At 43.5% G+C, this 229,072-nt stretch carries 252 protein-coding genes, 1 tRNA gene, 1 other RNA gene, 3 pseudogenes and 1 riboswitch (2 of these 258 cut by a window edge); of the genes and pseudogenes, 78 read left to right on the forward strand and 179 right to left on the reverse strand.

The features are described 5' to 3' along the window. The 3 genes in view from FD973_RS07795 to FD973_RS07805 are tightly spaced (at most 7 nt apart) and all read left to right on the forward strand, a layout consistent with a single transcriptional unit that may run on beyond the window. On the forward strand, positions 1-163 hold the final stretch of the coding sequence (locus tag FD973_RS07795; protein WP_215322783.1) for a nitrate reductase. Its footprint begins 2,678 nt before the window's first position; only the last 163 of its 2,841 coding nucleotides appear in the window; its start codon lies off the left edge, out of view; its stop codon occupies positions 161-163. Between the two features lie 7 nt (positions 164-170). Continuing rightward, positions 171-1,079, forward strand: coding sequence for a DNA-binding protein YbiB (gene ybiB, locus FD973_RS07800; protein WP_215322784.1), 909 nt, complete (start codon positions 171-173; stop codon positions 1,077-1,079). 3 nt (positions 1,080-1,082) lie between these two features. After that, positions 1,083-1,592: an HPP family protein gene (locus FD973_RS07805; RefSeq protein ID WP_215322785.1), complete on the forward strand. Its 510-nt coding sequence runs from the start codon at positions 1,083-1,085 to the stop codon at positions 1,590-1,592. Between the two features lie 5 nt (positions 1,593-1,597). Here the strand turns inward: FD973_RS07805 and FD973_RS07810 are convergent, their stop codons facing one another. The 4 genes from FD973_RS07810 to FD973_RS07825 all read right to left on the reverse strand — a co-directional run bounded on the left by FD973_RS07810 (position 1,598) and on the right by FD973_RS07825 (position 4,849). After that, positions 1,598-1,978: an HPP family protein gene (locus FD973_RS07810; RefSeq protein ID WP_215322786.1), complete on the reverse strand. Its 381-nt coding sequence runs from the start codon at positions 1,976-1,978 to the stop codon at positions 1,598-1,600. Positions 1,979-2,124: 146 nt separating this feature from the next. Next, entirely contained in the window at positions 2,125-2,553 is a 429-nt protein-coding gene (locus tag FD973_RS07815; RefSeq protein ID WP_215322787.1) for a CBS domain-containing protein, read from the reverse strand. A 266-nt stretch (positions 2,554-2,819) separates the two neighbouring features. Beyond that, a complete protein-coding gene (locus tag FD973_RS07820; RefSeq protein WP_215322788.1) occupies positions 2,820-3,128 on the reverse strand; it encodes a hypothetical protein in 309 nt (102 codons plus the stop codon). A 32-nt stretch (positions 3,129-3,160) separates the two neighbouring features. Further along, positions 3,161-4,849, reverse strand: a complete 1,689-nt coding sequence (locus FD973_RS07825) for an amidohydrolase (protein ID WP_215322789.1) — start codon at positions 4,847-4,849, stop codon at positions 3,161-3,163. A 143-nt stretch (positions 4,850-4,992) separates the two neighbouring features. Between FD973_RS07825 and FD973_RS07830 the strand changes: the two genes are divergently transcribed. Then, positions 4,993-5,694: a haloacid dehalogenase type II gene (locus FD973_RS07830; RefSeq protein ID WP_215322790.1), complete on the forward strand. Its 702-nt coding sequence runs from the start codon at positions 4,993-4,995 to the stop codon at positions 5,692-5,694. A 106-nt stretch (positions 5,695-5,800) separates the two neighbouring features. Here FD973_RS07830 and FD973_RS07835 read toward each other — a convergent pair whose 3' ends face one another. The 7 genes from FD973_RS07835 to FD973_RS07865 form a co-directional block, all read right to left on the reverse strand. After that, on the reverse strand, positions 5,801-6,472 hold the full coding sequence (locus FD973_RS07835; protein WP_215322791.1) for a DUF6803 family protein: 672 nt from the start codon (positions 6,470-6,472) through the stop codon (positions 5,801-5,803). Between the two features lie 58 nt (positions 6,473-6,530). Beyond that, positions 6,531-6,866: a hypothetical protein gene (locus FD973_RS07840; RefSeq protein ID WP_215322792.1), complete on the reverse strand. Its 336-nt coding sequence runs from the start codon at positions 6,864-6,866 to the stop codon at positions 6,531-6,533. Between the two features lie 40 nt (positions 6,867-6,906). After that, positions 6,907-7,179 carry a heavy-metal-associated domain-containing protein gene (locus FD973_RS07845; RefSeq protein ID WP_215322793.1) on the reverse strand — a complete coding sequence of 91 codons (273 nt, stop codon included), beginning with the start codon at positions 7,177-7,179 and terminating at the stop codon, positions 6,907-6,909. A gap of 182 nt (positions 7,180-7,361) precedes the next feature. Then, positions 7,362-8,258, reverse strand: coding sequence for a cation diffusion facilitator family transporter (locus tag FD973_RS07850; RefSeq protein ID WP_215322794.1), 897 nt, complete (start codon positions 8,256-8,258; stop codon positions 7,362-7,364). Positions 8,259-8,301: 43 nt separating this feature from the next. Continuing rightward, entirely contained in the window at positions 8,302-8,949 is a 648-nt protein-coding gene (locus FD973_RS07855; RefSeq protein ID WP_215322795.1) for a cytochrome b/b6 domain-containing protein, read from the reverse strand. Continuing rightward, positions 8,946-9,404 (reverse strand): diheme cytochrome c, encoded by a 459-nt coding sequence (locus FD973_RS07860; RefSeq protein ID WP_251368750.1) that lies wholly within the window; start codon positions 9,402-9,404, stop codon positions 8,946-8,948. Before FD973_RS07860 ends, FD973_RS07855 begins: the two co-directional genes overlap by 4 nt. Before the next feature lie 7 nt (positions 9,405-9,411). Further along, on the reverse strand, positions 9,412-9,795 hold the full coding sequence (locus FD973_RS07865; RefSeq protein ID WP_215322796.1) for a DUF1924 domain-containing protein: 384 nt from the start codon (positions 9,793-9,795) through the stop codon (positions 9,412-9,414). Positions 9,796-9,993: 198 nt separating this feature from the next. Between FD973_RS07865 and FD973_RS07870 the strand changes: the two genes are divergently transcribed. Together FD973_RS07870 and FD973_RS07875 are read left to right on the forward strand one after the other, a co-directional pair. Next, entirely contained in the window at positions 9,994-10,245 is a 252-nt protein-coding gene (locus FD973_RS07870; protein ID WP_215322797.1) for a hypothetical protein, read from the forward strand. 283 nt (positions 10,246-10,528) lie between these two features. Then, positions 10,529-10,954, forward strand: coding sequence for a universal stress protein (locus FD973_RS07875; protein ID WP_215322798.1), 426 nt, complete (start codon positions 10,529-10,531; stop codon positions 10,952-10,954). A 168-nt stretch (positions 10,955-11,122) separates the two neighbouring features. Here the strand turns inward: FD973_RS07875 and FD973_RS07880 are convergent, their stop codons facing one another. From FD973_RS07880 to FD973_RS07910, 7 genes are all read right to left on the reverse strand, one after another. Next, positions 11,123-12,058: a ketopantoate reductase family protein gene (locus FD973_RS07880; RefSeq protein WP_215322799.1), complete on the reverse strand. Its 936-nt coding sequence runs from the start codon at positions 12,056-12,058 to the stop codon at positions 11,123-11,125. A gap of 91 nt (positions 12,059-12,149) precedes the next feature. Further along, the gene (locus FD973_RS07885; RefSeq protein WP_215322800.1) at positions 12,150-12,956 is read right to left on the reverse strand and encodes an alpha/beta fold hydrolase; all 807 of its coding nucleotides are present in this window, start codon (positions 12,954-12,956) and stop codon (positions 12,150-12,152) included. Between the two features lie 11 nt (positions 12,957-12,967). After that, complete coding sequence (locus FD973_RS07890) at positions 12,968-13,687, reverse strand: ABC transporter ATP-binding protein (protein WP_251368751.1); 720 nt, start codon at positions 13,685-13,687, stop codon at positions 12,968-12,970. Next, positions 13,677-14,417, reverse strand: coding sequence for an ABC transporter ATP-binding protein (locus FD973_RS07895; protein ID WP_215322801.1), 741 nt, complete (start codon positions 14,415-14,417; stop codon positions 13,677-13,679). The genes FD973_RS07890 and FD973_RS07895 overlap by 11 nt, the downstream gene beginning before the upstream one ends. 3 nt (positions 14,418-14,420) lie before the next feature. Beyond that, on the reverse strand, positions 14,421-15,356 hold the full coding sequence (locus tag FD973_RS07900) for a branched-chain amino acid ABC transporter permease (RefSeq protein ID WP_215322802.1): 936 nt from the start codon (positions 15,354-15,356) through the stop codon (positions 14,421-14,423). Then, positions 15,353-16,213, reverse strand: a complete 861-nt coding sequence (locus FD973_RS07905; protein ID WP_215322803.1) for a branched-chain amino acid ABC transporter permease — start codon at positions 16,211-16,213, stop codon at positions 15,353-15,355. Before FD973_RS07905 ends, FD973_RS07900 begins: the two co-directional genes overlap by 4 nt. A gap of 10 nt (positions 16,214-16,223) precedes the next feature. Then, a complete protein-coding gene (locus tag FD973_RS07910; RefSeq protein ID WP_215322804.1) occupies positions 16,224-17,471 on the reverse strand; it encodes an ABC transporter substrate-binding protein in 1,248 nt (415 codons plus the stop codon). A gap of 207 nt (positions 17,472-17,678) precedes the next feature. Between FD973_RS07910 and FD973_RS07915 the strand changes: the two genes are divergently transcribed. Genes FD973_RS07915 through maiA form a run of 4 tightly spaced genes read left to right on the forward strand, consistent with a single transcriptional unit; the run spans position 17,679 to position 21,382 of the window. After that, positions 17,679-18,359, forward strand: coding sequence for a GntR family transcriptional regulator (locus FD973_RS07915; RefSeq protein WP_215322805.1), 681 nt, complete (start codon positions 17,679-17,681; stop codon positions 18,357-18,359). A 27-nt stretch (positions 18,360-18,386) separates the two neighbouring features. Next, a complete protein-coding gene (locus tag FD973_RS07920) occupies positions 18,387-19,907 on the forward strand; it encodes an aldehyde dehydrogenase (RefSeq protein WP_215322806.1) in 1,521 nt (506 codons plus the stop codon). Between the two features lie 39 nt (positions 19,908-19,946). Then, on the forward strand, positions 19,947-20,735 hold the full coding sequence (locus FD973_RS07925; RefSeq protein ID WP_215322807.1) for an alpha/beta fold hydrolase: 789 nt from the start codon (positions 19,947-19,949) through the stop codon (positions 20,733-20,735). Then, on the forward strand, positions 20,735-21,382 hold the full coding sequence (maiA, locus tag FD973_RS07930; protein ID WP_215322808.1) for a maleylacetoacetate isomerase: 648 nt from the start codon (positions 20,735-20,737) through the stop codon (positions 21,380-21,382). The genes FD973_RS07925 and maiA overlap by 1 nt, the downstream gene beginning before the upstream one ends. Positions 21,383-21,427: 45 nt before the next feature. On the opposite strand, the gene FD973_RS07935 is transcribed toward maiA, so the two are convergent. The 5 genes from FD973_RS07935 to FD973_RS07955 all read right to left on the reverse strand — a co-directional run bounded on the left by FD973_RS07935 (position 21,428) and on the right by FD973_RS07955 (position 25,208). Further along, the gene (locus FD973_RS07935) at positions 21,428-21,763 is read right to left on the reverse strand and encodes an AzlD domain-containing protein (RefSeq protein WP_215322809.1); all 336 of its coding nucleotides are present in this window, start codon (positions 21,761-21,763) and stop codon (positions 21,428-21,430) included. Beyond that, positions 21,760-22,425: an AzlC family ABC transporter permease gene (locus FD973_RS07940; protein ID WP_215322810.1), complete on the reverse strand. Its 666-nt coding sequence runs from the start codon at positions 22,423-22,425 to the stop codon at positions 21,760-21,762. The genes FD973_RS07935 and FD973_RS07940 overlap by 4 nt, the downstream gene beginning before the upstream one ends. A gap of 225 nt (positions 22,426-22,650) precedes the next feature. Next, positions 22,651-23,043, reverse strand: a complete 393-nt coding sequence (locus FD973_RS07945) for a VOC family protein (protein ID WP_215322811.1) — start codon at positions 23,041-23,043, stop codon at positions 22,651-22,653. A gap of 21 nt (positions 23,044-23,064) precedes the next feature. Further along, on the reverse strand, positions 23,065-24,000 hold the full coding sequence (locus FD973_RS07950) for a hydroxymethylglutaryl-CoA lyase (protein WP_215322812.1): 936 nt from the start codon (positions 23,998-24,000) through the stop codon (positions 23,065-23,067). 14 nt (positions 24,001-24,014) lie between these two features. Beyond that, the gene (locus tag FD973_RS07955; protein ID WP_215322813.1) at positions 24,015-25,208 is read right to left on the reverse strand and encodes a CaiB/BaiF CoA-transferase family protein; all 1,194 of its coding nucleotides are present in this window, start codon (positions 25,206-25,208) and stop codon (positions 24,015-24,017) included. A gap of 111 nt (positions 25,209-25,319) precedes the next feature. Here FD973_RS07955 and FD973_RS07960 point away from each other — a divergent pair, with 111 nt between their 5' ends. After that, on the forward strand, positions 25,320-26,228 hold the full coding sequence (locus tag FD973_RS07960) for a LysR family transcriptional regulator (RefSeq protein ID WP_215322814.1): 909 nt from the start codon (positions 25,320-25,322) through the stop codon (positions 26,226-26,228). Here FD973_RS07960 and FD973_RS07965 read toward each other — a convergent pair. After that, positions 26,211-26,510 carry a MarR family winged helix-turn-helix transcriptional regulator gene (locus FD973_RS07965; protein WP_251368752.1) on the reverse strand — a complete coding sequence of 100 codons (300 nt, stop codon included), beginning with the start codon at positions 26,508-26,510 and terminating at the stop codon, positions 26,211-26,213. The genes FD973_RS07960 and FD973_RS07965 overlap by 18 nt on opposite strands. A gap of 180 nt (positions 26,511-26,690) precedes the next feature. Between FD973_RS07965 and FD973_RS07970 the strand changes: the two genes are divergently transcribed. Together FD973_RS07970 and FD973_RS07975 are read left to right on the forward strand one after the other, a co-directional pair. Further along, positions 26,691-27,140, forward strand: a complete 450-nt coding sequence (locus FD973_RS07970) for an Rrf2 family transcriptional regulator (RefSeq protein ID WP_215322816.1) — start codon at positions 26,691-26,693, stop codon at positions 27,138-27,140. A gap of 3 nt (positions 27,141-27,143) precedes the next feature. Continuing rightward, positions 27,144-27,572: a PAS domain-containing protein gene (locus FD973_RS07975; RefSeq protein ID WP_215324758.1), complete on the forward strand. Its 429-nt coding sequence runs from the start codon at positions 27,144-27,146 to the stop codon at positions 27,570-27,572. Between the two features lie 64 nt (positions 27,573-27,636). Here FD973_RS07975 and mmsB read toward each other — a convergent pair whose 3' ends face one another. The 3 genes from mmsB to FD973_RS07990 all read right to left on the reverse strand — a co-directional run bounded on the left by mmsB (position 27,637) and on the right by FD973_RS07990 (position 31,368). Next, positions 27,637-28,524, reverse strand: a complete 888-nt coding sequence (mmsB, locus tag FD973_RS07980) for a 3-hydroxyisobutyrate dehydrogenase (protein WP_215322817.1) — start codon at positions 28,522-28,524, stop codon at positions 27,637-27,639. Positions 28,525-28,602: 78 nt separating this feature from the next. Then, complete coding sequence (locus FD973_RS07985) at positions 28,603-30,114, reverse strand: CoA-acylating methylmalonate-semialdehyde dehydrogenase (protein WP_215322818.1); 1,512 nt, start codon at positions 30,112-30,114, stop codon at positions 28,603-28,605. Positions 30,115-30,159: 45 nt separating this feature from the next. Beyond that, on the reverse strand, positions 30,160-31,368 hold the full coding sequence (locus tag FD973_RS07990; RefSeq protein ID WP_215322819.1) for an ABC transporter substrate-binding protein: 1,209 nt from the start codon (positions 31,366-31,368) through the stop codon (positions 30,160-30,162). Between the two features lie 145 nt (positions 31,369-31,513). Here FD973_RS07990 and FD973_RS07995 point away from each other — a divergent pair, with 145 nt between their 5' ends. The 5 genes from FD973_RS07995 to FD973_RS08015 all read left to right on the forward strand — a co-directional run bounded on the left by FD973_RS07995 (position 31,514) and on the right by FD973_RS08015 (position 36,000). Continuing rightward, the gene (locus FD973_RS07995; protein ID WP_215322820.1) at positions 31,514-32,440 is read left to right on the forward strand and encodes a LysR family transcriptional regulator; all 927 of its coding nucleotides are present in this window, start codon (positions 31,514-31,516) and stop codon (positions 32,438-32,440) included. An 84-nt stretch (positions 32,441-32,524) separates the two neighbouring features. Beyond that, positions 32,525-33,070, forward strand: coding sequence for a GNAT family N-acetyltransferase (locus tag FD973_RS08000; protein ID WP_215322821.1), 546 nt, complete (start codon positions 32,525-32,527; stop codon positions 33,068-33,070). Positions 33,071-33,158: 88 nt separating this feature from the next. Further along, complete coding sequence (locus FD973_RS08005) at positions 33,159-33,962, forward strand: YaiO family outer membrane beta-barrel protein (RefSeq protein WP_215322822.1); 804 nt, start codon at positions 33,159-33,161, stop codon at positions 33,960-33,962. Beyond that, a complete protein-coding gene (locus FD973_RS08010; RefSeq protein ID WP_215322823.1) occupies positions 33,940-34,617 on the forward strand; it encodes a hypothetical protein in 678 nt (225 codons plus the stop codon). The genes FD973_RS08005 and FD973_RS08010 overlap by 23 nt, the downstream gene beginning before the upstream one ends. Next, the gene (locus FD973_RS08015) at positions 34,618-36,000 is read left to right on the forward strand and encodes a glycosyltransferase family 2 protein (RefSeq protein WP_215322824.1); all 1,383 of its coding nucleotides are present in this window, start codon (positions 34,618-34,620) and stop codon (positions 35,998-36,000) included. A gap of 83 nt (positions 36,001-36,083) precedes the next feature. On the opposite strand, the gene FD973_RS08020 is transcribed toward FD973_RS08015, so the two are convergent. The 3 genes from FD973_RS08020 to FD973_RS08030 form a co-directional block, all read right to left on the reverse strand. Then, complete coding sequence (locus FD973_RS08020) at positions 36,084-37,343, reverse strand: D-amino acid dehydrogenase (RefSeq protein ID WP_215322825.1); 1,260 nt, start codon at positions 37,341-37,343, stop codon at positions 36,084-36,086. Positions 37,344-37,491: 148 nt separating this feature from the next. Beyond that, a riboswitch (glycine riboswitch) is annotated at positions 37,492-37,578 on the reverse strand. Positions 37,579-37,599: 21 nt separating this feature from the next. Beyond that, on the reverse strand, positions 37,600-38,769 hold the full coding sequence (locus FD973_RS08025) for a M20 aminoacylase family protein (protein WP_215322826.1): 1,170 nt from the start codon (positions 38,767-38,769) through the stop codon (positions 37,600-37,602). A 12-nt stretch (positions 38,770-38,781) separates the two neighbouring features. Further along, entirely contained in the window at positions 38,782-39,765 is a 984-nt protein-coding gene (locus FD973_RS08030) for a tripartite tricarboxylate transporter substrate binding protein (RefSeq protein WP_215322827.1), read from the reverse strand. Positions 39,766-39,879: 114 nt separating this feature from the next. Here FD973_RS08030 and FD973_RS08035 point away from each other — a divergent pair, with 114 nt between their 5' ends. Then, positions 39,880-40,791 (forward strand): LysR family transcriptional regulator, encoded by a 912-nt coding sequence (locus FD973_RS08035; RefSeq protein ID WP_215322828.1) that lies wholly within the window; start codon positions 39,880-39,882, stop codon positions 40,789-40,791. 54 nt (positions 40,792-40,845) lie between these two features. On the opposite strand, the gene FD973_RS08040 is transcribed toward FD973_RS08035, so the two are convergent. The 15 genes from FD973_RS08040 to FD973_RS08110 form a co-directional block, all read right to left on the reverse strand. Continuing rightward, the gene (locus tag FD973_RS08040; protein WP_215322829.1) at positions 40,846-42,063 is read right to left on the reverse strand and encodes a porin; all 1,218 of its coding nucleotides are present in this window, start codon (positions 42,061-42,063) and stop codon (positions 40,846-40,848) included. A 178-nt stretch (positions 42,064-42,241) separates the two neighbouring features. Further along, positions 42,242-43,228 (reverse strand): Bug family tripartite tricarboxylate transporter substrate binding protein, encoded by a 987-nt coding sequence (locus tag FD973_RS08045; protein ID WP_371816882.1) that lies wholly within the window; start codon positions 43,226-43,228, stop codon positions 42,242-42,244. Next, positions 43,218-44,528: an aromatic acid/H+ symport family MFS transporter gene (locus FD973_RS08050; protein ID WP_215322831.1), complete on the reverse strand. Its 1,311-nt coding sequence runs from the start codon at positions 44,526-44,528 to the stop codon at positions 43,218-43,220. Before FD973_RS08050 ends, FD973_RS08045 begins: the two co-directional genes overlap by 11 nt. Continuing rightward, positions 44,515-45,336, reverse strand: a complete 822-nt coding sequence (gene pcaD, locus FD973_RS08055; RefSeq protein ID WP_215322832.1) for a 3-oxoadipate enol-lactonase — start codon at positions 45,334-45,336, stop codon at positions 44,515-44,517. Before pcaD ends, FD973_RS08050 begins: the two co-directional genes overlap by 14 nt. A gap of 8 nt (positions 45,337-45,344) precedes the next feature. Continuing rightward, complete coding sequence (pcaF, locus tag FD973_RS08060; RefSeq protein ID WP_305798633.1) at positions 45,345-46,553, reverse strand: 3-oxoadipyl-CoA thiolase; 1,209 nt, start codon at positions 46,551-46,553, stop codon at positions 45,345-45,347. Between the two features lie 3 nt (positions 46,554-46,556). Beyond that, positions 46,557-47,201 (reverse strand): 3-oxoacid CoA-transferase subunit B, encoded by a 645-nt coding sequence (locus FD973_RS08065; protein WP_215322833.1) that lies wholly within the window; start codon positions 47,199-47,201, stop codon positions 46,557-46,559. Between the two features lie 13 nt (positions 47,202-47,214). Next, on the reverse strand, positions 47,215-47,874 hold the full coding sequence (locus FD973_RS08070; protein WP_215322834.1) for a 3-oxoacid CoA-transferase subunit A: 660 nt from the start codon (positions 47,872-47,874) through the stop codon (positions 47,215-47,217). Positions 47,875-47,878: 4 nt separating this feature from the next. Next, positions 47,879-49,066, reverse strand: coding sequence for a benzoate/H(+) symporter BenE family transporter (locus tag FD973_RS08075; protein WP_215322835.1), 1,188 nt, complete (start codon positions 49,064-49,066; stop codon positions 47,879-47,881). Beyond that, the gene (locus tag FD973_RS08080) at positions 49,066-49,851 is read right to left on the reverse strand and encodes a 1,6-dihydroxycyclohexa-2,4-diene-1-carboxylate dehydrogenase (protein WP_215324760.1); all 786 of its coding nucleotides are present in this window, start codon (positions 49,849-49,851) and stop codon (positions 49,066-49,068) included. Before FD973_RS08080 ends, FD973_RS08075 begins: the two co-directional genes overlap by 1 nt. Continuing rightward, positions 49,851-50,873 carry a benzoate 1,2-dioxygenase electron transfer component BenC gene (gene benC / locus FD973_RS08085; RefSeq protein WP_215322836.1) on the reverse strand — a complete coding sequence of 341 codons (1,023 nt, stop codon included), beginning with the start codon at positions 50,871-50,873 and terminating at the stop codon, positions 49,851-49,853. The genes FD973_RS08080 and benC overlap by 1 nt, the downstream gene beginning before the upstream one ends. 17 nt (positions 50,874-50,890) lie before the next feature. Next, on the reverse strand, positions 50,891-51,382 hold the full coding sequence (gene benB / locus FD973_RS08090; protein ID WP_215322837.1) for a benzoate 1,2-dioxygenase small subunit: 492 nt from the start codon (positions 51,380-51,382) through the stop codon (positions 50,891-50,893). Further along, positions 51,379-52,749: a benzoate 1,2-dioxygenase large subunit gene (gene benA, locus FD973_RS08095; RefSeq protein WP_215322838.1), complete on the reverse strand. Its 1,371-nt coding sequence runs from the start codon at positions 52,747-52,749 to the stop codon at positions 51,379-51,381. Before benA ends, benB begins: the two co-directional genes overlap by 4 nt. A 45-nt stretch (positions 52,750-52,794) precedes the next feature. Next, entirely contained in the window at positions 52,795-53,715 is a 921-nt protein-coding gene (catA, locus tag FD973_RS08100) for a catechol 1,2-dioxygenase (protein ID WP_215322839.1), read from the reverse strand. A 75-nt stretch (positions 53,716-53,790) separates the two neighbouring features. Continuing rightward, positions 53,791-54,081, reverse strand: coding sequence for a muconolactone Delta-isomerase (gene catC, locus FD973_RS08105; protein ID WP_215322840.1), 291 nt, complete (start codon positions 54,079-54,081; stop codon positions 53,791-53,793). Between the two features lie 12 nt (positions 54,082-54,093). After that, the gene (locus FD973_RS08110; RefSeq protein ID WP_215322841.1) at positions 54,094-55,239 is read right to left on the reverse strand and encodes a muconate/chloromuconate family cycloisomerase; all 1,146 of its coding nucleotides are present in this window, start codon (positions 55,237-55,239) and stop codon (positions 54,094-54,096) included. A gap of 100 nt (positions 55,240-55,339) precedes the next feature. Here FD973_RS08110 and FD973_RS08115 point away from each other — a divergent pair, with 100 nt between their 5' ends. Further along, positions 55,340-56,254 (forward strand): LysR family transcriptional regulator, encoded by a 915-nt coding sequence (locus FD973_RS08115; RefSeq protein ID WP_215322842.1) that lies wholly within the window; start codon positions 55,340-55,342, stop codon positions 56,252-56,254. Between the two features lie 11 nt (positions 56,255-56,265). Here the strand turns inward: FD973_RS08115 and FD973_RS08120 are convergent, their stop codons facing one another. From FD973_RS08120 to FD973_RS11075, 7 genes and pseudogenes are all read right to left on the reverse strand, one after another. Beyond that, positions 56,266-56,589, reverse strand: coding sequence for a P-II family nitrogen regulator (locus FD973_RS08120; RefSeq protein WP_215322843.1), 324 nt, complete (start codon positions 56,587-56,589; stop codon positions 56,266-56,268). After that, positions 56,586-59,681, reverse strand: a complete 3,096-nt coding sequence (locus FD973_RS08125) for an efflux RND transporter permease subunit (RefSeq protein WP_215322844.1) — start codon at positions 59,679-59,681, stop codon at positions 56,586-56,588. The genes FD973_RS08120 and FD973_RS08125 overlap by 4 nt, the downstream gene beginning before the upstream one ends. Before the next feature lie 5 nt (positions 59,682-59,686). After that, entirely contained in the window at positions 59,687-61,033 is a 1,347-nt protein-coding gene (locus tag FD973_RS08130; RefSeq protein WP_215322845.1) for an efflux RND transporter periplasmic adaptor subunit, read from the reverse strand. Continuing rightward, positions 61,030-62,295, reverse strand: a complete 1,266-nt coding sequence (locus FD973_RS08135; RefSeq protein ID WP_215322846.1) for a TolC family protein — start codon at positions 62,293-62,295, stop codon at positions 61,030-61,032. Before FD973_RS08135 ends, FD973_RS08130 begins: the two co-directional genes overlap by 4 nt. Positions 62,296-62,589: 294 nt before the next feature. Continuing rightward, a complete protein-coding gene (locus tag FD973_RS08140) occupies positions 62,590-62,922 on the reverse strand; it encodes a hypothetical protein (RefSeq protein ID WP_215322847.1) in 333 nt (110 codons plus the stop codon). Between the two features lie 155 nt (positions 62,923-63,077). Continuing rightward, a complete protein-coding gene (locus FD973_RS11070; RefSeq protein ID WP_371816883.1) occupies positions 63,078-63,692 on the reverse strand; it encodes a universal stress protein in 615 nt (204 codons plus the stop codon). After that, positions 63,690-64,343 (reverse strand): annotated as a pseudogene (locus tag FD973_RS11075) (TerC family protein); the annotation flags it as partial. The pseudogene FD973_RS11075 and the gene FD973_RS11070, both read right to left, overlap by 3 nt. Positions 64,344-64,476: 133 nt before the next feature. Between FD973_RS11075 and FD973_RS08150 the strand changes: the two are divergent. From FD973_RS08150 to FD973_RS08160, 3 genes are all read left to right on the forward strand, one after another. Then, positions 64,477-65,358 (forward strand): LysR family transcriptional regulator, encoded by an 882-nt coding sequence (locus FD973_RS08150; protein WP_215322849.1) that lies wholly within the window; start codon positions 64,477-64,479, stop codon positions 65,356-65,358. 62 nt (positions 65,359-65,420) lie between these two features. Next, the gene (locus tag FD973_RS08155) at positions 65,421-66,398 is read left to right on the forward strand and encodes a sodium-dependent bicarbonate transport family permease (RefSeq protein WP_215322850.1); all 978 of its coding nucleotides are present in this window, start codon (positions 65,421-65,423) and stop codon (positions 66,396-66,398) included. Positions 66,399-66,409: 11 nt separating this feature from the next. After that, a complete protein-coding gene (locus FD973_RS08160; protein WP_215322851.1) occupies positions 66,410-67,252 on the forward strand; it encodes a DUF6671 family protein in 843 nt (280 codons plus the stop codon). A 57-nt stretch (positions 67,253-67,309) separates the two neighbouring features. Here the strand turns inward: FD973_RS08160 and FD973_RS08165 are convergent, their stop codons facing one another. Continuing rightward, positions 67,310-67,639 (reverse strand): multidrug efflux SMR transporter, encoded by a 330-nt coding sequence (locus FD973_RS08165; RefSeq protein WP_215322852.1) that lies wholly within the window; start codon positions 67,637-67,639, stop codon positions 67,310-67,312. Positions 67,640-67,660: 21 nt separating this feature from the next. Next, positions 67,661-68,290, reverse strand: coding sequence for a glutathione S-transferase (locus FD973_RS08170; RefSeq protein ID WP_215322853.1), 630 nt, complete (start codon positions 68,288-68,290; stop codon positions 67,661-67,663). 167 nt (positions 68,291-68,457) lie between these two features. Here FD973_RS08170 and FD973_RS08175 point away from each other — a divergent pair, with 167 nt between their 5' ends. The 3 genes from FD973_RS08175 to FD973_RS08185 all read left to right on the forward strand — a co-directional run bounded on the left by FD973_RS08175 (position 68,458) and on the right by FD973_RS08185 (position 70,955). Continuing rightward, entirely contained in the window at positions 68,458-69,192 is a 735-nt protein-coding gene (locus FD973_RS08175; protein ID WP_215322854.1) for a hypothetical protein, read from the forward strand. Between the two features lie 155 nt (positions 69,193-69,347). Then, a complete protein-coding gene (locus FD973_RS08180) occupies positions 69,348-70,541 on the forward strand; it encodes a DUF3300 domain-containing protein (RefSeq protein ID WP_215322855.1) in 1,194 nt (397 codons plus the stop codon). Between the two features lie 51 nt (positions 70,542-70,592). Continuing rightward, positions 70,593-70,955 carry a Rap1a/Tai family immunity protein gene (locus tag FD973_RS08185; protein WP_215322856.1) on the forward strand — a complete coding sequence of 121 codons (363 nt, stop codon included), beginning with the start codon at positions 70,593-70,595 and terminating at the stop codon, positions 70,953-70,955. Positions 70,956-71,024: 69 nt separating this feature from the next. On the opposite strand, the gene FD973_RS08190 is transcribed toward FD973_RS08185, so the two are convergent. The 4 genes from FD973_RS08190 to FD973_RS08205 all read right to left on the reverse strand — a co-directional run bounded on the left by FD973_RS08190 (position 71,025) and on the right by FD973_RS08205 (position 73,437). Further along, positions 71,025-71,372: a hypothetical protein gene (locus FD973_RS08190; protein ID WP_215322857.1), complete on the reverse strand. Its 348-nt coding sequence runs from the start codon at positions 71,370-71,372 to the stop codon at positions 71,025-71,027. A gap of 101 nt (positions 71,373-71,473) precedes the next feature. Continuing rightward, positions 71,474-71,626, reverse strand: coding sequence for a DUF2256 domain-containing protein (locus FD973_RS08195; protein ID WP_215322858.1), 153 nt, complete (start codon positions 71,624-71,626; stop codon positions 71,474-71,476). A 9-nt stretch (positions 71,627-71,635) separates the two neighbouring features. Further along, positions 71,636-73,171 (reverse strand): cryptochrome/photolyase family protein, encoded by a 1,536-nt coding sequence (locus FD973_RS08200; protein ID WP_215322859.1) that lies wholly within the window; start codon positions 73,169-73,171, stop codon positions 71,636-71,638. Further along, a complete protein-coding gene (locus tag FD973_RS08205; RefSeq protein ID WP_215322860.1) occupies positions 73,168-73,437 on the reverse strand; it encodes a TIGR03643 family protein in 270 nt (89 codons plus the stop codon). The genes FD973_RS08200 and FD973_RS08205 overlap by 4 nt, the downstream gene beginning before the upstream one ends. A 72-nt stretch (positions 73,438-73,509) precedes the next feature. Between FD973_RS08205 and FD973_RS08210 the strand changes: the two genes are divergently transcribed. Together FD973_RS08210 and FD973_RS08215 are read left to right on the forward strand one after the other, a co-directional pair. Beyond that, the gene (locus FD973_RS08210; protein ID WP_215322861.1) at positions 73,510-73,860 is read left to right on the forward strand and encodes an HNH endonuclease signature motif containing protein; all 351 of its coding nucleotides are present in this window, start codon (positions 73,510-73,512) and stop codon (positions 73,858-73,860) included. A gap of 201 nt (positions 73,861-74,061) precedes the next feature. Continuing rightward, positions 74,062-74,280 carry a hypothetical protein gene (locus tag FD973_RS08215; protein WP_215322862.1) on the forward strand — a complete coding sequence of 73 codons (219 nt, stop codon included), beginning with the start codon at positions 74,062-74,064 and terminating at the stop codon, positions 74,278-74,280. Between the two features lie 8 nt (positions 74,281-74,288). Here FD973_RS08215 and FD973_RS08220 read toward each other — a convergent pair whose 3' ends face one another. The 3 genes and pseudogenes from FD973_RS08220 to FD973_RS08230 form a co-directional block, all read right to left on the reverse strand. Continuing rightward, a complete protein-coding gene (locus FD973_RS08220; RefSeq protein ID WP_215322863.1) occupies positions 74,289-74,663 on the reverse strand; it encodes a hypothetical protein in 375 nt (124 codons plus the stop codon). Then, on the reverse strand, positions 74,663-74,890 hold the full coding sequence (locus FD973_RS08225) for a hypothetical protein (RefSeq protein WP_215322864.1): 228 nt from the start codon (positions 74,888-74,890) through the stop codon (positions 74,663-74,665). Before FD973_RS08225 ends, FD973_RS08220 begins: the two co-directional genes overlap by 1 nt. Before the next feature lie 83 nt (positions 74,891-74,973). Next, positions 74,974-76,202 (reverse strand): annotated as a pseudogene (locus tag FD973_RS08230) (dicarboxylate/amino acid:cation symporter). Between the two features lie 134 nt (positions 76,203-76,336). Between FD973_RS08230 and FD973_RS08235 the strand changes: the two are divergent. Both FD973_RS08235 and FD973_RS08240 read left to right on the forward strand, forming a co-directional pair. Beyond that, positions 76,337-76,978 (forward strand): energy-coupling factor ABC transporter permease, encoded by a 642-nt coding sequence (locus tag FD973_RS08235; RefSeq protein ID WP_215322865.1) that lies wholly within the window; start codon positions 76,337-76,339, stop codon positions 76,976-76,978. Positions 76,979-77,011: 33 nt separating this feature from the next. After that, entirely contained in the window at positions 77,012-77,677 is a 666-nt protein-coding gene (locus tag FD973_RS08240) for an alpha/beta hydrolase (RefSeq protein ID WP_215322866.1), read from the forward strand. Between the two features lie 14 nt (positions 77,678-77,691). Here FD973_RS08240 and FD973_RS08245 read toward each other — a convergent pair whose 3' ends face one another. From FD973_RS08245 to pmbA, 3 genes are all read right to left on the reverse strand, one after another. Continuing rightward, positions 77,692-78,477: a sulfite exporter TauE/SafE family protein gene (locus FD973_RS08245; protein WP_215322867.1), complete on the reverse strand. Its 786-nt coding sequence runs from the start codon at positions 78,475-78,477 to the stop codon at positions 77,692-77,694. An 84-nt stretch (positions 78,478-78,561) separates the two neighbouring features. Further along, positions 78,562-79,644: a TRAP transporter substrate-binding protein gene (locus FD973_RS08250; RefSeq protein ID WP_215322868.1), complete on the reverse strand. Its 1,083-nt coding sequence runs from the start codon at positions 79,642-79,644 to the stop codon at positions 78,562-78,564. 33 nt (positions 79,645-79,677) lie between these two features. Beyond that, positions 79,678-80,979 carry a metalloprotease PmbA gene (gene pmbA / locus FD973_RS08255; protein ID WP_371816884.1) on the reverse strand — a complete coding sequence of 434 codons (1,302 nt, stop codon included), beginning with the start codon at positions 80,977-80,979 and terminating at the stop codon, positions 79,678-79,680. Positions 80,980-81,050: 71 nt separating this feature from the next. Here pmbA and mog point away from each other — a divergent pair, with 71 nt between their 5' ends. Beyond that, a complete protein-coding gene (gene mog, locus FD973_RS08260; protein WP_215322870.1) occupies positions 81,051-81,674 on the forward strand; it encodes a molybdopterin adenylyltransferase in 624 nt (207 codons plus the stop codon). Positions 81,675-81,729: 55 nt separating this feature from the next. Here mog and orn read toward each other — a convergent pair whose 3' ends face one another. Continuing rightward, positions 81,730-82,317 carry an oligoribonuclease gene (orn, locus tag FD973_RS08265; RefSeq protein WP_215322871.1) on the reverse strand — a complete coding sequence of 196 codons (588 nt, stop codon included), beginning with the start codon at positions 82,315-82,317 and terminating at the stop codon, positions 81,730-81,732. A 15-nt stretch (positions 82,318-82,332) separates the two neighbouring features. Between orn and FD973_RS08270 the strand changes: the two genes are divergently transcribed. Beyond that, a complete protein-coding gene (locus FD973_RS08270) occupies positions 82,333-83,586 on the forward strand; it encodes a M48 family metallopeptidase (protein WP_215322872.1) in 1,254 nt (417 codons plus the stop codon). Positions 83,587-83,588: 2 nt separating this feature from the next. After that, a complete protein-coding gene (gene rsgA, locus FD973_RS08275; RefSeq protein WP_215322873.1) occupies positions 83,589-84,602 on the forward strand; it encodes a ribosome small subunit-dependent GTPase A in 1,014 nt (337 codons plus the stop codon). Here rsgA and FD973_RS08280 read toward each other — a convergent pair. From FD973_RS08280 to rpsP, 6 genes are all read right to left on the reverse strand, one after another. Continuing rightward, positions 84,547-85,506: a CobD/CbiB family protein gene (locus FD973_RS08280; RefSeq protein ID WP_215322874.1), complete on the reverse strand. Its 960-nt coding sequence runs from the start codon at positions 85,504-85,506 to the stop codon at positions 84,547-84,549. The genes rsgA and FD973_RS08280 overlap by 56 nt on opposite strands. After that, a complete protein-coding gene (locus FD973_RS08285; RefSeq protein ID WP_215322875.1) occupies positions 85,503-86,240 on the reverse strand; it encodes a CoA pyrophosphatase in 738 nt (245 codons plus the stop codon). The genes FD973_RS08280 and FD973_RS08285 overlap by 4 nt, the downstream gene beginning before the upstream one ends. A 65-nt stretch (positions 86,241-86,305) precedes the next feature. Beyond that, a complete protein-coding gene (gene rplS, locus FD973_RS08290) occupies positions 86,306-86,701 on the reverse strand; it encodes a 50S ribosomal protein L19 (RefSeq protein WP_114636525.1) in 396 nt (131 codons plus the stop codon). 133 nt (positions 86,702-86,834) lie between these two features. Beyond that, entirely contained in the window at positions 86,835-87,581 is a 747-nt protein-coding gene (trmD, locus tag FD973_RS08295; protein WP_215322876.1) for a tRNA (guanosine(37)-N1)-methyltransferase TrmD, read from the reverse strand. Between the two features lie 25 nt (positions 87,582-87,606). Beyond that, on the reverse strand, positions 87,607-88,173 hold the full coding sequence (gene rimM, locus FD973_RS08300; protein ID WP_215322877.1) for a ribosome maturation factor RimM: 567 nt from the start codon (positions 88,171-88,173) through the stop codon (positions 87,607-87,609). A 92-nt stretch (positions 88,174-88,265) separates the two neighbouring features. Then, positions 88,266-88,511 carry a 30S ribosomal protein S16 gene (gene rpsP, locus FD973_RS08305; RefSeq protein ID WP_011902362.1) on the reverse strand — a complete coding sequence of 82 codons (246 nt, stop codon included), beginning with the start codon at positions 88,509-88,511 and terminating at the stop codon, positions 88,266-88,268. A gap of 259 nt (positions 88,512-88,770) precedes the next feature. Here rpsP and FD973_RS08310 point away from each other — a divergent pair, with 259 nt between their 5' ends. Beyond that, positions 88,771-89,259 carry an META domain-containing protein gene (locus FD973_RS08310; protein WP_251368753.1) on the forward strand — a complete coding sequence of 163 codons (489 nt, stop codon included), beginning with the start codon at positions 88,771-88,773 and terminating at the stop codon, positions 89,257-89,259. Positions 89,260-89,284: 25 nt separating this feature from the next. Further along, positions 89,285-89,731 carry a hypothetical protein gene (locus FD973_RS08315; RefSeq protein ID WP_215322878.1) on the forward strand — a complete coding sequence of 149 codons (447 nt, stop codon included), beginning with the start codon at positions 89,285-89,287 and terminating at the stop codon, positions 89,729-89,731. Positions 89,732-89,799: 68 nt separating this feature from the next. Here the strand turns inward: FD973_RS08315 and FD973_RS08320 are convergent, their stop codons facing one another. The 5 genes from FD973_RS08320 to FD973_RS08340 form a co-directional block, all read right to left on the reverse strand. Beyond that, complete coding sequence (locus FD973_RS08320) at positions 89,800-91,587, reverse strand: acyl-CoA dehydrogenase (RefSeq protein WP_215322879.1); 1,788 nt, start codon at positions 91,585-91,587, stop codon at positions 89,800-89,802. Positions 91,588-91,655: 68 nt separating this feature from the next. Continuing rightward, positions 91,656-92,591, reverse strand: a complete 936-nt coding sequence (locus tag FD973_RS08325; protein WP_215322880.1) for an electron transfer flavoprotein subunit alpha/FixB family protein — start codon at positions 92,589-92,591, stop codon at positions 91,656-91,658. After that, on the reverse strand, positions 92,592-93,347 hold the full coding sequence (locus FD973_RS08330) for an electron transfer flavoprotein subunit beta/FixA family protein (protein ID WP_215322881.1): 756 nt from the start codon (positions 93,345-93,347) through the stop codon (positions 92,592-92,594). 55 nt (positions 93,348-93,402) lie between these two features. Continuing rightward, positions 93,403-95,055 (reverse strand): acyl-CoA synthetase, encoded by a 1,653-nt coding sequence (locus FD973_RS08335; RefSeq protein ID WP_215322882.1) that lies wholly within the window; start codon positions 95,053-95,055, stop codon positions 93,403-93,405. Positions 95,056-95,104: 49 nt separating this feature from the next. Further along, complete coding sequence (locus FD973_RS08340; protein ID WP_215322883.1) at positions 95,105-96,025, reverse strand: histone deacetylase family protein; 921 nt, start codon at positions 96,023-96,025, stop codon at positions 95,105-95,107. 83 nt (positions 96,026-96,108) lie between these two features. Here FD973_RS08340 and FD973_RS08345 point away from each other — a divergent pair, with 83 nt between their 5' ends. Next, complete coding sequence (locus FD973_RS08345; protein ID WP_215322884.1) at positions 96,109-97,359, forward strand: lytic transglycosylase domain-containing protein; 1,251 nt, start codon at positions 96,109-96,111, stop codon at positions 97,357-97,359. Between the two features lie 3 nt (positions 97,360-97,362). Here FD973_RS08345 and cysM read toward each other — a convergent pair whose 3' ends face one another. The 15 genes and pseudogenes from cysM to gyrA form a co-directional block, all read right to left on the reverse strand. Continuing rightward, positions 97,363-98,274 (reverse strand): cysteine synthase CysM, encoded by a 912-nt coding sequence (gene cysM, locus FD973_RS08350; protein WP_215322885.1) that lies wholly within the window; start codon positions 98,272-98,274, stop codon positions 97,363-97,365. Between the two features lie 41 nt (positions 98,275-98,315). Further along, a complete protein-coding gene (locus tag FD973_RS08355) occupies positions 98,316-98,744 on the reverse strand; it encodes a helix-hairpin-helix domain-containing protein (protein ID WP_215322886.1) in 429 nt (142 codons plus the stop codon). An 87-nt stretch (positions 98,745-98,831) separates the two neighbouring features. Continuing rightward, positions 98,832-99,851 carry an ADP-glyceromanno-heptose 6-epimerase gene (gene rfaD / locus FD973_RS08360; protein WP_215322887.1) on the reverse strand — a complete coding sequence of 340 codons (1,020 nt, stop codon included), beginning with the start codon at positions 99,849-99,851 and terminating at the stop codon, positions 98,832-98,834. Beyond that, positions 99,848-100,777, reverse strand: coding sequence for a D-glycero-beta-D-manno-heptose-7-phosphate kinase (rfaE1, locus tag FD973_RS08365; RefSeq protein WP_215322888.1), 930 nt, complete (start codon positions 100,775-100,777; stop codon positions 99,848-99,850). The genes rfaD and rfaE1 overlap by 4 nt, the downstream gene beginning before the upstream one ends. 32 nt (positions 100,778-100,809) lie before the next feature. Continuing rightward, positions 100,810-102,174 (reverse strand): UDP-glucose/GDP-mannose dehydrogenase family protein, encoded by a 1,365-nt coding sequence (locus FD973_RS08370; RefSeq protein WP_215322889.1) that lies wholly within the window; start codon positions 102,172-102,174, stop codon positions 100,810-100,812. 17 nt (positions 102,175-102,191) lie between these two features. Continuing rightward, positions 102,192-103,403 (reverse strand): lipopolysaccharide assembly protein LapB, encoded by a 1,212-nt coding sequence (gene lapB / locus FD973_RS08375; protein WP_215322890.1) that lies wholly within the window; start codon positions 103,401-103,403, stop codon positions 102,192-102,194. Positions 103,404-103,469: 66 nt separating this feature from the next. Then, positions 103,470-103,808, reverse strand: a pseudogene (locus tag FD973_RS08380) (integration host factor subunit beta); the annotation flags it as partial. Positions 103,809-103,860: 52 nt separating this feature from the next. Further along, positions 103,861-105,534 (reverse strand): 30S ribosomal protein S1, encoded by a 1,674-nt coding sequence (rpsA, locus tag FD973_RS08385; RefSeq protein ID WP_215322891.1) that lies wholly within the window; start codon positions 105,532-105,534, stop codon positions 103,861-103,863. A gap of 135 nt (positions 105,535-105,669) precedes the next feature. Then, positions 105,670-106,332, reverse strand: coding sequence for a (d)CMP kinase (cmk, locus tag FD973_RS08390; protein WP_215322892.1), 663 nt, complete (start codon positions 106,330-106,332; stop codon positions 105,670-105,672). A 14-nt stretch (positions 106,333-106,346) separates the two neighbouring features. After that, on the reverse strand, positions 106,347-107,675 hold the full coding sequence (gene aroA, locus FD973_RS08395) for a 3-phosphoshikimate 1-carboxyvinyltransferase (RefSeq protein WP_215322893.1): 1,329 nt from the start codon (positions 107,673-107,675) through the stop codon (positions 106,347-106,349). Then, entirely contained in the window at positions 107,675-108,556 is an 882-nt protein-coding gene (locus FD973_RS08400) for a prephenate dehydrogenase/arogenate dehydrogenase family protein (protein WP_215322894.1), read from the reverse strand. The genes aroA and FD973_RS08400 overlap by 1 nt, the downstream gene beginning before the upstream one ends. Before the next feature lie 15 nt (positions 108,557-108,571). Then, positions 108,572-109,696, reverse strand: coding sequence for a histidinol-phosphate transaminase (gene hisC, locus FD973_RS08405; RefSeq protein WP_215322895.1), 1,125 nt, complete (start codon positions 109,694-109,696; stop codon positions 108,572-108,574). 51 nt (positions 109,697-109,747) lie between these two features. After that, complete coding sequence (gene pheA, locus FD973_RS08410; RefSeq protein WP_215322896.1) at positions 109,748-110,827, reverse strand: prephenate dehydratase; 1,080 nt, start codon at positions 110,825-110,827, stop codon at positions 109,748-109,750. Beyond that, entirely contained in the window at positions 110,827-111,924 is a 1,098-nt protein-coding gene (gene serC / locus FD973_RS08415; protein WP_215322897.1) for a 3-phosphoserine/phosphohydroxythreonine transaminase, read from the reverse strand. The genes pheA and serC overlap by 1 nt, the downstream gene beginning before the upstream one ends. A 26-nt stretch (positions 111,925-111,950) precedes the next feature. After that, positions 111,951-114,668, reverse strand: coding sequence for a DNA gyrase subunit A (gene gyrA / locus FD973_RS08420; RefSeq protein WP_215322898.1), 2,718 nt, complete (start codon positions 114,666-114,668; stop codon positions 111,951-111,953). A 159-nt stretch (positions 114,669-114,827) separates the two neighbouring features. Between gyrA and ompA the strand changes: the two genes are divergently transcribed. From ompA to FD973_RS08450, 6 genes are all read left to right on the forward strand, one after another. Further along, positions 114,828-115,403: an outer membrane protein OmpA gene (gene ompA / locus FD973_RS08425; protein WP_215322899.1), complete on the forward strand. Its 576-nt coding sequence runs from the start codon at positions 114,828-114,830 to the stop codon at positions 115,401-115,403. Positions 115,404-115,503: 100 nt separating this feature from the next. After that, positions 115,504-116,199, forward strand: a complete 696-nt coding sequence (gene ubiG / locus FD973_RS08430) for a bifunctional 2-polyprenyl-6-hydroxyphenol methylase/3-demethylubiquinol 3-O-methyltransferase UbiG (protein WP_215322900.1) — start codon at positions 115,504-115,506, stop codon at positions 116,197-116,199. Positions 116,200-116,201: 2 nt separating this feature from the next. Next, a complete protein-coding gene (locus tag FD973_RS08435; protein ID WP_215322901.1) occupies positions 116,202-116,882 on the forward strand; it encodes an HAD family hydrolase in 681 nt (226 codons plus the stop codon). A 64-nt stretch (positions 116,883-116,946) separates the two neighbouring features. Next, positions 116,947-117,305, forward strand: a transfer-messenger RNA (tmRNA) gene (ssrA, locus tag FD973_RS08440). Positions 117,306-117,394: 89 nt separating this feature from the next. Beyond that, entirely contained in the window at positions 117,395-117,970 is a 576-nt protein-coding gene (locus tag FD973_RS08445; RefSeq protein ID WP_215322902.1) for a hypothetical protein, read from the forward strand. A 218-nt stretch (positions 117,971-118,188) separates the two neighbouring features. Next, positions 118,189-118,362, forward strand: a complete 174-nt coding sequence (locus FD973_RS08450) for a Flp family type IVb pilin (protein ID WP_215322903.1) — start codon at positions 118,189-118,191, stop codon at positions 118,360-118,362. Positions 118,363-118,367: 5 nt separating this feature from the next. Here the strand turns inward: FD973_RS08450 and FD973_RS08455 are convergent, their stop codons facing one another. The 6 genes from FD973_RS08455 to FD973_RS08480 form a co-directional block, all read right to left on the reverse strand. Further along, on the reverse strand, positions 118,368-119,225 hold the full coding sequence (locus tag FD973_RS08455; protein WP_215322904.1) for a sialate O-acetylesterase: 858 nt from the start codon (positions 119,223-119,225) through the stop codon (positions 118,368-118,370). A gap of 208 nt (positions 119,226-119,433) precedes the next feature. After that, entirely contained in the window at positions 119,434-121,284 is a 1,851-nt protein-coding gene (locus FD973_RS08460) for a tetratricopeptide repeat protein (protein WP_215322905.1), read from the reverse strand. Positions 121,285-121,314: 30 nt separating this feature from the next. Further along, the gene (locus tag FD973_RS08465; protein WP_215322906.1) at positions 121,315-122,493 is read right to left on the reverse strand and encodes a class I SAM-dependent methyltransferase; all 1,179 of its coding nucleotides are present in this window, start codon (positions 122,491-122,493) and stop codon (positions 121,315-121,317) included. Continuing rightward, entirely contained in the window at positions 122,494-123,348 is an 855-nt protein-coding gene (locus FD973_RS08470; protein ID WP_215322907.1) for a pirin family protein, read from the reverse strand. 21 nt (positions 123,349-123,369) lie between these two features. Then, entirely contained in the window at positions 123,370-123,921 is a 552-nt protein-coding gene (locus tag FD973_RS08475; RefSeq protein ID WP_215322908.1) for a carboxymuconolactone decarboxylase family protein, read from the reverse strand. A 22-nt stretch (positions 123,922-123,943) separates the two neighbouring features. Then, on the reverse strand, positions 123,944-124,957 hold the full coding sequence (locus FD973_RS08480; RefSeq protein WP_215322909.1) for a tripartite tricarboxylate transporter substrate binding protein: 1,014 nt from the start codon (positions 124,955-124,957) through the stop codon (positions 123,944-123,946). Between the two features lie 88 nt (positions 124,958-125,045). On the opposite strand from FD973_RS08480, the gene FD973_RS08485 reads away from it, so the two are divergent. From FD973_RS08485 to FD973_RS08515, 7 genes are all read left to right on the forward strand, one after another. Continuing rightward, positions 125,046-125,822 (forward strand): sulfurtransferase, encoded by a 777-nt coding sequence (locus tag FD973_RS08485; protein ID WP_215322910.1) that lies wholly within the window; start codon positions 125,046-125,048, stop codon positions 125,820-125,822. Positions 125,823-125,898: 76 nt separating this feature from the next. Next, positions 125,899-126,903, forward strand: coding sequence for a tripartite tricarboxylate transporter substrate binding protein (locus FD973_RS08490; protein ID WP_251368754.1), 1,005 nt, complete (start codon positions 125,899-125,901; stop codon positions 126,901-126,903). Positions 126,904-126,960: 57 nt separating this feature from the next. Continuing rightward, positions 126,961-128,334 carry an MmgE/PrpD family protein gene (locus FD973_RS08495; RefSeq protein WP_215322911.1) on the forward strand — a complete coding sequence of 458 codons (1,374 nt, stop codon included), beginning with the start codon at positions 126,961-126,963 and terminating at the stop codon, positions 128,332-128,334. 20 nt (positions 128,335-128,354) lie between these two features. Further along, complete coding sequence (locus FD973_RS08500) at positions 128,355-129,332, forward strand: D-2-hydroxyacid dehydrogenase family protein (protein ID WP_215322912.1); 978 nt, start codon at positions 128,355-128,357, stop codon at positions 129,330-129,332. Positions 129,333-129,354: 22 nt separating this feature from the next. Beyond that, complete coding sequence (locus FD973_RS08505; RefSeq protein ID WP_215322913.1) at positions 129,355-129,891, forward strand: chromate transporter; 537 nt, start codon at positions 129,355-129,357, stop codon at positions 129,889-129,891. Continuing rightward, entirely contained in the window at positions 129,891-130,412 is a 522-nt protein-coding gene (locus FD973_RS08510; RefSeq protein WP_215322914.1) for a chromate transporter, read from the forward strand. The genes FD973_RS08505 and FD973_RS08510 overlap by 1 nt, the downstream gene beginning before the upstream one ends. A gap of 28 nt (positions 130,413-130,440) precedes the next feature. Next, entirely contained in the window at positions 130,441-131,418 is a 978-nt protein-coding gene (locus FD973_RS08515) for a tripartite tricarboxylate transporter substrate binding protein (protein ID WP_215322915.1), read from the forward strand. A gap of 44 nt (positions 131,419-131,462) precedes the next feature. On the opposite strand, the gene crcB is transcribed toward FD973_RS08515, so the two are convergent. The 4 genes from crcB to FD973_RS08535 are packed head-to-tail and all read right to left on the reverse strand — an operon-like array spanning position 131,463 to position 132,989. After that, positions 131,463-131,840: a fluoride efflux transporter CrcB gene (crcB, locus tag FD973_RS08520; RefSeq protein WP_215322916.1), complete on the reverse strand. Its 378-nt coding sequence runs from the start codon at positions 131,838-131,840 to the stop codon at positions 131,463-131,465. 10 nt (positions 131,841-131,850) lie between these two features. Further along, positions 131,851-132,630 carry a 4,5-DOPA dioxygenase extradiol gene (gene ygiD, locus FD973_RS08525; RefSeq protein ID WP_215322917.1) on the reverse strand — a complete coding sequence of 260 codons (780 nt, stop codon included), beginning with the start codon at positions 132,628-132,630 and terminating at the stop codon, positions 131,851-131,853. 9 nt (positions 132,631-132,639) lie between these two features. Beyond that, positions 132,640-132,777, reverse strand: a complete 138-nt coding sequence (locus tag FD973_RS08530) for a hypothetical protein (RefSeq protein ID WP_215322918.1) — start codon at positions 132,775-132,777, stop codon at positions 132,640-132,642. A gap of 44 nt (positions 132,778-132,821) precedes the next feature. Next, positions 132,822-132,989: a hypothetical protein gene (locus FD973_RS08535; protein WP_215322919.1), complete on the reverse strand. Its 168-nt coding sequence runs from the start codon at positions 132,987-132,989 to the stop codon at positions 132,822-132,824. 28 nt (positions 132,990-133,017) lie between these two features. Between FD973_RS08535 and FD973_RS08540 the strand changes: the two genes are divergently transcribed. Beyond that, a complete protein-coding gene (locus FD973_RS08540) occupies positions 133,018-133,680 on the forward strand; it encodes a site-2 protease family protein (RefSeq protein ID WP_215322920.1) in 663 nt (220 codons plus the stop codon). A gap of 87 nt (positions 133,681-133,767) precedes the next feature. Further along, positions 133,768-134,220 carry a cytochrome c gene (locus FD973_RS08545; protein WP_215322921.1) on the forward strand — a complete coding sequence of 151 codons (453 nt, stop codon included), beginning with the start codon at positions 133,768-133,770 and terminating at the stop codon, positions 134,218-134,220. On the opposite strand, the gene FD973_RS08550 is transcribed toward FD973_RS08545, so the two are convergent. Beyond that, positions 134,221-134,901: a cytochrome b/b6 domain-containing protein gene (locus FD973_RS08550; RefSeq protein ID WP_215322922.1), complete on the reverse strand. Its 681-nt coding sequence runs from the start codon at positions 134,899-134,901 to the stop codon at positions 134,221-134,223. Positions 134,902-134,945: 44 nt separating this feature from the next. Between FD973_RS08550 and FD973_RS08555 the strand changes: the two genes are divergently transcribed. Then, a complete protein-coding gene (locus FD973_RS08555) occupies positions 134,946-136,151 on the forward strand; it encodes an MFS transporter (protein WP_215322923.1) in 1,206 nt (401 codons plus the stop codon). 41 nt (positions 136,152-136,192) lie between these two features. Here the strand turns inward: FD973_RS08555 and FD973_RS08560 are convergent, their stop codons facing one another. Then, positions 136,193-137,134 carry a 3-hydroxyacyl-CoA dehydrogenase family protein gene (locus FD973_RS08560; protein ID WP_215322924.1) on the reverse strand — a complete coding sequence of 314 codons (942 nt, stop codon included), beginning with the start codon at positions 137,132-137,134 and terminating at the stop codon, positions 136,193-136,195. 84 nt (positions 137,135-137,218) lie between these two features. Here FD973_RS08560 and FD973_RS08565 point away from each other — a divergent pair, with 84 nt between their 5' ends. From FD973_RS08565 to FD973_RS08580, 4 genes are all read left to right on the forward strand, one after another. Beyond that, positions 137,219-138,148: a 2-hydroxyacid dehydrogenase gene (locus tag FD973_RS08565; protein ID WP_215322925.1), complete on the forward strand. Its 930-nt coding sequence runs from the start codon at positions 137,219-137,221 to the stop codon at positions 138,146-138,148. Between the two features lie 11 nt (positions 138,149-138,159). Beyond that, complete coding sequence (locus tag FD973_RS08570; RefSeq protein WP_215322926.1) at positions 138,160-139,086, forward strand: dihydrodipicolinate synthase family protein; 927 nt, start codon at positions 138,160-138,162, stop codon at positions 139,084-139,086. 31 nt (positions 139,087-139,117) lie between these two features. After that, entirely contained in the window at positions 139,118-140,068 is a 951-nt protein-coding gene (locus tag FD973_RS08575) for a TAXI family TRAP transporter solute-binding subunit (protein ID WP_215322927.1), read from the forward strand. An 84-nt stretch (positions 140,069-140,152) separates the two neighbouring features. Beyond that, positions 140,153-142,165, forward strand: a complete 2,013-nt coding sequence (locus FD973_RS08580) for a TRAP transporter fused permease subunit (RefSeq protein WP_215322928.1) — start codon at positions 140,153-140,155, stop codon at positions 142,163-142,165. Positions 142,166-142,269: 104 nt separating this feature from the next. Here FD973_RS08580 and FD973_RS08585 read toward each other — a convergent pair whose 3' ends face one another. Then, positions 142,270-143,403, reverse strand: coding sequence for a mandelate racemase/muconate lactonizing enzyme family protein (locus tag FD973_RS08585; RefSeq protein WP_215322929.1), 1,134 nt, complete (start codon positions 143,401-143,403; stop codon positions 142,270-142,272). Between the two features lie 105 nt (positions 143,404-143,508). Between FD973_RS08585 and FD973_RS08590 the strand changes: the two genes are divergently transcribed. Both FD973_RS08590 and FD973_RS08595 read left to right on the forward strand, forming a co-directional pair. Continuing rightward, entirely contained in the window at positions 143,509-144,435 is a 927-nt protein-coding gene (locus FD973_RS08590; RefSeq protein WP_215322930.1) for a 3-hydroxyacyl-CoA dehydrogenase NAD-binding domain-containing protein, read from the forward strand. A 65-nt stretch (positions 144,436-144,500) separates the two neighbouring features. Continuing rightward, positions 144,501-145,937 (forward strand): M23 family metallopeptidase, encoded by a 1,437-nt coding sequence (locus tag FD973_RS08595; protein ID WP_251368755.1) that lies wholly within the window; start codon positions 144,501-144,503, stop codon positions 145,935-145,937. Positions 145,938-146,020: 83 nt separating this feature from the next. Here the strand turns inward: FD973_RS08595 and FD973_RS08600 are convergent, their stop codons facing one another. Continuing rightward, positions 146,021-146,461 (reverse strand): universal stress protein, encoded by a 441-nt coding sequence (locus FD973_RS08600; protein ID WP_215322931.1) that lies wholly within the window; start codon positions 146,459-146,461, stop codon positions 146,021-146,023. Between the two features lie 86 nt (positions 146,462-146,547). On the opposite strand from FD973_RS08600, the gene FD973_RS08605 reads away from it, so the two are divergent. Both FD973_RS08605 and FD973_RS08610 read left to right on the forward strand, forming a co-directional pair. Next, a complete protein-coding gene (locus FD973_RS08605; RefSeq protein WP_215322932.1) occupies positions 146,548-146,949 on the forward strand; it encodes a DUF2177 family protein in 402 nt (133 codons plus the stop codon). A 21-nt stretch (positions 146,950-146,970) separates the two neighbouring features. After that, positions 146,971-148,596, forward strand: a complete 1,626-nt coding sequence (locus FD973_RS08610; protein ID WP_215322933.1) for a SulP family inorganic anion transporter — start codon at positions 146,971-146,973, stop codon at positions 148,594-148,596. On the opposite strand, the gene FD973_RS08615 is transcribed toward FD973_RS08610, so the two are convergent. Next, positions 148,593-149,312, reverse strand: coding sequence for a sulfite exporter TauE/SafE family protein (locus FD973_RS08615; protein ID WP_215322934.1), 720 nt, complete (start codon positions 149,310-149,312; stop codon positions 148,593-148,595). The genes FD973_RS08610 and FD973_RS08615 overlap by 4 nt on opposite strands. Before the next feature lie 76 nt (positions 149,313-149,388). On the opposite strand from FD973_RS08615, the gene fnr reads away from it, so the two are divergent. Next, on the forward strand, positions 149,389-150,159 hold the full coding sequence (gene fnr, locus FD973_RS08620; protein ID WP_215322935.1) for a fumarate/nitrate reduction transcriptional regulator Fnr: 771 nt from the start codon (positions 149,389-149,391) through the stop codon (positions 150,157-150,159). On the opposite strand, the gene FD973_RS08625 is transcribed toward fnr, so the two are convergent. The 10 genes from FD973_RS08625 to FD973_RS08670 form a co-directional block, all read right to left on the reverse strand. Next, the gene (locus FD973_RS08625) at positions 150,156-150,416 is read right to left on the reverse strand and encodes a hypothetical protein (RefSeq protein ID WP_215322936.1); all 261 of its coding nucleotides are present in this window, start codon (positions 150,414-150,416) and stop codon (positions 150,156-150,158) included. The genes fnr and FD973_RS08625 overlap by 4 nt on opposite strands. Then, the gene (locus tag FD973_RS08630; protein ID WP_215322937.1) at positions 150,413-150,616 is read right to left on the reverse strand and encodes a FixH family protein; all 204 of its coding nucleotides are present in this window, start codon (positions 150,614-150,616) and stop codon (positions 150,413-150,415) included. Before FD973_RS08630 ends, FD973_RS08625 begins: the two co-directional genes overlap by 4 nt. Positions 150,617-150,641: 25 nt before the next feature. Next, entirely contained in the window at positions 150,642-152,099 is a 1,458-nt protein-coding gene (gene ccoG, locus FD973_RS08635; RefSeq protein WP_215322938.1) for a cytochrome c oxidase accessory protein CcoG, read from the reverse strand. A 35-nt stretch (positions 152,100-152,134) separates the two neighbouring features. Continuing rightward, positions 152,135-153,058, reverse strand: a complete 924-nt coding sequence (ccoP, locus tag FD973_RS08640; protein WP_215322939.1) for a cytochrome-c oxidase, cbb3-type subunit III — start codon at positions 153,056-153,058, stop codon at positions 152,135-152,137. Next, a complete protein-coding gene (locus FD973_RS08645; RefSeq protein WP_371816858.1) occupies positions 153,055-153,222 on the reverse strand; it encodes a cbb3-type cytochrome oxidase subunit 3 in 168 nt (55 codons plus the stop codon). Before FD973_RS08645 ends, ccoP begins: the two co-directional genes overlap by 4 nt. A 20-nt stretch (positions 153,223-153,242) precedes the next feature. Then, positions 153,243-153,893 (reverse strand): cytochrome-c oxidase, cbb3-type subunit II, encoded by a 651-nt coding sequence (gene ccoO, locus FD973_RS08650; RefSeq protein WP_215322940.1) that lies wholly within the window; start codon positions 153,891-153,893, stop codon positions 153,243-153,245. 10 nt (positions 153,894-153,903) lie between these two features. Next, positions 153,904-155,346, reverse strand: a complete 1,443-nt coding sequence (gene ccoN, locus FD973_RS08655; protein ID WP_215322941.1) for a cytochrome-c oxidase, cbb3-type subunit I — start codon at positions 155,344-155,346, stop codon at positions 153,904-153,906. A gap of 166 nt (positions 155,347-155,512) precedes the next feature. Continuing rightward, positions 155,513-155,692, reverse strand: coding sequence for a cbb3-type cytochrome oxidase assembly protein CcoS (gene ccoS / locus FD973_RS08660; RefSeq protein WP_215322942.1), 180 nt, complete (start codon positions 155,690-155,692; stop codon positions 155,513-155,515). 9 nt (positions 155,693-155,701) lie between these two features. Beyond that, a complete protein-coding gene (locus FD973_RS08665) occupies positions 155,702-158,143 on the reverse strand; it encodes a heavy metal translocating P-type ATPase (protein WP_215322943.1) in 2,442 nt (813 codons plus the stop codon). Continuing rightward, positions 158,140-159,375 carry an MFS transporter gene (locus tag FD973_RS08670; protein ID WP_215322944.1) on the reverse strand — a complete coding sequence of 412 codons (1,236 nt, stop codon included), beginning with the start codon at positions 159,373-159,375 and terminating at the stop codon, positions 158,140-158,142. The genes FD973_RS08665 and FD973_RS08670 overlap by 4 nt, the downstream gene beginning before the upstream one ends. 145 nt (positions 159,376-159,520) lie before the next feature. Here FD973_RS08670 and FD973_RS08675 point away from each other — a divergent pair, with 145 nt between their 5' ends. Next, complete coding sequence (locus FD973_RS08675; protein ID WP_251368756.1) at positions 159,521-160,444, forward strand: tripartite tricarboxylate transporter substrate binding protein; 924 nt, start codon at positions 159,521-159,523, stop codon at positions 160,442-160,444. A gap of 16 nt (positions 160,445-160,460) precedes the next feature. Here FD973_RS08675 and FD973_RS08680 read toward each other — a convergent pair whose 3' ends face one another. From FD973_RS08680 to FD973_RS08700, 5 genes are read right to left on the reverse strand one after another with little or no spacing between them, the layout of a single operon-like run. Further along, entirely contained in the window at positions 160,461-160,781 is a 321-nt protein-coding gene (locus FD973_RS08680) for a hypothetical protein (protein WP_215322946.1), read from the reverse strand. 9 nt (positions 160,782-160,790) lie between these two features. Further along, positions 160,791-162,152: an acyclic terpene utilization AtuA family protein gene (locus FD973_RS08685; protein ID WP_215324765.1), complete on the reverse strand. Its 1,362-nt coding sequence runs from the start codon at positions 162,150-162,152 to the stop codon at positions 160,791-160,793. Positions 162,153-162,160: 8 nt separating this feature from the next. Then, the gene (locus tag FD973_RS08690; RefSeq protein ID WP_215322947.1) at positions 162,161-162,916 is read right to left on the reverse strand and encodes a 2OG-Fe dioxygenase family protein; all 756 of its coding nucleotides are present in this window, start codon (positions 162,914-162,916) and stop codon (positions 162,161-162,163) included. Positions 162,917-162,963: 47 nt separating this feature from the next. After that, a complete protein-coding gene (locus FD973_RS08695) occupies positions 162,964-163,929 on the reverse strand; it encodes a tripartite tricarboxylate transporter substrate binding protein (protein ID WP_251368757.1) in 966 nt (321 codons plus the stop codon). 7 nt (positions 163,930-163,936) lie between these two features. After that, positions 163,937-165,262, reverse strand: a complete 1,326-nt coding sequence (locus FD973_RS08700) for a TAXI family TRAP transporter solute-binding subunit (RefSeq protein ID WP_251368758.1) — start codon at positions 165,260-165,262, stop codon at positions 163,937-163,939. A 91-nt stretch (positions 165,263-165,353) separates the two neighbouring features. Here FD973_RS08700 and FD973_RS08705 point away from each other — a divergent pair, with 91 nt between their 5' ends. After that, positions 165,354-166,115, forward strand: coding sequence for an SDR family oxidoreductase (locus FD973_RS08705; protein WP_215322948.1), 762 nt, complete (start codon positions 165,354-165,356; stop codon positions 166,113-166,115). A gap of 3 nt (positions 166,116-166,118) precedes the next feature. On the opposite strand, the gene ccmI is transcribed toward FD973_RS08705, so the two are convergent. From ccmI to FD973_RS08815, 22 genes are all read right to left on the reverse strand, one after another. Then, positions 166,119-167,318 (reverse strand): c-type cytochrome biogenesis protein CcmI, encoded by a 1,200-nt coding sequence (gene ccmI, locus FD973_RS08710; protein WP_215322949.1) that lies wholly within the window; start codon positions 167,316-167,318, stop codon positions 166,119-166,121. Next, positions 167,315-167,785: a cytochrome c-type biogenesis protein gene (locus FD973_RS08715; protein WP_215322950.1), complete on the reverse strand. Its 471-nt coding sequence runs from the start codon at positions 167,783-167,785 to the stop codon at positions 167,315-167,317. Before FD973_RS08715 ends, ccmI begins: the two co-directional genes overlap by 4 nt. Then, a complete protein-coding gene (locus FD973_RS08720) occupies positions 167,782-168,312 on the reverse strand; it encodes a DsbE family thiol:disulfide interchange protein (protein ID WP_215322951.1) in 531 nt (176 codons plus the stop codon). Before FD973_RS08720 ends, FD973_RS08715 begins: the two co-directional genes overlap by 4 nt. Next, positions 168,309-170,228, reverse strand: coding sequence for a heme lyase CcmF/NrfE family subunit (locus tag FD973_RS08725; RefSeq protein WP_215322952.1), 1,920 nt, complete (start codon positions 170,226-170,228; stop codon positions 168,309-168,311). Before FD973_RS08725 ends, FD973_RS08720 begins: the two co-directional genes overlap by 4 nt. Beyond that, positions 170,225-170,659, reverse strand: a complete 435-nt coding sequence (gene ccmE / locus FD973_RS08730) for a cytochrome c maturation protein CcmE (protein WP_215322953.1) — start codon at positions 170,657-170,659, stop codon at positions 170,225-170,227. Before ccmE ends, FD973_RS08725 begins: the two co-directional genes overlap by 4 nt. Next, positions 170,656-170,844, reverse strand: a complete 189-nt coding sequence (ccmD, locus tag FD973_RS08735; protein WP_215322954.1) for a heme exporter protein CcmD — start codon at positions 170,842-170,844, stop codon at positions 170,656-170,658. Before ccmD ends, ccmE begins: the two co-directional genes overlap by 4 nt. After that, positions 170,844-171,614 carry a heme ABC transporter permease CcmC gene (ccmC, locus tag FD973_RS08740; RefSeq protein ID WP_215322955.1) on the reverse strand — a complete coding sequence of 257 codons (771 nt, stop codon included), beginning with the start codon at positions 171,612-171,614 and terminating at the stop codon, positions 170,844-170,846. The genes ccmD and ccmC overlap by 1 nt, the downstream gene beginning before the upstream one ends. Beyond that, positions 171,611-172,276, reverse strand: coding sequence for a heme exporter protein CcmB (ccmB, locus tag FD973_RS08745; protein WP_215322956.1), 666 nt, complete (start codon positions 172,274-172,276; stop codon positions 171,611-171,613). Before ccmB ends, ccmC begins: the two co-directional genes overlap by 4 nt. Beyond that, complete coding sequence (ccmA, locus tag FD973_RS08750; protein ID WP_215322957.1) at positions 172,273-172,920, reverse strand: cytochrome c biogenesis heme-transporting ATPase CcmA; 648 nt, start codon at positions 172,918-172,920, stop codon at positions 172,273-172,275. The genes ccmB and ccmA overlap by 4 nt, the downstream gene beginning before the upstream one ends. A gap of 195 nt (positions 172,921-173,115) precedes the next feature. Further along, positions 173,116-173,688 (reverse strand): YceI family protein, encoded by a 573-nt coding sequence (locus FD973_RS08755; protein ID WP_215322958.1) that lies wholly within the window; start codon positions 173,686-173,688, stop codon positions 173,116-173,118. Between the two features lie 46 nt (positions 173,689-173,734). Next, entirely contained in the window at positions 173,735-174,322 is a 588-nt protein-coding gene (locus tag FD973_RS08760; RefSeq protein ID WP_215322959.1) for a YceI family protein, read from the reverse strand. Further along, the gene (locus FD973_RS08765) at positions 174,312-174,860 is read right to left on the reverse strand and encodes a cytochrome b (RefSeq protein WP_215322960.1); all 549 of its coding nucleotides are present in this window, start codon (positions 174,858-174,860) and stop codon (positions 174,312-174,314) included. Before FD973_RS08765 ends, FD973_RS08760 begins: the two co-directional genes overlap by 11 nt. Then, entirely contained in the window at positions 174,860-175,414 is a 555-nt protein-coding gene (locus FD973_RS08770; RefSeq protein ID WP_215322961.1) for a flavodoxin family protein, read from the reverse strand. Before FD973_RS08770 ends, FD973_RS08765 begins: the two co-directional genes overlap by 1 nt. A gap of 28 nt (positions 175,415-175,442) precedes the next feature. Next, the gene (locus tag FD973_RS08775) at positions 175,443-175,868 is read right to left on the reverse strand and encodes a MarR family winged helix-turn-helix transcriptional regulator (RefSeq protein ID WP_215322962.1); all 426 of its coding nucleotides are present in this window, start codon (positions 175,866-175,868) and stop codon (positions 175,443-175,445) included. A gap of 134 nt (positions 175,869-176,002) precedes the next feature. Continuing rightward, positions 176,003-176,857 (reverse strand): metal-dependent hydrolase, encoded by an 855-nt coding sequence (locus FD973_RS08780; protein WP_215322963.1) that lies wholly within the window; start codon positions 176,855-176,857, stop codon positions 176,003-176,005. A gap of 101 nt (positions 176,858-176,958) precedes the next feature. Next, positions 176,959-177,375 (reverse strand): carboxypeptidase-like regulatory domain-containing protein, encoded by a 417-nt coding sequence (locus FD973_RS08785; protein WP_251368759.1) that lies wholly within the window; start codon positions 177,373-177,375, stop codon positions 176,959-176,961. A 77-nt stretch (positions 177,376-177,452) separates the two neighbouring features. Next, positions 177,453-178,433, reverse strand: a complete 981-nt coding sequence (locus FD973_RS08790; protein WP_215322964.1) for a quinone oxidoreductase — start codon at positions 178,431-178,433, stop codon at positions 177,453-177,455. 32 nt (positions 178,434-178,465) lie between these two features. Next, positions 178,466-178,900, reverse strand: a complete 435-nt coding sequence (locus FD973_RS08795) for a DUF2452 domain-containing protein (protein WP_215322965.1) — start codon at positions 178,898-178,900, stop codon at positions 178,466-178,468. Positions 178,901-178,935: 35 nt separating this feature from the next. Beyond that, positions 178,936-179,469, reverse strand: a complete 534-nt coding sequence (locus tag FD973_RS08800) for a superoxide dismutase family protein (RefSeq protein ID WP_215322970.1) — start codon at positions 179,467-179,469, stop codon at positions 178,936-178,938. A gap of 68 nt (positions 179,470-179,537) precedes the next feature. Beyond that, positions 179,538-180,092 (reverse strand): DUF3833 domain-containing protein, encoded by a 555-nt coding sequence (locus FD973_RS08805; protein WP_215322972.1) that lies wholly within the window; start codon positions 180,090-180,092, stop codon positions 179,538-179,540. A gap of 3 nt (positions 180,093-180,095) precedes the next feature. After that, entirely contained in the window at positions 180,096-180,644 is a 549-nt protein-coding gene (locus tag FD973_RS08810) for a chalcone isomerase family protein (protein WP_215322974.1), read from the reverse strand. Beyond that, complete coding sequence (locus FD973_RS08815; protein ID WP_215322975.1) at positions 180,641-181,051, reverse strand: thiol-disulfide oxidoreductase DCC family protein; 411 nt, start codon at positions 181,049-181,051, stop codon at positions 180,641-180,643. Before FD973_RS08815 ends, FD973_RS08810 begins: the two co-directional genes overlap by 4 nt. 61 nt (positions 181,052-181,112) lie before the next feature. Here FD973_RS08815 and FD973_RS08820 point away from each other — a divergent pair, with 61 nt between their 5' ends. Continuing rightward, entirely contained in the window at positions 181,113-181,487 is a 375-nt protein-coding gene (locus FD973_RS08820) for a DUF2237 family protein (RefSeq protein WP_215324769.1), read from the forward strand. Further along, positions 181,484-182,383 carry a histone deacetylase gene (locus FD973_RS08825; RefSeq protein WP_215322976.1) on the forward strand — a complete coding sequence of 300 codons (900 nt, stop codon included), beginning with the start codon at positions 181,484-181,486 and terminating at the stop codon, positions 182,381-182,383. Before FD973_RS08820 ends, FD973_RS08825 begins: the two co-directional genes overlap by 4 nt. A 12-nt stretch (positions 182,384-182,395) precedes the next feature. On the opposite strand, the gene FD973_RS08830 is transcribed toward FD973_RS08825, so the two are convergent. The 4 genes from FD973_RS08830 to FD973_RS08845 all read right to left on the reverse strand — a co-directional run bounded on the left by FD973_RS08830 (position 182,396) and on the right by FD973_RS08845 (position 185,110). Further along, positions 182,396-182,947: a phasin family protein gene (locus tag FD973_RS08830; RefSeq protein ID WP_215322977.1), complete on the reverse strand. Its 552-nt coding sequence runs from the start codon at positions 182,945-182,947 to the stop codon at positions 182,396-182,398. Between the two features lie 159 nt (positions 182,948-183,106). Further along, positions 183,107-183,751, reverse strand: a complete 645-nt coding sequence (locus tag FD973_RS08835; protein WP_215322978.1) for a hypothetical protein — start codon at positions 183,749-183,751, stop codon at positions 183,107-183,109. A gap of 8 nt (positions 183,752-183,759) precedes the next feature. Next, positions 183,760-184,869 (reverse strand): linear amide C-N hydrolase, encoded by a 1,110-nt coding sequence (locus tag FD973_RS08840; protein ID WP_215322979.1) that lies wholly within the window; start codon positions 184,867-184,869, stop codon positions 183,760-183,762. Positions 184,870-184,909: 40 nt separating this feature from the next. Continuing rightward, complete coding sequence (locus tag FD973_RS08845) at positions 184,910-185,110, reverse strand: hypothetical protein (RefSeq protein WP_215322980.1); 201 nt, start codon at positions 185,108-185,110, stop codon at positions 184,910-184,912. Positions 185,111-185,142: 32 nt separating this feature from the next. Between FD973_RS08845 and FD973_RS08850 the strand changes: the two genes are divergently transcribed. Then, complete coding sequence (locus tag FD973_RS08850) at positions 185,143-185,820, forward strand: DUF1345 domain-containing protein (RefSeq protein WP_215322982.1); 678 nt, start codon at positions 185,143-185,145, stop codon at positions 185,818-185,820. Between the two features lie 100 nt (positions 185,821-185,920). On the opposite strand, the gene FD973_RS08855 is transcribed toward FD973_RS08850, so the two are convergent. From FD973_RS08855 to FD973_RS08875, 5 genes are all read right to left on the reverse strand, one after another. Then, positions 185,921-187,714, reverse strand: coding sequence for an amidohydrolase (locus FD973_RS08855; RefSeq protein WP_215322984.1), 1,794 nt, complete (start codon positions 187,712-187,714; stop codon positions 185,921-185,923). A gap of 142 nt (positions 187,715-187,856) precedes the next feature. Further along, the gene (locus FD973_RS08860; protein ID WP_215322986.1) at positions 187,857-189,563 is read right to left on the reverse strand and encodes an amidohydrolase; all 1,707 of its coding nucleotides are present in this window, start codon (positions 189,561-189,563) and stop codon (positions 187,857-187,859) included. Positions 189,564-189,711: 148 nt separating this feature from the next. Continuing rightward, a complete protein-coding gene (locus tag FD973_RS08865) occupies positions 189,712-190,590 on the reverse strand; it encodes a hypothetical protein (protein WP_215322987.1) in 879 nt (292 codons plus the stop codon). A 13-nt stretch (positions 190,591-190,603) separates the two neighbouring features. Further along, a complete protein-coding gene (locus tag FD973_RS08870) occupies positions 190,604-191,362 on the reverse strand; it encodes a hypothetical protein (RefSeq protein ID WP_251368760.1) in 759 nt (252 codons plus the stop codon). 389 nt (positions 191,363-191,751) lie between these two features. Beyond that, a complete protein-coding gene (locus FD973_RS08875) occupies positions 191,752-192,555 on the reverse strand; it encodes a hypothetical protein (protein ID WP_251368761.1) in 804 nt (267 codons plus the stop codon). 320 nt (positions 192,556-192,875) lie between these two features. Between FD973_RS08875 and ahpC the strand changes: the two genes are divergently transcribed. Further along, a complete protein-coding gene (gene ahpC / locus FD973_RS08880) occupies positions 192,876-193,439 on the forward strand; it encodes an alkyl hydroperoxide reductase subunit C (RefSeq protein WP_215322991.1) in 564 nt (187 codons plus the stop codon). A 98-nt stretch (positions 193,440-193,537) separates the two neighbouring features. Continuing rightward, positions 193,538-195,115, forward strand: coding sequence for an alkyl hydroperoxide reductase subunit F (gene ahpF / locus FD973_RS08885; RefSeq protein ID WP_215322993.1), 1,578 nt, complete (start codon positions 193,538-193,540; stop codon positions 195,113-195,115). Positions 195,116-195,182: 67 nt separating this feature from the next. Here the strand turns inward: ahpF and FD973_RS08890 are convergent, their stop codons facing one another. After that, the gene (locus tag FD973_RS08890; RefSeq protein WP_251368762.1) at positions 195,183-195,569 is read right to left on the reverse strand and encodes a DUF1622 domain-containing protein; all 387 of its coding nucleotides are present in this window, start codon (positions 195,567-195,569) and stop codon (positions 195,183-195,185) included. 133 nt (positions 195,570-195,702) lie between these two features. On the opposite strand from FD973_RS08890, the gene FD973_RS08895 reads away from it, so the two are divergent. Beyond that, positions 195,703-196,338, forward strand: a complete 636-nt coding sequence (locus tag FD973_RS08895) for an NAD(P)H-dependent oxidoreductase (RefSeq protein ID WP_215322995.1) — start codon at positions 195,703-195,705, stop codon at positions 196,336-196,338. A 183-nt stretch (positions 196,339-196,521) separates the two neighbouring features. Continuing rightward, positions 196,522-198,237 (forward strand): amidohydrolase, encoded by a 1,716-nt coding sequence (locus FD973_RS08900; RefSeq protein WP_215322997.1) that lies wholly within the window; start codon positions 196,522-196,524, stop codon positions 198,235-198,237. A 74-nt stretch (positions 198,238-198,311) separates the two neighbouring features. Here the strand turns inward: FD973_RS08900 and FD973_RS08905 are convergent, their stop codons facing one another. From FD973_RS08905 to FD973_RS08940, 8 genes are all read right to left on the reverse strand, one after another. After that, positions 198,312-198,884, reverse strand: coding sequence for a phasin family protein (locus tag FD973_RS08905; protein ID WP_215322998.1), 573 nt, complete (start codon positions 198,882-198,884; stop codon positions 198,312-198,314). Positions 198,885-199,142: 258 nt separating this feature from the next. After that, a complete protein-coding gene (locus FD973_RS08910; protein ID WP_215322999.1) occupies positions 199,143-200,030 on the reverse strand; it encodes an alpha/beta fold hydrolase in 888 nt (295 codons plus the stop codon). Beyond that, positions 200,030-202,237: an OsmC domain/YcaO domain-containing protein gene (locus FD973_RS08915; protein WP_215323000.1), complete on the reverse strand. Its 2,208-nt coding sequence runs from the start codon at positions 202,235-202,237 to the stop codon at positions 200,030-200,032. Before FD973_RS08915 ends, FD973_RS08910 begins: the two co-directional genes overlap by 1 nt. A gap of 98 nt (positions 202,238-202,335) precedes the next feature. Next, the gene (locus tag FD973_RS08920; protein WP_215323002.1) at positions 202,336-203,724 is read right to left on the reverse strand and encodes an FAD-binding oxidoreductase; all 1,389 of its coding nucleotides are present in this window, start codon (positions 203,722-203,724) and stop codon (positions 202,336-202,338) included. A gap of 51 nt (positions 203,725-203,775) precedes the next feature. Then, the gene (locus FD973_RS08925; RefSeq protein ID WP_215323004.1) at positions 203,776-204,954 is read right to left on the reverse strand and encodes an FAD-dependent oxidoreductase; all 1,179 of its coding nucleotides are present in this window, start codon (positions 204,952-204,954) and stop codon (positions 203,776-203,778) included. A 105-nt stretch (positions 204,955-205,059) separates the two neighbouring features. Further along, entirely contained in the window at positions 205,060-205,761 is a 702-nt protein-coding gene (budA, locus tag FD973_RS08930) for an acetolactate decarboxylase (protein ID WP_215323006.1), read from the reverse strand. Positions 205,762-205,806: 45 nt separating this feature from the next. Then, a complete protein-coding gene (locus FD973_RS08935) occupies positions 205,807-207,225 on the reverse strand; it encodes an exonuclease domain-containing protein (RefSeq protein WP_251368763.1) in 1,419 nt (472 codons plus the stop codon). 18 nt (positions 207,226-207,243) lie between these two features. Continuing rightward, complete coding sequence (locus tag FD973_RS08940; RefSeq protein WP_215323010.1) at positions 207,244-207,831, reverse strand: Rrf2 family transcriptional regulator; 588 nt, start codon at positions 207,829-207,831, stop codon at positions 207,244-207,246. Between the two features lie 101 nt (positions 207,832-207,932). On the opposite strand from FD973_RS08940, the gene FD973_RS08945 reads away from it, so the two are divergent. Next, the gene (locus FD973_RS08945) at positions 207,933-208,424 is read left to right on the forward strand and encodes a hypothetical protein (RefSeq protein ID WP_215323012.1); all 492 of its coding nucleotides are present in this window, start codon (positions 207,933-207,935) and stop codon (positions 208,422-208,424) included. Here the strand turns inward: FD973_RS08945 and FD973_RS08950 are convergent. Both FD973_RS08950 and FD973_RS08955 read right to left on the reverse strand, forming a co-directional pair. After that, on the reverse strand, positions 208,416-208,844 hold the full coding sequence (locus FD973_RS08950; RefSeq protein WP_215323015.1) for a DUF2244 domain-containing protein: 429 nt from the start codon (positions 208,842-208,844) through the stop codon (positions 208,416-208,418). The two genes, FD973_RS08945 and FD973_RS08950, sit on opposite strands and share 9 nt — an antisense overlap. 34 nt (positions 208,845-208,878) lie before the next feature. Continuing rightward, complete coding sequence (locus FD973_RS08955; protein ID WP_215323017.1) at positions 208,879-209,028, reverse strand: hypothetical protein; 150 nt, start codon at positions 209,026-209,028, stop codon at positions 208,879-208,881. Positions 209,029-209,157: 129 nt separating this feature from the next. On the opposite strand from FD973_RS08955, the gene FD973_RS08960 reads away from it, so the two are divergent. Both FD973_RS08960 and FD973_RS08965 read left to right on the forward strand, forming a co-directional pair. Beyond that, positions 209,158-209,802, forward strand: coding sequence for an LON peptidase substrate-binding domain-containing protein (locus FD973_RS08960; protein WP_215323024.1), 645 nt, complete (start codon positions 209,158-209,160; stop codon positions 209,800-209,802). Between the two features lie 4 nt (positions 209,803-209,806). Next, positions 209,807-210,667 carry an oxygenase MpaB family protein gene (locus FD973_RS08965; RefSeq protein WP_215323026.1) on the forward strand — a complete coding sequence of 287 codons (861 nt, stop codon included), beginning with the start codon at positions 209,807-209,809 and terminating at the stop codon, positions 210,665-210,667. 10 nt (positions 210,668-210,677) lie between these two features. Here the strand turns inward: FD973_RS08965 and FD973_RS08970 are convergent, their stop codons facing one another. Then, positions 210,678-210,863, reverse strand: a complete 186-nt coding sequence (locus FD973_RS08970) for a hypothetical protein (RefSeq protein WP_215323036.1) — start codon at positions 210,861-210,863, stop codon at positions 210,678-210,680. An 81-nt stretch (positions 210,864-210,944) separates the two neighbouring features. Here FD973_RS08970 and FD973_RS08975 point away from each other — a divergent pair, with 81 nt between their 5' ends. The 3 genes from FD973_RS08975 to FD973_RS08985 all read left to right on the forward strand — a co-directional run bounded on the left by FD973_RS08975 (position 210,945) and on the right by FD973_RS08985 (position 214,211). Next, complete coding sequence (locus FD973_RS08975) at positions 210,945-211,640, forward strand: SDR family NAD(P)-dependent oxidoreductase (protein ID WP_215323043.1); 696 nt, start codon at positions 210,945-210,947, stop codon at positions 211,638-211,640. Positions 211,641-211,728: 88 nt separating this feature from the next. Continuing rightward, positions 211,729-213,558, forward strand: a complete 1,830-nt coding sequence (locus FD973_RS08980) for a putative nucleotidyltransferase substrate binding domain-containing protein (protein ID WP_215323045.1) — start codon at positions 211,729-211,731, stop codon at positions 213,556-213,558. Beyond that, entirely contained in the window at positions 213,555-214,211 is a 657-nt protein-coding gene (locus FD973_RS08985) for a 3'-5' exonuclease (protein WP_215323047.1), read from the forward strand. The genes FD973_RS08980 and FD973_RS08985 overlap by 4 nt, the downstream gene beginning before the upstream one ends. A 50-nt stretch (positions 214,212-214,261) precedes the next feature. Here the strand turns inward: FD973_RS08985 and FD973_RS08990 are convergent, their stop codons facing one another. After that, positions 214,262-215,989: a cation acetate symporter gene (locus tag FD973_RS08990; RefSeq protein ID WP_215323049.1), complete on the reverse strand. Its 1,728-nt coding sequence runs from the start codon at positions 215,987-215,989 to the stop codon at positions 214,262-214,264. Then, positions 215,986-216,294 carry a DUF485 domain-containing protein gene (locus FD973_RS08995; protein ID WP_215323051.1) on the reverse strand — a complete coding sequence of 103 codons (309 nt, stop codon included), beginning with the start codon at positions 216,292-216,294 and terminating at the stop codon, positions 215,986-215,988. The genes FD973_RS08990 and FD973_RS08995 overlap by 4 nt, the downstream gene beginning before the upstream one ends. Before the next feature lie 332 nt (positions 216,295-216,626). Here FD973_RS08995 and FD973_RS09000 point away from each other — a divergent pair, with 332 nt between their 5' ends. Then, complete coding sequence (locus FD973_RS09000; protein WP_215324772.1) at positions 216,627-217,289, forward strand: response regulator transcription factor; 663 nt, start codon at positions 216,627-216,629, stop codon at positions 217,287-217,289. 40 nt (positions 217,290-217,329) lie between these two features. Here FD973_RS09000 and FD973_RS09005 read toward each other — a convergent pair. The 3 genes from FD973_RS09005 to FD973_RS09015 form a co-directional block, all read right to left on the reverse strand. Next, positions 217,330-217,404 (reverse strand) — tRNA-Gly (locus tag FD973_RS09005). Between the two features lie 81 nt (positions 217,405-217,485). Further along, positions 217,486-219,387: a molecular chaperone HtpG gene (gene htpG, locus FD973_RS09010; RefSeq protein WP_215323052.1), complete on the reverse strand. Its 1,902-nt coding sequence runs from the start codon at positions 219,385-219,387 to the stop codon at positions 217,486-217,488. A gap of 85 nt (positions 219,388-219,472) precedes the next feature. Then, positions 219,473-219,631 (reverse strand): hypothetical protein, encoded by a 159-nt coding sequence (locus FD973_RS09015; protein WP_215323054.1) that lies wholly within the window; start codon positions 219,629-219,631, stop codon positions 219,473-219,475. A gap of 224 nt (positions 219,632-219,855) precedes the next feature. Between FD973_RS09015 and FD973_RS09020 the strand changes: the two genes are divergently transcribed. Continuing rightward, entirely contained in the window at positions 219,856-220,320 is a 465-nt protein-coding gene (locus tag FD973_RS09020; RefSeq protein WP_215323055.1) for an Hsp20 family protein, read from the forward strand. 92 nt (positions 220,321-220,412) lie between these two features. On the opposite strand, the gene otnI is transcribed toward FD973_RS09020, so the two are convergent. From otnI to narJ, 10 genes are all read right to left on the reverse strand, one after another. After that, complete coding sequence (otnI, locus tag FD973_RS09025; protein WP_215323056.1) at positions 220,413-221,192, reverse strand: 2-oxo-tetronate isomerase; 780 nt, start codon at positions 221,190-221,192, stop codon at positions 220,413-220,415. A 38-nt stretch (positions 221,193-221,230) separates the two neighbouring features. Continuing rightward, positions 221,231-221,647 carry a hypothetical protein gene (locus tag FD973_RS09030; protein WP_215323057.1) on the reverse strand — a complete coding sequence of 139 codons (417 nt, stop codon included), beginning with the start codon at positions 221,645-221,647 and terminating at the stop codon, positions 221,231-221,233. A 78-nt stretch (positions 221,648-221,725) separates the two neighbouring features. Then, entirely contained in the window at positions 221,726-222,700 is a 975-nt protein-coding gene (locus tag FD973_RS09035) for a tripartite tricarboxylate transporter substrate binding protein (RefSeq protein ID WP_215324773.1), read from the reverse strand. 14 nt (positions 222,701-222,714) lie between these two features. Continuing rightward, positions 222,715-223,860, reverse strand: coding sequence for a tricarballylate utilization 4Fe-4S protein TcuB (tcuB, locus tag FD973_RS09040; RefSeq protein ID WP_215323058.1), 1,146 nt, complete (start codon positions 223,858-223,860; stop codon positions 222,715-222,717). Then, positions 223,847-225,277 carry an FAD-dependent tricarballylate dehydrogenase TcuA gene (gene tcuA, locus FD973_RS09045; RefSeq protein WP_215323059.1) on the reverse strand — a complete coding sequence of 477 codons (1,431 nt, stop codon included), beginning with the start codon at positions 225,275-225,277 and terminating at the stop codon, positions 223,847-223,849. The genes tcuB and tcuA overlap by 14 nt, the downstream gene beginning before the upstream one ends. An 882-nt stretch (positions 225,278-226,159) precedes the next feature. Next, complete coding sequence (locus FD973_RS09050) at positions 226,160-226,705, reverse strand: HPP family protein (RefSeq protein ID WP_215323061.1); 546 nt, start codon at positions 226,703-226,705, stop codon at positions 226,160-226,162. Positions 226,706-226,744: 39 nt separating this feature from the next. After that, the gene (locus FD973_RS09055; RefSeq protein WP_251368764.1) at positions 226,745-227,335 is read right to left on the reverse strand and encodes a nitroreductase; all 591 of its coding nucleotides are present in this window, start codon (positions 227,333-227,335) and stop codon (positions 226,745-226,747) included. Continuing rightward, complete coding sequence (locus FD973_RS09060; protein WP_215323063.1) at positions 227,325-227,999, reverse strand: carbonic anhydrase; 675 nt, start codon at positions 227,997-227,999, stop codon at positions 227,325-227,327. Before FD973_RS09060 ends, FD973_RS09055 begins: the two co-directional genes overlap by 11 nt. Positions 228,000-228,013: 14 nt before the next feature. After that, on the reverse strand, positions 228,014-228,715 hold the full coding sequence (gene narI / locus FD973_RS09065; protein ID WP_215323065.1) for a respiratory nitrate reductase subunit gamma: 702 nt from the start codon (positions 228,713-228,715) through the stop codon (positions 228,014-228,016). Next, positions 228,712-229,072 carry the 3' portion of a nitrate reductase molybdenum cofactor assembly chaperone gene (gene narJ, locus FD973_RS09070; RefSeq protein ID WP_215323067.1) on the reverse strand. Its footprint extends 317 nt past the window's final position, so 361 of the gene's 678 nt are visible here — the last part of the coding sequence; the start codon falls outside the window, past its right edge; it ends in the stop codon at positions 228,712-228,714. Before narJ ends, narI begins: the two co-directional genes overlap by 4 nt.

The raw sequence follows: 229,072 nt of genomic DNA on the forward strand, positions 1-229,072 counted from the left end.
AATGAAGGAATGCTTAAGAAAAATGCCAGCCGGAACCTCTCCTGACGATGCCATGACCTCACTTCAATCTGAAACGCAATGTGGAACTAATTGCGGCTCCTGCAAACCCGAAGTTAAGCAAATTATTGCTGGCTTTATTAAGACATTAGAAGTCGCAGCATAATCATTCAATGAGCATTACATCATTCTTAAAAGTCATTGGCCGAGGCAGTAAAGGTGCCGGCGATCTTGATCGCACCCAGGCAAAAGATGTCTTCACGGCAATACTGGATGGTAATGTCAGCGATCTTGAGCTGGGTGCATTTTGTATTGCTATGCGCATCAAGGGTGAGTCCGTATCTGAGCTCATGGGCTTTATGGATGCCCTTCAACCGCATCTGAATTTACTGAATCTAGGCACACGCCCAACCATAATCTTACCAAGCTATAACGGGGCTAGGAAACAAGCAAACTTAACGCCACTTCTTGCTGGCATGCTCTCAAGTTATGGCTTTGTAGTGCTTGTTCAGGGGGTCGAAAAAGATGAAACCAGGGTAACGAGCTATGAAATTTTTAAGTCCCTTGGCTGGCCAATTCTCAAGACCAAAGATGAATTTGGCGCCCTCCTGGCATTGAATCTACCGATCTTTTGCCCTCTTAATGTCATCTCCCCAGCGCTTCAAAGGTTATTAGACGTCAGAGAAAGAATTGGCCTGCGGAATACTGGTCATGTACTAGCAAAACTCATTAATCCAACGCTTCAGAACCCTTGGCAAGTTTCTAACTACACACACCCAGAATACCCAGAAAAATTACGGGAGTTTTTTCAACTTCGCTCGGCTAATGCAATTTTGATGCGGGGGAGTGAGGGTGAGCCAACTGCCTCCCTACAGCGATTACCTGAAATGCATTTTCTGTTTCAAAATGGAAATGAAGTCACCAAACTAGAACAGCGCTTTGACGATCCTAATCCATTTTTTGATATTGACTCTATACCGACAGCGTCTGTTACCCAGAAAATTTTATCTGGACAAGTAAGATGTCCGAGCTCAATTCTCAGACAAGCAGATCAAATATCTACAATGGCTGGCTTACACTAAACCATGCTATCAATAGCTATGCGTTTGGCATGGGTTTCATTGGGTGCAATGGTTGCACTTGGGTTAGCCCTGCTCGCTACAAAGCCACCAACATCACCATTACTTCTTGCATCACTGGGTGGCTCAACAATATTTCTGTTTGGCTTGACAAGCGCCCCTGCAGCACAACCAAGAGCTTTATTTGGCGGGCACCTCATCAGCGCACTCATTGGTATTATTTGCTATCAACTCTTTGGTGACGCTTTATGGGTTTGCCTGCTCGCAGAAGTAATTACTCTAGCAGCCTTATTACTTACTCAAACCGTACACCCGCCTGCTGGCGCTAATCCACTTATCATGATTCAAGCTCATGCTAGCTTTGGCCATCTTGCAGTGGTTGTCTTGGTAGGCGTGACAATTCTTGCGGTTGTAGCAGCCCTTTGGAGCCGACTAACCCCAGGAAAGACTCTTCATTATCCGGCGAAGTGGAACGAGCCTTCACCACAATCTACAAATTGGAGTGTTTGGGGTTGATTTTTTTAAGACTTCACTCCCCATCGATCCATCAACTTCTTATTCGCAAGGCTTGCTATGGCTAAAACAAATGAGTCGACCAATACAGGATGTAAAGCAAAATCATAGCTAGCGGTGCCTGCCATAACAATAAAAATACTTAAGAAGGCGGCTGGTGGATGCATACATCCCAGTAAATTCATACCAACTACGCATGCCAACAACGCAAACGGAATACCCAGATAGGTTGTTGGAAAGATAAAAACACAAATAAAGGCTACACATGACGCATACAGATTTGCTTCTAGCAATACCAATGGCGAAAAGTATTTACTTTGTGGAAATAAAAATATGCATAAGGCACTCACCCCAAATACCGCTGTAACCATATTCTCATCTGTAGTCATATCACCCCACAGATAGTTAAAGTAAGTTATTAATAAAATAGTTATTCCGACGCCTAGCGAAACCCTTAGTTTGTCAAACCAAGAATAGTTACCCTGAGGTGGAGCAATCCTATTAACGAAATTTAGAAATTTATCTAAATATTTTCTCATCGAATATCAATTGATTGATCAATTGCCTTAACAAAATCAGATTGAGTAATCATTCCAACTAATTTTTTATTGCTATCAATAACGGGTATATGGTGATGTCCATCGCCACAAAATATCTCTGCAAGGTCTAACATATTGCGATCTTCACTAATTACTCGCACTGGCCTGCTCATTACCTGGCCAACTGCATTTGGCAAGCTCGATAAGCCGGGAATGGCAGTACGCATAAAACCCCTAATTCTTTGACCAAAAGTCTGGTGAAAATCAACTGACGCGCTTTTAATAAAATCTTCCAAGGTGATGATACCTAGCACCCTTCTGGCGCCATCAATTACAGGCAGAGCTTTAATGTGTTTAATCCTTAATAAATTCCAGGCTTGTTCTAAGGAGGAATCCATTTGTACGTATGAAATATTAGTTGTCATAATATTCTTACACTGCATACTCTGTAATTTTTTATGATAGGCGCGATGCACGCGTCTTTTGTTTACCTACTTCTCCAAGCTTTGCCCCTCGAGATTTCTGTATTCACTTAGTAGCTAAATAGACGCCTGCAGATAAGCAACTATCAGATGGTATTGGTCTAGTAATTAAAAATAGCTATAGATTGCTTTGACTAAGCATCAGTATAAAAGTATATAAGAGCCTCTGAACCAAGATTTGGATGACATGCTACAAATTCGCAAAAGAATTAGTCAAAACTAAAATGCTTCCGTAATGTTGCACTCCCTCCAGCGGGTCGATTGCTAGAGCCGCCGTTACCATTAATACTCAAACTGGTGTCATTAGGCGGTGGTTTATTGCTTTCAGTTGAAGTGGATGAAGCATCCTGATTGGGGCTAGCTTCCGTTTGCTTTTTAGATGAATGATGAATCGCCGTACTATTTTTTTGGATTGGAAATGCTCTTGCGACATCAATTCCTTCTAAATCATCTCCCGCAGACGCAATTGACGCAGTCTGGCAAAGAAGGGTGATTATGATTATTGGTGCAACTTTCATTTAACCCCTCTTTACTATTTCAATCCACTTAGTTACTGCTTTACATATAACTGCTTGCCATCCTTAATTGTTTCGGTCACCTGAATATCTTTAATCTCCATCGGATTCACCTTCAATGGATTGCGATCAAGCACGACTAGGTTGGCAAACTTGCCTGCAGTAATACTGCCCTTATTGGCTTCTTCCTTATACATAAATGCAGGAACGGCAGTAAAACCACGCAACGCCGTGTATGGATCGGTACGTTGATCAGCACCCAAAGTTTGGCCACCATAAGTTTGACGATTTACTGCAGTCCAGATCGTAAACAATGCACTAGGTCCCGCAGAGGGGAAGTCATTATGCAAACCTACGGTCAGACCTTTTTCCTTAGCCCAAGTCATCGGCACCATATTATTGGCTCGCTCGTCTCCTAAGATTTTCTTATAGACATCGCCATACATCCAAATATGGTCAGGCATAAATTCAACAATAATTTTATTTTTCTTGTATTGATCTAGTTGATCGTTGCGGACAAAAAATGAATGCGCAATCATGGTTCTGCGATCTTCGGTAACACCCGTCTCTTTTATCGCCTTGTCAAGCGCTGAAAGAGTGATATCTATTCCCGCATCGCCGTTGGAGTAGCCGTAGTATTGAATGTTTTTTTCGTAGGCTAATTTTGCATAACGATCAACCAAAGCCTGCGAGCCAGCATCCAGACCACGCCAACCCTTTGGAAACCCACTTGTATCTGCGTAAGGTTTGGAAAAATAGGCCAACTTTAATTGCGGAGCGCCGTCTGTAGAGACCAAAATTCCAGCAACCTTAAATCCACCATTAGCATTGTTATAGACACCAAATGGATACTTAGGATTGGATGCTAATAACTGATCAACCACTTGATAGGTAGGCAATGCAATTAGATCGATGCTGACCTTCTTTTTATCTATCGCCTCTCTCATATTCTGAATATCTTCTAGCGTGGTTTCATAACTTTGTGCGGTAGTAAAACCATTTGATAGATAGATCTTCTCGGCATCGCGATAGGTCTGAAGCCTTAAGTCGTGTGACAATTTACCAAAGACCTTTGCTGTTGCAATCAGGTTCGGGTCACCAATGAGTTCGCCGGTTAACATTCCAGACTTAGGATTGACTGGAAGCATGCCCTGCGCAAACTTAGTAGTCTTGGTAAACCCCAGCTTTTTCAGGCCTGCCGTATTTACAATACCAGTCAATGTAGAAATATTGTTAACAAAGACTGGCTGATTAGGAAATGCCTTATCCAGCTCCTCAATAGTAAGTGGGCCATCAGTCAGAAAAGCATCCGCATATTCTGTGCCGATAATCCAACCATTAAATGGTTTTGCTTCGGCTTTTAAACGACCGATGAGTTCTTGAGTTGTGTGAGGCGGCTTTTTTGAAAAATATCCTAGATTCACGCTCAGGGTATTTTGAGCATTCAAAGTAAAGTGACCCCAAGCATCGATAAAACTGGGCAATAAGGTTTGTCCTTTTAAATCCCGCATCTTAGGATTAGTGCCAGCCTGATTTAAAGCATCACGATAATTACCGACATAGACAATCTTCTGATCTTTGACTACGACAGCTTCAACATACTGAGGCTTATCACCCTCCATTGTGAGGATATCGCCATTGAAATAGACCGTGGCCACATCGGCAAATACTTGCACTGAAACTAAGAGCAAAAATGTAGCGAAAAGGGTTTTGAAGAATTTCATAAAGGACTCAATCAAATAATTGACGGGGATATTACCCACAGTTTATAGAAGATGATAATGCTAATACAAGGGAACGAAAATGCTGTTAGCCTATGTTAACAATATTCCCCAAATATCAGCCCTACATGAATATGAAATGAAAAATGAGCACGGATCTGAAAATACTCGCATTTGACGTCTTTGGCACTGTAGTTGACTGGCATGGGTCCATCGCTTCCGAAGCCAAAAGATTAGGTCTACCTGTTGATCCTAACGAATTCGCCACTGCATGGCGAAATGGTTATAAACCAGCAATGGCTAGGGTTCGATCTGGGGATCTTCCATGGACAAAAATCGATGATTTACATCGTATGATTCTCGATGGGATATTAAAGACATTCAACATTACTTCGCTCTCTGAATCTCAAATACGCGAATTAAATCTTATTTGGCATCGCCTCAATCCCTGGCCAGACACTATTGAAGGACTCACAAGACTTAAAAGTAAATTCACGATTGTCACCCTATCCAACGGCAATCTGAGCCTACTTGCCAATATGGCTAAGAACGCTGGGCTACCCTGGGATCTCATTCTCTCGGCAGAAGTATTTCGGCATTACAAGCCCGACCCTGAAACCTATCTAGGTGTTGCAACAACTTTCGATGTGCGCCCTGAGCAAGTAATGCTGGTAGCAGCCCATAAAGATGATCTTCAGGCCGCTAAAGATTGTGGACTTCAAACCGCTTTCATCGAAAGACCACTAGAGTTTGGCCCAAACATTCCAAGGCAAGATTTGCATCGTGAGGTATTTACCAACTATCACGCCAAAGATATTAACGATCTTGCTACTCAATTGGGATGCTAATAAATAGCTATTGATTAGCTGCCCCAAAATAATCCATCAAAAAAACCGCCCGAAGGCGGTTCATTTTGATGCTTACCTATTAATTACTCACGAGTGTAATTACCCATTAGTGATTATGCCCAGCATTTCCCATTGGCATATTGCCACCATTCATAGGCATTTGCTGGGGCATCTGCTTTTGCATCTGCTGAATTTGCTGTGGCGTCATATTTCCCATCATCTGCTGATGCATCTGCATCATTTGCGAATGCATAGCTGGGTCACATTGTTCGTATCCCGTATTGCCACTCATTTGATGAGTATCAGCACCTTTGTAACCAAGCAAAGATGGGTCCAGCATTCCAGCAATCATCGCGATATGTCCAAAAACCAAGAATAAGGCTACGCAAATAGCGTGGATCTTCAGCTTACCCATTTGGTCTAGCGCTTTATTTACAAAACCAAACTCTTGAAGAGCGATCCAAATTAATGGCAGGCCACCAATGAGATAACTGCCAACTGCAATCACATCAATTGCTGTTCTCCATTCACCTCCTTTGGTGATAGGCACCACAGCGGTCGTCATCAAATAAATTATGATGCCAATGAAGTAAAGCCCAACTGTCGTACCAGAAAAGCGATTGAGGTGATAAACAAAGCCATCAAACTTGCGAGTAAAAAGAATATATAGCTCTGTAATTGCTAATGTTTCAGCAAGTACCACCGGTATAGCCATAAAAATTAGCAAGTTCCATGGCTGGTTGTCAGCCAATAACTGCATATAGTGAGTCATATTCATTATGAAATCTCCAAAACATAAATTATCAAAACGACAAAAGTCGTCAAATCAAATGTGATTACAGATAATGTTTTGGTGGCTTGTAAATCGATTCAGCAATAGTGGAAACAGGCTTGGGCGTTTCGCCAAGTAGATAAAAATCGGATGATTTATTAAATACGAAATTGACTGGGTTGTGCAAAACGGCAATAGATGCACAACAATAGTGACTGACGCTTAATTTACCTACTGAGTGAGAGTCATCATGAGAGATGGGGGACGCCACTTCTTCGCAATGACTATGAGAAGTAGATTGAACAGCATGAGAGGATTCACCAAATGGAATAGGCATCGTGCTGGCATTAACCATGCCAACTAAGAAACTCAGAAAGAGTACCAATGCTATCTTCTTCATGACCTAATTTTACTCTCCAGCAGCAGATTTGGCATGGGCATTAGCCGCAACCACATCCGCTTCCACAGCCACCCTTTTTCTTCGCTGGTGCCGTAGATTGCTCATCCAAATCCAAACTGGATGGATAGCCCTCTTCATCCAAGGCATGAATTAAGTCATCTGTTTGATTTGAAGCTCTAGATACCTGAACCCGACCAGACTGTAGATCCACTTGGACACTCTCAACCCCATTTAAGGACTCAAGAGCTTTAGTGACATGTTTGACGCAGGAACCGCAGGTCATTCCCTGCACATTTAAATTAATTTGAGGCATATACCCTCCAATATTGATGGTTTATATCTTATATATGGTGACGATTTAGAGAAAAACAAGTGCTTATTGAGACCCATTAAACCCATATATGAACGGCACCATTTTTGATCCTATGCCCACCTTGGAAGCCTGTCCAGCCCTCAGGAGAAATCCGATCGAAATTCTATTGATGCAGATCAAACTTAAACGGGATCAATATGCGTCATTACATTGAGAACGGGCAATTCCTTTTTAATTTGATTGCCAGCTCTAAAAGCGATGTCATGACCAACTTGGACAGTGGCATTCGCATCCACTTCAATATGGACATCAACCAAGATAAGGTCACCCATTTTGCGTGTTTTTAAGTCGTGAAAACCTTTAACGCCCTCAGTGGATCTAATAATGTTTTCTATCTTTTGATGCTCTTCTTCTGACACCGCTCTATCCATTAAATCGTGTAGAGCGTCCCAACTAAATGTCCACCCAGTTTTAGCAACCATTAAGCCAACCACTAATGCCCCAACAGAATCCAATACAGGATAACCAAATAAGGCCCCCACAATACCAACCGCAACCACTAATGACGATGCAGCATCGGATCTTGCATGCCAAGCGTTGGCTACAAGCATAGAAGAACGAACACGTTCTGCGACAGACAACATATATCTAAAAAGCAATTCTTTAGCGACCAATGCTCCTATTGCGACATAAAGCGCCATGATCTGAATCTGACCAGCCGCTACAGGATTAATAATCTTGTCGCCAGCCTTATATAACATTCCAGCGCCAACTGCTAAAAGCGAGACGCCCAAGAAAAGTGAGGCAGCAGTTTCGTAGCGCTGATGCCCATAATGATGATCTTCATCAGCATCTTTGGCGCTATGGTGATTAGCAAAGAGCACCACAAAGTCCGCAACCAAATCCGTTAAGGAGTGGATGCCATCGGCAATCAAGCCCTGAGATCCAGAAACAATACCGGAAAATATTTGAGCGACTGTAAGGCCAATATTGACGACAACGCTAACTAGTGTGCTCTTCTTAGCGGCCTTTTGCTTGTTAGGACTCTCCAATTCGCGATCTTCGTTAATTCGATCCATATGCACATACTAACAAATCATTAAGCCGAAGATCATCATCAACTTATTGGGTAAATGCAGGCAAAGATCCGCTGACTACCAGATAAAATACATAAGCCCATGCGATCCCTAAAGCAACGCCCATAAAATACATTGGATATCTAATTGCCTGCTCTTCTGTGCCTAGCTTTTTGCCTGTCACCATCGACTTAATCAAATTTTCTTTTTGCAAAAAACTCATCAGTATGGCGGCTGCAACATGAATCGCAACTAATGCCATTGCTAGGCTAGCAATGGCTTCATGTACTTCGCCCATTACATCTCCAAAAAACTCTTTAACACTCCAATAGCCAGTTAAGCCAATCAAAAGCACCAACCCCATCAAAGCAAGCATCGCGATAGCACCAACTGGATTATGGCCAGGGTCAGAATGCTTGCTGCTAACGAATATCGACTGAATGTGTTTAATAACCCCTTTGGGGCCTTTAATAAATTGAGAAAAGCGGGCATATTTAGTGCCCACCAAACCCCAGACAACCCGAAAAAGAACCAAGCCGCAAGCGGAGTACCCAAATGCATAGTGAATCATTTGTAGCGCTTCACTCTCAGAAGTGAGCCAAGCACCAGCGAATGAAACCACTAATAACCAATGGAATGCTCTGACTGGAAAATCCCAAACTAAGATATATTTTTTTGGATTAGTCGCATTCATTTTGATGGAATCCGAACATTGTCTTCGTTAAAGATACCCTTAACCGCATCCGCATGACAAGCGGAGCAATTCGCTGGACTCTTCACGCCAGTTCTTTTCCACACATCCGCCCTCACTTCATCATGCTTGCGAATAAACCAAGCGCTCTTGGTAATTCGATTATCAGGCGCTAAAGAGGCGTACTTCGCTTTGGTTGCGGCATTTTTAACCAACCAAATAGTTAATTCAGCCTGCGTTTTTTCATCGAGGCTTGCATCCGTTCCAAAGTGTTTGTCTAGACTAGACATGATGTTTTGCCAATTTTTCTGCCCTAACAAGCCTGGCGGATATGCCATATGACAACTAGCGCATTCAGCTTCATAGGACTTTGGAATATCGCTAGGCATGCCCATTTTTGCCGCAGAAATTGGCATAGATATCAGAATCAATAATGAAAGAAGAAAATAAGTTTTCATAACTGCTCTATTTGATAGTCATTAACCAGGAGAGCACATCAGCCTTTTCTTGAGCAGTACACTCGCGACCCAAGACATCATTACAGTTGCGCTTGAACCACTTCTCAACTTTGGCTTGGTCAGTAAATCTATCAGGATTTACATTGGGTGATAAAGGCTTAATCACCTTGCCAGTAACAATATGTTTGGTGTCATGATTAGGAGGGTTCTCATGGCATGAGGCACAACTCCATTCCTTGCCGTGTTTAACATTAAAAAATTGCTCACCACGAGATGGAGAGCCTTTTGCAGACTGTGACTCATAACCCTTTAGCAAATCTTGTGGTGTTGCCGACAAGACAGCTACAGAAAAACCTAGCAAAGAGAAAGCCAATAGTAGTTTTTTACACATAACACCATACCTAACTTAACTTACTTGATCAGTATGCGCCAAATTGATGACGTAGTGATTAAAGCAGACAAACAATCACATTTAATATTGATGTGGATCAAAAAGGAGGTAGCGCATTTCAATTCAATTTGAAATAAACACTATTTAATGTGACATTACTCACAAATGAGCATAGGATTGACCAGTGAGGGAAAACATATGAATTTATTGCAAACTTCTCTGATTGGTGGTCTCTGCTTAGCAAGTCTACATTTCTGCTGGGTCATATTGGTGGCGCTTGGTTTGGCTCAATCCTTGTTGAATTTTATTTTCAAACTCCATATGTTGAACTCGCCATTTATTGTTCAAACATTTGATCCATTGCTAGCCATAGGATTAATTGGCATCACATTCTTGATTGGCTGTTTTTACGGTGCACTCTTTTATTTAATCAAGAATAAATTTTTTTAGCCCCTTATTGATATGTCACTCATTTTTCTCCTACTCTCTCCAGCCTTATTTGGGCTATTTTTGATCATTCGTTTTCAAATATGCTCTAGTCGTCGAAGACGTTTAATAGACACTTATGGCATTGATTCCAAGAAATTAAGAAAGATGAGTTGTAAAGAGGTGAGCAAGTTAAGGGGTCTCATTGATGAAATGCAGAATAAGGGTGATGCATTCGGCCTTGAATCAATCATCAGACCCTTAAGACCGTAAATCAGAAATCAAAACGACAAAAGGGGAATGACAAATGAAAATCTTATTACCAATAGATGGATCAAAGTCAGCATTGAATGCAACTAAATACGTTGCCAAACTAGCAAAGAACTCTCGAAGCCCAGCTGTTGTTACATTACTTAGCGTGCATGATGATGCTTCACTGAATTACGTAAAGCAATTTGTTGCTAAAAGCGTTGTGGATGACTATTTACGTGAAGTGAGTGAAAAGGAATTAAAAGCAGCGCAGAAAGTTTTAGATGCCGCACGCGTTAAGCATAATATGGTTATTAAACGTGGACACATTGCCGATGAAGTTATTGCTCTTGCCAATAAAGATAAAGTTGATCTAATTGTGTTGGGAGCAAAAGGCAGAGGTGGGCTAATGGATATACTAATCGGCTCTGTAGCACTGCGCGTCTCTGGCGCAGCAAAGCAGCCTGTTTTACTGATTAAATAATCTATCTCTAAGACAAAAAAACCAACCTTCGGGTTGGTTTATTATTTGGTTCAATGGCCTAGCGTTACTTATTTCACTACTGTATCTAAAACCAATTGCCTGCTTTACAAGCCCATATACTTTCACCAAAGCTGAGTAGCACCACCATACAATGGTCACCCCACTAAATTAAGAAATATATCGGGATTCAAGCATTTTTACCATTGCGTAAATTGAAGCATTCGAAGGCGTTGCGATCTGATAATGTTTTCCAAGCTTCACAATATAACCATTTAAAAACTCAATTTCTGTCTTTTTCTTTTTTGCCAAATCCTGAGCAGTTGAAGAGATTTGTGTAGCCATAGTCTTTGCAATTTGCGCGTTTGCATTTTGCGCCTCTTGTTGACTAATGGTGACACCCTCGCATTTGGCAATCTTTATAAATTCTTGCGTAATCTCTTCGATGACTTGCACAATCTCTGGTATTTTTATCATGTCGCCATAGCAAATTTGCCCTATTCCAGAAATGCCGTTATAGGAACAGTTCACTAAAAACTTTAACCACATATCTTTTTTAATGTCTTGGGTGATGGCGCAAGGAACTGAAGCCTCCTGAAATAAAGCGCATACCTGATTCAGTATTTCTAAATCAGATGGAGCTAAATTTTTCATTCCCCCAATGACCAACTCGCCCCTGCCGTGATGCTTCATTGTTCTGTTATCTACCATTCCACAAGCAACGTAGACGACCGCCGGAAAGACCGAGTTTGAAACTATAGAAGTGGCAATATCTGCATTTGCTACGCCATTTTGCAAACTCAGTATTACTGCATGTTTTGGCACAATAGATGCAATTTCATGCATGAGTTTTTCAGTATCAGGCGACTTTACTGTTAGCAAAATTAAATCCGCATCAGTCAGATCATGCAAATTACTAGTGACCTTGATTTGAAGGACTTCTTTAAAGGTTTGACAGTCCATCAATAGACCATCTCTTTTGATAGATTCCGCGCGCTCTGGTCTTGCAATAAGGGTCACATCGTAGTTTGCACGCCCCAACATGCCGCCAAAAAAACAACCAACGGCCCCTGCGCCCAATACATAAATTTTTTTAAACTGTCTCAATTGCTTATTTGCAATCACTTAACTTGATGATCTAATCTTGTAATAAAAATAGCAATTTCTTACCGATGACGATTTCATTTTAGGCTATCAACTAATGGCTATTTAGCCAACTGAGTAGACTTTGATTGAATTTATCGGGCTGTTCCATCAAGAAAAAATGGCTAGCATTCTCAAATAGAATGGTTTCACAGCCTGGAATGCCCTTACTCAGGATATTGGTAGCGGTTAGCGAACAAATAGGATCACTAGTTCCCGCCATCACTAAAGTGGGCTGAGTAATTTGATCTAACTGGTTACTAGTGTCATGGTTTTGACATGCTTCATTCTGGCGTATGTAACAAGCAGGCAACCGAGTTTCACCACCAATCAATGCCTCAATTCTTTTTACCTGCTCCTGCTTGGTGTTAAAGAATTCTGCTGATACAAAGTTTTGCACAGAATGACGCGCATGGTCAGCCCAATTCATACGCCACTCCAACGCCTCTCGCATGTTCAAGAGAACGCGACGACCTAAGGGATCTAAAACGGCAAAAGAAGCACATAACACGAGTGATTTAACCCGCGCAGGTGCCATCAGTGCCATATGCTGTGCTACCGCACCACCCATAGATCGACCTACTACATGGGCAGAATCAATTCCCAAATAGTCCATCAACCCCAAAGTATCTTTAGCTAAATCTTGAGTGCTAATAGACTCATCCACTTGCGTACTTTTACCTGCCCCACGGTTATCAAATGCAATCACTCTATAGTGATCTTTCAGAATCTGAATTTGATTGGTCCATGCACTGTAGTCTCCAGCTAAGCCATGAATCAAAACTACTGGAATTCCTTTGCCGATATCTAAGTAATGAATATCGTAATTGCCTATCTTGGCTGTTTTTAAATATTCTTCCATGCTTTAGTTCACTATTCGACACTCAAGTGGGACTGCAGTTCATTTTGCTTTTCAGTAAAGAGCGCCTTAGTTCCTGCGAATACTACTTTGCCTCCATTTAGGAGAACAATATCGTCAGCAACGCTTAAAGCTAAATTGAGATTTTGCTCAACCATCACAATTGAGATAAATGGCTTGAGGGTCGCAATAATGTTGCCAACCTCTTTCACGATCTGTGGCGCTAAGCCTTCAGAGGGTTCATCCAATAGCAAAACTTTAGGGTTGGTCATCAGAGCTCTACCAATCGCCAGCATCTGCTGCTCACCGCCGGATAAACTACCTGCCAATTGATGTTGGCGCTCTTGCAGTCTCGGGAAAAACTGAAAAACATCCTGTAGATTCCATTGACGTGAGCTACCTGAACGTGGAGCCTGATAAGCAACATCTAGATTTTCTTTCACGGATAGGCTTGGGAAAATACGTCGGCCTTGAGGAACAATACCAATACCTGCCTGACAAATTTTCTCTGGAGAAAGTTTTTGCAACTGAATGCCATCAAGCTCAATCAAGCCACTGCGTTCCGGTAAAAATCCAATGATGGAACTAATACAAGTTGTCTTGCCCGCACCATTTCTGCCGAGAAGCGCAAGTACAGTATCTTTCTTCAGATCAAACGAAACATCATAAAGAATATGGCTATCGCCATAGAAGGCATTCAAGCCCTCAATCTTTAATATTGAATTAGTGGCCAAGGTAAATCTCCTTGGTGCGCGGATCATTCACGACTTCTTGACGTGTGCCTGTTGTAATTACTTCTCCGTAATGCAAGAGCGTGACGCGATCAGCAAAAGCCAAAGCTACCGCCATATCGTGCTCGATCATCAAGATGGTAATGTTGCGATCAATTTGCTGCAGCAAAGCAGTAATGGTTTCACGCTCTTCAGTGGATAGGCCTGCTAATGGCTCATCCAGTAATAAAAGTTTAGGATTTTGAGCCAAAGCCATGGCGATCTCAAGACGACGCTTCTCACCATAAGAAGTCTGCTCTAGAGGAAAATACGCTTTAGAAGCGAGCCCTACTTTTTCTAGAACAGCTAATGCTCTCTGATCAAGATCAGATTCAGATAGAAAAGATCCCCAGCACTTCCAACGCAAGGGCAATTTTCCTAACAAAGCCAATTTGACATTTGAAATTAAATTGTCTTTTCCAAATAGCGTCAGAATTTGATAGGTTCTTGCTAAGTCCAGTTGCGCACGTTTAGCCGTTGGTAGCTTAGTAACATTTTTCCCGGCTAGAGTAATAGATCCAGAATCTGAAGCTAAGTCGCCAGAGATTAGGTTAAACAGTGTAGTTTTACCTGCACCATTTGGACCAATCAGTAAATGTCTCTCACCCGGATTGACAGTAAGATTGACAGCCTTAGTCACCTTTAGCCCACCAAAGGACTTACTGAGATCAGAGACTTGAAGTATGGGGCTCATTTTTTATTTACTTGAAGTAAATGCATTTTTAATGCGATCAAAACCAGAAACAATACCGCCTGGAATGAACATCACAATGAAAATAAATACCAACCCCAACAATGTGACCCAGTGGTCAACATATTGACTGGCAACATTCTTTAGCAACATGACTAAAGCAGCACCAATGACTGGACCCAATAAGGTGCCGGCACCGCCAGCAATCACCATCAACAACATTTCAGCTGAATTTGCTAATGAAAGACTATGTGGGCTAATAAATTGGTGATAGTAGACATACATCATCCCGCCAATTGCTCCAAAGAAACCACAGGCGGTAAAGGTTATCCAACGAATAAACCACACATTAAATCCAAGAGCACTCATACGCCGTGGTTGATCTTTAGTGCCCCGAATGGTTGCCCCAAATGGAGATCGCACCAGAATTGCAATCGCGCCCCAGACTAATAAAAATACGATTAGGGTGAAATAGTAAAAATGACTTGCTTCACCAAAATCAATTCCGAATGGACTAGGTCTTGTAATGCCAGATATACCGTTATCACCGCCAGTAACACTAGCCCAACGGTAAGCTAAGCCCCACAAAATTTGACCAAATGCCAAGGTAATCATTAGAAAACTGATGCCTGTTGCCCGCAATGCGATCAAACCAAATACACCGGCGATAACTGTAGTGCTCACAATTGCAATCGCAGCCGTACTGGCATGGCTCCACCCCAACTTCACAGTTAACCAACTGCTTATGTATGCCGCCAAACCAAGATAACCCGCATGGCCTAAAGATGTCAGGCCAGCATACCCCACAAGTAAATTTAGACTCATGGCAAAAATAGCAGCTATTAATATTTGACTAGCAAGATTGGTGTAATAAGTTCCCCCAAGAATAAAAGGGAGAATTAGCAACACCAGCAGGACGGCAATATAAAAAATGCGGTTCACGCAGAAATCTTTCCAAACAAGCCGCGGGGTCTTACAGCCAAAATAATCAGCATTGGTAAAAACAAAATGATGTATGCCAAGTCTGGAAAAAGCGCTTGACCAAAGCTATAAATAAAACCAATGAGAAAGCTACCAATGAATGCACCCATTAAGCTACCAAGCCCACCAAGAATCACAACCACCAAAGCGATCGGCAACATATCCGCATCCAAACCTGGGTAGACAGATAAAATCGGCGCCGCAGCGATACCACCAACACCAGCCAATGCCGCGCCCAAGCAAAACACTATGGAAAATAATTTAGTAGCAGGAACACCAATGCCCTGTGCCATTTGTCGATCATCAACACTGGCGCGAATCATGACGCCCAGCTTTGTTTTTTCAAGTAATAACCATAAGCCCAGCGCGACAAAAATACTAAAGATGACTAGGGCAATTCGGTAAAGAGGAAATGTTTGGCCAAATACTTGAACACCTCCAGCCAAAAAACTCGGTGCAGCAACAGGACGAGGATCGCCTCCCCAAAACCACAAACTACAATCTGCAATGACAAAGGCTACGCCCAAGGTAGCTAATACTTGTGAAAGACTGTTGCCCGCTAGGCGACGCAAAATGACGCGTTCTACGATGCAACCTAAAAGACCGATTGCTATAGCTGCAGCCAAAATTGCCAAAAAGAAAGAGTGGCCAGCTTCAATAACACTTAATCCAACATAAGCGCCCAACATGAAATATGCGCCATGTGAAAGATTAGCAATACGCATTAATCCAAAAATTAATGAAAAGCCTGCTGCTAGGGTGAAGAGAACTCCCCCTAGAGCAAGGCTATTAAGACTCTGAATTAACCAAAAAGACATGCGTAACGATTTAGTTTTCTAAATTATTCGCAGGCGGGTAATCTCTTGAATAAACAGGATTTGCTAAGAAATCTTTAGTCTTGTAGGTCCAGAACTGACTAACTGCTGGATAGGTCTTAATGACCACATTAGACAGTTTTCCATCCTTCTTCTCCACCTTACGAATATAGATATCCATAATAGGATTGCCCAAAGCATCTAGTGTGACCTTACCTCTTGGATCATTTGGCAATTGAACTGCACGCAAGGCGGCCATGAATGCATTCTTATCTTCAATATTGCCTTTGACATCTTTGAGAGCTTGCTCAAGCATTAATGCGGCACCATAAGCACCCATGGAATAGTAACCAGGATCCTTTTTATATTGCGCGTTGAAGTCCTTAACAAATTTAGCATTAGCTGCGTTGTTTAAGTTTGCCGAATACCAACCAGTGGAGATCACACCCAAGGCATCATCTCCCATGAATGGTAGGATCCCCTCATCCACGGTAGTCATAGCGCCCAAGAGCGGGATTTTTCCTTTTAAGCCGTACTCACTGTATTGCTTAACAAACTTCACGCCGTTACCACCAGCGAAGGCTGCGAATACCGCGTCCACATTTGGCTTAATTTGACCAATGTATGTACCGTAGTCAGCTACGTTTAGAGGAGTCCACAATTTTTGAACAATCTTGCCGCCATTCTCTTCGAATGTTCTTTGAAAACCAGCTGCAATCTCATGACCAAATGCAAAGTCATCAGCAATGATGGCAATACGTTTGTATTTCAAGTCCTTGGCAGCATATTCACCTAGTGCATGACTTGGTTGCGCAGAGCTACCTACTCCACGGACAAACCAAGGATTCGGTTTGCGCTGGGTTAAGTCTTCAGCACCGGCAGATGGAGAGATCACTGGAACACCGACTTTTTTAATATAGTCATCTACAGCAATCGCCTCGAACGCGGCCAAAGGTCCAATAATTACTTGCACCTTATCTTTTTCCACCAACTCTTGTGTTTTTGTTTTGGTGACAGCTGGCTGACCAGATGTATCAGCAACAAAAAGCTCAACCTTACGACCAGCGATCGTGTTGTTGCGCTCTTTCATAAAGAGATTAATTGCTTCTTCCATCTGTTTTCCACCAGCGGCAAGAGCGCCCGATTTGATGGTTAAAAAGCCCACCCTAATTGGTGTGCTGTCGGCCGCAAATGCAGCTGGGGTCATTAGCGCCCCAGTTACTGCAAGTGCAATTGCCTTTAGGTGAATCTTCTTCAACATGATTGTCTCCTCACGATGTTTGGCAGTCTTTTATTAGTATTTTGAGTCTTGATTGATATACTACAACAAATTTAAATTTAATCAATAAAATCTTAGAAAATTTAATTATTGATATAAATCAATAGTTTATAAAATTTATCACACTCATAAAAATCTCTTGTGATATATTACGATCAATATTTACACCTTATCTAATATTTTCTATTCATGGCCAGCAACATCGCAGAACCTTTAGAGTCAGACGGAAGACTGCTTCGAGAAAGAGTCTATGAAGAGCTGCGCCATGACATCCTCACATGCAAACTCATGCCCGGCGCTGAAATTAGGGAGGCTGAGTTGGCGGCTCGATTTGAAGTTAGCAAGTCTCCTGTGCGAGATGCGCTAATTAGTCTGGAGCGAGAAGGCCTAGTCATCACAATCCCACGTCAAGGCTATCGAGTAGCGCCTGTTTCTATCTCTGACATGCTCGATATGTTTCATTTACGTGCAGCCCTAGAACGCGCCAATATTGAGCGAATGATTCGAAATGCAAGCGATGAACAGTTGCAATCTTTGGATCAATTCAAAAGCTTCCATCAAGAAGCTTCGCCTGCTGGCTTTATTAGCTATAACAAACAATTTCATCGCCACTTGGCTGAATTAGGTGGTAATCCACGAATGCGCGACCAACTGATTGATCTGATCGATCTAATGGAAAGAGCAGTTCAAATTAGCGTGAGCAATGTGGATCATGGAAAGCCAGAGGCTTTGGTTGCAGAACATCGCGAAATTATCGAAGCCATTCAATCTAGATCAGTCAAAACCGCTCAGCGCTTAGCTGAGCAACACGTTCTTGCAGCAGGCAAGCGAGTTAGCAATGCCGTATCACGCTCAATGATTGTTAGTTAATTCAATAATTTTTTAATAAGGATTCTCATGTCAACCTCCAATAAGCAAGTACCTATTCGTGGTCTGTTCATCGATGGCAAAGAGGTGCCAGCTTCTCAACCGGATTTGCTAGACGTTTTAAATCCAGCGACCGGTGAGATGCTTGCGCAGATTTCACATGCTACTGACGCTGATGTGGATAAGGCTGTAAAGAGTTCTGCAAAAGCATTCGCCAGCCCAGAGTGGAGCGCAATGTCAAATCGCACAAGAGCCAAATTGATCAACAAGCTGGCAGATGTATTTGAAGCCAATCTAGAAGAAATCTACACATTAGAAACCGCTAACAATGGTCGCTCATTGAACGAGACACGCGCCCAGGTTTCTCGTCTGCCAGATTTTTTCCGCTATAACGCAGGTCTAGCCATTGCCCGTCGCGACTCAGTTATTCCAGTCGATGGCAACTACTTAAATTACACATTGCGCACTCCAATCGGAGTTGTTGGCAATTCCACACCCTTTAATCATCCATTAATGATTATGGTGAAAAGTCTAGCCCCTACCCTGGCATCAGGTTGCACCACGGTCGTAAAGCCTTCTGAATACACCCCATTAACTACATTACGTCTTGCTCAGTTATTTGTAGAAGCTGGTTTACCTCCAGGCGTATTTAACGTGGTCACAGGTCTTGGACCCTCAACCGGCAAAGCGCTTGCTGAGCATCCTGGTTTAGCAAAATGGGTGCTAACAGGCGGTACAGAAGCCGGTCGAATTACTGGAGCGTTGGCGGGAAGTAATTTTGCTCATCAAACTTTAGAGCTCGGTGGCAAGACTCCAGTACTCGTATTTGATGATTTCAATGTCGATCAAGCAGTCAACTACGCAGCTTTTGGTGCGTTCATCGGCGCAGGACAAACATGCATCTGCGGTAGTCGTCAAATCGTTCAAGCCAGCATTTACGATGAGTTTGTTGAGAAGCTTGCCGCTAAAGCAAAGTCTATTCGCATTGGCAATCCAATCGATCCTACCGTGCAATTAGGACCAGTTGTCTCTGCTCGTCAACAACAGCGCGTTCTTAAATACATCGACATTGGCTTGAATGAAGACAAAGCACGTCTTGTTGCTGGCGGCAAAGTGCCAAGCGATCCCGCATTAAAAGATGGCTTTTTTGTAGAACCAACTGTCTTTGCTGATGTCACCAGAAAAATGCGCATTTTCCAAGAAGAAGTTTTTGGACCATTCGTTTCTGTCACCAAATTTACGACCGAAGAAGAGGGTTTGGAATTAGCAAATGACTCACCATTTGGTCTTGCAGGGGCAATCCGCACAAATGATGTCACCAGAGCGCATCGAGTTGCTGCAAAACTCAAGTGCGGCATTGTTTGGGTGAACGATCATCACCGCTTAGACCCAGCATCTCCATGGGGTGGCATTAAAGACTCAGGCATTGGTCGCGAGTGCGGCACAGAGTCCTTTGATCAACACTTTGAAACCAAGAGTGTGATGATTCGTATGGATGATGCTCCATTTGATTGGTACAAAGATACCGCCAGCCAACCACGTCTCAATTAATCAACGATCTTTAATTTGAGATTTAGAGGAAAAATTTACATGGCTAATAAAACAATCACCATTGGAAACAATAAGCTGAGCTTGGATATTTCGGGCTCAGGAGCACCTATCGTTTTATTTCATTCTCTTTTGGCGGATAGCTCTTCGTTTGCCCCGCTCTCTGAAGAGCTCGTTAAAACCCATCAGGTAATTTCACTTAACCTCCCTGGCTTCGAAGGCTCTGATTTTGTTGGTGGTGACCTTAATACAATCGCCGACCACATTGCTCAAGGCATTCAAGCTCTGGAGCTTTCTGAGAAACCTATTTTTCTAGGCAATGGCTATGGCGGTTTCATCGCCTTAATTACTAGCATTCGACACCCACAATTGGCTTCTCGTTTGGTATTGGCAGATTGTGGCGCAATGTTCTCTGAACCTGGTCGTGCTGCCTTTAAAGGCATGTCGGCAGCAGCTAAAGAAAAAGGTCTTGAGGCCATTGCTGATGTAGCCATGCGCCGCTTATTTGCCCCAGAGTTTCAAGAACAAAATCCAGCATTGGTTGCCGAAAGAAAGAAACGCTTCTTGGCACTCAATACAGATACATTCCACGGTGCATGTGCCGCTCTTGCTGGCTTAGATATCCGCGACCAACTTTCCAAGGTAACTCAACCAGTGTTGGTGCTTGTTGGTGAATTAGATGAGGCAACTCCATCAGCCATGTCTGTAGAACTGCATGCGGGACTGCCAAATGCCACATTAAATATCCTGCCAGGTCTAGCGCACGTTCCTCAACTTCAGGCACCATCGACATTTATGGAAGCTATTCGCGATTTCATCAACGTCAAATAATGAAAGTTGTACTCTACGGATATTGGCGGTCTCTAGCAGCTTATCGTGTTCGGGTTGCCCTAGGATTAAAGGGCATTTCTTTTCAAGAGGTATCCGTCAATCTAGCTAGTGGCGAACAATTTGGTGAGGCATACAGCACCCTTAATCCTCAGCATGTTGTTCCACTCCTTCAACACAACGATCATGAGATTGTTCAATCACTTGCCATTCTTGAATATATTGAGGATATCTGGCCTGAGCCACAACTGATTCCAAGTGCACCCCTAGATAAGGCCGAAGTTAAGGCTCTAGCGTTAATCACCATTGCAGACACTCATCCTCTGATTGTTCCGCGAGTAAGAAATTTCCTAAACAAGGAGCTAGGACTTGATGAATCAGGTCAATCCGCTTGGGCTCAGCATTGGTTTGCTAAAGGCAATGAGGCAATAGAAAGTACCCTCATTAAATTGGGAAAACACAGAACCTATTCGTTTGGCGACGAACTGACAATTGCAGATATCGCATTAACATCACATGTCATTGGGGCAAAGTTATTTAATGTTGATATGAGTAGCGCACCCATCCTGAGTGGGATCTTTGAGAACTGCATGAAGATTCCTAGTTTCTCAAATGCACATCCCCTCAAACAAGCTGGCGCACCCAAATAAGCCTAACCCAAATAAGCCTAAAAGTGATTTGCTGTTCATCTAGCTTTAAATTAAAAATCTCGCAATCGTAAAAGCCAGCATTCCTATAAAGATGGTTGCCAGCATGCTTTTGGTAATTAAAAAACCAATAATTGCGGCGATACCCCCATAGACCTGCGGTGAGTTGAGATGAAGCTCCAGAAGTTGCGAGGACGGATCTTTTGTAAATATTACTTCTGGAAGAACAATGGCAATTAATGCAGCAGTCGGCGCATAACGCAAAACTTCACGAATGGTTTCTGAAATTTCAAATCTCGATCCTGCCAATAAAAAGAAACCTCTAGTTATGATGGTAATCAGCATCAAACCCAGGAATGCAACCCACAACTCTAATGAACTCATCGCTTGGACTCCTTATTGCGCTTATCCATCAATATTGCCGCAACGACTCCCGCTACAACCGAGCACACAATCGATAGCCGATATGGAAAATTGATCGTCAATATACAGGCTGCAGCTGCGGCCAATGCCGAGACTAACGCCGTTTTATTTTGAATGGCAGGAACAATCAAGGCAATTAAGGCAAGTGTTCCAGCAAATCCAATACCCCAAGCACTCGGAATATAAGCTCCAAATATGATTGCCGTACTGACTCCTAACTGCCAAACCAACCAGTTAGTGATTGCCATTCCCAAAAAATAGAACAACTCTGTATGCGTACCATGTGCCTTTTCAGAGGCAGCAAATTTATGAACAAATTTGGCAAAAGCAATATCGCCATTCAAATAGCCAATAGACACCCTCTTCCAAAATGGATATTTTTTAAAGTGCGTTTGAAGTACCGCGCTAAATATGACGAAACGTAAGTTCACAATGAACGCAGTTAACCATATAGTCCACAAAGGAAAATCGCCCGCAATCAACGGCATCACGGCAAGTTGTGCCGATCCTGCATACGCCAAGATATTCATCCAAAAAGTTTCGAATGGTTTTAAGCCAGCGCTAATTAATGCAATATTGGTAACGATCGACCAAGCAAATATTGCGGGGGCTGGCTCAGCCATTGCTTTGACCCCATCAATAAAGGGAGCTTGTCTATAAAACTTCAAGGTAGGTAATGAGTGTTAGATATGCATTCGAAAGGAAATTGCATTATCGCATTTCATCCAAAATGACCGCTTTAGGAAATGAAAGAGTCCATAATAAATGGGGCTAATTAAGCCTGAGGATAGAAATTATCTAAGCCCTATTTGAACTCCAATTCCAATCTCAAATCCAACACTTATCGTTTAAATTAATTCTGATATTTCAATTAAGTTTTGATCAGGATCTCGAACGTAAACTGAATTGATTTTTTGTGTAGCACCAGTACGGATCACGGGACCTTCGATAACTGGCCAGTTTTCTGCAGCAAGTTTTGCCACCACCTCTTTAAGCGAGCGATCGGCAATAAAACAAAGATCGAGGGATCCAGGAGTTGGAAGATCTGCCTTAGGCTCAAACTCTTTTCCCTTAATATGCAGATTGATTTTCTGGTTACCAAACTTAAATGCTTTACGCTCAACTGGTGGCGTGCCCCCTATAAAGGATTCGAGCTTCATACCTAAAACACGAGTATAAAAATCGACGCATTCCGCCTCTTTAGCAGTTGTAAGCACTAAATGATCTAAATGATCGATCATGTTTATCCTCTTGTAGTCAATTTATTGAGCGCGACGTAATTCATCGACATAACTAGGCTCAGGATGTAATGCAAAAGCTGAACCCGCCTTTGCTACTTGCCCTGGTACTTCGTGCCCTACAATCTGCGGAAGCTCCCTAGCGAGTTGCAACAACTTTTCTAAATCAATGCCTGTCTCATAACCCATCGCATCTAGCATGTGAATAGCGTCTTCACTAGAAATATTTCCGCTGGCGCCTGGTGCATATGGACAACCACCCAAGCCGCCTAAAGAGCCATCAAATCGGACGATCCCGGACTGGACTGCAGCAAGCACATTCGCTAATCCCATTCCTCTGGTGTTATGGAAATGCATGGTGAGCTGTAAATTAGGAAAACGCTTTTGCAAGACATCGCTCATTCTCTTAACTTGCTCTGGATTTGCCATTCCAGTCGTATCGCAAATAGTCAGCCCCCTTACCCCTAGATCAGCAAAGCGTTGAGCAAAGTTTTCAACAACCGACTGAGACACATCGCCCTCCATAGGACAACCAAAACATGTGGATAAAGAGACGTTGATCGGTGTCCTACCATCTACATAACGTATAACCTCCGCCAATCCTGCAAAGCTTTTTTCTCTACCCATTCTGAGATTGGCTAAGTTATGAGTCTCAGAAGTCGACATTACCAAATTAAATTCATCCGCCCTAGATTCAAAAGCGCGTTCTGCGCCTCGTAAATTCGGCACCAATACCGTGTATTCCACACCAGGCAGTCGTTTGATACGACCCATCACCTCTTCCGCATCTCGTAGCATTGGAATCGCTTTAGGCGATGTAAAAGAGGTGACCTCAATCTTTGCAAATCCACACTCACTTAGAGCATCAATCAACCTCACCTTATCATCCGTAGGCACAAAACTTGCTTCAATCTGGAAGCCATCTCTTGTCACAACATCATTGAAATAAATTCTTGTCATATTCTTTTCTTTGGCTATTTTGTAAATGCAATGCCACGCTCTTTTAGAGAAGCAACCTGAAGATCGGTTAAACCAATGCTCTTCAAAATCTCATCCGTGTTCTCGCCAATATCGGGAGCCAGTGTTTTTAAAGAGCCTGGGGTGCGGGATAGTTTTGGTATGACACCTGGAACATCTAATGTAGATCCATCGCGCATCTGTATAGATTGAATATTTTCTCGCGCTTTGTAATGTGGATCGCTCGCTATATCCGCAACGGTATAGATACGCCCTGCAGGCACAGCAGCTGAATCCAAAACTTCTAATGCTCTATTGGTGCTGACTGTTTTTGCCCATTCACCGATAGCGTTATCAAGCTCGACCACCCGTTTAACACGGCCCTCATTATTTTCCAATTGCGGATCTTTACCCAAATCCTCGCGACCAATCACGGTCATTAAGCGCTTAAAAATACTATCACCATTGCCAGCAACTAAAACGTATCCGCCATCAGCACAAAGATAAGCATTGGTGGGTGCAATTCCAGGTAAAGCACTACCAGCAGCTTGCCGCACCTCACCAAAGGCACTGTATTCAGGCAAAAGACTTTCCATACAGTTAAAGACCGCTTCATAAAGAGCAATGTCAATAATCTGACCTTTGCCGCTAACATGCCTCTCTTGTAATGCCAACAAAATACCAATGACGCCATGCAAAGAAGCCAAGGTGTCGCCGATACTAATACCTACGCGAACGGGTACTCTGCCTGGCTCAGCAGTTAAATGGCGTAAACCACCCATAGCCTCTGCAACCACTCCAAATCCTGGCTTATCTCTATAAGGACCAGATTGACCATAGCCACTGATTCTTAAGACAATTAACCTTGGATTGATTTCTAGCAATACTTGGGGGTCAAGCCCCCAACCCTCCAATGTGCCTGGGCGAAAGTTTTCAATTAATACATCCGCCTCTTTAAGCAAGGTCCTGACAATATCTTGCGCCTCAGCCTCTCTTAAATCCAAAGAAAGAGAGCGCTTGTTCCGTGACTGCACTTGCCACCAAACCGATGTTCCATCTTTTAAAAGACGCCACTTCCGCAATGCGTCACCCACCTTAGGCGGCTCAATCTTAATTACGTCAGCACCAAAATCAGCCAATGTTTTCGCAGCAAATGGCCCAGCAATTAATTGCCCCATTTCAACGACTTTAAGTTTTGCTAATGGCTCCATCACATTCCTTGAAAGTATTTTTCGTGAAGTTACACCCCCTCATTAGACTTGAAAATTGCTATTTGGAGATATAGCCTTCTCATTTTGCGAAGGTATGGGTAGAATTGGGTCATGAAAACCCTCCTAAACCCCGCCAGAGTGGACTTTGTTACTCTCAAGCTATTTTGCGCAATTGTGCAATCTGGCAGCATTACCAAAGGCGCGAGTGAATGCAACCTTGCTCTATCAGCAGCGAGCAGGCGCATTTCAGAATTTGAAGAAACCGTTGGAGTGGCACTACTCGACCGTTCCGTAAAGGGTGTCACCCTAACCTCTGCGGGACATGCAGTGATGCAACATGCGTTGAGGCTGTTTCAAGGCTTTGAGCAACTCAGCAATGAACTAAGCGGGTATTCCAAAGGCATTAAGGGACACGTTCGGCTTTGGGCCAATATGTCTGCATTAACCGAATTTCTTCCGAAAGCATTAGCCAGTTTTTTAAAAGACCACCCTGACATTCAAGTAGAGGTCGAAGAGCAATTAAGTGGTGACATAGTCAGAGCGCTAATGGATGGTATTGCCGATATTGGCGTATTTGCTGAAGGCCCAATTACTACCGGTTTAGAAACCAAAATCATGGGAAGAGATCAACTCGTGATTGCCTGCAGTAATATCCACGCCTTAAGCAAAAGAAAACGGATTACTTTTGATGAGTGTCTCGAATATGATTTCGTGGGACTCAATAGAGGCAGCTCACTACTAGAGCTCACCTCACGCTCCGCCGAGAAACTAGGCAAGCAAATGCGTTTAAGAATTCAGGTGAGAAGTTACGACGCCATGTGTCAAATGATCGCTGTCAATTTAGGCATTGGGGTACTACCCCTCCAAGCCTGCGCAGCGCAAATTAAAGCGCTCAATCTAAAGACTATTCATTTAGATGATCACTGGGCCAACAGAAACTTGCTTGTGGCCATGAAAGCCAACATCAATCAATCCCCAGCAACTAATTTATTAAGTCAATTTTTACTGGGGTTTAATTGAATTTTCAAGACAGTCGGACATAAATTCAATATATTTCACGCCCATTTTAGTTGGCACGACAAACTTTTTTCTGCCATCCTCTTTGTCGTTTACCAGCTTGATGTAGCCCATACTGATTAAATTTTTTACGCGGCCGTGAAGTGTTGCCTGGGATCCTAACTTTTTAAGCCCGAGCAATTCACCAACTAAAATTTCACCCTCTTTCTTAGTAGAAAGAAAAATATACTCTAGCAATGAGATCTCAATCTGATCAAGTTCTCTGCCTGGATTTATGCGATCCAATGAATCTAAAACATTTAAAAATCGTATGTACGTGTTCTTCATAAAAAATCCTCTCTGGGCTTAATCACCAAAACATGGTGCAAATTTAACGCTATATCTTTGACCACTCTATTAAAGATGTATAATTGATACATCTTAAAGCTGAATTGTATACCTGCTTGATTTTGAATTGGAGAGAACATGCGGTTTACTACTTACACGGACTATTCACTCAGGGTTCTGATGTATCTTGCACGCTCTTCAAATGAAACTACCACGATTACAGAACTCTCTGATTTCTTTAAGATTTCCCGCAATCATTTAGTAAAAATTGTTCACCATCTTGGTCTAATTGGTTATATAAAAACCACTAGAGGCAGATCTGGAGGCATCAGGCTTGCTAAGTTAGCCAAAGACATCAAACTTGGTGATGTAGTTAATCAAACAGAACCTGATTCCAACCTGCTGGAGTGCCTTACACCAAACGCATCTAGTTGCGTGATAGATAAACAATGTCGGCTAAAAGGAATTTTGGCGACCGCGCAACGTGAATTTATTGAAGGATTAAACAAATACTCCTTACAGCAATTTGCTACCCCCACTGGCAAAACCAAAGACCTTTTTAAATCAGTAATGATTCATTCAAAATAAGGCATCAATATGAAAATCGACTTTGCAGAACTAGTTCACTCCATGGGTGATGCCGTGGTCATATCCAATGCCAAGGGTGACATTATTTATTGGAATAGCGCAGCTGAGCGTATTTTTGGATTTAGTCAGTCCGAAGCTCTAGGTTCAAGCTTAGATCTCATCATTCCAGAGCGACTTCGCCACCGTCACAATGAGGGCTATGAGCACTCCATGCAAACAGGCACTACTCGCTACGGAGATAAGCTGTTAACTGTTCCCGCCTTGCATAAGTCTGGCAAACCTCTTTCCATCGCATTTACTGTTTCGATGATTTTTGATGCAAACCATCAAGCCACCGCTGTAGCAGCAGTCATTAGAGATGACACCGAGAGATTTAATGAACAAAGAGCACTCAAAAAGCGAATTGCTGAGCTTGAAGGACAGTCCAAATAAAAAAGCCCTCTATGGTTATAGAGGGCCTTGAGTGGCGTTACTAGTAAAGCGATCTTGCGCTTAACTAATTCTTATGCAAATTAATAATTGCGGAAAAATCTAGCTTGCCACTGCCTTGAGAGCTAAATAATTGATAGAGCTGTTGAGCTACTGCTCCTAGCACCACAGGTTGTTTAGCAAATTTTGCCGCCTCTGTTGCCAATCCCAAATCCTTCAGCATTAAATCCACACCAAACCCACCGGTATAGCCCCTGGAAGCAGGTGCAGTCTCCACTACACCGGGGTATGGGTTATAGATTTCTGAACTCCAACATCTACCGCTAGAAGTATTGATAATGCCAGCTAATACCTTAGGATCCATTCCTAAAGAGACCCCCAAAGACATCGCTTCAGCTGTTGCAATCATCGAGATACCGAGGAGCATATTGTTGGCCACTTTAGCCACTTGGCCGTTGCCAGAGCCTCCGCAATGAACAATATTTTTACCCATCTTCGCTAGCAGTGGTTGTGCACGATCAAAGCCCTCCTTTTCGCCGCCAACCATGAATGTCAAAGTCCCAGCTTCAGCTCCGCCAGTGCCACCAGATACTGGTGCATCTAACATGGTATTACCTTGATCCTTAGCCGCCTTCGCAACCTCTCTTGCTGTTTGAGGATCAATAGTCGAGCAATCAATTAATAAAACACCTTTAGCAACCGACTTCAATATTCCGTCTTGATTGAGATAGACCGACTTCACATGCTGACTTGCAGGCAACATTGTGATGATGACTTCCATATTTGCAGAGTTCGCTATTTCCGCTACAGACTTGCTCACCTGAGCACCAGCATCGCGCAATTGAGCCAGGGCATCCGCAGATAAATCGAAAACTGTTAAGTCATGACCAGCTTTGATTAAGTTGCGAGCCATTGGCGCGCCCATATTACCTAAACCAATAAATCCAATTTTCATTCTTATCTCCATTGAGATTTTTGAAGATCGCAAAAATAATCCCCACTAACTCTCAGAGCCAATGGGGACGCATCAATATTACTTCAAAGAAATAGTTGTATTGACACCACCGCTTTGATTATCTTCCTCAAACCAGCGCGAAGTCACTGTTTTTGTTTGAGTCCAGAAAGAAATAGCCTGCTTGCCATTAGGTCCCAAATCTCCCAACTTCGAAGCGCGTGAGCCAGTAAAGCTAAAGTAAGCCACAGGAACCGGAATAGGCACATTGATACCTACTTGACCGACATCAATTTCATTTTGATACTTTCTAGCTGACCAACCACTAGAAGTAAATATGGATGTGCCATTACCATTCGGATTTGCATTAATAAATGCAATCGCATCCTCAAGAGTATCCACACAAACAATATCAAGAACAGGCGCAAAAATTTCCTGATCATAAATATCCATTCCAGGCTTCACATCGCTAAAAATGGTGGGGCCAATAAAATTACCCTCCTCATAGCCAGGCACTACACATTTCCTACCGTCGAGAAGTAATTTGGCGCCTTGGGCTACACCAGAATCAATTAGAGAAAGCGCACGGACTTTGGCATGTTTATTAACCAAGGGGCCGAGATCAGCAGTTCTATCAGTACCTGGACCGACTTTTAAGGCCGCTGATTTTTCCACGATCTCATCAATCCAATTTTTAGCATCCCCAACCAACACAGTCACCGAGTTAGCCATGCATCGCTGACCTGCGGCGCCAAAAGCAGAACCTAATAAATTATTGATTGCCTGACTTCTATTAGCGTCAGGCATGATGACGCAATGATTTTTTGCCCCCATCATTGATTGCACCCGCTTACCAGACTCAGAGCCACGACGGTAAATATGAGTTCCAACCTTAGTCGACCCAATGAAAGAGATTGCTTTGATGTCTGGATGATCGCAAATCATATTCGCTACATCGGGTCCACCGTGCACCACATTCAATACTCCAGGAGGTAGACCTGCTTGATGAGCTAACTCTGCTAGCAACATGCTTGAGCTAGGGTCCTGCTCTGATGGCTTCAAGATAAATGTATTACCAGAGGCAATCGCCATTGGGAACATAAAGCATGGCAACATTACTGGGAAGTTAAATGCGGTAATACCAGCACCAACACCGATTGGTTGCATCAATGTATACACTTCAACACCGGTTGCGGCATTTTCTGCAATTTCACCTAACTGCAAAGATGTGATGGAGCATGCATGCTCAACCACTTCTAATCCTCTACCAATTTCCCCCTCAGCGTCTGGAAGTGTTTTGCCATGCTCTCTAGTGATTAATTCAGCCAATGGACCTACGTTATCACGTATCAGTTGTTGAAACTTCAACATAATGCGCATCCGATTGGAGAGCGAAACATTACGCCAAGTTTTAAATGCATTCTTAGCAGAAGCGACTGCAATATTTAGCTCCTCCTGAGTTGCAAATGGAACTCTTGCAACCACTTCTTGTGTAGCTGGGTTAATTACATCGCGCCATTCGGTTGACTTTGATTCATATGGCTTACCATCAATCAGATGATGAATTTTTGGAACTGAATTATTTGATGTCATATTCACTCTTTACTGTTGTTAATGTTGATTTCTAAATGGATGTAATTACTTTTTAACCAATGGGCAGGTGGATTCTGATAACGGCTTAAAAGCAATTTGCGAAGGAATAGTGCTAACTAAGTTGTAGTAATCCCAGGGACCTTTTGATTCGCTTGGCTTTTTAACCTGAAATAAATAAACGTCATGAATCACTCTTCCGTCTGGACGGATTGATGCATTGCGCATTACTGAATCTTTAATTGGGGTGTCACGCATAGTTTGCGCAATCACTTTCCAATCATCTGATTTAGCTGCAGCGACTGATTTCAAGTAATGGTAAGTGCTTGAGTAGACTCCAGCTTGAACCATTGTCGGCTTAAAGCCTCTGTGCAACTTTTCAAACCGCTTAGAAAATGCACGGGTTTGATCATCAAGATCCCAATAAAAACCCTCCGAGAACAAAAGTCCTTGCGCAGTGTTCAAACCCATAGAATGAACGTCAGTTAAAAAAACCAGCAATGCAGCAACTTGCTGTTGACTGGTAGTCCCAATGCCAAACTCTTTTGATGCCTTGATGGCATTCACTGTATCTTGAGCGCCATTTGCTAACGCAATCACATTGGCCTTAGATGCTTGGGCCTGCAATAAGGCTGATGAAAAATCACTATTATTTAATGGATGCTTCACACTTCCAACAACTGTGCCGCCATTCGCCTTAACAATATCTCCCGCCTCTTTTTCTAGGGATTGGCCAAATGCATAATCCACAGTCACAAAATACCAGGTCTTACCACCCTTGCGAGTGATTGCTGACGCTGGTCCAGATGCTGAAGAATAAGTATCAAACATCCAGTGAAATCCGTTTGGCGCACAATCTTCATTCGTTAAACGTGTAGTAGCAGGTCCGCTATACATAGCGATACCGCCCTTTTCTTTGATGAGCTTTTGAACAGCTAAAGCACCAGCAGAATTTGTTAAATCCACGATGGCATCAACACCATCTTTATCCATCCATTCACGAGCCTTAGAGACCATAATGTCAGGCTTATTTTGATTATCAGCAGAGACTAATTCAATCTTCATCCCTTTACATTCCGCCTTCAGGCAATCGTCTATCGCCATTTTTGCAGCGACAACCGATCCTTCGCCCCCCATTCCTGAGTATGGACCAGACATGTCTGTCAGGACCCCGATCTTCACGCCACCATTACTTAAATCTGCCTGCGCAGTGCCCATTGCAAGCATTGCACCTAAAAGCAAAGATAGTTTCTTCATTTTGAGCATCTTGATTCCCCTGATTATTAGTCTTATTTTTGAATAAATCCCGCAAACATCTATGCAATCCTTTTGAATCTTACTTCTGTATTTTTACAATTAGAATCGAGTAATATGCATATTTACTTTGCAAATTTGCATAACTATGAATCACAATTCCATCAATTGGGACAACATTAGGGTGTTTTTAGCCGTAGCCAGGCTTCAGTCGGCCTTTGAAGCGGCAAATCACCTAAAAATTGATCAATCCACAATTAGTAGAAGACTCAAAAAACTTGAGGAAGAGATTGGATCAGAGCTATTTACCAGGAACTCACAGGGCCACTTGCTGAACGCAAACGGACATCGCTTACTTGAATATGCCGAAACCATTGAAAACACCATCTCCTCAATGGAAAGTAAATTAGGTGGCGATAGCCAAATATTAACGGGCTCAATACGACTTGGAGCCACAGAAGGATTTGGGGGAACATTTTTAGCCCCTCACCTAGCAAATTTTTGTGAAATGCATGCAGGGCTTACCGTTGATTTATTGGCATTACCCCGTTTTATCAATCTATCTAAACGAGAGGCTGATTTAGTAGTTAGCATTGATAGACCTGAAACTGGTCCCTACATTACGTGCAAATTGACTGACTACAAACTGCAAGCATATGCAACCGAACAATACCTAGATAATCATCCGAGAATTCAAAATTTAGAGGATTTGGGTAAACATAAATTTACTGGCTATGTAGATGAATACTCATTTAGCCCAAAATTACAATATCTCAAAAATCTTGCGCCAAACGCTCACGTCCCCTTTAGAAGCAGTAGCCTTACCGCTCAATTACAAGCCGCACTTCAAGGAAAAATGTTAGCAGTGTTACCTTGTTTTTTAGCTAAAAGCTACCCAGCTCTTATTCCAGTTCTGCCCGATAAAACCAGCTTTAATAGAACCTTTTGGCTAATTGCTCCAAGTGAGCGAAAAAGCGTCGCAAGGGTAACAGTGTTATGGGACTATCTACGGCATATCTCCTCAATTAATCAAGAATATCTTCTTGGTGACAGCTTAAACATTACCTTGAACTAAATCCCATTCAATGACATCTTCACCAAATAGACATATGATGAACTGAAAATGAATACATTCATCATCACTTGTTTATAGATCAAGATGGCTCTGAACCCAGAACATGATCCTTCGGAAACTCTGCATGCCCATGGGGATGGCTTTTGGTATGGAATCCGGCCCATACAAAAAAGCGACAAACAAAAACTGATAGATCTTTTTAATCATCTCTCTCCTGAAAATCGCTATCTACGATTTGCTCATGCAATTTCGGAATTACCAAATGAATATTTGGAGGATGTATTAGAGCTGGATTACAAAAAGGAAATGGCATTAATAGCTTTCACCAAATCCAACACAGAAAACGAAGAGATTATTGGCATTGCTAGATATGTTTGCCAAGGAAATACCTTGGTATGTGAATTCTCACTAACGGTAAGTGATGCATACACCGCGCATGGGGTGGGAACTGCGCTGATGCAAAATTTGATCAAGCACGCAAAAACACAAGGGCTTGATGAAATGGTTGGATACGTACTGAATAATAACCAGCCGATGCTTCACCTAATGAAAGATTTAGGCTTTCAAATCAACCCATTTCAAGAAGATGCTGAGTTTAAAAAAGTCACCCTAAGTCTTTGTAGGAGCTAATCGCAAACTGAAGAGATAAATTAAAAACCTTGCACTTCTTTGCTTCATCACTTATTCTAAAAATAATAATTCTAAAATCTAAGTCCAAATGAATGCTAAGTTTTACCTAGTACTGGGAATTCTTGCATCGATCATTTCTCATAGCGTACATGGTCAGGTTGAAAACTCTCTATTAGAACAATTTGATAGGCCTGCTATTTTCGATGCAAATTCTTATGTGGAATTAGGCGCTAGTTATGAAGGTCTAACCAATAATTACGCAGCGTGGCAAAGTCAATATTTTGATTTAATGTTGCCGCTAAAAGAAAATGGTTTGGTTTACCTGCAATTATTAAATGCGCAACGTTTTTCACAAGTAGATCAATCTGCATACCTCAATTACGCCTACCCATTTAAATATGGTGTAGTCAATGTCGAGGGATCTTTAACGCATAATCCACAATTCTTAGCACAAAATTTTTATGGAGCTGGCTGGAATGGAAAACTTCCCTATCAATTTAACTATTTGCTATCTGGAAGAGAAAGTAGTTACTTAGACGGAAGAACCAGCAATCAAAATATTGGCCTTGATAAATATTTTGATCAGTTCCGCTTGGCCTATGTAGCAACCTACTCCACTCTAAATTCTCAAAAAAGCGGCTGGCTAAGTAAATACCAAGTTCAGTGGTTTGCCAAAAACAACAATCGTATAGGCTTTACTTATGCAAGCGGTCATGAGCCAACTGTAGTCAATATTGGCAACCTCACCTCTATAGATACTCAACAATACTTATTAGATGGGTTATTTTGGATTACCAATGAAATTGGCTTAACTGCCTCAGCCTGGCATGCAAAGCAAGGCAGTTACTACCAAAGAAACGGGGGGCAGCTTGGACTTCGATTGGTTTTCTGATCCCCTGCTTCTTTATGCCTTAAGCCTAGCTGGGCTTTTGTTTGGGGGAATTTTTGTTCTCATTTTGACAATCGTCATTAAGCATGGCAGCCGACTTCGGAGCAAAGAAATCCAGCAACGCGTTATCGCGCTACTAGATCAGGCCAAAAACCGCTCACATAAGGGTGAAAGCATTCAACATCAACTGAATAGCATCAATAGCTTGATACATCTTTATAAAAAAGATGTTGCATATGGATGGGTAAGATTACTTGAGCAAACCCCAGCATCTGATCGCAAGGAATATGTTGAAGTTGCAATCCAAACTGACATGCTTCATTGCATTCCGCACTGCTTAAATGAAGAGGGCTTAGCCGAGAAATGCATTGCATTAGAAGCGATAGGACTTTCTAATTTTCAAGAATTTGTATTTGAAGTAAAAAAATATGTTGATCAAGCAGGAATTGCACCCTATGCATGTATTGCTCTAGCCCGTTTAATTGGTAAAGAAGCCCTTTCGCAGATCATTGAGTCTTATGAAAAAGGGTTTCTCAACATCACGCAAGCTTTGGCAGCCATGGTTGAAATTCCTCGTGACCAGTTAATTCAATACTCTCGAGAAGCAAGAAATAAGAATTTTCCAAAAAGACTATTACGTTATTTGGTCGCCACCTAAATGGATATCACCGCTCTATCCTCTCAAGTTGTCCGCTTCATGGAATATTTTTTCCATGCACATCTACTGATTGCATTGGCTACCTACATTGTAGTGGCCGCATTACTTAGGAAACATCTACACCATTTAAGATATCGATCTATTAGTCATGAGAAGGTGCCATTTGAGAAATTAAATGCGCCAAAAATCAGCGTCATCATCCCAGCTCATAACGAGGCTCTTGGAATCGTTGAAAGCGTCAATGCCGCACTTTCTATCGATTATCCAAACTATGAAATTGTTGTCATAGATGATGGCTCGAGTGATCAAACCTTAGAAACCCTCAAAGAACACTTCCAACTTGCAGAGTATTCGCTGACACACTGCACAAATTTAAGTAAATCTATCCCCCTCTCTGCTTTTAGCTCTACCACTTATCCAAGACTGCGCGTTATTCAAAAGACTCACACCGGTAAAGCGGATAGTCTAAATGTAGGAATTCAATATAGCTCTGGCGAATATATTTGCTGCATAGATAGTGACTCCATTATTACCCCCGATGCCCTGCGCAAACTAATCATTCAATTTATTAATGAGCCCACCTTGGTTGCCCTTGGTGGCGCTATTGCCCCAAGCAATGAAATTGTCATCAAAAACGGAGAAGTTAGGAGAAAAAGAAATTCACAGTCCATTTTTGTTGGTGTTCAAATTATCGAGTATTTACGTTCCTTTACTTCATGGCGAACTGGCTGGTCTTATTTAGACGGACTCTTAATCATTGGTGGAGCGTTAACCATATTTAATAAAGAGGCCCTAATTCGGATTGGGGGCTATAGATCCGAGGCATATTGCGAAGATTTAGAAATTATTCTTTCTCTTCATGAATACCATCTGAAAAACAATCTTCCTTACAAGATTTGGACAGTTCCCGATGTGATTTGTTGGACTAGAGTTCCCAAGGATAAAGTGGGGTTAAAAAAACAGCGGATACGCTGGATGTGGGGTGCCCTGCAAAGTTTAAGCTGGCACAAAAAACTCATGTTTAATAGAAAGAGTCTGTTAATTGGCTGGTTTTCATTTCCTCATATTGTGTTTATTGAAGCCTTTGCACCTGTAATTGAACTTCTAGGCATTGTTTCGCTTTGGGTATGCATCGTTTTAGGCCTGCTCTCGTACACCTCTTTTTTTATATATGGGCTTCTGATTTACGCAATAAGCGGCTTTTACTCTTGGTATGCTATTGCCGTTAACGATAGCTATATCAGCAGCTTTAATTCACTTCAACAAATCCTTCGCCTAGGAGCAATTGGATTAATTGAACCTATTGGTTATCGACAACGTGATGCCTACTGGAGAATGATTGGATGGTGGAGATGGTTAAGGGGAAAACCAATTAGCTGGTGAGCAAATGAAAAACCCTTGAATCACTCTCAAGGGTTTTTCATCACTATTAATGGTTAATATTCCAACTCACTAGAAAACCTTCTTTACGAAAACTGGAGACTCGCTGGTGAACTTGCTTTTGTAGTGGTTTCGCCATACTGAATTACATCACCAATCATTTCAGCAGTGCAGGCAGACAAGGTCCAACCCAGATGTCCATGGCCAGTGTTGTAATACACATTCGGTTTATTACCTCTTCCTACTCTTGGCATCATTGTTGGCATCATCGGACGCAAACCGGCCCAAGGAACAACAGAGCGTGTGCTGACTTCAGGAAAGCATTGATTAACCCAGTCAATTAGCGGCTTGATACGATCAGCGCGAATATCACGATTGACACCATTAAATTCTGCAGTACCAGCTACGCGGAACCGATCTATCCCAAGACGACTGGTAACGAGTTTGGTTTCATCATCTAATAGACTCACATTGGGAGCACCCTCTTGACTAGCCTTGTCGTTCAAATTAACGGTAATTGAATAGCCTTTAACTGGATAAACATTGACACGATCACCCAACTGAGCTGCAAGATCACGACTACCAACGCCAGCGCAAACCACGACATTATCAAAAACGAGTTGGCTGGCTTGTCCATCCTTACTCAACGTTAAGTTCACATGATTTCCATCTGACTGAACAGAGAGAACTTCGTGCTCGTAAATAGTTTTAACGCCTAAATTAGCTGCAGCTTCAGACAGGCCATATGTAAATTTATGTATATCTCCCGTCGAATCACTCTCTGTGTAATAACCACCGTAATATTTACCAGCCAGAGTGGGCTCGATCTCTTTCATCTCTTGCGGTGTTACAGCAATGCGCCCCAGACCGCCCTCAGCCAGCATTTTAGAGACCTTACCGGCATGATCAAATCCAGCCTTATCACGATAGATATGCAAGATACCTTCGCGCTTTAAATCAAAATCGATGCCCTCTTGCTTTGCCCAAGAAAATAAATGCTTTCTGGCTTCAATTGCCATGTGTGCAGTCTGAACGGTATTACTCTTGTAATTTGGAATGGATGCAATGAACTCTGCGAACCATGAAATCTTATGCCAGTCGGGCTTTAAGTTAATTAACAAAGGGGCATCTTTTTTAAATACCCACTTCATGCCCTTCATGATTGTTGACCAGTGATTCCAGACCTCTGCATTTGATGCAGAAAGCTGACCACCATTGGCAAAGGATGTTTCCATACCTGCATAACGATGACGCTCGATAAGAGTGACATCGTAGCCACGCTTTGCCAAAACATAAGCTGTCGTTACACCAGTGATGCCACCACCAATAATTACAAATGATTTCATATTGAGATCCTAAAACGTCAAGGGTTTCCCATTGCAAATGCACAAGGGGCCCCCTCTGTTCTGGACCTGAGAGATTCATAAGCTGAGAAGCTTACTTGCTCCTTCGGTGTTATTAAGCGACGAAGTCTCAATAACTCTTCAGAGTGTAAAAATCATTTCGGTTCTTTTGCCTGAGAGTTTCCGGGGCGGTTGCTCCTTCGGCGCTGTAAAAACAGTCTCTCCCGAGAATGATTAAGCAAATCTTAACACTAAACCTTCAAACCTTTAAGTACTGCCGAACTAATTCGCACCAGAATGTAGCACCAATTGCTATATTCCCATCATTAAAATCATAGGCCGGATTATGTACCATGCATGTTCCAGGGGTATCGCCATTCCCAATAAAGAGATAGGAGCCAGGGATCTTTTCAAGCATAAATGCAAAATCTTCGCTACCAGAAAGAGCAGGGCCTTGACGAGTAATTGCCGCTGGTCCAAAAAAGTCAGTTGCCACATTCCTTGCAAACTCGGTTTCTGCAAGCGAATTTACTAGAACCGCATAGCCTTTACGCCAATTAATATTAGCTGTTAAGCCAAAACTTTCAGCCTGTGCCTTCACTAGATCTTTGATTCTTTTTTCAAGATCAATTCTTACTTGGGAATCTAATGCTCGAATACTTAATTCTAATTTTGCTAATCCAGGAATTACATTATTTGCATGACCTGCATTAAATGCGCCTACAGTAATTACAGCGGATTGTTGTGGATCGACATTTCTAGAAACAATCGTTTGCAAAGCCATAACGATTGATGATGCTGCAACGATGGGATCAGACGCCTTATGCGGCAGACCTCCGTGCCCACCAACCCCGCTAATCTCAATGGTTGCATAATCACTTGACGACATGGTAGGTCCATCTCGAAATACAAGATGGCCAACTGGATAACCTGGCATATTGTGTATTGCAAAAATAGAATCGCATGGAAAACGCTCAAACAAGCCATCTGCCATCATTCGCAACGCGCCCCCTCCACCCTCTTCGGCAGGTTGAAATATTAAATTCACCGTACCCGAGAAATTTTTCTTGACAGCTAATTCTTTTGCGGCTGCTAACAATATTGCTGTATGACCATCGTGACCACATGCGTGCATAACACCATGATTGCAACTGGTCCATTCCACTCCACTCGTCTCATGAATTGGCAGGGCATCCATATCAGCCCGCAAGCCAATGGACATCTCGCCAATGCCATTTTTTAAGACGCCTACTACGCCAGTACCACCAATACCCTCGTGAACCTCATAACCCCAAGATTTCAGCTTTTCTGCAACTAAAGTAGCGGTTCTATGCTCCTCAAAAGCCAGCTCAGGATGTTGATGAATATCTCTTCTCAAAGAAATAAACTCATCAACCTCAATCAAAGCCAATTCGCTTGCTTGGTTCATTGATAAACCTACTTATTGAGGTTGAAGGTTGATTGATTTTGCGATTGCCCTAAATTGGGCTGTGCCATCACCATATACTTTGTTCAACTCATTCAAGCTTAATGGTTTGGCTATTAACAAACTATTGGCATCAAGACTTGACTTTACTGTTGCATCATCAAGCACTTCAGCCAGAGCTTTATTGAGAGTTTGCACAACAGGCTCAGGAGTATCTTTTTTGACAAAATAACCAGTCCAGATTGAGTAAGTAAACCCTTTCAACCCTTTGCTCTCCGATATGGCTGGATAATCCTTCACACCTTCTAGACGCTTAGCATTGAGCATCGCGAGCAATTTAATTCTGCCTTGCTTTGCTAGCTCGTCATGAGACTTGCCATAGGGCGCCAAGAAAAAATCAATTTGACCACCAATTAAATCCTGCAAAGCAGGTCCAGCACCTTTATAAGGAACATGAGTCATGGGAATCTTTGTTTCTCTGGAAAGCTGCTCACCCAATAAGTGATAGAAGGATCCAGGACCAACACTTGCGTAAGAGAGGGGCTTGCCTTCTTGAGCCGCTTTCTTTGCATACGCCAAAAATGAATCAACATCCTTTACTGGCATATCACTTCTGACTAAGAACGCTATTTGCGCAGATCCTATCATTTGCACCAAACGAAAATCTTCGCTCTTAAACTTGATCGCAGAGTTCGCTAATGGGCCAAGGATTAATTCATTGGGAGAACCCTGCAAAACTAAATATCCATCCGCAGGACTATTGAGTACTTTTTGAGCGGCAATTCCGCCACTTGCTCCACCAATATTTTCAACAATGACAGCCTCTCCCAATTTTTTGGAAAGTGCTGGGCTAACAATGCGTGCAATCACATCAGATACTCCGCCAGCTGGATAAGGAACAACCAGGCTCACCGGCTTATTGGGATAAGTCTGAGCAATAGCAACAGAAGCGACTGTCAGAGAACATAAAGCCGAGGCTAAGAATTTGACCAATTTCATCTTGGAACCCTTTTAATTGAATATAGAAGCAATTCTAGATAGCGACATATGTAATGTCTAATGCATTCTGATACTATTTAATATAATTTAATGTAATAGAAAAATGGGGGCTGTATGACACTAACTCAATTAAGGCATATGAGCGAGCTAGCAAAAACGGGCTCCTTTATCAAATCCTCCGAAAACCTCTTTGTTACCCAACCCGCTCTAAGCAGAAGCATTAAATCTTTAGAGGACGAGCTTGGCGCAAAGCTCTTTGATCGTCAAGGTAGACAAACTACTCTGACTGCATTCGGTGAAGAAATATTGCGACGCTCCCAAATTCTGCTTGATCTAGCTAAAGACATAAAAGAAACCAACCGAAACTTTAAGAATGGCTTGAGTGGTCAAATTAGAATCGGGATGGGATCGGGACCCGGCGCTCTTTTAATGACTCAATTACTAAAGCATGTTGCGGTGAATTTCCCCCACTTACATATTGAGATTGCAAGAGGAAAGACCGGAATGCTCATTGAATCTTTACGAGCCCGAAAGTTAGATGCCTTAATTATTAATGCCCGATCCATGAAACCATCACAAGACTTGAAGATGGAAATTATTCACGAGACTCCAGGCGCCTTCATGGTTAGAAAAGGCCACCCTTTACGAAAACTCAAAAAGATCACAATCGATGATCTCAGAAAGTATCCAATTGCCTCTACAGCGCTCAGCGAGGAGACAGAAAAGACCATCATCGATAGATATGGTAAGGACGCAAATCTTGATAACTTAGTCAACATTAAGTGTAGTGAGATATCCAGCTTAGTTGAAGTGACGGAGCAAAGTAATACCATCTTGTTAGCAATTCGAAACTCCGCTCCTGAGCTTGAGGAAATTGTGGTTTCACCCCCGCTAGATGCAACTGCCCGATTTGGATTTGTTACCATTGAGAATAGAACTGAATCTCCCCTCTTGCGACATGTCAGAGATTTTATTGAAAAAGATCTCAACCAGAGACCTAATAACATCTCCATTCATAAAAGTTAAAAAAACCCACCTTATCAGGTGGGTCCAAATTTTTTTGGAGATTTATATTGATAGTTAAAAGGTATGACGAACACCAACAGCGTAATTGCTAATCGCAGCGTTTACAAGAATTCCATTCGTAGCGATTCCTGTAGAGACTATCGTTTGTCCGTACATTGCATATAAATTAGTACGCTTGCTTAACCAGTAATTTGAGCCTAGCTGAAAGCCGGTAAAGTTTGCAGTTGGTGAACCGGGACCCATTTCTGTATAACGACCCAATCCAGCTGAAGCCCAGCCTTCAATAGTTGGCGTAATGAAGCCTCTAACACCTAATTGCTCAGCTGCTCGACCCAAATAATAGCTAGAAGAAAGGCTTGAAGTTGCCTTTCTTGTTAAATACTGAGCATAGGCCTTTAAGAACCCAAAATCATACGTTCCTGCCACATAAAATTGATTATCCTGAACATTTAGAGCATTCCCAGCAGTATTAGGTAGTGTGCCGGTATTGGTAGCGGCATTAGTCCAAGGAGCAGAATCGGTAATTGATGTAACTGCAGTAGTTTGTTGCTTCAAAGCCTGGTAAGCAGCAGTTATATAAAGACTCTTATATGTGTAATCGGCTGCTAATCCCCAACCATTGGCATTCACATTACCACCTGTTACAGCGTTGCTAGTAGTAGTTTGTGATTGATTCTTATTGTTTAGCGAATAAATTCCGCTCGCAGTAAATCCATAGAAATTATCAGTCTTAAATGACAAAGTATTTGCGGTACGTGCAGTAAATCCAATGGCGGTTGTACCTGCACTTGCACTACCAACTCCTTGAGTACTCGCATAGATAAGGTTACCAGTAATATTGTTTAGGTTACCAGGATCAGTTACTAAGGCCGCCTTGAATATAGGCGTATATTGCAATCCAATCGCCCCTTCTCCAAGGCCATTTTTTCTAAGACCTAGAAAAGTCTGGCGATTAAAGAATCCCGCATTTGCGCTACCCGATACAGTTGGATCCTGGGGATATAGCTGCATTTCGGTTGTAAAAAAAGCGGAACTGCCACCCCCCAAATCCTCAAGGCCTTTAAAGCCCAATCGGCTGGAGCTCTCTGCATTTTGTCCAAATAGGTTAACAGTGGTTTTTGATTGGGCGCCATTGCTTGCCACAGTTGCAGACCTCACATTACCACCTACATAACCAGTATCCAAAATACCGTAAATCGTTACAGAGGATTGAGCATGAGCTACACCACCGATTGCAAATGATGTGAGAGCAGATAAAGCTAATTTTTTCATTTCTTAAATTCCTTCATTTCTATAAAAATAATGTTGAGCACTTGTATGACGCTTAATAGTTTTTGTATGCAAACACTTTATGCAGACTATTTCATGATGTCCAATGCATTCTTTTACATTGTTCAATAATTAAAAGTAATGTATTTAATAAATTTCCTTTACCCCAAAATATTGATAATTAGTCAGCCTTGATGTTGTTAGAGGCAATCACCCTCCCCCAACGTTCCATTTCTTTCTTCAAGTAACTTGCAAGCTCCTCTGGACTGGAGCCGAGTGATTCAGCACCAATAGATTCAAACTTTTCTCTAATTTCAGGAGAAGCCATGCTAGAAACTAGACTGGCATTCAGTTTATTGATGATCGGTTTGGGAGTATTTGCAGGCATAAAAACTGCAAACCATGGTGTTACGTCATATCCAGGCAAGCCAGATTCAGCAATCGTTGGAATACCCGGCAAAGACTTAGAACGTTTAGTAGTTGTAAGTCCTATTGCACGGAGCTTGCCTGATGCAATATGGGATTTGGCTGAAGTAATGCTATCGAACATGTAATTTACCTGTCCACCTAGCAAGTCAGTTACAGCAGGTCCGCTACCCTTATAGGGAATATGCTGCATATCAATTTTGGCCATAGAGGCAAATACTTCTCCCGCCAAATGAATGGATGTACCATTCCCAGCAGATGCATAGGTGAGCTGACCTGGATGAGCCCTTGCATTTGCAATCACATCAGTTACTGTTTTTACATTCGGTTGAGTAACATTTGTTAATAAAACATTCGGCACGATAGCAACCAGACTTACAGGCGAAAAATCTTTAACTGGATCATATGGCAATTTAGGATAAAGATATTTATTTGTAGCCATACCTATGGAAGTAATCAGCATGGTGTAGCCATCAGGTTCAGACCGTGCTACCAATTCAGCACCAATATTGCCTCCTGCACCTGGTTTATTCTCAACAATAATTGGCTGCCCTAATGTCTTCGAGGACTTGTCCGCCAATGAGCGCGCGATAACATCCATTGCGCCGCCAGGTGGAAATGGAACAATCCAGCGAATAGTCTTAGCTGGCCACTCCTGTGCAAGCACAGGATTTGTACCGACAAGCAATAAGGCTAGACCAGCAACTACTGCTGTAAACAATGATGGCAATTTATTTTGCATCATGACCAGATCTACCCGCTAGGGTAATGGCGATACATGCAATCGCACCAGGAATAGCAAATGCATAAAAGTTGAACTCCAGTGGCAGACTCAGACTCAATAGAGTTCCACCTAAAACAGGACCCAATATTGCACCCACACGACCAACACCAGAAGCCCAACCAATACCAGTAGATCGAATTTTTAATGGGTAGTATTGAGCTACATATGCATATAACAAGATTTGTGAACCGATCGTTGTCGCACCAGCTATAGCAACCAATAGGTTCAGAACTATGAATGAGCTCTTAACACCCAATAAGCTGATTGAAGTGGCTGCGCAAATAAAGAAAATCGTTAACACCTTCCGTGGATGGAATTTATCTGCAAGCCATCCACCGCCTACTGCACCAAAGATTGCGCCAATATTTAAGACCATTAAAAACATTAGGCTAGAACCTAACTCATAGCCAGCCTTGTTCATTAACTTTGGCAACCATGATCCCAAAGCGTAGACCATGAGGAGGCACATAAAAAATGATGTCCAGAACATTAACGTACTTAGGATACGACCATCTTTAAACAGTGATACCAAAGGCACAGAACTAGAGGCATTTCCGAGTGGGTAAACATATTCGCCTGAGTTTGCTGAAGCATATTCCGGCGCAATTTTGGCAAGCACTCTAGCCGCATCAGTATTGCGGTTTGATTTAATTAAAAATCCAGGAGACTCTGGTAAGAAACGCAAAATAATCGGTAACAGGAGAAAAGGAATAATTGCCACAAAGAAAACAGATGGCCATCCATAAGTTGGAATTAAAAAGATGCCTACGCCAGCCGATAACATACCACCCACCGAATAACCACTAAACATGATGGTTACCAGAAGACTGCGAATTTTCTTGGGCGAATATTCAGTCATCAAAGCCACTACGTTAGGCATCACACCACCGATTCCAAGACCAGCAATAAACCTACAAATACCAAATTGAGTGAGGTTTTCTGCAAAACCATTGATGAATGTAAAGACACTGAACAAACTAACGCACATTGCAATGGTTTTTTTTCTACCAATCTTGTCTGATAGTGGACCAAAAAACATGGCGCCAAACATCATGCCAAATAAAGCATAACTACCAAGCGTGCCAGCCTGCATCGGCGAAAGCTGCCACTCCGCCATCAATTTCGGCAAAACAACACCATATATAACGAGATCGTATCCATCAAAAATAATAATGAGGCCACACCAAAATAGCAGACTCCAGTGAAACTTACTAAATTTCGCCTCATCTATTAACTTATGTACATCAATTTGACTCATGATCTTGTATCTCCAATTCTTTTTTTAGTTGATTTGCAAAAAAATTCTTAATTGCAAAGTTAAAATCAGTCTCTGCTTCAATATTTGAAATATGAGACGCAGGTACTACTAGTAATTCAGATTTAGCAATTTGCGATCGCATAAATTCCGCATCTTCAGTGGTAGTCACGGGATCTTTTGCGCCACTAATAATGAGTGTCGGTATATTTATTTCCGCTATTCCAACCCTTAAATCCTCTCCAGATAAAGCCTCACAACAGCTTGCATAACCTTCTGGATTCATATTTTTTAGGTTTACTAGCAATTCATTTACTGCTCCGGGGTATGAACCATAAAACTCTGGTGTAAACCATCTTGATGGAGCGGATTCTGCTATTGAATTGAGACCTTCTTTTCTTACAAGATTTGCTCGATCAATCCATGCGGACTCATTACCAATTTTGGGGGCTGTATTAGCAATTACTAAACCTTCGAGTCTCTCTGGAGCATTCAGCGCAAGCCATTGTCCAATCAGGCCACCCATTGAAATGCCGCAAAAAAAGGCTTTATCAATAACCAGATAATCCAATAGGCCTAATGCATCCCGTCCTAATTGCGCAATAGTGTATGGACCTTTTGGGGCAGAAGTTAAACCATGTCCCCGTGTGTCATAACGAATGACATAGAAATCCCTTCTTAAAATTTCAAGCTGTCCATCCCACATGGAATGATCAGTCCCCAAGGAATTTGAAAAAATAATGGCTGGTTTATGGGGATCTCCATCCGTTAAATAAAAAACATCTATCCCGTTAATATGTGCAATGCTCATTTGTACCTTTACACTCTCTCAATAATTAACGCAATTCCCTGACCAACTCCAATGCACATAGTGCAAAGTGCGTACTTGCCCTTCGTGCGAATGAGTTGATACATTGCAGTTGTTACCAAGCGTGCGCCTGATGCCCCTAATGGATGCCCAAGTGAAATTGCGCCACCATTTGGATTTACATGTGCAGCGTTATCTGGAAGACCAAGGTCGCGTGTTACAGCTAGGGCTTGTGATGCAAATGCTTCATTCAATTCAATAACATCCATCTGACTCAGTTTTAAGCCAGCCTTTTCTAATACTTTTTTGACTGCGGGAGATGGGCCAAATCCCATAATCCTAGGAGCTACGCCTGCCGCCGCTACCGCAACTACACGTGCTTTTGGCGATAGCGAATGCTGCTTTATTCCAGCTTCTGAAGCCATCAGCAAGGCACATGCCCCGTCATTTACACCTGATGCATTACCTGCAGTAACCGTCCCACCCTGCTTCACAATACTTTTGAGTGAAGCCAAAGTCTCTAAAGTGGTTAAGCGTGGGTGCTCATCTTTTGAAAAAATGACGGGATCACCCTTCTTCTGAGGAATAGTTACCGGAATAATTTCATCATCAAATATTCCAGTTGCCTGAGCTTTAGCAGTACGCTGTTGACTAGTGAATGCGAATAAATCTTGATCGGCACGAGAAATCCTAAAGTCTTCTGCTACGTTCTCTGCTGTCTCTGGCATAGAATCAACACCATATTGCGCTTTCATCAGCGGATTAATAAAACGCCAACCGATAGTGGTGTCTTCAATTTTGGCTGTTCTTGAGTATGCGGAATCTGCCTTACCCATCACGAATGGCGCACGAGACATACTCTCTACACCACCCGCAATCATTAAGCGATTACCGCCCCCTTTAATTGCATTAGCTGCAATTCCAATCGCATCGAGACTGGATCCACAAAGTCTATTTACCGTAGAACCAGGAACTTCAACTGGTAAACGCGCAAGCAAAGAGGCCATTCTTGCAACGTTTCTGTTGTCTTCACCTGCTTGGTTAGCACATCCAAGAATGACATCATCCAATGCCGCCCAGTCAACAATATTGCGCATCATTAAGGCTTGAATTGGCAAGGCAGCCAAGTCATCCGCCCTCAAACCGGCAAGGGCTCCACCATATTTACCAAATGGTGTCCGAATTGCATCGCATATAAAAGCACTTTCAATTTTTTTCATCACTTATTCCTTACTTAATGGGGCATCAGTAAGTGACTGAAGTTCTTCAAAAGTTATGCCATCGACCATTTCTTTGACCAATAACCCATTTGGAGTTACATCAATCACAGCTAAATCGGTATAGATTCGACTCACGCAACCCATGCCCGTGAGTGGATAGGAACAGCTTTTTACAATTTTGGGCTCACCATTTTTGGTGACATGTTCCATAGTGACGAAGACATTCTTAGCACCAATTGCTAAATCCATTGCTCCACCAACTGCTGGAATTGCTTCCGGGGATCCTGTATGCCAATTAGCGAGATCGCCGTTTTCGGCAACCTGAAATGCACCTAGTACACATATATCTAAATGCCCGCCACGCATCATGGTGAATGAATCGCCATGATGAAAATAGGAGCCTCCATCGAGTAAGGTAATAAATTCTTTTCCTGCGTTGATCAGATCAGAGTCTTCACTCCCCTGTTCAGGTGCCGGGCCCATGCCTAAGATGCCGTTCTCACTTTGAAGAAATATTTCTTTATTAGCATCCAAGTGATTAGCGATCTTCGTAGGCAAGCCAATACCAAGATTCACATAAGAACCTTCAGGAATATCTTGAGCCACTCTTTTAACAATTTGCTCTCTAGTTAAGCGTTGATATGCCATTTCAAATTTCTCCTTAAACCGCAACCACGTGCTTAACAAAAATTCCTGGCGTAATCACACACTCAGGATCCAATGAGCCCAGAGGGACTATTTCGTTGACTTGGGCGATAGTGCATTTAGCTGCGGTAGCCATAATGGGACCAAAGTTACGAGCGCTTTTTCTATAGACTAGATTGCCCCAGCGATCGCCTTTAAATGCTTTAATTAATGCAAAGTCGGCATAAATTGGGTATTCAAGAACATAGCCTTTACCGTCAATAATCTTGCTGTCTTTGCCTTCAGCAAGCAATGTTCCATAGCCAGTAGGTGTATATATCGCACCTAAACCAGCACCGGCTGCCTGAATGCGCGCTGCTAAATTACCCTGCGGGACTAGCTCTAGCTCAATTTTTTTAGCGTAATAAAGCTTATCGAATTCATAAGAATCAGCTTGTCTTGGGAAAGAACAAATAATCTTTTTAACTTGACCCGCTTTAAGTAATGCGGCAAGTCCATGATCTCCATTGCCCGCATTATTGTTCACCACTGTCAACTCTTTTGCGCCATGATCAATCAAGGCATTAATGAGTTCAGCTGGTTGACCCGCGGTTCCAAAGCCACCGATCATGACAGTTGAGCCATCTTGGATTTGTTTTATAGCCTCTAATACTGAAGCCGATGTTTTATCAATCATTCTTTTATGTACTCTTTAATTTCAATAGGTCTTTGTCAAAAACAATGTATGCAATAGAGCCGATCACAATTCCCCAGAACGCTGAACCCAATCCTAAAAAACTCATTCCAGAAGCTGTTGCTAAAAATGTGATTGCAGAAGCTTCGCGATGATCTGGCTCCTCTAGAGTGCTCATTAGGCTAGAAACTATTGCCCCTAGCAATGCCAACCCAGCAAGAAGCGCAATGAGTTCCTTTGGAAGGCCGGTAAAAATGAGAACAATTGAGCCCGCCAAGGTGCCACCAATTAAAAAGAAAATCCCACTAAAAATTCCGGCTACGTAGCGCTTTTCTGGATCTTCGTTAGCCTCTTTACCTGTACATAAAGTAGCTGTAATAGCAGCAGTAGTAGTAGTGATGCCGCCAAAAAATGCGGTAATTAATGACATCACGCTAGTAAAAGTAATAATGGGTTTAGCTGGTACGTGATAGTTTGAAAGTTTTAGAATTGCCATTCCCGGCAAGTACTGCCCTGTCAAGCTCACCAAAACTAGCGGTATCGCAAAACTGAATGTGGATTCCCAGCTCCACATAGGAGCGATATAGGTAGGATGCACTAACGATAGTCTGAAACTATCTGGATTTACATCACCAATCTGATACGCAAGAGCTATACCTGAAAACAGGATAACTAAGATTACATACTTCGGTATTAACCTTTTGCAAATCAGATAGATGCCAATCATCGCAAGCGAAAGGGCTGGCATTGTGGATACAGACTTAAAAATATTGATCCCAAATTGAAACAGGATTCCTGCCATCATTCCAGCTGCAATACCCTTTGGAATATGTTTAATTAACTTGTCAAAGGTACCAGTGATGCCAATCAAGAAAATAATCGCGGCAGCCGTAATATAGGATGCAATTGCTTCATTAACCGACATATGTGGAAATAAAGCGATGAGGAGCGCAGCACCTGGTGCGGACCAAGCGGTAATAATTGGCATCTTGTATTTCCAACTGAGATAAATCCCAGAAATACCGCCGCCAAACGATACCGCCCAAACCCAAGAAGATAGAACTTCATTTGATACTTGCGCCAAAGATGCTGCCTGAAAAAATATCAGCATCGGCCCCGCATAGGAAATCAATACAACCAGAAAGCCAGCTGTAATTGACGATAGCGAAATATCTTTGAAGAAGCTGCGCTTCATTAACCCAGATCTCCGCCACTAACTGGCAGTACTGTGCCAGTAATATAGGATGATTCATCAGAAGCTAGAAATAGAATTGCCCTAACCTGCTCATCAATCGTGCCATAACGATGCATCAAGCTTGAATCGATGGTTTGATCAATAATTCCTTGATACCAAATTTCTTCTTGCTTAGATAATCTATTCTTATTACGTGGAATTTTTCTGGGAGGAGCTTCAGTACCACCTGTAGCAACTGCATTAAAACGAATGCCATCCTTAGCATGCTCAAATGCCAAGCTAGCCGTCATCGCGTTTACTCCGCCTTTAGCCGCGGCATAAGGAATGCGATGAATACTGCGAGTTGCGATTGAAGATATGTTTACTACAACACCATGCTGCTGGTTAATCATGACTGGCAGAACTGCTCTGCAGCACCACAATGTTGGAAATAGTGAGCGCCTAATCTCTGCTTCTATTTGATCCTCATCATAGTGCTCATAAGGCTTAGCCCAAATAGTGCCACCCACATTGTTGACTATGATGTCGATCTTTTTAAATGCCTTTACTGCCTCAGTAATTAACTGTTTAGCACCAGCATAAGTTTCTAGATCAACCTTGACTGTTAAAGATTTTGCTTTTAGCTTGCTGATCTTTTTGGCTACATCATCAATTAAATCAGAGCGGTCAGCCAATACAACTTTGGCCCCCTCTTTCGCCAAGGCGATAGCAACCCCCTCACCAATTCCCTGAGCAGCACCGGTAACAATGGCTACTTTATTTTTAAATCTGAGCGCGTGAGTCATCATGCACCTACTGCGCTTGGAGAAAACTTTTCAAATAGAAAATTTGCGGGCGTAATGTCTGCACTTGACAACCAACTTCTAACAGCATCCACCATTGCTACTGGGCCACAAAGGTAAATATCCACATCGCCCTGATTTAACCAATCATTCTCAATATGCTCTGTGACATACCCTTTGCGATCATGGGTGCTCTCAGGAGAGGCAACCACTGTGCGGTATTCAAATCCAGGTAGCTTAGTCTTCATTGCCTCAAGCTGATCCAGGGCTACCAAATCCATATCATTAGTCACGCCAAATACCATCTTGATAGGGTGCACAGCACCGGTGGTACTTAAAGACTCCAACATCGATAAAAATGGAGCGATACCTGTACCCCCCGCTAAAAATAAGACAGGGCGCTTTATTTCACGAAGATAGAAACTGCCGTTAGGACCCGTAAATGAAATTTCATCGCCTGACTTACCAATATCCGATAAGTACTGACTCATTTTTCCATTGGGCACATTACGGACTACGAAAGATGCAATTGACGCGCCTGGCGGGGAGCTAAATGAATATGCCCTAGTTAACTCTGTACCTGGAATTTGAACATTGACATATTGCCCAGGTAAAAATGTCAATGAAGTAGGATCATTAAGCTCAATAGAAAATCGAATGGTTGAACTAGAAAGCTTCTCGATTGACGATATCTTGCCTGGAAAGGAAGATGATCCAGTTTTGCATGCAGCTGAGGAAGCGGGAATCTTTACTACGCAGTCAGATTTTGGCTTCATTTGGCAAGCCAAAATCTGACGTTGAGAGGCCTCTTCTGGAGTTAAAGCATCCTCAATGTAGCTAGACTCCGGCAAATCATAATCGCCAGATTCACACAATCCGCGGCAGGTGCCACAAGCTCCATCCCTGCAATCGAGTGGAATATTTACTTTCTGACGATATGCAGCATCAGAAAGCTTCTCGTTCTCGTTACAGGAAATAAAACGGGTTACCCCATCTTCAAACTGTAGTGCAATGTTATAGCTCATAGCATTCTGCCATTCAATTAAATGTGATAGATGTCAATTACTTGACTGATGTAATCATTCTTCAGAACTACATACTTATTTAAGATTTTTGGCTTATCGCCTGAAAAATCGATTACATAACGAGACATACCAAAGTAGCTGTAATTAGTCTTGTAACGATGACTTAAGGTATGCCAGTTAAAACGCACAGTGCAGATATCACCCTCACGTTTTTCTAACTCGACATTAGTCACGTTATGGCAAGTTCTTGTATCTGGCATAGTCGCGCTTGAGCGCTCAGTTTTGATACGGAAAACACGATCTTCAAGACCTTGGCGATTGGGGTAATAAATCAAAGAAATTTCTTCTTGTGGATTTGTTACCAGCTCGTCGTTATCGTCCCAAGATGGCATCCAAAACTCGGCATCTGGGCTATAGCACTCAAGCCATTCATCCCATTGCTCGTCATCTAGCAAGCGACTTTCGTAATACAAATATGCATTGATATCTAAAATGGAGATTGTTTTCATGCGCTCACCTGCTCTTGCTCAACTGCTTTTTTCATTGTTTCGAGCCAATAGCGGTGCTGCACTGTATATAGACCCTCGTCTTCTGTTTTCAAACCACTTAATATTGGTTTCAGACCAATCTCTTTAGCCGCATCATCAGCGCCTTCAATCCAATGCTCCGAACCACGGCACATATCGTTCCACTCAATCGTCTTTGCAGCAAAACCTTCTTGGCACGCCCTAAACTCCTCTAGGTCATCTGGAGTTGCCATACCACTTACGTTGAAGAAATCTTCGTATTGGCGAATTCTTCTAGAACGAGCCTCTGCCGACTCTCCTTTTGGAGCGATACAGTAAATTGTCACCTCAGTTTTATCTACGGCTAAAGGACGTAGCAAACGAATCTGCGAACCAAATTGATCCATTAGGTACACATTTGGATATAGACATAAATTTCTAGAACGTTCGATCATCCAATCGGCAATTGGTTTGCCAAACTTGTCTGAAAATTCTTGATGCCTTGGGAAATTAGGACGATCTTCGGGGTTTGCCCACTTGGTCCATAACAACATATGGCCATGGTCGAATGAATAGAATCCACCACCTTGCTTGCCCCACTTGCCGGCATCCATCGCTTTAATTTTGTCTTCGCGAATCGCCTCTTGCTCTTTGCGATGGTTTGTTGTTGCTGCGTAGTTCCAGTGCACCGCTGAGACGTGATATCCATCTGCGCCATTTTCTGCCTGAAGCTTCCAATTGCCATTAAAGGTATAAGTTGAAGAACCCTTCAATACCTCTAGCCCATCAACCGATTGATCCACAATCATGTCAATAATTTTGGCCGCCTCACCTAAGAAATCTTTCAAAGGAGCTACATCATCATTCAAGCTGCCAAACAAGAATCCGCGATAACTTTCAAACTTGGGCACCTTCTTCAGGTCATGTGAACCCTCTTTATTAAAGCAGTCTGGATATCCCGCATCTTCTGGGTCTTTTACCTTCAATAACTTTCCACTGTTATTGAATGTCCAGCCATGAAATGGGCAAGTGAAAGTCGCTTTATTGCCACGCTTATGACGGCATAACTGAGCGCCACGATGACTACAAGCATTCATCATGGCATTTAGTTCACCTTGACGATTGCGCGAGATGAAAATTGGCTGACTACCAATATAAGTAGAGTAATAGTCATTAATATTAGGAATCTGGCTTTCGTGCGCTAAATAAATCCAATTACCTTCAAAGATGTGTTTCATCTCTAATTCGAATAGGTCTTTATCAGTAAAGGCACTGCGGTGGAGGCGATAATCGCCCTTCTCTTTATCCTCAATTAAAAATTCATCAATACTTTTGAGTTTGGGGCTGTTATCTACATGAATTGGGATCATTTTTTATCCTTTTATGAATGGGGTGCCATGCACCCCCTTATTCAATTACGCAGCTGCGCGAGTTCTTTCAACGATTCCAGATGCGGCTGAAGGCTTCTCAACCACCATCTGAATATCAAAATCAATCGAAGCAAATGGCTTAGTTACACCCTTGGCTTTGAGTTCAGCAGGATCGCTAATACGAACTACAGGAGGAACAAGACCTTCACGACTAGCAAATGCAAAGTCATCCCAAAGGTACTTATCACCGTCGATATTGATTTGGGTGGTTAACTTACGATGGCCTGGTGCAGTTACAAAGAAATGAACGTGTGCAGGACGATTGCCATGACGTCCCAACAAATTCAATAAAGCCTGAGTTGAACCATCAGGAGGGCAGCCATAACCATTTGGCATGATGCTTTGGAATGAATAACGCCCATTCTCATCAGTAATAATAGTGCGACGCAGATTAAATGAAGACTGCGTTTTATCAAAGAATGAATAACCGCCTAATGTATTAGCATGCCAAACTTCTACCTTGGCATTTGCTAATGGCTTGCCGTCAGCACCATAAACAGTACCCTGCATAAATAGCGGCTCTGCTTTATCTACTTCAGTACCATCATCCATGCGAGCGAAACCTGTTGATTCAGGTGCGCCAGCTACATACAAAGGACCTTCAATAGCACGTGGTGTACCGCCTGTTAGACCTGCTTTTTCATCTGCTTCATCAGCGCGCATGTCTAAAAAGCGCTCTAGACCAATACCAGGAGCTAATAAGCCTAATTCATTTCGAGCACCAGCTTCTGAGAAATACTCCAAACCTTTCCAAAACTCAGTTGGAGTAATGTCTAAGTCTTCAATTGCCTTACAGAGATCCGTAACCAAACGCAAGGTAATTTCTTGAACACGTTTGTTTGCAGGTGCATCAGCTGCATCTACGATCCATTCTTTTGCTAATTTTTCAATTTCGGTATGTTTCATTTTCAATTCCTTTAAATTTGTTTGTATTTGATTTGCTACTTTTATGATTGGTAAATCAGGAAATTTTTCAAAGGGTTAACTGTCATCCTCCCGCACAGAAGATGGATGTCTGCACAATGGCATTACTTCAATTTGCATATATGGAAACAGAGGTAATGTAGAAATTGCTGTATGCAACTCGTCCACACTGTTCACATCAAAGATGCTGATATTTGCGTACTGCCCAGCAATTCGCCATAGGTGGCGCCACTTGCCGGAGTTCTGCAAATCTTGTGCAATCTCTTTTTCCTTCTTTTTCAATACCGCTGCTTCAGCTTCAGGCATTGAAGTCGGCAAATTCACATTCATTCTTACGTGGAATAACATGCTGTCTCCTGTTTAGGCGGTTATCAAATCAACTTGATCCGAATGACCTTGTTGACGTTTTAGGTAATTGATTTTTTCCATATCCAACTGAATGCCCAAGCCAGGGCCTGTTGGCACTTGCAAGCAAAAATCCTTGTAAACCAATGGCTCAGCTAAGATTTCTTCTGTGAGCAGTAGCGGTCCAAATAGTTCTGTACCGAATGAAAGATCTTGGAAAGTAGAAAATACATGCGCAGATGCTGCGGTACCAATAGCCCCTTCAAGCATAGTTCCACCATATAAAGCAACACCACTCAATTCCGCAATTGTTGCAACTTGAAGTGCTGGGAATAATCCACCAGATTGATTAATCTTTACAGCAAAGACATCTGCAGCAAATTTATTGGCAAGATCTAATGCATCGCTTGGACCATGTAATGCTTCATCAGCCATGATGGCTACATCAAATTGATTTGTGAGGCGCGCCATGCTAGCTTTATGATTTGCTTTGACTGGCTGCTCAATTAAGTCAACGCCTCCAGCTTGCAATGCTGCAATTCCCCTTACTGCATTCAATTCGCTCCATGCTTGGTTTACATCTACACGAACGCTGATATCTGGACCAAGTGCCTTTTTAATTGCCAATACATGGTCTACATCAGCTTGTACTGAACGTAAACCGATTTTGAGCTTGAAAATGTTGTGACGGCGAAGCGCAATCATCTTTTCCGCTTCAGCAATATCTTTTTCAGTATTGCCACTTGCTAAAGTCCATGCCACTGGAAGCTGGTCTCGAACTCGGCCACCTAGTAACTCACTTACGGGCACACCTAAGCGCTTGCCCTGCGCATCTAGCAAAGCTGTTTCAATTGCGCATTTTGCAAAACGATTACCTTGAATCGTTGTACGTAATTTATGCATCACCTTGGCAGCCTGTTCAGCCTTCATTCCAATAATGAGTGGCGCAAAATAAGTATCAATATTTGTCTTGATACTCTCAGGGCTCTCTTCGCCATAGTTCAATCCACCAATAGTTGTTGCCTCGCCCCATCCCTCGATTCCATCAGCACAACGGATGCATACCAACACGAGCGCTTGAGAATTCATCGTGGCCACAGATAGCTTGTGGGGGCGAATTGTCGGCACATCAACTATTAGGGTTTCTACTGAGCTAATCATATTTATTTCGTATAGTTTTCGGATAAATGAACTCTAAACAGGAGTTTTTGACTAGTCCAAGACTGATTTGGTATCCTTTTGATACTTAAAAGGTATACATATGGAATTAAGGCACCTACGCTACTTTGTCGCTGTTGCAGAAGAAAAAAATTTCACTCGGGCTTCTGAAAGGCTCTTCATTGCTCAGCCACCATTGAGTAGGCAAATCCAACAATTAGAGGAAGAGCTTGGGGTAACGCTGTTTGTTAGAAACTCTCGTCCACTAAAACTCACGGATGCGGGTAATTTTTTCTACGAACATGCAAGACAAGTATTAGCAAGAACTGGTGAGTTGAAGGCGATGACCCAGAGAGTCGGAAATATTAATCGCATCTTGAATGTTGGCTTTGTTGCATCAACTTTGTACGGAAAACTTCCTAAGATCATCCGCAAATATCGCGCGAAATTTAATTCGATTGAATTACGCATGTATGAGATGACGACAATGGAACAACTCAAAGCACTAAAAGACGGAAAAATTGATATTGGCTTTGGACGTGTTCGACATGAAGATGCCAATATCAGAAGAATCGTATTAAGAGAAGAAAAGTTAATTGCTGCAGTACCTTTTGAACATCCACTCTCTAAATCGACCAAGCCAATTAACCTAAAGGATCTAGCAGAAGAAAACTTAATTGTCTTTCCTAAAAATCCACGACCAAGCTTTGCAGATCAAGTGCTAAATGGCTTTAAAGAAAGAGATGTACACCCGAAAAAAATTATTGAAGTGAGAGAGCTGCAAATTGCAATTGGTTTAGTAGCTGCAGGCGAAGGCGTTTCTATTGTGCCGCTAAGCCTGCAAGGCATGAAGAGAGATGATGTGGTCTATTTAGAGCTCAATGAAAAACATGCTTACTCACCTATCATTATGAGCACCAGATCAATGGATAAGTCAGAAGAGATTAAAGCAATGCTAGACCTTATTTATTGCATCTATGACGAAGAAGGTATCAGCTACAGTCGAGAGGAGTTGTAATTTTTATAAGTTTATGTAGATGATTTAGCAATAAAGAATGCTCTGGGAACTGGCGTACACCACACTACACCATCGCCCATTTGCCCCGTCTGACAAATAGACACAATCTTATCCATTAGTGAAGGGGCAAGTTCTGCGTTACAAACAATTTCTATGCGTACTTTTGCAGAATAGTCTGTCAGCTCATCTTTAATATTGGTCTTGCCTTGCTTTGAGGGTGCACTACAACCCTCAACTTTGCATACAGTCATCCCCGGAAAACCTGGCGTCTCCATTAAAGCCGCTCTTAGAGCGGGTAATTTATTTGGGCGAATCACCGCTTTGACTTCCATCATGCTTCCACCTCTTTCTCTTCAAACCATCTATACAGGACTGGCAAGACTAATAACGTTAGGGCTGTTGATGTAACCAAACCCGCAATTACAACAGCAGCGAGTGGGCGAGTAACCTCTGATCCAGGGCCACCTGAAAACAACATTGGAACCAATGCAAGCATTGCAACTGAGGCTGTCATCATGACTGGTCTAAAGCGATGTCCGCAACCATGCAGTAAGGCGTCCTCCATGCTGTAACCATCTTCACGCAATTGTTTAATAAACGAAATCAGCACCACACCATTAAGTACAGCAATACCCCATAAATTAATGAACCCTACTGCCGCAGGAACAGAAAGATACTCGCCGGTAATAAATAATCCAAACACTCCGCCAATAGAAGCAAATGGCAGAACTAAGATGATGAGGCCCGCCAAACGAATTGACTTGAACAACATAAACAGCAAGAAGAAAATTGCCAAGATAGTTAGAGGAATAATAATCATCAGGCGCGCCATGGCCCTTTGCATGTTTTCAAACTGACCGCCCCATTGCAAGGTATAACCCTGAGGTAATTCAACATTCTTAGCTATTAAATCCTGCGCCTCTTGCACAAAGCCACCCAAGTCACGCCCTTCAACATTCACGCCAACCACCAAACGCCTTCTACCCGATTCGCGTGAGATTTGTGCGGGCCCCTCAATTAGGGTGATTTCTGCCAAATCTCGCAATAACACCTGCGCGCCATCTGGAGAATGCAGAATAATATTTTCAATTGCGTCAATGTTGTTTCTGTAAGAGCTTGGATAACGCAGAACCAATGGGAAGCGTCGCTCTCCCTCATAAATAGTACTTGCCTGCTTACCGCCAATTGCAGTTTCAATAACCTCATTTACATCGGAAACATTGATACCGTAACGAGCAATGGCATCGCGATCTATTTTGATATTAAGATAGTTTTGTCCAGAAGCTTGCTCAATCCGCAAGTCATTACTTCCCTTCATTTTGGTAAGAATTTGTCCAATTTGCGAACCTAGCTTTTGCAAAACAGCTAGATCTTCACCGAAGATTTTGACAGCTACTTGAGAGCGAACTCCAGAAACCATTTCGTCGACACGAGCAACAATCGGCTGAGAAATTGCCAACTCGATTCCAGGCAAGGTTTTTAGTTTTTCGCGAATTTGCTGTGCAATCTCTTCCTGACTTAGATCCCTATCTCCAAGAGGTTTGAGTGTAACGATAGGATCTGATTCATTTGGCTGGCCAGGATCTGCAGGTGATTCGCCTTTACCGAGTCTAGAGACCGCCATCTCCACTCCCGGAATAGTCATGATGCGTTTAATAGCTTCAAACTCTAATTTGATCGATTCATCTAAAGAGATATTTGGTGCTCGCACAATCACGGGCGTAATTGAACCTTCTTGCATCACTGGTATAAAGGCCTTACCCAACAAAACAAATCCAACTAAGCTAATACCCAAAGCAATCAGTGATCTCTTAACAACTAATTTTGGGTTTTCTAGACTCCAATGCAACCAACGTTCGTAAGGTGCGCGTAACTTTTTAACTACCTTGGTATCGTCCTCACTGCCGCCCTTCAAAATGTAAGAACACAAGACAGGGGACAAGGTGAAGGACAAAATCAAGGAGATTGTTAAGGCAATGGCAATCGTAATAGCCATAGGGGCAAACATTTTCCCCTCCATACCCTCAAGTGATAGCAAGGGCATGAAAACCAAAATAATGATGCCAACACCGAACAATACAGGCTTCCCAACTTCTGATGCTGCCTCTAAGATAATACGGTTCTTAGACTCTCCCGCCTTCAAGCGCTCCCCAAGTTTGGCAAAGGTATTTTCCACTACCACTACGGAGCCATCTACCATGATGCCGATTGCGATAGCAAGCCCACCTAAGGACATCAAGTTAGCAGAAATACCATAGCGATTCATGACCAAGAAGGTGAGTAATGGCGTTAGCAACAGGGTTGCGACCACAATCAATGATGAACGCACATCGCCTAAAAATAAGAACAATAAAATGATGACGAGTATGACGCCTTCAATCAGCACCTTTGCCACATTAAACATCGCAGCATTTACGAGATCAGTGCGATCGTAGAATGGCACAATTTGCAGGCCATCAGGCAATAACTTGCCGCCATTTATCTCCGCTACTTTTAGCTTAATGCGATTGACCACATCTCGCGCATTGCCGCCACGAATCATCTGTACGATGCCAGCAACACTCTCGGTATCACCATTTTTGATTGCGGCGCCTTGTCGAATCTCGCTTCCTATAGAGACTTCAGCTACGTTTTTCACATATACCGGAATGCCCTTTACTTCTTTCAAAATAATCTTGCCGATGTCCTCTGGCTTATTGATCAATCCGAGCCCACGAATCAGATATCGCTCAGCGTAACTTGGTAATTGACCTCCCCCTGAATTGGCATTGTTTCGAGCAAGAGCTTGATAGACTTCATGCAGACTAATTTGATAATGTCGCAGACGTTCTGGATTGACCAGCACTTGATACTCTCTTGCATAACCTCCTTGGGTATTAATTTCGGCAACGCCAGGAATGGATCGCAACATGGGTCGCACAATCCAGTCTTGTACTGCGCGACGCTCTGAAAGTTCATCAACAGATAGCTCACGATGACGATCGGATGGGTGATCTAGGGTGTACTGATATATTTCACCTAAGCCAGTAGATGGAGGCGCCAAGACAGGCGTTATGCCCAGCGGCATCTTTGAAGCAACTTCAATTAATCGCTCCGTAACCAATTGCCGAGCAAAATAAATATCAGTCTTTTCTGTAAACACCAAAGTGATTACAGAAATTCCGTTGCGATTAAGAGAACGCATCTCCGTTAAGCCGGGTAATCCGGTCATCCCCAATTCGATTGGAATTGTGACAAAACGTTCTACCTCTTCAGGCGATTTACCAGGAGCTTCTGCCGCTACCTGAACTTGCACATTAGTTACATCCGGAAATGCATCAACGGAAAGTCTTTTGGTAGCCAATAAACCGGCAACTAGTAGCACTATGGCAATAATTACCACCAGCAAACGCTGCTGTAGAGAAAGACGAACGATTCTTTCAATCATGTCACTTATCCACCACTCAGCTGACGTTTACGTTCAGTATTCAAATGGTATGCACCTTCCGTGGCAATTTCTTGACCCTCTTTTAATCCTGAGATAACTGGGCGATACCCTCTTCCTTCCGGACCAAGCTTAACCGGAACCATGCGATACATATCATCATCCAGCCTAATAAATACGTGGTCATGATTGTCTTCGCGAACTACAGCACCCACTGGCACAACCAATTTTTCGATTGGCTGACTTTCAATGAGCATTGTCGCCAACATGCCGGGCTTAATTTGCCCCTCTTTATTGGATAATTCCATGCGAACCACGACAGTGCGAGTTTGTGGATTTACTATGGAATCCACGTGAGCAACAACCCCTTCTATCTGCTGATTACGAAGCGCAGGAATGATTACATATGCTTTTTGACCCTTGCGAATAAGATAAGAGTTGCTTTCGGGTACCTCAGAAATAGCCCATAAAGTACTTAAGTCAGCCACAGTAAATAATGCATCTGCAGGCTGTACAACCTGGCCTTTATTAATTTTTCTCTCTACTATCTCACCCGGAATCGTAGCAATAACATTATTAATGGATTCAATCAAACCAGACTTAGCCAAGCGATTAATGCTGGCTTGATCCATGCCTTGCACTCGCAACTGATCATTGGCAGCACGAAACTCTGCTCTAGCGCTACTAGACTCAGCTTCGCGTTTTTGCAGCTCAGCCAATGCAATCACATCTTCTTTGTAAAGAATTTTTGCCCGATTAGCCGCTTGATCAGCTAATTGACTCGCACTCTTCGCCTTTAAGTAAGCCAATTGAGATTGAGTTAACTCTGTTGATGTAATTTTTGCTAACACATCGCCCTGCTTCACCATCTGTCCAGGTACCGCCAAAATATCTGAAACACGACCAGTGACGTTTGCACCAATCCGCGAAAGAAATAGCTCATTAAAGTCAACTCTTCCAGACGCACGCAATTCCTCAACAAATGGGGATATTTGCGCCTTTCCATCTGCAATCATTTTGTGCAAATCCTCGTTAACTACTACCACGTTCGGATCTTGAACGGACTTAATGACGGGATTTCGATCGAATACATTGAAATAATTCAAGGTAATAAAAAGGATCACCGCCCATGGTAAGTAAAGCAATCCCTTTTTTAACCAATGCGGGCTGGCATCGTAACGTCTAGTTACAGATGGAGCCCGACTAGCAAGCCAATCATGAGCGCCTTGATAAAACTTATTTTGAGTTTGAATAATTTGCTCTAAATATTCCTTTGAGTGATATCTCACCTTATTTAACAAAGAAACCACTCTTGGTCTCAGCTCCGCTATGAAATCTATAAATTCTTGTTTCATTGCATTCCACTTTCTATCTTTGCAAGCCATTCGGGACTCGCTCTTAATCTTTGAATCTCGGTAACTACAGAAGCTAAATCAAAACGTGCCTTAATTAAATCGTTTCTTGCTGCCCGAAAGGTTCTTTGCGCATCCAAATATTCCAACATTCCGCGCTCCCCATAGCGATATGACACCTCCGCTATGCGCTGCGCAGTTGCGGCGAGCTGAACCACCTCTTGGTCCAGGACCTTTACTTGATAGGTGGCTATTTGATATAGCTTGTAAGCAGTCTCAAGCTGTTGCTCTAGACTTTGACTTTGTGCATTCAGTTGATTTTTTGCCTTTGATGCATTGGCTTCTGCTTCAGCAATTTGACCGCCCCTAAAATCCCATATTGGAATGCTAATTTGCAAACCATACAGTCGATCCGTAAAGTTTGGATCGTTATATTGAGATGCCTTAAAAGCCAAACGCGGTAATCGAGCATTTTTCTCAAAGCTCAATTTTGATTCGCTAGCCTCTACATCAGCCTTAGCCTTTTGTAACTCAGGGCTTTGTGATTGAAGCTCAGTCAATAAAATATTTAGTGGTGGCAATGTCTCGGTCTTTGGCTGCTCAGGCACTACTGAAAAATGTGGCGGCAAGGTATGGCCAACAGTTTGGCGTAATTGACTGCGGGCCTGTTCAACCCTTAATTTTCCAGACTCTGCGGCAATCTGGGCATTTAAAAACTCAGTCTGAGATCTAATTAGATCGAAGCGTGCCGTTTCTCCAACGTCATACCTCACCTGCATTCGATCACGTATTTGCTTGGTTAAGTTCAAATCCTCTTCAAAAGCCTTTGCTTCAGCCTCACGGCGCATTAATTCATAAAAACGTTGTTGAACTTTTGAAATCGTCTCCACTTCAAAAGCAATACGAGTTGCCTCGGCCGAACGAAAGTTGGCTTCCGCTGCGTTTACTCTTGGAAAACGGGTGTAAGGCATATCCAGAGGTTGAGTCACCGCCCACGAAGAGACATTGCCAACAGTAAGAGGTCCTGTTACTGAACGCTGTTGACCTGTGCCAATTTCAAATTCGGGATTGGGAATTGCACGTGCCGCAGAAAGCTGGCCTTTGATGGCTTTTGATTGATCTCGTGCAGCCAACACCTGAGGGCTTGACTCAAGGGCAATAGTGATTAAATCATTGATCGTATAAGACTTTTGAGTTTGCGCAAATACATTGGTAGTGAGAACACTACCAATCGCAATAACCGCCAACAAGCGATGCAACTTCATGTGCATTGAATTTAAATGTATCAGTTTTGAATTATCCCAATTTTTTGCACGAAATAAAAACTTACCGCCCCAATTAAGGGCGAATAAGCAGAAACAATTACCTGAATACGGGAATAGGTGTGAGTTATTCAATTTAGCCATTTATTAAAAAATTAAATGGTCTTGCCCTAACGCATTACCTATATACCGGACTTAATAGTCGTAATGACGATATATAAGACCCATTTCTGGGCAGGCTACTCCCCGTTTATTAATCTATTAGATCATAGTTATGTGTCGTTTCAATAATTCGTATCAAGCATGCACTTGCTTTGATAATCTTCCGTACTTTTGGGCCTTATGAAATATCTTTTGCACGTGTTTGTAAACTCTTTTTAGGCCCATATCTAGAGCCGTTCTTTTATCTCTTGCCGTCACACTCACTTCAATCTGTTGATGGTCAAATGTTTGGAACTCAATCAAGCAATTTTGGTTGCATCCCGTTTTAGATTGATGAACCAGTGAATAACTTACCTTAATCTTTCGCACCAACCAAAATAAACGCTTAAGCGAGCATTTCACCTTATTTTCAGTAAATGTCTTTAATTCTGGTTCATCCAGCTCTTTAGGGTTCAAGATCACATCCATACTTAATCTCCTTTTTGAAACATCTTGAAACCAATATAGAAGCAATATCATTCTTAATAAAGCAGATAATATTTGAATTTAATTCTGATATTTACTGATATTTATTTTAAAAAATACCCTCCAAGGAGGGCATAAAGAGGCCGCAGGATAAAAAGTTAATCAAGCACTGCTGCTACAAGAGCGGTTGCCGCGCCAGCACCAATCGCAGGGATACCCCAACGCTCTAGAGTTGATACCGACTGCCCAGTAACAACCTCAACTGGTATATCGCTGATTTCCAGTAATTTTGCAGTAGTTGAATTTTCAAATAAACGACTTAGGATATTTTTCTTTGAAGTTCCAATCACAATGCGCTCACACATCAAACGTTGCGCCTCATCTCGCAATGCCTCCCCTTTATCACCAACGACGTATGTAAAGGAGTAACTAACACCCTTCTTCTCTAAAAATTTTGAAGCCGATACCGCCGCCTTTTTTGCACGCTCAGCTTGCCACTCACCAATCGTCTGCTTGTTGAAAAATTTTCCAATATGCCTATAAATGGTAGGTTGCACATTGCACAAATGAAAATGCACCTGCTCTTTACCATATACATTGACAGCATGTTTTAAGGCCATCATAGAATTTTTTGAACCATCAACTGGAATTAGAACTTTAGTCATCGCCTCATCTCCTTCATTAAAAGACTGCACGCTAGATTTAAATTCGTATGGAGTAGTCTCAACCGTAGCCAGCGAATTGCTCTCTTCGGTCACAAACCTACCCTTCATATAGCCACTGATTAACACCCCAAAAATAACAACCGCTTGAACGCCGTATTCAATAATCGGGTTTTGAAATAGTTGCAGTTTCTGCACTACTGGTTCGCCAATCATCATCTTTGCTGCGGTCCACGCTAGCACTCCCGCCCCTAAATAAGTGATAGATGGAAAACGCTCTACCAACTTGAGAATTTGGGTTGAACCCCAAATAACGACAGGAATACTAATTAACAAACCCAACACTACCAACACATAACTTCCATGCGAGGCTCCTGCTACAGCCAAAACATTATCTAAACCCATCACAGCATCAGCAATCACAATCGTCTTCATTGCTCCCCAAAAACTTGTGGAGGCATGATCGTGACTTCCATCGCCCTCATTTTCTGGGGTTAAAAGCTTGTAAGCAATCCACAGCAGCAATAAGCCTCCGACCAACATCAAGCCTGGAATCTTTAGTAGATACACAACGGCTAAGGTCATCGCACTCCTTACCGCTATCGCTCCGACCGCACCCCAAACAATCGCCTTCTTTTGGAGATGAGTTGGCAAGTTTCTTGCTGCCATCGCAATCACAATGGCATTATCTCCAGCCAAAACCAAATCGATGACGACGATTGCAAGCAATGCTGAAAAAAACTCAGGACTAAATAGTTCCAATTGATTAACCTCTATTCATGTTTATTCATCGGGAAAGTCATAAAACCATGACTTGTTATGGGGTTAATTTAAGTGTATTTGTGCTTAGCTAAAAGCAGAGATATATTGATATTAATTCTGAAAAAAACTGAATATGACTCATTCCTACAACTACCGTCATCTTTATTATTTCTGGGTGGTCGCCAAAGAAGGCAGTATGTCTAAAGCAGCTGACAGACTGAATATGGCAATCCAAACCATCAGCTCACAAGTGCATGAATTAGAAAAATCACTGGGCTATATGCTTTTTAAACCGGCTGGAAGAGGTATTACTCTCACCGAATCAGGGTTTGCGGCACTAGAAATAGCAGATCAGATTTTCTCCATTGGTGAGAAGCTACCAGAAGCCGTTCGAGATGCAGCAAAATCTCCAAAAATGAAACTTACCATTGGTGTTTCTGATGGGCTGCCAAAGCTAGTTACTAGACAATTACTAGAACCCATTCTGAAACACAAGGATGTGCAACTCATTGCTCACGAAGGTGAGTTTGATGATTTATTAGCAGACCTTGCCTTGCATCGTCTTGACATCATCTTGGCTGACCGTCCGGCGCCTAGCAATAAGAATCTCCATGTTTATAGCGAAGAATTAACCAAAACAATGGTTGCTTGGTACGCGCCAAAACAGTTAATTAAAAAAGCAAAGGGGAAATTTCCCCAATGTCTTAATGAGCTTCCCATCTTAATGCCCACATCACACTCCACTGTTCGCCAATTAATTGACCAGTGGCTAGTAAAGCATGACATCACCCCCAATATTGTTGGGGAGTTTGAAGATAGCGCCCTGCTAAAAACCTTTGCTGCCAGCGGACTTGGAATATTTCCTGCTGGCAAGCTCATTGAAAACGACTTGAAGGTTACCTATGGTATTGAGTTAATGGGAGTCTGCGATGGAATTTATGAATATTTCTACGCCATTCGCCATGACAAAAAGATTCAGCACCCCCTAGTTCAAGCAATTATTGAGCAGCAATAGGTTTTTAAGCCTAAGATGTGTGGGGATAAGAAAAATTTTCCAGTAAGACATAGAATGGGTTCATGACTAATTTCCTTGATCCTGCGATTCTATTTTTTATCTTTGGAGTATTTGCAGGATCTGTGAAGTCTAACCTTGAAATCCCACCTCAGATTTCTCGCTTTCTTTCACTCTATTTATTAATGGCCCTCGGACTCAAGGGCGGCTTCGCGCTTCACAAGTCTGGATTTACTACCGAAATTGCCCTCTCTTTAGGATTGGCAGTTTTTTTAGCCATCCTCATACCAGCAATAGCGTATTCAATATTAAGAAGAAAACTCAGCGCATTCGATGCTGCTGCGATTGCAGCAACATACGGATCAGTAAGCGCAGTGACTTTTATTACGGCCACTCAATATTTAGATCAATTTGATATTGCTTATGGTGGACACATGGCAGCTGCAATGGCCCTCATGGAATCACCAGCTATCATCATTGCCATCGTTCTAGCCAACAAAGCGAGGACCTTCATGAATGCTGACACCTCAACCCCACATCCATCAGCTGGCATTTCTAAAATACTACATGAATCTTTTACAGATGGAGCTCAACTTCTCCTACTGGGATCCATGGTAGTTGCCTTAATCAGTGGAGACTCTGGACATAAGTTAATGGCCCCATTCTCAATTGATTTATTCAAGGGCATGTTGTCTTTTTTCCTCTTAGATATGGGGTTAATGGCCGCTAGAAACTTCAAAGGCCTCAGGGGAAAGCCCCCTATTACTCTTCTGTATGCAATAGGTTCACCGCTGTCACATGCCCTACTGGCCCTTGCTCTTTGCAAGCTTATTGGACTTCCACTTGGTAACACCATTTTGTTAATGGTCCTCGCATCTAGCGCTTCTTATATTGCTGTGCCAGCAGTACTGCGCCATGCTCTACCTGAAGTGAATCCCGCCTTATACATGGGAATGTCCTTGGGAATTACATTTCCATTCAACATTATTTTCGGGATTCCGCTATACACCATTATTGCTTCCTATTTTTTTAGTGCCGCTTAACTATTAAAAGTATGGGTATTTTTACTGGACGATCAGTTAGCCTCCTAACAAAGCATGGTAAAGAGCGGATTATTTCTCCAATTCTCAGCTCAGAAACAGGTTGTCTTGTAAGTCACACTGATGCGTATGACACAGATCTGCTGGGTACGTTTACGCAAGAAACACCTAGGTACGGCACTCAAATAGATGCTGCTCGCAAGAAAGCCATGATTGGCATGGATCTTCAAAAGCTTGACTTAGGCTTAGCCAATGAGGGTTCTTTCATCAATGACCCTTATACGGGAGTAATACCTTGGAATAACGAATTGGTTTTATTAGCAGATCAAAAGAATCAACTAGAAATTACAGGCTTTTCTAGTGCTCCGGCACAAAGCTCTAACGCATACATTCATCAATGGGAAGAGTTGATGAAGTTCGCAGAATCTGCGCTCTTCCCATCGCATTATTTAGTTATAAAGCCAACAGATGAATATCATCCCCAATCCATCAAGGGGATTAAAGATATTTCTGAGCTAAAAGATGCTTTTGATTGGGCTAAAAACTTATCCTTAAAAGGCTTGGTCTATGTGGAGAATGATTTACGCGCATTTGCCAACCCCACACGAATGGAAAACATCCAAAAAGCCACATTAGATCTTGCAAAGAAAATGAATTCCTTGTGCCCTCAATGCAAAACACCAGGATTTTGGATTAGAGATATCAAACGTGGTCTGCCATGCAACCGATGTGGTCTTGCAACAGATGAAGAAATTGCCAAAATTTGGGGATGTCTAAAATGTGATCACGAAGTCACTGAGGGCATGAAAGTTTTCAAATTTGCTGACCCCTCTAAGTGCAATCACTGTAACCCCTGACCCTTCTTATTCTTTGAGATGTTTGTCAGGAATTCTAGTCGAGGAATAAGCGCTTAATCAATGTGAGATGGATGTAGAAAAAAGATTGATAACAATCACGCCAGTGATGATCAGCCCAATTCCAATGAGAGCACCTGCGTCTAGTTTTTGACCAAGCCATAACCAACCAATGATGCCAACAAGGGATATTCCTGCGCCTGACCATATGGCGTAGGCAATAGCCAAAGGAATCTGATTCAAGATTCTAGAGAGGGCAAAGAAAGATAATCCATAACCTAGCAACGAAACCGCTGTTGGGACCATCTTGGTAAAACCTTCGGTGTACTTCAAAGCAGTTGTCGCTATCACCTCGGTAATAATCGCAAATCCTAAAATAAGCCAGGCCATATTTACTCCTCTAAAAAATTTTTATCTATGAATGGGTGCCATCTCACCCCTCCAAACGGGATACTTCTGCATGACAGCATCAAATAGCTCTGAATCCAAATGCTGTCTTAGCCATTTTTTTATAGCAGGTAGTTTTAATTCCTCAAAGCGCATTGGATTAACCATCGAAAACTGTCTAATGAATGGAAAAATAGCTATGTCTACCCAAGATATTTTGTTTCCCAGCAGATATTTGTTAGCCTTCAATGCATGCTCCATTGGTTCCAGCATCAAGGTGCAAACTTTCTGCAGGATCTCTTCCTGATTGAGCTGAGGATTTCGTTCTGGGTATTTATATTGATCCAAAAGAACCTTAAACGGTCCGTCGTTTTTCTCAATCCAATCTTGAGCAATTGACTTATCAACATTTCTCCACCCCTGAGGGTCACATTGATCTAAAGCCCAGTGCATGATGTCTAAACTTTCATCCAAAACCAGATCCTCCACACAAAGAACTGGAACGGTTCCTTTAGGGGAGACTAAGAGCATTGATTTGGGCTTGTTTCTTAATTCAATTTCTCTGTGCTCTACTTGAGTACCCGAGTAATGTAATGCCATGCGGGCGCGCATGGCATAAGGACATCGTCGATAAGAATACAAAATAGGCAGCATGATTGAATGCTCAAAGGCACTTAAATTTTTAGCCTTAGCTAACAGACTAGTCTTTTGTCACTTTAATTCCATACTATACGAAAACCACTAAATTTCGTATAGAGTTAGAAATTCAAACACATTAGATACCAATGAAGAGTTTTTTCTTTTTCCTGCTAGTTCTCTGCTTGAACCAATACACGTATGCAGCTCCCTCTAAGGCGGCGCCACGCGTCTTACGAATCGACGGAATTATTACAACAAACACCCTTCATCAAGTTGAGCAAGAGTTATCTGGCTGGGTAAATTCAGATCCCATTCCTGGCGGTTTAATAGTGCTCATGAATAGCCCTGGAGGAGATGGTCAAGCAGCATTAAAAATTGGAAGAATATTACGTCGTCAAAAAGCACAAATTTTTGTCACCGGTCAATGTGAAAGCGCCTGTGTATTCATTCTGGCGAGCGGTGTAGTTCGCGCTGCTAATAGCGGAACCGTTGGCGTTCATGCTGGAAGACTTACCTTAACCAATCGTAATGGAGTAATCCTCAAGGAAATTGACTCCTCACAAAGTTTATCTAACTCATTTAGGCTCACTAGCTTTAATAGTGAAGCACATCAATACCTTTCAGAAATGGGTATAAAGAATGGTTTGATTGATGTAATGCTCTCTCACCAAACCAAGCAGACCTATAAACTGACAGACTATGAAATGCAGCAATTCGGGGTCATTGGTTTCGATAATGAATATCTTCGTCAACGTGGTAATTTATTCGAAAGCTTGCCATCGCCACAGAGGGTAAATCGCATAGAGCTTTACAACCGCACCCAGTCCATACCCAAACTATGCAGTAGCCAATCCTCAAATAACAACGCCTTTATTGATTGCTATCAATCGGTCTTATTCGGACAAAAACCGCTATAAAACAAGGTCTAGAGGCCCATCAAGGCGGTAAGACCCATTTTTAAATTTTTCCTCAAAATTTGAGTAGAATTATTTCTCTATTTATTCAGAAGGACAATCTAATGTTAGCAACAAAAAAGCAGGGACTTCCATCCCGGTTACTAGCAGGATTACTGATGACCGCCTTAAGTTTGCCAGCGGTTGTGCCAGTAACTTATGCACAAAATAGCGGTCAAACTCAGGGAGCCAAACAATCCCAGGCTCAATTGGAAGCCTTGGTAGCACCCATTGCCTTATACCCAGACCCGTTGGTTTCACAAATCTTGATGGCGTCCACTTACCCGCTCGAAGTTTCTGAAGCAACTAACTGGTTACGCTCTAATGGTGGCCTTAAAGGTAATGCATTAAACAATGCCCTACAACAACAAAACTGGGATCCTAGCGTTAAGTCTTTGGTATCTTTTCCACCTGTTCTAGAAATGATGGGTTCACAATTAAACTGGACTCAAAATTTAGGAAATGCTGTATTGGCCCAACAGTCCGATACGATGAGCGCAATTCAAGCATTGCGCGCTAAAGCTAAAGCTTCTGGCGCATTGCAATCAACTCCACAACAAACTGTAACAACTCAAGGTAGTGGCTCATCTGAAACCATCATGATTCAGCCCGCTAATCCACAAGTAGTTTATGTGCCTACCTACAATCCAAACGTAGTCTATGGCGCATGGCCATATCCTGCTTACCCACCCGTTTCCTACTATCCACCCGGATATGGAGTAGGTACAGCCCTTCTATCCTTTGGCGTTGGCATGGCAGTTGGTGCCGCACTTTGGGGTGGAATCCATTGGGGTGGTGGAGGTTGGGGAGGGGGATGGGGAGGTGGTAACTCACTCACCATCAACAACAATAACTTCAACAACTTTAATCGCAATACCAATAACAATTGGAACGGCAATCTTCGTGGCAATACCAGTAATTGGCAGGCAGATGCGCAACGCCGTAATGCCAATTTAGGTGGTGGCGGCAACAACTTAAGTCGTGATGCTGAACGAGACCAATTGCGCCAAAATTTACAACGTAATGGCATCAGTGGCGATGAGCGTGGCAGTTTTGGTAGTCGCGATGGCAATCGTAGTGGTGGCGATAGAAGCTTTGGGCAAAACGATCGCTCTGGTGGCGATCGATATAGCGGTGATCGCAATTATGGTAGCCGCGATACTGGAAGACAAAATAACTTTAGAAGTGACTCAAGTGGTTTTGGAGATGCCCGTGGTGCCAGATTTAGTGGCGGCGGCGACCGATTCGGTGGCGGCGGCGCCCGCTCTGGCGGTGAACACTTCGGCGGCGGCGGATTCCGCGGCAGACGTTAAACCAAGCTAATTTGAAATTAACCAATAAAACCAATACACGAAAGATCAATCATGAAAAAGCAGATTTTATTAATGACATTAACCACTTTGGCTCTAGGATTTTCAACTGGATCTAAAGCAGCAAACATGATCAGCACACAAGAACTATTGCAAGATTGCAAAGGAACTAACGGTACTTTTATTACCTGCGAGATTTATGGCCAAGCTGTTTATGACACTTACTTGGTGACCCGTCACCCTAAATCAGCTCCGGAGTTTATTTGCGTAAATCAACCAGCTCCAACACGCAAAGAAATTATTCAGGAATACGTTAACTGGGCGGATGCAAACTCCAAGTATGCTAATGAGCCAGCAGCAGACACTATTTTGCGATTCCTAGCCGGTCGATTCCCGTGCGGAAAAGCTGCTAAGTAATTGCAACAATAAAGACATATAAGGCCACTTCTTAGTGGCCTTATTTTTTAACTCTCTCAACCTTAACTTTTAATAACGCACTCGCTGCCAACCACTTGGGCAAGCTTGAGTTTGAGGGTAATAAAGCCCATTTTCAGGGCAAAACACTGCAGTTTGTGGTGGAGGAGCGTAAGCATATTGAGGGGCATAGTAATAAGGCGCAGGCCTGCTATATGCATTAGCAACCACTACGCCTGCTACAGCTCCAGCCGCAAAAGGAACCCAGCCAGCACCACGCCACCCGCCACGCCAACCCTCATGGACCTCGTACCCGCGATACCCGCCATAGCCGCCACGCCAACCCTCATGGGCGCTTGCTGATGCAGCGACCCCCGTAAGCATGACACCGGTAAGCAGGCAAATTAGTAACTTTTTCATACAGACCTCCTAGTCTTAAAGGAACTCAGTCCTTTCCTACATAACGGGTCAGCTTTTAGGCGAGTTGACAGGGTTTGATGAAAATATTTTGTCCTCGCCAACTATGAAGGTTTTTTATTTCTACAGACGTCCGAACAATATTTCACAGATTCCCAGTTTTTAGCCCAAGACTTTCTCCAGGTCATTTCTTTTTTACAGGTAACGCAAATCTTAGTGGGTAAAAAACTTTTATTACCTTTAAATGAATTTTTCATTTCAATACCTCAAAGTACATCAAGGTCATTTAGAAGTTCTTTTGCATGCAAGGAAATTTTTTCTTGATCTTCATCGCTAATTTTCTTTAAATTAGCCGTCATTAATCGAGTTCTTGGATTGGATTCAAACTGCTTGCGATGTTTAATCAGAAAATTCCAATATAAGGTAGTGATTGGGCATGCCTCTTCCCCAAAACGAACCTCGGGCTTATATTTGCAAGATCCACAGTAGTTGCTCATGCGTTTAATGTAAGCACCGCTAGCGATATAAGGCTTGCTGGTAAACCTTCCACCATTGGCAAATAAGGCCATGCCTGCGGTGTTAGGTAGCTCAACCCATTCAATCGCATCTACATAAATTGCTAGGTACCATTCGCAAACGGCCTGCGGCAATATTTCTGCGAGTAACGCGAAATTACCAGTCACCATTAAGCGCTGAATGTGGTGAGCATAACCATACTTCAAGGTTTGGCCGATAGCATCCCGCATGCAGGACATACCCGTTTGCCCAGTCCAATACCATTGGGGTAAAGGGCGCTTATGCTGGTAATGGTTGTCTTCTGCCATCTTGGGCATATCTAGGAAATACATACCCCGCACAAACTCACGCCATCCCAATATCTGCCGAATAAATCCTTCTACAGTCGAAAGATCTAGAGAGTATTTTTTCCATGCCACTAAAACAGCTTCTACCACCTCGCGGGGATTTAGTAATTTCAGATTCAAAGCGCTTGACAGTATGGAGTGCCAACCAAATGGGGTGTCAACCCACATCGCATCTTGATATATCCCAAAGTTTCTCAAGCGATATTCAACAAAATATTCCAGCGCTTTGAGAGCTTGATCTCTAGTCACTGGCCAATGAAAGGAGCGAAGTGATCCAGGGTGGTTCGGATAAGTCTTGGCAACAAAATCCAATACTTCCTGAGTAATATGATCGACCTCAAAAGATACTGGGGCATCAATGATGCCAGGCCCTTTTTTAGGGTATGGCTTGCGATTATCTTGATCGAAGTTCCATTGTCCACCCTCAGGCTCACCATCACCATCAATCAAAATCTGATGCTTCTTGCGCATTAAGCGATAAAAGTATTCCAGCCTAAATTCTTTTTTATTCGCAGCCCATTCAATAAATTCATTACGTGAACAATAAAAATGCTCATCTTCAAGCATCTCAAGATAAATGCCGAGCTCTTTTGACAAGGCTTCAATCGCCTGCTTTAATCGCCACTCTCCTGGCTCAATGCAAACCAAGCACTTTACATTCCGGCGCAAAATTTGCTCTTTGAGCACCTCCACAATCGACAGCGGAGAATTCTTCACATAGGTGAGCGGATACCCAAGTTTTTCTAGCTCACTCGCAAAATGGCGCATAGCTGATAGAAATAAAGCGATTTTGGCTTGATGAGACCAGACATATTGAGCCTCATTAGCGGATTCAATCATAATGATTTCATCTTTTTGAGGATCAATATCTCTTAAAGCGGAAGACCGCAAATCAAGCTGATCTCCCAAGATCAAAACCAAGCGCTCAGGATGCTTCATTTATTTTTGTATTGGGTTGGGCAATAAGCCCGCGATACATCATCGCTTCGCAAAGCAATATGCTTGGTCGCTCTTCCTGTCACTCTTTTGCGCCACAACTCAAACGTGCTGCGCTTGAGCTCTCTTCTCATGATTGCAATCACTTGAGGCTCTCCCAACCCAAAGTTTTTCTCTATGGCATCAAATGGTGTCCGATCCTCCCAAGCCATCTCAATGAGGCGAGATAAATCAGGTTCAGCGAGATTCTTAGGATTTAACTTTGGCACTCAGCAAGTTTAAGACTTATTTAATAAACTAGCTTGAGGCTAAATCCCTTCAAGATAAATCTCATCACATTTATGATCGGCAAAATTCGTCAAAAAATGATTGCCCTGCATCAGCCCCTCACTCAAAGGGCTAGTGAATGGATTTGCCCGATTTGTGATCGACCTATTCCCGAATCACAAAAGGATGCCCATCACCTGATCCCCAAGTCTAAGGGCGGGAAGATGACCGAATACCTTCACCGGATTTGCCATAGACAAATACATGCCCTATTTACCGAAACAGAGTTAGCCAACCAATACCATCACGCAGAATTACTAAGAGAGCATCCAGAGATGAGAAAATTTATTCGCTGGGTAGCCTCAAAACCAGATGCGTTTTATGAAAAAACCCGAAAGAGCTCTCGGGTGAAGTTAACTAAATGAACTTTTCATTTTTACTGAAGCTCTGCATAGTTTTGCACCTCTTAAGTGCAGTAAATTGACCAAAAATCCTTGAAGAGGCTTTGCCGCCCGCCTATTAATGGCTTATTTGAGCGCCTTTAGAAAATCCCATCATTGGTGCATGTAACTATGAAGTTGTGCAAATGAAAAAGAGCTTCTCTTTCTTAAAAATTAATATAAGACATGCGTATAAAAATTACAAAGAGTCTGGTATTACCAGCTCAAATACTCGAGACTGAAAACATTCCGGAAGCCTTATTTCCTGAAGGCGACTACCTTGCCAATCTGACACCTGATGGAAAAATTGAGGTGATTAACACCAAAAGAATTAAGGCACTTTTTTCCTTTTCCCAATTTAGGGATAGGGTTTCGCAAGGAGAATTTGTCGTACTAGAGGCTTGATTTAGATTTCAATGATCTAAATCCAAACTCTCAACCACCGATTTCAAAGCCACAACAGATTCAAATGCTTTGGAATTAACCCCCTGAAGATCAACATCTTCCCAGTTGAACTCTAGGGAGAAATGCGCTGACTCTACGATTAATTCGTAACTTGAGGAGGCTTTATTAATTGATGTTGATACATCTTCGCTAACTGGAACCCTTAGCGATTCAATTGCAGCAATCAATGTGCTCACTTCATTTCCAGTGAGATCCCTAGTGTGAAGCACATCATCGGTACGCTTGATTGAAATCTTTGAAACATCATCGATTGCAACCTCGTACTGATTTAACCCAAGATCCATCCAAACAGTCAATTCCAAAGCAATTGGATACGTTTTCATTAGTCCACCTCATCTACATGGGGTTCATCAAAATGCTCTTTGCGGGGTTTAAGCTTAGCCTCCAATTGAGTCCACTTACTCTGATGAATTCGATAGGAACAATCATCGGCATGGTTCTCGAGCAAGCCAAAGATAACAGTGGTGGGAATCTTGCAATGAAGGCATCGATAAGCATGTTGATGCTCTTCAATTTTCTCTTGGGGGTAATCGATATAAAACGGCTTCATTGCAAAACCCTTTCTATCTAAATCAAGCTATATAAACAATATACACCCGAGCACATCATCAATAGAGTCGATTAGGGCATTTACTACCCCTCTAGCTCACCTTCCCACTTCGAAATAACTGCGGTAGCCAGGCCATTGCCCAAAACATTGGTTGCTGAACGCGCCATGTCCAAGAAATGATCAACCCCAAGAATCAAGAGAACGCCTGCCTCAGGTAGGTTGAATTGAGACAATGTCGCAGCAATCACCACCAAGGAAGCACGGGGCACGCCAGCAATTCCCTTAGAGGTAATCATTAATACCAATAGCATCAAGAGTTGCTGAGTTAACTCCATCTGTACGCCGTATACCTGCGCAATAAAGATTGCGGCAAAGGTGCAATACATCATCGAGCCATCTAAATTAAATGAATAGCCCACCGGCAAAACAAAAGATGCAATTTTGTTTTTACAACCAAAACGCTCGACTCTTTCTAAAGTCATCGGATAAGCAGCCTCGGAACTTGCTGTAGTAAATGCAAGCAAAGCGGGCTCACGTAGCATTTTGACTAGGCGCCAAGTACGTCTCTTTAAAACCAGCGAACTAATCAAAATAATCACTATCCATAGAGTGGCAATTGCTGCATAAAACTCAGCATGAATTTTCCATACGTCATCAAGATGCTAATACCGTTCTCAGCAATAACACATGACACCGCAGAGAACACAGCTACTGGAGCTAGCTTCATTACTGCTGTCGTGATTCTTAGCATGATGTGCGAGAGCATATCCAGATTACGAATGAATTCATCTGCGCGTGTGCCCATGCCTGCGGCACCAACACCAAAGAAGACAGCAAACACAACTATCTGCAAGATCTCATTTTTAGCCATTGCATCAAAAATGCTGACTGGGAATATATGCTTAACAAAATCAGGCAGATTTAGGCCGGATTTATTTAGGCCAGTACTTGCCGCTATCTCTGGCAAAGTTAAGTCCACACCAATTCCGGGCTGCAGAATATTAACCATTACCAAACCTAGCAGTAAAGATACAAATGACATGGAAATAAACCATGCAAAAGTTTTTAACCCCACTCTACCAATAGTAGAAGCGTCACCCATTTTGGCAATACCAACCACCAATGTAGAAAATACCAACGGCGCAATAATCATTTTGATCAAGCGCAAAAATACATCCGTCAGGATAGAGATATATCTAACATACTGATCGGGAAAAGAAGACCCTGCACCATAAAGATTTACAAGATATCCAACAAGCACCCCCAAAACCATTGCACCTAATATAAAGTTGGTTAGCTTTTTAGAGTTCATGCTGAGCCTATATAAAAATGGGAGTGATGGTAGATTCTACCTAGTTATTGAGCTGTCCTAGTGAAAGTGCCGATGGGTTTTATTGCTAATTTGGTTAGACTGGGTTATTCATTTACCCTAGGGTCAGGGACAACATGATTTGGCTTGGTTTAGCAGTAGCTATTTTTCTCGGGGCACTTTATTTCAGCCCCCCTCGTGCTTTTACAAAGGCACCCTTAGCTTGGCTTGGGCCAGCTGCCATCCTATTTCTGGCGATTGCCTGGAATATCTCACCCAGCCTGCCTGGACAGCCCTCTGGAAAGTTTTATGGCTTGATCTTTCATTTTTATGGAGCCTCCTTACTAACGGCCATGTTTGGGCCTGCCATTGCCCTCTCCATTCTCTTTCCGGTCGCCTTCCTGGGGGTTTATGTCATCCAGGGAAGCTATGTTGAGGCCTCTCAACATTACCTCATGGTGTGCGTTCTACCCACGATATTTGCCTATCTATCCATACAAATTATTCAGCGATTTATTCCAAAACATTTATTCGTACTAATTATGGGTAACGGATATGTGGCAGCTTTTGTAAGCGTTATATTGTCTGGAGTTTTTTTACTGCTGATTCAATTGGCCATGGGCACAACTAGCCAAATAGACCTTGAAGGATGGTTACTAGGTCTCATTATTATTGCCTTCATGGAAGGCTCATTATCAGGAATGCTCCTAGCAATTCTTTTGATATTTAGACCTCATTGGGTCTCCACTTATAACGAAGAAGCTTATATGAGTCGATAATCATCGACTTAAGGTACTCCAAAGAAGATTGTCATGCTCCCTTGCATTGAATTAGAAACCAGCCCAAACCCCACTGCAGCAGTCATCTGGTTACATGGCCTTGGTGCCGATGGCAATGATTTTGTGCCGATAGTTCCCGAGTTAAAGCTGACGGGATGCCCAGGAATTCGCTTCATATTCCCAAGCGCGCCAAGTATGCCGGTCACCGTTAATGGCGGTTACGTCATGCCTGCGTGGTATGACATCATTGGCCGCAATCTCATGGCACAAGAAGATGCAGCAGGCATCCAGAAATCAGCAGCAGCCATCGTGGAACTAATCGATAGAGAGGCTAATCGTGGAATTTCCTACGACAAAATTGTCTTAGCTGGGTTTTCACAAGGATGCGCAATGGCCCTGCACATAGGATTGCGCTTCCCTCACCGACTTGCCGGCATCATTGCCCTATCAGGCTATCTGCCACTTGCGATGCTAGCAAATACCGAAAGACATTCCGCGAATGCAAATACACCCATCTTCATGGCGCATGGCACTTATGATCCAGTAGTCACGATCGATCGCGCACAAGTATCTTATGACTTATTAGAAAAAATGGCTTACTCAGTAGAGTGGAATGAATACCCTATGGAGCATTCTGTAAATCACGAAGAACTTGCGGATATCTCTCGTTTTTTAAGACAAGTACTCATTTCAAGCTAATAATTACCCAAGAATTACATTAGTCCATCAGCAATTAATTTAATACTGGCAACTAGCAAGAAAAATCTTACTGCTCGGTAATACCATTTCATTGAGATCCTTTTGGCTATATAAAATCCAGAGTAAACACCAGCCGGAACGCAAGGCAACAAGATAATCGAAGTTGCGAATTGTTTGTAATTTAAAAGGTCCAGATACGCATAAGGACCAAGCTTTCCAAAATTAATTATGGTGAAAAACACGCCCAAGGTAGAGGTATAGACCATCGGTAGCAATTTTTCTCTCAACATATATACCGTAATAGGAGGCCCACCAATATGGGCAACAAAAGAGGTAAATCCTGAAGTTAAGCCCATTACGCGCCCAAGCCACGGATAAGACTTAGTTTCTTTCAAATCCATATGCGACATGGCTAGATTCTGAATTAAAAATAGCAAGGTAAAAATTCCGATTGAGAGAGTTAATACCTTGGGTGTAATAGCAGTAAAGAAAATCATGCCCAATAAAAGACCGAGTATTGCGGGCGGAGTAATGAGCTTCAGGATTCGCCAATCAGCATTCCGCAAGAATCGACGCATCCCAACCAAATCAATAGCAATTAAAAGTGGCAATAAGATAGCCAATGCTTCATTAATACTAGATTGACTAGCCATTAACGGAAGAGAGAGGATGCCAAGCCCAGCGCCGAATCCACTTTTGGAAACGCCAACAATAAAGACACTCAGGATTGCGCAAACAAAAAAAGTGAATGAGTGCGCGTGAAAAGATTGAAGAATAGAAGAAACAAGTAATTCAAACATTTATGGATCTTACCAAGATATGGAACTTAGTATCCGCCAAAGAAAAAGGGCTCACATGGAGCCCTTTGATTCAGAGTTGATATCTCAAAGCTTCTTATTAAAACTATATTGAGCAAACGCTTGTTCTGCCACATTAAACCATTGCGCTTCCATATTCCTAAAAGCACGATAGTCGTCAAAGATCTTTTTAAATTGCGGATTCTTTGCTGACTCTTCAGCATAAGTTTCTTGGCTAGCTTTAAAACAAGCATCCATCACTGCGGTATTAAACTTGCGCAATACGGCGCCATTCTGAAGAAGACGCTGTAACGCAGGTGGATTGAGAGCATCATACTTAGCACACATATCTGTGTGCGCCTCATAGCAAGCAGCCTCCCAAGCAGCTTGATAAGAAGGCGGCAATGATTCCCATTGTTTTTTGTTCACTAAAAATGAAAGCCCGGCCGCACCTTCCCAAAAAGCGGGATAGTAATAATTTTTTGCCACCTTAGCCAAACCCAACTTCTCATCATCGTAAGGCCCAACAAATTCTGCCGCATCAATCGTTCCTTTTTCTAGGGCAGAATAAATCTCTCCAGCTGGAAGCTGTTGTGGCACAACGCCTAGCTTTGCCAATACTTGACCAGCAAATCCTGCAATACGGAATTTCAACCCTTTGAAATCCTCTGGCGATTTGATCTCCTTACGGAACCAACCACCCATTTGTGTACCAGTTTGTCCGCCCAAAAAATTAACAATGTTATAGCTGGCATATAGTTCGCGCATTAATTTCATGCCGTTACCATGAAGCATCCAAGCAGACTGTTGACGTGCAGTCAAACCGAATGGCGCAGCAGTATCAAAAATAAATGCGCTATTTTTACCAAGATAGTAATAACTCGCAGTGTGCCCACACTCCACTGTTCCGTTTTGAACGGCATCCAATACCTGAAGAGCGGGAACTACTTCTCCTGCTGCAAAAACTTTGACATTAAATTTCCCATCTGTTGCCTTGCGTAATGCATTGGCAAATACTTCAGGGGTACCGTATAAGGTATCTAATGATTTAGGAAAGCTTGAAACAAGCCGCCAATTCAAAGTCGGTAGACCTTGTGCGATCGATGGCGCCGCTAAAGCTGCTGCACCAGCACCAATGGTGGCTTTCTTTAAAAACGAACGTCTTTTCATCTCTCCATCCCCTTTAAAAAAATCAATAGGCGTTTATTTTCCGCCAATCGTCATTGAGCCAAGCAATATTGACCCCGTCTCTTTTGTACCGCGTATTAATGTATCACTGCCAATCAATTGAATATCTAAGAGCATATCCCGTAAATTACCAGCAATGGTCACCTCTTCTACTGGGTACTGAATTTCTCCATTCTCCACCCAATATCCAAAAGCACCGCGAGAATAATCACCCGTTACGTAATTCACTCCTTGACCCATCAACTCAGTTACCAATAAACCAGTGCCCATCTCTTTCAAGAGGGCTGGCAAACCACCCTTTGGAGTTTTTTTGCTTTGCAACGTGAGGTGATGGGAGCCACCAGCATTCCCAGTAGTCTTCATGCCAAGCTTGCGAGCGGAATAAGTCGACAAAAAATATCCTTCCAATATTCCCTTATCTACTACCGTTCTTGCAGAAGTCTTTACACCCTCTTCATCGAATGGCGCACTCCCAGTCATGGACTTTAGATGTGGGTTTTCAAATAAGCTGACATGTTTGGGTAATACCTGCTTGCCCAAGCTATCCAGCAAAAAGCTAGAGCGACGATATAAAGCGCCACCCGAAACAGCTTGCACCAAACCACCTAACAAACCCGTAGCCAAAGGCGCTTCAAAAATGACTGGGCAACGTCTAGTAGTCAAGGACCTCGCATTTAAACGGGATAAGGCTCTCTGGGCCGCGTATTTGCCAATATCTGCAGGATCAGCTAATTCTTCCGGAATACGAGAACTGGAATACCAGTCATCTCGTTGCATGCGCGCTTTCTTGCCACGCTCAGTTGCAATCGGTGCGCATGAAATATAGTGACGAGAAAAGGGATATCCCCCCATGAATCCATTGGAAGTTCCCATCATAAAATGAGCATGATGCGCAGAAACAGATGCGCCATCGCTATTCTGGATTTGTTTACTTACCGCAAATGCAGATCCTTCAGCACTCCGTGCAATTTGTACGGCGTTGGCGGCATCGATATTCCAAGGATGGAATAAATCCAAATCCAATGGATTTTTTTCTAGAAACTCAGCTTCAGCTGGGCCGGCACAAACATCCTCTGCCGTATGCTGAGCGATGTGAAATGCGGCATCAACAGTTGCCCGCAAGGATTCTTTAGAAAAATCACTTGTACTAGCATTGCCACGGTGGTGACCCAAAAATAAGGTGACGCCTACTTGTTTGTCGAGACTTTGCTCAATGGTTTCAACTTCGCCTTTGCGAACCGTAACGGATAGACCCTGACCTTCAGAAACTTCTGCCACAGCATCTGAGGCACCCCTTTTTTTGGCCTCTTTGAGCATGAAATCAATGATTTCTTGAAACTGATGAGATGTATATGTAAACATACCCTAATAATAGCTAGAATAAGAACATGAAGCATACCGAAGCCCTAAAGCGAAATAGCCCCAATGAGGTCAAAATTGGTCTCATCTCGATATCGGATCGCGCCAGCAAAGGCGTCTATCAGGATGAGGGCATCCCTGCCCTGCAGACTTGGCTTCAAAAAGCCATTAGCAATCCTTGTGCTTTCCACGAAAGACTAATTGCTGACGAGTCTGAAATCATCACAGAAACGATCGTTGAGCTAGTAGATGAGATGGGGTGTGACTTGGTGCTCACTACTGGCGGTACAGGACCTTCTAGGAGAGATGTAACACCAGAAGCCACCCGCGAAGCAGGTACACGTGAAATGCCTGGTTTTGGCGAGCAAATGCGCCAAATTAGCCTAAATTTTGTGCCAACCGCGATCCTATCAAGACAAACTGCTGTTCTTAGGGAGATTAATGATCATGCTGCACTAGTGATCAATCTTCCCGGACAACCTAAAGCAATCGCAGAGACCTTAGAGGGTCTTAAGGACGCAGATGGAAAATCAATTGTGCCAGGCATTTTTGCAGCAGTACCCTACTGCATTGACTTGATTGGAGGCCCTTACATTGAGACCGATGAAACAGTGATTAAAGTCTTTAGGCCCAAAAGCGCAATTAAAAAATAATTTACTTTGATTAAGTATGGCTAACAAAAAAGGTCTGCAATGCAGACCTTTTTATTTATTGCGGCAGAGGCACAATAAATTTTTCACGGTAATACTTTAACTCTTCAATAGATTCCTCAATATCAGCTAAAGCCGTATGGGCTTGCTTCTTAGTAAAACCTTTCACTAATTCAGGATGCCAGCGTTTGCAAAGCTCCTTCAAGGTAGATACATCAATATTTCGATAATGGAAATAAGCCTCTAGCTTTGGCATATATTTCGCCATAAAACGCCTATCTTGCCCAATAGTATTTCCACACATTGGAGCAATTCCAGCCTTAATATATTTTTTCAAAAATGCAATACATTCAGCCTCGACTGTTTGCTCATCAGATGTGGATGCCCTCACCTTATCAATCAAACCTGAACGGCCATGAGTGCCTTTATTCCAAGCATCCATTGCATCTAAAACAGCATCATCTTGATGCACCACCCAAACCGGAGCTGTGGCGATGGTATTGAGATGGGCATCAGTAATGATGATGGCAATCTCCAAAATGCGCTCCTTTTCTGGATCTAGCCCTGACATCTCCATATCTACCCAAATAAGATGTTCATTGGCTGGCGCCACCTTGGTTGCTGCTGTGTTCGTTTGCTCGCTCATATCTATAATGATCTCATGACATTCACAATTGTTTTCCTAATCGCTTTCATTTCCAGCTTTGGCTTGCGCCATTGGCTTTCCCAACGCCAAATTCGACATGTTGCTCAACATCGCAGTACAGTTCCAGCAGAATTTGCTGAAAAGGTAACTCTAGCAGAGCATCAAAAAGCAGCCGATTACACCATTGCAAAATTGCGTCTCGGGATTTTAGAAAATGGGGTCAGCGCCATCATTTTAATTGGCTTCACTTTGCTTGGCGGATTGCAGATTCTGAATTTGGCCTTACTACAATTACTTGGCGAGGGAATTACCCAGCAAATCGCCCTACTTGTTTCAATTGTCATTATCTCAGGGCTGATTGACATTCCTTTCTCTTGGTACAAACAGTTCTACCTTGAAGAGCGCTTCGGCTTTAATCGTATGGGGAAAAAACTGTTCTTTGTTGACATGTTTAAAGGCATAGCAGTTGGTGGCGCTATCGGCATTCCTCTCCTGTGGGTCATTTTGACTTTAATGGCCAAAGCTGGTGATTTATGGTGGTTGTGGGCATGGGGTGTCTTGACGGCTTTTAGCCTGCTGATGCAATGGATCTTCCCCACATTTATCGCCCCGCTCTTTAATAAATTTCAGGCTCTTGAAGATGGGCCGTTAAAAACACAAATTGAAGCATTGCTGGCGCGCTGTGATTTTGCGAGTCAGGGATTATTTGTGATGGATGGCAGTAAACGAAGTGCGCATGGAAACGCTTTCTTTGCCGGGATGGGCAAAGCTAAACGTATTGTATTTTTTGACACCTTAATTGAAAAACTAAATCCTGGAGAAGTAGAGGCGGTATTAGCTCATGAACTAGGTCACTTTAAGTGCAAACATATTCGCAAACGTTTACTAGTCTCTTTTGCCCTGAGTTTTGGCATGTTTGCGCTCTTAGGTTGGATAAGTACCAAAGCATGGTTCTATACAGATTTGGGTGTTATGCCCAATCTCAATGGCTATAACGGTGGCCTTGCTTTAGCTTTGTTTATGCTGGTCTCGCCCGTGTTCAGCTTTTTCTTCACCCCGCTATCGAGCATCGCATCTCGTAAACATGAATACGAAGCAGATGGATTTGCAGCTGAAAAATCTTCCTCCAAAGATTTAATTAGCGCATTAGTAAAGCTGTATCAAGACAATGCATCGACCCTAACACCTGATCCGATCTATACCGCCTTTTATAGCTCGCATCCGACCGCACCACTGCGCATTGCTAACTTGCAGCGATTCAATTCTTAAAAATGGAACAGCTTCATGCGCTACTCATTGCCTCCTATGGAAGGCATTATTTAGCGCAACGCTTGGTTACAGATGCCGATGGCCATGCAAAACCGGATGGCCCACTCATTCAAGTCAGTACACCCGCCAAGCAACATATCGGAGCCGTAGGGGATCATATGCTCCTAGAGATGACCTCTGCTGATCAAGCCCGCATTGTTCAGATTGAACCTCGAGAAAATCTTCTGTATCGTTCAGATGCTTTTAAAAGCAAATTGATTGCTTCAAACGTTGATCAAATACTAGTAGTGCTTGCAACGCAACCCGCCTTCTCACCCGACCTGCTAGGGAGAGCAGTGGTAGCTGCTGAAGCCAATCAAATTGGCCTGCATATTTTGCTTAATAAATGTGATCTCAAGGACAACTTAGCGCACGCACGCAAAATAATCGAGCCATATGCACGTATGGGCTACCCTGTATGTGAAGTGTCAGCCAAGTTTGAGCCCTCTTCTATTGATGCTCTTCGTCCTATTCTTCGAGGCAAAGTATCCGTCTTTGTGGGTCAATCTGGCATGGGTAAATCCAGCTTATTAAATGCATGGATTCCAAATGCTGCGGCACTCACTCAAGAGTATTCTGTGCGCTTAGATACGGGCAAACACACCACTACAGCTTGTCGCTATTTCGAGCTACCTGAGGCTTGGGGAAGAGATGAGACTGGCAAGCTGGGGGCGCTCATAGATTCTCCTGGCTTTCAAGAATTTGGTTTAGCTCATATGTCGGTGAGTGAGCTTCAACATGCCTTTAGAGAATTTAAAGATCTACTCGGAAAATGTAGATTTCATAATTGCGCGCATCTTTTAGAACCAGACTGTGCCGTACGCGCAGCAGTGGAAAGAAATGAAATAGCGCCAGAGAGACTGACGCTATTTAGACAACTGCATTCCGATTCAAAAACAGCGGATGTACAAATTCAAGGTATTAGCCAAGCCAAAGAGCGATGGTCAGCATTAACAACAAAGCCATCCAAGCGATAACTAGGCGCCAAACCAAACCTACTGCAGAGCGCATTGTGCGCTCAGTAGGCTCAAGACCCACTTCATAGACTACTGGCTCACCAGCCTCAGCCATACGCAATGCTTCATCGCTATCAGGCTCACTCATCGGCTCTCCGAGACGAACACCTAATGCACCACTACCGGCCGCCAAAATGACAGCGGATAAGGAGTCTGACCATTTTTGCGTGAGATAACGCCAGCCATAGACAGCGCCTTCAAAATTTCCAACAATTGCAAATCCCATTGCAGTAATACGCGCAGGAACCCAATCTAATACGTAGAAGAAATGACGAGCAGATTCGCTCAAGTTCACGTCACCGCGCTCAGACCAACGTTGGGCTGCGATATCAGCCAATCTATATAGCACCACACCTGCGGGACCCATTGGCATCATGAACCAGAACAACACGCCAAAGACATGATGATGAGATCCAATAATGGCGCGTTCGAGCGCTAAGGAAATCACTTCCGTCTCAGAAAGATTGGATGTGTCTAATTCAGGTCCATACCACTCGCCCAATGCCGCACGTGCTGCGGGAAGATCGTGCGCTTCAATGGCTTCATGCACAGCAGTAAATGAATGACTAAATTGACGGAAACCAAAAAACAAATACGCGATAACGATATTCCAGATAAAACCCAGGATTGGATATGTCACCATACATGTGACATACACAATGAATACCAAAAACGTTGGCAGTATGAATGCAACTAAGCAAGCCATACGAGCCCCAACAGGGCTTGCACCCTCTTCCGATTTGCCGCCAAATTCGGCGGCAACCCAATCTAACCAACGGGCGCATGCGCGTGCAATCCAATGACTAGAAGTTACTGGACGATATTGTTCAGCAATGAGGGCGAAGAGAATAGAAAAGAAAGTCATACTTTTAATAAATGATAAAGGTTGCGCAACATTCCCGCAGTAGCACCCCAAATAAAGCGGTTCTCATAAGGCATTGAATAAAAACGACGTCCACCCTGCTCACTTTGCCACAATCTGACCTGATGATTGGCGGGATCCAACAAAAAACTGAGTGGCACCTCAAATACATCAGCCACCTCAAACTCATCTAAAACGTATTCTGCCTGAGCTTGTACCAATCCTACTACTGGAGTGACGCTGTAGCCAGAAACTGTCAAATACTGCGGTAAGTGGCCAATAATCTCCACTCTGCTTGGATCCAATCCAATTTCTTCCCTGCTTTCTCGTAAAGCAGTGTCATTCGGACTTTGATCCTCAGGATCCATGCGACCACCAGGAAAACTAATTTGACCGGCATGATCACGCAAATGATTTGTTCTTTGCGTCAGCAATACCGATAAGCCCTCCTCTTTCAACAGCAAGGGAATTAATACTGCCGCTTTAGTGATTTTGCCTGCAGCTTGGCGCTTAGCAATAATATCTGCCGCGATGACATGACGATTTTCATCGGTAATTTCGGGTTGCCATTGTGGCGGAGATTGAAGACGAGACTTTAAACCAGATGGTTGTAAAAACTCATCTGCAACCTTTTTTTCACCAGCACAAGTTTGATGAATAGGAATTGCTTCCGCATCGAAACCCGGAGGTGCGGCAACATTGATTGCATAATCTTCAGGACTTGAGGTCTTGGGCATATTCATATTCTAAGGCAACAAAAAAGGCGACCTAGGCCGCCTTTCTATTTGCATCGAAGCAGCGATTATTCAGCGGCTACAGCAGCTGTTGGTTTAACACGCGCTTGGAGCTTTTCTTTAATACGTGCTGACTTACCAGAACGATCGCGCAAGTAGTACAACTTAGCACGACGAACATCACCGCGACGCTTCACTTCAACACTAGCGATCAATGGTGAGTATGTTTGGAAAGTACGCTCAACGCCTTCACCAGAAGAAATCTTACGCACGATAAAGCTGGAATTGAGTCCGCGATTACGCTTAGCAATCACAACGCCTTCAAAGGCTTGGGTACGCTTACGTGTACCTTCAACAACGTTTACGCTAACAACCACTGTGTCGCCAGGCGCGAAACTTGGCAATACTTTGTTAGCACTTAAGCGAGCAATTTCTTCCTGCTCAATTTTTGCAATTAAATTCATTTTCAATCCTTAAACATCATATTAGCGTTCAATCCCGAGACCGAAGTCAACGGACCTAATAGAGGATGCAGTTAAAACAATTTCACTAAACCAAAAACCAAACCACCTTTTCACTACTGAACACTAAAAGTATTTACAGCGAGCGAAGAAATTGTTCATCTTCTCGGGTTAGCAACCCTTTGGCTCTGGCCGATTCAATTAAGTCCGGCCTTAACCTGAACGTCAGCTCTAAAGACTTCTGCCGACGCCAATCCGCTATTTTAGCGTGATGTCCGCCTAAAAGCACGTCTGGAACGGATAAATTTTCATATATTTCAGGGCGGGTATAGTGAGGATGGTCCAAAAGACCATTCATAAAGCTATCTTGGGTCGCTGATTCCCCATCCCCAAGCGCCCCTGGAATCAATCTAATCACCGCATCCATCATTGCCATGGCGGGGATTTCACCACCAGAAAGCACAAAATCCCCAATTGATAACTGCAAATCAACGTTTCGATCAATAAAACGCTGGTCTACTGCCTCATATCGACCACAAATAAAGCTTAAATTACCGTAATTGAGAATATCTGTCGCTATCTTCTGAGAAAAACGCTCACCCTGAGGGGCCAATAGGCATATCGGACCACTTTTGATGCCAGCTGCATTATGGGATGCCTTGATTCCAGCAACCGTATCTTCCAAAGGCTTGGCCATCATCACCATCCCAGGGCCGCCACCATACGCACGATCATCTACAGTTTTACGAGAATCCGAACAAAAGTCACGCGGATTCCATAGGTGGACACTAGCTAAAGATTGTTGACAAGCACGACCTGTAATACCCCATTGCGTTAGCGCAGAGAACATTTCTGGAAACAAGGTGACGACATCAAAGCGCATTTTTATCTCGGTTTATCTTTGATTTTTATTGCCAGTCATACTGCCAGTCCAAGGTAATCGTTTTATTTGGCAAGTCAACGTTTTGCACCACTTCTTTTACGAATGGCACCAAATACTTCACCGCTTTTGTTTGAGCATCGCCAATCGCAATGACCCCATGCGCACCATTCTCAGTAACATCAATTACTTCACCTAGTGCTTCGCCTTGTAAATTCACAGCACTACATCCAATGAGGTCTACCCAGTAAAACGAGTCACCCTCGGTTTTTGGAAACGCATCGCGAGTCACTAATACTCTTGCGCCTTTTAATGCAAGTGCTTGATCACGATCGCTGACCCCCTCAAGCGCCATTACCACATTGCCACTATGCATCTTGACGCTCTTGACTTTATATTGCGTCAATGAAGCCCGCTCTGCAGATGCAGAAACACCTCCAACCCTGCGCGGGATGAGAGATAGCCAAACTGATTTAGAGGAGAGAAGTGCTACAGGCTCTGAAGAGTGAGGTCTAATCTTGACTTGACCTTGCAAGCCTTGCGCCTCGGATATGGCGCCAAGTTCTATCAAATCATTCAGGGAAGGTGCGCTCATTAGTAAGACACCTTATTTTCCTGAAATAAAACAACTAAACATCCTGTCACTAAAAACTCCATCGCATCGATGAAGTTTTTAGCAATAAGACATTAAACAGCGGGATTGTTTTTAATCAAACGAACTACTGTTGGGGAGATTTGCGCGCCAACACCAGTCCAGTAAGTCAAACGATCTTGAGCAATGCGCATTGCTTGCTCAGTAGCCGCAGCTTGTGGGTTGAAATAACCAATACGCTCGATAAAGTTCGAGTCACGACGGTTGCGCTTATCAGTAGCAACGATGCTGTAAAAAGGGCGCTTCTTAGAACCGCCGCGTGCCAGTCGAATGACGACCATACTTATTCCTTAAAATCTAAAATGAAAACAGGTTGATTACAACCCAATGAAATTTCTACAAAATCTTGGGCTCCAGCTCACCAAACAAAAGTTACGGTATAGCGGAAAACCTCATATTCTAGACGAAAACCCCTACTTCTTCCACCTATTTAAGTTAACAAGGCTATAGAATACAATACCCCATTGGATAAAAAATACATTAAAAACAATAACTTAGATAAATATGATCCATCAATCTAGACCCTTAAGGCCTACAAGTTTGTCTTTAAAAAAACTATTTCTGGCAGTTTCATGCTTAAGTCTAGGGTTTATTGCTGGATGCGCAAATGTCATACCGCCTTGTGGCGCCAAAATAAGTCCGCCAAGTAGTGAACTCAAAAATACCAAATGGGAGCTTACTCGCTGGAATTTACCCCCTAATGGCAACGGTGAGGTGCGTACCCGCCAAATTCCTAAGGGTGATGCTAGCAACCCGATACAAATCATCTTTGATGCTAATGGTCAGCGCGTCAGTGGATCGACAGGATGCAATCGCTTTACTGCCTCACTAGACGAAGATTCTCGTGGCTTCTCTCTTAAACAAATCGCAAGCACCAAAATGGCATGTAGCCCACAGCGCATGGAATTAGAGAATGATTTTCTATATGAGTTAAATGACTACCGTAGCATTGTGCGCAATGGCGATCAATTGCTCATGATTGGCACGGATCGCGAAGTACTAAGTTTTACCCAAAAACAAAATAATTAAGCACCCTCTATTTCCAAAAAGATTTATGAAAAAATCCAAACTAATTTTTTGCGCGCTCGGATTATTGTTTCCTGGTAGCGGCCTTAATTGTTTTTATCTGCAAGGCCTTAAATCCTTTTGGGGATGGATTCAACTATTTGCCCTAATTGGTGGCGCAGCAGGCTGGATCATTTTAAGAGATGCTCATTTTCATTCGGCACCGGGGTGGGTATTAATTACATTTGGATTTATTGCGGTTGAAGCAAGCTGGTTAACAACTATTACTTTTGGTCTACGTTTAGATGAAAAGTGGGATGCGCAATTTAATCCTAGAATTAAAGAGCACCAACGTAGTCGCTCAGGCTGGTTAGAAATCCTTACTGTCATCTTCTCGTTAGTCTTTGGTGCTGGCGTGATGATGACTTTCTTGGCAGTTTCATTTGAGCAATTCTTTATCTCTCAAATCTATGAAGCAAAAAAGCTATCTCAATAATTGCAGATAGCTTCCCTTTTAAGAGCCGCTCAATAGAGCGGTTTTTTCATTCTCCTCTTTAGTGGCTTTTAGAACTGCTCCACTTCTAAGGCATTCACTGAATGACCACTTTCGACAATCGAAGTTGCAAGCGCCTGAACTTGAGGCATCAGATTCTCAGCAAAGAATCGCGCTGTAGCTATCTTTGCATCATAGAACTTTGGATCATCATCACGCAAACGCTCGGCAGCTAAAAGTGCTCTCGCCATTTGCCAGCCACCCAACACTAAACCAGATAAACGAAGGTAGGCAAAGCTTCCAGCATAGACCGCCTTAATATCCGTCTTTGCATTAGCAACAATGTAAGCGACTGCCTGATCAAAAGCTGCACGCGCTAAAGTCAACTGCTTTAACACAGCCTTAGCATCCGCACTGCCACTTGCTGCCAAATCTTTTTCTGTTGTGGCAATTCTTTGCGATAACTCTTTTGCAACTGCTCCACCATCACGTACTGTTTTTCTACCAACTAAATCATTTGCCTGAATTGCAGTTGTACCCTCATAAATCGTCAAGATACGGGCATCACGGTAATGTTGTGCAGCTCCCGTTTCTTCAATGAAGCCCATGCCGCCATGGACTTGTACACCAAGGCTAGTAACTTCAAGTGACATTTCTGTAGAGAAGCCCTTGACGATGGGCACCAAAAATTCATAAATAGCTTGATTAGCTTTACTCACTACCTCATCAGGAGCAGCATGTTGTGCGTCATAAGCAGCGGCCGCATAGTAAGCGAGCGCACGCGATGCTTCGGTATACGCACGCATTGTCATTAACATCCGCTTCACATCCGGCTGATGAATAATGGCCACTGGGCCAGGTGACCCTGCTAGATCACGACTTTGAACACGGTCTTTAGCGTATTGAACCGCTTTTTGATAAGCGCGCTCTGCTACTGCAACCCCTTGCATGCCAACCGCAAAACGGGCTGCGTTCATCATGACAAACATATATTCAAGACCGCGATTTTCTTCGCCAACTAGATATCCGAGTGCACCACCATGATCACCAAATTGGAGAACTGCAGTTGGACTCGCTTTAATGCCTAACTTATGTTCAATAGAGACACAATGAACGTCGTTACGCTCACCCAAAGAACCATCTGCCTTAACTAAGAACTTGGGCACTACGAATAAAGAAATGCCTTTAACACCCTCGGGTGCATCTGGAGTTCTTGCTAACACTAAATGGATAATATTTTTAGCCATATCGTGCTCACCATAGGTGATGAAAATTTTGGTACCAAATATCTTGTAAGTACCATCACCCTCTGGAACAGCGCGAGCCCGCACCATCGACAAGTCAGAACCAGCTTGGGGTTCAGTTAAACACATTGAACCAGTCCATTCACCTGAAATCATCTGCGGCACAAAACGCTCTTTTAGTTCTGGGCTAGCCGCGGTGAGGAGCGCTTCAATTGCACCATCAGTCAGCATTGGGCACAAAGCAAATGAGAGACTGGCCGAGTTAACCATTTCAAAACAAGCAGTAGCAATTAATTTTGGCAAGCCTTGCCCACCAAACTCAGCGGGATGAATGACACCCTGCCATCCTGCAGCTGCATATTGTTCAAAAGCACTTTTAAAACCAGGGGTGGTAGTGACCACTCCGTCTTTCAAAGAGCTTGGGCTTTGGTCACCAGTCCAGTTCAGTGGTGCAACGACATCTTGATTGAACTTTGCGGATTCTTCCAGTACGGCGGGCGCTAAATCCACATCGGCACCTGCTTCAGCATAGGAAGGATAGGCAACGACATCCGATAGCCCGGCTAATTCATTCATTACAAACAACATGTCTTTGACTGGGGCTACGTATGGCATTACAACTCCTTACTTAAACTAAATAACTAAAATAAATTATCTGACGATACCGAATACCTTAATGCTACTTATCCCAAAGCTTTAGTGAGCTCAGGCACCGCAGCATTTAAATCCGCTACTAAACCATAGTCGGCAACACTAAAGATCGGTGCTTCTGGGTCTTTGTTAATCGCCACAATGACCTTAGAGTCTTTCATACCTGCTAGGTGCTGGATAGCACCAGAGATACCCACAGCGATATAGAGCTGGGGAGCGACGATCTTGCCTGTTTGTCCTACTTGGTAGTCATTGGGTACATAACCAGCGTCTACTGCAGCGCGGGATGCACCTAAAGCAGCTCCGAGTTTGTCTGCTAAAGGGGTAATGAGCTCTTGATACTTCTCACCAGAACCTAAGCCACGACCACCAGAGACGATGATTTTGGCAGCAGTGAGCTCTGGACGATCCGATTTAGTAAGCTCACGACCTACAAAGGCGGATTGCTCTTTACTGTCTGCAGGGGCTCCTTTTTCGATACTAGCCGCCCCACCAGTGGGGGATACCGGATCAAAGCCGGTAGTACGAACAGTGATGACTTTAATCGGATCGGCGCTTTGTACTGTGGCAATGGCATTACCTGCATAAATGGGGCGCTCAAAGGTGTCAGGTGAGACTACCTTGGTGATATCGGATAACTGCGCTACATCAAGCTTAGCGGCAACGCGTGGCAGGACATTCTTGCCATTGGCTGTTGCTGGAGCCAAGATATGGCTGTAGTTACTGGCAATAGCGAGGATTTGCGCTGCTAAAGGTTCAGCCAATTGATCAGCCAGATTAGGGGCATCAATTTGAATGACTTTACGCACACCCGCAATTTGCGCGGCGGCTTGGGCAGCGGCATCTGATTGATTACCCGCTACGAGGATATCGACTTCAGGGGAGCACTGCAGGGCAGCGGCTACGGCATTGAGCGTTGCTGCCTTTAAGGATTGATTATCGTGTTCAGCGATGACTAGAGCGGCCATTTAGATTACCTTTGCTTCATTTTTGAGTTTGTCTACCAAAGCGGCAACATCGGCCACGATGACCCCAGCAGAGCGCTTGGCAGGCTCTTGTACCTTCAGAGTCTTTAAGCGGGGGGCAATATCCACCCCCAAGCTATCGGGAGTGATCGTATCGATGGTCTTTTTCTTGGCCTTCATGATGTTCGGAAGCGTCACATAGCGGGGTTCATTGAGGCGCAAGTCAGTGGTAATGACCGCTGGCAATGTCAGAGCAATGGTCTCTAGGCCACCATCGACTTCTCGAGTTACCGTGGCTTTACCGTCAGCTACCACGACCTTAGAGGCAAAGGTAGCTTGGGCGATATCTAAAAGGCTAGCTAACATCTGACCGGTTTGATTGCTATCGTCATCAATGGCTTGTTTACCTAGGATGATGATTTGCGCCTGCTCTTTTTCTGCTACGGCTTTGAGGATCTTGGCTACGGCTAAAGGCTGCAAATCGGCATCCGGAGCAGTCTCGACCAAAATCGCGCGATCAGCGCCAATCGCCAAGGCGGTACGCAGGGTCTCTTGGCACTGGGTAGGGCCGGCGCTAACCACAACGACCTCGGTAGCAACACCAGCCTCTTTTAAACGCACCGCTTCTTCGACTGCAATCTCATCAAACGGGTTCATACTCATTTTGACGTTGGCTAGATCGACGCCACTACCATCGGATTTAACCCGGATTTTGACGTTGTAGTCGACCACGCGTTTGACAGCTACTAGGATTTTCATTTGGAATTCTCAATAATGTTTAACAATCTATTTTATCCGCCCTAAAGCCCAAGTTTTAGACATCAATAGCGGTGGCTGACCCAGCTTGTTTGCGCAACTCAAACTTCTGAATTTTGCCCGTAGAAGTCTTGGGTAATTCACAGAACACAATAGCCTTAGGAACCTTAAAACCCGCCAAATGTTGCTTGCAGTGGGCAATGATCTCTTCAGCGGTTACCTCGGAGCCAGGCTTAATCTCAAGGAAGGCACAAGGTGTTTCACCCCACTTTGGATCGGGCTTTGCAACAACAGCGGCAGCATTAATTGCTGGATGACGATACAGAACATCCTCAACCTCTACCGAGGAAATATTCTCGCCCCCAGAAATAATGATGTCTTTACTGCGGTCTTTCATCTTCACATAGCCATCAGGATTCATCACTGCTAAATCACCTGAATGGAACCAGCCCCCTTCAAAAGCCTCTTTGGTTGCTTTTTCGTTCTTCAGATAACCCTTCATGGCGATATTGCCCTTGAACATAATTTCGCCCATGGTTTCGCCGTCAGCTGGAACCGGCTTCATCGTTTCCGGATCTAACACTGCAATTGCTTGTTGCATGTGATACCGCACACCTTGTCGAGCATTCAAACGAGCACGTTCACCAATATCTAGATCATTCCACTCATCTTGTTTGACGCAAACAGACGCAGGACCGTACACCTCTGTAAGTCCATAAACGTGGGTTAAATCAAAACCTAACTTTTCCATACCCTCAATAATCGATGCGGGTGGCGCAGCTCCTGCGATCAAACCTTTCACACCTGCTGGAACGCCTGCCTTCAGCTCATCCGGAGCATTTACCAACAAGTTATGCACAATAGGGGCAGCACAGTAGTGGGTTACACCGTGCTCTTTAATAGCAGCAAAAATATGTGGTGCATCTACTCGACGTAAACACACGTTCACACCAGCTCTGGCCGCAATTGTCCAAGGGAAACACCAACCATTGCAATGGAACATTGGGAGAGTCCATAAATACACAGGATGCTTATTAATATCCCAGTCCAGTACATTTGAAACTGCATTGATTGCGGCGCCACGATGGTGATAAACAACACCCTTCGGATTTCCAGTGGTACCGGATGTGTAGTTCAAGCAAATCGCCTGCCACTCATCTGTTGGCACTTCCCATGCAAACTGCGGATCCCCTTCAGACAACAACTGCTCATAAGTAAGCTTTCCTAGCTTTTCACCAGGAACATCAAACTCTTTTTCCTCAACATCAACCACTAAGAAATCACGGCCTGATTCTTTCTTTGCAATCTCGATGGCTTTTTTCATTACTACTGAAAATTCTGGATCAACGATGATTACTTTTGCCTCACCATGATTAAGCATAAATGCGATTGATTCAGCATCTAAACGAGTATTGAGCGCATTCAAAACCGCTCCAGCCATTGGAATACCAAAGTGAGCCTCAACCATTGGAGGAGTATTTGGCAACATCACCGCCACTGTGTCACCTAAACCTATGCCATGTTTTTGCAAGGCGCTAGCCAAGCGGCGACAACGCTCATAAGTTTGGCTCCAAGTCTGACGAAGCTTCCCATGAATAATCGCGATTTTATTAGGATAAATTTGTGCTGAGCGCTCTAAAAATAATAGAGGGGTAATAGGAGTGTAGTTAGCTGGATTGCGTTCCAAACCTTGTTCATAAATATTTGCCATCTTTTGCTTTCGATTTCAGTTTTTACTAAATTTCATTTACAAAGTTAAATTAAATATCTGCCAATGCCTTAATGTGAGCCACAACACTTCGACCCAATGCGGAAAGGTTATAGCCACCTTCCAAGCAACTCACGATGCGCCCTTGGGCATAGTCGTTAGCAATCACTTTTAAGCGATTGGTTATCCAAGCATAGTCGTCCTCTACCAAACCCATTTGACCTAAATCGTCTTCCCGATGAGCGTCAAATCCTGCAGAAATAATAATGAGTTCTGGTTCAAAATTACGCAAAGCAGGCATCCATCTCTCTTCCACAATGGAGCGCACCACATCACCACGCGTCGCAGCTGGCAAGGGGATATTCACCATATTGCTGGCATGATCTAAACCGCTATAGGGATAGAAGGGGTGCTGAAAAAAACTGCACATTAAGACATTGGGATCATTAAAGAAAGCAGCCTCAGTACCATTGCCATGATGAACATCAAAATCAATAATAGCTACACGTTCAATCCCATAGGTTTCCATCGCATAACGCGCTGCAATTGCCACGTTATCAAATAAACAAAAACCCATAGAACGGGTTGGTTCGGCATGGTGACCTGGCGGTCTTACCGCACAAAAGACATTTTCCACTTCACCTTTCATCACCGCATCTACACCTGCAATTGCGGCACCTGCAGCGCGAAGAGAGGCTCTATAAGTATGCGGATTCATGATGGTGTCACCATCAAGCATGAAATAACCACTCTCTGGAGCGCGCTCCTTTACAAAAGAAACGTGGTCTTGGCTATGAACCAACTCAAGCTGATCCTCAGTTGCCAATGGCGCATCTAAATGATGCAAAAAACGATCAACGCCACTTCGAATCAACTGATCATTAATCGCCTGAATTCGCTCGGGGCACTCTGGATGATGACTTCCCATCTCATGTTTCAGAAAGTCTGGATGAGTTATGTATCCTGTTGTCATTACTCAAAATCCTTAGTAGCTAATTTGTAATTTTTATAATCTAATAAAACGTGCTTAATTCTCAAAAACCCACTAGCTTGCGCATGAGCTTTCGCATCTCCTACCTATTGTTTGCAATCACACTAATTGGATGTTCAAGCACCCCAAATCAGCCAACCCAAACTCAGCAATCCATCGTAAACCAGGCTGATGATTCAGTCACGGAGGCTCGTTTTAGTCAAAACCTCCAAGAACTATTGAGCCAGGTCTCCCAAGCCCAAGAAATCCCCCTCCCAAGCCTTGAATCGGGCTTTTCTGATGCTAAAACGATTCCAGCCATTCGGAAATTGGTATTACCCCCATCGGGCACTTTTAAAAAGAATTGGCTCGCCTACCGAAAACGCTTCATTGAACCAGTGCGACTCAAAGCTGGCAAAGCCTTTTGGGAACAAAATCAAGGATTTTTGAGTCAAGTCGAGCAAGAATCTGGCGTCCCCGCCGAAATCATTGTGGCAATTATTGGCATTGAAACGATCTACGGTCGCCAAACAGGCAGTTTCAGGGTTAAAGATGTTCTTTCAACCCTCGCCTTTAGCTATCCAGAAACACCCAACAAACCAAGCCGAGAGCAACTCTTTAAAGATCAACTCAAAGAGCTCATTCTCATGTGCTGGTCCGAGGCGGGTGGCAAGTTGCCTTCCAATAACAGTGCGCAGGGTATCAATACCGCTCGCTTTAATGTCTGCCTAAACCAGAATAGTTCATACGCTGGCGCCATCGGTTTGCCACAATTTATGCCCAGCAGTATTCGAAGCTTTGCAGTTGATGGTGATGGGGACGGTCAAATCGACCTCAGACAAAGCCCTAAGGACGCTATTGCCAGTGTTGCCAACTTTATGAAGAAACATGGCTGGCAACTAGGGATGCCCATCTCCTTCCCTGTTCAAGCAAATGGCATAAATGCAGCGAAAGAATTGGCTGATGGTGAGCCTCAATTGAAGTTCACGGTTCAAGAACTCATTGACAAGGGTATTTTGAACAAAAAACAAGGCGATCTTCAAAGTGGTGGTGTTGAACCCCAAAGCAAAGCCTTCATCGTTGACCTACCCTATCCCGATAAAGACGGCATCGATCAAGTGCAATATTTTGTTGGGTTAAATAACTTTCTTACAATCGTTCAATACAACCGCAGTTACTTTTATGCACAAAGTGTTGCAGAATTTGCCGAAGCTTTGGGATATAAAAATCAAAGCGCTGTAACAAGTGCACCAGTCAAAACTGGCATTAGTGCAACGAATACTGAAAAATCCAAATCCAAGAAAACAAGCTCAAAGAAAAAGGCTAAGCCTAACTAGTAATCAGGCTGGAAAAACCCCTGTGGATAGATAGCGGTCACCACGATCACACACAATAAAGACGATAGTGGCATTTTCAACCTGACGCGCAATTCTAAGAGCTACCACTAAGGCACCACCAGCTGAAATTCCACAGAAAATACCTTCTTCAACCGCCATGCGGCGGGCCATCTCTTCGGCATCCGCCTGAGAGACATACTCAATACGATCTACCTTATCGCCTTGATAAATTTTTGGTAAATATTCTGGAGCCCATTTACGTATACCTGGTATTTGAGAGCCTTCTTCTGGTTGCGCCCCAATTATCTGAATTTCAGGGTTCATCGACTTAAGATAGGTAGAGACACCAGTGATTGTTCCAGTCGTTCCCATTGCGGAAACAAAATGGGTAATCTGACCATCTGTATCACGCCAAATTTCAGGGCCTGTAGTCTCTATATGCGCTCTTGGATTATCTGTATTAGCAAATTGATCGAGCAACTTACCGCGCCCCTCCTTTTGGAGTTGAAGAGCGTAATCCCTTGCAAACTCCATTCCCCCAGATGCCGCAGTCAAAATTAACTCAGCACCATAAGCCGCCATGCTTTGACGACGTTCTATGCTTTGGTTTTCAGGCATGACTAATATCATTTTGTAGCCAAGCATGGCTGCGGTCATTGCCAATGCAATACCCGTATTGCCACTAGTTGCCTCTATCAAGGTATCGCCAGGTTTAATTTCACCACGCTCTTGTGCACGAGAAATCATCGACAGCGCAGGTCGGTCCTTAACCGACCCGGCTGGATTGTTTCCTTCCAGCTTACCCAAAATCACATTGTTACGATTTTCGTTTTCTAGACCAGGAATACGCTGCAATTGCACCAAAGGCGTATTGCCTACTGTCTGCGAAATGGTAAGGTAGGAAGGTTTGCTCATAAAGCCATTTTAGCCATAAGCCACTTCACACACGCAAGGGCTTAATTGCGGCGACCTGTTCCCGAACGCTCCGGCTGATTGCGATTACCAGCTTGATTACGAGAACCGCGTCGGTTAGTGGCCCCACCCTCTTTTTTGGTGCGACCATTTGGCTCCCGAAAAGAGCTTGGGGCTTCAATCGTCAGACCGTTATCCACCATTTTCTCCACGGATTTCATACCAATACCACGCACCCGTTTTTGCAAATCATTTGCATCCTGGAAATGTCCGCCATCTAAACGTTCCGCAATAATTGTCTTTGCCTTTGAGGGTCCAATACCTTTAATACTTTCTAGCTCAGATTGGGTGGCAGTATTGACATTAATAGGGGCCGCAAAAGCCACCCCAAAACCAGAGATAAATAGCGTCACCGCTACAACTGCGGCCTTTAATAAATCCTGCACTCTGCCTAAATTTAAATATTGAGTCATCAATTCTCCTGTGTAAATAAAAAATCCACGAACACAAAGTGCGCGTGGATTGTTTACAACGAAGAGGTGATACTTGCGTTGACTGTCTTACAAAGGGTTAGCCAAGAAATCAGAATTTGCCTCTAGCCACTCAATATATCTACCTACACCCTGCTCAACATTGAGGAAGGGTTCTGTATATCCAGCCGCCCTGAGCTTGGTAAGGTCTGCTTGAGTAAAGCACTGATATTTTCCTCTGAGCGCATCCGGAAATGGAATGTACTCAATCGCCTTTTCTTTCACTAATTCAGCCAAAGTCGCAGGCTGTGCTTTATCCAGCTTACGCATCGCATTAGCAACCGCATGAGCCACATCATTAAAAGGTTGCGCGCGACCACTACCTAGATTAAAGATACCGCTGATTTCAGGATGGTCTAGAAAAAAGAGATTGACTTTCACCACATCTTCAACAGACACAAAATCACGGCTTTGCTCACCAGGACCATAGCCACCATACTCGCCAAATAACTTGACATGACCATTGGCTTTATATTGATGGTATTGATGAAAGGCAACTGATGCCATCCGCCCTTTATGTGATTCACGTGGGCCATAGACATTGAAGTATCGGAACCCCACCACTTGTGCAGTATTAGCATTTTCAGCAAAGCGCTTGCGCATCACCTGATCAAACAGAAATTTTGAGTAGCCGTAAATATTGAGGGGCTTCTCGTGTTCACGACTTTCTACAAACACATCGGAGCCGCCATAGGTGGCAGCGGAAGAGGCATAGAGAAGCTGTACTTTTTGCTCGGTACAAATATCGAGTAAATCCATGGTGTAGCGATAGTTATTCGCCATCATGAAAATACCATCAGTCTCCATGGTGTCAGAACAGGCGCCCTCATGAAAAACTGCCTTGATCTTACCCAGACGACCACTTCTAAATGCATCTAAAAATTCATCTTTATCGAGATAATCAACGATGTCTAGATCCGCCAGATTGCGATACTTATCCGCAGGACGAAGATCATCAACTGAAATGATATTTTTCTCACCCCGAGCATTTAAGGCTTGAACGATATTGGCACCAATAAATCCAGCTGCGCCGGTTACGATGATAGTCACTGTAATTCCTCTGAAGTAACGGTTGCAGTTCCAAGCTTACCAACTACAATGCCGCCAGCACGGTTTGCAAGCGCCATCGCTTTTTCTAAAGGCCATTTAGCCGCTAAAGCTACAGCGAGTGTAGCAATCACCGTATCCCCAGCACCAGAAACATCAAACACTTCTCGCGCCTGCGCCTTAACATGACTCACTCCGGCGTCGGTATATAGACTCATACCCTCTTCGGAGCGTGTTAATAGTAAGGCTTGCAGATCAAGAGACTTTCTGAGATCTTGAGCCTTCTTAGTGAGATCTTCTTCGCTCGTCCACTTCCCAACTACTTGACGTAATTCACTACGATTTGGGGTTAAGACTGTAGCGCCGCGGTATTTTTCATAATCCTCACCCTTAGGGTCAACCAAGATCATTTTGTTTTGCGCTCTAGCCTGTTGGATCATATGAGCTACCTGCCCTAACGCACCCTTACCGTAATCAGACAGAATTACAACGTCTGCCTCCCCTACCAACTTTTCAAAACGCTCCAATTTATGGGCTAGCGCTTTTTCACTGGGAGCTTCTTCAAAGTCCAAACGGATTAACTGTTGCTGACGAGCAATCACACGCAACTTAACAATGGTGGGAACATCTGCATCAATTTCTAATTGACTATCAACACCGCCAGCTTTTAGCAATTCAACTACGCGTTTACCGGGTTCATCATTACCCACAATACCTAGGATTGTGGTATTTGCCTTCAGCGCTGCAACGTTACGAGCAACGTTGGCAGCCCCTCCTAGACGCTCATCAATTTTCCCCACTTGCACGACTGGAACTGGTGCTTCAGGAGAAATACGATTGGTATCGCCAAACCAATATCGATCTAGCATGACATCGCCCACGACTAGCAAGCGAGTTTTAGAGAACTGTTCGGGATTGGCTTTTTCCATGCAAGTATTTTCTATTACTCTTAAATCTTATTTTAATTATGTCGTCCAATACCATGGTACTCAATGCCTAATTCTTGCATAGTAGCTGGCTCATACAGATTACGACCATCAAAAATGATAGGGCGAGTCAGTTTTTGCATCAACACATCAAAGTCTGGACTTCTAAAAGCCTTCCACTCAGTCACAATCACCAGGGCATCCGCATCAGTAAGAGCGCTCATTGGATCATCGACCATAGATACCTGTTCGAGGCCTTCGGGGTTGTCCTTGAAATCCAACTCTAATGCATGCTTAGCCTCAGGCATAGCTACAGGGTCGTGTGCTACTACGGTCGCACCGCGCTTAACCAATTCAGCAATAATGACCCTGCTAGGCGCTTCACGCATGTCATCTGTGTTTGGTTTAAACGCAAGCCCCCATAAAGCAAACTTCATTCCTTTAAGATCTTTACCAAAGCGTTTTTCAATCTTTTCAACCAAAATATATTTTTGTAATTCATTCACTGCTTCTACGGCATCTAGAATCTTGAGATCTCTGCCATGCTCTTTAGCAGTTTTGGATAAGGCTGAAACATCTTTTGGAAAGCATGAGCCACCATAACCAGTACCCGAATACAGAAAACCGTAACCAATTCGACTGTCCGATCCAATACCCTGGCGCACAGCTTCAATGTCTGCACCAACCAAGTCGGCTAGATTAGCCAACTCATTCATGAAAGAGATGCGTGTTGCCAACATCGCATTAGCAGCGTATTTAGTTAACTCCGCACTTTTCACATCCATGTAATAGGTGCGCTCATGATGGCGATTAAATGGTGCATAGAGTTTACGCATTTGCTCTTTTGCACGCTGCCCTGCTGGAGTACTTTCTGTACCGATCACTATGCGATCAGGACGCATAAAATCTTCAACCGCAGCACCCTCTTTAAGGAACTCGGGATTTGAAACAACCGAACACAATTCCGCAGAGAGACCTCTTTTTTCAAGCTCTTCAGTAATGGCTTCAGAGACTTTGTCTGCTGTACCTACTGGCACTGTAGATTTATCAACGATCACCTTGGGGGTAGTCATATGGCGGCCGATATTGCGCGCCGCCGCTACAACATACTGAAGATCAGCTGAGCCATCTTCATCTGGAGGAGTGCCTACCGCAATGAACTGAATATCGCCATGGGCAACCGATGCAGCAATGTCGGTAGAGAACTGGAGTCTGCCAGCAGCTCTATTACGTTCGATCATTTCCTTTAAACCGGGTTCATATATCGGAACGCCACCTGAATTGAGAATATCAATTTTTTTAGAATCAACGTCAACACAGAATACATTGTTGCCCTGTTCTGCAAGACATGCTCCCGTTACAAGCCCCACATAACCGCTTCCGATAATAGTAACTTTCAAGCTCTCTCCTAAATTCTTTACATTGAAGGGCCACTAGGCGCAGAACCTTCACTCCGTCTGGGTGAGGATGCCTCCCAGTGATTACAGCCTGGACATTGCCAATAGAATCTTCTCGCCCTAAAGCCACAGTTGCCACAAGTGTAGCGTGCCAAGCTGGTAGTACGCTGGCGTAATAGACTCAAAATAGATTGCAATTCAATAAGTCTCTCTGGATTAGCGCTACCTTCCTCTAAAGCTAAACGGGTTTCCGCTAACTTAGATAAAGCACTCAAACTTGGAGAATGCTGCATTACCTCTGCCAACATGGTATTTGCTGCCTGAGGTCCCCGAATTTTCATCATTTGTTTGTGAACAATATCCAAGAGCTCACCTGACGCTTGGGTCTTGAGTAATTCACAAAGACGATCAAGTCCTTCACTTTCTTTACCCAAGGCAGAATGAGCTACCATCCACCGATCCGCCAATAAATGCATATAGGCAGGGTGCGAGGCAGCAACCAAACTCCAAGCCTCTATTGCCTGGGTTGGGCGCTCTAAAGCCATTAAATAATCACCTTGCAAAATCAATGCGCGAGCGTGATTAGGTACTGCTTGCAATGCTCTCGCAATTGATTGTTCCGCATCATCAAGATCTTTACGACGTAATGCGTCTTGTCCTATTTCGCAATGGAATTGAGCAATTTCCGTGTGATGGGATTTACCTTGCAAACCCTCAAGCTCAGTAGCGGCAATGATGGCTTTTTTCCAATCGCGCTCTACTTGATACATCTCTAAAAGACTCTCTTTTGCAGGCACGGCATACTTACCATCGCCCACACGATTGAGCGATGCTTCAGCACGATCAAGCAAGCCCGCACGCAAGAAATCACGCCCTAATTCATAAGCAGCATGATCACGATCTCGTGGCTTTAAATCATCTCTATTTGCGAGGTGCTGGTGAACTTTAATAGCACGCTCAGTCTCACCGCGACGACGGAATAAATTACCTAGTGAAAAATGTAATTCGATCGTTTCTGGATCCAATTGGGCAATTTTCACCAGAGTTTCAATTGCTTGATCAGGCTGCTCATTCAATAAGAGACTTAACCCTTTAAAAGTTGAGCGTTGCTGACGCATACGCTCTCTCTCATCCATGCGATTTTCAAGACGTAAATCCCAGCGCGATGCCATCCACCCAATACCAAACATGACTGGCAGAAGCAATAACCAAGACGTGGCTATCTGAATCATAGCGTGCTGAACTTAAATAAAAAAATGGCCCGTATGGACCACTGAGGTTGAGCCTGAAACTTAGGCACCAGAACCCTCTTTAGGGCCCGCCTGCTTCAAAGGCTTGTAATCTACTCGCTCACGCAACTCTTTGCCAGGCTTAAAGTGGGGAACGCGTTTTTCTGGAATCAAAACTTTCTCACCAGACTTTGGGTTGCGACCTGTACGCGCAGGACGATGATGAAGCACAAAACTTCCTACACCGCGTAATTCGATCCGCTTACCCTCTGCCAAGGCATGAGTCATAGTATCCAGCAAAGTTTTAACCGCTAACTCCACATCCCTAGGTAAAAGCTGCGGAAATTGTTCCGCGAGGCTCTCCACAAGTTCGGAGCGGGTAATAGCTTGTTGCTCTTGATCTGTCATGATCTATCAATAAAAAATCGCCACCCTCCCAACGGAGAGCGGCGATATTGATTTAGCCTTGATTATCCAATTTTGCTTTTAACAAAGCGCCCAAATTGGTTGTGCCAGATTGCGCATCACCTTGGAGCTTGCTCATTGCATCTTGTTGATCAGAGCTGTCTTTTGCTTTGATTGAAAGATTGATAACGCGTGACTTGCGATCAATATTAATGATCATTGCAGTAACGCTATCGCCTTCTTTCAATACATTGCGTGCATCTTCAACGCGATCAGTTGAGATCTCAGAAGCGCGCAAGTAAGCTTCAACTTCATCAGCCAAATGGATCGTTGCACCCTTAGCATCAACCGCCTTAACAGTACCAGTTACTAAAGCACCTTTGTCATTAACGGATGTGTAGTTATTGAATGGATCGCCAGACAATTGTTTGATACCGAGAGAGATACGCTCTTTCTCAACATCAATTGCCAAGACAGTAGCTTCAACTTCATCACCTTTTTTGTACTTCTTAACAGCTTCTTCACCAGGCTCATTCCAAGAAAGGTCAGAGAGGTGAACTAAACCGTCGATACCGCCAGGCAAACCAATGAATACGCCGAAGTCAGTAATAGACTTGATCGCACCAGACAACTTGTCGCCTTTTTGCTGTGAACGTGCAAACTCTTCCCATGGATTTGCTTTGCACTGCTTGATGCCCAAGCTAATACGACGCTTGTCTTCATCAATATCGAGAACCATTACTTCAACTTCGGTGCCCAATGCAGTTGCTTTACTTGGAGCAACGTTCTTGTTAGTCCAGTCCATTTCAGAAACGTGTACCAAACCTTCAATACCAGATTCAATTTCAACGAATGCGCCGTAATCAGTCAAGTTAGTTACCTTGCCGAATAAACGGGTGTTCGGTGGGTAACGACGTGCAATACCAACCCATGGATCATCGCCAAGTTGTTTCACGCCGAGTGAAACACGATTCTTCTCTTGGTCGAACTTCAAAATCTTAGCTGTAACTTCTTGACCAACAGTCAACATCTCGCTTGGGTGACGCACACGACGCCATGCCAAATCGGTAATGTGCAAGAGGCCATCGATACCACCGAGGTCAACGAACGCACCGTAGTCGGTGATGTTCTTAACAAGACCAGTAACCACTGCGCCTTCTTTAAGGTTAGACATCAACTTAGCACGCTCTTCGCCTTGGCTAGCTTCTACAACAGCACGACGTGACAACACTACGTTGTTACGTTTACGGTCTAGCTTAATAACCTTAAACTCCATCGTCTTACCTTCGTAAGGGCTGGTGTCTTTGATTGGGCGTGTATCAACGAGTGATCCAGGCAAGAATGCACGGATACCGTTAACCATTACTGTCAAGCCGCCTTTAACCTTACCAGTAACAGTGCCGGTAACGATCTCAGCTTGCTCAAGCGCTTTTTCCAAGTTCATCCATGAAGCCAAGCGTTTTGCTTTGTCACGGGAGAGGATGGTGTCGCCATAGCCGTTCTCAAGAGCGTCAATAGCAACAGAAACGAAATCGCCAGGAGCTACTTCAATCTCGCCAGCGTCGTTATGGAATTCTTCAACAGGAATAAACGCTTCAGACTTTAAGCCAGCGTTAACAACGACGAAGTTATGGTCGATGCGAAGAACTTCAGCCGAAATAACTTGGCCGGTCTTCATATTCGATCGGGTTAATGATTCTTCAAATAATTCTGCAAATGATTCAGACATGTGTATTCACTTTTTGCCGCCAGAAGGCCTGACGGGTTAGGTTAAAAAAGCCTTAAAGAAACACGCTAATGAAATGATCGCGTTGTGGAGTTTCTTAAGACACCAAAACTACTTCTTACTACCAACTACATAAAACTAAGCAATTGAAGACTGATACCAATCTAAAACCGTCTTAACTGCTTGATCTATCGATAAATCTGATGTTTCAAGCACTTTTGCACCATCTGCAACCAACAAGGGCGCGGCGCCTCGACTACTGTCTCTAGCATCGCGCTCCTGTAAATCTTGCAGCAAGTCCTCAAGTTTAGCAGAAATTCCCTTAGCTATCAATTGCTTATAGCGACGTTCAGCCCTAGCGGCGGCAGTTGCAGTGAGAAAAACCTTCAAAATCGCATCTGGAAATATGACGCTAGCCATGTCCCTGCCATCCGCCACCAACCCAGGAGATTGACGAAAACTACGTTGCAGACCCACTAAAGCAGATCTCACCTCTGGATGGACGGCTATAGCAGAAGCTCTTAAACCGATGTTTTCTGTACGAATAGCATCAGTCACATCCATACCATTGAGGAAAATTTGATTATTTTTGAATGAAATCAATAACTTAGGAACTAAAAGGCCTAATTCTGGGCCATTTTTAACGTCGATTCCCGCTTTTTCACTGGCTAGAGCAACCAAACGATAGAGGGCGCCGCTGTCCAAATAATGAAAACCGAGCTTTTCCGCAACCAATGAGGCAACCGTGCCTTTACCAGAGGCGGTAGGCCCGTCAATTGCGATGACTGGTGGAATGCTCATAAATAGGATTTGGTTTAGCTAACTACTTGCGCAAATTCTGCGAAATAGGTTGGGAATGTTTTTGCTACGCAATTTGGATCATTGATCTTGAGTGCATTCGGGCCAAATGCGGCGAGCGAGAAACACATCGCCATCCGATGGTCATCATAAGTATCAATACCTTCGCTTGGTGATTTCCAGTCAATTTGCGAAGCGGGAGCTTGAACCACGATGTAATCCGCACCCTCTTCTACGATTGCACCAATCTTCTTTAATTCTTTTGCCATTGCTGCAATACGATCGGTTTCTTTTACGCGCCAGCTGGCAATATTATTTAAACGTGTTGGCCCTTCTGCAAATAATGCAGCAACTGCAAGCGTCATGGCTGCATCTGGAATTTCTGTGCAATCAATCGTGATGCCATTAAGCTTGCCATTGAAATTTTTTACGCCAGACACCTCAATCCAATCTTCTCCAGCGGAAATCTTGGCGCCCATGAGTGCAAGTGCATCCGCAAATGCCACATCACCCTGAATGCTATCCTTGCCAACGCCCATAACCTTCACAGGGCCGCCACCGATAGCCCCGAGGGCTAAGAAGTATGAAGCTGAAGAAGCATCACCCTCTACCGATAACTGACCTGGACTCTTGTATACAGCATCAGAAGTTTTTGCAGGAATGATGAACGATTGCACATCAGGGCAGTCAACGTGAACACCAAAACGCGCCATTAACTTCAAAGTGATATCAATATACGGGCGAGAAATAAGCTCGCCAATTACTTCAATGCGTACTGGGGTTGATGCAACTAAAGGCAAAGCCATGAGCAACGCCGTTAAGAATTGACTCGATACATCACCGCGCACCTTAACAACATCTTGAATCTGAATATCAGCTGCCAAGATCTTAATTGGGGGGTAACCTTCTTGTAATTCGTAATCAATTTTTGCGCCCACTTGACGTAGACCATCAACCAAATCCCGAATTGGTCTTTCATGCATACGAGCAACACCTGATAAGCGGTAATTGCCGCCTTGCATAGCCAAGGCTGCAGTGAGGGGACGAATCGCAGTACCGGCATTACCCATAAATAGATCTGCATCCTGCACAGGGAACTTGCCACCACAACCCTCAACGATACAAACCTTGTCAGCTTTATCTGTGACAGATAAGCCTAGCTGACGCAATGCATTGCGCATCACTTGCGTGTCATCCGCATCCAGCAAGTTTGTGAGGGTGGTTGTGCCGGAAGATAGAGCAGCAAGTAATAGCGCACGATTAGAAATACTCTTCGAGCCTGGCAAGACTATCGAGCCTTGCGCTCGTTTAAACGGTCCAACTTTGATATCAGGTAAACCGCTCATTAAAGTACATCCAAGTCTTGACGCGCTTTGCTCGCCTTATTAAATAATTTTTCCAAGCCAGAGCCATCGTTTTCAGCGATGAGTTTGCGCATGTGATTGACGATCAAAAGATATTGATCCAACTCTTTCAAAATGGCAGCGCGATTACCCAAACAAATATCTCGCCACATTTCTGGGCTAGAGGCTGCAATACGAGTGAAGTCTTTAAAGCCAGCACCAACATGACTCAATTTTTGATCGGCATCTTCAGAATTCACCACGCTTGCCATCAAGGCATAAGACAAGAGGTGTGGAAGATGAGAAACCGCTGCATAAATAGCGTCATGTTGTACAACGCCAATCTTTTTCACCTGAGAGCCAACGGATTCCCAAAAGCCAGTGATCAAAGCGGTATCTTCAGGAGAGTTTTCTTGCAGCGGACAAATGATAGTTTGCTTGCCCTGGAATAAATCTGCCTTAGCAGCGCTTGCGCCATGCTGAGCACCACCGGCAATCGGATGCGCTGGCACAAACTGACAAGCCTTCTTACCCAATACTTCCTTTGCAGCCAAAATCACATCGCCCTTCGTACTGCCGGCATCGGTAATCATGGTACGTGATTCAAGATGAGGCTCAATCACTTCAAAGGCGGATCGCATTTGTGCAACCGGCACACAAAGCACAATCACATCAGATTGCTTGGCGGCCTCAACCAAATCCACTACACCATCAATAGCGCCCATCTTTTGCGCTTGATCTAAATTTTCTTTACTGCGACCCACACCTAATACTTTGGTCACCACTCCCGCTTTTTTAAGCGCCAAACCTAAAGAAGCACCAATTAAACCAACGCCTACGATGGTGACAGTGCCAAAATTACTGGCGGGATTAATAATGGTCATCAGAATTCCGTTAATTTATTGTTGTGCCAATATTGTTTTTAACGCGGCAATAAATGCCGCATTTTCTTCTGGCAAACCAATCGAAATACGCAACCATTGCGGCAAGCCATAATTGCCAACAGGACGAACAATAATGCCTCGCTTCAGTAGTTCCAAATTAATACGTACGCCCGCTTGATTATCTTCGCCAACCTTAACGAGCACAAAGTTACCAGCAGAGGGTAGGTACTTTAAACCCAACTCATCAAAAGCCTTTGTCAATTGCTCGTAGCCAGAGCGATTTAACTCATATCCCTTTTGCAAGAACTCTTTATCTTCAAATGCCGCAATTGCAGCTGCTTGGGCAAGACTATTTACATTAAATGGTTGGCGAATGCGGTTGAGCAAATCTGTGAGATGGGGCTGAGCAATTCCATATCCAATACGCAAGCCAGCCAAGCCATATGCCTTGGAGAAACTGCGAGACAAAATCATGTTGGGGAAACGTTTCACCCAAGCAATCGCATCATAGCGTTGCTCTGGAGTCAGATACTCGTTATAAGCCTCATCCAATACCACAACAACATGGGGTGGCACTGCAATCAAAAAATCTTCAATCTCTTTAGCGGTTAAGTAGCTGCCAGTTGGATTATTTGGATTAGCCACAAATACCAATTTTGCTTTATCACCTGATGCTTTAATTGCCGCCAACATCGCTGGTAAATCATGCCCATAGCTATCTGTAGCAGCAACCTCAATCGCCTTAGCACCAACAGCTTGTGTAGCCAAGGGATAAACAGCAAAAGCATGTTTTGAGAAGATCACTTCATCGCCAGCTTGCGCAACAGCGCGAGCAGCTAATTCAAGAATGTCGTTACTGCCATTGCCTAAAGTAATCCAGTCTGTTGGCACACCCAATCGATTAGCCAAAACATTCTTGAGCTCAAACCCATTCGAATCTGGATAACGCCCTAAATCACTCGCAGCCTTGAGCATGGCGTCCTGTGCAGACTTGGGCATCCCCAAAGGATTCTCATTGGAAGCCAGCTTCACAATCTTGTTTTCGTCCAGATCATATTCGCGCGCAACTTCGCTAATGGGTCGCCCACCAACATAGGGGGCAATCGCATGAATATGTTTTAAGCCAATCTTTGATGTCATTCGAACTTTTACTAAATATATTTTTATTGATCTTTTAAGTCTTTTACCAACTTAAGCCGAGTGCGGATAAGAGCCTAAATTTTTATAGAAAGCAGCCACCTCTTTTAACTCCTCAAGCGCTTTCACTACCTTGGCATCATCAGCATGGCCAGCGATATCAATATAAAAGTGATACTCCCAAGTACCTTTGCGAGCTGGTCGGGATTCAAAGCGATTCATGGACACGCCATGTTTAGCTAAAGGTGCAAGCAAACGATGAACAGCACCAGGCTGGTTATCTACTGAAAGCACTAAAGAAGTTTGATCTTTTCCAGTTGGTTGACAGGCATAGTTACCGACCACAACAAAGCGGGTTCGATTATGTGCATCATCCTGAATCTGCGCAGCAACTGCTTGCAAGCCATAGGCCTCCTGCGCAGGATCGCCAGCGATTGCAGCCAAAGTAGGATCACCAGCCGCTAGACGTGCTGCCTCGGCATTGCTACTGACTGCTTGGCGCTTTAATTGCGGTGCATGCACACTTAACCATTGCTGACATTGGGCCAATGCTTGAGCATGAGCGCAAACGGTTGTAACGCCATCTAAATTGCCGCTCTTAGTCAATAAGTGATGCCGTATCGGTAAAACCACTTCGCCGCTAATGCGCATGGGAGAATCTAATAGCAAATCTAATGTGCGTGAAATAGCACCTTCACTAGAGTTCTCAACTGGAACGACACCAAATTGTGCTGCGCCCTTCTCTACCGCTTTAAATACTTCATCCAAACTAGCGCACGGTAAGCCAGCAATTGAATGACCAAAATAGGTTTGCGCAGCTTGTTCTGAGAAAGTTCCAACAGGTCCAAGATAAGCAATCGTTTGTCTCGCCTCTAGGGCTCTGCAAGCTGACATCACTTCACGCCAAATTGCCGCGATTCCATCAGGCAACAATGGGCCTTGATTGATTTCTTGAAGGCGCGCCACTACTTGGCGCTCGCGCTCAGGACGAAAAACTGGTGAAGAAAAACCACCCTTAACGTGACCAACTTCTTGTGCAGCTTTTGCGCGTTGAGTTAACAAATCTAAAATTTGCGCATCAAGTGCGTCAATTTTTTCCCGTAAGGGAGCTAAGCGCTGTTCTTCAGTACTCATTAAGCCCGCCTTTCAAAGTCGCGCATAAATTCAACTAAGGCTTTTACGCCTTCAATAGGCATTGCGTTATAGATGCTGGCTCGCATTCCACCAGCAGCCTTATGGCCGCGCAGGGCAACTAAACCTGCTGCACTGGATTGCGCCAAAAACTCAGCATTCAGATTCTCATCTTTTAAGAAAAAAGTCACATTCATGCGCGAACGATATTCCTTGGCAACACGATTCTCATACAAACTACTTTGATCCAAAAAGTTGTAGAGCAAATCGGCTTTTTCTTGGTTGCGCTTTTGAATAGCTTTGACACCACCCTGCTTGAGCAACCACTTGAATCCCAGACCCGCCATATAGATTGAGAAAGTGGGAGGCGTATTAATCATGGACTGAGTACCCGCTTGCACAGACCAATCCCAGATCGTTGGAGTAATACTCATGCTATGGCCAATAAGGTCCTTTCGCACAATCACGATCGTCACGCCTGATGGACCAATATTCTTCTGCGCACCGCCAAACCACACAGCACACTTAGTGACATCCATCTCTTTCGAAAGAATATTGCTAGAAATATCAGCAACTAATGGAATGTTGCCTACATCTGGCACATCTGGAAATTCAACACCACCAATTGTTTCATTCGCACAGTAATGTACGTAAGCAGCATCACTTGATAACTTCCAAGTAGATCTAGCGGGAATCGTATTAAATTTTTCAGCAGCAGAAGAGGCGGCTAAATTTGCAGTACCGTACTTCTGCGCCTCCTTAAAAGATTTTTCTGACCAAATTCCTGTAACAACAAAATCCGCCTTGGGGCCATTCTGAGCCAAGGGCATGAGATTCATTGGAATAGCCGCATTCTGACCTAGACCACCGCCTTGCAATAGCAAGATTTCATAAGAGTCAGGAATATTCATCAGTGTACGTAGGTCTTGAATAACCTCTTCATACACCTCCATGAACTCTTTGCTGCGATGACTAATTTCCATCACACTAGTTCCGAGACCACGCCAATTCAACATCTCATCGGCAGCTTGCTTCAATACCTCTTCAGGCAAAGTAGCGGGTCCCGCAGCGAAATTAAAAATGCGGCGGTCAAAGGTCATAAAGTGCTCTAGTGAATAGGTGACGCTTAAGCGTTACCAGCCGTATTGTCGTCAGTCGAGTCGATTGCTGGATCTGCAGATACATCACCTTCATCTGCATCATCAACATCACCCTCCTCATCAGAATCACTCTCAGCAATACGCTGCAAGCCTGATAAGCGGGTTCCCTCATCCACATTAATCAACGTTACGCCTTGAGTAGCGCGACCCATCTCACGAATTTCTGCAACTCGAGTGCGCACCAAGACGCCACCAGTCGTGATCAACATAATTTGATCTTCAGGAGACACCAAAGCAGCAGCAACTACTTTGCCATTTCGCTCAGTAGTTTGAATCGCAATCATGCCCTTAGTACCACGACCATGACGCGTGTATTCAGCAATCGGAGTGCGTTTACCGTAACCATTTTCTGTCGCGGTTAATACGCTACTTGGAATAGCAATGCCATCCGCGTCTACTACTGCCGATTCAGCACCTTCTGCAGCTTCAGCAGGAGCAACCAACATAGCGATAACTTGATGACCATCGCCTAAATTCATGCCGCGAACTCCGCGTGCAGTACGACCCATAGGACGAACATCATTTTCATCAAAACGCACTGCCTTGCCGGCATCAGAGAACAGCATGACATCGTGCTGACCATCGGTAATCGCAGCGCCAACTAAGAAGTCGTTTTCATTCAAGTCGACAGCAATAATGCCCGCCTTACGAGGATTGGAGAAATCAGACAAGCGAGTCTTTTTGACTGTTCCCAAACTCGTAGCCATAAACACGTACTGATCGTCCTGATAACCCTTAATAGGCAAAATTACTGTGATCTTCTCGCCCTCAACAAGCGGGAACATGTTGACGATTGGTTTACCGCGAGAAGTGCGACTACCTTGCGGAACTTCCCAAACTTTGAGCCAATACATCCGTCCACGATCAGAGAAACAAAGAATCGTGTCATGTGTGTTTGCCACGAATAAGGTGTCAATCCAATCTTCATCTTTAGTGGCTGCCGCCTGCTTGCCACGGCCACCGCGTTTTTGTGCGCGGTATTCGCTCAGTGGTTGGCTCTTCATATAACCAGTATGTGAAAGCGTGACCACCATATCTTGCGGCGTAATCAAATCTTCTGTGAAAAGTTCGGTAGCATTCATTTCAATAAATGAACGACGACCAGAGTCACCACCAGCAATACCAAACTCAGATTGAACTTCTTTTAATTCAGATTCGATGACTTGTGTAACACGCTCAGGCCTAGCTAACAAATCAAGCAAGTCAGATATTTCTGCCATCACCTCTTTGTACTCATTAACAATCTTGTCTTGCTCAAGACCAGTCAAGCGTTGCAAACGCATTTGAAGAATTTCTTGCGCTTGACCATCAGAGAGACGATACAAGCCAGTCGTTTGCATGCCGTACTCAGGCAACAAGCCTTCTGGGCGATAAGCGTTACGACCGCCTGGCGTATCAGTCTCCGCACGCGCCAACATCTCACGCACCATCGATGAATCCCAAGCTTTACCCATCAACTCTTGCTTCGCAATCACAGGGTTTGCAGCAGCTTTAATAATGGCAATGAACTCATCAATATTTGCCAATGCGACTGCCAAGCCTTCTAAGACGTGACCACGATCGCGCGCTTTACGTAATTCAAAAATCGTACGACGAGTAACTACCTCGCGACGATGTTGCAAGAAATACTCGAGCATTTGCTTCAAGTTCAACAAGCGTGGCTGGTTATCTACCAATGCCACCATGTTCATGCCAAAGTTGTCTTGTAACTGAGTGCTCTTATACAAATTATTGAGAACCACTTCCGGCACTTCACCGCGCTTCAATTCAATGACAACACGCATGCCAGATTTATCTGATTCGTCACGCAAATCAGAAATACCCTCAATTTTTTTCTCATTTACCAACTCAGCAATACGCTCGAGCAGGTTCTTTTTATTTACCTGGTACGGCAATTCGTCAACGATGATGGCCTGACGAGCACCCTTATCTAGGTCTTCAAAGTGAGTCTTTGCTCGCATAACCACACGACCACGCCCACTACGGTAGCCCTCACGAACCCCTTGAACCCCATAAATGATGCCGGCCGTAGGGAAATCAGGAGCTGGAATGATCTCAATGAGCTCATCAATCGTGCATTCTGGGTTGTGGAGTACGTGTAGACAGGCTGCAACCACCTCATCAAGGTTGTGAGGGGGGATATTGGTAGCCATGCCTACAGCAATGCCAGAACTGCCATTAATGAGCAGATTAGGCACCTTGGCAGGAAGAATCAGCGGCTCTTTCTCGCTACCGTCGTAGTTTGGCCCAAAATCGACCGTTTCCTTGTCCAAATCAGCCAAAAGCTCATGGGCAATCTTACGAAGGCGAATCTCGGTATACCGCATTGCAGCAGCGTTATCACCGTCTACAGAGCCAAAATTGCCCTGTCCGTCAACTAGCATATAGCGCAGAGAGAAATCCTGAGCCATGCGAACGATCGTGTCATACACCGCAGAATCGCCATGTGGGTGGTATTTACCGATTACATCGCCAACTATACGGGCAGATTTTTTGTAAGCTCGGTTCCAATCGTTGTTTAATTCATACATCGCAAATAAGACTCGGCGATGAACAGGTTTGAGGCCATCACGCACGTCTGGCAGGGCTCTGCCGACGATGACGCTCATTGCGTAGTCCAAATAGGACCGCCGCATTTCGTCTTCGAGGGATATTGGTAGTGTTTCTTTAGCGGCTTGTTCCATCTAGAAATAATATCATTTTGATGACAGGTGAGCCCTATGCTAAGATTCTGTCAGTTTGTACGAAATTGAGATGTGTCGCTTTGCAGTTTTTGCATCAAGGTAGGGCGAATTACATTTAAGTTTGACTTTAATTAAAAAAGAGATTTTTGAGGACTAAAAATGAACAAAACCCTAAGAGTGTTGCTCGCTTCTGTTATTACCGTTTCTGCTTCTGCAGCAATGGCTTCCGATAACTGGCAAAACGGCGATGGCGCCTTAAACTGGAAAAACGGCGATGGCACATTGTGCTGGCGTGATAACAACTGGACACCTGCAACAGCTGCTAAAGGTTGTGACGGTGCATTGGCTCCTGCAGCTGCTGCTCCTGCTGGCGTTAGCCAAAGCAAGATCACTTTGCAAGCTGACACACTCTATGACTTCGATAAAGCTACATTGAAGCCAGAAGGTAAAGCTACATTGGACAAGATCGCTGCTGATTTGAGCAAGATCAAGTTAGAAGTAATTATCGCTGTTGGTAACACTGACAGCATCGGTACAGATGCATACAACATGGCTCTCGGTCAGCGTCGTGCGCAATCTGTTAAAGCATACTTGGTAAGCAAGGGTGTTGACGGTAGCCGTATCTACACAGAATCTAAAGGCAAGAGCAATCCAGTTGCATCAAACGCAACTGCTGAAGGCCGCGCTAAGAACCGCCGTACTGACATTGAAGTTGTTGGTACTGCTGCTAAGTAATTCACTTTACTTGTAAAAAAGCCCGCTTCAAGCGGGCTTTTTTATTTCCGCTATATTCATAAATCTCATCTAACCAATAGCAGCACCGCTGCCAATTCTTATGAACGTCGACCAGTCAGAAATCGCCAAATTTAGCGCCCTAGCTCATCGCTGGTGGGATCCTAATAGCGAATTTAAGCCCTTACATGCCATCAATCCTCTGCGGCTAAATTGGATTAAATCGTTTGTCAATTTAGAAGGCAAAAAAGTAGTTGATATTGGTTGCGGAGGCGGCATCCTTGCTGAATCTATATCTCAATCTGGGGCCGATACCACCGGCATTGATCTGTCCGAAAAAGCACTCAAAGTAGCTGAATTACACGCACTAGAGGTTGGCGCAAACCTCACCTACCGCTCAATCTCAGCTGAAGCCCTTGCTGACGAACAACCAGAACAATTCGATGTAGTTACTTGCATGGAAATGCTAGAGCACGTACCCGACCCCGCATCAGTTGTACGCGCCTGCGCCAAACTATGCAAGCCTGGAGGCACTCTATTTTTTAGCACCTTAAATCGCAGTCCTAAGTCCTACTTGTTTGCCATTATCGGCGCCGAATACATCCTAAAACTACTCCCTAAGGGAACTCACGAATACGCTAAATTTATCAAGCCATCTGAGCTCGTTGCATATACAAGACATGCTGGCATGGAGATGCTGGGCATGAAAGGTTTGACTTACAACCCACTCACTCAGATATATAGCCTTAGCGATGATGTGGATGTGAATTACATGATTGCATGTAAGAAAGCATCCTAAAGGTGAGCAATCTCTCCAGCCCTTATGCCGGTGTCTTTTTTGATTTAGATGGCACCTTAGCTGATACTGCGCCAGATTTGGTAGCCGCCACTAATAAGCTACTAGAAGCACGCAATCTCGCACCCAAGCCATATGAATTTCTACGTCCTTATGCCTCTGCTGGCGCGCGCGGATTACTAGAAGGCGCTTTCGGCATTAGTCCCGAGCATCCCGACTTCATCCCTTTGCGCGATGAATTTTTCAGTAACTATGAAAAAGCATTACTAGTAGAAAGTAAATTGTTTGATGACATGAATCACTTGCTCGATGCCATGGATCAAGCCAAGCTACGCTGGGGCATTGTGACCAACAAAAGTCAGCGCTTTACCAATCCTTTGGTTAAGTTGATGGGCCTTAGCGGTAGATCTGCTTCAACCGTTTCAGGTGATACAACTCCCTACTCAAAACCACATCCAGAGCCCATCTTGCATGCCGCTAGATTAGCGAATATTGATCCAACCAAATCACTTTATGTAGGTGATGACATTCGAGATGTCATTGCAGGCAAAGCAGCAGGAATGAAAACCGTAGCAGCTGCTTATGGCTACTGTGGCTGTAAAGAGCCTCCAGAGGTCTGGGGAGCTGATTATGTAATCAACAACCCACTCGACTTACTAAAAATCATCTTTCCCAACAGGGAATAACTCAAAGATATCAAGCAATTTAAAGTCAGCGGCTTTAAAATAGATACTCTTATGCATGAACTCTGGGGTCGACATGGTTTCGACGTGGATTACAAAGCATCAAGGGCATACCGAGGACCCGTTATCTCGTAAATCAATGGGAATGCAATAACTGCTAACGACGAACGTTACGCACTAGCCGCTTAAATGCGGTTGCCCCTGAACTGATTCTCTCTTGGGTCAGGTAGCGCAAGCTACATCAGGGTCATATACAAGAGATAAGACTATTTTGCGTCACGAAGAATAGTACGAAAACCTAGTGAATCGTCAGAGAAGAACGTGTCAATCCGTGCTTAACTGATTAAATCAAATGATATGACTAAGTATGTAGAACTTGTTGTAGAGGATTTGCGGACGCGGGTTCGATTCCCGCCGACTCCACCATTACCATTCATTGGACCGCCCAATGTTTCTAATAAGTCCTGAGTTAAGATCGATTAATCGTTGGAAATAGATCCTAATTCAAGACTTTGATGAAATTTACCCGCTACCCCATTCTGTTGCTTCCCATCCTCCTTTTGGGTTGCGTTCATGCCAACTCAAATTGGAGTTATTGGCACGGCTATTCTGGCGAAACATTCGCCGACAGTTTTGCCACAAAGGTGGTATTTCAAAACGAAGTGATTTCTCCAGAGAATCAAATCGTTAGTTTTACGCTGACGGATTCGTCCAAAGTAATTGGAAATAATGCTGAATTGGCCCAACGAGGATATGACCGTTATAAGTTTGAGTCCATCATTAACGAGGTGTTAGCGGAGAAGCATTTGATTAGCCCAAGCGCGGGCACTGGTCTAAACATGGATGTCACGGTGGTAAATATTAGATTCCCAAATAAAGCGGAAGCAAAACTCATGACCTCCTCCGAGCTTGGAGATTCTCAAGTAATCATGCAGGCCATCGTCAAAGACAAGAACGGGAATGCGGTTGCAGAATACAAATACGAAGCTATCAACAATTGCCGAGTTTGCAGCTACGAACAAAATGCTACGGTCCTGTTTAGAACTGCGGCCTCAATGACGGCCCATGCGATAGCAACAAAAAAGAATTGATCTTCAGGTCATTAATTAACGACTCATTTAAATTCGATTGCAAGCGTTTTATTGTTTTAATTGCACCGTAATCATTAAATTGGCGCAGATTTAACCGGCAAGGATAAATATCTCTATTTTAGAAGCTTTCTCCATCTACGCTATGAATCAACCTATAATGACATCAAATGCTCTCGAATATTTCCCAAAGAGGCATTCAATTTGCAAGGCGCAAAAATATGGCTTCAAAAATATTATTATTTTTTAGGAATTTAATTCATCAAGAAGATGGCATCACTGCCATTGAGTACGCTCTAATAGCGGGCGCAATTCTAGTGGCTATTTATCTTATTGTTGGTAAAGTTGGCACCTCTTCCAGTGCAACTTTTAGCGCAATCAACTCAGCAATATAAAAAAATTACCGTAGATTGCTTCGGGCCTTCCCGATTGAATTTGCATAGTCTCTAGCTGTTTTTTCTTGCCCACTTTGGCTTAAGTGGCAGTCATCCTCAACACGTCTATCTTGTCTTTCTAATAAAACGTCAGTATCAGCCCCCAAGAAAATCTGCTTGCTATCAATCAGTGCTTTCTGCCCACGAGCAACTGGATTATTAACGTGCCATGTAGGGTCAGAGCCACATTTAGTCGAGATGGAAATAAATATTTTTGCATTCGCGATGCTACTCCCAAGAGAATCAACAAGGGAATGAAATGAACGGAAATACTCATCTGCTGAAGTGCCAAGAAGAAAATCAGCCTCTCCTTGGTGCCAAATAATATCTGTAACTCTATAAGAAGCTTCCGGCCCTTTTAAAGAATCAAGCAAGATATTATTCAAGTCTCCTCCTGATTTCCAGCGGGATATAGGAGTTCCACCTATGCCCGCCGATATGATGATTACATTTTCATAGATGCCATCTTTGATCAATTTATCAGCAAGCGGCGTGATAAATTCCCCATAAATCCCAGAGGCTCCTAACAATGGTGAAGATGCCACATAACATCTTCCATCGAAGTAATTAAAAACCTTATCTGGAAACTCAGTTGCATATATCTTTTCAGCATAATTTGCTGAATTTGACTGGCCTATAACAAGCAATACACCGGTTTCTTTCTTCTGTGTCGGACATTCGACTTTGGTCTTACCAGGAAAACTTACCAATCTTTCGTATTTATCTATGCGAATGAAATCTTTCCTATAAAAACCAAAATAAATCAGCACAAGATAAAGAATAAAAATCACAATTTTTATTGCATATGAATTTTTCTTTTTCATATTGCTCAGCATCTCACGCCCTTTAGTTAACATCTGCTGATTGCTGAGATATATTCTAATTTATACCAGCTCAGTATTAATGTAAAAATAAATGTCAAGCATGCACCCGTAATACTGACAATTAAACTTTAGCCTCAAATTTTGAGTATGCGGCAATTTTATTAACCAAACATCAAAGTAAAGCAACTTCTTTAGATCAAGGGATTTGCTAATAAAGATGTTCTGGATTTAAGTTTGCTTGATAACGATCGTACATTTTTTGATATAAATCTTCCAAGTCTCTTGTATACGTTTGAGTATCAAACAAAGACTTAGTGTTGAGATGATTTAGCAGTTTGTTTTTAATCGCTTGAAATTTATCATGACTATTGGCAAGCTCAACTGCAAGATTCTCATATTCCTGCATTGAATTAGTAATTAATTCAGGCATTTCTAATGCACTAAGCAAACTAGTGGCCACTCTTCCGGGGAATGTATTCCCTAGGCAAGTCAACACTGGTAATCCGGTCCACAAAGCATCACTAGCGGTAGTGTGCGCATTATATGGAAGGGTGTCCAAGAAAAGATCAGCATTGCTATGACGCGCCAAATGATCCGGAAGCGATAAGCGAGTAGCAAAAATAATCCGGTCTGGTGATACCCCTCTATTTTTTGCCTCAATCCTTAAATTGTTGGCCGCAAAAACATTATCTTCAATTAACCAGAGCACACTTCCATCGACAGCCTTCAAAATCCTCATCCAACAATCAAAAGTTTGAGGAGTAATCTTATAGTTATTATTGAAACAACAATAAACAAATCCATTTTCAGGCAAACCCAATTCTGACCTTGAAAAAATTCGGTCAGAAATGATACGTTTTGAATCATTTGCTTGGTAGCTATTGGGCATATAAGCAATTTTTTCTACGTAATACTCCTGACTTGTAGGAGGAATAATAATAGGATCTGCAATTAAGTAATCCATATAAGATGCACCTAAGGTTCCAGGAAACCCAAGAAAATTTACCTGTATTGGCGCTGGATGCCGAGCAAATACATTTGGACGAGCCTCCCCAAAATAACCATTTAAATTCACTAATATATCTATATCAAGATTTTTTATTAACTCCGCAACAGCTTCGTCCGATAGAGAGCTGATATCAATCATTTCTTGAAAAGCCTGTTCCATCCTATTGCGCAATACACTCCCATCATTCCATCCGTTATCTAAAGCAAAAATTTCGAATTTTTCTTTGTCGTGAGATTCATAAACACCAGTCATAAGCACAGAAGTGGCTTGGTCTCTAAACTCCCCGCACAAATAAGCCGCTCTTATTTTTTTTCTGATTGGTTTAGCTAAAATTGGACCAGCTTGGCGCAAAGGATAGCGTTCATTAGCAAAAATTTTTGCTGCTAATAAAAGATCGCTTTCCGAATGTGATATTCCCTGAAAGCCAAAAGGCTCAACAATTTTTAGGCCGTTTCTCAAATTTTGTTGTATGTGTTCATATAGGCCATCCAAATCAGCCCAATCACATATCAACATCTTGTAATGCAAGATAATTCCGAGCAAGAAGGGTTCTGTGGGTCGGAGTTGATATGCCCTCATATAAGAATTTAATGCCTCGTCGTAGCATTTCAATTCCCCAAGAATCTTGCCCTTATTAAACCAACCCTCCATCAGATCTGGCTTGAGCGATACAGCTTTCTCATAACAAGCCAAAGCTTCTTTGCGCTTTCTCAGATTATCCAAGCTTCTGCCGTAATTAAGCCAAATATCCTGGTTAGATGGATCCAATTTTGCTGCTTGCTGATGATGTTCAAGAGCATCACCATCTCTTTGCAATGAAGAAAGTGCTTTTGCCAAATTAAAACGCAACATCGCATCTTGTGGATTTATCTGCAAACACTGCTCGAAAAACGGCAAGGCTTCATTTGGTCTTCCCATCATCCCACAAACTATCCCCATCAAATGCATAGCATCTAGATTATTTGGAGAGGAAGCAAGGATTTCTTTCAGTAAGAACTGAGCCCTCAAAAGATCCTGATTTTGTAAAGCCGTCAAAACTTGTGTGAGCATGCGAGACTTTAAAAGTTCAAAGACATAATTCTAGGATATTTGAGGACGCAATCGCCATAATGATGTGATCTCCTTAGATCGCGCTTCGTACAATGCATCTGTCTTATCAAATGCTTTCTGGTGTGTTGGCTTAGTATCCAAACGTGAGTTGACTTTTAAGCCAGCTTGCTCAATCCAACTCAGAAGCTCTTCTCTCGTTCTTAAACCCATGTGTTCGGCCAAATCCGAAAGAATTAACCAACCCTCACCATCAGGCAGTAGATGTTCTTTTAATCCACCCAAAAATCCTTTGAGCATCTGACTATCAGGGTCATACACCGCGTGCTCTAGAGAAGAGCTCGGCCTAGCAGGCAACCAAGGGGGGTTGCAAATTACCAGCGTAGCCTTACCTTCTGGAAACAAATCAATCTTTGTCACTTTCACATGAGAATTTAGCTGGAGACGGTTAACATTCTCTAGCGCACAAGCTATTGCACGCTCATTTAAATCAGTGGCGATAATTTCTTGGATACCACGCATAGCTAGTACCACTGCTAGCACCCCAGTTCCTGTGCCAATATCAAACGCAATTGAATTTTGCTTTATTAAAGCTGGGAGCGGAGCTTTAAGAACAAGCTCTATATACTCCCCGCGAATCGGTGAAAACACTCCATAGTGAGGATGAATACGAATCTCTTCCTCATCTCTCGCCAAAATTGGCACACCCTTCTTACGCCACTCATGCGCACTAATCACACCGAGCAATTCACGTAAGGAGATAACATATGGCGAGGACTGCTCACCATAAGCCTCTGCACAAGCTTGGGCTACATCAGGTGCACGCCTCAAAGAAATGCTGTGATCAGCGTTTATAAGAATTAATACCATCCCCAAGATGCGTGCACGTTGTGATTGAGCAAGGCGATGTAGGTTGAACCTATCTAATGGACTCTTCGATTTTTCTTTTGCAACTTTATTTACCCTAGTGGATTTTTTAGAAGGCCTATCTACTCTGCGAACCAATGCTTGCAAGAGTTGTCGAGCATTCTGAAAGTCGCCCTTATAAAGCATCGCTGTGCCTTCACAGGCAAGGCGATATGCAAGATCGGCGGTCAGAGTATCGTCAACAATCTGAATCCTCTTATGTGGTGCGATACCATTTTCAGAATGCCATTTAGCACTATGAGTTTGACCACCATCTTCCCATTGAAGGTTTGTTGACTGAGTCACCTAGGAAACCACAAAGCGATTATTTTGATAATCATCAATTGCTTGCTCAATCTCAGCACGCGTATTCATAACGAAGGGACCATATTGAACAATTGGCTCATGCAGAGGTAAAGCCGCCAAAACAATAAATTGAGCACCAACAGACCCTGCTTTCGCTTTAAAGCGATCGCCATCACCAAGAACAATGGCAGCCTGCTTTGGAACTGACCTCGAGGGTGCACCAATCTCTAACTCACCCTCGTATACATAGACAAACGCATTGAGCTCTTTTGGAATGCGGTGTTCAAATTCAGCGCCAGAAGGTAAGTGCACATCCAAAAATAATGGCGATGTAGTAATACCCTGAATGGGGCCTTGAACATCTTTACCGTTTTGAATGAATGCGCCCGCGATCACCTTTACTGCACCGCCGTTTTCTAGAGCAAGCTTGGGAATCTCGTCTACTTGAATATCTTTGTACCCTGCCGCTTTCATCTTTTCCTTGGCCGGCAGGTTAATCCACAATTGAAAGCCGCGCATAGCACCGCTAACCTGCTGTGGCATCTCAGAGTGAATAATGCCGCGCCCTGCCGTCATCCATTGAACGCCACCAGTCTTTAAGTGCCCTTGATTGCCTAAATGATCTTCATGCAACATATGCCCTTCCAACATATAGGTCACCGTCTCAAAACCCCGATGTGGATGTGCTGGAAAGCCAGCTACATAGTCATTCGGATCATTGGAGGAAAACTCATCTAGCATCAAGAAAGGATCTAGCCTGACTTGATTCTGCCCACCAAGACTGCGTCGCAACTTCACACCTGCGCCATCAGATGTAGCGATTCCAGGAATAATCGTTTGGATGTTGCGGATCATATTGATATAAATCTTTCCTTTTTAGACTGGTGGATGTTCTTCAGGATGAACATCTAATGCAATCAAAAAGCGAGATACCATGTTGTAAGCGGCAATCACCGTCACCAGTTCTACCGTATCAGTACTTCCCAAGGATTTTTGCAAACGCTTCATTAGCTCAGGATCCACTTTGATGTTGCGAGTCATCTGAAAGGTTAACTCAGCAGCGTCGTTTTCTACAGGGGAATACAACTCTTTTGGAAAATTCGGCTGCCCAATAAGACGTATACCTTGAACTTGCTCTTCTGTACCGCCCGCTTTCTTAAAAGGAGGTGCATGGTGAAAAAATTCATACTCAGCGCCATTTAATACTGCTACCCCGCACATGGCTAACTCACGTAGCTTAGGATCTAAAGAAAGGTTATTACGAATCTCACCAATGAAATGATTCCAACCCTCCGCAATAGGAACGCTATGCAAAAGCATACGATCCAAATTAATAAACTGACCGCCGCGTCGTTTGCGAATAGCGGCCACCAACTCAGCTGGCTCAGCCAAATCCATTGGCTGGTATGGTATTAAACGTTCTGACATAGATACCTTTTATAAATACTTCTTACTGAGCAGTTTCTTTAATATTGTTTTCAATGACGAACTTGCCCCAGATGCCAATTTGCTTGCCAATAAATTCGCGAGCCGCATCAGGCGTACCGCCCACAATCTCAATACCTTGAGCCTTGAACTTTTCGGCAACAGCGGGAGTCTTCAATGCTTTATTCAAAGCTTTGTTCATTGAGTCAACGATCGCTGGAGGTGTTTTACCTGGCGCCACTACTGCCCACCAAGCTGGCGCACTAAACCCAGGAAAACCACTCTCTGAAATAGTCGGCACCTTAGGCAATGAAGGTGATCTCTTGGCTGTAGTAATCACCAATGGAATTACGCCCCCACTATCAATATGCGGCTTTACTAAAAACTCTGAGCCAACTGCTAATTCAACTTGACCGCCTAATGCATCTTGCATCAAAGGACCGCCGCCACGATAAGGAATATGGTTCCAATCAAAGCCTGCTTGTTTTGCAAGACGAGCCATTGCCAAATGCCCCAAACTACCAATACCGATTGAGCCGTAGCTAAACTGTTTACCAGTCTTTGAGAGATCAACTAGTTGCTTAAAACTAGTAATGCCAGACTTCTTGCTGGCAACTAAAACCATTGGTGATGTGCCCACCAAAATCACAGGCGCAATATCTTTGATGGAGTCATAGGGAAGCTTGTCTTTCAGACTCGGATTAACGCCATGGGTGTCAAATACCACCGCAAAGGTATAACCATCAGGATCAGATCGAGTCATAGCCGAAGTGCCAATAACGCCTGATGCACCCCCAATATTTTCAACAATCACGTTTTGCTTTAACTCAGCCTGTAAAGCGGGAGCCAAAACCCGTGCTACCTGATCAACTGAGCCACCTGGCGGGAATACAGCAATCAAACGGATTGGTTTTTGGGTGGGCCAGGTGCCCACTCCTGCAGTTTGAGCTAGTACAAATCCACTCAGGCCAAAGACTATAAGTGAACCTAATATGATGTTTTTAAAGGCTCTTTTGGCCGATTTTATTAAATCCAGCATGGGTTTGTCTCCTATAAATAAGACCTTAAGGTTAACACCCCTGTAGCCTATTTGCTCGATAATGCAAAGGTAGCCAAGCGAGAGAAAAATGAAGTCAATCCTGAATATTGCCGCCTATTTATTTGTTAGCCTAGATGGCTTGCCAGAACTGCGCGCCAAGATACTAGATGAATGCAATGCTCGCCACTTGAAGGGCACAATCTTATTAACTGCCGAGGGCATCAACATGTTCCTTGCAGGCAGAGCGGATGAACTACGTGGTTTTTTAAATTGGTTACGCACCGATCCTCGGTTTGCACCACTAACAGCCAAGGAAAGCTGGTCAGAAGATCAGCCTTTCAAAAAGATGTTGGTCAAACTGAAAAATGAAATCATCCGCATGAATCATCCGACCATTCAACCAGAGAAGGGTCGAGCAAATTTCATTAGCCCCAAGAAATTACAAGAATGGCTAGATCGCGGAACCGACGATCTTGGACGTCCAGTCGTTATGGTAGACACACGAAATGCTTTTGAGGTTGACTACGGAACCTTTGAGAATGCTTTGCATTTCAATATTGAAAAGTTCACCGAGTTTCCTGCAGCGATTTCAGCACACAAAGACGAATTAGCAGATAAAACACTCGTTAGCTTCTGCACTGGCGGCATTCGCTGCGAAAAATCCGGCCTTTATATGCGAGAAATAGGCATGGAACACAGCTACCAGCTTGAGGGCGGGATTCTGAAGTATTTCGAAGAGGTTGGCTCTGCCCACTACCAAGGTAGTTGCTTTGTCTTTGATGAGCGCGAGGCGCTCGAGCCCAATCTCGACTCGATCCCAGTAGAGCGCTCTATCCGTAAAAAACTTAAAGCGAGCACATCCTGATATGGGTTGAGCACATAAATAGTAAAATTACCAAGCTGTATCAAACTAATAAATAACAATAATTCGGACTCGAGACATGTCTACATCGATTAATCGGCAAAAGCCGATTTTTTTGTCATTCTTTCTATTTGCATTTCTGGGAATGGCAATCCAGCTCAATGCTCAGGCACAAAGTGCCGGACCAGCATATCCTGTTAAACCTATCAAACTTATTGCACCTGTCGCCGCTGGAGGTGGCTTAGATAATATTGCGCGTGCAGTAGCAGAAAAACTTTCTCGCTCCATCGGCCAAACGGTCGTTGTAGAAAATATGGGCGGTGGTGGTGGATCTATAGCCTCACAAGCAACCGCTAAAGCACCAGCAGATGGCTACACCCTGATGATTGCCTATGTAGGTACACATGGAACCAATCCTGCGGTACGCAAATTGCCCTATGACGCGATCAAGGATTTCACACCAATCGGTATGATAGGCGCCACGCCGAATGTCCTAATCATTAATCCCGAATTACCCATCAAGAACTTTAAAGAGTTTGTGGATTATGCAAAAAAGAACCCGGCTAAATTAAGCTATGGTTCCGCAGGGCCAGGGACTCTTACCCACCTAGGTATGGAGCAACTCAAATTAGCCGCCGGAATCTTTATGGTGCACGTACCTTACCGAGGTGTTGGTCCTGCATATACTGATCTCTTAGCGGGTCAAACTCAAGCTATGTTCCCCACCTTGTTTGCCGCGCTCCCTTACATCTCCACCAATCGGGTTCGTGGACTTGCCGTTACCGGATCTAAGCGTAGTTCAGCTGCGCCCAATATTCCAACCTTTAAGGAGTTGGGTTACAACGGTTTTGATGGTCAACAATGGTACGGCTTAGTAGGCCCCGCTAATCTACCGCCTGCGATTGTCACAAAACTCAATGCAGAATTAAATAAGGTGCTCGCTTTGCCAGACTTCTCGGAAAAAATGACAAGCGAGGCTATGACATTAATGCCCATGACGCCTGCGCAATTTACCAATTACATCAAAGAAGATATTGCACGCTGGGCAAAAGTAGCCAAAGACCGCAATATCGAAATTGAATAACTTCTCATTCACTTATCTATCCAAAAATTATCTAAATCAATTTATAGGAACTCAAATATGTCCCACGCTATCGCCGCAGCAGCTGATCTAAATGCTCCGCCAGTTACTAAAATTTTGGCTGAGTTCGTAAATGCACACCCAAGCCAGGGTTGGACTCCAGAAGTTGAGCATGAAGCTCATCGTACATTTTTAAATTGGCTTGGTTGCGCTATCGGCGCCGCCAATCATGAAAGTGTTGAATCTTCATTGGCCGCCATTCGTGAATTTCAACCAGCTCCACAAGCTAGTATTTTAGGGCGCAAAGATAAAGTGGACATGGGTGGCGCGGCATTGATTAACGGCATTAGCTCCCACACTTTCGACTTTGATGACACTCATCTCAAAACAGTGATCCACCCAGCAGGTCCTGTTGCTTCAGCCATCTTGGCTCTTGGCGAACATATCAACGCGAATGGACGTCAAATGATTGACTCTTTAATTCTTGGAATTGATGTAGCTTGCCGAGTTGGTAATGCAATGTACCCAGATCATTACCATCGTGGCTGGCATATTACTGGCTCCACAGGTATGCTTGGCTCTGCCGCTGCATGCTCTCGCTTAATGGGTCTAGACCTTCAGAAAACTACTATGGCTCTTGGTATTGCAGCATCGCAACCAGTTGGTATGCGTGAGCAATTCGGCACCATGACAAAACCATTTCATCCGGGTGGTGCTGCACGAGCAGGACAACTTTCTGCTTTGCTCGCAAAGCATGGATTTACTGCTAGCCCTAAAGCGCTTGAAGCTGGTCGCGGATATATGCAAACCGTATCTACTAAGTGTGATTGGACTGAGATTGATCGTGCCCTAGGAAAGTCTTTTGAGATTTCCTTAAATACATATAAGCCTTTTGCTTGTGGCATTGTGATTCATCCAGCCATTGATGCTTGTGCGCAATTACGCGCCCAAGGCGTTAAAGCAGAAGATGTTGAGCGTATTGAATTGCGCGTACACCCATTGGTCTTGGAATTAACTGGCAAAAAAACGCCTAAAGATGGGCTAGAAGGTAAGTTCAGCGTTTATCACGGCTGTGCCGTAGGTTTAATTTTTGGCCAAGCAGGCGAAGGGGAATATGCGGATGACATCGTCAACCGTCCTGACGTTGTCGCTCTGCGCGCTAAAGTGAATGCCACCACTGATACCTCCATTAGTGAAGCTTCTGTTGACGTCAAAGCATTCTTGAAAGACGGCAAAGAAGTGCACATTTTTGTGAAGAATGCGATTGGCTCTGTAGAAAACCCAATGAGTGACGCCAACTTAGAGCAAAAGTTCACTAGTTTGGCTGAACCAATTATTGGCAAAGAAAAAACTCGTCAACTAATTTCTGCTTTGTGGAAATTAGGCCAAGCGCAAGACCTCAAACAAATTCTGAGCCTTTGCACTCCAGACTAATCTCAACCGAAAGCTTTTTTATGGCCTCATTACCAAACATCGTTGTACTCGGAGACTACGAGCGCGCTCTACGTCGCTTTTCTAATTGGGACAAGTTAGACCAGCAAGCGAATCTTACGTTTCATCATGAGCCCCTGCGAGATGAAGCTTTATTTGAGGCTGTAAAAGATGCCGATGCTATTGCCATTGTTAGAGATCGCTCCCCATTCAATGAAGCGATGATCGCTCGCTTACCAAAGCTAAAGTTCTTGATGTTTACTGGTGAACGTAACGTCACCTTGGAGGCAGCTGCTTTAGTTTCCAGAAATATTCCAATGGCATGCACACCCGGCGGTCCATCCAAAGAAACCACCGCAGAATTAACCTGGGCTTTGATTCTGGGTGCCTCCAAGCGACTCGTAGAAGAAAACAAATTGATTGCCTCTGGTGGTTGGCGTGATGCAATGTCTCTGCTACCAATGCTTTCGGGTGAACGCTTGGGCATTATGGGTCTTGGCGCAATTGGTAGTCGCGTAGCGCGCGTTGGCGCAGCATTTGGCATGGAAGTAGTAGCTTGGAGTCCACGCATGACACCAGAGCGAGCTGCCGCAGAAAATGCTAAAGCAGTAAGCTTAGATGAGCTTCTGAAAACCTCCAAAGTTGTATCCATGCACTTAGTGGCTGGCCCTGGAACAAAAGGTTTAATTAGCGCAGATCAATTGGCCCTTATGCGCCCTGACTCGATCCTTGTGAACACCTCCCGCGCAGCCCTTATTAATATGCCCGATCTTCAGAAAGCATTAGCTGCAGGTAGGCCTGGGCAAGCTGCAGTAGATGTCTTTGATATTGAACCGCTCCCTGAAAATGACGCACTCCGCAATACTCCCAACCTATTAGTCACACCCCATCTCGGATTTATTGCTGAACCTATTTTTGAAGCTTTCTCAAAAGGAATTACTGAGACATTAGAAGCATGGCTTGAAAATAAACCTCTGCCACATCCCTTTAAGCCTCAATAAACTTCAGCCAAAAGCTCTATTCGTGAATAGTCTGACACCTACACAACTCTTTATTAGCTTTAGCAAGATTGGGATGTCCGGTTTTGGCGGAGTTCTTCCTTGGGCTAGAAGAACTCTAGTAGAGCGAGACAAAATTCTCACTTCTGAGGAATTTAGTTCCATCCTAGGAATTTGCCAAATCGTTCCAGGCCCCAATATTGTGAACCTAGCCGTTTGCGTTGGCTCACGATTTGCAGGAGCAAGGGGAGCACTTGCGGCGGTACTTGGTTTGACTATCGGGCCGATTGCGGTTGTGTTGATACTGGCTATGCTCTATCAGCACTTTAGTTACCTAGACACAGTAAAAGGGCTACTACGAGGCATCTCTGCAGTAGGTGTCGGTCTCATCGCCTCCACCGGTTTCAAGATGCTGCGCGATGAGTTCCGCTTTCCGCTAATGCTCCTTGTGGTTGTTATTACTTTTTGCGCTGTAACGTACTTTCATCTTGGATTAGGTTGGGTGGTACTTGCAGTTTTACCCTTGGCACTTTTCTTGGCCCGTAAGAAAGCACTTCGTTAATGGCTATGCTTTTAAGTGTCTTCCTAAAACTATCAGCCTTTTCGCTGGTCGCTTTTGGTGGTGTAAACGCTTTACTACCTGAATTATTGAACCTAGCGGTTTATCAAGAACACTGGATTGATCTGCAAACTTTTTCAGATTACTTTGCAATCGCTCAAGCAGCGCCAGGCCCTAACTTTATGACGGTCACCTTATTAGGTTGGCATATTTTTGGCATACCAGGAGCTTTTCTGGCTACGCTAGCCATAGCATGGCCCTCCTCTATCCTGATTTATTTTTTACAAAAACTGATCTTGGGCATCAAAGATCCCATCACCAAAAAATCTATTCAATATGCTGCGGCTGCCTTAGCAATAGGTCTCGTACTTGCTTCTGCATGGCAAATTGCCATCCAAATTAATCACAGCATAGCCGCCTATGTCTTGACCATAGCAACCATTGGATTTACATTGTTTACACGTTGGCACCCACTCTATCTCATTGCCATTGGCGGTTTATTGGGCGGCCTTGGATTGATCTAATCGCTTCACGAAATACCACGGACTCTATATGCGTATTCTTCAAAACTTCTCCATCTGCGTAATTGGCCTGCTATCCATTTTTAGTGGTGCGTCATTTGCACAAAGCAATTACCCAAATAAACCCATTAATTTCATCGTGCCATACGGCGCTGGAGGTGGTTCAGATTCTCGTAGTCGTCAGATTGCCCAAAAGATGAGTGTCATTCTCAAGCAACCTATCATTGTCGACAATAAGCCAGGGGCTGGCGGCAATATAGGTACTGAATTTATTGCTAGAGCCGCTCCAGATGGATACACCATCGGAATGGGTAACTTCGCACCCATGGCCGTTAATAAAACATTATTCGGAAATTTGCGTTACGACCCTGAGACTGATTTAACCCCCATCATATTGATAGAAAAGGGTCCTTTAGTTTTAGTAGTTAACCCAAACTCACCATATAAAACGGTCCAAGATATCGTTGCTGCAGCTAAAGCGAAGCCTGGTGTACTTACCTTCTCTTCAGGCGGCATAGGTGGTAGCCATCAATTATCAGCAGAATTATTCAAACAAAATGCTGGCATCGATATGATTCACGTGCCCTATAAGAGTGGGTCAGCTGGATTAACTGATCTCATGGCAGGCAATGTCACCATGATGTTCGATCAAATGTATTCAGCAATGCCCAGCATTAAAGCTGATAAGTTGCGCCCCATTGCCATAACCAGCAAGAAGCGCTCTCCTTTATTACCCAATGTACCCACATTCGCTGAAGCAGGCTATCCAAAAGTCGAAGTATTAAATTGGCAAGGGTTGATTGCCCCCAAAGGAACACCAAAACCAATTATTGATAAATTAAATGCCGCAGCCAATGAAGCCCTCAAAGATCCTCAGTTAAGAGAGTTGATGCTCTCGCAAGGTAATGAGATAGGCGGAGGGAGTCCTGCCGAGTTTGCCGCCCTCATTAAAGCCGAGGCCGCCAAGTGGAGTGCGGTTGTAAAAACCGCGAATATCAAACCAGAGTAAAGATGTAAATCGACAAGAACATTAGGGGCTCTAAGCCCCTAATTTTATTTGAGCGCTTGATAAGTCAAAATACCCAGGAAAGTAAGTACAAGTGAGCCAATCAGGTGCAACAAAGCAGTACCCAACGCCCAAGTAAACTCTCCACGCTGAATAAAACCAACCACCTCAGCAGAAAAACTAGAGAAAGTGGTAAGACCCCCTAAGAAGCCAGTCACTACCAACAAGCGCCATTCTGGTGACAGCTGCGGATTATTTCCAAAAAACGCAACAGCAAGTCCTACTAGGTAGCCGCCCACCAAATTTGAAATCAGAGTTCCCATAGGAATAACTGAAGCAAAACCCACAGTTAAGAAATTAAATCCCGCTCTTAGCAAAGCCCCTAGACCTGCGCCAAAGAAGATTGCAAGGATAGATACCCACATAGTCCGCTCTTTATTGAATGGAAAAACCCAGCATGCTGATTGAACTCATTTCAATTCCATCAATAAATACTTTGGCGCGCTCATCTTCTTGCTGTAAAGCCAAAGTGTATAAAGCGGGCCAATAGTGCTCTGCAGTTGGAATTGATAAATGAGCTGCTTCACCATAGCGCCCCCAATCAATCAGCTGATCATGATGATTTGCATGAATTTCAGAGGCAAAAAATTCATTGAAGTCTTTTGCCCAAGGATACGGCTCTGCCCCATCTTGCCAATGAATAGTGCGCAAGTTATGAACGATATTACCGCTAGACAAAATCAATATATTTTCATCTCGTAAAGGGCGAAGTTGTTTGGCTAACTCGTAATGCTCCCTTGCAGACATTGAGCCATCCAGACTTAACTGCACTACTGGTACATCAGCATTGGGGTAGATATATTTCAGAATCGACCAAGCCCCATGATCGATGCCCCACTCATTTTCTTCGAGCACTACGGGGACGCTCAATAACTCTTGAACGCGATCAGCTAAAGCAGGGCTTCCTGGCGCTGGATATTGAATATCAAATAGCGCCTGAGGAAAGCCGCCAAAATCGTGAATAGTTTTTGGATTTTTCATTGCAGTAACCCAAGTTCCTCGAGTTACCCAATGCGCAGAAATTACTAGGACAGCGTCAGGACGCTTTAATGACTTTCCAAGAGCCGTCCATGCCGCGGTATAGCGATTAGGCTCTATGGCATACATCGGACTGCCATGGCCAGCAAATACTGCAGGTTGGCGATGGCTAGTCATTGATACTGATTAACCGAATACGTAACCTGTATGAGCCGCAACCAATGCGAACAAAATAGCCAAGCTGGTGGCAGCTGCCAACATGATGATCAGAGTGATGATCTTTTTATTAACTTCTTCTTTAGATTCGTTATGCCATTCGTTCATGCTAAATCCTCTGTAAACACATTAATGAATAGTGTAATTATCCACTATCGACCGCGACCAGCCTTACGCATCATACCTTTTCCCCCGCCAAAGCCTGCCTGAGGCCTTCCTGCTGGGCCAGGAGGTCCTTTTGGAGCAGGTGGACGGGCTGGAGGCTTAGCAATTGCGGCTTTAATCGGGTTTTTTGATTCAGGTTTCTTTTCGTCTGTCACTTTGAGCTCCTATGGATATCATATTGCCATGATTACCGACTATTCTATCCAAGCCGTCGCCATTAATGCGATTCCCTTGATTTTTGCCATCACCATCCATGAGGCAGCCCATGGTTATGCTGCCCGTAAATTTGGGGATAACACTGCCTACATGCTGGGGCGGGTAAGCCTAAACCCAGCGAAACACATAGATCCTGTGGGCACCATTCTGATTCCCCTAGTACTCTTACTGACTGGATCACCCTTTTTAGTGGGGTACGCCAAACCAGTACCGGTTAATTTTGGACGCCTCAGAAATCCGAGGATCGACTCCATTTGGGTGGCCTTAGCAGGCCCTGGTTCTAATTTCATACAAGCGCTTATTTGGGCGATATTCTTGATAACGCTCTTGGGCTTTGGCATCAATGAGAAGTTTTTCACCTCCATGGCTCAAGCCGGTATCCTTTGGAATCTGGGCTTGTTAGTGTTTAACCTGTTCCCACTACCTCCACTAGATGGAGGCCGCATTCTCTCCAGCTTATTACCCCCACGCCAATCCATTGCCTTCGGAAAAATTGAGCCATGGGGATTTTTTATCGTCCTTGGCTTGGTATTTACAGGTGTCATTGGCAATCTTTGGATGGAGCCCTTAATGGCTTTTTTTAAAGGGGTCATCTACCTGATCACCTACCCACTGCAAATGCTTTTTTAAACTAGTTGTGCATTCTCATTCCTTCTGGAGTATGCTGACCAAACGCTATGTGACTTCCATCAACCAATTGATCTCAAGGGGATTTCCATGAAACTGCAGAAAATTTTATCTATCAGTACGGCCAGTGTTTTAACGATTAGCGCAGGAGTAGCATTGGCGCAATTTCAAAAACCAGAAGATGCCATTAAATACCGTCAGAGCGCATTTACGGTAATGGCCAATTCTTTTGGAAAAATTGGTGCTGTTGTTAAGGGCGAAGCCCCTTACAACAAAGATGAAGTCGCCAAGAATGCCGCAATTGTTGCAATGATGTCCACACTCCCATGGCAGGCTTTTGGTCCGGGCACTGAAGGTGGAAAAGCGCAATCAGATGTTTGGTCCGACAACGCTAAATTTAAAGCCGCTTCAGAAAAAATGCAGTTAGCCGTTGCAGATCTCAATAAAGCCGCTCAGTCCGGCGATCTAGAAAGTATCAAGAAGTCATTTGGTGCGGCAGGTGCAACTTGCAAAGGTTGTCATGATGATTTCAAGAAAAAATAATTACTTGCTAATCAAATAACCTACCGCTACTGCAATTAAACTCAATAGCAAAAGCGCAAGACCCCGTTGTAACACTCCATCCTTGGAGGCTTGACCCAAGTCATTAGGCAAATAATTTGCCTCCTCACTTGGGTCAATTTCTTTATCGCCACTGATCATGGGCTTGATTAAGTTTTCACCCTTAAATTTTTTGTAATACCAAATCGCCGCGATATGAATCGTAATAAGGGTCAGAATCACTACCTGGTTACCCTCATGAATTTCAGATAAAAACGAGCCAACTGAATCAGACACATATTTCGCTAAAGGCCCCTGGAATGACACCTCATCATCCACAAATAAGCCAGTAATCACTTGGACACATAAGACAAAAAGTAAAGCAAAAACAGATAGTGCTCCCAAGGGGTTATGCCCAAGAACACGGGGGGAGGTTCCATTCAAGTAATTGAGAATCGCTTCTTTGTTGGGGAAAAATGAAGCAAAACGCGCATGCCTAGAGCCAATAAAGCCCCAGACAATTCTGAAAATCAGCAAGACCAAAATACTGTAGCCACAGTAGGCGTGCCATTGAACAAATTCATCACCCATATTGATGGTGATGAAACTTCCAGCTATACAAAAGACTAGTAGCCAATGAAAGAGACGGATCGGCAAATCCCAAACACGGATAATTTTTTTCATACCTCAAGGATAAAGCAGCTTCTCCCTTACACTAAAAGAAATTCATGAATCCTGGCAAATCTTTTAGAACTCTACTGATCTATCGCATTGGCGCAACGCTGAGCTATCAAATTACGATGGTTGCGGTAGGTTGGCATCTTTACGAGATCACCAATAGCGTTGTTTCTCTAGGCTTAATTGGTCTTGCAGAGCTAGTTCCCTACTTTGTATTAGCCCTATATGCTGGTCATGCAGTTGATCATTACTCTCGAAAATGGATAGCTGCAATTGCCTGTCTCATACATATTGCAGTAGGCTTGTTTTTAACAGTTATCGCACTAGACTGGATTTCCCCTCCAGTGCCACTGATCTACACTGCGGTAGCTTTTATTGGCGTCGGTCGTGCTTTACTAAGACCATCCTATCAAGCGCTTTTTGGGCAAATCATCCCAAGAGATCAACTTCCACGCTACACAGCATATGCAACTTCTGCTTTTCAAATTTGCGTCGTGGCAGGGCCTGGATTGGGTGGACTCATGATCGGCTTTGCGGGATTGGAGTGGACTTACTTGCTTGCCGCTTTATGTGGGGCGATTGGCTTATATGGGATTACCTTTATTACTGCCGCACAAGAAAAAAATAGTGGCTTACCTCACCAATTCTTGAAAAGCTTTTTAGAAGGCTTTCATTACGTCAGAAAACATGAATTGATCTTAGGGATCATGGCACTTGATATGTTTGCCGTTCTCTTTGGTGGTGCAGTTTCTATTCTTCCAGCATTTGTTAAAGAGGTGCTCGATGCGGGACCAGAAACTTTAGGAATATTGCGCGCTGCACCCGCGGCAGGAGCGGTGATAACAGGAATGTACCTAGCTCGCCATCCCATCCTAACCAATTCGGGAAGACATCTTCTCCTTTCCGTTGCAGGATTTGGGGCAGCTATTATCGCCTTCGGAATTTCTAGCAATTTGTGGCTATGTGCCTTCTTCCTGTTTGCATCTGGATTTTTTGATACTGTATCTGTCGTGATTCGAGGAAGCATCATGCAACTGACGACCCCAGATCATATGCGCGGCAGAATTAGCGCCATCAATGGAATCTTTATCGGCTCATCGAATGAGTTGGGCGCTCTCGAATCTGGTATTGCGGCTAGCTTAATGGGTTTGGTGCCATCAATTGTCTTTGGTGGAGTAGCAACGATTGTCGTCGTATTAATAACGCATCGCCTTGCTCCACACCTTAGCAAGCTTCATCTAAAAGATATTTCTTAAGCCCCCTAGATATACCAACTTAAAACTTAACTGTTCACTTGCTATTTAATTTTTGGTAAATCTTTCTGGATAATTTTTAATCCAGCACGCAATGCTTCTTGGTAGCGCTCTCGTTCTGCTTTTATTGACTCAGCAGTCCAAGTAAAAAATCCCTCGCCAGTCTTCATACCAAACTTACCACTTGCAATGCGATCACTTAGGCATTTCGCTATTGTCGGAGAATTATTTAATGTGGGATAAATAGTTGCCCCACCAGCGCCGTGCACTTCTAGACCAGCATGATCTCTTTGCATCGCTGGCCCTGCCGCTATATAACGAAAGCCAAATCCAAACCGCACTGCCTTATCAATATCTTCAGGAGTGCATATACCCGCATCAACCATAGCAAAGGCCTCACGCGAAAGCGCATGCTGCAATCGATTCGCCAAGAATCCAGGAAGATCTTTTTTGACGGTGACTGGCACCATGCCACACGCTGTCATCAAACGTGAAAGACTTTCACCAACCATTGGTGAAGTCTTTTCACCATAAACAACTTCCACACAAGGCACTAAATGGGCAGGCATAAAGAAATGCAAACCAATCATTCTGGCTGCTGTCTTTAATCCGCTTGCAATCTCACTGATAGGAAAACTTGTACTATTGCTCGCCAATACCGCTTCCGGCTTTGCATACTTCTCCAGCTTGGCAAATAACTCTCGCTTGATATCCAAGCGCTCTGGGACGCACTCAATTACTAAATCGATATCAGACCAATCTACTTCTTCAAGCGTTCCTGCAACACTAAGAAGATGAACACGGTGCTCATAACCAAGTTCAGCCATCGTATTGGCGAAGTAATCGGGCAATAGCGCACGTCGTTCTGTTGTTGGTTCAACCACTTGTACCGCGCAACCGCCGCGAGCACATACCGCCGCAACATCTGCGCCCATAGTGCCGCCCCCGACAATGACCACCTTCGTTTCGGCTGGGGTAAATAACATGCATTTCTCCTAAAGGGCTGCGGACTTTTTCTTAAAAATCCTCTTACAATGAGGCCATTATTCCAATAAAAAAGTTAGTGAGACATGATCCCCGTCAATTCGGTGCTGCAGGTCGGCCATTTCCCTGAAATTATGCAGGCAGAGATTGATCGTCGCCTTAGTCCTGCTCGCCATTTAGATATTCACGCAGCTCCCCCTGTTGGCAATTTTCAAGCGGTTTTGATTCGCTCCAACCTCAAGCTTCCAGAAGATCTTCTTAGACAAATCCCAAGCATACGGATGGTAGCAACCTGCGGGGTTGGCTACGATAACCTTCCCTTGGACTATCTAAAGGAACATGGGATTAAGGCGAGCAATACGCCTGGTGTTCTTAACGATGCCGTTTGTGAGCTTGCAGTAGGAATGATGTTGGCCCTACTACGCAAGCTTCCTGAGGCGCAGGAGTACGTTAAAAGTGCCGCTTGGTCTAAGGCTCCTTTTAAGCTGACCACCACCCTTGCTGGGAAACGCATTGGTATTGTAGGTATGGGTCGTATTGGACAAGATCTCGCAAAACGTTTAGAGCCCTTTAAGGTTGAAATTGCGTATTCGGGACCACATAAAAAAACCTTACCGTATACCTATTATCAAAATATTCAGGATTTAGCCAAAGCATGTGATGTCTTATTTTTAGCTTGCCCTGCTACAGCCGAGACTAATCAGCTCGTAAATAGTGAAGTCTTAGAGGCATTGGGCCCAGCTGGCTACTTAATCAATATTGCACGAGGGAGCGTCGTAGATGAAAACGCCCTTTTAGATGCACTGCAACATAAAAAAATTGCCGGCGCCGCATTGGATGTTTTTGAAAACGAACCTAATCCAAACGCCGCTTTTTTAAATCTTGATAATGTATTGTTAACACCCCACATTGGTAGTGCTACCTCGGAAACACGGATAGCCATGACGAATTTAGCTGTAGATAATTTAGAAGCCTTCTTTAAACAACAACCACTTCCTTCAGAAGTAAATAACTAAATGGAGCCAGTATGACGATTTCTCTGCACCCTTCCACCTTACCTGCGGTGTTATCACCTGTACTGACACCATTTAAGGCAGACGGCAGCCCAGATGCTCCAAAGCTTTTAAAGCAGTGTCAATGGCTTGAAGCCAATGGTGTTGGGCAAGCAATCTTTGGTACGAATTCTGAAGCGAATTCAATGTCTGCCCCACAAAAAATGAGTACCTTAACCGCATTAATTGAAGGCGGTCTCAATCCAGAACATATGATGCCAGGCACAGGCGCCACCTCTATTGATGCAACCGTCAACATGACACGCCATGCAGTCAATCACAAATGTGCGGGCGTACTTATGTTGCCGCCTTTCTACTATAAGGATGTTTCTGATGATGGTCTGTTTGCTTATTTTTCTGAAGTGATTCAAAAAATAGGTAGCACTGCACTACAGATCTATATCTACAACATTCCACCAGTAACTAAGATTAATTTGAGCCTCTCATTGCTTGAGCGCTTAACAAAAGAATATCCAAAAACTGTCGTAGGCATGAAGGATAGCTCTGGCGATTGGTCTTACACTGAATCCGTCATTAAATTACTCGCTCCTTCTGGTTTCCGTGTTTATGCGGGTAGCGAAGTATTTTTAATGCGTGCCTTACGTGCTGGTGGCGTGGGCTGCATTTCAGCTACTGCCAATGTGAACCCGAAGGCAATCGCAGATCTTGCCGCTCATTGGAGAGAATCTAATGCTGATGATCGCCAAGCAAGCTTAGATCAAGTACGCGGAGTTTTTGCAAAGTATCAAATGATTGCAGGCATGAAAACTGCTGTAGCACATTACAGTAAAGACCCAGAGTGGCTCAGAGTTCGCCCACCACTAATGCAATTAAGTGCTGAGCAACAAGCTCAACTACTCAGCGAGTTACAACAGATTAACTTCAGTATGCCTGGTCTGTAATATAAAAATAAACAATTCCTAGGAGACAACAATGAAATTACTTAAATTCATTGCCATATCACTAAGTTTTATTTGTGCAAGCGTCAGTGCCCAAAACATCTCTATTGCAACCGGCGGAACAGGTGGGGTTTATTACCCCATGGGTGGTGGTCTAGCTTCAGTACTTTCCAGCAAAGTACCAGGAATGTCTGCCACTGCAGAAGTAACTGGAGGCTCAGTAGATAACTTGAACCTAATTGGCACTGGAAAACCTTATGTAGGTTTTTCAATGGCAGATGCTGCTAAAGATGCTCAAGTTGGCGAAGGCAAGTTCGCTGGCAAAAAGATGGATTTACGGACCTTGGTTGTTCTTTACCCAAACCTCATGCATGTTGTCACCGTAGATTCGACTGGTATCAAAACCATGAAGGACTTAAAGGGTAAACGTATTAGCACTGGAGCGCCTGGTAGCGCAACAGAAGTGATGGCATTTCGTTTATTGGAAGCTGCGGGCCTTGATAAAGACAAGGACGTCAAGCGTGAGCGTCTCAGCGTTGCCGAATCAGTAAATGCTGTCAAGGATCGCAAGATAGATGCATTTTTCTGGGTGGGTGGGCTTCCTACCGCCGCGGTGACTGACTTAGCTAACAGCCCTGGAATGAAAATTGTCATGGTGGATACATCTGATGAAGTGCCCATCATGAATAAGAAGTATGGCAATCTCTATTTCACAGCGGTGATTCCAAAGGCGATGTATAGCGGTATGGCAAAAGATAATAAGGTAGCTGCGGTTGCCAATATATTGGTTGTCAATGCCAATATGCCAGATGATCAAGCTTACAAGATTGTTAAAACGATGTTTGATAACAAACTGGATTTAGTTCGTACCCATCAGGAATACATGAACGTCAGCCTTGAAAATCAAAAAGCAAAGTCAACCCCAGTTGATTTTCATCCGGGGGCGCTAAAGTATTTCAAAGAAAAGAATGTCAAAGTAAATTGAGTTTTAAATTAAATAAAGGGGTGAGTTAATCTCACCCCTTTAGCATTTAAGTAGCGCATAAAAATAAATATAAGAGGTTGAGACATGAATCAAAACGTTATCGACAACGAAACCCAAGAAAAATTAGATGCCTTCATCAAACAGGAGGAAGGTGACTCCAATGATTACAAAGGTCTATTAGCTAAATTCATCACTCTCGTTGCAGTAGGCATGTCTTTATTTCATTTATATGCCGCCTACTCGATTGTTCCTACACAGCAACTTCGCGTTATCCATGTTGCCCTAGTGCTTTTTCTGGTTTTCTTAAGCTTTCCAATAGCTGCACGCTTCAAAAATCGTCTCATGTTTTGGGATGTACTTTTTGCTCTGGGCTCCATAGCTATTGCTTATTACATTCTGACTGGTGGCGATGACTTTATGGATAGAAACACCGCCCCTAATTTAACTGATGTCATAGTTGGCATCAGCTTAATCTTGCTCATTCTCGAGAGCGTGCGCAGAACCAATGGCATGGTATTGGTAACAGTTACCGTCCTGTTCTTGCTTTACGCCTTATTTGGCAATTACTTACCAGCACCTTGGACTCATAAGGGATATGGTCTTGATCGCTTGGTAGGCTATATGTATATGACTCTCGAGGGAATTTATGGCACTGCTGTGGATGTCTCCGCAACCCTGATTATTCTCTTCACTATTTTTGGCGCCTTCTTACAATTTACTGGTGCAGGCAAATTCTTTATTGATTTTTCTTTTGCAGCCATGGGCGGCAAGTCCTCTGGGGTTGGCAGAACAATTGTGATGTCATCATTTCTCTTAGGCGGTCCGTCGGGCTCAGGCGTGGCTACCACCGTTACTGTAGGCTCGGTAGCGGCGCCCATGTTGGATAAAGTTGGTTACGAAAAAAATGCTGCAGGAGGACTGCTAGCAGCAGGTGGGCTAGGAGCAATTATCTCCCCTCCAGTATTAGGTGCTGCTGCATTCTTGATCGCTGATTTTTTGAAGATTTCCTATTTAGATGTTTTGCTGATGGCAACCATTCCAACCATTCTTTTTTATCTAGGTTTGTTTGTCATGGTGGAAATTGATGTGCGTAAATATGGCATGAAGAACATTCAGTTTTCTTCCACCGAAACTGCCTGGCAACTTACCAAGAAGTATTGGTTTCATTTCTTCTCCTTGATCTCCATTGTGGTATTTATGTTGTTGGGCTTCTCACCAGTCATGTCGGTGTTTTGGGCGACTGTTGTATCTGCCCTCTCGAGTATGTTGCGCGAAGATACTGCAATCATTCCTTGGGCTTGGTTTAAGGGTAAGGAACCAATCCTATCTGGGTTATATAACTCCAACCTAACTAAAGCCCTTGCCTCTGGATCTACTGGCGTCCTAGCCATCGCTGCAACTTGCGCGGGTGCGGGCCTTATCGTTGGTACAGTCACCCTGACTGGACTTGGTCTGAAATTTAGCTCAATTGTGATCCAGTATGCAGGAGGCTCACTCCTGCTCACGACTATTTTTACAGCGCTAGTTGTTTGGGTAGTGGGTCTTGCAGTTCCTGTAACAGCCTCATACATTATTTGCGCAGTAATTGCTGCGCCTGCACTCATCAATTTAGGGGTGCCTGCTTTTGCAGCTCATATGTTTATCTTTTATTACGCAGTGCTCTCGGAAGTATCACCACCAACTGCGCTCTCACCATTTGCTGCGGCTGCTATTTGCAAAGGCAATCCCTATAGGACCACCTTACAAACATGGAAGTATGTTGCTCCAGCCATTCTGGTGCCATTTATGTTCGTTTTAGACAAGTCTGGAGTGAGTTTGCTATTGATGGGATCCACCAATGCTCTGGAGCAAGCTGACTGGACGCAAATTGCCTGGGTTTCTTTTACTGCAGTGATTGGAATCGTATGTCTAGCCGGCGGTCTTCAAGGTTGGTTTATTGAAAAGACCAAGATATTTGAGCGCGTCATCATGGTGGTATCGGGCGTTGCGCTAGCTTACCCATCTACCGAGGCAGATTGGGTTGGATTTATTGGATTTGGATTAGTTCTCGTAACTCAGACAATTACCCATTTCAAGCTCAACCCACGAATCTCATAAGAAAGTTTTCCTTTGAAAGAAATTACGATCGCTTATGTAATAAAGCCCGCTAATGCGGGCTTTATTAATTCCTCACTTAAGAGATAAAGGGAAATTGAATCTTGTTAGGATATCTTGCTCCATGCAGTTTTGCCCGCGTACTTCTTAACCGCAACTTCATCAAACTCAAATCCTAAGCCAGGCGTTTTATGCAAAATCAAGTCGCCATTTTTAAAGGTGAGTTGCTTGTTGATCAACCTACGGAAATTAAGTACTTGATCATCTAAAAAGAATTCAACAAAGCGTGCATTTGGCGTAGCGGCAACTAATGGCGCATGCAAATCATGAAACCAGTGAGGGCAAACAATTACACCTTTTAAATCTGCATAAGCAGAAATTCTTCTCCATTCGGTAATACCACCGCAAACAGCGGCATCTGATTGCAAAATTGCAGCACCACCGGAATCAATAAGCTCCCTAAATCGCCAACGACCTGCCTCCATCTCACCTGTCGCAACATTGATTTTTGTTTGACGCGCCAACGCCGCGTGCAAATCAATCGCATCTGGTGAAAAAGGTTCTTCGATCCAGTAAGGGTTATAGGCCTCAAAACGGCGCACATACTCTAATGCGGTTGGTAAGTCGCGCCAAGCGTTATTAGCATCCAATGTCAGCAATACATCATTACCAATCGCTTTACGGGCAGCTTTAACACGAGCCTCTTCTTCAGATGGAGACAAGCGCCCTACTTTCATCTTCACCGCTTTAAATCCTTGTTTAACGTAGGACTCCATCTCCTTACCGAGTTTGGCAGGAGTCTTGCCCTCGAGATAGTAGCCACCGCTAGCATAAGCAGGAACACGATCATCCACCACTGAACCCAAATATTGATGCAGAGGGAGATTGACAGAACGAGCATTTAAATCCCAAAGAGCCGTATCTAAAATAGAAATACCCCGCATTACCGAGCCTGTGCGACCCTGAAGAATGGACTCGTTGTACATCTCCATCCAAAGACCTTCGCTACGATGACTGTTATGACCAATCAGTTTGGGGGCCAATAATTGCTCTACAGCAACTTTGGCAATATCACCACCCGCACTGCCGACATAACAAAAGCCAATTCCTTCAACTCCTTCCTTACTGCGCACTTTTACTAAACAATAGTGACGCTCGGAAACTGTACGAGTAGAAAATGAAGTAACTTTGTCCAGCGGTACGGCCACCGAAGCAACTTGAATGGATTCAATAATCGGCATCTAAACTCCTTAATCAAAAAATGATTGTATCGAGAATTTAATTTGCCGACAGAGGCATGAATAAGGAATAATCGATTTATTCCATTCAGAATGCACGGATCAAATATGAGTAAAGCGGTGATCATCGGAACAGGCACCATGGGTAGCGGCATAGCTGCTAGTTTTTTGGCGAATGGGGTAGATACCGTCATCCTAGGTCGCAGTATGCAGAAAGCGCAAGCATGTGCAGATGCCACTCGCTCATGCGCCGATTCCATTCATCCTGAGTGGCCTCGATTAAATTCTCAATTACAGAGTGACTGTCTTGAAACCTGGAATAACTGGGCTGATGTAGATTTAGTAATCGAGACTGTCTCAGAAAAACTAGACCATAAGAAGAAAATTTTTGTCGATCTAGACGAGCGTGTGCCTGCGCATATTCCCATAGGCAGCAATAGCTCTGGATTCCCAATTAGCGATATAGCCAGCGGCCTTAAAACAGCGCATCGAATGTTCAATACGCACTACTTTATGCCTGCGCATATCGTGCCACTCGTCGAAATTGTTTTAGGACAACATTCGGATCTCGCTATTGCAGAAAAGCTCTGCGAGTTTTATCGCGCCCATAACAAAAAGCCCGTTTTAGTCAAAAAGGATATTCCTGGATTTTTGGCCAACCGCATACAACATGCATTAATGCGTGAGGCACTCTCACTCATTGAAGAAGGCATTGCGACCCCTGATGACATTGATACTGCAGTACGCTACAGCTTTGGCTTTCGCTATGCAGCTGTTGGCCCGATGACACAGAAGGAGATCTCAGGTTGGGAGGGAATGACCCTAGCTGCAGAATTGATTTATCCCTCTTTATCCAACATCACCAAACCACCAAATTGTGTCACAAATTTAATTAAAAGTGGCAAAACTGGCATGGCCAAGGGTGCAGGCTTTAGACCTTGGCCAGCCGATGAAGCAGCCATAACAAAGCAAAATTACGAAAAAAGATTAAAAGCAGCTTTTGATGTTTTGAGCATAGCGCCTGATAAAAACTAAATTTAATTTGCTGCAGCACAGCATATTTATTCGGATGCGCTCTCACATTATTAGATAATCCTAGGGTGAATAAAAAAGCATCTTTCAGCTCCTTGTTTATCAAGGGAGTCATTATTTTTTCTGGCTGCGCCTTTCTTAGCTCAACCCCAGGGCTAACTTATGCAGCTCAAGCCCAAAGCGCCGACCAAGCGCGCAAGAAAGTAACCGTCCAAACCACCAAACAGCTTGGCTTTAGGGATAAGTCAACAGGCTCAGACTCAAAAATCAGCAGTATGAGCCTAAATCCTTCATTATTTCAGCGCAAAGCTCCCGATGAGCTCATGCTTGATAGTGACGCCAATTTAGACTACCGAGTGACTCAAGGCTGTCTCAGGCGCAGCTTTAGTGAAGACAATCTGCCAGCTAGCGTTGGGATTAATAACCGTCAATTTTCGGAATTCTTCAAAGCCCAAACAAAAACGTTTTTTGATCGTATGAGAGGGGAATGTATTCCTTATGCAGTCGCTTTTGGCGCTCGCAATCGCTTCGATTCATTAAGCATCATGAATGGCCCAATTCAAGATAGCAAAACAGAAGTATGGACATTTACCCCATCAGCTGTTGGTGGATTTTTAATTCAGCAAGACTATCTCAAGGACGAATCTAAACGCTTAACTGAAATTCGTATTCCTCTAAGAGATGTTTTGTACGACCCACGAAAAGTAAGTGATCAACTTCCTGTTGAACTCGTTTGGGAATTGAACTCTTTAATTAAGCAAATTTATCCAGAAGAAAATAACTCTCTTGAAAATACCAACAGCGTTGTTCGCCTGATCGTGGACTTCGGAGATCGAGAAAATTGGGCGCAAATCTGGGCTGTAGAAATTATTGATCCAGCCACTAAAGAGGTTTTTGCAAATGCTTTTTGGTTGGAGCGTAATGATATCCCTGGCGGTTTTTTTACCGGATCTGGCGAATCTCTCGAACGCTCTTTCTGGACCAATCCACTGAGTTATAGACGGATATCTAGAGGTGTTGGAATGGTGCGCGCCGGCAATAGTAAGAAAAGCAAAGCTCCTTCACCTGTAGCTAAAGCACCCGCAGCAGATACCAAACAACGCTATCGGGCGCACATGGGCATCGATTATTCAGCGCCAATTGGGACTCCCGTCTTTAGTGTTGCCAACGGCAAAGTGGCGCATATCGGCTATAGCGGTGCATTTGGTAACTTAATTGTTTTGGAGCACCCTGGAAACTACCATACCTACTATGCTCATTTAAGCAGCTATAACGTAGAACTGGAATTGGGCAACGAAGTGCGCAGGGGTTTAGAAATTGGTTACGTAGGTTCAACCGGTAGATCTACTGGTCCCCATCTTCATTTCGAGTTAAGAAAAAATGGTGTTTATGTTGACCCTTATGGATCACGCACCCTACTTGACTTATGGTCTATGCGCGACAACGAGAGTGGACAACTGACCAGAGAAATACTTTTACTGGGAAGCCCTATAAAGCAAAATTAAATCTCTTTGCTTTAACTGAATGAGTGATGTTGCTGAAATAAAAAAGGGTCCGGGTGGACCCTTTTTACTGGACGCTAAGTGAATTAACCCAAAACCAAAACTGGCAAAGTTGAGTGCACAATCACTTCATGTGTTTCGCTGCCCAGCAAAATACCTTTAATACCCGTGCGCTTATGAGAAGCCATCACAATCACATCCGCTTTAGCTTTTTTTGCGCCTTGCAAAATTCCCTCGGATAAATTGCTATTGGAAATGTGAATGCTTTTAGGATTAATGCCAGATCCTAGTGCAGCTGCAGACTTTTTGAATACATCCTTTGCATATGCATCACATACTTTTGTATGTTCTTTTGCGGAGATGCCATAACCCATTGTGCTATCTGAGTAGACCATAGGAGGCAATGGATCAGATACATACACCAGCGTAACCGCTGCACCGTCAGACTTGGCTAGCGCAGCTACTTTTTTCAAAGATTTTCTGCTGATATCTGAACCATCAACCGGCACCAATAAATGCTTAAACATATAGACTCCTCTTAAGTTGAACTACCTATCTGATCTTTCCATCATAATGCTTATTATTAGCTTATAAAAGAATAAAGGCATCTTAATTGCTGAAGAATTTAACCATCTACCTCTCGTTTTTAATTGCCTTAATTGCAATCGATTTGATTTGGCTCTTAGGGATTGCTAAAAACCTTTATCGCAACGAGATGGGCGATCTAATGGCGACTGAGCCAAAACTACTCGCAGGGCTTGCTTTTTACCTCCTCTATGCCCTCGGGGTATGCATTTTTGTTGTGCTTCCAGCTCTTTCAAAACAATCGTGGCTATATGCACTGCAATATGGCGCACTGTTTGGACTGTTTTGCTATATGACTTACGACCTCACTAACCTAGCAGTAGTCAGAAACTTTCCAATGCAACTAGCCTTTGTGGATATCGCCTGGGGAAGTGCTGTAACCGCCTTATGTGCCAGTTTTGCTTACTGGGTCGGCAATCGAATCTCTTAAATCAGCCGAACCATTCTGCTCATGTTTTTTCGCCCTCAACTACTAGACTCATTTACTGGCTATAACCGAGCACTTCTTACTAAGGATGTTCTAGCCGGGGTCACAGTTGGCGTTGTGGCTCTTCCGCTGGCCATGGCCTTTGCAATTGCTAGTGGATTAAAACCGGAAGCCGGCATATTTACCGCCATTATTGCTGGCGGACTCATATCTTTATTAGGCGGCAGTCGCGTTCAAATCGGCGGACCAGCTGGTGCATTTATTGTCATCGTCTATGGAATCGTAGAACGCTATGGAGTTCCGAATTTATTGCTAGCCACTGCGATGTCAGGGGTGTTCTTATTTCTAATGGGATTGTTTCGCCTTGGAACGCTGGTACGTTTTATTCCGATAGCAGTCATTATTGGCTTTACTAATGGCATAGCCTTTCTCATTGGCCTATCTCAAATCAAAGATTTCTTTGGTCTTCAGATTGAGAAAATGCCGGCCCATTTTTTTCAGTCCATTCATGCGCTACTCCAAGCAGCTAATACCTTTAATCCAGCGGCCTTGGGACTAGCTTGTGGAAGCTTGGGCTTATTAATTCTATGGAGACTATTTAACAGTAGATTGGGATGGTTGGCTCATCTACCAGGAACCGTAGTCACGATGGTTCTCGCCACCATCATCACCAGTATTTTTAATTTACCCATTGATACCATTGGCACTCGCTTTGGTGGAATTCCATCGAGCCTACCCTCATTTGAGTGGATCCCAATTAGTTGGGGCAATGCTGAATATATGGTTGCCCCCGCATTAACACTTGCACTCTTGGGGGCCATCGAGTCTTTGCTCTGCGCGCGTATTGCTGATGGATTAATTCATGACCGCCATGAATCCAATCAAGAGTTAATGGCTCAGGGGATCGCCAATTTCACAATCCCATTCTTCGGAGGAATGCCTGCAACAGGCACTATTGCACGTACCGTTACAAATATTGAGAGCGGCGCAACCACTCCCATATCTGGAATCGTGCATGCCCTAACACTATTAATCATTGTGCTGTTTGCTGCACCCCTTGCTAAAAATATTCCTCTTGCTTGCTTGGCTGCGATCTTGATGTATGTCGCTTGGAATATGGGTGAATGGAAAAAATTTATTGAGCTCAAACAGTTCCGACTACCTTATCGAATCACTATTCTGAGCGTCTTTTTTCTGACGGTTATTTTGGATCTCACTATCGCAGTAGAAGTCGGATTATTACTAGCTTTCATCACCTTTATTTACCGCATATCCAGCCTATCGCGATGTGAAACTGCTCTAGCAAGCGATTACCCTAGACTTGCCAACCAACAAGGCAGAATAGATGCCTACCGTATCCATGGCGCCATATTTTTTGGCGCCGTTAAATTGCTAGAAAAGATTGAGGCTAATCTACCAACTCACACTCTCTTACTGGATTTAAAGAATGTGATTTACATTGATACCTCTGGAATGGATACGATCATGGAACTTGCACATCTTTGCAAGCTACGTAATATCAAATTAATTATCTGCGGCTTAGCGCATCAACCTCTTGAAATGGTTGAACGTAGCGACTTTTTTTCCGTATTACCGCCAGACTCTTTTTACCCAGATCTTAGCTCTGGCGTAGAGGCGGCAACTGCTTAAGAAATACAGAAACCGCCTTTTAGCAGGGCCTCTGGCAAAGTCCATGCACGATATAAACCGAATCCACCAGCAAAAACTAGCAGTGATGCTGATAAATATCGCACCCAGAGATACTGGCCAAACTGAGTAAGCACTGCAGAAAATTTAGAGATCAGCAATAGATTAGGTAGAGTTCCCAAGCCAAACGCCAGCATCAGAGCGGCACCTGTGAAAACATCGCCCGATAAAAAAGCAAGCGGCAAAACACTGTAAACCAAACCGCAGGGCACCAAACCCCAAAGCATGCCACTGAACCAACGTGATGGCCCACTAGCGACACTACCAAGATATTTTGCCCAATAAGTGGCAATTTTGGCACTCAGCCATTTACCCCCTAGAAAGCTATCCGCCTTATTGGCACTGAATAAGCGTATACCCATCAAAATCAAAATCAAAGAAGTCAAAGCAAATAGCGGACGCTGAATCGGAATGAGGTTTTGTTGCCAAACCACCACCCCTATAGACGCCGCAAGAGCGCCCAATAAAACATAAGTAGTAACACGGCCCAAGTGCATGATCAGTTGAAGGTGAAAAAGCTCAGATTTGGACCTCAGAGGAGCCGCAGAAACGCTTGGGCGCTCAATAGTAGCCGCTATCCCGCCACACATTAACGCGCAATGCCAGCCGCTTACGAGCGAGCCAAGAAATACGGCCAAAAGGAGGCTGGAAGTCAGCATAGATTCTGCGGAAAATAGGTGAAATCGATGATTTTCATATTAATAGAATAAACTGCTCCTATAGATACACATAAATATGAATTACAAGCCTACCGATACCCCCACCAGTAAATGCTCAGTATGCGTTTTGGGTCAGTTTTGCCTGCCGGTAGGCCTAAACAGTAGTGAGGTCTCCAAAATTGACTCCCTAGTCAAAGAGCGTGTTCACCTACAAAAAGGGGAAAACCTCTACCGTCATGGAGACCCATTGAGCTCGGTTTATAGCGTTCGCTTTGGAACTCTTAAAACTGAATTCTGTCTACAAGATGGTCGTCAACAAGTGATTGGCTTTCACCTACCGGGAGAAATCTTAGGTCTTGATGGAATCGGCGAGGGTCACTATCAATCTGATGCTATTGCGCTTGAAGAAAGTGAAGTCTGCATTATTCGCTATGAAGCATTTGAGGATTTAGCGCGTCAAATACCAGTTCTTCAAAATCAGTTTCATAAAATTATGAGTCGTGAATTGACTCAAGATCAGCGTCATTTACTATCTCTTGGCACCATGCGTGCCGAAGAAAGATTGGCGGCTTTTTTACTAAGTCTGTCGCAACGCTTAGCGGCACGTGGCTATCTCAATAATGAATTTGATTTGCGCATGAGTCGCAATGATATTGGTAGCTATCTCGGCATTCAGATTGAGACTGTCAGCCGCATGCTTTCACGTTTTGCAGAATCAGGCTTAATTCAAATTAGGCAACGGCATATCAAACTCATTGATATGAATGGACTCTATGAGCTAGCAGGCATTCCCAATCCAGATCGCCACGGCTGCGTCAGTCCAGAGATTCCAATCAAACAGGTTTAAATTAAGCCGCGATCCACTTCCTTGCCATCTGGAGATTCAATTCCTGGCAAGATATAAGCAGTTAATGCGCTTGAGACCGCACAAAAGGTCCAAATCATAAAAAAGCCGACAGTATAGATACCCTCATCCGATATATCTGGGTGATGCCCAAAAAATAACAGGTCCTGCGGATGAATCACAGAAAACAACAAGCCCTCTGCCATGCCAGCCACCAGAAATGAGGGCCACAATATCCAGATCAGCAAGCGGTACTTCATTTTGGGGCCTGCGCATCTTTAAGCTGTTCAACTTTTAAACCCTGCTTCACTACACCATCACGCAAAGGTTTATCAGCATGCAAGTTGATTGCCAAGTAAATGGTAATAATGCAGCCAATCATCGCTACAGCCGGACCACTAATTAATAACCATGGCCAAAGTTGCTTAAACCAAGGTTTAGTCATTTCCTGTTCTGTCATATACATCCTCTCCATCGCTATTCGCTTAACGGGGAATAATAAAAGTAGACTTCTCATCACGGGTTCTCATCACTTCCTTATCCCCCACTAGCTCTTGTGCAGTGACATCAAAATGAATTGGGTAATTTCCAGAGTCATTTTGACCAATCGTAGTACTCACCTTAATTGGTAGCAATTGATTGCTAGCTGGCGCTACATCAATTTCATAGATCTCTTTACCTTGAGAATTCAAAATCCTTAAATCGTCTAGACCCGTAGCTTTTACGCGAACTTTCATAGGATTCTCAGAGGCATTCATAATCTGAATGCGATAAATATTTTCAATCCGCACACCATCTACTTCGCGAGCTAATGCGCCACGATCACGCATCACATCCACTCTTAGGGGATTTCGGGTTGTAAGAGAGACTAGAAAAGCTGAGGCCAGCACAGTAATAAAAGCCGTATAAATTAATACCCGAGGGCGCAATATATGGCGAATAGCGCTTTGGTTAGATTCTTTGTCTTCAATGGCCCGCTCTGTCGTATACCGAATCAAGCCCTTAGGATAATTAACCTTCTCCATTACCTGGTTGCACGCATCGATACAAGCCCCGCATCCGATACACATGTATTGCAAGCCATCTCGAATATCGATTCCAGTAGGACAAACCTGAACGCAGATACTGCAATCCACACAATCACCTAAACCCAATGCAGCGGGATCAGCAGATTTGCTGCGACTTCCTCTAGGCTCTCCACGTACTTTGTCATATGTAACCAAGAAAGTATCTTTATCCACCATGACACTTTGAAAGCGTGCATACGGACACATGTATTTGCAAACTTGCTCACGCATAAAGCCAGCATTACCCCAAGTTGCAAATGCATAAAAGCACAACCAGAAGGTTTGCCATGGTCCAAGAGAGAGGTGTAATAAAGATTCGCCAAGCGTTTCAATCGGCGTGAAGTAGCCAATGAATGTAAAGCCAGTCCAAAAAGCAATTAAAAGCCACAGAAAATGTTTGGTGATCTTGAGTCGCCATTTGCGAAAACTCCATGGCCATTCTTCACCATCTAAACGAATGCGGGCAAAACGATCGCCTTCAACCTTGCGCTCGATCCACATGAAAATTTCTGTGTAGACAGTTTGTGGGCAAGCGTAACCACAAAATAAACGGCCAGCAACGGCAGTAAACAAAAATAACGCTAATGCGGAGAGGATCAATAAGAGCGTGAGATAGATCACGTCTTGTGGCCACAGCACTAGACCAAAGATATAAAACTTACGTTGAATTAAATCGAATAGAACCGCTTGACGATCATTCCAACTCAGCCAAGGCAATCCATAAAACAGTAATTGGGTAGCAAAAACAAGAATGAAGCGCCAACGAGCAAAAAGCCCAGTTACAGAACGCGGGTAAATCTTTCGCCGGACCTCATAGAGAGATTCCTCGATTACTTCTATCGGAACTGGTTTCCCACCCGGCGATTGATCTGACACTAATAACTTCGTTTCTCGTAGTGCTAATAAAAAGCTTACTTAGCTGCTGGTTGTTTATTGTTAGATAAACCCCAAACATATGCTGTTAACAACTGAATCTTTTCAGGACTCAATACTTTGTCTTGAGCAGGCATTTGAGCCATACGACCTTTAGTCACGGTTTCAACAATAGTTGCTTCTGAAGAGCCATATAACCAAGCTTTGTCAGTTAGATTTGGTGCACCTAAAGCGATATTGCCTTTGCCTTCTGGACCATGGCATGCGGCGCAATTAGCTTTAAATACATCCGCACCACGAGCGGCCTTGAGGTCGTCCGCTGGCAAACCAGAGAGGCTACGCACATAGTTAGCAACATCTACAATTTGCTTGCTATCTAATTGTGGGAATGGAGGCATAACACCAGCTCGACCATTAGTAATGGAGGTCTTGATGTTCTCAGGTGAACCACCATACAGCCAGTCGCCATCAGTTAAATTCGGGAAGCCCTTTGCGCCACCCGCGTCTGAACCATGACATTGCGCACAAGAGTTCAAGAAAAGACGTTGCCCCATTTCACGAGCTTTTGGATCTGCCGCCACTTGCTCAATATCCATCTGAACGTATTTTGCGTACACAGGCTTTAGCTCATCATTAGCAGTCGTCATGGACTTCATGAGAGCGCCATCAGTGCTGTAGCCCAAAACACCAGGGTAGGAACCAAGTCCAGGATATAGAACGAGGTAAACCAAAGCAAAGATACATGAGAGTAAGAACATCCACATCCACCAACGTGGTAGCGGGTTGTTCAATTCACGCAAGTCGCCATCCCAAACATGGCCTGTGTCATCAACCTGACCATCGGGCTTAAGCGTGACCTTAGTCTTGCGTTGTGAAAATAATAACCAGATGCACCAAAAAATACCGACCAATGTTACTAAGGCGATATAGGCACTCCAACCGGCACCAAGAAAGTCACTCATGATTTATCCTTACTGAATTCATCGGGAAGATCGAACGGAAGTTCGGCGGATTCTTGATTGGCAGCCTGTCTCTTTGAAGACCAAGCCCACCAAACGATTCCAATAAAAAATACCAAGCCAAGCACGGTAGAAATTGCTGAGAGGTAGGGTGCGATATTTTGCATAATTTCTCAGTCTCCAAGAATTACTTGGCCACTACCTCATCAACAATGATGTATCTACGATTGACACCTAAACCTTGCAGGTAGGCAACCAATGCATCTAACTCAGTCTTGCCTTCTAGCTCTTTAGGCGCATTAGCGATTTGCTCATCGGTATAAGGCACGCCTAAACGACGCATTGCGACCATATGAGAAGAAATGGTGCTTGCATCGGCAGGATTTTTTGCTAACCAAGGATATGCAGGCATATTCGATTCAGGCACCACATCGCGAGGGTTATTCAAGTGAATTTGATGCCATGCATCTGAATAACGACCACCTACACGAGCCAAATCTGGGCCTGTACGCTTACTGCCCCACAAGAATGGATGATCGAACACTGACTCACCAGCCAAAGAATAAGGACCATAACGCTCAACCTCTGAACGTAAAGTACGAATCTGTTGCGAATGGCAACCTAAACAACCTTCACGTTGATAAATATCGCGCCCAGCTAAACGTAAGGCTGAGTAAGGCTCAACACCAGGACTTGGCTCAGTTGTAGAGTGTTGGAAAAATAAAGGAACGATCTGCACCAAACCGGCAATCGAAATTGCTGCAATAGTAGCGATGATCAACCAACCAACATTACGCTCAAGCGTTTCGTGGGAGAAAAATCGACGTTGTTCTGACATGTTCTTATCCTTAATGAGCTGCTACAGACGCTTGTGGAATCGTAGCGTCAATGAATTTTTTACCAACCACAGTCTTGTAAACGTTGTAAGCCATTACAAACATGCCGCTTAAGTAGCACACGCCACCTAGCAAACGAATGACATAGAAGGGATAAGTTGCTTTAACAGACTCAACAAAGCTGTAAGTCAAAGTTCCATCTGGCTCGAATGCTCTCCACATCAAACCTTGCATCACCCCAGCAATCCACATTGCAGCGATGTAAATCACCACACCAATAGTAGCGATCCAGAAATGCAACTCGATCAACTTAGTGCTGTACATATCCTTTTGGCCCACTAAACGTGGAATCAGGTAGTACAAAGAACCGATGGTAATCATGGCAACCCAACCTAAGGCGCCAGAATGAACGTGACCAATAGTCCAGTCTGTATAGTGAGACAAGCTATTCACCGTCTTGATAGACATCATGGAGCCTTCGAAGGTAGACATACCGTAGAAAGACAATGCCACCACCAAGAATTTCAAGATAGGATCACGGCGCAACTTATACCAAGCGCCAGATAAAGTCATGATGCCGTTAATCATGCCGCCCCATGATGGCGCCAACAGGATCAATGAGAACACCATACCTAATGATTGAGTCCAATCTGGTAACGCTGTGTGCTGCAAGTGATGTGGACCGGCCCACATATACGTAAAGTTCAAAGCCCAAAAGTGAACAATAGACAAACGATATGAATAAATTGGACGTTCAGCTTGCTTTGGAATGAAGTAGTACATCATGCCCAAGAAACTGGTGGTCAAGAAAAAGCCTACAGCGTTATGACCATACCACCATTGAATCATTGCATCTTGCGCACCAGCATAGGCTGAGTAAGACTTAAAGAGACTTGCCGGCATCTCGATGTTATTAACGATGTGCAATACAGCAATCGTCAAAATATAAGCACCAAAGAACCAGTTTGAAACATAAATATGTTTCGTCTTACGTTTAATCACGGTACCAAAGAACACTACTGCATAAGCAACCCAAACAACGGTGATCAATAAGTCGATTGGCCACTCAAGCTCTGCGTACTCTTTAGAAGTGGTAATACCCAACGGCAAGGTAATAGCCGCGGAAACAATGACGGCCTGCCAACCCCAAAAAGTAAAAGCAGCTAACTTGTCACAGAATAGGCGCACCTGACATGTGCGCTGCACAATGTAATAAGAGGTTGCAAATAAGGCAGACCCACCAAAAGCAAAAATCACCGCATTGGTGTGCAATGGACGCAAACGACCATAACTCAACCAAGGGATATTGAAAGTGATTTCAGGCCAAATGAGCTGCGCTGCGAGGATGACCCCCACAAGCATGCCAACAATTCCCCAAAGCACGGTAACAATGGCAAATTGACTGATAACCTTGTAATTGAAGGTATCTTGATTACTCCCCACGGTAAGTCCCATGGTTTCTCCTTTTTTGTGACCAAACAACGACATAATCCAAATAGACTGGATTAATTATCAAATTAAGGCTGTAAAGGGGGTTTGATCTATATCAAAAAGGGTGGGGCAAATTCAGGGCACTCACATAAGAAATACCCTAGTTTTATAAAACCTAATATTTATATATCTATTTTTGAGAGTGTTCACTAACTTCATTGGATATAGGAGTATCATCATCCATCAATATTGCATGACCCGGACCGTCTAAATCATCGAATTGACCACTCTTGATAGACCAACGCAAAATCCAAACCAAAAGGCCAACCAAAACCAATGACAAAGGGACAAGGAGAAAAAGGCTTTCCATCCCTATAGTCTAAGCTTTTCGCAATCGCCAAGCGTTTAAAGTCACTGCAAGTGAGGAAAGTGACATGCCGATGCCAGCGACCCATGGATTGACCCAGCCCATCATGGCGGCCGGAATGGCAAGCAAGTTATAGATTAACGCCCACATTAAATTTTCTTTAATGATCGTCTGAGTCTTATCTGCCAACAATAAGGTTCTAGCTAAGGAATCCAAGGATGAAGCAGTGAGGATGGCATCTGCACCTGCAGCAGCTAACGGGGCACCTGCGCCAACCGCAATTGAGACATCTGCTCGTGCGAGTAAGGGAGCATCATTCACGCCATCACCAATAGCCCAAACAAAGCGACCTTCTTTTTGTAAGCGCTCAATGTAATTGTATTTATCTTCGGGCGTACAACCGCCTTGATAATGATCGATGCCGACATGATTGGCCCACCATGCAACAGTTTCGCGATCATCTCCAGAAACTAAATGCACCTTAATATTTCTTGCTTTAACTATTTTCAGAAATTTCTCAAGCCCTGCTCTTGGTGTATCCAAGAAAATAAAGCTAGCAATTAGACCTTGGTCGTCAGCCAAATGCACTTGACCGTATTGACCCAACTGAGCGCCCTTTTCCACACCTAACCACAATGCACTTCCTAGTCGATAAGAACCCGAACTTAATCCTCTACCTAATAAATTGATCACCGGTTCGCTCAATACGGGCAGCGATAACTTTTCAGCCTCTGCTGCACGCATCAACGATAGCGCTAAAGGATGTCTTTGACCAAATTCTAGTGCAGCAGCTAAAGCCAAAGCCTCTTCACGACGATAGCCCGAACGCAAATTAATGATCTCCTGCAATTCAGGTTGACCCATAGTTAATGTGCCAGTTTTATCTAACACTAAATCAGTAGCCTTAACCAAGCCCTCCATCACATGACCACGTACGATAAGTAAGCCCAGTTTCGTTACAGCACCTTGTGCAGCAGCCATAGCAGTAGGCACTGCTAGCGACAAAGCGCAAGGGCAACTTGCTACCAAAACAGACACCAACACAGTCCATGCCCGGCTAGGATCGAAATATAGCCAAATCGCAGATGAGGTAAGCGCGCCAAACAATAAGAATCCAACAAAATAAGCGGTCCATTTTTCAGCTAGACTCACCATGACTGGTTTAGCACCCAATGCTTGATCTAGCAAAGTGGCAATACCTGCAATCCTAGTTGACTGCCCTACTGCTTCAATTTTCATGAACAATGGATTGAGAATATTGTGAGTTCCAGCATAGAGGCGGTCACCAATTTTTTTCTCTACCGGCTTGGCCTCCCCCGTCAACAAAGACTCATCGAGAGCGCTAGCATTTTCTATTAGAACGCCATCAGCTGGCACTACTTCCCCAGGTGAAACTCGCAACACTTCACCGGGTTTGCAATTAACAACAGGAACAACTTCAACCTCTTGTGAGCTAGGGTAATTTATTGCACGTTCACAAGTTGCTGGTAATTGTTTTGCTAAAGCCTCGGCTCCACCTTGCGCGTCTTGTCTAGCGAGTAACTCTACATATCTTGCCGCTAATATGAAAGCCACAAACATCGTAATAGAGTCAAAATAACTATGGCCAGAACCTCTTATCAAATTAATGGTTCCAGCAATGAATGCCAGAGCAAGAGCTAAAGCAATTGGCACATCCATTCCAAGCATATGTGTTTTGCGAAAGGACAACACACTACGCCAAGCCGCTTGAAATATAGGCCCTGCTGAGTACACCATTACAGGAACGGTTAAAGCCCAACTGCTCCAACCCATTAATACTTCGAATTCAGGTGTGATATCTGCACCGGTATATGTTGGCCATGCATACATCATGACCTGCATCATGCCAAGCATGGCCACACCGAGCCTCATGAGTAACTTGCGTCGCTCAAGCTTTGCTTTATCTAAAGAGAGTGACGGCTCAAATGGCCAAGCCTCGTAACCAATTCTTTCAATTTCAAAAAGTAGTCTTGCTAAGCTAGTTTCTTCTGGAGAAAAATGCACAATCACTTTTTGGGTCACATAGTTGATTTGTACATCCTTTACACCCGCTAAACGACGTAAATGCTGTTCACATAACCAAACGCAGGCGGCGCAACGTATTTTCTCAAGACGAAGAGTGGTTTCAAGAAACCCCTCTTCTCCATAAGGGCGAGTAAAACGACCGCGCAATGAAGGATCATCATAAGGTTTGAGTTTTTCTGGAATCTCGTTGCTTGCAAGATAGGCTGCTGGCTTTTCACCAGACTGCGATCGTCTCGCATAAAAAACTTCTAAGCCTTCACCATGAATAGTTTGCGCAATCGCCATGCACCCCGGACAACAAAATGCGCGCAATTGACCACCCAATTCCGCCTCGATCAAATCATTCGGGAGTATGGAACTTGAACAGTGGTAACAAATTAGCGAATTTGGTTTCGTCTGATTACTCATATGCGCGCAACACTACCCCATCCTTTTTGGCGCTCATATATTACAAAGATTACACCCCACATTACTACAGAGGCATAAGCCCAAATCCATGAGATTTGCGAGGCACGTGAACCGGTCATATCCAAGACGAAACCAAAAATAGCAGGCCCTAATAAGCCACCTGCAAAGCCCAGCAAGGAATGCAATCCCATGGCAGCGCCTTTAATATTTTCTTGCGCGCTAATCACTAATCCAGCCGTTAATGTTGCTGAATCTGCCATGATGAAAATTGCATGTCCGATCGCTAAAGCAACAATGAGCCACCATGAGTGCCCCGTGGAACTGGCTAAAGCAATCCCCATGACTGCACTAGTAAGCATAACGATACAAACCCACTTTTGACGACCTACTCGTAATGCAATCTCGTTCCCCAAAATAGATGAAGGAACGCCAAAGAAATTAATGATGCCGGCTAAAGTAGTAGCAGTCAAAAAGAATGTCTCGCCAGAAGCAAGCGCACAAAAAGCAAAGAAAGCCACAATCCAACTTCTAGAAGCAAATAACTCCAAAGAGTGCGCGGTGTATCCAAAAATAAAACCTGAGGCATTTTTATCTTGCAAAACCAATTTCCATTTATCTACAGGGAAGATATCGTGCAAGCGAATATTGATTGGACCCCTCCATTTCTCATGTTGTAAGGCAGGAATTAATAACAACACAATCAGAAAGGCGCTGAAGGGGCCCAAAGCGATCACACCAAATACATAGTGCCAACCAAGAGCACTCAGAATCCATCCAGAACATAAATAAGAAAATCCCGTGCCAATGCCAAAGAACGCAGTGTAGAAAGCAATATGTCTCGTTAACTCTCCTGACTGAATACGGTCGGACAAGATTTTGAGGCCGGGCATATAAGTACCAGCAAGACCGGCACCATTGAGGGCCATAAAAAATAGAGCAGTCCCAAAGTTGTAAGCCAACAAGCTCATACCCAAAAGACCGCAAGTAGCCGTAAGACCGCCGACTAAATACACCTTGCGGGCGTCAACTCGATCTGTCAAAGCGGTGGCCAACGGTACTGCTAGCATGTAACCAAAGAAAAAGGCGCTAGCAATCAGGCCTGACTGCAAATTACTGAGATGCCATTCTTCTTGTAGCGTAGTTAATACCACGGCATAGCAAGCAAAACCCAATAGAGCACAGGTTTGTGCCATCAACATCAGAGGGGTATAGCCAGCCGAACGTAAGCGCATAAATAGTCAGTAGAAACGTGGACTTATTCTACTCGCCTGGAGCCCTATAGACCCGCTACACTATAAGAAATACGATGGAGACATAATGAAAACTAAATATTTTTCAGTACGGGTAACACAAATCTGCGCCCTCCTTATAGTGGGAATGAGTAGCGTACCAGCCTTTGCTGATGTATACCCCTCTAAACCGATTAAAGCGATTGTTCCATTCGCTCCAGGAAGCGCAACAGATCAAATTGGACGTGCTTTTGCAACAAAGATGTCAGAGTCCTTAGGTCAACCCGTAGTCATAGAGAATCGACCTGGAGCCAATGGATTAATCGGCGCTGACTTAGTTGCAAAATCCCCAGCAGATGGCTATACATTGCTATTCGGAACCAACAGCACAAATGCCGCTCTCAAGAGTCTAGTAAAAAATCTTCCATACAACCAAGATACCGCGTTTACGCCTATTGGTTACTTTGGATCAGTACCCTTGATTGTTGCGATTAATAACGATGTGCCTGCAAAATCACTGAATGGGTTTGTTACCCTTGCAAAAGCTGATCCCGGAAAAATGACTTTTGCATATGCGAGCACATCGCAACGCGTTTCCTCAGAAATGCTTGCAAACTTTGCTGGCATCAAAATGACAGGCGTCTCCTATAAGAGCGGTCCAAATGCAATGACCGATCTGATTGGCGGACAAGTGAATATGTTTACTGCCGACTTTGCAGTGACATTACCGCAGGTGCAAGCCGGTAAGATTCGCGGTCTTGCAGTGACTTCCCTCAAACGCTCACCAGCTATTCCAGAGTTACCTACTGTGAATGAGGCGCTTGGTATTAAGGGGTATGAATTAATTGCCTTCTTTGCTGCATTTGGGCCAGCGGGTATGCCAAAAGATGCTGTAATAAAGCTCAATAAAGCGATCAATGATGCAGCCAAATCAAAAGAGTTGGTTGATCGTTTTTCTGCCATGGGCTTTGAAACTCAGCCTGGCACCCCTGAAGCGCTTGGGCAAAAAATTAAACTAGAAACTGCTAAATGGGCAAAAGCCATTAAAGAAGCAGGGATGGAACCAGAGTAAAAGTCTGCAGACTTAGTTAACCGATATTGATTTCCATTGCCAAGAGCCAATATGAAAGACTCTTGCCATGGGAATCAAGGTTGAGTGATAAATTCACCCCACCATCTAAGACATCATCAATAACAAAATTCAAGGCCATTAAGTTGGGCAGCTCATAACGAGTAACAGCACTTGGTTTCCGAAAACCAAAATGGATTTTTACTCTTTCTGCCGTTACCTCTCTTAACAAAAGAGGAAAATCTTCAGAGCGGTACGCGATCACACTGATATTTGATCGATTACCTTTATCACCGGTTCTAGCATGAGCAAATTGGTATAAAGGAGCAGCTTTATTCATTGCAAATACTTAGCCTTTAAAAAACTCATAAGACGTCTGTACAAGCTCCCGAGGGACAAAGCACACCAATGTATTCAAACGAGGTTTTATATTTGTTCGCACACCACCGCCGCCAGCAGGTCCGCAGGTATAAAGAGCAGTCACCTCCCGACATACTTTATTCGCCTTACTTTTATCTTGATGTGCAGTAGCTACACGCATCCGAATATCAGCAAAACCATCTTGGGATCGATATTGAGGACCTTCACCCCTATCACTCGCAAAAATGCTGGAGGAGCCAATAAAATCTATTCGCAAATCTAAGTCACTGAGACGCTCTCGAATAATCTGCGCCGCTAATTGAGCGCGCTCATACGCATTAAATCCTGCATAGGATATTTCCGCTTCAGCCAACCATCCGCCATCAATACATAAATTTGCTTTTAAGGTTTCTGGTCTCGGGTGACCTTTTACCCCAACAATCTTTACTCTATCTCCACCCAAATCAGTAATCTGTGTTTGCGTAATATCTGCAATCACATCTGGGGTTAAGTATTTTGCTGGATCATGAAGTTCGTATAAGAGTTGCTCCGTTACCGTCATCCGATTCACAACCCCACCACTTCCAGTAGGCTTGGTAACAAACATTGCCCCTTGCGCATCAAATTCCACAATAGGAAAGCCCAATCCGGCCAAACTAGGAACATCTTTCATGCCCGGATCAGCAAAATATCCGCCTGTGACTTGAGCGCCACACTCTAGTAAATGGCCAGCCATAGTAGCGGCACCTAAAAAAGCCCAATCATCCCAATCCTTTTTAAAGTGCGCCATCAACGGTCCGACCGTTAATGCAGGATCTGCAACACGCCCTGTTACCACTACTTGAGCACCAGCATTTAGCGCGTTAGCAATTTCTTGCGCACCTAAATAAATATTTGCACTAACCAACTTACTTTGATTTAAGGTTTTTCTATCCTCGCTTGAGAGCAAGCCCTCTAATTGAGAGCGAAACTCTTGCGCAGAAATATCATCCCCACGAACAATAGCAATCCGAATATCAGGCAAACCTTTTTCTTTTGCCATTGCAGAAATTAATCGAGCGGCACCCTCTGGATTGGCGGCACCAAAATTACCAACAATGGGTATTTGACCTTTTATGCAATCCACTAATATAGGCTCTAGCATTTCTGCTAATAGAGGTTCATAGCCCTGCTCAGAATTCTGTTGCCTTTCTAACTGAGCAAGTGCTAACGTTCTTTCGGCAAGGCTTTCAAAAATCAAACAGGCTGGATCGCCCATTTTTAATAACTCATCAACCAAAGGTTTGGCTACATCAGTCCGATCACCCGAAAATCCAGCAGCACAAGCGACACGATAGATATCAGTCACTATTGAGAGGCCTATTGTTGGCTACGATTAGGAGAATCTTGAAAGCCATTTGAGCGATAAGTTAGGACTAAGGTGTCGCGGTAACCATACTTCGTTAGTGGCTGTATTGGTGTAGATTCATGAATCATCCGTTGGTCATTCATCAACAATAATGACCAAGGCTGGGAGAGGGTAAAGCGTAACCCCGCAGATCCTGAGGCATCAAATATTCTAGTTTCTCCACCCTTGATATCTACGCGGTCTAACAAGAAGACTGCAACAAAATCAACACCATCACGATGAGCGCCTTCGGGTGTTGGTCGCCCAATCCCGTCAGTAGTATCAATCCGAAACTGATGCGCTTCAACAAACCAAGTATTGACTGTTTTTAAACCATTCAAAATATGAGCCAGGCCTAATAATACAGATTGCCATGCTGGATTATTTAATAGCTCGCTTTGGATAGGCTCAAACCAACGCTCAATTCCGCCATGTAGAGCGTTGTAATCTAGTGATTGCCAATGCGCTCGATGCGGAACTAAATTCAGTTCATCGCCTTTGATTTGATAACTAGCATGACGGCGAAAACGATATCGACCGCCATCCTTTAAGTAAGGATCACGCGGTAAGTCATCCCAAAAGCTAGTCAATTTTTGCAGGCTAGACAAGGGGGTCTTACTAAATTCTGCAACGGTTTCAGCTGACACCACGGCAAAGCCATCATCGCGCAAAGCTTGATCAATCTGCTTAAAAGGGGTTAGTGGAGGCGCAAGGCCAGCAGGTGTCATGAATGTATTTTAGGTCAACTAAAAAATTGGCACTCAGTTAATCTTAATTAATCTAACTGAGCCCCAGATGCTTTAACGATCTTCACCCACTTGGCCAATTCCTCTTTCAGCAAAGCGCTCAGCTTGGTTGTGGGTACAGGTGTCAAATCTAAACCCTGAGCAATTAACTTCTCACGCACCTCCGATTTAGACATCGTCTTATCCATTGCCATCTGAACTTTCTTCACAACATCGCCACTCACTCCGATAGGGGCAAATATGGCTACCCATACCTCACCAACACAATCAGGATAGGTTTCTGCAATCGTTGGAATTTCTGGGGCAGCACTAGATCTCTTTGCGGAGCTAATGGCAATCGCTTGTAACTTTCCAGCTTTAATGTAATTTAATGCCGATGGAAGACTAGCAAAGGCTAATGGGACTTGGCCACCCAATACATCATTAATGGCTGGTGCAACGCCTTTGTAAGGTATATGTTGCATCTCAATACCAGCGCTGACATTTAGCATTGCTCCCAACAAATGGCTAATCGTGCCATTTCCAGCAGAGGCATACGAAAGTTCACCAGGCCTCTTTTTTGCTGCTGCCACTACATCTGCCAAAGTTTTATAAGGTGATCCTGGTGGTGATACCAATACGTATGGCGTGGCGCCAATATAGTAAAGAGGCACAAAGTCATTTATTGGATCAAAACCAGGATTTTTATACAAAGATGGGTTGATTGCTTGCGCGCTATTAATTGTGAGCAATAAGGTATAGCCATCTTTCGCAGCCCGCGCCACGCTTTGGGTGCCAATATTTCCGCCGGCACCCGGCCTATTCTCAACCACTACAGATGCTCCAATGACTTCACCAAAAGCAGGCGCTATAAGACGCGCAACAATATCATTGGTGCCACCCGCTGCCTGCGGCACTATGAGTGAGATTGGCTTATTTGGATAGGCTTGCGCTTGGACTCCAAATGAAACAGCTATGCCCAGGAAAAACAATAGTGCAACGATTTTTTTATACATAATTTCCTTAATGAGCTAAATGTAAACGGCTACGCACCTGATCTACGTGAGCCTTAAGATCGTAAAGCTCTTTTGCATCCAGCATCGAAACATTGATATTGCCAACCCGCCTTTCTATTGCTTCGAAGTCCTGAAGACTCTTTTCCTTTAATGCGGGATTGTGTGCATTTTTTTCAATCCACTTAAGCTCTTCATACACTCTAGCCAGCTTGAGTCGCAATAAGAAATGTTTAGCGGAAGGAATATAGGTAAATAATGGAATCAAAATTACCAGCAAAGGAATCACAATTTTTACAAAACGACCTGCCCACACCGCCGTCCAAAATGGTAAGTGGCGATGCAAGAATGATGGCCCATCTTTAAGGTAAATCTCTGCATCGACGTGCAAAGGAAAATCCAATCCAGTACTAGAAGGGAATTCACCGACCTTTTGCAAACGGGAGTAAGACTTCAAAATATCGTAAGAAGCGCTGAGCAAAAGCGAGACCAATGCCGGACTAACATTTTCACGCGCCACCAAGGTAGCTGTCGCAGCCATAACCTGAATATCCTGATGTGGTTGATCCAACTGAATACTCAACAGACCCCTTGGAACAGTAACCTTAGAAAGATAGCTAAAGTTTCTGGTGTAAGCATCAGCCTGATCAAAACTCATTAAACGAATGCCTGGAATGGTGTAAAACTTTTTCAATATGGGCGCTTCAGCAGCTGCCACTACAAATGCAGCATCTAACTCACCACTTTTTAACTTAGCGATTGCCTCATCAGGATTTAACTTCTGCGCTCCGATCTCTTGATCAGTAATGCCACTGGCTTCTAACAAATCATTTGTAAGAGCTAAAGTACCGCTTCCTTCATTACCTATAGAAACACGCTTGCCCTTTAGCTGGTTTAAAAGCCTTAATTGACCACCCTCACTTTTAAAAGCTCCCTCACGATACCAAACCCAAATGGGCTCATAAAACATTCCAGCAATTGAAATTAATTGGGGGTACTGATTAAGGTTGGCCACCCCACCTTGCACCATTGCAAAATCAACCCCAGATTTAGGATTACTTAATAGAGCGAGGTTATCTAAGGTGCCACCAGTCGATCTTACTTTAAGGTTTACAGACTCTTTCGCTACCTCAGCCTTTAAGCGCTCGCCAAATTGATAGTAAAGCCCAGAAGGAAAGCCGGTAGCCATTTCAATCGTCTTTGGTGGTGGAGGAACCAATATCCACAGAACACCAACGATCAATATGAGAAGCGCAAAAAAAGCGCTAACTAGAGCCACGGGGTTGTAAATTTGTCTTTGAATGAAATTCATTGCAGTCTCGTTTGTTTTTTGCATTATGCCCCGACCTAGATAACTGGAAAAGGTTTCCAATCAGGCCAAATAAATCGAGATAAGATGATGCTTTTTACAAGCTCAAAAGACCATCATGAATTCATCAAAAAACAAGGTAGCCCTTGTAACCGGCGCAGGAACTGGCATTGGTAAGGCGGCAGCTAAAGCCCTTCTTAAAGGTGGCTACCAGGTGGTTCTCACGGGTCGCAATCTTGATAGGCTAGAAAAAGCCATTGTAGATATTGGTGGAAATCAGAATAACTGCCTAGCAGTGTCTTGTGATGTAGGCAAACCTGATGAGGTAAAGAAATTATTCACGGCCCTTAAGGATAAATTTGGACACATTGATGTACTGTTCAATAATGCCGGCATGGGTGCCCCCGCTATTCCGATGGAAGACCTCAGTTACGAACAATGGATGAATGTAGTTAATGCGAATCTATGCGGTGCGTTTTTGTGCTCTCAAGAAGCCATTCGCATGATGAAGGCTCAATCCCCGCAAGGTGGCAGAATTATTAACAACGGATCCATTTCAGCTCATGCACCACGTCCAATGTCAGCGCCTTATACCGCTACAAAACATGCTATCAGCGGATTAACAAAAACCATTGCATTAGATGGTCGACCCTTCAATATTGCCTGCGGTCAAATTGATATTGGCAATGCCGCAACTGAAATGACTGAACGTATGGCTGCTGGTATTTTGCAAGCCGATCAATCCATCAAAGTAGAGCCGCGCATGGATGTTGATCATGTAGGCGAGGCTGTTCTCCATATGGCTCAACTTCCCCTTGAAAGCAATATTCTCTCAATGACAATCATGGCAACTAATATGCCATTTGTAGGCAGGGGCTAAGCTTTACTGGCGTACTTGATCAACAAGTAAGCGCACATTAGTAGCGCCCACAGGAATTGTCTTCGCCGAGGAAATCAAATCACCCGCCTCGGCTTTAGCCATCCCGGTTTTTGAAATACGCACTTCGACGCTCACTTCAGACAATTGCGAAAGTGGTGCGCTAGGATTCATCGCCAAGGTATCGTTCAAGGTAAAACTCATTGGGAAAGCGGCTGCAGCTACCTTTAAAACTGCTACTGGCATACGTTCACCAGGCTTACGAGCAATAACCAACACGATATCGTCCGGTTTCACTTTGGACTTTAGCGCTGAAGACAGTTCAATTTTGCCACTAATCGTTTTTCCATTAGCAACCACCGGTTTTGAAGGGGTGAGACCTCCTTTAGATCGCGCTTGGGCAATTGATTCCCCAATAGCGCGCGACTCATCCGTATTGGGTGGCAATAGTTGTGCCAGCTTTTCCCAGACCAAAACAGCTGCCTTGTAATTTCCAGAGTTATAGTCTGCAGTTCCAGATAGCCATAGCGCCATCAGGTTATTGGGATCAAGTTTGAGGGCCTTATTGATTAATTGCAGCGGCTTTCCTGCAAAACTACCATTGGCATTTGTGGCCAATACATCTGCATAATCCGCCAGCAACTGCGGATCAGATTCTATATAGTCGCCAGCACGCGCATAGGCTTTAGCGGCATCTTCATTACGACCTAGAATTCGATAAGAGCGCGCTAACATTGCCCACCCTTTTAAATTACCGGGATCCTTTTCCATCTTGGCGGCAAACTCTGCCACCATCTTTTCAACGCCTTCCTGTGTAAGCGGTTTTTCTGAATTTCTTTCCGCCACACGAACCACATCACCCAAAGAAAAATAGAGCACCGAAGATAACAACACAATAAATAAACAAAGCCCAATTGCCGTTTTCTTTGTGGACCCAGAAACCTCTTGATCATCCTCCTCAACCGTATCTTGAAACAAGCGCTGACGCATTTCTGCATGAGCAATTTCATAATCAGTAGAAGCAATGACGCCAGATTGGTGTTCAGCCTCTAACTTATCTAGCTCTTCACGATAAATAGCGGCATTCATCTGGCGACGAGATGTCGCTTTCGTCTTTGCGGGAAATATATAAGGACGCAGGAGCAATACCAGTACCAACACTAGAAGTAAAAAAGCTGGAATCAAGAAACTAGCCACCGAGATCATCCTTCTTTCTTATCTGCTGAATTTAATAATGCATCAATTTTTTGATTATCAGATTCAGTGAGCACAACATTAGGCACAGCGCTATTTCTGCGGCGTAAATACATCAACAAGCCGACAATACCAATTCCTAGAATTACAAATGGACCAATCCAGAGCAACCAGGTAATGGGCTTTACTGGTGGACGATAAAGGACAAAATCACCATAACGTTCAACCATAAAAGAACGAATTTGATCATCGCTCTTGCCTTCCTTAATCAGAGTTCGAATCTCACGACGTAGATCATTCGCCAAATCAGAGCGTGAACCAGCTAAAGATTCATTCTGACAAACTAAACAACGCATTTCCTCTGAAATACTAATCAAACGCTGCTCTGTTACAGGATCATCCGCCAAAGGAGCGGCATCCTTTGCAATTACATTACCAATGCTAAATGCACAAATGAAAACTAGTAAAAACCGTTTCATGATTTTTTGAGCTCACTCAACATGGGATAAATTTTTTGATTTAATAGTTCCATGGTTAATGGGCCAATATGCTTAAAACGAATAACCCCCGCCTTATCAATAATGTAAGTCTCAGGCACTCCATACACCCCATAATCAATACCAACGCGACCATTACCATCAAAAGCTGAAAGCATATAAGGATTACCTTGTTTTTCCAGCATCGCCAAGGCATCTTCACGCTTATCTTTATAGTCCAAACCAATTATTGGAGCCATTTGTGATTTAGCTAACTCAACTAAAACAGGATGCTCCTCGCGACAAGCAACACACCAAGAAGCCCAAACATTTAGGATCCACACTTGGCCCTTCATACTCGCTGGAGAAAAGTTTTTGTTTGGCTCGGCTAATTGAGAAACTTCAAATGCAGGTGCTGCTTTATTAATTAATGGTGAAGGCACTTCATGGGGATCACGGTTAAGGCCGATAGCCAAAAATACGACAAGGCCTATAAACAACCCAAGAGGAATTAAAAATTTTGCTTTCATGAGAGTTTGCTCTTCAACTTCAGTCGATAGCGCTTATCAGACATAGCTAATACACCGCCCAAAGCCATCAATAAGCAACCGCCCCAAATCCAATCAACAAAGGGCTTGTAATACACACGTACCGCCCACGATTGATCGCCCAATTCTTCTCCTAATGAAACATATATGTCGCGAGTCAATCCAGCATCAATGGCTGCCTCAGTCATTGGCATTGTTGATGAAAAATAGCTTCTCTTTTCAGGATAAAGGGCAATCGGTGAGCTGCCATCTTTTGACAGCATGAATGTGCCCCGCATTGCTTGGTAATTCGGGCCTCGAGCTGCATTAACGCCCTCTAGCTGAATTTGATAGCCACCTACCGTCACCGTATCGCCAGCTGCCATCCGCACATCTTTTTCTTCTTGATAAGCACCTACCATCGTGATGCCAATCACAAATACTGCAATACCGAGATGGGCCACCTGCATCCCGATAAAAGAACGAGTAGGCTTACCTGCCTTGGCTTGACGAATAATTTGCATACAGCCGGAAGCAATAACCCAAAAAGCCAACATGAAGCCCATTCCTGCAAGCCAGGTAAATTGACCCATGATGAGAGGTATTGCAACACCCGCGATAACAGCTATCGCACCCGCGACCCACAAGCGCTTAACGATAGACAATAAGTTACTTTGCTTCCAGCTTGCCCACGGACCTATTCCCATCAATACCAACAAGGGAGTCATGATTGGCACAAATACGCTATTGAAGTAAGGAGGACCAACGGAAATCTTGCCTAGATGTAAAGCATCAATCAATAAAGGATATAAAGTCCCCAGCAATACTGATCCCGCTGAAACCACCAAGAAGACATTCCCGAGCAAGATAAAAGTTTCTCTGGAGTTCAAACTAAATTTACCGCCCATGGTGCTTTTAGGGGCACGCCACGCATAAAGTAAAAGCGAAGAGCCAACCACAAGCGATAAGAAGATCAAGATAAAAATACCGCGTCTCGGATCAGTAGCAAATGCATGCACCGATGTTAAGACTCCAGAGCGAACTAAAAAAGTTCCTAACAAAGAAAGAGAGAATGCGGTGATTGCTAAAAGCACTGTCCAACTTTTAAAGCCCCCACGTTTTTCAGTCACAGCTAGTGAATGCAGCAATGCAGTGCCTACCAACCAAGGAATGAAAGAGGCATTTTCTACGGGATCCCAAAACCACCAGCCGCCCCAACCCAATTCGTAATAAGCCCACCATGAGCCCAAAGCAATGCCTAGAGTCAGAAATATCCAAGCAGCTGTTGTCCATGGTCGTGACCAACGCGCCCATGCTGCGTCTAACCTTCCAGATAACAGGGAGGCGATGGCAAAAGCAAAAGCAATAGAGAAACCGACATAACCCATGTACAACATCGGTGGATGAAATACCAAACCGGGATCTTGTAACAGGGGGTTTAGAGAGCGGCCATCTTGAGCAGCGGGCAGTAAGCGCTCAAACGGATTTGAGGTTGTTAAAACAAAAAGTAATAAACCGCTGGTGACTAAACCTAAAACGCCGATGACACGCGCAACCATGAAATCATCCAAGGCCTTAGATAGCTGCGCAACCAAAATAGTCCAGATGGCCAGCAAAAAGATCCACAATAAAAGTGAACCCTCATGACCACCCCATACCGCTCCAAGACGATAGATAACCGGGAGCTGAGAATTGGAGTGCTCAGCAACATAGAGCACTGAAAAATCATTGGTATAAAAACTCCAGGCCAAAATTACAAAGGCAATAGCAAGCAAGAGGAATACAGTTTGTGCCGCTGGTCTTGCCAATACCAACCAATCGCGTCGACCAAAATGAGCGCCCAATAAAGGTAAAACACCTTGAATAAGCGCAACACATAGCGCCAAAACTAATGCGTAATGCCCAAACTCAGGAATCATTTATTGGTTCCATTTTTTTGAGCTTGCTCCAAGGCATGCTTTGCTTCAGGGGGCATATAGTTTTCATCATGCTTAGCCAATACTTCGCTAGCTACAAATTCTCCATTGACCCCCATCCGCCCCTGTATGACTGCGCCCTTACCTTCTTTAAATAGATCTGGAAGAATGCCGGTATACGCAACTGGAATATCTTTTACAAGATCTGTAATCACAAAGTGCACGGTTAAACCATCGCGTTTTAAAGAACCATCCTTAACCATCCCGCCAATTCTAAAAGCTTGGCCCTGAGGCGCTTTACCAGCTTCAACTTCGCTCGGAGTAACGTATAAGGCAATATTGCTATTCAAAGCATTCAAAATTAATAGAGCAGCAACTCCAAGAACTGCTAATGCCGCAAGAATAATGATTGCGCGTTTATATCTAGGCTTCACTTACTAATCTCTTTATCAAACTGCTCAGCTAAATGCTCTTGCTTTAGTCTATGTACGATTGCCTTAAAACGGGCACGCACAAGCAATGGCTCTAATATCAAAACGAGCGCGCAAACACCAAAGCTACACCACACATAAAGTGCGTAGCCACCCATGGCAAAAAACTCAGAAGGGCTATTCCACATTAAATCTTCACCTCAATTGATTGTCTCACCCAATCAGTATGAGCTTCACGCTCCAAAATAATTACCCTTACACGCATTAAGGCGACAGCAACGGTGTACATCCAAAAACATAAAGCCATTAACAGCATCCCCAAAAGCATGGTTTGAGCCATTGCAGGAGCCTTGGTCAATGAGACTGAAGCGCCTTGATGCAAGGTATTCCACCATTTCACTGAGAAATAAATGATTGGAACATTAACAACGCCCACCAAAGCCAAGATAGCGCTTGCCCGATCAGCGCGGCGAGGATCGTCAATAGACGCCCGCAGAGCGATAAAGCCCAAGTAGAGAAACAACAGAATCAACTCTGAGGTGAGGCGAGCATCCCAAACCCACCAAGCACCCCACATCGGCTTGCCCCAAAACGCACCAGTCCATAGAGATAAAAAAGCCATCCAAGCCCCAACGGGGGCAAGCGCTTGCGCCATCATTGCCGATAAACGAGTATTAAAAACAAGACCTAAACCCGCCCATGCGGCCATCACGAGATAAATGAACATCGACATCCATGAAGCAGGCACATGAATAAAAATAATGCGATAGCCCTGACCCTGAACTGCATCTACCGGAGCAACAAAGAAGCTTATCCATAAACCAGCAGCGCCAAATATCAAAGCCAATACCCAGAAGAAAGGAATAAGTTTGCCCGCTAGCGGATAGAAGGTACTTGGGCTTGATAACTTAAACCAGTTAATCAAGCGATGATTAGAAAAATTATTTACAGAACTCATTCAATTGCAATCTTTACGGCTGCACTACTTACCCAAGGAACAAATGCTAAAGCCAAAATCAATAATGCGCCTAGCAAAGAAAAATGCCCAGATGTATCTAGTCCGACGCTATTGGCATATACAGCTCCAGCACCAAAAATTAAAACGGGAATATACAAAGGCAGTATCAATAAGCTAAGCAACACGCTTCCACCCCTAACCCCCAAGGTTAATGCAGCGCCAATAGAGCCCAATAAGGATAGCACTGGAGTGCCAATCAATAAGGTTCCCATCAACACATATAAAGAGCTGGCATCTAAGTCGAACTGAATCCCAATTATGGGAGCCAAAACAACGAGAGGAAGTCCACACACTAACCAATGAGCAATAATCTTTCCCGTAACCAATAAAACCATCGGTTGCGGCGAAAGAGCAAGCTGCTCTAAGGCACCATCTTGATAATCGGCTGCAAACATTCGATGCAGACCTAATAGAGTCGACAACAAGGCCGCTACCCAAAGAACTCCTGGAGCTATCTTGCGTAACAAGGCTGCATCTGCACCAATCCCCAAAGGAAACAAGCTCGTTACCACCACAAAAAAGAATAAAGCTGTCAACACTTCACTCTTGCGACGTACAACCAAGAGCAAGTCGCACCGAATAATCGCCAGCAAAGCCTTCATAGATCAAGCATCCTTAGATGCGGCAAATTGAGCTCTTGATGACTAGTAAGCACCACTAAACCACCTTGCTCCACATGTTCTGCAATCAGAGCTTGCAAAACTTGAATCGCCTGAACATCAAGCGCATTGAAAGGTTCATCCAAAACCCATAGCTTTGCTTGACGAGTCAGCATGCGAGCCATCAAGACTCTACGCTTCTGACCCGCCGATAAACAATTGACAGGTAAGTACTCGCGACCGCGTAGACCAAACCGCCACAACGCTGCCAACACTTTTTCATCCAGCAAATCAATATCATCGATTGCGGCATATAACTTCAAATTTTCAAAGGCCGTCAGATCTTCCTTGAGAGCATCTCGGTGCCCCAAGAATAAGAGTGCACGATGATAAGTAGCTAAATCTTTACCAATAGATTGTTGATTCCAAAAAATCTCACCGCTCTCCGCCTTACTTAGCCCAGTCAAGATTCTTAATAAGCTGGTTTTTCCAACTCCGTTTTCACCACGAACATGCAAGCATTCCCCAGCAGAAATCGATAAATGGAGATTTGTGAATAATCGTCTTTCACCCCGAACACAAGTAAGCCCACGAGCCTCGAGCGTCAAAGGCGAATAATCGGAAGAGAAAGAATGAGTGGCTGTCATGAGAGGCTATGGCTTGAATCAAACCACCACAGGCATTGTCCAAGAGCCCATTGGGGCTGTCAAATAAGCAATAGTGGAATTTAGGAAATAATTCCTTTCAATTCAAATACTTATGTGATTATAAACCGAGACGTCTCAGAACAAAAAAACCACCCTTAGGTGGCTTTTTTTGTTGATAAAGCTCAAAGTGAAGTTTTATTCCTTTTTGGCCGCCTCAATAGCGATCAAGATCGTTACATCATCGCCCACATTCGGAGCATATTTGCCCATATTAAATTCTGTGCGCTTTACCTTAGTCTCCGCATTCGCACCACAATAATCGACACCAGACATTGGATGCTTTTTGCAATCAAAATTGGTAATGTTTAAAGTTACTGGCTTACTCACACCCTTTAAAGTCAATACACCTTTTAAAGCGACTGGTTTGTCACCTTTAAAAATCATATCGTTTGATTGGAAGCTAGCAGTAGGAAACTGAGTAGTAGATAAAAAGTCTTCGCTTTGGATATGACCATTGAACAAAGCGGATCCAGTATCAACAGATTTTGTATCAATCGTAATATCTGCACTGCCTTTTTTCGCTGCTTGATCAATTGTTACAGTACCAGCAACAGTATTAAAACGACTGGTCTGCTTTGAAAAACCCAAATGGTTATATTCAAATTGAGCAAATGTATGATTTGCATCAGTAGTATAAGTTGCTGGCGCTGCAAAAGCTGTGCCGATACTAAGAGTAGCTAATAATGCGATAAGTAATTTTGATTTCATGTAATTCTCCTGTTTAAAAATTGAGTGCTTCAGTTAATTTGTAAAACTATTTTGGATTGAGGACCAAGTGAACATTTACGGGCACCTCATTTGCTACTGCAGAGGTATCGGCCCAATTTCCGGCGCCCAATCCGAAATCCAATCTCAGCACCTGAAAGTTCGCATCAAACACCATTTGCTTACCTTGAGGCTGATACTTAACAGAAATTAAGAGGGGAACTGCTTTACCCTTAATGGTTAGGGCTCCACGGACCTCAAGGCTATTTGCACCTACCACCTTCACATAATCAGCAACAAAACTGGCTGTCGGAAAAAGTTTGGTACTAAACCAGTCTTTACCCTTGGCCTCTTCTTGTAGTTCCTCACCGCCAGCATTAAAACTGGCTACCTCAATCACTAGATTTGCTTTCGCTTTTTCAGGCTCATCGGAGTTGAATAAAACTTTTCCTGAAAACTTTCCAAAATTCCCAGAAATTTTTGAACCCATCAATTTACTAGTGAAAGTAATTTTGCTTTTTGACGCATCAATTGAGGAATACTCTCCAGCAGATACACTGCCAAAAGCAGTTATTGCCACAGTGGTTAATAGCATTTTCATAAGCCACTGCATTTGCTTCATGGAATTATTTTTCATTAGAGGAACCCCAAAATGTCATGCGACTTAATAAACCATCCTTGTCAATAAATTGATGCTTTAAAGCAGCTAAGATGTGTAGGCCCACCAGAATCATGAGTCCATTTGCCATCGCCTCATGAATCTCTTTTAGGAGATGACCTAGTGCTTTGTCTTTATCCACTAAGTCAGGCAATTCAAATAGCCCAAAATAATTGACGGTGTAACCCTTCGCTGAACTCATTAACCAACCCGCAATAGGGATCAACAACATGAGCAAATAAAGAGCGATATGTGTTAACTGCATTACTCGCTCCTGCCAAGCAGGCATTGCCAACTTGAGAGGAGGCGCTGGATGCGTGGCACGCCACATTATTCGCAATATCACCAGAAAAAAGACGGTAACGCCTAACCATTTATGCCAACTTAGGCCAGTAATTCTGGCTGGACTCAGTGGCATGTCATCCACCGCTATGGCAATTGACCAAGTTGCGAAGATCAGTAATGCCATCACCCAGTGCAGGATGATGGCAATCGATGTGTATTTAACTTGATTCATTAGCCGCGCAATTGTTGGGTAATTTTGGCAATACGTTCGCCATATAAGCGTGCCGTTTCCAAGTCGCCAGCATTGACCTCGTCAGCACTTGCATCGGATGGTGTTTGCATCATTGCACCAGCAAATGAACCGACATAATTCACATCATCTCGCTTGGCTGATTTTGCGTTTGAAGGCATTAATCCTGTGCCGACCCACAATCCAGAATGCTGCATAGCCAATGTAAAGAAGTAATGCAAGGTGGAATGCTTATCACCATTCATTGTTGCTGAATTGGTAAATCCACCAAACACTTTATCTTTCCATTGTTGAGAGAACCATTGTTTTGAGCTTGCATCGGCAAATTTCTTGAACTGCCAGCTCACAGAACCCATATACGTTGGAGAGCCAAATACAATAGCATCCGCTTCATTTAATGTTGCCCATTGCGCTTCGGTAATATTTCCCTCAGCATCAATTGCAACTAATGTTCCATTCGCCCCTTTGGCAACTGCCTCAGCTTGTTTAACGGTGTGGCCATAACCACTATGAAATACCACGGCAACTTTACTCATACTCTTCTCCTTATCATTACGACTCTTTTTAAGATGGTTGTTTAAAAATATTCTTTAATAATTTGAGCGACTGCTCTAACTGCTGCAATTCATCTGGGGCTAAGTTTTTAAAGGCGTCATTCAAATACTCCAGATGCTCAGGAAATACTTTTTCAAACAACGCCTGACCAGCAGATGTCAATCCAATCAACTGACTTCGTGCGTCTTCTGCATTTGCTTGCCGACTAATAAAACCTTTTGCCTCTAAACGCTCTAGCACCCCGGTGAGGGTCCCCTTAGTAACCAATGTTTTTTCGCCCAACTGCTTACAACTCATTGGTAATTGATTCCCCAAGGTTGCAATCACGTCAAACTGAGTCATGGTCAGGCCCAATGATTTGATGTGTGGCGCCGAATAATGCTCGAATGCCTGGTAGGCAGAGACAAGATTGCGCAGGGTTGGTAAGAAGTTCATAGGCTTATTAAAAAGTACTAGTTAGAACTAGTTTAGTACTAATGCGAACTAAATTCAAGATCTGAGAAATAAAAACCCCACAATTAATGTGGGGTTGGCCTCTGGGGTTAGTTTCCTAACAAAGTATGGGCAGATTAAAACTGAACTGTTTCACCCTCGGTCATGGGAATGATTTTGATGTTGCTACCCTTCATTGCAGCCTGAAATTCCGCCAGAGTCCCTTTAGTCATAGGATTAGAGTTGTAATGCATTGGGATAACCATCTTCGGCTTAATCCATGTGCGCAAAGCAAATGCAGCATCATCTGGAGCCATCGTGAAATTACCACCAATCGGAACCATCACTAAATCTGGTTTGTAGTGTTCGCTAATAAATTTCATATCGCTAAATAGGCCGGTATCACCCATGTGCCAAATCTTGAAACCATTCTCAAGCTCAATGATGTATCCCATTGGTTCACCAGCAGGATGAGATTCCATTTTGTCTGTGGCAGGATTTTTCCAGACCAATAGGGAAGAATGTTCTGCCTGAACAGCGGTGACTGTAATTCCTGGTACAGGATTAACACGACCTGTCTTATTAAAGCGATGCCCCAAGTCGGCAGGCAATATTCCCAAGGTGGTCAATGGGGTCACCATATCAGCAGGGCCGTATAACTTAATATTGTTTGCCTTTGCTACCGCTGGCGCATCGCCAATATGATCAACGTGAGCATGGGTAACCAACAAGACGTCAATTGGACCAATTGCTGATAAATCTGTTTTGTACATTGGCGGCGTTTTAGGGCCGCCTGTAATCCAAGGGTCAATCAAAATCATTTTCCCTTGGGGACTTTTAATCCGAAAACCCGCTTGACCAAACCAGAGCGCCTCAGTTTTACCCTGTGCGCCAGATGAGGAGGAACTCTGTGCCTTACTCAGTGGGGCAGATAACGCTAGTGATGCTGCGACAAATAAGCCCAATCCGCTTTTGATGGAAAAGTTTTTCATCAGTAAGTCTCCTTATTTTTTATAGTAATTCAGAAACTATAGACCAAATTAACTCTTTGGACTTATGACGCATTGCGTCAATTGACGCTTATTTTGAATAACTATTTCCAGAAAATAGAAATTTTCTGTGAAGCGCCAGCTTTAATGGATATCGCCCTCTTTTGCACAACACCTTGGTAGCTCGCCTCAATCGCATAATCCCCGGGCTCTAGATTGATCAACATGTAGGGACCATCTGCTTGAGCATCAAAAATAGTCTGCTTCTTAGAATCGATCACTTTAATAGTGGCACCGAATATCCAAACTCCTCTGCCATTCTCAATTTGCGACAACTCTAAAGTGAGTGGCCACTGTTTTGCTTCGGTCAAAATCGCAGTAGTCTCGTCTTGACCTACGCCACCAGAAATGTAGGCAATTCCTTGAGAGCGCTGTGTATCTGGAACTTGAGCCAAAACCCAAGAACCCATCGCAATCATCTGTACAGCAAATATGATTTTCAGAAGTGTTTTCATACTCATATGTTACGACTGATTGAGGCATAAAAAAAGCCCCGTAGCTTAAAGTTACGGGGCCGATACTTTCTTAAACATCAATGTCAGGGCGTCATAACAATAGCGCCAGAAACTTGACGTCCCTCTGCCGCACGATGAGCATCCGCAGCTTGCTCTAAGGAGAACTTTGCTCCAATTTGCACCTTGACATAACCTTTTGCAATCGCATCGAATACTGCCTTTGCATTTTCTTTAAGCAATGCGGCGGTAGCGTTATGCGGAAATACTGATGGTCTTGTTAAAAAGAGACAGCCCTTCTTATTCAAAATTTCAGGTTGAATCTCTGGTGCAGGACCTGAAGCGGCACCAAACAATGCAACTGTTCCAAAAGGAGCGGTGCAATCTAATGAACCCAAGAAAGTAGTTTTAGCAACAGAGTCATAGACCACGTTGGCTTTTTTGCCACCAGTTGCTTTAATCACTTCCTCAACCCAATTGGGCTGAGAGTAATCCACCACGACATCACAACCAGCTTCTTTTGCAGCGGCAAACTTTGCTGGCGACCCTACAGTACCCACTACAAATGCGCCTAAGGCTTTTGCCCAACCCGCCAGGATTTGACCAACACCACCAGCGGCTGCGTGCACTAGCACTACATCGCCCGCTTTTACTTTATAAGTTTTTTGAACTAAGTATTGAGCAGTCATCGCTTTGAAGAATACAGCTGCCGCCACTTCATCAGAAATATTATCTGGGATAGCAACTAATTTATCTGCAGCGACATTGCGCGCACTTGCATAAGCACCAATCCCAGCATTCATATAAACCACGCGATCGCCGACTTTAAAGTCAGCAACACCTTCACCAACGGCTTCCACAACGCCAGCTGCTTCATGGCCAAGACCTGTAGGCATCTCTAAAGGATAAACACCTGAGCGCTGATACACGTCAATAAAGTTAAAACCAATTGCAGTTTGACGAATCTGTACCTCGCCTTTAGCAGGGGCTGGCAATTCTTTATCAACCAACTTAATTACATCTGCGCTACCTAATTCAGTAAGACTTACCACTCTAGCTTTTGTCACATGTCACCTAATTTATTTATATTGAAAAATAATCATACAGTAAGGGCGTCTTCTTCGATGACCGCCCAAGTACTGTCGCCTAACTTCTTTACTGCCATAGAATAAGTCCAACCATCTGGGATTCCGCAGCTCCAATCTTTAGGACCATTTTGAATTAATACATTGGCACTGTTTCTGCTGTCGTAATACAAATGGTAGATCTTTCCATGAATCGGATTAAAGCTAAATTTAGCGCTATGTACCATCTCAGTTGCATCTAGTCTGGCTTGCAATGCTCTAGCTTGCTTCATTAAGACTTCAGCTTGTTCCATAATGCGGTCGTATTCCAGCTTGGCATTTTGACGCGCTACGTTGACAGCCTTATCTTTTTCCTCGGTTACTTTGATCGGCGCAAATACTGGGGCACCCACCTCCATGGGATATTCGATGCCAGCATGTCTCGCTGGATCAGTATCTTCGATTCTCATAATGACCCCAGTTTTTGATAAACGAGTTTTGCAAATTACTTAATCAGGCCACATGCAATACGAGGACCTGAATTACCTGCAGGCTGTGACTTATAGTCATCTGGATCACGATGCACTACTACAGACCGACCGACGATCCCCGTGGGACCTGTATTCACTGCAAAACCATGCAACTTTGCTGAGTAGCTTGCATTGCCGTTGGCATCTGATTTGATATTTGGTAAATCTCCTGCATGGTTCATGCCACTATTAGGCATACCGTGCGCTTTTGTTTCTGGGTTGAAATGACCACCTGCGCTTGTAGCATCGGGAGCGGAGCAATCACCTTTTTCATGAACATGAAATCCTTGCTCAGAATTTGGCTTCAGGCCAGAAAACTTACCATTAATTAATACATCGTTACCTTGCCACACAAACGTGACCTCACCCTTAGCTTGAGACCCAGAACGAGAATCTAAACTTGCAGATGCTTTTTGACCGGTACCTTGTTCCATTGATTGGCATGCAGCTAAAGATGCCAAACAAACTACTGAAAGTGCTATTAATTTGTACTGTGAAGTTGTATTCATTTGTCTCTCCTTGGTAGGCACTCAATGTTGCCTTTCGGGAAAGTGTGACACAAATTGGGTGGTTTTGCTTAGCGCTTGTAGAAACTTAGCGTGACCTCGCCCAACTCCACTCCAAACTTACTCATCTTGGCTTTATTGAGCATTACTTTAGGGGTGACTAGATACATCCAATCATTAAATTGCACGTGATAAATACTGCCATCCACCGGTAAAGCCAAGGTGTAAGTCCAATTGAGCGCATTTCCAGCAAGATCTCCTTGGGCCTCACCTATTACATCATCGGCTTTGCCAATATATTTGCCTGGCGATTGCTCGGCCAGGGTCCAGACTCGTTTTTGCTTAGTGCCATCAGAGTATTCAAAACTTTCATCCAGAGTGCCCACCTTCTTGCCATTCACCAATTTCCAGTCGGCCTTAATGAGTACGGTGAAGCGCTTCTTCACCTCGCCACTGCGATCTGTAAAGATGCCGTAAGCATCGATCGTGCCTGAAAAGTACTCACTTAAATCAAGTGAAGGCTTCTCATTGGCATACTGAGAAACTTGGGGTGAAGAACACGACATCAACAAGCCACAAAGAGCCAACCCAAGAATGCGATAGATACAATAGTGATTTAGTCTCATAGATTAACAACTCTCACTAAACAGTGGTGGTGGACAAGTTTGACCGAGTAATTCAGTGCGTAATTGAGGGGCACTAGTTTTTCGGTCCAACCAAATCCCAAAGAATGCCTTGGAGAAATCAGTACCTGGCACTTGTGCAATACGCTTGCCGTCATGATAAAAAGTAGTGCCAGTTTTGGGCTCATAAACCGCTGTCAATGTTTGTCCTGATTCCACATTGGGCAAAAAGGAAGATAACTCCCTCCCCCAGAGATTTGCCTGATCATCTGGAATACCAATACGCTTCATCTCCTCTACGCTCCGATTGGCTATTGAAATTCCAGTAAACGATTTTTGGTAGCGGATATTTAATGCAAATTCAGATGAAGATGGCGAACCCACACGATAGAAAGCGGCATCATAAATATGCAGACCCCACCATGTTAAGCGTCCACTGCCTTGCAGTTTTGCTGAACTCAAATACGGAGGCAGCTCAAGCGCCTCTCGAGCAAAAGTTACGGGCATTAATGCACAAAACAGCGAGAGCAATAAGAGAACTCGAATATTTCTCATAGCGAGGCTGATGTGGATTTGGATTTCACGAGACGCAATGCTGCTGGACCCAAAAGACTGGATATTGCATGCCGATTTTTTGCAAAAAAGAGGTACCCTAATCTCAAGAATGGCTGGAGTGGTTTTCTAGTAAAAAGCCATGCCAGGCGCGGTAAATTAGCGCGACGATAAGCTTCTGGAAATACCGAAACGCCTTGTATCAATTTGCCGCTAGCAAATTGCCCATACATCGCCGCCATTGCTGCTTCGCATGACACCCCCACCGCTTGAGGATCAAAACGCTCTGAATTAATATCAACAAAATCTAAAAGGTTTTCTTGGTTACGACCTGACAAAAAGAGTATCTCCGCTTGGCACAAGGGGCAAGCGCCATCGTAAAACAAGGTGAGTTTTTCTAATTGAGTCATGGTTCAGCAAGTTTACGGCTTATTCAATAAACTGGCTGACACCCCCATATTCAAGGTCACTATGCGAAAAGAGATTGCACTCAATGTATTTGGAGAACCCCTCATTCCCTGCTCTTTTGATCCTCTGACGGGATTTTTTAGGGACGGCTGCTGCAAAACAAATGAAGAGGACGTCGGCAGCCACTTAGTATGTGCGATTGTCACGGATGCGTTTTTACAATTTAGCTTACAAAAAGGTAATGACCTCATTACACCAAGACCAGAATATCAATTTCCCGGATTGATTGCAGGAGACCAATGGTGTCTTTGTATAAACCGTTGGGTTGAAGCATTAGAGGTGGATTGCGCTCCACTGATCAAATTAGAAAGCACTCATATCAAAGCCCTAGAGACAGTGCCCCTGAATATTCTTAAGGAATATGCGAGCGAAGCGTGAAAGCATTTTATGCCGACCATTTCGTATTGCCACTACCTGCGGGTCATCGTTTCCCGATGGAGAAGTATTCACGCTTGCGTGATTTAGTAGGTTCGCTTGCAACCATAGAGCTAATGGAAGCTCCACCAGCAACAGATACTCAAATCCTCTATGCACATGATCCCAGCTATGTCGTCAAAGTCATCGAAGGAAAACTCTCTGCACACGAACAAAGAGAGATTGGATTTCCTTGGAGCCCTCAAATGGTAGAGCGCTCACGGCGTTCTGCTGGTGCTACTGTAGCTGCCGCCAAAGTTTCGCTAAATGAGGGTATTGCTGCAAACTTGGCTGGCGGGACGCATCATGCCTACCGAGATGCGGGTAGTGGCTTTTGTGTTTTTAATGATTCAGCGATTGCCGCCCGCACCCTACAAAGAGAAGTAAACCCGAACTTAAAGGTTGCCGTGATTGACCTAGATGTGCATCAGGGCAACGGCACGGCCTCAATTTTGCAAAATGATGCCTCTATCTTTACGCTTTCTATTCATGGTGAAAATAATTTCCCTTTTAAGAAAGAGCACAGCGATCTCGATCTTGGACTAGCAGATGGGTGCGACGATCAAACATATTTAAGCGCCTTGAATAGTGCTCTAGATCAATTTGATTCGCGCTTTAAGGCTGATTGCCTTATTTTCTTGGCAGGTGCCGACCCCCACGAGGGAGACCGACTTGGAAGACTCAACATTAGTAAAGAGGGAATGCGCCAACGCGATGAACTGGTATTTCAATATGCGCTGGATCGACAGTTACCTATTGCCTTCTCTATGGCGGGCGGCTATGGCAAAGAAATAGAATCCACCGTAGATATTCATTTCCAGACCATCAAAACCGCCCTACTGTTTCAAGAACAATATTAGCTCTAGAGCCCTTTAGCCCTTCTTTTTTGAAGTGCTTTTTGGAGCAGCAAGATTACTTACGTTTTCTACGCTCTTCTCAAAATTTGTGAATGAGTCGGCCATTGCAGCTCGAATCAATTCAAAATTCTGAAGGGCATTATTAAACGAAGTTTTAAAGACGGAGACATAGGCTTCACTACCCAGAGGCGCATTGTCAGTAGCATCATTAACAAAATGAATCAAATCCGCTTTAGATTCCTGAATCATCTTCTCAGCAATATCCGCCAATTCTTGGTTGCCACTTTTTAGAACTTGTAACAGTTCATTGTGATATTGGGTGATTTCTTTAGCAGCATCCTGCAACACTTCCGCATGAACATATTCGAAAGCGGATCGTGGATCTTGAGTTTTCATCAACTCAGATACCCTCTTCTGAATCATCCCTGCCAACTCTTGGGTTGCTTTCTGATTTATTTGCGCAATAGCTTGAGCGCTCTCGATTGCTACACGTCCAGCAGCCTTAGTGGCATCAATGGCTCGCTGTTGGCCTCTTGCAGCATTTAACTCCAATGTTTTCTTGCTCATATCTACCTTTCTGATGGGTATAGATACTTATCAATCTACTCTGCTTGAGCAAGGTTTCTATAGAGGAATACCAGTAGATAAACAAAACCTTAGAAAGAAAAACCCCAGTTATCGCTAACTGGGGTCTCAAGCTATTCCAATACTTGGGGCGGCTAAATATTACTTATTTGCTGGTTGTTTTTTTGGTAGGCTATTTAATACAGCAGCATTATTCAGCTGCTGATCAACTAAATAAAGGGTGCCTCCGTAATTTGCCTGCAGATCATATCCAGAAAGCCCAACGGTATAAAAAGTGATCTCGGGGTTGAATGACCGAATTTCACCACCAGAACCTGCTGAGAAATTAGCATCCACATCCACCCCACCACGTTGTCCATCAATCGATGTCAATAAGAACTGATCAATTGCACCAGGAGTCTTGAAGATGACGATCTGATACTGCACTTGGTAACCAGCTCCAACACCCTCACCCGTTTTCAGGTCCTGCATAAAAATCGGATCCTTGCGGCGCTTATCAAATAACACGCCTTCACCTCGCGCAAGCACCAATAAAACAATGTTGACGTTAGTAGCGTTAAATACCGCATAACCTGCCGCTTCATCAATTTGTTTTTGTACAGCTGGGTTTTGTTTGAGAAGCGCATCTAGACCTGTTTTAGCCATCTGCAAGGTAGCATCCCGCTTTTGCGCAATTTCTGCTGGGGTCAACGGCTTACCATCCTTGCTGGTGGATTGGCAGGCAGAAAGAAAAAACACCGCAAGCAAGCTTGCGGCAACTAGTTTAGATAAAGAGCTAAATTTCATTGTCTTCATTAATTTACAGAAATAGTAGAAAGTGGCTTGTCTAACTTGATGTATTTAATTTCTTTGGCATTCATGTCCATTTTCTTTAAATCATAAGTGTAGATATTGGTGCTCTCAAACATCTTGAGGTTGTAGACCAGATTTTTGTTGTCCGCCACAACTGACCACTCAGTGATTTCAATTCCACCAGCGCCACCGCCATAAGCATTCGTAGCAGGCAAGCTAATGGCTCCAGGTGGAATATCAAAACTACCCAAGATATGCCAAGCAGTATTGACCTGTTGTGTAGTTGGGTAAGACGTTGGAACAGACTTACTCAGAAATAATGCACGAATAAAACGACTTGGACTTAAGTAGTCGCCTGGCAATCCATGTAGACCGCTACCTGAGCTAGGAGGCACATAAGTAGCGCCATTAATCATCATTGGATTTTTTTCCACATTAGTGAGATTGGCATAGTTACCAATATTGTTTAACTGATCCCTAAATGCTGGATCGTTAGTCATAACGCCTGTTGGGTTATCGGTAATTACCAATTCGCCTTTGAGGTACTCAATCACAATACTCTTACCGCTCGCATCATGAAGTGTCATACGGACTGGAGCAGATTTATTGTTATAAGCAGGAATAGTGGAGCGATTAATCTTAATCTTCTGAAAACCTGCTTTAACTTCATCAACCGTAGCAAAGTTGGTTAATGCATAAATCAACATCTGCACAGAAGCAATACTGCTTGCAGAATCCGCAGGGCTCACCACTTGATATACCGCAGTATTTGGAGCGTTTAATAAGCCGCCCACCAAACCTTTTTCATTCATACCATCCAATAAGACTGGCATACCTAAACCATTCATGCCAGCAGCAGCATATTTAGTAGTCCAATTCAGACCGGTTCCAGGTTTACCATCCACACCCACGCCAGCCATGGCCAGATTTCTAGGAATCACTGTGAGCTGAGACTTGAGTGGCAATCCGAATTCCATCGTACGACCATATACAAAACCACCATCACTACCTTTTAGCAAAAAGCTGGTACATGCATTACTCGCAAGCGGAGCAAATGCAAATGATGCTGCGACTGTAGCAGCGACCATTTTTTTAATTAATTTTTGACTCATTATTTTTCCCTTTAACTTTCTGCTGCTCTATTAATGAAATTTATGCAAGCCTAACAATCGAATGCAAATTCATATTCATTGATACATCCGCTTCAGCAGGCTTAGTGAGAATATAGGCCAAAACACAGGCTGCCAATATTACCAATGCACCTGCTACCAAACTCCAACTTTTGACATTTGACCGCACTTTTAAACCCTCTCTCAATAAGCCATAAGCCGATACCCTGCTCAGATGGCTCATACACCTCATTTTAAGGGCATACTAGAGCCACTATGAAAGTATCCCGCTGGACCCAATATTGGCACCATATAGGCGCCACCCCTAGATTACTCATTGTGACGGTCACTGGGCTTGGTTCTTTTTTCTTACTGCCAGGAGATCTGAGCTCCGTTGTCCGTTTGGCTCTCTCGTGGGTTTTTGCAGGCGGCCTATATCTGACATTGACGTACGTCATGATGTACTTCTCAACCCCACAGAACATGCTAACCCTTTCCCAAAAAGAGGATGACGGTGCAGCGATGATTCTTTTGGTGATCGTGCTTGCAGCCGTCGCCAGCCTAGTCACGATTGTGTTGATGCTGGCCGATATCAAAGCGCTCCCCATCCACCTTGCGATTCGTCATGTTGGATTAGTGCTGGCAACCTATATTGTTTCTTGGCTATATGTTCATACCGCTTTTGCCTTGCACTATGCCCATGTTTATTATCAAGAGCTTGAAAAAACTAAAGAGCCGCCTTTGCTTTTCGCCTCTAAACTCAGGCCTACCTATATAGACTTTCTGTATTTCTCTATCGTGATCGGTATGACTTGCCAAACTGCCGATGTCAACATCGCCAGCTCCAGAATGCGGTTCTTAGTCATGATTCAAGGCATGACAGGTTTTGTATTCAACACTTCATTACTTGCGTTGGGGATCAATCTCATCTCCGGTGTAGTGGCTATCAATTAGTAGCAGATAGAACCCTCCTAGCAAAACAATTGCCTCCATAAAGTAAAAGCCAACCCGAAGGTTGGCTTTTTATTAAAACAAATTAATTTAAGAAACTACCTTATTGCAGTGGTCTAGGTTTCTTTGTTTCTGATACTGGAATCACCTTGCCGCCCAAGACCGTTGCATACACACCAACATTCTTAATATTGTTTACAGGAACAGTTTGTGGATCAGCATCTAACACCGCAAAGTCAGCAAACTTACCAGCCTCAATACTGCCTACCTTATCCTCAACACCCAATGTATAAGCTGCATTAATCGTGATCATCTTCATTGCATCATTGGCTGTAACGGCTTCAGCAGGAGCCCATACTTTGCCATCGTTATATACATCCTTACGGGTCACCGCAGTCCATGCCTCTTTTAGCGGTACAGGTGCAGATACTGGCGCATCAGAATGAATTGATGTAACGATCCCATTGCGAACCAAGGTTCCTAAGCGCGTGGCATAGGACACACGATCAACACCCAAAGCTGGATACTCTAATTTAGCGCGTTCTGAGATATAAGACATGTTTGCACTAACCACCGCACCGAGAGCTTTGATCTTCATTACCATGGCTGTTGATGGAATGCCAAAGTGATTGATGGTGTAACGATGGTCAAAGCGAGGTTTATCATCAATCATTAATTGCAAGGCATTTATGGAGTTTTGATTGCCAATATCACCATTGCTGTGAATATGAATGTGGTATCCAGCATTCCACCAAGGCTTCATTGCGTTAGCAAAGTCTTGCGCCGACTTGAAGTTAGATGAACCTAGACTGCCATCAATATATCCCGGATGTTCCATGCGCATCGTTTCTGGTAGATAACCGCCATCGCTATAAAACTTAACGCCTTGGAAAATCAAGCGATCATTATCTTGCTGTGATAACGCCTGAGCTTCTGCAATTGCCTTATCACCATACTTTTGAATAAAGGGATCTGCGTAAACCACAGGAACAATTCGCAGCGCTCCAGCAGGCGATTGGCTAAAAGCTTTAGCAATTTTTAACTCCATATCAATATTGAGGGAACCAAACGCTAAATCACCTGAAGTGGTAATGCCGCCTTGCTGCATGAGATCGCTCATATACAAATAATCAGTGGGAATTTCACTGGGCTTAAGAACATCTTTTCCAGCCAACTTCAAAATATAGCTTAACGCTGGAATTTCCAAAAACTGACCATTGAGTTGACCATCTTTATCAAGCATGGCTCCTTTTACATTCTTCGTTTTCTCTGGAGTAATGTCATATGCCTTAAGGAAAGCACTATTGACATACATATCATGGCCTGAAGCATCCCAAACAGCGATTGGACGAGTAGTAGAAGCTTGATCCAACAGTTGGCGATCAGGCGTCTTGCCCATCGCTACTACGTCATATCCCCACGCCAACAAAGTCTGATTGGGATCTTTAATATCATCCGAATATTTTTTGAGTTGAGCTATCGCTGCCTGTAGGTTTGGAACACCAGGGAATGCAGGGCCCCATGGATTAGGCATTGGAGATGGAGTGAGCAATGGCTTGTTAAATAAAATTCCACCTAACAAAGGATGTGCATGTGGCTCAACAAAGCCTGGATAAATGACTTTGTCAGAAAACTGTCGGTTAATCTGGGTCGGATACTTATCAGTCCAAGGCTTCAAATCTTCCAAAGAGCCTACTGACAAAATACGGCCATCTGCTACAGCGACAGCAGTTGCATTGGGAATCGCTGGGTCCATCGTGACAATCTTTTTGGCCACAAAGACAGTGATATTAGAAACCTTAGGTGTAGATGGCGGCTCAAGCAATTGAACAGCACCGGCAAGGCCAGAGAAGAGGCCGATGATGCCAACGGCAATGAGTTTAAATTTGAAGTTCATAAATATCCCGAATGATATGGATTAGATAGTGATACTAAATGAGATTTATGTGATGACCTACTAGCATCAACATACTAGTATGGTGTTAATGCAAACACCCGCCGAAGCGGGTGTTTAGGTCAATTCGACTTGCAAACAAAAATTACTTCAAAGCAACAGGCTTACCATCAATCCAAGTGCCATTCACTTTGATATTGCGGATTTCTGATGGAGGGGTTTTGCGAGGATTCTTCTCAAGAACTACCAAGTCAGCTTGCTTACCCACTTCTAAGCTACCCACGATGTTGTCAGCAAAGACTTGATAAGCAGCATCGATTGTCACCGCCCGAATAGCATCATCCACTGTCACCGCCTGATCTGGTCCGAGCACTTTTTGTGGTGGCAACTGCCATAAACGAGTGACTTCTTCGCTAATGTAATTCAGAGGGCCAACGTTAGAAACAGGTGTATCGCTATGTAAAGTAAATTTGCCACCTAAGCGCTTAAAGTCTCCAGCAGGATCAATACGCTTGGCACGCTCTGCACCAAGAATTTCATTATTGAAAGCAGCACCCCAATAATTGACATGACCAATCGTGAAACTAGGAATGACACCCAACTTCACCGCCTTTTTTACCTGACCTTCGTTATTCACTGTGAAATGCTCTAGACGTAAACGACGATCTTGTGGATTAGGATTACCTGCCAAGAGCTTGCTATAACTATTTAAAGCCTGATCAATGGTTTTATCGCCATTCGCATGCGTAGAAATTTGCCAACCTTGATCAAAGTAGGATTTCATGGATGTGTAGATTTCATCATCCTTAAAATCCAGAGCCCCACTCCACTTAGAGTTTTTAGGGTAGGTATATGGCTTGGTTAAAGCTGCAGTAAGTCCCTGTGTAGATCCATCGCCAATGTATTTAATACCAATAAATCGCAACTGGTCATCACCTTCGTTTGGTTTGATAGAAGTCTTACCATTCGGAATTGACTCGCTGAACAAATACCCACGCAAACGAATAGGAGATGCGTTTTTTGCAAAAATTGCTTTATAGATTGCCACCTCTTTATCGACACCAAAATTACCTCCGACACTCATATCCGAAGCGGTAGTCACGCCTGTGGAGGCCATCTTTTTCATCGTCCCCACAATGGCGCCAAATAATTGAGCCTCGGTAGGATTAGGCATCTTAGCCATGAATGGCAAGTAAGTAGGTGGCTCAATCAACTTGCCTGTGAGCTTACCTTGAGCATCCTTTACATAGATGCCACCGCCAGGTGGATTAGGCGTCTTCTCGGTAACACCAGCAAGCTCAAGCGCCTTGTGATTTACATAGCCGATGTGACCAGATTGATTCACAATAAAAATAGGCACATCTTTAGAAACCTTGTCTAAGTCATCAGCATTCAGTTCAGCCATGAATGGCGAGGTACGCGATGGGTCAACGCCGAAACCGAATAACCAGCCCCCAGCTGGAACATCCTTCAAAGCAGCCTTCATCTTTTGAATCAAGGTTTCTTTGGTATCGTAAGGTAATGTGAAATTGCTTAAGTTCAAACCTATACCTTCAAAAACTGAGGTCACAATAATATGTACGTGTGGCTCCACGAAACCCGGCATTAATGTTTGACCTTTGAGATCTACCACCCTGGTGTTATCTGCTTGCCATTCTTTAGTAACAGCATCTTTAGAGCCAACCGCAACGATCTTGCCGTTTTGAACAGCAAGAGCTTGCACTTCTTCATTCTTAGCATTAACTGTCAAAATTGGACCACCATAAAAAATAGTGTCAGCATTGCCTTTAGCAAATACCAATGCGCATTGCGCCATGAGTAATGCTGAGAGTAGTTTTGGTGTGAAACTCATATTTAAATCCCCTTTTTTAAACACTACTGTTAGCCACAACTTTATCTAATAGATTAGCCAGGACATTACACATATTAAATACTGCCACAAATAAGATACATAAAAAAACCACCCAAGAGAGTGGCTTTTTTACATTTAGCTGATGAGATTATTTCAATATAACTAGGGTTGCTGTAGCACGTGCACCCCAGCCTGATGGACCACCCGGAGTATTACTTACGTAATACATTGGGCCACCACCAATTGAAATTGGCACGCCGTCAATCACAAACAACTTAGAAACACCAGCATAAAGTGGGTTAGATGTGCGATGCGTATCGTAGTTATAGAGCGCTTCCATGTTAACGGTAGCAGTCCATGCCGTTTTGGTTGTATAGGCGACAAACGGTTGTCCGTACAAATTATTTTGCGTACCGTATGCGGGATTGCCGCCCACATTCCAAGATTGATAGCCTAGCAATCCATAAGTCCATGGGCCTTCACGATTTAGAACAACAGCAGTCACACCCGCACCGGTTTGCTGTGAACCAAAATGGCCGCTATTGCCCGATGGAGATTGTGCATAAGGGCCAATACCCCAAATCCATGAGGAGTTGGTATTAGGAGCGTAGAAAGACTCAAGGGTCACGCTGGCAATGCCGTAAGCAGAGTAAGAGCGTCCTGGCGCATATTGCACACTAGTCTCGCGCACACCCGCCACAATTGGACGAACAATGAATGTATCGCCACCACCTAAATTAAAGGGCATGACTGGCTGGAAGAGCAATGTCTGCTCAGAGCCGCCTTGGTTCAAGCCAACACCACGATTGAACTCATACTGCAATGGCACTGAGATCATATTAGCGATCGGGTTGGCCAACTTCTTAGCAATATCAACGCTATCAACCGCAGGTTTTGGCGCTGGCAGCTCGCCAGATTTTTCAGCGGCCACAGTCCCTGCGCGAGCAGGAATTTCTTGTGCAAATGCTGCGGATATACAGACAAAAACCGCAGTGCCGGTCAGGACTAACTGAAGAGTACGTTTCATAAGAATCTATAAATTAAAAATGGAAAGTCGCGGATAACTGCGGACCTTGAAAGGTTGTCTTTTGAAGTAGGCCTGCGCCATTGGTTTTTGAACTACTCATGTCATAGTAAAGGGTACGATAAACCAAGGAAACATCAACCCATTTCTCAAACGTCTTACCAATACCTGCCATTGCTTGCCACGTAAGATTAGTCGTGCCACCGCCACTGCCGATATCAGCATAAAATGGGATGTACCATGAAGAACCTGCAATACGGTAGCGCCCCTTAAAGCCCGCAATTGGATCGGTTGTGCTAACAGACTTAGAGTCGCTTAAAGAATAATGCGTGCCATCAAGCGCAAGGTTGATGGTTGCAGTAATACTAATCCAACGAACTCCTAATAAGCCATCAACGGTAGCATCTAGAGTGCTTAAAAGGTTATAGGTTGCTGCACCAGTTAAAAAAGTTTGCTGAACAGTAGGCTTCAAGCCCAATCTAAAGTTGTAACCTGGCGCTGGAGTTACTGATACTGTGTCAGTCTTTTGTAAGGTAGCACTAACTAAGTCCGCCATTATTCCCCAATTACCATAATGAGCCTCTCCAGCAATCATCCCTCCAGACTTTAGATTGCTGATGATCTTATCCATATTCACATCTGCAGTACTTAAGTATTGGCCTTTGTAATTGAGTGTTGAGCTTACATTAGGCCCCCATACATACGGTGTTAAATCAAATGTCCACTCATTTGCGATCTTGGGGATTGGGGTAAGTTGCTCATCTGCGTGCGCCATACTTATAGGCCCAATTAATGCGCATACAAAAAAAAGGGTAATCAGGATTTTCTTATTCATAAAAGTACAAGTAAGGTTGGGTTAATTAAAATTTGGATTGAAATATAGAATTCTTAGAAGTATCAAATTAATTATTGAAAGCGCTCACCATCGAAATTGTGGAGATGATACCTAGGCAAAAGAAAATACAGTCTGAGGGACTGTATTTGATATGCAAATTCAAGTGCGTCAGTCGATATCATCAGGGTTTGAGATCAAGCTCAATCAAATAACTCTGAATTATGCTCTTAAATTGGGGTGAAATTGGCAAATTAAGACCCTCTCAATCATTCTTACAATTTCCTACAAGCGCTTGTGGAATTAGCCCAGCACTGAGCTGAGACAAAGCCTTAAAAATTGAATGAGATCTTGGCGTAACTCGACCAGTCATATTGCCGGTAGGTTTGTACTAGTTGCTTACTACCACCTATCGCAACTACCCAATTTTTATCTAAACGATGGGTGACCATGGCATCAATCGGCACAAACCACCCTCCGCCAGCGGAGTTATATGCCATGCCATTTTCATCCCAAAAACGGAGCATCGTGTTTGGCGTAAGCTCAAAACCGATTGTGGGGAATATCTGCAATTTTCTCAACAATGGAGGTTGATTGGGATTAACGCTGGGACTATTATTTTTTGTGTCAAAACCATACATGTAACGCAGTAAAGGCGAGAAGTCTGTTACGTGCAGAAGGCTGTCCACTTCTGGGGTGAATGTCCACCCCAATTGAGGTCCAACAGCCCATTGTCCGTTATTGCCAAATGGAAAAATGACGCGGCCTCCAAAGAGCGCATGCAATGGTTTTAAAAAGGTGTGATCTTGCCCCCAAACAGTCAACATTGTATTGCCGGCACTGTACTGGCCAGAGCCATTGGGCGCGGTTAAGGAATTGAAATTAGAAACGACTGAGGTATCTAAACGCACACGACCGCGCCAAGAGTCATACTCTAAGGGGTTGTAATAACGCAATGTAAGTGTATTTACGTAGTTATCGCTACCGTCGTAATTGTGATAAGCCCAAAACTCAAGCACTCTACTGTCAGCCAACTGCTGAGAATCATTATCGAATTTTGAAATCGGAACTAATAAATCTTCAGCATGCGAAAACGAAATTAAGGAGGAGAGCAGAAGAAATAAAAAAAATTTCATTATTAGATTTTTATTAATTTACGGCGTAAGTATTGCATTCTTTACTTACATTACTTTTGCTAAATACAGGATTTTAAGTTCTACAAGAATTTACTCTAACTCGCTGAACACTAAATTGACGGCGACTTTGACAATCTTTTTCCACCACCTTATTCAAAAAATTAGATGTAGAAAGGCTTTTACCTATCAAATATTAATTATCTAATTTTTCGATCATAAATATCTAATTTATTCATTAGACAAATAAACAACTCAGGTTCAAAATCCATACAGTTGTATTAGCAAACAAAAGATTGATTAACCAAAACAAGGAGCACAGTATGTCCATTATCAATACCGCAGTTCAGCCATTTAAAACCGAAGCTTTCCACAACGGTAAGTTCGTAACCGTTACTGACGAAACCCTCAAGGGCCATTGGTCAGTATTGATTTTCATGCCAGCAGCATTTACTTTTAACTGCCCAACCGAAATCGAAGACGCAGCAGAAAACTATGCTGAGTTTCAGAAATTGGGCGCTGAAGTGTATATCGTCACTACTGATACTCATTTTTCTCACAAAGTTTGGCACGAAACTTCACCTGCAGTAGGAAAGGCTAAGTTCCCACTCGTTGGCGATCCAACACACACTTTGACAAATGCTTTTGGCGTACATATTCCTGAAGCAGGTTTAGCACTGCGTGGCACATTCATCATCAATCCTGAAGGCATTATCAAGACTGCAGAAATTCATTCCAATGAAATCGCACGTGATGTTTCAGAAACATTGCGTAAGTTAAAAGCTGCTCAGTACACAGCCGCTCACCCAGGTGAAGTATGCCCAGCGAAGTGGAAGGAAGGCGCTGCAACATTGACTCCTTCTTTAGACCTCGTAGGCAAGATCTAAGGTAGTTCACTCATCCATAGACTCTCTTCGGAGAGTCTATTGGAGAGGAAGCCATCCTGCCCAATAGACTCACCTAAACAAATAGTTAAGGAAATATCATGCTCGATACCAACATCAAATCTCAATTAAAGATTTATTTTGAAAAGATCGTTAGCCCAATTGTTTTAACAGCAACCGTTGATAACGGTGATAGCTCTCAGCAGATGCTCGAACTGTTAAATGAAGTAGCCGAGCAATCGGACAAAATTACTATCAAAACCGATGGCAAGAGCGATCACATCCCAAGCTTTACCGTCAGCAAAGTAGATCAAGCAGCTCGCATTACCTTCGCAGGTTTGCCAATGGGTCATGAAATGACTTCTTTTATCTTGGCAATTTTGCAAGCGAGTGGTTACCCAGCAAAAGTTGAGCAAGACGTGATTGATCGAATCATCAAGTTAGACAGCAAGCTCCACTTCCAAACCTTTATTTCTTTGTCTTGCCACAACTGCCCTGATGTCGTGCAGGCACTGAACTTGATGGCGGCATTAAATCCAAACGTCACTCATGAAATGGTGGACGGCGCTTTATATCAAAACTTGGTAGATCAATACCAGATCATGGCTGTACCAACAGTCATCCTAAATGGCGAAGTCTTTGGTCAGGGTCGTATGAGCGTCGAAGAGATTGTTGCCAAGCTCGATACTTCTAGCCCAAAAGAAGAAGCGGCGAAGTTGTCTGCCAAAGATCCCTATGACGTATTGGTGATTGGCGGTGGCCCTGCTGGTGCTGCTGCAGCCATTTATGCTGCTCGCAAGGGAATTCGGACAGGCATTGTGGCGGAACGCTTTGGCGGTCAAGTAATGGATACCATGGGAATTGAAAACTTCATCTCCGTCAAGGAGACTGAGGGCCCAAAATTAGTTCAAGCCCTAGAGCAACATGTCAAAAGCTATGAAGTAGACATCATGAATTTACAGCGCGCAAATGCACTCCGTAAAACCGATCATGGCATTGAAGTGGAATTGATCAATGGCGCGGTGCTGACCAGTAAATCAGTCATTCTGAGTACTGGTGCTCGCTGGAGAGAAATGAATGTTCCTGGGGAGCAAGAATATCGCGGCAAAGGAGTTGCATACTGCCCTCACTGTGATGGCCCTCTATTTAAAGGTAAACGTGTTGCTGTGATTGGCGGTGGCAACTCTGGCGTTGAGGCTGCAATCGATTTAGCAGGCATCGTTAGTCACGTCACGCTAATCGAATTTGATAGCAAACTCCGCGCTGATGCCGTATTGCAAAGAAAGTTAGCTAGCCTACCAAACGTCACTGTAATTTTGAGCGCCCTTACAAAAGAAGTATTGGGAGCAAATGGCAAGGTAAATGGCTTGCGCTATCAAGACCGCACTAACAATACAGAGCATGCACTTGAGTTGGAGGGTATCTTTGTACAAATTGGCTTGTTACCGAATACCGATTGGCTCAAAGGCACTGTTGAATTATCGAAGCATGGCGAAGTAGTTGTAGATGCCAAAGGTGAGACCTCATTACCAGGCGTATTTGCCGCGGGTGATTGCACCACAGTTCCGTACAAGCAAATTATTATTGCGATGGGCGAAGGTGCCAAAGCTTCATTAGCCGCGTTTGATTACTTAATTCGTTCTTCAGTAGCAGAGCCTGAGGAAGCGGTGGCAGCTTAATATCTGCAAGCTTCTCAAACTAAAGGGAGTCTACGGACTCCCTTTTATATTGAATCAGCAAGGACTTTTATTCTGCGTCGCCAGGCCTAGGAGGCTGCCAAGGCCAACGACCGTCAATCTCCAGAGTCAGAGACCAGCTCAAGAAACAACGAATTAAAACAATTGCGCCCAACACAGCTACGCTAGTGAGGCTGGGGCTAATAGCTACTGTACGGATTACATCACCCGCCACCAATACTTCAAGCCCCAAAATGAGGGAGCGGACGATCTGAATTCGGAATGTTTTATAGGCAATATCAGCCGTTTGCGTTATCAGACCTTTTGCAAAACAGACTAGACCCCATAGAACTCCTAGGGAGACGACGGCAACGCCAAGGGCATCCATGAGGTCACTAACACCGCGAATGATTTCAATCAAGTTCATAGTCAATTCAGAATTTGGTAATACTTTCATATTAACTGTTTATTGAGTAACTACTTACTAGTAAAGCAATCCGCCCACTAGCCCGATTACCGCAAGGCAACTTTGCTCAATTTAAATTACACTGAGCCATCTTTTTGTATACACAAAACCCAAAGGAATCAGAATGAGCTTGATTGACAAACTGCAATGGCGCTATGCAACTAAAAAAATGGATGTCACTAAATCGGTACCCCAGGCCAAGGTAGAGCAGATATTAGAAGCAATTCGCCTCACCGCTAGCTCAAGTGGACTACAACCCTATGAAGTGCTGGTAGTAACTAATAAAGCGATACGGGAAAAAATTAAAGCGATTGCTTGGGATCAAACACAGATTGTGGACTGCTCTCACCTATTGGTTTTTGCCGCGTGGGATACCTACACCGCTGAGCGCATTAATACAGCATTTGATATGACGGAAGAAATTCGTAACTTCAAGAGTGAAGCTGGAGACATCTATCGTCAAAAACTACTAAGTGGTTACCCACCAAGAGATGCGGAAATCAATTACAACCATGCCGCAAAACAAGCTTATATTGGCTTAGGCACAGCCCTGATCGCTGCAGCTTATGAAGAAGTAGACTCTACTCCGATGGAAGGTTTTGATCCAGCAGCGCTAGACGAAATTCTGAACCTCAAAGCCAAAGGTTTAAGAAGCGTGGTGATGCTGCCATTAGGATATAGAAAAGCGGATGAAGATTGGCTCGTCAATCTTAAAAAGGTTCGCAAACCCAAAGAGAGTTTTGTCACTTGGGTTGAATAATCACCTTACATCCCGTTGATAGAAAGCCAACCCATAGGTTGGCTTTTTTTATTGGCAATTATTTAGCAAAGGATGCATCCAGTATTTACCCCTAAGATTGATTTACATCAAATTTCATCTCGGAGATACTGATCAAATAGCTCATTATTACCCCAAGCACTCACTTACCAAAAGGCGTACACCATGCATAGCTCATTTAAACAATTACTACTCAGCTCTTTGCTACCTTTTGCGCTCCTCAGCACTTCTTCTCAAGCGGCTCAAACTGCTGATATTGTGTTTATTAATGGGCAAATTGAGACTCTCAATGCTAAGCAGCCAAGAGCGAATGCCGTTGCTGTAAAAGATGAAACGTTTATCGCAGTGGGCTCAAATCAAAAAATCAAATCCTTCGTTGGTCCATCAACCAAAATTGTTGATCTTCAGCAACAATTAGCAGTACCTGGACTGGTGGATGCTCATACCCACCCTATGGAAACCATTTGGTTAAAAGAGGTATGGGTTGATGCTCGCTACCCTGGCACACCCTCGGTGAAGCAGGCCCTACTGAATATCGCCGCACGTGTCATCACAACACCTAAAGATCAATGGATCTATGTTGCTGGTGTCTCCGCAAGTGAAAATAAGTTTGCTGAGAAACGCCTGCCTACCAAAGCAGAGTTAGATCAGGTAGCGCCTAATAATCCAGTCATTATGGCGAACGGTGCGCATATGGCTATTGCTAATAGCGCAGCACTTGCAAAAATGGGGATTAAGAAAGGTGTAACGAGACTACGTCATGGCGCTGGTGTGCTGGCAGACAAAGATGGTGAACCGAATGGCGTCATCACGGATGGCATGGGGGATATTCCAGGCAGCCCCACCCCACAAGAAATCGCCCGCTATTACGCCACCGATATCGCAAAATTCTGGAATGCGAATGGCTTCACTTCCGTTATGGCTATCACTCCTGCTGCTGCAATACCCGTAATGCAAAGTGTTTCAATCAGCACACCTACTCCGAACATTCGCTATACCGCCTCTGTATGGGCCGCACCAAATGGTGAAGGCATGCCGAAAGATCTCAGTGTTTTTGAAATGCCTCCAAAAGCAAATCCTGCCTATTACCGTTTTGCCGCGATTAAAGCTTGGGTTGATGGTGAGAATGATTGCAGAACTGGCTATATGTATGAGCCCTATGTGGGCGTACAAGATACAGATCCACCGGGTGGTAAGGGTACCTTGGTAACCAATCAAGCATTGGCTAATCAATTTGCTGTGTTAGCCAATCAAAATAAGAAAATCACCATGCTGCATTGCTCAGGAGATGCTGCCGCCGATATTGGTCTCAATGCCTATGAAGCTGTCAGCCAGAAGCAAGCTAGCAATACCATTAAACGGATTGAGCACTTTGGCATGTTTCAGCTAACACCCGAGCAATTAAAACGTGGGATAGCACTGAAGAAAAATAATTTTCATCTCTCCTCTCAACCCATTTGGTTGCTTGAGCTCGTAAATGCAGATTACGAAAATATGGGAATAGCCAGAGCGAAGACAGGCTATCAATTTAAGACCATGATCAAAGCAGGCTTAGAGCCTGCCGCTAGTACTGACATGACTGGTATTTATCTTGGCAATATTGATCCCTTTAAAGCCATCTATGCCACCGTCACCAGACAATCGGATATGGGCATATTTGAACCTCAAGAAGCTATCACTGTGCGCGATGCATTAAAGATGTGGACTATTTGGCCAGCCAAGGCAGTCGGCGAGGACAAGATGAAAGGCAGTATTGAGGTTGGTAAGTTTGCCGACATGACTGTACTCTCAGATGATATTTTCCAAATACCCAAAGACTCTCTAAAAGATGTTAAGGCTTCCATGACTATTGTGGGTGGCAGAGTGGTCTACCAAAAATAAAGAACCCTCATCTGAAATGATCCAATAAAAAAGCCACCCGAAGGTGGCTTTTCTTTTAAAGCAGTTAAAACGTATTAAGCAGCTTTGCGGCTTTTTGCAGCTGGCTTAGCAGGAACAAATTGACCTTGAATGTTTGCCAAAGCAGCGTCAACACTCTTCTCAAAGTTTGCAAAAGCATCAGTTGCAGTAGCACGAGCTTGGTCAAACTGTTGGAGTGAAGTTTCAAATGCAGTTTTGAATGCAGAAACATAAGCCTCTGAACCAGCAGGAGCAGACTTAGTAGCTTCGTTAACAAACTTAACCAAATCAGCACGTGCGTCATCGATTGAAGAGTCAACTACTTGAGCAACTTCTTTGTTACCGTTACGAACTACTTTGTTTACTTTAGCTTGGTAAGCAGCAGCGTACTTAGCAGCTTCTTGAGCAGCTTCTGGCTGAGCTAATTTAGCTAACTGTTGTGGGTCCTTAATTGCCAACAATTGTGTGCTTGCATCTTGAGCAACAACTAAAGCATCTTTAGCAGCAGCTTGGTTGATTTCAGCTAATTCTTGAGCGCTTTCAACAGCAACTTGTGCCAAATGTTTAGCGTTTTCGATAGCTTTAGCTTGTGCATTAGCAATTTGATCGTTTAATTGAGTTTGAAACATGATTTATCCTAACTTTAAGTAATTGTGGGTTTTTTTATTGCGATGCACCATTTTAAGATCCCTATTTTCCTAATGCAAGATATTTTTGTTGCAGAGCAACATTTATTTTCTAAACCCCATTTTTAGGGCTTTAAATAGGGTTTTTACAGCAACACAGAAGACCCTCGGACCATGGCTTGGACCAGTTTTCTGTAGCAGCGATCTCAAAATCGCCTCATTTGGCCCGTTAACTTAGCCGATTTTTACAGGAAATTGACTTTAAGGCTTCAGAAAATGGCTATATAAATCAACAACCTTTTGAGGCTGATCCAGCATTAGCAAATGTGAGGCCTCGGGAATACCACGAGCACTTGCTTGTGGGAATCGCTTTTTCAAGGCTGGAAGCCCAGAAACATTGAAGATACCGTCTTGCTCACCCCAGAGAATGAAGGTTTTCCCACGATAAGTGGATCCGCCCATGAGGACGGCATCATAGAAATTAACAATATCCCAAACCTGTTGATAGTGACGATTGTTATCCACATACTCCTTAATTAGTGAAGCGCTCACTGCGGAATCAATTTGAGGGGGTTGATAAAAGAGCAAACTCATTTCCAAATTAAATTGGTCTTGATTGATCGGGATAAAAGGATTGATGCCATTGAAGATTGCATTCTTCACTTGCGGGCTCCAGCCAATAACACCTAATGGCGCTCCTATGAATGCAAGCGATTTAATTTCATTCGGATACTGCATGGCATACATAGCTGCAATCGCACCACCCATAGAGCTTCCCGCTATATGAGCTGAACCCATCTTAATAGCGCCTAAAAATTGATGTAATTTTTTTACTTGTGATTCCAATGGATAGACTGAAACAGGGTAATTGGAACTCGCACCATAGCCAGGCAAATCAGGAGCAATCACTTGATTACCTTGATTAGCTAAAGCACAAGCTACTTCCGTCCATTGCTCTTTTTGCGCAAACAAGCCATGCAATAACAGAACGGGTACACCTTTACCAACTTCCAGATAGTGAATAACGCCTTCATCAATTGCAATTTTTTTATCAACGGGAGTACAAGCAATATTGCCGGACTGACCAAAGGCAGAGCTGCCAGAAATGAAAAAAATCAAACACAGTGCATATTGAATAATGAAGCGCATCACTTTCCTTTTTGCAAAGCTCGTAAGGCGCGAGCTTGGTGCAACTTTCTATAACTGTCGATCAAGCGATGATGCCTGTCAAGGCCTTCTAATTTCATACTAGTTGGCGTCAATCCATAGAATCGAACACTGCCCTGAATGGAACCCAATATGGCATCCATTCTAGAGTCGCCAAACATGCGGCGAAAGTTCACCTCATAATCTGCCATATCTAGCTCCGAGTTCAAAGTAACCTCTAAAGCAGCGCTAAGGGCTTGATAAAACAATTTTCGATCCAGCGTATTGTCGTTGTACTGCAGAAAAGCCTCGACTAATTCTTGCGCATCCTCAAATTTCTTTAATGCAAGATGAATAAGCAGCTTTAGTTCCAATACTGTGAGTTTCCCCCAAACCGTATTCTCATCGAACTCAATACCAATTAATGTCGCAATATCTCCAAACTCATCTAATTCGTTATTGTTCAGACGATCAAGCAAATCAGCAAGTTGCACATCATCTAGAGTAAATAAATTCAGGATATCTGAGCGAAATAAGAGCGCTTTGTTGGTGTTATCCCAAGCCAAATCTTCTACTGGGTATATTTCTGAATAGCCTGGCACCAGTATTCGGCAAGCGATCGCACCTAACTCGTCATATACCGCCACATATACCTCTTTTCCCATATCTTTCAGAATCCCAAATAAGGTTTCTGCTTCTTGGGCATTAGAGCTCTCACCGCTGCCAGAGAAATCCCACTCAACAAATTCATAGTCTGACTGATTGCTAAAGAAGCGCCACGACACAATGCCGCTCGAATCAATGAAGTGCTCAACAAAGTTATTTGGCTCTGTTACGGCTTCACTCACAAAAGTAGGCGGCGGCAGATCATTCAGACCTTCCAAACTACGTCCTTGCAATAACTCAGTCAAACTTCGCTCTAGTGCAACCTCTAGGTTTGGATGGGCTCCAAAAGAAGCAAATACTCCGCCAGTGCGGGGATTCATTAAGGTGACACACATGACTGGGTATACACCGCCCAAAGATGCATCCTTTACCAGTACTGGAAAGCCCTGCTCCTCTAAACTCTCGATGCCAGCCAAAATACCAGGGTACTTAGCCAGCACCTCTCTTGGTACATCTGGAAGAGCAATCTCATTCTCGAGTATTTCGCGTTTAACCGCCCTCTCAAATATTTCAGATAAACACTGCACTTGCGCTTCAGCTAATGTGTTGCCAGCACTCATACCATTACTGACAAATAAATTTTCGATGAGGTTTGATGGAAAGTACACCGTCTTGCCATCCGATTGGCGCACATATGGTAATGAGCAGATACCGCGTTGCGTATTCCCAGAATTCGTATCCACTAGATGCGATGCCCGCAACTCATCATCTGGGTTATAAATTTTCAGGCAGTATTCATCCAGAATTTCCGCTGGCAATGCATCTTTGGGTCCAGCCTTAAACCAGCGCTCATTGGGGTAATGCACAAAAGGGGCATTGGCAATATCCTCACCCCAGAATGCTCCAGCATAAAAATGGTTATTACTGAGACGCTCAATGTATTCCCCCAAAGCAGACGCTAGAGCGCTCTCCTTCGTGGAGCCCTTACCATTGGTAAAACACATTGGCGAGTGAGCATCGCGAATATGCAAAGACCACACATTCGGTATGAGGTTGCGCCAAGAGGCTATCTCAATCTTGATTCCAATATTGGCCAACAATCCCGACATATTGGCAATCGTTTGCTCCAGAGGTAGATCTTTGCCAAGAATATAGGTACTGATATCATCAGCTGGCTTCAAGTTTAATAAGGTCTGAGCATCCTCATCTAGATTATTGACAAGCTCAATAACAAACTCAGGCCCAGCTTGCACTACTTTTTTAACGGTGCAACGTTCGATCGAGCGCAATATCCCCTGACGATCCACAGCAGAGATATCTGCTGGCAACTCAACTTGAATCTTAAAAATTTGTTGGTAGCGATTTTCTGGATCAACAATATTATTTTGTGACAGACGAATATGTTCAGTAGAAATATTGCGAGTCTCGCAGTACAGCTTTACAAAGTAAGCGGCACATAAAGCAGAAGATGCCAGAAAATAATCAAATGGACCAGGCGCAGAACCATCACCTTTATAACGGATGGGCTGGTCAGCGATCACAGTGAAGTCATCGAACTTCGCCTCAAGACGAAGCTTATCTAGAAAGTTGACCTTAATTTCCATTGAAAAAGTCCAAATGTGTACAAAAAGTGAATTGAGCACCATTATCCATCGCAATGCCCATCCAAGTCGGCTTCAAGATCAGCCTTGATGCCGACCTTTTAAATTTTGAAAATTTTTCCTGGATTCAGAATATTCTTTGGATCCAATGCCTTCTTAATTGATCTCATAAGTTCAATAGCACCTTCACCATGCTCATCGACTAGAAAATTCATCTTATGTATGCCAACACCATGTTCACCAGTACAGGTTCCACCTAATTGCAATGCTCTGTGAACAATCCCGGAATTTAATCTTTCGGCTTCCTCTAAATCAGCGGGATTATTAGGGTCAATAGCCAATAGAACATGGTAATTTCCATCGCCCACGTGCCCAAGAATAGGCGCTTTTAACCAAGAGGCATCTAGTTCTTGCCTAGTTTCTGAAATACATTGCGCCAGTTTTGAAATCGGGACACAAACATCGGTATTAATAATTCGACAACCTGGCTGGAGCTGCAAGCAAGCAAAATAGGCATTGTGTCTCGCATGCCATAATCGCGCCCTATCTTCTGGACGGGTTGCCCACTCAAAATCTAACCCTCCATTATTTTTGGCAATTTCTTGAGCAAATTCAGCCTGCTCTTTAAGCGACTGAGCAGACCCAACAAATTCAAAAAATAAAGTGGGCTTTTCAATCAAGGAAAGTTTGCTGTATTGGTTAATCGCTCTGATTGCCAATTCATCTACCAACTCCACCCGCGCCACCGGAATACCAGCCTGAATCACTTCAATAACAGCATTTACTGCCTCAGTAACATTTGCAAAACTGCAAATAGCCGCGGCAATATCTTCTGGGTGTGGATATATTTTTAAAGTGATCTCTGTAATGATTCCAAGAGTTCCCTCACTACCAACAAACAGACGCGTTAAATCATAGCCAGCGGAAGACTTTTTAGCCTGAGTCCCTGTCTTAATAATTTCTCCGGAAGCAGCCACCACCGTCAAGGCCAAGACATTCTCGCGCATCGTTCCATATCGAACTGCGTTAGTACCAGAGGCACGTGTGGCACACATCCCCCCCAGTGTTGCATCAGCCCCTGGATCTACTGGAAAAAAATAGCCTGTATCTTTTAGCTCAGCATTTAATTGCTTGCGCCTTACAGCAGGCTGTACAACTGCAAGCATATCCTCTGGATGAATGCTTAACACTTGATTCATGTTATTTAGATCAAGGCAAACTCCACCCTGAATCGGCAACACATGACCTTCTAGCGAGGTTCCCGCCCCAAATGGAATGACCGGCACCTCATATAGACTGCAAAGCTTGACTAGCATTGCCACCTCTTCAGTAGAGTTGGCAAAAACAACCGCCTGCGGTGGCAAAGTAGGATAAGAAGACTCATCACGCCCATGATGCTCAAGTACTGCAGGGGCAATGCTAAAACGATCGCCAAAGAGAGCTTTTAGCTCTTCTATAAAATCTTTAGGCAAAGCATGAAGATCACTCATTGGCTGGTATGCAACTTATTCTTACTAGATAAATTCTGAAAAACTTCAGGCTTAGCTAATTCCATAAAAATCTTTTGCGCCTTTGAGAAGCACATCAAATTCTTTCAGATTAGGCGTATTGGGATTGCCACCTTCAATGAATGTGCCACCAATGACCCCGATATCTTGTGGAGCAGTATTAGCTAAACGTTTTGGGAATATGTAGAAGGAGCGTTTTGTTTTTTGGTTCGCCTCTGATTTGCCCTCACCAAAATAGACCAAAATCATGTAGTTCATATTTTTTGGATCTTGGTTTTTCAACATTATTAAATGGCCCTGAACAGGGATTACCGCAGCATCGTTTGCCAGCTGACTAGATCCTAAGCCACTGCAATTAAATATAAATTTTTCTTTGACACCAGAAAACGAATTTATTTTTTGTTTAACGATCTGAATATTGTGGGCTTTCATATACTGGTTCAACTCACCCATTAGGGTTGCTGTATCCATATAGATGCCATCGTCATATGCAACCATTTTTCGTGTAGTGCCATTATCAAAATCTAACACTACCTCTTTAGCAGGCTGCATCACTTTACCTACATAAGGCTCTAATCCAGAATCTTCCCTATCATTGAAGTAGGTGGGAACTATTAATGCTCCGCCTTTAAAATCAGCATTCTTATTTTTTGCAATGCCATCATAAAAGCGATATGCATCAATCCCAATTTGGTCAATAGTAGCCTGCATATCAGGAGCATTGTCCATTGAGACCGGAGCTAGCAAGCCTCCAGCATTATGCGAAGTTAATGATTCCACCCTATCAGCATAAATAGTGATGTTGTTATAACCTCGTTTATTTAAATCGTATGCTGTAAATAAGCCAATAACACCAGCACCAATAATCGCTATAGGCGTAGATTTATTTGATAACTCCTTGGCATATTGAGAATTAATCATCAAGGTATTGACATAGTTAGCCGAACCGGGCCCTAAAGTCCAACCACTACCACCATGCCCATAGTTATGGGCCACCACCTTATTTCCCACTTGCGCCACACTTAAGTTTGGTGAGCCATGACGCATTGGTCGATAGCACAAAATTTTCTGGCCCAAGTAAGCATCATCCAGATTAGGAGGAATGATCTTTCGTACGTCGATAGGATTGGCCGCTGGACTCTGATTGCTAGCTACTGCCGCCACCCCTGCCGCTGAAGTCTTCAAAAAACTACGACGAGAAAATTGAGTCACATCCGCTCCTTAGATTGAAAGTAATCACAGCATATTGAAAAAATCACCTAACGCCAAGCGAAATATAAACAGAGCGCTGCCTTATAGAGCTTAATTCCCGCCGCTTTAATGTTCAGCCTTATTCAAATCAGCAGAATTATCTTTATCAAGGTTAGCTTTTAAATACTCAAGAGTATGAGGTAGATCTAGGTCCATTTGATCTAAGGGCTGCAACCAAATCGTTGCATCTTCGATTAAGCAGTCCAAAAGATGGCCGCCGTGCTTTTTATCTGAACTTAAAAAATGGAGGTGAAATCCTGGCACCGAAATGGAATGCATGAAATCGGGAGTCCAAAAACCAACTAATTGGCCAGTAATTTTTTCATACTGAAATTCTTGCTGATCCCCCGCTACATCAACCAAAGGACGATAAGCCTCTTGCCTAGGAACAGAGCGGGCACGCAGCTTAACAAACTCCCCCTCTATACGAATGGCATATATGAGGTTACTTGACAACATCGAGTTTGCAATCAATTGCTGCAACTCTTGGTAAGTACAACTTTTTGAAATGGGAAAAGATTGACTGGGCTTAAAGTGAGTTACGCACGCATAAGGCGTCCCAATATTTAGATCAGGAATTAAGGCGGAGCCATCAGATTTCAATTGATAGAAAACTCCATCAACTAGCACCATTTCACCATCAAGATCATTGAAAGTTCCCAAACCAAAATCGCCGTGGGCAAGAACCTGCTCTAGCGTTTTATCTTCTCGCAAAATGCCTTGCACCAATGCATTGACCGGAGAGGATACATATAAGGTATTAGACATAAACAATAAAGCTTTTAAAAGATGGTTTGAAAAGATTCAGAAATACTACTCTATATAAGCTTTCGGTTGCACAGTGAAATTTATCACCTGATTTTTATAGGGTCCAGATATTGCCTTTTTGATAATTTTGTATATATCCAGATCAAATTCAGCTTCACCATGCTCTGCTAGCTCATAAAGCTCTGCTTCATTAACTGCAGTACCGAGATAACACCATTTATCAATCACAATCATCTCCTCACCCTCACGTATAGCGATAGCTCCAGAGTATGGCCAAACCTGAACTTTAAAAAAATTCATAGCAGTTTTTAACTGTAAGTTATGCGTCGTTATAGGTGTGAGACCAATACAGACTCCACTGCACTGCTTGACTTGATACCCAAAGCAAGATTTGCCTTCAATTCTTTTTTCTAGCCCTAGGAATGCCTCACATAAGCGGTACTTTTTTGCGATTGCTTTCAAATATGAGTTGGCATCTCGCTTACTGTAAAACAAGCCATATAAATTATCTTGCAAGCCTGGTGCCAAGTGATGGTGAGTCACAAGCATAGGCGTCAGCACACCAGACCCATCTTCTACCAAACTCCAGGCGCATAAATCTTTTGATCTACGAAGCTTAATGTTCATTGAGGGCATACGCTCTTTAATGAGTTGAGATTCCAGAATTAAAGCACTCAACTCTCCAGCCGTTTCGATCCAATCAATATCACGAACTTGCTGAGACAACTTCATTTCCTTGCGTTGCGTTAAAGCGCCTTGAAAATGGCCCATCACTCTAGTGCGAAGCGAAACACTCTTACCAATATACAAAGGAGTTTTATTTTCTCCATAAAAAATGTAGCAGCCTGGCGCATCTGGTATTGCATCGATGAGGTCTTTATCTATGTTTGGAGGCAGACTAGAGTTTCCAATGAGTTGTTGAATTGCCTCATTTAATCTAGCCTCCCCAAACTTTGCTTCACAAACCCGCCAAAACTGCAGCAACAAATCCGCATCACCCAATGCCCGATGCCTTGCGGTAACCTTTAAGCAATGAGTCCGAATGAGTGTATCGAGATTGTGACGTGCTTGCTCTGGAAAAAGTAATCTCGAGAGTTTGACAGTACAGAGCACTTTGGGCTTGAACTCGATTCCCATCCTTTTAAAGGATGCTTTGATAAACCCATAATCAAAGCGGGCATTATGAGCAACAAATATTTTTCCTTCGAGCTCCTTCTTTAATTCTTGTGCAAGATCAGCAAATGATGGCTGATCGCCCACCATGCAAGGTGTAATACCTGTAAGTCTTTGGATATTTTGTGGAATAAAGGTTTGCGGGTTAATTAATCTTTCCCACACATGAACTTGGTGATTGTCTAATGTTTTAATCCCAATTTCAGTGATTCGATCCCGTTCAAAATGAGACCCTGTAGTTTCAATATCGACGAAAGCTAACGCTGGATAAGCATTAGACTTGTTATCCACACCGCTCATTTAAATAAATTAATTGGAAGAAGTAACTTGATTTAAATAATCAGCGAAACTAAAAACTGAGTTGGGTCCGCGCGGTACCTCATCGACCTTCTTAAAGGCTGTCTTCACCACTTTTTGGGTCTCACCTTTAGCTAGTTTTACTTGTTTGGAATTCTCTGAATTCTGCCTAGATAAAGATGTAGTGCGTTCGGGCGCCGTCCGAATGTCGCTAAAACTCGGAATGCAATCCTTAATGGCAGAGGCTACCGTGGTTTGCGAGACATAATTCGTCATATATGATTCGAGAGACTGATATAACTCTTTAGCGATATCAGAAACTTCTACTTTTCTTTTTTTGATGGCATTCATCGCCAAAACAATATCTTTAATCATAATGATGCGAGGATCTTTGGAAAGTTGGTAACCACCTGTGCGCCCTTTTACCCCGATAACCAGTCCCGAGTCCCTTAGAGGTCGCAAAAGCAACTCGATACGACTTACCGATAAATGCAGTCTTTTTGCTATCTCCGGTGCAGGAACGAGGTTACCGTTGATTGAATGGCAGGCGATATCAACTAAAGTATTTAGCGCTACTTTGACTGCTCTAGTGACTTCCATAAATTACTTCCACGATGACTTGGCATAACTGTTAGATTCAAACTAGTATGTAACTGATTCAAACTTTATGCTGTACCGCAATAATTAACCCTTTTTATACTATGGTTGAAATAGTGAGCTCCCAATACACCCTTGTGATTCGGCTATTGCGCCTACTAACAAGCTTGTTAACTGGGGGCATCATCGCTGAATCAATCAGCTGTTTGGCTACCTATTTTTTGATCAATGATTCTCAAGTAGCCGGCATGGTCAGCCACCTACTCATGCAGCATCTCTCGTACTATTTCTTAGGTAGCGCCTTTGTCATCTTGAGTCTGGGAAATATCTTAATTAAACGCGGAGAAAATTCGCTGCGAATGCTACGAATGCCTTCTCTGATCCTCATCTTAACGATTGCAGGAAGCAACTTCCTCTTAATACCTCGCATGGATTATTTACGAGAAACCGCCCTGCTAGATGGAATGCCAGTCATGCTCTCGCCCTTTGCGAACTACTTTCAAATCCTCAACAGTCTAGTTTTGCTATTCCTATTGATTCAAATTACCACTAGCATCTTATTGGCATGGCGCTTGTATAGACCCGAGTCAACCTAAATGTGCGCGGACTGCAGAAATTAAAGATAGCTGTTGTTCTTGCCTTAAAAACTGACCGAGCTCAACTCGTAAATTCGATTGACTGATGTGAAATGTTTTAGAACCCTCAGTAGGAGCTTCTATTTTTGCCCACTGAGTATTGAATTCATATATAGATTCTTTATATCCAATGAACTTCTTGACGATTAAATGTTTACCAACAATTTCAATCGTTTCACTATCCAACGCATGTCGACAATAAATTAAAAATCCTAAGGTTACTGCGCTGATTTCAATGACAGTAAATATCAGAATCACCCAAACTCCGGCAAGCAAAAATCCAATAGCAACAATCACAGAGAGAGTGACCAAGGCAATATAAAACTGAAGCAATTGCTTAGGCGTAAGTGCACAGTTTCTTTGCATTTGCCAGCGCATCATACTCACTCTTCCACAAACCAAGAATCTGTATAAGTTATGGAGCTTTGCTGCGTGCTTGGGTTTTAGCCAACTGATCAGCGCTTCTCTGCTGAAAATCAACCATATTGTGATAACCCATTTGGTAGCACGGACAATGTTTACCTAGAATCCAGCGGGCAAGCCTAATACGCAGTTTTTGTACCATTTACTTCTCCTAATAATGATCTAAATGTAATCGCAAATGGGTTTTAATGCTGACCCAAATAAAACGCCAGGGGATGCACTTCAAAAGTCTGCCTCAGCAGAAATGATGCAAATCCATTAAATTCAAAACATGACTAATTCCAATGTATTAGCCCAAAAAATTCCTCTTTTTCCTTTGGAAACCGTACTGTTTCCGGGCGGCGTTATCGCGCTCAAAATATTTGAAGCACGCTATCTAGACATGATCAAGCAATGTCTTCGTGAAAATACTGAATTTGGTGTGGTCAGCATCATTAAAAATGGGGATTCTGGGGACCTCTATCCCCCTGCTACTTTCTCCAAAATTGGCACCTTAGCTCAAATTGAAGATTTTGATCCTGTACAACCTGCTCTGTATATGACTAAATCTCTGGGCACCCAACGCTTCAAGTTACTAGGAAGTAGTCAGCAATCCAATGGACTTTGGGTTGGCGAAATTGAGCTTTTAGAAAATGATCCTGTTACCCCCATCCCTAAAGAACATGAGAGCGTAGCAAAATTATTAGATGAAATCATCTCAGTGATACAAAGCGAAGATCTTTTAGGTGATGCCCCTTTTAAGAAGCCCTTTAATATTGATGACTGCGGTTGGGTTTCGAATCGCTTAGCTGAACTTTTGCCAATCTCGCTGGCACAAAAAAACCATCTACTCTCACAAGTCAACCCAAGAATCAGGCTTGATCTAATTACAGAAATTATCGAAGACGGCAACTTAAGAAATCTCAAGATACATTGAAATAATGCTGGATGACTTAATTCGTAAAACGATTCGGGAAATGATTGGTGGGAGTGGCCCTCCCGTTGCCTTTCTTACTCCGAAGGGAGACCGCGGCCTTTTTGGGCCTGAGTCTATTGCCTGGAAAGTCCATGCTGACTTTATATCAATGATGATTGGTGGAATTAGCTCTTTAATTTTGCAAGCACTTCATCCACAAGCATTGGCTGGAGTCTGGGATCACTCTAGTTTTCGAGAAGACCTAAAGGGTAGACTTGGCCGAACTGCATTTTTTATTGCAGCAACCACTTATGGCTCTACCGAGATGGCAAACAAGATTATTGAAAAGGTGAACTTGATTCATACTCAGATTAATGGCTTAGACGAGTTTAATAAACCCTATTCAGCAACTGATCCACATTTACTTGCTTGGGTTCATTTAACTGAAACCCGCAGTTTTATGAATGCCTTTGAAAATTATAGAAATGAAAAATTAAGTACTAAAGAAAAAGACCAATACTTCTTGGAGATGAAATTGCTTGGCGAAAGAATGGGGGCGGAAGATTTACCAAGCACCTATAGCACCACAGATAAGACTATCAGAAGTTACATTCCCGAGCTTTATTTTGGAGATCGAGCAAAAAGTATTCTAGATTTGCTAGAAAACTTTCCAAGCAATTTAAGCGCCAAACCATTTATCAAACTTATTAGTCGCGCAGGATATCTCAATCTGCCAGATTGGGTTTATCCATTTCTAAATAGACGGACTCCAAGCAATCTAGAGCGTTTCGCTGTCGGAAAGAGCATCGAGTTGATTGCAATACCCATTCGCGAGGCTCTCAAAGATGGTGTAGCCGCTCACTCGCTTCGCAGGGTATATGGTTAATGTGTTGAGATTAATCTTCGGAGATAGACTTAACTTTAATATCTGTATCAATAAGAGGCTGATGAGTGTTAGCACCCAAATTTAATGGTGGAGAAACCATTTTTTCTCCATCCCAAACCTGTCCGCACCAGCACTCCCCCGCATCATTAATGATGCAAACACCGGAGCCACAGCAACGCTTATCTGAAGCTTTCATCACTTGTTCCCTGTTAAAGATAAATTAAGACTATTCTAGGGGCATTCACAAATTATTTCTTGCACCCTTCAATAACGATATATGCACTTGTTGCCAAAACACTTTCGTGCTTTAGTCATTGGCTCCTCCGGAACTATTGGTTCACATTTTGTGAAACTTTTAGAAAGTAATCCATCGTGTTTAGAGGTGAGAGGTGTTCACCGTCACTCCACTCCTGCAATTAATTATCAGCACCCTGAAACCATCGAAGTCTGTGCCAAGAGCCTTGCTAATGATGGCCCTTTTCAGCTCATCATCAATACAATTGGCGTGCTGCATTCTGATCAATGGATGCCTGAGAAAAAGCTCGATGATTTAAATGCAAGCCAACTAACGGACATGCTCAATATCAATACGATAGGCCCAGCATTAACAATAAGACACTTCTCTAAACTTTTAGACCCACAACATAGTGTGATGGCCACACTCTCCGCCAAGGTTGGGAGTATTGAAGATAATCGCCTCGGTGGTTGGTATAGCTACAGAAGCTCTAAAGCCGCCTTAAATATGATCATCAAGACAGCCGCTATCGAGCTTGCAAGGACCAAGCCGAATATTGCCTTAATAGCCCTCCACCCTGGAACCGTTAACTCCAGACTATCGCAACCTTTTAGAGGACAACAAATTGGCAGAGACCCCTTGCAAGCTGTCAATGAAATGTTCCATGTTCTAGAAAATGTCAGCAAGGAAGACTCTGGCAGCTTTCTTTCTTATGCCGGTGAAAAGCTGCCCTGGTAAGACGCTCGAGTTTTCTTCTTTGAAGCGGTAAATTGAAGTTAGGGGGATCCCTTCTTCACAGAAAGGCTCTAAAGAAATAAAATGAAGAATGCCTAATGCCTTTAACTTTTCAGCCTCTCCATTCGACTGCCTCAATAGCCAAGAACAAACACTGGTTAAAGATAACGTAGATATCGCCTACTTCAAAGAAGGCGAGATGATCTTAGATGTTGGCTCTACCCCAACCCATCTTTTTATTCTCATCAAAGGTTATGTTCGCCAATTAGAAGATGGTGAAGAAGTAGCCATCTTCGGTCCAGATGACTGTTTTGATGGACGCGGTTTAGTGGCTGGAAAGGTTTCGAGTCAATTCATAGCCTCCGAAGAAGTAGTCAGCTACCAGCTAAAAAAATCGGCTGTTAATGAGCTAATTTCTGATAATGCAACATTTGGCGCATTGCTATTTGCAGACCTCTCCAAGAAGCTCAACGCTCTGGCGGAAAGACGCAGTCAATATGAAATCAACTCTCTTAGCCTTGCGCAGGTTAGCCAAGCATTTTTAAGAGAAGCTCATATTGTTGAGGCCAGCACAAACTTATTTGAAGTAGTCAAAATCTTTAGCGATGAAAGAACTAACAACGTATTAGTACGCGATGAATCTAGACATGATTCAAAGATTGGAATCTTCACTACAACCAGTCTACAAAGAGCCATCCTCTCAAAACTTCCACTAGATTCAACCCCTGTTGGTCCATTAAGCAACTTTAAGCTAATCACAGTACAGACAACTGATCATCTGTATGAAGCTTTGGCCGTGATGATTCGTCATTCTGTTCATCGCGTCATTGTGATGGATAAAGAGGTTCCGATTGGAACTCTTGAGCAAGTGGATTTACTAAGCTTTATTGCTAATAGCTCTTCTCTCGTGGTGCAAAAGATTTTACAAGCCAAAACTTTAGAAGATCTAAAAGGGGCAGCCGAGCAAATCACCAACCTCATTAGTCTGCTGCATCGTAATGGCACCAAGGTGGCAATGATTGCACGCCTTGTACAAGAATTAAATGCAAAACTATTTGAGAAGACTTGGTCACTCATTGCAAGCCCTGAATTACTAAACAATAGCTGCTTATTTGTAATGGGTAGCGAGGGTCGTGGTGAGCAAATCCTAAAAACCGATCAAGATAACGGCTTAATCATCGCCAACGACTATCCAGTCTCCAGTGAGATAGTTAGCGCTTGTGAACAATTTTCTAATGCGCTAATTGAATTTGGCTACCCAGAATGTCCAGGCAAAATTATGGTGAATAACCCTGACTGGAGAATGAGTCAAAAAGACTTTATAGAAACTACCCAAAATTGGCTTTTGGAGCCCACCCCCGATAGCCTAATGAATCTGGCCATTTTCCTAGACTCACATCCAATTTGCGGTAATTTATCTCTACTACAAGAGGTCAAACAGAGTCTATTTAAGCTAGCAACAGATAATCAATTCTTGATGGCCCGTTTTGCCTCGGCAATTGAGAGCTTCTCATCAGAAATTGGCTGGTGGAACCGACTGCTCACATTGGGCAATGATGCTTCAGAAAATCGTATCAATCTCAAAAAGGCTGGCATTTTTGCCATTACCCATGGCATTCGCTCTCTCGCCCTAGAAAACCACATATGGGAAAACTCTACTGCTGATCGCGTCCGCGAACTTATACAAGCCCATAAAATTCCGGCTGATTTAGGCAATGAAGCGGTTGAATCTCTTCACTTGCTAATGGAGCTTAGGTTAAAAAGTGGCCTTGCAGAGTTAGAGACTGGCAGACCTGTTTCTGGTGAAATTGATGTGGGTCGTTTATCTACCCTTGAGCGTGATCTGTTGAAAGATAGCTTAAATGTTGTGAAGCGATTTAAGCAATATCTGCGCCAACACTTCCATCTAGAATTTGCATGAGCCTGCCAATACCCAGACTTTTCAAAAATGCTTACAACTCAATTTGGCGAGAGTGGTTGATTTACCACCTAGCAGATGAGCGCTATAAATTTATGTTTGACAAACCACCAAAGAATGAATGGGTGGTGCTGGATTGTGAAACTACGGGTTTAAGTATTGCAAAGGACCAAATCATCTCTATCGGTGCGGTGAAGATCAATGGCAACACGCTGATGACTAGCGAACGACTAGAGCTTCTAGTAAAGCCCGATAAGGAAGTATCTGCAGAAAGCGTGAAGATTCATCGTTTACGTGAGCTTGATGTCGCTAATGGCCTTGATCCCGAAATTGCTGCGGCCAAGTTAATGCAGTTTATTGGTAGCAGGCCAATTGTGGGGTACTACTTAGAGTTTGATGTTGCCATGCTACATAAAGTCATCTGGAGAATGCTGGGACAAGGACTTCCTCAAGAAAAAATTGAGGTTTCCTCTATGTACTACGAATATAAAAATAATCAACGCCCTATCAATCAACGCGGTCAAATGATTGATCTTCGCTTTGACACTCTAATGAAGGACCTCGGTCTACCAGTACGCGAAGCGCATGATGCCATAAATGATGCCGTCATGACGGGGATGGCTTTTATCAAACTACGCCAATTACTCGGAAAATAAAAAACCAGGATTGCTCCTGGTTTTTTATCAATCTGACTACCGTCTCACTTTTAGTGACCAGAAGCTCCTGATGCACCAAAGCCAGTCTCAGAGCGAACTTGCTGCGCAGCAAATGCAGCACGTTCTTTCTTAGCATTTTCACTGTTATCTAGTACAGAGAAGAGCCATACACCAAAGAAACCAATGGTGATTGAGAACAAAGCAGGTGAAGAGTATGGGAATAAAGCTGAACCCTTAGGATTGCCCAAAACAGCCTCCCAAACTGATGGAGAAACTACAGTTAGGACAACTGAAGATACGAGACCCAAGAAACCGCCTATTACCGCGCCTTTGGTTGTGCAATTTTTCCAAAGTACTGACATAAACAGTACTGGGAAGTTTGCAGAAGCAGCAATCGCGAATGCCAAGGAAACCATGAATGCAATATTCTGCTTTTCAAAGGCAATACCCAATACCACTGCGATCACACCCAGGGTTAACGTTGTCAAACGAGAAACTTTTAACTCAGAGGCACTATCAGCATTACCCTTTTTAATTACAGTAGCGTAAAGGTCATGTGAAACCGCTGAAGCACCAGACAATGTCAAGCCAGCTACCACAGCCAAGATAGTTGCAAATGCCACTGCTGAAATGAATCCGTAGAACACGTTTCCACCAACAGTTTTAGCAACCAATACAGCGGCCATGTTCGCAGTTCCAGCTCCGCCCTTAATCACGCCCTTAGCAACATCTGCCATCTCTGGATTGGTCAACACCAAAGTGATTGCACCAAAACCAATGATGAAGATGAGGATGTAGAAGTAACCAATCCAAGTAGTTGCCCACAAGACTGATTTACGAGCTTCTTTTGCATCTGGTACGGTAAAGAAACGCATCAGAATGTGTGGCAAACCTGCTGTACCAAACATCAATGCCATACCAAATGAAATTGCTGAAATTGGATCTTTAATAAATCCGCCTGGGCCCATAATGCTTAGGCCAGCTTTAGCAGCCTCTTCTGGGGTTTTGCCTGCGTTAGTTGCAATTGCTGTCTTTACTTCAACCGCTTTTGCAAATAAAGCTTCTGGGCTAAATCCATATTGAGCCAATACCATGAAAGCCATGAATGTCACGCCAGCTAAAAGCAAGCAAGCTTTAATGATCTGAACCCATGTTGTAGCAGTCATGCCACCAAACAACACATAGATCATCATCAAGCAGCCAACGATTACCACTGCCATCCAGTACTCAAGACCGAAAAGCAATTTAATCAATTGACCAGCGCCCACCATTTGAGCGATCAAATAGAAAGCCACAACTACTAAAGTGCCAGAAGCTGCAAAGGCTCTAATAGGAGTCTGCTGAAAACGATAGCCCGCTACGTCAGCAAAGGTAAATTTACCCAAGTTACGTAAACGCTCAGCCATCAAGAAGGTAATTACTGGCCAACCAACCAAGAATCCAATTGAGTAGATCAAGCCGTCATAGCCATTAGCCATCACCGCAGCTGATATACCCAAGAAGGAAGCAGCTGACATATAGTCACCAGCAATAGCTAAACCATTCTGAAAGCCAGTAATACCACCGCCGCCAGTGTAGAAGTCAGCAGCAGATTTGGTTTTAGATGCAGCCCACTTAGTAATGTAAAGCGTACCTGCAACGAAGGCGCCAAACATACCAATAGCAACCCAGTTGGTATCTTGCTTTTCAACCTGACCCATATCCGCACCAGCGGCAATGGCCAACATTGGCAGTACGAAAAGCGCTAAAGCGCAAAGTAATTTTTCAATACGATTCATTTGACACCATCCTTCAAAATTTCAGCTGTAAGAGTGTCATATTCATTATTGGCTCTACGTACATAGATACCAGTAATCAGAATCGTGAAAACAATTACTCCCATACCAATTGGAATACCCAAGGTAATCACACCATCTCCAATAGGCTGAGCCAAGAAAGGCTTATTAAAAGCAATTAAAGCGATGTAACCGTAATAGACGATAAACATCAAAATACAGAGGGTCCAACCAAAAGTGCTGCGCTTACGCTTTAGCTCTTGGTATTTTGGATTAGCCTCTATGCGCGCAACGACAGCATCAGACATACACTTCTCCTTGAGAATTACTACGAGATACACCAACTAAATAGACCATGATTTTAATAGGGGTAAGCATTCTAAAAGCCCGAAATTAAGGGTCTATATCCATGTGCTTAGGGTAGATCCTATAAAGGTATTCCCTAGAACATGCTCCAAAATTTCGATGAGAAAAATTTTCAATGCACCAAAGTAGAGAACTAAGAATTATTTCATTTTGAGAACACTTGAATGATCTTAGGCGTGCATGCATTGCATCAATTTTTGATTTGGGGGTTATCACTAATTTTTTATATTTAAGTGAAAATTTAGCAATCTATTTCATTCATATTTCTGTTCTTATGACTCAGGGCTTAACAAAATTTCCCGCTAAAGATGATGTTGTTTATGTTGTCGATGACGATGAAGCGATGCGCGACTCTTTGTCTTGGCTTCTACAGTCCAACGGATATAAAGTCAGTTGCCATGAAAGTGGTGAGCGTTTTTTGCAGGCCTTATCCGCCACAGACCCATCTACAGTCGCTTGCGCACTGATTGATATTCGCATGCCTCATATGACGGGCATGGAACTTCAAAATGTTTTGCACGAAAAAGGCTTTACTTTTCCGGTTTCATTCATTACTGGTCATGGCGAGATCTCGATGGCAGTTGAAGCTATTAAAAACGGTGCGATCGATTTCATACAGAAACCATTTAAGGAACACATTCTTCAAGAGCTTGTTGAAAAAATGCTTTCTATAGCTCGTAATGAAAAGCAGCGCGCAGAAGATCTTAAGGCAATTCAATCAAAATTTAAAACTCTCACTCCACGAGAGGAAGACGTCTTAGAGAAAATCGCAATTGGTAGAACCAATAAAGAAATTGGTGCTGACTTAGATATATCGGTCAAAACGGTGGAAGCGCATCGGGCAAACATCATGGACAAGCTCGCGGTCAACAGACCCGCAAAACTCCTGCAGATGACATTGAAATATCAAGAAGCTAAAGCGCAAGGACTTATTTAGATAACCTGCAACCATGATTTAATCTCATGGGGCCAAGACGTGGAGCGGGTGAAGGGAGTCGAACCCTCGTCTCTAGCTTGGGAAGCTAGGGTAATAGCCGTTATACGACACCCGCGCGTGGTTTAGACCTCATACCATGAATACGGCAATTCAATTAGACAAGACCCTCGACATTTCTGCGGAGGGTCTGTTGGGCTTACTTCAAAAGCAGTTGATTCATCCGCTTTACAAAACTGGCGGGGTCATTTAACTGACCACCCTCAGCCAAAAGCGCCTGGTCAAATAAAAGATTAGTCCAATCATCAAAGTCTTTGTCATCATTTTTTAGTTTTGATAACAATGGATGCTCTGGATTAATCTCCAAAATAGGCTTCATATCAGGAGCATTTTGACCAGCAGCTTTCAGCATACGCAGCAAATTACCAGAGAGCTCATTTTCATCCGCAATTAAACAAGCGGGAGAATCAGTCAGGCGGAATGTCACACGAACATCTTTTGCCTTTTCCTCCAACACTTTTTTCATGCGTTCAACCAAGCCCTTGAACTGCTTCTCGGTTTCTTCATGCTCTTTCTTTTCCTTCTCATCGCTCAAGCTTCCCAAATCTAAGCCGCCTTTAGCAACCGATGCTAATTGCTTGCCATCGAATTCAGAAATAAAAGAAAGCATCCACTCATCCACACGATCAGAAAGCAAAAGTACTTCGACGCCTTTTTTGCGGAAGATCTCTAGATGAGGGCTATTTTTTGCGGCATTGAAAGATTCTCCAGTAACGTAATAAATCTTATCCTGACCCTCTTTCATCCGTGAGACATACTCTGCTAAAGATACCGTCTGGTCAGCAGAATCAGCATGAGTACTTGCAAAGCGCAGAAGCTTCAGAATCCGCTCTTGATTTGCTTGGTCCTCCCCTACACCCTCCTTTAGTACCTGGCCAAATTGAGCCCAGAAAGTACGATATTTTTCTTTTTTAGACTCATCATCGCTATTAGCCAGTTCCTCGAGCATACTCAAGACACGCTTAGTAGAACTCTCACGAATGACTTTGATATCTCGAGACTCTTGCAGGATTTCGCGAGAAACATTCAAAGGCAAATCGACTGAATCGATCACGCCTGTGACAAAGCGCAGATACATCGGCATGAGCTTTTCAGCGTCATCCATAATAAAAATTCGTTTCACATAAAGCTTGATGCCGCCACGTTTATTGCGATCCCACAAATCAAATGGTGCGCGAGATGGAACAAAGAGTAATTGAGTAAATTCACTTCTACCCTCTACCCGATTTAAGGAGTAGCACAGAGGGTTTTCATAATCATGCGAAAGATGTTTATAAAACTCGTTGTATTGCTCTTCGGTAATTTCAGATTTATTGCGAGCCCATAGCGCAGATGATTGATTAATGCTCTCCAGCTCATCTTTAATCACTTGCTCTTTTTTATCTGCATCCCATTCTTCTTTGCGCATCTGAATTGGCAAAGAGATATGGTCCGAATATTTGCGGATAATAGACTTTAATTGATAGCTGTTAAGGAAGTCGTCCTCACCCTCACGCAGATGCAAGGTAATTGAGGTGCCACGCTGTGGACGATCAATTTGCTCAATCGTAAATTCGCCAGAGCCATCCGATTCCCAGCGGACTCCATCTGACGCGGGTAAGCCCGCACGACGCGTCTCAACAACAATACGGTCGGCAACAATGAATGCGGAATAAAAGCCAACGCCAAACTGACCAATTAAGGCCGCATCCTTTTGTTGATCGCCAGAGAGTTTAGAGAAGAATTCTTTAGTGCCAGAACGCGCAATAGTACCTAGGTTATTAATCACCTCTTCACGACTCATGCCAATGCCGTTATCTGAAATGGTGACTGTTCTAGCGGCCTTATCAAATTCAACCTTAATTTTGAGATCTGGGTCATCGCCATACCAATCAGGGTGGGCGATACCTTCAAAACGCAATTTATCAGCGGCATCCGAAGCGTTGGAGATTAACTCGCGAAGAAAAATTTCCTTGTTGGAATATAAGGAGTGGATCATCAACTGCAGAAGCTGTTTTACCTCTGCCTGAAATCCTAGCGTTTCTTTAGTAGCAACAGTCATTTCTATTTCCCATAAAAAAGAAGTATTTGATTTATTTGGGGATCATTTTGCCAATTTCAAGGGCTATAAATGCTCCAAAAACACCCTACTCCAAAGTGTCAATATCCTCATCACGGGGCTCTTCCTCAAGGATTTCCTTGCGACTTCGCTTTTGAAGGTATTCCAAAATCAAGCGCTTTAACTTAGATCTGGTAATGGGCTCCTGGTAATTTTCTAGGAGCTCTAAATGGTCAGTATTGAGCATTTTCATTCTCCATGTAATCAGTTGACTATTTCATTTCCTAAATGCGACGCTAGAAAATTAACCCCTGTTTTAGTGAGGAATTTCCTGCGCATCTGAATAAATAAGGGCAAAAAAATTCAATTTCAAGCCCCTTGAAATTCTAAAAATGGATCCTTAAATAGAGCTTAACTAGATGCCTTAGGGGTCTAGGAAATTGTGAACTTGCTTAATTTAAGGAGAAAACGATGTCTTATCCATTTGGTAGAAATGTATTACTCAGCTCTGTAGGTTTTGATCGCTTGATTGATGCGATTGAGGAGATGAACTCTGGGGAAACGCTCAGCAAAGCACAAAGCTATCCCCCTTATAACATCATTAAAAAGAATGAGCGCGACTACGCAATTGAAATTGCCGTTGCTGGATTTAAAAATGAAGAGATTGATATCACTTCCGAAGGCAATAAGCTGACCGTTGTTGGCAAGGTAAAAGCGGAGCAGACTGGAGAATACCTCCACAAAGGTATCGCCAATCGAGACTTTAGCCATGACTTTACTCTGGCTGAAACTGTCATTGTGCGTTCAGCTGATATCGAGAATGGTCTACTCATTATCAAACTTGAGAATGTCATTCCAGAAGAAAAGCTGCCACGCAAGATTCTGATCGGCGGTAACTCTAAGCTCGTTATTGAGGAAATCAAAGAAGCGGCTTAATGATTGTGGCTAGCTCAGGTGAACTGGGCTAGCTCATCGCTTTTGTAATGCTTCATGTCGATACAAATACAACGTCTAAGCCTAGCGTGTAATTACTTCATTAAGCTTTGAAGCCAACCCAGCCCATCCTCTGTTTTTCCTTTGGGCCGATACTCGCAGCCTACCCAGCCTTGGTACCCCATGTCATCCATCAATTTAAATAGATAAGCGTAATTTACTTCACCGTCATCCGGCTCATTTCTGTTGGGGACGCTTGCGATTTGAGTATGGGCAATATCGTTAAAGTACTTTTTGAATGTAGTTGCTAAATCACCCTCCATGATTTGAGCATGATAAAAATCCATTTGTACTTTGACATTGGGTTCACCACATTCAGATCGAAGCTCATGGGCTTGCGCCTGTGTATTTAGAAAATATCCAGGCATGTCTCGTGTATTAATAGGCTCTAACAATAGATTTAGTTGATGTTTTGCTAATTCTTGCGCAGCAAACTTCATGTTTTCTAGATAAGTTTTGCGATGCAGGCTTTTATCAGAATTAGCTGGAATCAAACCAGCCATCATATGCAGCTGCGGTGTCCCCAAGACCAATGCGTATTCAACTGCTTTAGCAACGCCAGCACGAAATTCCTCTTCACGTCCAGGTATTGCCGCGATTCCACGCTCACCCGCCGCCCAATCTCCTGGCGGAAGATTGAAAAGGACATTTTTTAGATTATTTTCATTAAGCCACTGTCGGACTTCAGCAGGCGCATAGTCATAGGGAAACAAAAACTCCACTGCATCAAATCCGGCACTGGCAGCAGCAGCAAAACGAGCCGGGAAGTCATGCTCGTTAAACATCATGGTTAGATTGGCGGCAAATTTTGGCACAAAATCTCTTTATTAAAAGTTTGCAACTTCCAGAAAGCTTATTTCACTTTTTTGAGCTGAGTGCAACTCGCTCTATTTTTAGTTGTTAATACACTAGCACTACAAAATTCCATCTCGTCATTAATGACGTAACCCGTACCAACCCCAACATCGCTTGAAAACAATAATGTTTTCCCATCCTTATGAAATACTCCAGTCACTAGATTTTTAACGCCATCACGCCAAGTTGTTTCGCCCTGAAAAGCACCACCATCTTGGGCGCTAATAACGAACTTGATGATGGCTGAATCTTTCTTGTTAGACAAAACTAAACGGGACTGCTTGTCTTCAGTGCCACTTGAAGCGCTTACTGCGGAAACCGCTTCCCAAGTACCCAAAATACTTGGCGCTGATTGAGCGCTTGCAGCACTAGAAAATACCACTGCAATAAGGGGTAAGAATTTTTTAATAAACATGGTGATTCCCTTTAATTAATTTATTTAGCAATATCTACTAGTAAAACTTAAATTCTAAAATCTACATCATATCTATTATTATTCGCCCGTAATCTTCTTGTCTTTAATTAGACGACCCCATGTTGCCGATTCTTTGGCCATATACTTTGCGAGCTCCTCACGCGAAGTTGGCATTGGAGTAAGTCCATGATCATTCAGTTGCCTCACAACATCTGGTGACTTAAGAACTTTCACTATCTCAGTATTCCAGCGATCCAATATTGGGGCTGGGACCTTGGATGAAGCAACAAATGCATACCAATTAATCGCATTAAAACCGGGGTAACCAGATTCGGCAATAGTTGGAACTTTAGGTAGCGACTTCAGACGTTGGGGTCCAGTAACCGCCAAAGGAATAAGTTGCCCATTTTCAATATAGGCCTGGGCTGTACTGTAGGTCGAAAAATACGCTGCAACACGACCACCCAATAAATCCTGTAAAGCTGGTGCACCACCCTTGTAAGGCACGTGCACTGTTTGAATATTCGCCATTTCATCCAACAACTCTCCCGCTAGATGCGAGGCGGAGCCAGGCCCGGTAGAGGCATATTCTAATTTCTTAGGATTTTTCTTGGCGTAAGCAACGTACTCTGCAAATGTTTTGATGCCAGTGCCAGAATTAACAACCAGAATGTTCGGGAAATTAACACCCATCGTAATTGGCGAAAGATCTTTAAATGGATCGTATGGCAACTTCATCATATGCGGCGCAATCGTAAGCGGACCAACCGAGCCAAACAAGATGGTGCTTCCATCCGTTGGTCCAGTAGCCACAAACTGATGGGCAATATTCCCACCTGCACCACCTCGATTGTCAACGACCACATTTGCTCCAATGTTCTCGCCAAGTGCTTTCGAGATAATCCGAGCTGCCGTATCTGCAGCTCCTCCAGCCGCAAACCCAACGACCACTGTGATTGTTTTTTTAGGTGGAAACTCCTGAGAATATGCTGAGTGGCTAAGTAGGCCAATAGCAATACTGAAGATGAGATTAAAAATATTAGTTTTCTTCATTGCAATCATTTTTACTACTCCCCACCCAAACCAAGCTTGTTAGGTTGACGCTTTTCAATTGCATTCTTTAAAAGCGCAGCAAGTCTATAGAAACCATGGGCAAATTTTCCATAAGGCATAGTCAAAAAGAAACCCATGACAAAACCTAAATGAATAGCTAGTAATGCTGGCATTGCACTAGTATCACGATACGCTAGAAGAGCCAAACCTGAGGCGCTAATCAAAAATAGCAACACAATAAATGCTCTATCCATTGGCTTTTGAGAAGCATCGCCATGCTCAGCATTTCGTTTGAAATTTGAATATAGCAAACCTGCAGGACCAATTAACAATCCAATGCCACCCAGCGTTCCTAAAATTACGGGCAAGCTATTGAGGGCATATGGAGCATGCAAGCCTAATAAATAGTGATACAAGGTTGCTACGCTAGTTGCCGCAAAGCAAAGCATAAATCCATAGAAGGTGAAGTGATGAAACCGCTTACGCCACAAAGTAAACGCATCATCTTCATTATTGCAACCCTCTCCATGACCTCCACCAAGATACTTCAAGGTCAAAGCATCGTGTGTAGCTTCAGCTACTGCATTACCCGAGCTTATGCCTGGTGAAATGCCACGCCAGAAATTCTGAAGACCAATCCATAGAGCAAGAATTGAAAATCCAAAAACTGCACCAAACATGATTGCCAGCGTATTGTGAGAAAAGATGGCGTAAAAATTACCCTGAAGCGGTTCTGAAGATAAAGTTCCATTAACCGCTAGTGTAAGTAGCAAAAATAAAATGAGCGAGAAAGAAACAGCCATTGAGACGGCTACACCATTTTTTCTATATAAAGAGCCAAAGGATTTTGGCCACGCATAAGCAATATAGGTGTCTTTGCGTACTTGAGCCATCACCTTTGGAATATTTATAGCAAACTCATGGGGAGGGGCATATTGGCAAGCATGTAAGCATGCTCCACAGTTATGACAAAGATTTGCCATGTAATTTACATCGGCAGGCAAAAACTCTATCCTGCGCGTCATCGCAGGAAATACCGCGCAAAATCCTTCGCAGTACCGACAAGAATTACAAATAGTCAACATGCGTGCCGCTTCCACCTCCGGCGCATTTGAAACCAAGGCGCTAGCTTCAGCAATTAAGGATTTAATTTGCTGCATGAGTATGACCTTTTTGATGAATTGCCGCTTTTGCCGCCTCGCCTCCTGCTGCACGACCAAATACTGTCCCTATAGCCATACCAATCCCCGCCGCATAACCTTTACCAAGCACATTGCCAGCCATCATTTCGCCAGCTACAAATAAATTTTCGCTTGGTTGATTATTAAAACGTACCGCTGCAGATTCATCGGTTTTTAAGCCTAAATAGGTAAATGTAACGCCAGGACGAACCGCATAGCCATAAAAAGGACTTCTATCAATTGGCAACGCCCAGTGTGTTTTGGGTGGCTCTAAACCTATAGTATGGCAGTCATCCATAATCGTATGATCAAAGGTACCTACTCTACATGCTGCGTTATAAGTTCTTACTGTTTGCACTAATGCGTTCGGATCTAAACCCAGCTTCTCTGCCAATTCTTCCAAGGTATCAGCTTTTTCACCTGGAAATACCGGCGGCATAAAACGACCCAATACTTTTGAATCAATTATCGAGTAGCCAATTTGGCCAGGCTGCTGCGCAACCAATCTTCCCCAGAAAGCATAACGCTTCGGCCAAAAGTCCTCACCCTCGTCAGAGAAACGCTGAGCATTTTTATTCACCACAATTCCAAATGAAACTGCATCGATGCGAGTGCATATGCCACCATCATATAAAGGTGCGCGAGCATCTACCGCAACCATATGCGCCTGCGTTGGATCGCTAACAGAATCCGCACCCAAGTCTATTAATTGCTTGAGCAAAACACCTTTGTTATATTGAGTTCCGCGTATTAAAAAATTATCAGCTGGTGACTCGCCATACTCATTGACACCCCAAGCCTCTTTAAGCCACTCACGGTTTGACTCAAAACCACCAGCCGCTAAGACACAAGTCTTGGCTTCAATTCGCTCGTCACCCACATAGGCGGCTATAAATTTTCCATCTTGGATTTCAACAGAATCTACAGGAGAGTTATAGCGAATTTTTACACCCAACTTTTCAGCGCTTCGGTAATAGGCATTGACCAATGCTTTGCCTCCACCCATAAAAAATGCATTGGTACGGGATAGATTGAGAGTCCCTGATAAAGGTGGCTGAAAGTGCACTCCATGCTGGGACATCCATTTGCGACATTGGGCTGACCCACGTATGACAAATCTTGCCAATCTCTCATCTGTCTTACCACTGGTCACTTTTAAGACATCCTGCCAATACTCTTCCTCTGGATACGTTTCCAGCATGACATCTTCTGGCTGTTCATGCATAGCGCGAATATTGCGGGTATGAGCAGAGTTACCGCCCCGCCATTCTTTTGGGGCAGCTTCCAAAATTAATACGGACGCTCCAACTTCTCTAGCAGTGATGGCGGCACAAAGAGCAGCGTTACCCCCGCCAATAACCAGCACATCTAGTGATTGTTTTACTTGAAAACCCATATTACTAACATCCAAAAGAACTTTTATGTTGATAGGTGAAATATAAACTTAAATGAAGAAAACCCCCACCATTGCTGATGAGGGTTTGCTTTTCTGGTGGGCCCACCAGGACTTGAACCTGGGACCAAAGGATTATGAGAGCAGACAACCAAAGAAAACCATTAGGATTTCAAGAGGTTACGTCGCCTGATTATCGGTGTGTAGTGTTTTGTGTAGTGAAATAACTCATCATTTAAGAATTACTTTCTCAGTCTTTGGTTTTGAAAACCACAGGATTTTTACAGCAACCATTTCACACTTCGTTGCTCCAAAGTGCTTTTAGAGAAGAAATAAGCGTTACTTAAAGTAACGCTTATTAATTTTGCAGTTGCCTTGCTTTATTAGCTATCGCTCTATTTTCAATGCATCTATGGCAACGTAGTGTTTTTGTAATTTTGCCTCGACTTCGAGAGATGATTGTCTGCAAACGATTAACGGGAATTAACATTCCACAGCTAGGACAAATTTTAGATGTCTGACCATTCTCAGCCATAGAATAATTCAGCCCCTCAAATTGATATTAGTAGTCAAGACTTGTCTTCAAAAATATGGGGAATTTGATCTACTAGCACTCTTTTAGAAATGGCAACGGACTCATTAACATCCGACTCAACCAATTTCCTTGCGTTAGCGCAACTATTTCGGTGCTGGCAGTTAGCTAAAGTGCCGCTATTTTTCTGATTTTGGTACGTAGTACAGGAATCGCGCATCCAACTACCATCTAACGGACAAGAATCATTTGTTTTCATTTCGCCTCCTCCAGCCATATATACAGCCACCAATCTATAGCATCTAAGAAAATAGCCTTTGATCTAGATTAAATATGTTGCACTGCTTTCAGGCTTATTGTGATTTGATCTTTGCCGGGTATGGATGCTTCGTAATCTGCCCATATATATACGCAACGATAACCAATACAACTGAGTCTGCAAAAACAGGATATAAAGCAAAGTAATAGTTAGTAATTTTTCCCGTTGAAATGAAGAGTGCTAGCATTAGAGCGGTTGGCTGAAAACACTTCAATGCATACATTGCAATTGCTGAAGCAGAAACACTTAGGATCATCGCAATATTTGACTCAGGAAAGATATAAATGCTTGCGGAAGCCAACAGCGCAGAGACAACATTTCCCTCAATAATAGTTTTTGGATGAAACATTGGACTGGCTGGCATCAATAAGATCATTAGTGCTGTTACCAAAAAAACAGCATTAATTTCCATTGATTTATCTGCTGGCCCAACAAATTCATTAACAAGGACAACGGCCATAATTAAGACATCTAGCCCAAAACAGACTCTTAAGATATCTAGCCAACTAAAGCCATATGGATCTGGTGGGATACATTTTTTTATATACGCACGCACCTTTTCCCATTCTATTTTCTTCATACCTGAAATGTATCAGATACCCCAAAGGAAAGACAAATGCTAATACTTGAGAGTAGTAACAAATTCAGTAGGGATCATTCGCGGTTTAGCAGGAGTTGCTCGATCAGGCGTTCCAATATTAATAAAGCATAAGGGATCCTCATGATCTTTTAAGCCAAACAGATCTCTAACAGGCTTCATATACATAGATTTACCGCTAGTAGGGCTGGCACCAAACCCCATAGCATTTGCCATCAGAAAAATATTCTGAATAGCACAACCCGCTGAAATAATGCGCTCACTAGGAGGAACTTCTGACTCTGTTCCCCTGGCATTGACAATTGCCAACATCACCAACGGCGCTCTATGCGCCTTAACCATAGCATCTTGAATCTGCTGTTCGGTGGCATCCGGATCGCGCTCAACAAGTGATTTTGCAAATGCATCAGCCAGCAACCCCCTGCACTCCAATGGGCAAATTACAAACCTCCAAGGTCTCGTTAGATTGTGATCTGGAGCTGTAGCAGCCATCGAAAACATTAAATCCAACTGCTCTTGTGAAGGCCCTGGCTGGAATAAACGTTTAGGCAAATATGACTGACGTGAAGAAATTAGCGCTGCGGCCATTTCTGTCATTGAATTATTTGGCATGCTTGATCTCTCCATCAAATTGATCGTCTAAATAAGGGCCTGTTCCACAGTTATCTGCAGAATGTGCCGGAATAAATTTGCCAGCAGTTACATCAAAAACTTGAACTTCGCCATCTTCGATAACGTAATACCAACCATGTAAAGTTAACTTTTTCTTTTCCACTTGTGCGCGAACCATGGGGTAGTCCATCAGCCGCTCAAGTTGCAGAACAATAGAGCGTTGCTCCACCCTCCTTAATGCCTCTGGAGTTTGCCTAACCGGCAAAAGGGCTTCCTTAATCAAGTCCAACCAAGCGGTTAAGTTAATTGCTTCTCTGGGCACCCCTTCATAGGCTGACCTTACCGCCCCACAATGACTATGCCCACAAACTACAATTCTGCTAACTTTCAATTGCATTACAGCAAATTCAATTCCTGCAGCCGTACCATGAATACCATAAGAACCATCATACGGAGGAACAATAGCCCCAACATTACGAAGAATGAATAAATCCCCAGGGCCAGTTCCAGTTAACAGATAAGGAACAATTCTTGAATCAGAGCAACCTAAAAATAAAGTTTTTGGCGATTGCCCCTGCTCTATAAGAGATTCAAACTCTTGACGATGCGCAGGAAAGTATTCTGTACGAAACTTTCTTAGTCGCTCTAATAGCTCATCTGGCATCGTCAATCCAAACCTTACTTACGCCCAATACCGAGGCGGCGACTACGCACTATTTGATATGGTCTTACCAAATAAGTTACAGATGCAAAGCCGCTCCAAATGTGCACTAAGCGAGTAAATGGGAAAATTAAAAAGATAGTCATACCCAAAAACATATGCAACTTAAATACCCAATCAACACCACTCAGCAGAGCAACTGCGCCTGAATTAAAGGTAACGATATCTTGAGCCCAACCAGCGAATTTCATCATCATTGAGCCATCTAAATGTTGCCCTGAAAGCGGGATGGTCGCAAGTCCAAGCAAAAGCTGAAACCACAAAATGACAGCAATCAAAATATCGCTAGTTTTTGAAGTCGCTCTAATGCGATCATCTGTTAAACGACGATGTAACAGAATCGTCAGACCAATAAACCCAAACGTTCCAGCAATACCTCCTGTTGCCATAGCCATTACTTGCTTTTGCCCTGCAGTAATGAATGGCTCATACAAGAAGTGCGGCGTTAGCATTCCAAAGAAATGGCCGAAAAATAAGAATAAAACTCCAACATGAAAAAAGATACTTCCTATGCGCAACTGTTTTTTACGTAATAGCTGACTAGAATCGCTTTTCCAGGTGTATTGGTCTCGATCAAATCGAATTAAGCTACCTACAAAAAAAACTGTCAGGCAGATGTATGGGTAAATTCCAAAAATAAAAGTATCTAAATAGCTCATGACTGAACTCCCTCTAATTCTTTTGCGCGCTTCACAAAGTGCATTGGTTGCGCTTCCCCTGGTTTAGATTGACCTCGCGTGGAGCAACCGCTAAATGCTGGTGGCTCCGCCCACTCCTCATCCATAGAATTTTCTTCAGGTTTTAAGTCAACAATCTTGAACTTTTCACCTGAAAACTCAATGGCAGCAGCAATTAGCCATGCATACTGATTATTACGAGATACCAAAGTTGAATACACTGCGTTCAAAATGTGAGCCATTTCGCCAATAAATTGCTTAGCCTGGTCCAATGGAAGCGTTGAAGCAAACTCAAGAATGATGGGTAAATGATCAGGCAACTCATTGGCGCTTAATTGC

The organism is Polynucleobacter sp. MWH-Braz-FAM2G (assembly GCF_018687635.1).
Classification (GTDB): Bacteria; Pseudomonadota; Gammaproteobacteria; order Burkholderiales; family Burkholderiaceae; genus Polynucleobacter.

Bases quoted from the DNA above. Each gene is read 5' to 3' on its own strand.
- FD973_RS08075 (WP_215322835.1), bottom strand. From the start codon at position 49,066: ATGAAGCGCAGCTTCTTCAAAGATATTTCGCTATCGTCAATTACAGCT.
- FD973_RS08765 (WP_215322960.1), bottom strand. From the start codon at position 174,860: ATGAATCAAGTTAAATACACATCGATTGCCATCATCCTGCACTGGGTG.
- htpG (WP_215323052.1), bottom strand. From the start codon at position 219,387: ATGACTGTTGCTACTAAAGAAACGCTAGGATTTCAGGCAGAGGTAAAA.
- ubiG (WP_215322900.1), top strand. From the start codon at position 115,504: ATGAACGTCGACCAGTCAGAAATCGCCAAATTTAGCGCCCTAGCTCAT.
- FD973_RS08840 (WP_215322979.1), bottom strand. From the start codon at position 184,869: ATGAGTCAAAAATTAATTAAAAAAATGGTCGCTGCTACAGTCGCAGCA.
- FD973_RS08970 (WP_215323036.1), bottom strand. From the start codon at position 210,863: ATGAAAGCTTCAGATAAGCGTTGCTGTGGCTCCGGTGTTTGCATCATT.
- FD973_RS07960 (WP_215322814.1), top strand. From the start codon at position 25,320: ATGAAAACCCTCCTAAACCCCGCCAGAGTGGACTTTGTTACTCTCAAG.
- FD973_RS08215 (WP_215322862.1), top strand. From the start codon at position 74,062: ATGCGTATAAAAATTACAAAGAGTCTGGTATTACCAGCTCAAATACTC.
- FD973_RS07810 (WP_215322786.1), bottom strand. From the start codon at position 1,978: ATGACTACAGATGAGAATATGGTTACAGCGGTATTTGGGGTGAGTGCC.
- FD973_RS09035 (WP_215324773.1), bottom strand. From the start codon at position 222,700: ATGAAGAAAACTAATATTTTTAATCTCATCTTCAGTATTGCTATTGGC.
- FD973_RS08245 (WP_215322867.1), bottom strand. From the start codon at position 78,477: ATGTTTGAATTACTTGTTTCTTCTATTCTTCAATCTTTTCACGCGCAC.
- lapB (WP_215322890.1), bottom strand. From the start codon at position 103,403: ATGATTCAGATAGCCACGTCTTGGTTATTGCTTCTGCCAGTCATGTTT.
- FD973_RS08130 (WP_215322845.1), bottom strand. From the start codon at position 61,033: ATGAAACAAGAATTTATAGATTTCATAGCGGAGCTGAGACCAAGAGTG.
- FD973_RS08800 (WP_215322970.1), bottom strand. From the start codon at position 179,469: ATGAATACAACTTCACAGTACAAATTAATAGCACTTTCAGTAGTTTGT.
- FD973_RS07895 (WP_215322801.1), bottom strand. From the start codon at position 14,417: ATGAGCCCCATACTTCAAGTCTCTGATCTCAGTAAGTCCTTTGGTGGG.
- FD973_RS08675 (WP_251368756.1), top strand. From the start codon at position 159,521: ATGAGTAGCGTACCAGCCTTTGCTGATGTATACCCCTCTAAACCGATT.
- trmD (WP_215322876.1), bottom strand. From the start codon at position 87,581: ATGCGCTTTGATGTCGTCACCTTGTTTCCAGAAATGTTCTCTGCGCTA.
- FD973_RS08975 (WP_215323043.1), top strand. From the start codon at position 210,945: ATGCACTTGTTGCCAAAACACTTTCGTGCTTTAGTCATTGGCTCCTCC.
- FD973_RS08565 (WP_215322925.1), top strand. From the start codon at position 137,219: ATGATCCCCGTCAATTCGGTGCTGCAGGTCGGCCATTTCCCTGAAATT.
- FD973_RS08285 (WP_215322875.1), bottom strand. From the start codon at position 86,240: ATGCCCAAGACCTCAAGTCCTGAAGATTATGCAATCAATGTTGCCGCA.
- FD973_RS08940 (WP_215323010.1), bottom strand. From the start codon at position 207,831: ATGGAAGTCACTAGAGCAGTCAAAGTAGCGCTAAATACTTTAGTTGAT.
- FD973_RS07945 (WP_215322811.1), bottom strand. From the start codon at position 23,043: ATGATCGATCATTTAGATCATTTAGTGCTTACAACTGCTAAAGAGGCG.
- FD973_RS08450 (WP_215322903.1), top strand. From the start codon at position 118,189: ATGGCTTCAAAAATATTATTATTTTTTAGGAATTTAATTCATCAAGAA.
- FD973_RS08980 (WP_215323045.1), top strand. From the start codon at position 211,729: ATGCCTAATGCCTTTAACTTTTCAGCCTCTCCATTCGACTGCCTCAAT.
- FD973_RS08335 (WP_215322882.1), bottom strand. From the start codon at position 95,055: ATGGCAAATATTTATGAACAAGGTTTGGAACGCAATCCAGCTAACTAC.
- FD973_RS11070 (WP_371816883.1), bottom strand. From the start codon at position 63,692: ATGAAGGGTAGGTTTGTGACCGAAGAGAGCAATTCGCTGGCTACGGTT.
- FD973_RS08225 (WP_215322864.1), bottom strand. From the start codon at position 74,890: ATGAAGCCGTTTTATATCGATTACCCCCAAGAGAAAATTGAAGAGCAT.
- FD973_RS08500 (WP_215322912.1), top strand. From the start codon at position 128,355: ATGGCCTCATTACCAAACATCGTTGTACTCGGAGACTACGAGCGCGCT.
- FD973_RS08325 (WP_215322880.1), bottom strand. From the start codon at position 92,591: ATGGCCGCTCTAGTCATCGCTGAACACGATAATCAATCCTTAAAGGCA.
- FD973_RS08560 (WP_215322924.1), bottom strand. From the start codon at position 137,134: ATGTTATTTACCCCAGCCGAAACGAAGGTGGTCATTGTCGGGGGCGGC.
- FD973_RS08080 (WP_215324760.1), bottom strand. From the start codon at position 49,851: ATGACTCACGCGCTCAGATTTAAAAATAAAGTAGCCATTGTTACCGGT.
- FD973_RS08190 (WP_215322857.1), bottom strand. From the start codon at position 71,372: ATGAAAAAGTTACTAATTTGCCTGCTTACCGGTGTCATGCTTACGGGG.
- benB (WP_215322837.1), bottom strand. From the start codon at position 51,382: ATGAAAACAATCTCCATTTTAGATATCAATGCATATTTGTATTACGAA.
- FD973_RS08590 (WP_215322930.1), top strand. From the start codon at position 143,509: ATGAGTAAAGCGGTGATCATCGGAACAGGCACCATGGGTAGCGGCATA.
- FD973_RS08955 (WP_215323017.1), bottom strand. From the start codon at position 209,028: ATGGTACAAAAACTGCGTATTAGGCTTGCCCGCTGGATTCTAGGTAAA.
- FD973_RS09060 (WP_215323063.1), bottom strand. From the start codon at position 227,999: ATGCCAGATGAGCTATTAGAGCGACTAAGAAAGTTTCGTACAGAATAC.
- rsgA (WP_215322873.1), top strand. From the start codon at position 83,589: ATGGAACAGCTTCATGCGCTACTCATTGCCTCCTATGGAAGGCATTAT.
- FD973_RS08065 (WP_215322833.1), bottom strand. From the start codon at position 47,201: ATGGCATATCAACGCTTAACTAGAGAGCAAATTGTTAAAAGAGTGGCT.
- FD973_RS08250 (WP_215322868.1), bottom strand. From the start codon at position 79,644: ATGAAAAGACGTTCGTTTTTAAAGAAAGCCACCATTGGTGCTGGTGCA.
- mog (WP_215322870.1), top strand. From the start codon at position 81,051: ATGAAGCATACCGAAGCCCTAAAGCGAAATAGCCCCAATGAGGTCAAA.
- FD973_RS08550 (WP_215322922.1), bottom strand. From the start codon at position 134,901: ATGAAAAAAATTATCCGTGTTTGGGATTTGCCGATCCGTCTCTTTCAT.
- FD973_RS08915 (WP_215323000.1), bottom strand. From the start codon at position 202,237: ATGGAAATTAAGGTCAACTTTCTAGATAAGCTTCGTCTTGAGGCGAAG.
- ccoN (WP_215322941.1), bottom strand. From the start codon at position 155,346: ATGGGACTTACCGTGGGGAGTAATCAAGATACCTTCAATTACAAGGTT.
- orn (WP_215322871.1), bottom strand. From the start codon at position 82,317: ATGAGCGAGCAAACGAACACAGCAGCAACCAAGGTGGCGCCAGCCAAT.
- FD973_RS08720 (WP_215322951.1), bottom strand. From the start codon at position 168,312: ATGAAAGCAAAATTTTTAATTCCTCTTGGGTTGTTTATAGGCCTTGTC.
- FD973_RS08270 (WP_215322872.1), top strand. From the start codon at position 82,333: ATGACATTCACAATTGTTTTCCTAATCGCTTTCATTTCCAGCTTTGGC.
- FD973_RS08045 (WP_371816882.1), bottom strand. From the start codon at position 43,228: ATGCAAAATAAATTGCCATCATTGTTTACAGCAGTAGTTGCTGGTCTA.
- FD973_RS08530 (WP_215322918.1), bottom strand. From the start codon at position 132,777: ATGAACGAATGGCATAACGAATCTAAAGAAGAAGTTAATAAAAAGATC.
- FD973_RS08610 (WP_215322933.1), top strand. From the start codon at position 146,971: ATGTTTTTTCGCCCTCAACTACTAGACTCATTTACTGGCTATAACCGA.
- rfaE1 (WP_215322888.1), bottom strand. From the start codon at position 100,777: ATGGAAAAAGCCAATCCCGAACAGTTCTCTAAAACTCGCTTGCTAGTC.
- ccmB (WP_215322956.1), bottom strand. From the start codon at position 172,276: ATGAAGGCTTTGCTGGCGATTATTCGGTGCGACTTGCTCTTGGTTGTA.
- serC (WP_215322897.1), bottom strand. From the start codon at position 111,924: ATGACCTTTGACCGCCGCATTTTTAATTTCGCTGCGGGACCCGCTACT.
- FD973_RS09020 (WP_215323055.1), top strand. From the start codon at position 219,856: ATGTCTTATCCATTTGGTAGAAATGTATTACTCAGCTCTGTAGGTTTT.
- FD973_RS08515 (WP_215322915.1), top strand. From the start codon at position 130,441: ATGCGTATTCTTCAAAACTTCTCCATCTGCGTAATTGGCCTGCTATCC.
- FD973_RS09000 (WP_215324772.1), top strand. From the start codon at position 216,627: ATGACTCAGGGCTTAACAAAATTTCCCGCTAAAGATGATGTTGTTTAT.
- FD973_RS07990 (WP_215322819.1), bottom strand. From the start codon at position 31,368: ATGAAGAAACTATCTTTGCTTTTAGGTGCAATGCTTGCAATGGGCACT.
- FD973_RS08805 (WP_215322972.1), bottom strand. From the start codon at position 180,092: ATGAGACTAAATCACTATTGTATCTATCGCATTCTTGGGTTGGCTCTT.
- FD973_RS07970 (WP_215322816.1), top strand. From the start codon at position 26,691: ATGCGGTTTACTACTTACACGGACTATTCACTCAGGGTTCTGATGTAT.
- FD973_RS07830 (WP_215322790.1), top strand. From the start codon at position 4,993: ATGAGCACGGATCTGAAAATACTCGCATTTGACGTCTTTGGCACTGTA.
- crcB (WP_215322916.1), bottom strand. From the start codon at position 131,840: ATGTGGGTATCTATCCTTGCAATCTTCTTTGGCGCAGGTCTAGGGGCT.
- FD973_RS08785 (WP_251368759.1), bottom strand. From the start codon at position 177,375: ATGAGTATGAAAACACTTCTGAAAATCATATTTGCTGTACAGATGATT.
- tcuA (WP_215323059.1), bottom strand. From the start codon at position 225,277: ATGGGTTTTCAAGTAAAACAATCACTAGATGTGCTGGTTATTGGCGGG.
- FD973_RS08630 (WP_215322937.1), bottom strand. From the start codon at position 150,616: ATGACAGAACAGGAAATGACTAAACCTTGGTTTAAGCAACTTTGGCCA.
- FD973_RS07925 (WP_215322807.1), top strand. From the start codon at position 19,947: ATGGCTAATAAAACAATCACCATTGGAAACAATAAGCTGAGCTTGGAT.
- FD973_RS08495 (WP_215322911.1), top strand. From the start codon at position 126,961: ATGTCCCACGCTATCGCCGCAGCAGCTGATCTAAATGCTCCGCCAGTT.
- FD973_RS07985 (WP_215322818.1), bottom strand. From the start codon at position 30,114: ATGACATCAAATAATTCAGTTCCAAAAATTCATCATCTGATTGATGGT.
- FD973_RS08180 (WP_215322855.1), top strand. From the start codon at position 69,348: ATGACCGCCTTAAGTTTGCCAGCGGTTGTGCCAGTAACTTATGCACAA.
- FD973_RS08000 (WP_215322821.1), top strand. From the start codon at position 32,525: ATGGCTCTGAACCCAGAACATGATCCTTCGGAAACTCTGCATGCCCAT.
- catC (WP_215322840.1), bottom strand. From the start codon at position 54,081: ATGTTATTCCACGTAAGAATGAATGTGAATTTGCCGACTTCAATGCCT.
- FD973_RS08155 (WP_215322850.1), top strand. From the start codon at position 65,421: ATGACTAATTTCCTTGATCCTGCGATTCTATTTTTTATCTTTGGAGTA.
- FD973_RS08795 (WP_215322965.1), bottom strand. From the start codon at position 178,900: ATGAGAATCGAAGATACTGATCCAGCGAGACATGCTGGCATCGAATAT.
- FD973_RS08680 (WP_215322946.1), bottom strand. From the start codon at position 160,781: ATGAATAAAGCTGCTCCTTTATACCAATTTGCTCATGCTAGAACCGGT.
- FD973_RS08950 (WP_215323015.1), bottom strand. From the start codon at position 208,844: ATGATGCGCTGGCAAATGCAAAGAAACTGTGCACTTACGCCTAAGCAA.
- FD973_RS08030 (WP_215322827.1), bottom strand. From the start codon at position 39,765: ATGAAATTGGTCAAATTCTTAGCCTCGGCTTTATGTTCTCTGACAGTC.
- FD973_RS07865 (WP_215322796.1), bottom strand. From the start codon at position 9,795: ATGTGTAAAAAACTACTATTGGCTTTCTCTTTGCTAGGTTTTTCTGTA.
- FD973_RS09055 (WP_251368764.1), bottom strand. From the start codon at position 227,335: ATGCCAAATAATTCAATGACAGAAATGGCCGCAGCGCTAATTTCTTCA.
- FD973_RS07805 (WP_215322785.1), top strand. From the start codon at position 1,083: ATGCTATCAATAGCTATGCGTTTGGCATGGGTTTCATTGGGTGCAATG.
- FD973_RS08570 (WP_215322926.1), top strand. From the start codon at position 138,160: ATGACGATTTCTCTGCACCCTTCCACCTTACCTGCGGTGTTATCACCT.
- FD973_RS08850 (WP_215322982.1), top strand. From the start codon at position 185,143: ATGAAAGTATCCCGCTGGACCCAATATTGGCACCATATAGGCGCCACC.
- FD973_RS07825 (WP_215322789.1), bottom strand. From the start codon at position 4,849: ATGAAATTCTTCAAAACCCTTTTCGCTACATTTTTGCTCTTAGTTTCA.
- FD973_RS08210 (WP_215322861.1), top strand. From the start codon at position 73,510: ATGATCGGCAAAATTCGTCAAAAAATGATTGCCCTGCATCAGCCCCTC.
- FD973_RS07950 (WP_215322812.1), bottom strand. From the start codon at position 24,000: ATGACAAGAATTTATTTCAATGATGTTGTGACAAGAGATGGCTTCCAG.
- FD973_RS08020 (WP_215322825.1), bottom strand. From the start codon at position 37,343: ATGAAATCATTTGTAATTATTGGTGGTGGCATCACTGGTGTAACGACA.
- FD973_RS08665 (WP_215322943.1), bottom strand. From the start codon at position 158,143: ATGAGTAATCAGACGAAACCAAATTCGCTAATTTGTTACCACTGTTCA.
- FD973_RS09030 (WP_215323057.1), bottom strand. From the start codon at position 221,647: ATGTTTATTAAAAAATTCTTACCCCTTATTGCAGTGGTATTTTCTAGT.
- FD973_RS08355 (WP_215322886.1), bottom strand. From the start codon at position 98,744: ATGACTCAATATTTAAATTTAGGCAGAGTGCAGGATTTATTAAAGGCC.
- ccmA (WP_215322957.1), bottom strand. From the start codon at position 172,920: ATGACAGCCACTCATTCTTTCTCTTCCGATTATTCGCCTTTGACGCTC.
- FD973_RS08995 (WP_215323051.1), bottom strand. From the start codon at position 216,294: ATGTCTGATGCTGTCGTTGCGCGCATAGAGGCTAATCCAAAATACCAA.
- FD973_RS08445 (WP_215322902.1), top strand. From the start codon at position 117,395: ATGAAATTTACCCGCTACCCCATTCTGTTGCTTCCCATCCTCCTTTTG.
- FD973_RS08240 (WP_215322866.1), top strand. From the start codon at position 77,012: ATGCTCCCTTGCATTGAATTAGAAACCAGCCCAAACCCCACTGCAGCA.
- rimM (WP_215322877.1), bottom strand. From the start codon at position 88,173: ATGAGCGCACCTTCCCTGAATGATTTGATAGAACTTGGCGCCATATCC.
- gyrA (WP_215322898.1), bottom strand. From the start codon at position 114,668: ATGGAACAAGCCGCTAAAGAAACACTACCAATATCCCTCGAAGACGAA.
- FD973_RS08705 (WP_215322948.1), top strand. From the start codon at position 165,354: ATGAATTCATCAAAAAACAAGGTAGCCCTTGTAACCGGCGCAGGAACT.
- FD973_RS08780 (WP_215322963.1), bottom strand. From the start codon at position 176,857: ATGAAAAACTTTTCCATCAAAAGCGGATTGGGCTTATTTGTCGCAGCA.
- FD973_RS07820 (WP_215322788.1), bottom strand. From the start codon at position 3,128: ATGAAAGTTGCACCAATAATCATAATCACCCTTCTTTGCCAGACTGCG.
- FD973_RS08545 (WP_215322921.1), top strand. From the start codon at position 133,768: ATGAAACTGCAGAAAATTTTATCTATCAGTACGGCCAGTGTTTTAACG.
- FD973_RS07905 (WP_215322803.1), bottom strand. From the start codon at position 16,213: ATGTCTTTTTGGTTAATTCAGAGTCTTAATAGCCTTGCTCTAGGGGGA.
- FD973_RS09015 (WP_215323054.1), bottom strand. From the start codon at position 219,631: ATGCTCAATACTGACCATTTAGAGCTCCTAGAAAATTACCAGGAGCCC.
- mmsB (WP_215322817.1), bottom strand. From the start codon at position 28,524: ATGAAAATTGGATTTATTGGTTTAGGTAATATGGGCGCGCCAATGGCT.
- narI (WP_215323065.1), bottom strand. From the start codon at position 228,715: ATGAGCTATTTAGATACTTTTATTTTTGGAATTTACCCATACATCTGC.
- FD973_RS08330 (WP_215322881.1), bottom strand. From the start codon at position 93,347: ATGAAAATCCTAGTAGCTGTCAAACGCGTGGTCGACTACAACGTCAAA.
- FD973_RS08315 (WP_215322878.1), top strand. From the start codon at position 89,285: ATGAAAAAATCCAAACTAATTTTTTGCGCGCTCGGATTATTGTTTCCT.
- FD973_RS08920 (WP_215323002.1), bottom strand. From the start codon at position 203,724: ATGAGTGATCTTCATGCTTTGCCTAAAGATTTTATAGAAGAGCTAAAA.
- FD973_RS08760 (WP_215322959.1), bottom strand. From the start codon at position 174,322: ATGAAAAATAATTCCATGAAGCAAATGCAGTGGCTTATGAAAATGCTA.
- maiA (WP_215322808.1), top strand. From the start codon at position 20,735: ATGAAAGTTGTACTCTACGGATATTGGCGGTCTCTAGCAGCTTATCGT.
- ompA (WP_215322899.1), top strand. From the start codon at position 114,828: ATGAACAAAACCCTAAGAGTGTTGCTCGCTTCTGTTATTACCGTTTCT.
- FD973_RS08670 (WP_215322944.1), bottom strand. From the start codon at position 159,375: ATGCGCTTACGTTCGGCTGGCTATACCCCTCTGATGTTGATGGCACAA.
- FD973_RS08625 (WP_215322936.1), bottom strand. From the start codon at position 150,416: ATGAAGTACCGCTTGCTGATCTGGATATTGTGGCCCTCATTTCTGGTG.
- FD973_RS08755 (WP_215322958.1), bottom strand. From the start codon at position 173,688: ATGAAATCAAAATTACTTATCGCATTATTAGCTACTCTTAGTATCGGC.
- fnr (WP_215322935.1), top strand. From the start codon at position 149,389: ATGAATTACAAGCCTACCGATACCCCCACCAGTAAATGCTCAGTATGC.
- FD973_RS08645 (WP_371816858.1), bottom strand. From the start codon at position 153,222: ATGCAAAATATCGCACCCTACCTCTCAGCAATTTCTACCGTGCTTGGC.
- FD973_RS08615 (WP_215322934.1), bottom strand. From the start codon at position 149,312: ATGCTGACTTCCAGCCTCCTTTTGGCCGTATTTCTTGGCTCGCTCGTA.
- FD973_RS08575 (WP_215322927.1), top strand. From the start codon at position 139,118: ATGAAATTACTTAAATTCATTGCCATATCACTAAGTTTTATTTGTGCA.
- FD973_RS07910 (WP_215322804.1), bottom strand. From the start codon at position 17,471: ATGTTGAAGAAGATTCACCTAAAGGCAATTGCACTTGCAGTAACTGGG.
- FD973_RS08845 (WP_215322980.1), bottom strand. From the start codon at position 185,110: ATGAGCCATCTGAGCAGGGTATCGGCTTATGGCTTATTGAGAGAGGGT.
- FD973_RS08820 (WP_215324769.1), top strand. From the start codon at position 181,113: ATGCGAAAAGAGATTGCACTCAATGTATTTGGAGAACCCCTCATTCCC.
- FD973_RS08870 (WP_251368760.1), bottom strand. From the start codon at position 191,362: ATGGCGCACGCAGATGAGCAACTTACCCCAATCCCCAAGATCGCAAAT.
- FD973_RS08115 (WP_215322842.1), top strand. From the start codon at position 55,340: ATGGAATTAAGGCACCTACGCTACTTTGTCGCTGTTGCAGAAGAAAAA.
- FD973_RS08700 (WP_251368758.1), bottom strand. From the start codon at position 165,262: ATGCAAAAAACAAACGAGACTGCAATGAATTTCATTCAAAGACAAATT.
- FD973_RS08695 (WP_251368757.1), bottom strand. From the start codon at position 163,929: ATGTATAAAAAAATCGTTGCACTATTGTTTTTCCTGGGCATAGCTGTT.
- FD973_RS08015 (WP_215322824.1), top strand. From the start codon at position 34,618: ATGGATATCACCGCTCTATCCTCTCAAGTTGTCCGCTTCATGGAATAT.
- FD973_RS08985 (WP_215323047.1), top strand. From the start codon at position 213,555: ATGAGCCTGCCAATACCCAGACTTTTCAAAAATGCTTACAACTCAATT.
- pcaD (WP_215322832.1), bottom strand. From the start codon at position 45,336: ATGAGCATTGCACATATTAACGGGATAGATGTTTTTTATTTAACGGAT.
- rpsA (WP_215322891.1), bottom strand. From the start codon at position 105,534: ATGTCTGAATCATTTGCAGAATTATTTGAAGAATCATTAACCCGATCG.
- FD973_RS08280 (WP_215322874.1), bottom strand. From the start codon at position 85,506: ATGACTTTCTTTTCTATTCTCTTCGCCCTCATTGCTGAACAATATCGT.
- FD973_RS08195 (WP_215322858.1), bottom strand. From the start codon at position 71,626: ATGAAAAATTCATTTAAAGGTAATAAAAGTTTTTTACCCACTAAGATT.
- FD973_RS08455 (WP_215322904.1), bottom strand. From the start codon at position 119,225: ATGAAAAAGAAAAATTCATATGCAATAAAAATTGTGATTTTTATTCTT.
- aroA (WP_215322893.1), bottom strand. From the start codon at position 107,675: ATGAGCGGTTTACCTGATATCAAAGTTGGACCGTTTAAACGAGCGCAA.
- hisC (WP_215322895.1), bottom strand. From the start codon at position 109,696: ATGACATCAAAGATTGGCTTAAAACATATTCATGCGATTGCCCCCTAT.
- FD973_RS08855 (WP_215322984.1), bottom strand. From the start codon at position 187,714: ATGAACTTCAAATTTAAACTCATTGCCGTTGGCATCATCGGCCTCTTC.
- FD973_RS08120 (WP_215322843.1), bottom strand. From the start codon at position 56,589: ATGATGGAAGTCAAAGCGGTGATTCGCCCAAATAAATTACCCGCTCTA.
- FD973_RS08580 (WP_215322928.1), top strand. From the start codon at position 140,153: ATGAATCAAAACGTTATCGACAACGAAACCCAAGAAAAATTAGATGCC.
- FD973_RS08035 (WP_215322828.1), top strand. From the start codon at position 39,880: ATGACACTAACTCAATTAAGGCATATGAGCGAGCTAGCAAAAACGGGC.
- FD973_RS08005 (WP_215322822.1), top strand. From the start codon at position 33,159: ATGAATGCTAAGTTTTACCTAGTACTGGGAATTCTTGCATCGATCATT.
- FD973_RS07875 (WP_215322798.1), top strand. From the start codon at position 10,529: ATGAAAATCTTATTACCAATAGATGGATCAAAGTCAGCATTGAATGCA.
- FD973_RS08900 (WP_215322997.1), top strand. From the start codon at position 196,522: ATGCATAGCTCATTTAAACAATTACTACTCAGCTCTTTGCTACCTTTT.
- FD973_RS08235 (WP_215322865.1), top strand. From the start codon at position 76,337: ATGATTTGGCTTGGTTTAGCAGTAGCTATTTTTCTCGGGGCACTTTAT.
- FD973_RS07885 (WP_215322800.1), bottom strand. From the start codon at position 12,956: ATGGAAGAATATTTAAAAACAGCCAAGATAGGCAATTACGATATTCAT.
- rplS (WP_114636525.1), bottom strand. From the start codon at position 86,701: ATGAATTTAATTGCAAAAATTGAGCAGGAAGAAATTGCTCGCTTAAGT.
- tcuB (WP_215323058.1), bottom strand. From the start codon at position 223,860: ATGCAGCAAATTAAATCCTTAATTGCTGAAGCTAGCGCCTTGGTTTCA.
- FD973_RS07935 (WP_215322809.1), bottom strand. From the start codon at position 21,763: ATGAGTTCATTAGAGTTGTGGGTTGCATTCCTGGGTTTGATGCTGATT.
- FD973_RS08110 (WP_215322841.1), bottom strand. From the start codon at position 55,239: ATGATTAGCTCAGTAGAAACCCTAATAGTTGATGTGCCGACAATTCGC.
- ccmI (WP_215322949.1), bottom strand. From the start codon at position 167,318: ATGATCTCGGTGGCTAGTTTCTTGATTCCAGCTTTTTTACTTCTAGTG.
- pcaF (WP_305798633.1), bottom strand. From the start codon at position 46,553: ATGAAAAAAATTGAAAGTGCTTTTATATGCGATGCAATTCGGACACCA.
- FD973_RS07860 (WP_251368750.1), bottom strand. From the start codon at position 9,404: ATGAAAACTTATTTTCTTCTTTCATTATTGATTCTGATATCTATGCCA.
- budA (WP_215323006.1), bottom strand. From the start codon at position 205,761: ATGTCTAATACCTTATATGTATCCTCTCCGGTCAATGCATTGGTGCAA.
- FD973_RS08490 (WP_251368754.1), top strand. From the start codon at position 125,899: ATGTCTACATCGATTAATCGGCAAAAGCCGATTTTTTTGTCATTCTTT.
- FD973_RS08810 (WP_215322974.1), bottom strand. From the start codon at position 180,644: ATGAGAAATATTCGAGTTCTCTTATTGCTCTCGCTGTTTTGTGCATTA.
- FD973_RS08585 (WP_215322929.1), bottom strand. From the start codon at position 143,403: ATGCCGATTATTGAATCCATTCAAGTTGCTTCGGTGGCCGTACCGCTG.
- benC (WP_215322836.1), bottom strand. From the start codon at position 50,873: ATGAGCTATAACATTGCACTACAGTTTGAAGATGGGGTAACCCGTTTT.
- FD973_RS08140 (WP_215322847.1), bottom strand. From the start codon at position 62,922: ATGGATGTGATCTTGAACCCTAAAGAGCTGGATGAACCAGAATTAAAG.
- FD973_RS08165 (WP_215322852.1), bottom strand. From the start codon at position 67,639: ATGGCCTGGCTTATTTTAGGATTTGCGATTATTACCGAGGTGATAGCG.
- cysM (WP_215322885.1), bottom strand. From the start codon at position 98,274: ATGAGCAAACCTTCCTACCTTACCATTTCGCAGACAGTAGGCAATACG.
- FD973_RS08400 (WP_215322894.1), bottom strand. From the start codon at position 108,556: ATGACCATTATTAATCCCGCCAGTAATTTTGGCACTGTCACCATCGTA.
- FD973_RS08600 (WP_215322931.1), bottom strand. From the start codon at position 146,461: ATGTTTAAGCATTTATTGGTGCCGGTTGATGGTTCAGATATCAGCAGA.
- FD973_RS08040 (WP_215322829.1), bottom strand. From the start codon at position 42,063: ATGAAAAAATTAGCTTTATCTGCTCTCACATCATTTGCAATCGGTGGT.
- ygiD (WP_215322917.1), bottom strand. From the start codon at position 132,630: ATGACTAGCCATCGCCAACCTGCAGTATTTGCTGGCCATGGCAGTCCG.
- FD973_RS08345 (WP_215322884.1), top strand. From the start codon at position 96,109: ATGAGCTTTCGCATCTCCTACCTATTGTTTGCAATCACACTAATTGGA.
- ahpC (WP_215322991.1), top strand. From the start codon at position 192,876: ATGTCCATTATCAATACCGCAGTTCAGCCATTTAAAACCGAAGCTTTC.
- FD973_RS08510 (WP_215322914.1), top strand. From the start codon at position 129,891: ATGGCTATGCTTTTAAGTGTCTTCCTAAAACTATCAGCCTTTTCGCTG.
- FD973_RS08990 (WP_215323049.1), bottom strand. From the start codon at position 215,989: ATGAATCGTATTGAAAAATTACTTTGCGCTTTAGCGCTTTTCGTACTG.
- FD973_RS08965 (WP_215323026.1), top strand. From the start codon at position 209,807: ATGCTGGATGACTTAATTCGTAAAACGATTCGGGAAATGATTGGTGGG.
- ahpF (WP_215322993.1), top strand. From the start codon at position 193,538: ATGCTCGATACCAACATCAAATCTCAATTAAAGATTTATTTTGAAAAG.
- FD973_RS08200 (WP_215322859.1), bottom strand. From the start codon at position 73,171: ATGAAGCATCCTGAGCGCTTGGTTTTGATCTTGGGAGATCAGCTTGAT.
- FD973_RS08770 (WP_215322961.1), bottom strand. From the start codon at position 175,414: ATGAGTAAAGTTGCCGTGGTATTTCATAGTGGTTATGGCCACACCGTT.
- FD973_RS08725 (WP_215322952.1), bottom strand. From the start codon at position 170,228: ATGATTCCTGAGTTTGGGCATTACGCATTAGTTTTGGCGCTATGTGTT.
- FD973_RS07845 (WP_215322793.1), bottom strand. From the start codon at position 7,179: ATGCCTCAAATTAATTTAAATGTGCAGGGAATGACCTGCGGTTCCTGC.
- rpsP (WP_011902362.1), bottom strand. From the start codon at position 88,511: ATGGTCGTCATTCGACTGGCACGCGGCGGTTCTAAGAAGCGCCCTTTT.
- FD973_RS08905 (WP_215322998.1), bottom strand. From the start codon at position 198,884: ATGTTTCAAACTCAATTAAACGATCAAATTGCTAATGCACAAGCTAAA.
- FD973_RS08830 (WP_215322977.1), bottom strand. From the start codon at position 182,947: ATGAGCAAGAAAACATTGGAGTTAAATGCTGCAAGAGGCCAACAGCGA.
- ccmD (WP_215322954.1), bottom strand. From the start codon at position 170,844: ATGTGGAATAGCCCTTCTGAGTTTTTTGCCATGGGTGGCTACGCACTT.
- FD973_RS08715 (WP_215322950.1), bottom strand. From the start codon at position 167,785: ATGAAACGGTTTTTACTAGTTTTCATTTGTGCATTTAGCATTGGTAAT.
- pheA (WP_215322896.1), bottom strand. From the start codon at position 110,827: ATGAGTACTGAAGAACAGCGCTTAGCTCCCTTACGGGAAAAAATTGAC.
- FD973_RS08475 (WP_215322908.1), bottom strand. From the start codon at position 123,921: ATGTCAGAACGTTTAATACCATACCAGCCAATGGATTTGGCTGAGCCA.
- FD973_RS09050 (WP_215323061.1), bottom strand. From the start codon at position 226,705: ATGAAGAAAATAGAATGGGAAAAGGTGCGTGCGTATATAAAAAAATGT.
- FD973_RS08890 (WP_251368762.1), bottom strand. From the start codon at position 195,569: ATGAAAGTATTACCAAATTCTGAATTGACTATGAACTTGATTGAAATC.
- FD973_RS08835 (WP_215322978.1), bottom strand. From the start codon at position 183,751: ATGAAATTTAGCTCTTTATCTAAACTAGTTGCCGCAAGCTTGCTTGCG.
- FD973_RS07915 (WP_215322805.1), top strand. From the start codon at position 17,679: ATGGCCAGCAACATCGCAGAACCTTTAGAGTCAGACGGAAGACTGCTT.
- FD973_RS07835 (WP_215322791.1), bottom strand. From the start codon at position 6,472: ATGAATATGACTCACTATATGCAGTTATTGGCTGACAACCAGCCATGG.
- cmk (WP_215322892.1), bottom strand. From the start codon at position 106,332: ATGAGCATTCCACCAGTCATCGCAATTGACGGGCCTACCGCCTCTGGT.
- FD973_RS07940 (WP_215322810.1), bottom strand. From the start codon at position 22,425: ATGGCTGAGCCAGCCCCCGCAATATTTGCTTGGTCGATCGTTACCAAT.
- FD973_RS08775 (WP_215322962.1), bottom strand. From the start codon at position 175,868: ATGAACTTCTTACCAACCCTGCGCAATCTTGTCTCTGCCTACCAGGCA.
- FD973_RS08865 (WP_215322987.1), bottom strand. From the start codon at position 190,590: ATGAAACGTACTCTTCAGTTAGTCCTGACCGGCACTGCGGTTTTTGTC.
- FD973_RS08050 (WP_215322831.1), bottom strand. From the start codon at position 44,528: ATGAGTCAAATTGATGTACATAAGTTAATAGATGAGGCGAAATTTAGT.
- FD973_RS07955 (WP_215322813.1), bottom strand. From the start codon at position 25,208: ATGGAGCCATTAGCAAAACTTAAAGTCGTTGAAATGGGGCAATTAATT.
- FD973_RS08480 (WP_215322909.1), bottom strand. From the start codon at position 124,957: ATGCTGGATTTAATAAAATCGGCCAAAAGAGCCTTTAAAAACATCATA.
- ccmC (WP_215322955.1), bottom strand. From the start codon at position 171,614: ATGAGTTCTGTAAATAATTTTTCTAATCATCGCTTGATTAACTGGTTT.
- FD973_RS08135 (WP_215322846.1), bottom strand. From the start codon at position 62,295: ATGAAGTTGCATCGCTTGTTGGCGGTTATTGCGATTGGTAGTGTTCTC.
- FD973_RS08485 (WP_215322910.1), top strand. From the start codon at position 125,046: ATGAAGTCAATCCTGAATATTGCCGCCTATTTATTTGTTAGCCTAGAT.
- ybiB (WP_215322784.1), top strand. From the start codon at position 171: ATGAGCATTACATCATTCTTAAAAGTCATTGGCCGAGGCAGTAAAGGT.
- FD973_RS07815 (WP_215322787.1), bottom strand. From the start codon at position 2,553: ATGACAACTAATATTTCATACGTACAAATGGATTCCTCCTTAGAACAA.
- FD973_RS07850 (WP_215322794.1), bottom strand. From the start codon at position 8,258: ATGGATCGAATTAACGAAGATCGCGAATTGGAGAGTCCTAACAAGCAA.
- FD973_RS07920 (WP_215322806.1), top strand. From the start codon at position 18,387: ATGTCAACCTCCAATAAGCAAGTACCTATTCGTGGTCTGTTCATCGAT.
- FD973_RS07870 (WP_215322797.1), top strand. From the start codon at position 9,994: ATGAATTTATTGCAAACTTCTCTGATTGGTGGTCTCTGCTTAGCAAGT.
- FD973_RS08470 (WP_215322907.1), bottom strand. From the start codon at position 123,348: ATGATCCGCAACATCCAAACGATTATTCCTGGAATCGCTACATCTGAT.
- FD973_RS08815 (WP_215322975.1), bottom strand. From the start codon at position 181,051: ATGACTCAATTAGAAAAACTCACCTTGTTTTACGATGGCGCTTGCCCC.
- FD973_RS08125 (WP_215322844.1), bottom strand. From the start codon at position 59,681: ATGATTGAAAGAATCGTTCGTCTTTCTCTACAGCAGCGTTTGCTGGTG.
- FD973_RS08340 (WP_215322883.1), bottom strand. From the start codon at position 96,025: ATGACAACAGGATACATAACTCATCCAGACTTTCTGAAACATGAGATG.
- ccoO (WP_215322940.1), bottom strand. From the start codon at position 153,893: ATGTCAGAACAACGTCGATTTTTCTCCCACGAAACGCTTGAGCGTAAT.
- FD973_RS08150 (WP_215322849.1), top strand. From the start codon at position 64,477: ATGACTCATTCCTACAACTACCGTCATCTTTATTATTTCTGGGTGGTC.
- FD973_RS08910 (WP_215322999.1), bottom strand. From the start codon at position 200,030: ATGCGCTTCATTATTCAATATGCACTGTGTTTGATTTTTTTCATTTCT.
- FD973_RS08170 (WP_215322853.1), bottom strand. From the start codon at position 68,290: ATGCTGCCTATTTTGTATTCTTATCGACGATGTCCTTATGCCATGCGC.
- FD973_RS08460 (WP_215322905.1), bottom strand. From the start codon at position 121,284: ATGCTCACACAAGTTTTGACGGCTTTACAAAATCAGGATCTTTTGAGG.
- FD973_RS07855 (WP_215322795.1), bottom strand. From the start codon at position 8,949: ATGAATGCGACTAATCCAAAAAAATATATCTTAGTTTGGGATTTTCCA.
- FD973_RS08185 (WP_215322856.1), top strand. From the start codon at position 70,593: ATGAAAAAGCAGATTTTATTAATGACATTAACCACTTTGGCTCTAGGA.
- FD973_RS08320 (WP_215322879.1), bottom strand. From the start codon at position 91,587: ATGCCATACGTAGCCCCAGTCAAAGACATGTTGTTTGTAATGAATGAA.
- ccoP (WP_215322939.1), bottom strand. From the start codon at position 153,058: ATGAGTGACTTTCTTGGTGCCGGTTGGAGTGCCTATATCGCCTTAGTA.
- FD973_RS08945 (WP_215323012.1), top strand. From the start codon at position 207,933: ATGGTTGAAATAGTGAGCTCCCAATACACCCTTGTGATTCGGCTATTG.
- FD973_RS08070 (WP_215322834.1), bottom strand. From the start codon at position 47,874: ATGATTGATAAAACATCGGCTTCAGTATTAGAGGCTATAAAACAAATC.
- ccoS (WP_215322942.1), bottom strand. From the start codon at position 155,692: ATGGAAAGCCTTTTTCTCCTTGTCCCTTTGTCATTGGTTTTGGTTGGC.
- catA (WP_215322839.1), bottom strand. From the start codon at position 53,715: ATGAAACATACCGAAATTGAAAAATTAGCAAAAGAATGGATCGTAGAT.
- benA (WP_215322838.1), bottom strand. From the start codon at position 52,749: ATGATCCCAATTCATGTAGATAACAGCCCCAAACTCAAAAGTATTGAT.
- FD973_RS08875 (WP_251368761.1), bottom strand. From the start codon at position 192,555: ATGAAATTTTTTTTATTTCTTCTGCTCTCCTCCTTAATTTCGTTTTCG.
- pmbA (WP_371816884.1), bottom strand. From the start codon at position 80,979: ATGCTCAAAGAGGCCAAAAAAAGGGGTGCCTCAGATGCTGTGGCAGAA.
- FD973_RS08555 (WP_215322923.1), top strand. From the start codon at position 134,946: ATGAATCCTGGCAAATCTTTTAGAACTCTACTGATCTATCGCATTGGC.
- FD973_RS07840 (WP_215322792.1), bottom strand. From the start codon at position 6,866: ATGAAGAAGATAGCATTGGTACTCTTTCTGAGTTTCTTAGTTGGCATG.
- FD973_RS08690 (WP_215322947.1), bottom strand. From the start codon at position 162,916: ATGACACCTGCTGGCCTTGCGCCTCCACTAACCCCTTTTAAGCAGATT.
- FD973_RS08960 (WP_215323024.1), top strand. From the start codon at position 209,158: ATGACTAATTCCAATGTATTAGCCCAAAAAATTCCTCTTTTTCCTTTG.
- FD973_RS08860 (WP_215322986.1), bottom strand. From the start codon at position 189,563: ATGAGTTTCACACCAAAACTACTCTCAGCATTACTCATGGCGCAATGC.
- FD973_RS07995 (WP_215322820.1), top strand. From the start codon at position 31,514: ATGAATCACAATTCCATCAATTGGGACAACATTAGGGTGTTTTTAGCC.
- FD973_RS08540 (WP_215322920.1), top strand. From the start codon at position 133,018: ATGATTACCGACTATTCTATCCAAGCCGTCGCCATTAATGCGATTCCC.
- FD973_RS08025 (WP_215322826.1), bottom strand. From the start codon at position 38,769: ATGAACCAAGCAAGCGAATTGGCTTTGATTGAGGTTGATGAGTTTATT.
- FD973_RS08220 (WP_215322863.1), bottom strand. From the start codon at position 74,663: ATGAAAACGTATCCAATTGCTTTGGAATTGACTGTTTGGATGGATCTT.
- FD973_RS08160 (WP_215322851.1), top strand. From the start codon at position 66,410: ATGGGTATTTTTACTGGACGATCAGTTAGCCTCCTAACAAAGCATGGT.
- FD973_RS08895 (WP_215322995.1), top strand. From the start codon at position 195,703: ATGAGCTTGATTGACAAACTGCAATGGCGCTATGCAACTAAAAAAATG.